This is a genomic window from Bdellovibrionales bacterium (assembly GCA_016714165.1).
Taxonomy (GTDB): Bacteria; Bdellovibrionota; Bdellovibrionia; order Bdellovibrionales; family UBA1609; genus JADJVA01.
Window position 1 is genome coordinate 1 of sequence record JADJNU010000002.1, and the last position, 230,686, is coordinate 230,686.

Consider the following 230,686-nt stretch of genomic DNA (forward strand, 5'->3'; position numbering starts at 1 on the left):
AAGAGCCAATTTTGTATTCCCATGGGACCAAGGCAGAGAAGATGCAATGTCCTCATTCATCCAGCGAAGCTAAACCAACTTATTGACAACAGGCAGAAGCTCAGGAGGAACAAGAAAGACAATCTGTTCTCCACGAAGCTGCCCTGTCGCTGCCTTATTCAGAAGCTTCTCAAGGGGAAGGAATAGGGCCATCTCATCTGCTATAAAGACCCGAGCTTCCAAGGGCTTTTGAGATCATCTGGAACCTTTCCAGATTTTGGTGGCCAAATCGTCCAACTCGATGTCAAAAAATCATAGTTCATAGAAAATCGATCCAACAGTCCAAAATCGCGCGCTTGTTTATGGCGACTTTGGATCTGTCTCCATTCATTCATTGTAACAATCATCAAGCCAGTTGGAGTCGTGTATTTTCCCTTCAATTTCTTCAGTCCATTTGGAGTCTTCGCTCTCCCTCCAGAAACGACAAGAGACAAAAAATCAGATGGAGTTTTGGGATTCTCACCAGGAAAACGAACACGAGGATCCTCCATTGCGTCTTCGCCTTCCTCATTTTGGCTCACTGTCAACGCCTCAAGTTCATCACTTCTCCGCTCGTGATCCCCTTCAGCTTCGACAGGAGCGCGAGTTGCCACCTCATAGGTAGATAGCAGGCTGGGTTCAAGCAAAAAAATCCTTTTCCAGCTCCTCCTGAGCTCTCCCGGCCTTGAATAGCACCCATCTCATCCGCAATCTCGACGTCATCAAGCGTTTCATCCGCCAAGTAATAACCAATTTTTGTATTACCCAACGAAAATTTGCCCTTTTTTCCCAGAAGCTTTTTAAGCATGGCCCGCTTAAACCCTTCCTTGAGCGAGGGCTCAACGATCACCACTTCAATTCGATTTGCGAACGTTTTCTGTTCGACATATCTATCCAGAAAGGCATCAAAGCCTTCAAATAAAGCCGACTCTCCCGCTAAATTGGTCTTTCCGGGAACTTCCTCCCCGATCCGTTTGGCTTCGGGCTTTCGCCAGTCTCAGATCCGGCCTTTTCGGTCTTCTCGCCCTTTTAGGCAATCCTGAATCCGAAATCCTGCTGGCCTTATCGAACACATCATCCATCCCTTTGACTCTCGAACGCAGATGACCAGCACCCAGACCTCCAAACCCCCCCTCGACTCAGCCTTTATTAGCATAGCCTACATCTGTATCCTTATTCCCTCAGCCGCACGAAGATTAGCAAGAGCCGCGTTTCTGGGAACAACATACTTATCGGGTTCCAAAAGCTTTCTCACCTTTATCTCTGAAGACAAAAACCCGACGGAAGGATCATCAACCCAATAATACCGCCCCTCCGCATCGACGGCCAAGTGTCTCTTATACTCAGAGGCTGCAACAAAGCTACGAAACACAGTTTTCTTGTCCGAGGTTGCTAACTGAAGTTTTCCCTGAGCAAGGGCTGGCATATCCAAACTTCCATTGACAACAAAGACAACATTCTTCCGAACCTGGAATTTTAGAATCTTCCCGAAAAAACAAAAGATGTGGAAGAGGTCAGAGTTTCCCTTCTCTCCTTGCACAATCTTACTGTAAACAAAACTCTGATAGGGGAGGTCGAAGCTAACTTGCTTAAAAACAGGATTCGCTGACCCATCCTGCATAGGAGTTGCGACAATCCCTAAACTAAATGACTTTGCAGCTTCAGCAGAGCGACCTGAAGTATTCTTCGCCGTGGAAAAAAGGAAGGAGACTAATTCTAACTGATTTGAAGTTATCTCTGGTCACACGAGGAAACTGAAGGATGCGTTCTTCCAAGGTGTGCTGAACAAGCCTGGTCGATCTGTCTATCCGGCTAATCAGAGGTCGTCCCAATGCCTCCAACTTCAAATATCTGTCGTCTCCCAACGGCTTGAGAACCATCAGCTGGCCTCGTATAGGACCAAAATCCAGTGTAGTCCTTGGGCGCACCTGTTGGGTCATACTGAATAAAATGAAGCTGATTAAGCAATATTGGCGTCTCTAGCTGAGAACGCAGATAGACCTGAGGTCCAAATTCGGTCTTCGGTACATCCAATCCCAAACCATTTTTTATCAGCCTCGTATAAGGTACGGACAGAGGAGAACTCGAGTCTGACTTCTTGATGCAACACGAAAGAAGCTCACAACAGCCTGCCCCCCTACCACTTTCCGCCGCTGAGGCGATTTTCTTTCAAATAGGCGGCTGCTCCAGAACTGGAGTGACGTTATCAAAAACGGTCACCAGGTCGAGCTAGTTCAAGCCTGAGTATCATTTCTTTCGCTGTGATATAGGGAGTGTTCTCCATGAGAACTTCGGCTTGTAAAAGCCCCAAAGATCCAGTTTCTTCAATAACAACGTTCCAGACAGAGCCATATTTGGCCCGGATCCTTTCTTGCTGATAAGAGGAAAGAATGGACAATTCTGGATCCAAACCGAAAAGTTCCAGCTCTGATCATCTCTATTTGCGCGTTGGGAACGAGGATCTTATCTAAGAATCCATCTCTGAGATCCAGGCTCTGAAAAATCTTCGAGTCGGAAACTCTCACAGCCAAATTTGGATTGCCATTACTAAAAAACAATATCGCAGATTGGTGACTGACAGCCACGCCATCACCCACTCCTCCGTCCCAACTCAATCCACTTATCAAGTACTTTCCCGATTTAGGATCGCGATCAATTCCAAAATCCCCCAACGACCTCGCCTTGGCCGTTTCTTTGTCGAGAAAAGTGATCTGCCCGCCAGATATCATCGCCGTGGTCTGCCCTCGACTTAATTCATGAGGAATATCCACAAGCCTATAGCTGCGAGAAAATGGGTCGTAAACTAAGCCGAGTTGGCCCCAAGATTCGCTGACCACTGGGTCAATGGGATATTCATTTAATGAGTAGGCTCCAGTAGCGGGGTTGTAGACGGGAACGCCCGCGAATGGGAATGGAACAGAGTCAACGAGTTTCCCTTCTGTGTTTTTAACCTTTCCCGATTCGATACGAGACATGACACCATTCTGATCTTCAGCACGGTAGCGTGCATCCTTGCGTTCTCCACAACAAGGGGTGACAGAACGGTGAAGTCGTTTCCACTATTTCAAGGGAGAGGTGCATCCTCTCCAACTGTTTCGTGGTCATGTATTCGTAGCCCAAAACGACGGCGCGATCATCCCACAGCTACCTTCTCTCCACCAGAAGAGAGGGGGCACTAAAAGGCAAACGTAACTCCATTACCCAAAAAACTGTCAACTTTGACGGAGATCAAAAGCAGCCGCTCCGACACAGATCCCCGAAATCGAGTTCCCACATCATAGATCATGATCTCATCAGGGTGTTCAAGACGAGGCAGATCGATCGACTTCCCGCTCAGGACGTCAACCAGGCCTATCCCAGCAGGACCCTTTCCCCAATAAAGGTAGGACTTTATTCTTGGGATTGGAATTGTAATTGAATAGAGTGAGACGCCCATCGATCAATGTCAGAGCTTCATTGGAAGAGCCGATGCCTCCTGAAGGGACTCAAAGCTAGGATCCCCTTGTACGCCCGATGAACCCCGGTGGGGCTGCCGGGAACAAGAAGGTCCAATTCCCCTGTTTTCGCGTGCAGCTTATAAATCCCAGAGGGCATGTCCTCCGACTCGCCCCCATTCGTCACAACCTCGAAGATTTCGGCACCTTTGGGAAGAATAAGTGAACCGAGCGGCCTCTGAATTGAGAGTATGGATCAAGACACCAATCCAACTAAAAGACCGAAAACCGAAAAACCCTTGCATCACTTATCCTCACCCTAAAATAATTTTAAATACAATAAACCTCTTCCCTCGTCGGCGCTGAACTATTGAAACAACTTCTTCTGAAGTCGACCTCGAAGCCGCCTTTAAGGTGCCTCGCTATCCCTATTTATCAGCTTCTCAGCCCTCATCTGAGCCACAAATCCAACAGCTTGCTGAAAAGGCCGCAACGTCATATCCATATTTAGAAAGCATCCGTTCGCTTCTTCCAACCTGTTCAACAATCGCTGGATCATTGGTTTCACCGCGATAATACGTATCAAAGGCTGAAATGTAATCGGCCGTTCTTGAATCCTCATCGGCAAGAAATTGTCTGACCGCTTCCATCAGTTTTGCATCACGAACGCTTGCTTTGCCGGCACCCTTGATTGTTCTGAGCAGAAACTTGGGCTCAAATCTCACGTTGTTCTTTGCTGGTAAATGGCAAAAATCCTCTGCAACCGATCCTTATTGATAGCAATCTTTGAGCACCTGAGTCGCTACTGACGTAGTCGGCTTCTGGATAATTCGCGAGCTCAATTAACTCCCTTGATATTTCATCATAAATGCGGTCAGATTTTTCGCCTTCGCCAGAGATAATAATCCGAACGTCATTTGCAAGACGCGGTAAAAGCATTTCAAACTTGATTCTTCTGCGGAGACTCTGCCAGTGAGCTCTCGTTTCGAATTTCTCTGGTTTGATCTTTGAAGAATCTAAAAGCTCCTGAAATGCAATATCTGCCAACAGAGGTGTAATCGCTATGTTCTTTTCTTGAGAGACTTGAACGACATAGCGAAGCCATGTTTCCATATCTCGCGAGGTAATGCCCTGATCGCCTTCATTGAGCAAAAGATGCATCCTGGAAAGCTCAACCAATTCTGCATCACTGCTTGGATCAATCTCTCCGAGAATCACTTTCAACCCGTAAACGGGATCCAGAAACTGACTTGGATTCGCGGTGACTAGACTGAGTTCGGACTGATGTTTTCTTAGGCTAGAACATCTACAACCATCCTGGTTGCGGATGCTAACCAAGACATATAGTTCAGAGTCAAAGGGCTCACCAGCGTCCCTCGGTTTACTCCCTTATAGTAGAGCGCATATCGTCGATAGGGCTGTCGCAGTCTTGCCTTCCGCATCTGGAAGCGGATAAATATCTAATGCGTTATAGGGTACTCTCTCATTTGACTCAAGCGCACGCATCTCGAACATGTGGGCCCCAATTTGCCTTGTAACCGCAATTTGCTCGATTTGGTCCGGCGAAATGAGCAGGTTCATGTGGTTCTTTTCGGCCCGATCAAGGGAAGCCTTCAAAGCTTGATCTTCACTCGCTTTAGTTATGCTCTCGTTGTTGGATGTCCAGATGACAAGGCTATCGGTCAATACTGCCTGCCCATAATCTGTCTGAACAATCCCATTCTGCACAACCTCAAGAAGAGCATTGAGCATATCAGGTCCGTTCCGGTACAACTCATCAACCCCAACAGGGCGACCATCAGCCCTAAAGAAACTACCTGTATAGTCAGTAGCCAAGGGATGGTTGGCGCCGAGATTCGCGGCATTCCTCATATTCGGAGAAGCAAAAATTCTGGTTAAGTTTGCCTCTAAGGGTTGCGCACGAATCATCAAAGGCTCCTTAGATTCAGCTACAACCGAAGCACGCGGCACGATCACGACATGTTCATTGAGTTTTCCTAAAAACCAAAGATATTCCTCACGACTCAGATCATCGATACTGCCTGTACCAAGCCTATATTTAGGAAAATAATGGTGAAAAACTCGACAGGCCTTCGCTTGAAGAGAGGATCACGCGATCTCTGAGGAGGCGTCGAATAAATCAAAGCCGCAGCCCTTTCTGCCGAATTCATAACAAGAAAGGGAACCTCACAGCTGGATTTTCAGCTAAATCCACCTGACTTCCCAATCTGAGAAAATCCGATAGCTCAAATAAAATCTGGGCAGTCTCACTTGATGGGTCTACGCCGCGGCCGCTGGCTTTTCTGCTCTTGCGGGCTTTGTAGTGCCTGTCTTGGCCGGCTTGTCGACGGGCGATTTATCTAACGTGGCTCACCTTTCGCTGCTGACGCAACTTTCTTTCGGCACGCTCCAGCGGCCTTCTTGGGGGTCTCAACTGAGGGCTGCGACACCTCGGATGGCGTCGTCGGTTCATCTGCACCAAATCCAGACTGCGGCAACAATACTTGGGCTCCAAAGAGACTGATAACAAGCCACTTTCCCAAGATGCTTTTACTTGATTCACTTTTTGCGAAACTGAATTTTGTCTAAAAGACAAAAGACCCTGCCCACGATTGCCCATCATGAGTTCTCCTTTACCCGTTTTGCTGCTCTTGTTTCAATTAACCTAACCCTGGGGCATGAACTATTGCCATTAGGTACCGATGGTCAAGGCAAGCACCCAAGATGAATTTTTTTCTAGAACAATCAATTTTGCCTATGTGTAAAAAGATACCAAATGATAATTTGAAGTTATGAGTGTCATTAGAGCACTGCTCAAATAACTGGAACTGGCCTGCTTGATTGTTGTTCCAAACTCCAAGGGAGCCTGGCTGAACTAAATCTCAGGAATTCAGGATCTTCAAACATGCGTCCGGCAGCAGCGCTCCGGTGTGAGCACTGCAGCCGAACTCCTGGTGGATTTGGTTCAGCCACGCACGGATCAACAACTTTGCGAAGGCTTGCGGCCAGCCGCTGTATTGACTCATTTGGGCCTTTGTTGGCCTGAGGTCTTCGAAATGGTGGTGGATAGTGAGGAATTTCATCAGAGTTTTGATACAAATTTGTTAAATTTGATGTTCGGAGAATCTCATTTCTGTATTCCTGCCTCATTACGTGGCAGGCTGATATTGTCTCGTCTGAATTATGGATGTTGCTTGCAAATGATTGAGAGATTTCAAGTAAACAAAGGGAGTAAATCCATGAGGATGATTCAGTATTTTAAGCAAGAGAGTATAGTGTGGGGCTCGCTGTTCGGCGTTCTGCTTTTGATAGCAAGTCTGAAGTTTCAATCGAGTTGTAGCAAAGAACCTGCCTCAGATCTTCAATCGATTGCTCCTCAAACCTACCTGAAGCTCAAGAACAGAAAGCTTGTCAAGGCAACGAAAGCCAAGTTCTCTAAACGAAAATGGAAATTCTAAAAGATCATATTCTCAACAATCACGTGCGAAGGCAGAGAAGAAGTCGGCCTCTGACAGGCTCGTCGGCTTCCTAAGGGGTGGCATTCACGACTAGGAGCCAGAATCAAGTGCTAGCGAGATCGATTTCAAGAAGTTCTGAATAGCCACCGGAATAGTTCGCTGCCCCTGAAAATCCCATCGCTAGGAAGTGCCATCGTCACGGCTGCCGACCGCACTCCATTGTCACTTATCGCAATTACGCGATCCTTAAATTGAATGCCGATGGCCCGAAGCTTATCTCTCATGGGAAGGTGTGGACGCCCGTCTGGTTGAAAAAAATCTCTCCACTCAATATTGATAGCTCCCAAATCGGGCGCACTATATTCAGAATTTCGCCCCTTCTTCCGAAAATATTCAGCTTTTGATCTGACGTCTATAAGATAAATCTTTTCTCCCAATTTCTTCTTCCCAAAAACAGCATTCTCAACTTCGTTTTGGCTTGCCTCCACAGTAGATTTTATATTCGGCTCCCAATAATCAGCATTTTTACGTGGAGGAGTTTCAACATTGGTAAGTCCCTTGGCAAAAGCTTCAATATCTGCGATTTGAATATTCGTCACTCCTAGATAAAAGAGAGTCCAAGCCAGACGGCCCTCATCGCCTTTTCCCTTTAAACCATTTCCCAAAACCAAAACTGGCGTTGAAGAATGCACCCCCAATAGCGCCAAACGGCGAGCAAACCGCTGAAAACTCGGTTGAAGCCTTCCCGGAGTTGCACTCCTCCCGTCAACGAACTCCTGCCAGCTGAGAGGAATAGAGCCCGGCACATGGGCCATTGTATAATCAAAGCGGCTTCGAGTGTCGATGACAACAAGTTCATCGCTCAGCACAACTGGTGCGCTCATGCGAGAACTAAGGACCTTTAAATCCAAATTCTGATTTTCTGTGACTCGAGTGGGCGCCGAAGTTTGGCAGCCACCAAGCAGGAAAATAAAAACCAGCTGAATAACGAGTGAGGAACCTGAGACAGAAATAAAACGATTTTTACAAATATCCATTTACCCAAGCCCCACATATTTGACTTGACTCACGATCACTCTACTTGTGCTTCATCGTGGGAAAGAAAATAATATCACGAATGCTGGGCTGATCCGTCAGAATCATGACCAGACGTTCAACTCCAAGTCCAACTCCCCCTGTCGGAGGCATTCCCACGTCAATCGCATGAATAAAATCTGAATCCATCGGTTGGGCTTCTTCATCTATCAGACGAAGACTTTCCTGTTCTTTTAGTCTCTCAAGTTGATCTTCTGGGTCATTCAACTCGGTATAAGCATTTCCCAATTCCATGCCTGCCACAACCGGTTCAAATCTCTCGACCAAGCCTGATTCAGATCGATGCTTCTTCGTTAAGGGAGAAACCTCGACGGGAAAATCCAGTATAAAGGTTGGCTGCCAGAGATGCTTCTCAACAGTCAGCTCAAAGGCCTCCATAATCATTTCACCACGACGTGGTTGATTCTTAAAATCTGAACCCAATGATTTGATCTTTTCAAATAATGCTTCATCCGACAACTTGGCAGGATCAAATCCGCCATACTCCTTGATTCCATCCAAAACTCTCAATCTGCGCCAGGGCGGAGTAAAATCCAATTCCTTGCCTTGATAAACAAGCGTTTTAGAACCTCTTACGTTCTCACAGACGGTTGCAACAAGCTCTTCAAACTGTATCATTTGATCTTTGTAGTCAGTGTAGGCCTCATAATACTCTAACATCGTAAACTCAGGATTATGAGAGCGATCAATACCTTCGTTCCGAAAATTCTTAGAAACTTCGTAAACTTTGTGAAGCCCCCCCACGATTAACCTTTTTAGATAGAGTTCAGGAGAGATCTTAAGAAAAAGCTTCATGTCGAGAGCACGATGGTGGGTTGAAAAGGGATAGGCAGCTGCCCCTCCGTAAATGGGCTGAAGAACAGGAGTTTCTACTTCCAAAAATCCCCTTCCATCCAGAAATTTTCGAATTTCCCGAATGATTCGGGAGCGCATTTCAAAAACTCGACATGATTCTGGACTCATAATGAGGTCTAAATGGCGATGACGATACTTGATCTCAATGTCGGCCACGCCGTGGAATTTCTCAGGTAAAGGCTCAAGTGATTTACAAAGAATTGTAAAGGACTTCGCATGCACTGAAAGTTCTCCCTTTTGGGTTTTAAATACAAAACCCGTCAATCCCACATGATCACCGATATCAATTAACTCAAAAGCCAGTCTGTCATTCTCGCACAACTCCTGAACCCGCACATAAACTTGAATAGAACCGCTCTGATCCTTCAAGTTAAAAAATGAAGCCTTGCCCATGTCTCTCTTGGTCATCAGCCGACCGGCAATAACGACTACTTCTGTTTCTTCCTTTCTTCCCGGTTCAAAGTGGCCAAATTTCTCGCAAATATACCCCGCTTCGTGAGTGGGTTTAAAGTTATGAGGGAAGGGATCTATCCCTTTTGCGCGAAGCAAATGGAGCTTTCTTCTTTTCTCAGCTCGCAAAGGATTTTCTCTCTCCGGTCCGGTCGCAGCCGCATCCTCGCTGTTCTCTGAACTCGTTTGATCTTTCATAAAACAACCTTTCCCTCAATCAATTCGGATTACTCAGCCGCGCCTGCAAAAATATCCATTACCTTGTGAAGAATCTGAATGGACTCGTTCTTTGGGCGTTGAAACGCGTTTCGTCCCATGATGCTACCGAATGCGCCACCCTGGGCAAGACCTCGCACCTCAGTGAGGAGCTCATCGTTGGATTTCGCCTCACCTCCGCTAAAGATCACAACTCGTTTTCCGTTAAAAGCCGAGTCGAGCACATGGCGAGTGCGATCCGCCATTGTTTCAATTTTAATATTCATTTCTTTATAAACTTTGCGCGCCGCCTCTTGCTCAACGTAAGAAGTTGGAGGTTTCACCTTGATGATATGAGCGCCAAGTTGGGCAGCAATTTGAGCACAGTAGGCAATGACATCAATCCCCGTCTCGCCCTGTTTAGACAGATCTGTACCGCGGGCATAGGCCCAAACAACCACAACCAATCCTGCCTGCTTGGCCAAACGGGAGGCCGCCGCGATTTCTTCATACATCGCTTTTCGCTTTTCGCTTCCCGGATAAATGGTGAAACCAATCGCCGAACAGCCCAATCTCAGTGCGTCCTCTACAGAAGAAGTGAGCGCTGAAATGGGAGAGCCCTTTACTTCGAAAAGTGTCTCTGAATTGTTGATCTTTAAAATCAATGGAATTTCTCCAGCGTAATCCCGAACGCAAGCTTCGAGGGAACCCAGTGGCGCCGCATACGCATTGCAACCGGATTCAATGGCGAGTTGCATGTGATAGGCTGGATCATAGCCATCTGGATTCTTGGCAAAACTTCGAGCTGGACCATGTTCAAAGCCCTGGTCGACGGGAAGAATCACCATCTTACCCGAGCCTCCCAAGCGACCGTGATTCAAGAGCCTTGCCATATTTGCTAAAACTCCAGGATTCTCACTCCCATACCAACTCAAAATCTCCCTAACTCTTGGTGTCATTTATTGCCCCTTAGCGAAAATTATCAAACCTGTCGATTGCAGTGGAAACCACAAACACAAATATCTGACGTTTTTTTAGAATTACGAACCTAATCATAGTGACCTACTAAATCAAGTAAAAGAGGGCCGCAACATAGAGAAGCTCTGCTGGATTTCATGATCTGTTTCATTCATAATGTTCCTCTATGGTAAAGTTCCTAGCCACTCGCTTTTCGCCATTCAAGCATGCCAGCTTTCGCCAATTTTTTTTGGTTCAAACGATTTCCATGGTCGGAACATGGTCTCATGAACTGGCTCGTGCCTGGATCGTCGTGGAAATGCTTGGAAGAGCTGCTGCCTTGGGACTCCTCATGATTTCTGTCGCATTGCCTGCCTCTTTTCTTATTCTCCAAGGCGGCGTCCTTGTCGATCAGCTCGAAGTCCGACGTGTGATGATTGTGACCCGTTCGATTCTAGCGATTTCCTCTCTCATTCTCGCATCCCTAACCGAATTCGGTCATATTCAACTCTGGCAACTGATTGTATTTGGAATTATCGAAGGGACTGTTATGTCTTTGGACTCGCCTGCCGAACAGGCGCTCCGCGCCAGACTTGTTCCACGTTCGGATTTTCAGCAGGCCATTGCCCTATCTTCATCTAACTTCCACCTCGCAAGAATGCTGGGACCATTGGTCGCCGGTTTTTTGATGGCTCATGGTGGTCCATCACTTGTTTTTCTATTTGACGGCCTGTCCTATTTTGGCCTGCTCTTCGTTCTTGCGAAGATCAAACTCCAGCCCCCACTTCACAGGGCCACCCCCCATGGAACATCTCAACTTGCCGCCATCTCTCAAGGTTTTCGTTATCTCAAAAACAATCGCTCCATTCGCTATCGATTGATACAGCTCCTTCTCACGATTTGCTTTGTTTTTCCCATCATGATGGTCATCTTCCGCACTTTCGTGCGCCAGAAATTTCAACTTTCAGGAGCTGAGTTTGGCTATGTTTTCAGTTTGCCAGCCTTTGGAGCCCTGGCTGGAGCGCTGACCTTTGCGTTCTGGAAGCCCATAAAACCGATCAATACCCTTCAGTTAAGTATTCCAATGGGCATCTTGTCGCTTATTTCTGTTCCTTTCATGCCAACCGCCACCACCACTTCATTGGCAATGACTGTAAATGGTTTCTTTAGCTATTTGACCTTTGCCTCTCTGACCGTGAGCATTCATTTGGATCTCGAAGAGGAGTATCGGGGGCGAATTAGCTCTCTCATTGGCATGTGTTTCATCAGTATAGGGCCAATCATGTGTCTTCCCGTGGGGATTCTAGGCGATCATCTTGGCTTCATCTCAACCGTGTTAATTTTGGCAGGAATATTCGCCTTGCTCAGCGCCCAACTTGCTCTCCAGCATTGGCGCTCCCTTCGGCGAATAGGCCCCATGGAGATTTAATCGATTTAGCTGATTCGGTTGATTCCGCTGATTTAAAAGAAGTTTGTCTTTTCTCCCCCTATTAGGTAATTGATATGTGAAGAGGAGATTCCCAATGCCATCTCAAATTCAGGTTCAGTTTGACCAAACGCCAAATCCGGCAACAATGAAGTTTTCCTTCGGCCGTCAGATAGCCGACGAATCAGCTGAATTTCTAAATGCAGGGCAGACCAAGCGCTCGCCTCTGGCCGCTAAGATATTTGGCTTTCCCTGGGTTGCAGGCTTTTTTATTGGTGCCGATTTCGTCACAGTGACAAAACAAGATTGGGTTGACTGGGATATTATTGCAGAGCCTTTAGCAAACCTTCTTGAGGAGCATCTTCTTAGTGGCGAGGCCGTTCTTTTGCCCGAAGTGGTTAATCCCAGAAGCGATGATTCAGAACAGGTGAGATTAATCAAACAGATCTTTTCGGATGAGATTCAGCCGGCTGTCGCAATGGATGGGGGAGATATCTCATTTCATAAATACGAAGATCAGATTGTTTACGTCTCTATGAGGGGGTCTTGCTCCGGTTGTCCCAGTTCAATGATCACCCTTAAAGATGGGGTAGAAGCACGACTCAAATCATCAATACCCGAAATCAAAGAAGTCATTGCCCTCTGATACGGGGCGCTCTCATACGTCAGACAGTCCTCACTTTGCAGGTCGCCTCCGTCACACTATGGACTTCCTCAACGACTCGATCCAAAAGAAGGCGAGAAAACTCCTCGGGGTTAATTCCGAGATCGATCAGAGACAGAGTGGGGACAGGAGTCCCCTCATTGCTCACGTTGAGGGCAAAATGAATCAAAGCTGACCGCAGACTCAAAGTGGCGACACTGATGCTCAGCTTTTTATCTCCACAAAATAGATCATCTCCCACCCGAAAAACCTGCAGAGCGAGAACGCTCTCTTTTGCCAAATTTCGAATCAGCTCAAGAGCTATAGCTGTTATGAGCCTTTGCAAACTAACCGCAGCAAACAAACTGCAATCGAATTTTTCGACGATAAAATGGACCATATCAGATCCCGCAATGGGACTCTGAGCCCGAAGGTCTTCACCATCAACCATGTTCACCCAGTCTATCTGGCAAGGTCCTCGCCAAGAGACAATGGAATCGCCCAATAATCCCTCACCCAAATAGGCAAATAATGGTCGAAGTTGGGTTCCGTCGTAAGGAAATCTTTTGGTAATCCAAAGACTTTTCATCTTATCACTCCTTCAGAGCCCGCAGAAAACGCAGACACGACTCACACTTCCCACACCACTCTTCTCCATCATGATAGCAGGGCCAAATATCCTCAAAAGGAACCCCCAGCTCTCTCCCCCTGCGAACGATCATTGGCTTCGTCAAACGAGTTGTGTAACAGCGAACTTCGACTCGGGAGGCAGTGGAGAGTCTTAAGCTTTGATTGAGCACCTCAATAAAGTCTTCGGAATTATCTGGAAATGTTGATGCTTCCTCAGCATTAAAACCCGGCACAATATAATTGGCACCCAAACCTTCAGCATAGCCGGCCGCAATATTTAAAAAAATTCCATTTCGATTGGGTATCCAAACTCTTTCCGCTGTCGCCTTTGATTGTCCCAATGAATTGATATCAACCTCACCTGATTCTGGCACAGATACATTTCGATTTATTAAAGAGGTCGTTGTAAAATCAATAAACCAAGGCAAATTTACAACATGATGCTTGAGAGAGAGAAGCCCACAAAGTGAACTGGCTTTCTGAATCTCTCGAATAGCAGCACGTTGTCCATAGTCAAACGTCAATGCCAGAATAACTTCAGTATCGAGATGAGCCTCGAATAAATTGACCGCCGAATCCAAGCCCGCAGACAATAGAACGATAGATCTTTTTCTCACAGAAAAAAGTCCAATCTTTTACTTCTTAACTGATTTTGATTTCTTCTTAACTCCAGTCGCATTCCCCTTTTTCGACTCTCCCTTGGATTTTATCGCGGGTTTATTTGAGGTCCCTGAGCGCCCCTCAAATTTCTCTGATGTCTGAGCCAGCTTCTGTTTTTCTTCTGAACTCCCGACCTTAGAAACCTTTACGTCCTGTGCCGTTTCCTTCTTTTGTTTCTCATCCTGATCACTCTTCGTTGGTGTCACTAGGGATTCACGAATGGATATGGCCCTCTTCAGAACTTTTTCTGCCAACTGATAAACCACATCTCCGTCGGTTTCCCAACGCTTCTGCTTTTCTGCCAGAAGACTCTTTATTTTCTCGAAACGCAAAGAAGTCAAATCGAGGATTTTTCGGTCCAACTCCTTTTTCGCCCTATTCGCCACATCTCTGGCCTGAGCTGCTCGCTCAGAAAGTTTTTGCTTTAATTCCACCATATAACATCCCCCTGTTTTAAGATCACTCCCAGAGCTAGCATAGATACCAAAAGGGCCTCAAGTATAGATTGAGCCTGCAATTATCATCATCAGATGATAAACTAAAAAATCACCTACTGAATGGCGAACTTCAAGTCCTTTACCAAGAGTTGAATACTCTTTTTGCCGGCGAAGAAATTCCACTGAGGTTCTCCAAGAATATCCACCGCTCTTCCTGTTGAATCCTTCGGGCAAAAAAAAGCGTGTTGAGGTGGTGGGGAAAACCACAGAACATCAATTCGCTGGCTTGATTTCGGATCTTTCACTTCGATTTTATAATGACCTCCTCGAAGCTGACGAACAGAAGTTATTTCTAGGTTATCGATCCTTACAACAACTGGTTCCCATCCTGTACCGAAGGGCTCCAAGTGCGCAAACCATGTCATAAACATCGCATTAATCTCATCAAGGTCGCAAACCACATCATAAGCAAGGGACGGCATCTTCGTCTTCTCAGCTTTTGATAAAGAAAAGAATTCTCCCAATCTAGCATCCAGACCCTCAACATTATTTAATTCTACTTCAAATCCTGCTGCTGGAGAGTGTCCTCCGAATTTTCTCAGACTGCTCGCTGAAAATTCCAAGGCCTTTAGCACACTGGTCGCCCCTGCAAAAGGAGAGCGTGCACTGCCGGTTACGGTCCCTTTGTCGGTATGGACAGATCCAACAAAGGCGGGGATCTGAAAAGTCTGCGCCAGCTTCGTTGCGATTAGCCCTATGACACCTTGATGAAAACGATCAGACCAAACCCAAATGTATCCCTGCTGATTTCTCTCATTTGCTTGAAGAACTGCCTCCTCATGGGCCTCGGCCTGCACCCTGAGTCTCAATTCATTGTTCGCCATCACTTTACCGACAAGTTCGTTGGCGTCTTTTCTTGAATTCGCCAAATATAGATCCAGTGGTAGAACCCCCATTTCCATGCGAGACAAAGCGTTTAATTTTGGAGCAAATCGAATCGCCACTTCCTGCGATCCCAAAGCGCGCCCTCCCAAACCAAGCTCTTCAAGTAGGGCCTGCAAACCGGGCCTCTCTGTCCGCGCTAACTCAATCAAGCCATGCCTCACCAAAATGCGATTCTCACCAACTAGCGGAACCAAATCTGTGAGGGTCCCAATCGCAAAGCAGTCTAACAATTTCTTCGGATCAAAATCGGTCTTAAGCCAATTCCTCTGGCGAAAAGAACTGCGAAGCGCAAGAACCAAATAGAACGCAACTCCAGTTCCACAAAGATGGCCCAATCCTGACTGACAAGTTCCCTTGTTAGGATTGAGAACAGCGACTGCCGATGGAAGTTCACCTTGCGGCAAATGATGATCCGTAATAATCACATCAACGCCCAATTCATTGGCTCTCTCAACGGCTTTATGAGCCGTAATACCTACGTCTACCGTGACCACAAGCGAAACACCTTGCCGAGAGAACTCTTCTATCGCGTGCGCATGAAGACCATAGCCTTCGGTGAGCCGTTTCGGCTGATACCCACCCACCTGTTCATAACCAAGCCATTCAAGTCCCCTGAGCAAGAGCGCCAAACCAGAGGTTCCATCTAAATCGAAATCACCATAAACACAGATTTTTTCCTTTTTCGAATAAGCCTGCATAAGACGGGAGACAGCCGTTTTCATTCCATCCATAACGGCCGGATCACTCAGGTTTTTGAGAGCGGGAGACAAGAAAGAATCTATGACTTCTTCAGAATGAAGCCCACGTGCATTCAAAATTCGCCAGACGAGATCCGGAATCCTAGGGGGACCCGAAGAACGAAGATCAGAGTTTCCGCGGGCCTGCCACTCTATCACTCTACCAAACTCACAAGCACTTCAATTCCAAGATCAAACCGTCGATGGTTTACGATTGAGACTATCAAGTAAAATAACGAGGGGGCTTGCAACATAAATAGTAGAATAAGTACCTATTAAAATACCCAACCCCATAGTGAATGCAAAATCTCTGATCACTCCACCCGCAAATAAATACAGCGCAATGACAGAAAGAAGAGTCGCACCTGAGGTCAAAATTGTTCGAGACAAGGTATCGTTTATCGACCGATTTACTAACCAAGTAAACTTTTCCTCTCGAAAGAGGGGCTCATTCTCACGAATTCTATCAAAAATAATGATCGTGTCGTTCAAAGAATATCCAATGACTGTCAAAACGGCGGCCATGGTCTGTAAATTTACTTCACGACCAAACAAAGAGAATATCCCTAAAACGACAATTGCATCGTGAAAAAGACAGAACACAGCGCCCGGCGCAAATTTATAATCAAAACGCAGACCAACATAAATCAAAATGGCCAAGAGACTATAAAACCCCGCAAGAAGCCCGTTCCTTTTCAGTTCTGAACCAGCCTGAGGCCCCACCGAATCGACCCGACGAATCGACGCTCCCTCACCAGAAAACTTGCCGTTAACCCGGTCGTTAGCTTGGAATTCAGGGCTTGCAGCATATCGTTTGTTTCTTTTTCCGTTTTTCCCGAGATGGATTCAAGCCGAATTAAGTACTCATTTCTATCATCAGTCCCACCAAAAGACTGAACTGAAGCCGAACCGTACCCCATTTGCTTCATAAACTCGCGAACCTTGCCGATTTCTACCTTCTGGTTAAATAAGACCTGGACCTCGGTTCCACCAGCATAATCAATTCCATAGTTAAATCCCTTTATAAGGATCAAGGCCAAGGACCCGATAACCATTAAAGTAGAGACAACCGCAAAAACACTTCCTACTCCCAAAAAATTTATTTTCCCAGGGTGATGATGACTTTTCGAAGGCCCTGCCTTGGAGCTATTCACATTTGCGTCTCGTCTTCCCATCTTCTTCTCCTTAAACAGAGGCAATATTTTTAACTTTAAACCACTTGGTCATAATCTCAATCAAAACTCGGCTAACAAATACGGCGGTAAACATGGAAGTCACGATTCCAATTGTCAAGCTGACCGCAAAGCCGCGCACTGGCCCCGTGCCGTAGTACATAAGGATCAAACTGGTAGCAACAGTCGTGATATTCGCATCAAAGATTGAACTAAATGCGTTCGAAAAGCCATCCTTAATCGCAGCAGATGTCCCGGTTCCCTTACGCAACTCTTCCTTGATCCGCTCAAATATAATGATATTGGCATCTACCGCCATCCCCACTGTCAGAGCTATGGCCGCCACTCCAGGTAGGGTTAAAGTTGCTCCCAATGAGGTCAGAATTGCCAAAAGAAAAAGCACATTCAAACTGAGCGCAATATCGGCAATAATACCCAACTTGCGATAATAGAGGGCCATAAACAGGAAAATGAGAGCTACGCCAATAAGGGTTGCCTTCTTTCCTGCCGCAATGCTGTCCGCCCCGAGATTGGGTCCCACAGTTCTTTCTTCAAGCTGCTCCAAATTTGCCGGAAGAGCTCCAGCGCGAAGTGCAGTCGCAATAAAATTGGCTTCATTTACTGTTTTTTGATAGTCTCTGCCGCCGCCCAAAGTGATTCGTGCTGAGGAAGAGGCAATCTTTCCTTGAATGACTGGAGCACTCTGAACAATTTCGTCAAGAACGATCGCCATTTGTTTGCCAACATTTTTCTCTGTGATCTCACCAAATCTGCGTCTGCCGTCAGGACTAAAGGAAAAGACAACTTCTGGCTCGCCATATTCACCGGGATGAACACTTGCATCCTCAAGCTGATCTCCCGTCAGATCTGTGTCACTCATAACTAAATAAGGAATTTTTCCAGCCTCAAGAGTTGCTGCTTCCTCGGGTTTTTGAAAAACAACGAGAGTATTCTCTGGTATCTTGCCTTTAAGATCCTCATTTAGCCTTTTTACATACGCCAAATAACGCAATCCGTCTTTACCGAAAGCATAATTGCCTGCCTTCTCGGCCGAACCAATAAGCTCAGCCAATTTGGCCTGCTCAACATCTCTGGAAACAATTCGAAAATCCAAGCGGGCGGTACGATTAATTAACTCTTTCGCTCTGACCGCATCTTGAATCCCAGGGAGCTGGACTAAAATACGCTCGCTCCCTTGCGCAGAAATACTCGGCTCCGCCACTCCGAACTCATCGATTCGATTTCGAATCACTTCGATGGCCTGATTGATAACCTGCTGCTTTTGATCTCTGATAACGTTATCAAAATATCTCAGAGTCACTCTATTTCCTGCTGTCTCCAAAATCTGAATTGTGGCTGGGTAGGTATCAGCGATATAGCTTTTCAAGCTCTTCACGTCGACGTCTGATTTGAGGACGACATCTAGCCTCGTTTTATCTTCTGCCTGAGCAGCAATGCTCTCAACCCCCACATTTCTATTTTTAAGTTCATCTCTGAGGCTTCTCGACAACCGCACCGTTTTCTCAACAATGATCCCGTGGGTATCCACTCCCATAACAAGGTGCAAGCCACCCTGGATATCCAAACCGTAGACCATTTTCTTTTTCGAGAACCACCAATCACCTTCTTTAAAATCAATGAAATTGGGGGCGATCCAAGCACCTGCTAAAAGTACAGCTGCGATGACGATAGCAAAACGCACTTTGATGTTTTCAGTCATTTCTGTTCCTCACTCGATGGCCCCGAAATTTGACTTTTCAAAATCCGGAGACGGACACCATCTGCCACTTCAAGTGTGACAAATTTTTCCGTCAGACCCTCTATCGTTCCCAAGATTCCTCCGGATGTCAAAACCGAATCGCCCCTCTTGAGAGAAGACATGAATTCCTGCTGCTTTTTATGACGCTTCTGTTGGGGGCGTATGATAAGAAAAAAGAAAATCAAAAAAATGAACACGAATGGGATCATTTGCTCAAGAAAATTGGGAGCTGAGGCTCCATTTGCTTGCTGAGCCCAAGCGATCTGACTGAACACACTGAACATAATTTACCTCCGAATCAATTCGGTCCACAAATGATCATCGGAAACGAAAAAAATCAATGAGGAAGTGTCCAAACTCACTGAGAAAAAAGGCTTGCCTACTGATTGTCCTGCGATTTAGCGAATCGCGTTAAACAAAAATCACGGTATTCTGGCCAACTCCCATCCTGAATGGCTCGTCGAGCTCTTGCCATAAGCTGGGAGTAGAAATGGAGATTATGTATGGTATTGAGACGCGCAGAAACAATTTCACCGCTCATAAACATATGCCTGAGGAAGGCTCTCGAATAATTTTGGCAGGTGCAGCAGTCACATTCAGAGTCCAGGGGGGCTGGATCCTCTTTGTATTGAGTTCTCTTTATATGTACTTTTCCGGACCAGGTGAACAGAGTGCCGTTTCGCGCTGTTCTCGTTGGCATCACGCAATCAAACATGTCAATTCCCGAATCGACTGATAAAATAAGGTCAAGCGGGGTCCCCACGCCCATCAGGTAACGAGGCTTATTACGGGGCATTCGAGGCCCTATGACCTTTACAAGCTCATGCATCAAATGAATAGGCTCACCAACGCTAAAGCCCCCCAATGCATACCCGGGAAGGTCGACACTTGTAATTTGATCGAGACTTTCAAGGCGAAGATTCAAATCCAAACCTCCCTGAGCAATTCCGAACAACATGCTCTCTTGCCTCACCATGCTGGCCTTGGACCGAAGCAACCAACGGTAAGTTAAATCCATGGATTTTTTTAGACTCTCGCTTGTGGCCGGATAAGCTGGGCACTCATCAAATGCCATGATGATATCGGCACCGAGGTCCATTTGGATTTCCATGCTCTTTTCAGGACTGATAAAATGCTTTGCCCCATCCAAATGGCTCCGAAATTCCACTCCCTCTTCTGAAATCTTGGCCAATTGAGAGAGAGAAAAAACCTGAAATCCGCCACTATCAGTTAAGATCGGGCCTGCCCATCCTGTGAATTGATGTAGTCCGCCAAGTCTCTGAATCGTCTTTTCACCGGGTCGAAGATGCAGGTGATAGGTGTTTCCGAGAATGATCTGGGCGCCCAGGTCCTTGAGTTCATGGGGGAGCATCCCCTTCACACTCCCTTTTGTTCCAACGGGCATAAAAACTGGGGTTTCGATGGCTCCTCGTGCGGTCTCTAAGATCCCTGCGCGAGCTTCACCATTTTGCTTTAAGAGTTTGAACGAATTGAAGGTCTCTCCCATATGGTCAAATCTCCGTAGCTAAAGAGTCTAAATTGGTGATCAATCGCCCAACGATAAGATTCCATCACCTTTTCCCGGCCCGCAAAGGCACAAACCAATGCTAACAATGAGCTCTCGGGCTGATGGAAGTTGGTCATTAACACGTCTACGACCCTAAATTCAAACCCTGGACGAATAAATAAATCCGTATTTCCGCACACTCCTCCCTCAAATTCAGAAAGCAATCCACTCGCCCAAGACTCGAGAGTACGGGTGACGGTCGTACCCAAAGCAAAAACCCGTCCCCCCTTGGATCGAGTCATCTCGATCAAATTGAGAGTCTCACGAGGAATAGAGCACCACTCTTTGTGCATAAGATGCTCAGACAAATCTTTGACTTTGATTGGAAGGAATGTGCCCAAGCCGACGTGAAGAGTCGTCAAAGCGATGCCAACGCCCCGATCGCCCCAATACTTCAGATCGTCTTGAGAAAAATGAAGACTGGCGGTGGGTGCAGCTGTACTTCCCAAATTCCTCCACCAAGCCGATTGATAATTCTCCCGATCCTTCTCCCGATTGTGCCTCTCGCCCCTCGCTCTTTGAATATAGGGAGGAAGAGCCAATTCTCCATATTGGTCAAAGTATTCGGGGCAAAAGCTCCTCTCCCTCGATTTTCAAAATTTGTGGAAGTCCTTTTCTGACAAGAGTCGCGATCCGCCCACCGGGAAGCTCCATTTTTTTTCCGAGAGCCAAACCTCTCGCCGGGAACAAGACCTGCCACGTGTCTGGCGACTCTCGACAAACAAACAGAATCTCCCTATTTTCGGGGGTAAAAATTCGGCAGGGGATCACTCCCGTATCATTGAGAACAAGGAGGTCACCGGGTCCTAAAAGATCACGCGCCTCGCTCAGGTTCAACTCTCTGGGATTTGTGACAGGTCCGATTGTCGGAGATCGATTGCCGGCCCCAACGAACATAACCCGGGAAGACATAGCGCGCTCTGTCGCAACCAATGAATCGGGATAACTGTAGCTAAAATCTGATATTTTCAATATATGAATCTGGAAAGTCTTAGGCCAGCCATTTTCATTCGGGCTTTATTCTAGACTTCCTCTTTTTCGGACTTTTTAACCTCTGATTTGACATCTGACTTGGTCGCACTGTCCCCGGCCTGAAGCTTTTCAGGTTGAGTTCTAGAGGTGCCCTCATTTTCCATGCTATCCATGCTCTCATCAAGTCCTTTTTTGAAACCTCGAATGGCTTGCCCTAAGGATTTGCCCAGATTTGGTAAACGACTGGGGCCAAACACGACCAAGACAATAAGAATAATAATAACCCAGTGAAACAGTGACATTCCGCCCATACAAACGGTCTCCCTCTTATCCTCAAGTTAACTTGGCCACGCCAAGCACTAAGCTTTCATCCTCAAACTACCCGCAACTGGCAACCCAATCCGCGCCTCTCATCCATATATCCGAAAAACTAAGCCGAAGCTACCCATATATTATCTATGCATAAGTGTATTATGGACCGGACGCAGATTCAATTCGAACAAGGACCCAAATAAAGGTAATTCTGACCACCCAAAACACCTGCCTACGATATCTCCTAGTCCTTGACTTCAGATGCGCCGCTGTGAAATGAAGCGGCAGGTGGAGAGCAAAAGAATTTCCGAAATATCTCATAAAAAATGGGGAGCATTGAAAGCAAAATAATTGCAAGCATGATCAATGAAAAGTTCTGCTTTACGATCTCAGTTTCACCAAAGAAAAAACCCGCAAAGAGAAACGTACAGATCCAGACAAAAGCACCAAAGATATTATAGTAGATAAACTTTAGCCTGGGCATCAAGCTTAAGCCAGCAACAAAAGGAGCATAAGTTCGGATAATCGGCAGAAATCTCGCCAGGAAAATGGCCTTCCCTCCGTACTTTTTATAAAATACTTCAGCCTTCTCGAGATGTTTTTCATTCAGGAATCGTCTTTTGCTATTTTTCAAAAAACGATTTCTACAGAAGTGTCCAAAGGAAAAATTGACCCCATCACCAAGAATGGCCGCACCAATCAAAAGGGGACAGAGCAATTTTAAATCCAACAAATCGGGCCGAACTGCACAAATGGATCCCAATGAGAAAAGCAATGAGTCCCCAGGCAAAAAAGGCATGACAACCAGGCCTGTCTCACAAAAAATCACTAAAAACAGGAAGGTATAAAGCCACGGCCCCATAAAAGTGGCGAGGTTCGCAATGTGGGCTTCCAAATGCAGAACAAGATCAAGTGCCTCATTTACCACCTACTTCGTTCCTCCTGACCGCAAAATTGATACCTTCCCAGCCCTCTGTAATCAAAACGGTCATGATCCTTTTCACCTCTAAAATTGGTGTTTTCTGATCTGCTTGAATGTTAATCTTCCTTTTCTCTGGCTGATTTGGATCGGGCGGCTTCTCTGAGCGTTTAAACTCCTGAAGTTTAGCCCTCAGCCCATCAAATCCCTCATCTGTACTGGGAATGGGTTGAATATATGCTTTTCCCTTGGCTGCCGCAAAGATAATTTCGTTACTGGTAATAGTTATCAGAGGTAAATTTTCGAGGGGAACTGAATGCTTCGCATCAGGTATCCGTATTTTAGCTTTAGACATAAAAAAGATCTCGCCGGATGCTGAGAAGTTCATCAAAAGAAAGATCACAAGCATAGAAAAAATGTCAATGAGCGCCGTCAACGGAAGGCCGGGCTCAGATTTTCTCATTTTCTTTTGATGCTGACGCTCTCGCAAAAAGTGAAGATCATATTTTGAGTGGAGGTGAAAGCCAGGGACGGTGATTTTGCGCTTAAAGCTCCCTTTCAAGTGACTCACTGTGTGCTTACTCCCACGTCAGTCCAACCACTTCCGACCAGGGTATCAAAAACAGCGATCATCGTCTGATACAAAACTCGATTTTCGGTATTCAGAACAACATCTCTCTTGTCAGGGTAGGTCTTCCTCCACCCAGCCAAGACTTCAAGCATCTTTTCTGTTTGCGGTCGTCCCTGTGTATCGAGCACCAAGGGAACTTTAGTTACATTTTCGTTCTCCGACATTAATATTTCGTTTCCAATGATGGTAACTGACAAAGAAATTGGCTTCTCAGTTGGAGGAGGCGTATCTTGGTCACTGCTTGTTACCTGGCTCGAATTTGTCGCAAGCGAATCAATATTCATCCAGACGGCTGTCATGAGAAGAAAACAGATCAAAACAGAAAACAGATCGATAAAGGGAACAAGATTGAGTTCATCATCGCCAGACGTAGCACTCATTACTTCCTCGACAATTTTTCACGATGGGTCAAAATGAAATTCAGAGTTGTCACGCTGACCTCATGAATATCGTCCACAACTCTCTGCGACCAATTATTAAATATGATATATCCAGCCAAAGTTGGAATGGCGACAATCAGTCCAAATGCTGTACAGTTCATCGCCTCCGCGATATTGGCAGCCAATACCGTGGCCTTTTCCGACGCCGAAACAGTCGCCACTGTTGCAAATGCACCGATCATACCGACGACAGTTCCAAGTAACCCCACCAGTGTTGCCATATTCGAGACAGCAGCAAGAATGCCGACATTTTTCTCAAGGCGAGGAATTTCTCTGAGAGCCACTGCATCCATTGCGGTTTGCACCTCCTCATCTCCAAGACGATTTGCGACGGCCATCAATCCGGCACGAACAATGTTTGTGAGCGGTGATCTTGACTGTGAAACAATCGCAACAGCCTTTTCCAAATTTCCCTGCAAGATATAAGAATTTATTTCATGCAGAAGACTGTCCTTATTAACGTTTGAAGCCGCCGAAATAACAGCAAAACGTTCAAGAATAATGGCCACAGCAAATACCGAGCAACCCAAAATTGGGTACATCGGCCATCCTCCCGCATGAAACGCCTCTGCAATACGTGCAAACATAGTTTCCCCTTATAATCTCATTATCTGCTAAACTCACAGACTTGCAGACCTATAGACATTAGACCCAACCTCTTTTGCTGACTTCAATTATCCTAACAAATTACTCAGACCAATCGATGAAACTAAATAAATATCCTGAAAAACTACACCAAAAGAGGGGGACGTCAGCTCGGAGGACAGAGAGAAAGAGCTCGTCCCGTATTGCCTTGCCGTATTGCCTTGCCTCTGTGTCTTTTCAATTCGCCTGCTCTGTCCATTTTTGCCTTTGGTCCAGCCCCCACCAAACGAGCCTATTCCCGGTAATAATTCAGCTTGTAACATGGCCCCTATCTGTGCCCCCTGAACCACTCTTCCCCCTGTGCCTCCTTACCCCAATCCATTTCCCAGCTTCTGGTCTCAAATTCATAACGCAGAGCAAAGCGACTTGATATGAATGTGAACCTAGCCGCTCTTTGCCTCAGGTCCTGATTGACAGGTATTAGACCCCCGACTATTTTGTGGCCGCTACACCTCAATGTGAATGCATGTGATGTAAATGATGAATGATGTATGTGCGCGCGTGGCGAAATTGGTAGACGCACCAGCTTGAGGGGCTGGCGCCCGCAAGGGCATGGTGGTTCAAGTCCACTCGCGCGCACCATTCAACATTTTCATTCATTTGCACCAATACCGCAAATGGCTTTCTCAAAATAAATCGCACATTTACGCCATCTAAAATCGGGTTGAAGTAGGGTTCTACGGGTCTATGGTTCTACTCACTTGATGGTGGAACTTTATCCAAATCCCAAAAAAATCATAAACTTAGCAACCGAAGCCTGCAGTTAAAAAAGCTTCTGTATCCAAAAGCCCTGTGTCGAGCCGGAGTAAGACGACAGCCCTCGAGAATCAATAGAAAAACTCAAGAGCAAACATAAGGTCCCTTCCAGTCTTCAAAAAGGAAAATCAATTTCAATTTTCCCCCTGAAAGGCAGACTGCACTCCTTAAATTCGAAATCCTTGTCACAACCAATGGCCTCGCGAAGTGGCGTTGAGAAGAGCTCCTTTCTTCGCTGATCGCCTTCCGTATGAGCGTCAAAAATGTATTCCTTTTCGATCGCGCTCTCATCAGGAAAGTGACTCGCGAGTGATGGTCGCAGACACTGCCATGAGCTACTGGCTAAAAATTTATTCTGCCTATCCCACTGAAGCGGGAGTTTAGACAACAGTTCGGCCATCGCATAACTTCCGATCACGTCGGCAAAACGCTCATAAGGTGGCGAGGAGTAGCCTTCCGTCTCCATTAGACTACGAGATGAATACTCACCTTCGATTTTTAAGGTCCTCTTGAAAATCTCAATACTCATGTTCTTAGCGACTTCAATTGCATTTTTCATCCTTTCGGATAACGGCGCTTCAGAACACCGGTACTCAGCAGTGAAATACATCATCGTTGTTAACTCGTCGTCGATAGGTTCTTCTCCTTGAGTCCAAAGGTAGTAGCTACAAGGGTTAAAATAATTTGGATTTTTCTGTTTTCTGCCATTAATCATTGGGATTTCTGATTTTGTAATTCTTAGAAAACGATCAGTTGATGCCAAACCAGAGATTCTGTCCAACACAATAGACTTGGCGAAGCGATCGATGTCTTCTTGCGCTATTGTTTTTGAGGTCTCCCTACGCTTCAAACACCTCTGAAACTCTGGGAGATCCGGTTGATAGCCCACCAGCGACTCGAGTGAGGTGGTGAATTGTCTTTTGTATTCATACCAGCTCTCGCAAGTGAATGCCTTGGGTTCACAAGTCTGTTTACGTAGGAGTGAAAGACCCTTTCCAAAATCAGATTTGATCTGAAAAATATATTGGCTGCGATCGATTCCCAGGGCATGACCCATTTCATGGGCAAGGGTTTGAATAATATCTTCGCTATTGAAATCCCCAGCGCAAATAGTCAGAACATTGAGGTAGGTATAGTAGTATGCATTTATTGTCGTTGTCGAACACTCCTCGTTGGATATAGCGGGAAATGCGCCCGGTAGGACAAGCCTTACTTCTGAGATTCTCTTGCTCCAGTCGTTACGAACTGACTCTGGAATATCAAGACTAGCGAGCATGCGAAGATAACTTTCTTGAAGACGGGTAAAACCTTGTTCGACTTTTTCCCAATTCTTGTCGTTACGCCAAATAGCACGAGAAACCTCTGAAATCAGATTTCGGCGATGCCCTCGCCGTTCGAGATCAAGCTCCACAGGAACCAGATTCTCGGACAGCCTGTGGAACCCAGGGTATTTACTTACCATTCTCGATAAAATCGTTTCATTAAATGCAACCGACCAAATAAAGCCGAGCTCATAACCGAGCCGATCAGATGCCAAACGCTGCCCTTGAGTCATCTCAATTCGAGGCCTGCGCCTCAAAAACTTCTCCATTTTTATGAAATAATGATGACGTTCCAGCGCTTGATAAAAATCCTTCGGTAGATACCTGCGATTGCGAAGTTTTGCGTGAGCGTACTGGTAGAATACTTGCGAAAATTCATTCCGCGTTTCACCTTGCAAAACTTTTATCGATCTCATGGCTCCCTTTACCTCAAGGTTACCTAAAGCTTCAGGAGAGTATAGATAGGTACAATACTTATCCAAAAGTGCTTTGCATTTGGGCCGCTTTGCTTTCCCATATGCTTGGTCTGAGGAAAATACCTGTAAGGGGTCCTTTGGCTCCATTGGACGATTGAAAGTGCAGGAGCCAAGCGGACATACCAGTAAGATTAAAAGGGAATAAAAGAAATCATTCCAGCGCATATTCACCAATCAATTTTTAGACTTCTCTGATGCAGCCTTGCCATTGACAACCGGATTTGCGGCTGGTGTGCCTTGTGGGGCAGCCACCGAAGTTGAAGTTTGAGCTTGGTCGGTGGTACACTTAAACCCAGCGGATATAAGTTTTTCTCGTATCCGATCACGAACTTGCGCACAATGGGTAATTCCTATCTGTGACGAGGCAACAGGGACATGACTGCCAAAGTTTGAATACCAAAGCTTACAACCTTTCGGCTGCAAACTCTCAACTCTTAGAGTGCGCGATTGACCGTCACGATCACAGGTTGTTTCATCCTTCTTTACATCACTCTTTACCGAGTTTACTGGCTGACTCAGTTGAATCGTAACCCCGACCTGCTGAGTTGCCGTAGGCGTCGGTGATGCGGTAGATATCTGCTTCTTTTGCGGATTTGAACAACCGAAAATTAAAGCTGCTCCTGATATCAATACATAGAACTTTATGCGCACTGTGTGCCTCCTTTTTTGTTTCGTTTGCTGTCATACTTTGTAGACCTGTCCCATTGGGGCTGATCGGTTTTCAGTTCGTTGACTAACGAATCTAGAACAAATTCGAAACTGCCATAACGCTGGCAGATTAGACGTTGCCTATCCGCACTTGTGCCATGTCTTACAATCTGCTTTAACAAGTCGACATGTCTGCCGTAGTTGTTCTCTTCAATAAGGAAAGAAAGGTCATTCAGACTGAAAGATTTTTTTTATCGACTCTCTGACAGATGAGATGAATCAACGCGACGATTGCCTCTGTTTCCTTAATAGTTGCGGGAGAATCAACTATCCTGGGTTCAATCGTTCCAAGTCCTAGACTTGGCCTCATGTCCAACCGTGGGTCCTTTGGACAACTGATCGATCCAGAATTCAGCAGCCCATCATAGACGGATATAAATTCTATCCAAATCTCAAATGTAGAAGGGTGACTGCCCCTAGGCAGAGCTTCAAAATAGGCGGTGCTTGAAGATACCAGCTGCGTGCTTTCACCATTGCAAAAAGGCGAACTTGAGAACGGGGTGATAAAGAGTGGAAAATAGTGAGACAAAGCATTTACAACAAGAATAGCGTAATTCCTATTTTTCTTTCCGATCTGCACGTGAAGGCAAAAAATAAGAGGTCGCTTTGCCATCCGTTGATGATTCCCCAGAGCTTTCTTATATCTGGCTTCTGGAAAAATAATTCTATCTTCGTATGTAGCAAATGAATGCGTCCCCGCTGAAGAAATCCACAGATTGAGTTTATCAAATGCTTCAAGCAACTTAGACATTGAGGAGCGAAGGTATCGACCCACCTGGTGAGCGTCTTTACAAAGATCAGTCGTTACTTCAATCATGCTTTGATAAATTTCAGTCCTAAATGAGTTCACACCCTTTAAAAGTTCAAGCACCTGCAGCGAAGACGAACTGAGATCAAGAGAATCTCGATCCAAAAGTCGGAGATCAAGCTCAGCTCCTATCGGCAAAGACTGTGAATGCTCAAACCATAAATTCAAATACGCTCCTTAAAAAAGCGGGGCCTTGATTGCTCCAAGCCCCGCCAACAACCTAAAGGAAAAAACATAAAAGGGAGACTTTCTTCAGGATGACTTACCTAGTAAGTGCTCGCAACTCCGCTGGTCGCGTGCTTTACTTCTGGCATCAACAGAATATATGATGTATTATCAATATCTTATGAGAGAGATTCAAGGCGGGACTCCGAGGATAAATTTAAATTTATCCCCAGATCAGATGATTCCGAAGTCATCTTCCAATACAATTTTGCAATCATCTCAAAATGGAAAGGGAAGAAAAATCGACGAGGTATTGTTGAATCGTGTTCTTATAGTCGAGGATGAAAACAAGCTACTTGGACATTTGGTTCGAATAATATCTGATGAAGGATTTTCTACATTTACATGCACCTCATTTCCTGAACTCGAGAACATTCTCAAGATACCTATCAGGAAATTTGATATCATAGTTTTGGACCGACTTCTCCACGGCAAGGATACTGCGACATTAGTCGGTCGCATTAAGGAAGTGCTTCCAGACATAAAAATTTTGATTGTGTCGGCCGTCAATACTCCAGCCGAAAAAGCAGCTCTCCTCGATTTTGGCGCTGATGACTATCTCGCCAAACCCTTCGACAGTGATGAACTTGTCGCCCGTGTTCGCGCCCTCCTACGTAGAAATCGTTCAGAACTGAGATTAGGAAATGTAACTCTCGACTCAGACAAACGAACCGTTAAAATCAACGCGCTAGAATTGGCGCTTCAGAATAAAGAGTTTATCCTTCTAAGAACCTTGATTCGCTCTCCAGGAAAGGTCTTCAACAAAGTCTTTCTCTATGAGAATGTTTGGGAAATGAGCCCGGATGTTGAGAGCAACGTAGTCGAAGCCACCGTCAATAAACTTAGACGCCGCCTTGAAGAAGCTGACGCAAATATTTCGATTAAAAGCATGCGCAACAAAGGATATTGGGTTGAGGAATAGATTTTTCTTCATCATTCTTGCAACACTCATTTTGGCGGCTGTCGGGATCAACATCGTTCACGTTTACTTCTTTAAGAGTCAGCGTCTAAAACTTATCGACAGACAGATTGCTGAAAGCTCAGAATCTCTCCTCAAATCTAGGGAATTCAATCTCTCAGTTAAAAATATTTCTACAGTGGAAGAAGCAATTTCCAGAGCTCTCAAGGGCGCTCGAATTGGAAAAGTGTTTGTTTTAAGAGACTCCGACGGTAAAATTGTTTATCAAAGCTTTAACGTTGGTCTCTTGAAAGCAGAGTTACCTATTCATCCTGAATGGGTAGCCGTAGAAACAGAAAACGAGTACGTAAGAGTCAGAAACGTACGGCTCCAAAAAAGAAATCTCACTTTGCAAGTCGGGCTTGTTCTTGATCAAAATTTTCTCAACTGGGAAATCCTGGACAATAGGGTCGTCAACTACGTTACGGGGATTGTGATCTCATTGTTCTTAGCCTCAGTGATTATTACTTTGGTGCTTCTGTCTCCATTGCGACTGCTGATAGGTCACCTTAAGGAAGCGACGTCAAATTTAATCAATTTAAAGGATTTTCGACCACTACCCAATCGACTCACCCAATATACTCATGGCTTTTGGGCGCGATCTGACGAATTCTCGGGTCTATTGAACGTCACCCAAAAGCTCATCGACCGTATTAATTCGAACCACAAGCTAACAAGATCTTGGACGTTACAGATGGCGCACGAACTCAAGACCCCCCTAGCTATCATTCGCGCAGAAACGGAAGCAAAAAGAAATACCAATCTTTTGCCAGACAAATATACTCAGAACATTATACAAGAAATTCAACAGATGTCTGATATCATCAGTCAGTTCCTAGATTGGGCAGAGCTTGAAAACTCACAGTTACAAAAGGATCTTCATGCGCTCCGTATGAAATCGGTAGTAAAAGCGGTTGCCGCCCGACTGGATAAGATTCGTCCTGGTCGCATTCAACTTCGCCTCGATTCTGATTTTTCTGTATTTGCCAACCCAGGACACCTAGATCAGCTCATTGCGAATCTTGTAACAAACGCTCTTAAATTTTCTCCAGAATCAGAAAAAGTTGAGATTGTTCTCTCAAATCATTTCCTGGTAGTTAAAGACCATGGTTTAGGTATCCCCAAGGAGGTAAAAGATAGAATTGGCGAACCATTCAATGTCCCTCTGCTACAGCCACCGCAGATTGAGAGTAGCGCCAGGATTTTTGACCGGACTTCTCTTCATGTGGATCTTTCTTACTCGATTCATCATTGAATTCATTAAAGATAATCAAGTCACATTCCAAAAATCGCTCCCTCTGACCATCAGACAATATACCAGAATCCAAAGTATTTTATTATGCCTTATTACCCTCGGATAATACCAAACAATATTGGCGAACCTGAAACAGCCACGATCAACGAATAGAGTCCTATCAAGAAAACTGAACTGACACACATGTGCCGCCCGATTTGGAATTATTAGATACTTATGCGTTCGATAGAATTGGATCACTCAAAGAGATCGCCAGAATCATTTTGTAAAACACGCCCCTGAAGCCATCCTTGTTTGGAAATCGTCAGGATCAGGTTAGAGAATTGCATTTACCCAATATCTGCTTTGGGTTAGTCGCAACTCGTAGTACCTCTGACTCAAATTCGCTTGCCGGAGGGGGGAAAGCGTGCAACGACTCGGTCACTTTCTGTTGGGATTGGTAATTCCGGCCTTGGTATTTTGCTCTTGGGCTCAGGCGGCCACCCGTTTTTTTATAGATTTTGATAACACCGTTGTTGAAACGCGCTACGGAATGGGAGGTAGCTTTGTTACGAAGTTTGTTTTGTTCCGAATTGGAGTCCGTCACAGCCTTTTAGAAAACGATCTCATCGAACCAGAATTTATCGAAGTTACCCCCTTCGATATGGAACGAATGAGATCAGAGTTGGCCCCAAATGAAAGGACACCCGGTAATATAGCGACTCGCTTCACATTAAGTGACGGCAGCATGATAATTCCTGGGCACTATCTCATAAGACCCTTTGAGTCTCACATTTATTTTCGCTCCCATTCTGATCCGACCAAAAACCATCTGCTTGAACAACTGAACTTGGCCTTAGAAAAAACACCGCGAGATGCCTGGAAGGGACCCTTTTTTGAAGTTCTGAAAACCCTTCTTAGCCATGAAGAGAGTGCGTCTGCGGTAGCTATTCTAACAGCTCGAGATCAGAAGCCTGAATTTATTCAATTTTGGCAGCGACTGAAAGATCTCAACTACATAGAACATATTCCGAACCCGGACCTTCACTTTGGCGTTAACTCTCCTGCTTTTGATATTTAAGGAGGCTACAACGAAAACGCGAAGCGTAAGCGCGGTGTTTTGGAAGATGCCATAAAATTAATGCTGAAAGTACCGGTCGGCGAACACGATATGACATTGGCCCCATCTGGCCGGGGCCTCAGGCCTCAACATTCAATTATTTTTGTCGATGATCAGGAGACCAATCTTGAACAAGCGATTGAATTATTTCGTCGCTATGCTCGAATGAATCCAAATCCAAGGGTGCCTATTAAATTTGGTGTTTTTAGCATGGGTAGTGAAACTGAAATGAGATCTGCGAGACGGCCACGATTTGGCATTATGCGCGAAGACGGCACATTTCGGCCAGCCACTCCTGGTGAAATCCACGGAGAGCTCAAACCAAAGTGCAGCACCGTTCTTGGTCAAGCTGCGCAGGAGGATCGACTCTCTTGAAGGCAATATTTTTTCTTCTCATTTTGGGAACAAATATCTGTATCGAGACGCAAGCACACTCTGAAGAAGATAACAGTAAGGCGACATGCGCATCTGCTCTTAGCTCCTCAGATTTATCTTTGGAAACAGCTACCTACGCGCGAGCACTAGCTGAACTCGTTAAAAGAGACAAACGTCTCCCCACCAAAGACGACCTCGCCTGGAAACTGAGAAGCACCGTCGGATCTCTCAGCAGTTTTTTTCGCAAACAGGATAATCCGAGCAATATCAAAGATCTCTACATCTTGGCCCGCGTACATTTTCCAAAGCCCTTTAGTGAGTTGCGCAGTTATGCCGTGCGCATGTTGGCCACATATTTTACTGACCATTACAAAGAGCCTTCACCACCGGAACTTTTTGATTTTATGCGCAAGCGCAATCCCAAGCTTGCGAGCCTGCCTGATACTGAGTTTTCCCTTCTATACGATCTCAATGGTCTTGTCAGTGAAGCAATGGCAAAACATCCAAATCACTTCTCAGGAATTCGCTCTGATGTTATTCGTGCCTTTGGCAAGGTGACCAAAACAGTCGGACGTATACCTACTGACAAGGAAATGGCTGAAGCTCTTGGATTATCTCTGTCAGAATACTTAGATTTATTCAATAAATACAAAGTTTTTGACTCCGTCAAAGAACTCAAGCAGCTCGCTTGGGATGATGAAAATCATCAGTTTCGGGACGCAATCAATACAGATATTTACAACCCCGAAAGATTGATCCAGTTGGAAAAGGCGATTTTAAATAGAGAACGTTTGATTGTGACGACGGCTGTTGCTGGGCAAAGGGTCAATCGTGATTTTCTGGCCGCTCTAATCTCGTACTGCAAGAAAAACGACTGTGAAATCCTCGTGTTTCCGGCCAATATGCAAACGACTGGCTTAGACCCATTGCTGCTCGAAACAGAGGGCGTTCATATTATTACTCACTCCATTTTGCTCTCACCTTGGTTAAATCTTAACGACATAAAAATTGGTGCGAAACAAATAGACCCGTTAACTGGACTTGATCGTTTGGCGCCAGTGGGACAATCACAGATCATTGGTTCGCCAAAAATTCGTAGCAAGGTTATCGCTACCAGCCTCAATGCCTTAAGCCCTCACCGACTCATCACCACAGGTGCCATCACTGATCCGCTCTATAACGGCAAACACTACATACATAAACGCTCTGATGAAATTGCAGAAAATGATCACATTCTCGGGGCAGTTATTCTTGAAAAATCCGTTGGCCAATCTTTGTCGTTAGGACTTCCTACATCTGGTTTTTTTCACCCCCGGCACATCGAGTTTGTCCCAGAACGCCGCGGCTTTACAGATTTAGACTCTTTTTATTCTGGTGACGCGATTAAAGATCAAAAAGTGGATAGTCTCGTTTTTGGTGATGTTCACGTCGGCGACACAGACCCAAAGATCGAAATCCTCTTTCGCCCATTGATTCGGCGATTAAAACCGAACTATCTTGTTTTTCATGATTTCTTCAATGGCCACTCCGTCAATGGCCACGATCGCCACAGACGGCTCACACTTGCCCAAGATGCAGATGCCGGTCGCTTAAATCTAGAAGCAGAGCTGCGTGCCAACGCTGCATTTTTAAATGCCGTTTTAGCGATCTCACCTCATACGAGAGCTGTTATTGTGCCCTCAAATCACAATTTTTGGCTAGATCGCTGGCTCGATGAAGGTGCCTACTTTAATGACCCAATCAATGCCAGGCTGGGTCATCAATTGGCTTTAGTAAAGCTCCAAGGTCATAGCCCCTACCAATATGCTTTGGAGAATTTTGGCTTAGACAAGGCCAAGAGATCGCGAATTATTTTTCTTGGGCCAGGCGAATCTTTTCGGCGTGGCCCTCCAGGCCGACAAGTTGAACTAGGGGTTCATGGCCACATGGGAATTAATGGAGCTAAGGGTTCTCTGCGCTCACTCATGAAAACCTCAGATCGAATCGTTTTTGGTCACATCCACACAGATCAGCGCTGGAATGGGTCAGTAAGCGTTGGAACATCGACAAAATTGCACCTGCGTTACAATCGTGATGGCCTCAGCAACTGGATTCAGACCCTTGCGACTGTGTCCGTGGAAGGTGAAATTCAAGTGGTACAGCTACAAGGAGACGAGTGGTTTCGCCGACCATCAGACAACATACCAGAATCCAAAATATTCTTTATGCATTCTTACCCTCGAATAATACCAAACAATCTTGGCGAACCTGAAACAACTACGATCAACGACTAGGGTAATATCAAGAAAACTGAACTGACACACATTTGCCACCCGATTTTGTCATTGGATATTTTGAAATCACAACAAAGTGACCTTTTTTTATGTTTGTGCAAAGTCAAAATCAGTTCGATTTTGGTCGTCTCCCAAACCAACCCAGGACAGCAGATAGGCAACTTTTCCTTTTTGGCATTGACATTGTCGCCTCCATCCTCCTTTTCAGAAGGCCCATCCCGCCGTTAGGCCCATAAAATTGGTCGATAGGAGTATACACTGGGACAACTGGTCCACCCTCCACATTGCGAAAAGCAGTTTGTCTCCCAGGGAACTCCACATAACCCAATTCATGAGTAGTCCCAGTTTCAGATTCTCGGAAACTTATCCCTTGAATTTCACCCCCTATTCCCCTCTCAATTACCAATTTATTGCCTTGTGAATCCCCAAGCACTTGTTCTCCTCCAAAACCCAGTCGATTGAGCGCTGAAAGTTGAGCATTTGAGACCTGGGTAGTAATATCATCCCAATAGAAAAACACCTTTTCACTGTCTAGTACCTGTTTTTCCACTCGAAGAGTAAAAAAAGGCTCATCATAAGTCCTAGGCCACATCACAGTTTCATGGGTCGAAGAGACGTCCGGGAATTCTTCAACATGAATCGCGCCAGACCTGAATCTATCCTTAAATACTTCTAAGTCGGCATTAGCTAACCTGATGTATTCATCCCTTTTTAGTCCGTCGGTATCGTCAATGGACACAATAATCCTGTCGTTAGCTCCCACTACTCGCGTTGGATTATTTATGGACTTGTATGCAAAAAAACTAAATTCAAACTGATCACTTGCGGCGGGGGGGGTCTCAAAATCTGATGTCCGGAGTTGATGTACCGTCTGAGAATCGCCCCAAAAAACAACCAGGTGTTGTTCAAGACCTCCAGCCGGAGAATTGCCGTCAGAATTTAACTCTGCAAAGAGAAGGAATTTATTATCCGTATTCCTGAAACCCTTAATTAGGCGAATATCCGACGGACTATTGGCACTGCTTCTGCCAGAAAAAGGCATCCCCAGGGCGGCGACAATCAATAAAACAAACGAGATGTTTTTCACTCATACCCCATTTTCAATCAAGGCTTTGCCTCGAAAACAATGCAATCCATATGCCATCTCTATAGGTTTTTCCCTATCCAATTAATTTGAAGGCTTCGCCCGCGACCATTATCTGACAAAGCACCCGTCTCCTCGAGGTCGCTGACATGATGAGAAATCGTTGCTCCCGTTAGGTCACATTTTTGCGCTAGGGACAACCGGGCTGTGGTTCCTTTATTCGCACAGTCAATAAGGCATCAAGCAGACTTCAGACTATACAGCAAAACCAAAAACAACAAGATCACCACCACGACTACCTCTGAACTTGGTTCAGCAAGACGAGATCGTTCCTTTTTCCTATAGAGCTGACCCATAACCGCAATACCAGTTGCAACGACCACACTCAAAGCTGTCACTGCATGTATACTTCTTACAGAACTAAACAGCACTTTGGCATACATGAAATCCAGCGGCACAAATAAAATCATATTGAACGCATTGCTACCAAAAATATTTCCCAAGGCTAAATCTGGTACGCCCATGCGAAATGCCGCCAGAGTGGAGACCAACTCGGGCAGAGAAGTGGCGAGTGCGACGAGGGTTGTCCCGATAAATGTGTGCCCCAAGCCAGAAAAACTGGCGATTTCATCTGAAGCCCCCACCAAGTGTGGGGCCGCCACCAAGATAACCAATGCCGAAGCGACGTAACCTGAAAATGCAAGTATCAAAGGCCGATACTTAGGATTTCCCGGTAATTCTTGCATGAGCCCATCTTGCGCGCAATTGAATGGCACAGAAGCAAGTAATTGACTGGAATTCTCACTTCCCTCACGAAATATAAGCCTTAAACCATACAAGTACACAATTGCTACAGCCCAAGAAAATACACTGACCCCAAAAAATGAAGTTTCAAGTCTGGACGCAATCCCAATGCCCACGATCGCTGTCAAAACAATGGTAAGCACCGCCGCCAGAGAGTGATGCAAAAACTGAGGCGAAAATGCGGTCCGTCTGAACGCCGATGGAAACGCAAAATCCAATACCGCGAGAATAAGTAAATTGAAAAGACTACTTCCAAGAAGATCTCCAACGGCAATATCTGGAAGGTCGAGTCGAACAGCTTGAAGATCAACCATTAGCTCGGGCAAGGATGTGGCACCAGCAAGCAGCAGTCCCCCCACAAACATTCTGCCCCAACCAGTCGCCTCTGAAATTTTATCGGCGAACTTGGTCAGAAAAGAGCCCGCAATGACAATTGCGAGCGCAGATAAAATAGACTGAAATAAAACAAAAGCCATTAAAACTCTTACCATCCCTCATGCTGGTGGCAATATTGCAAACCATTTTGCCTTCGAACCAACCACTCTTTGTCTCGCAAATGAAGTATCTTGGCAAATCCTTAGTTTTTTCTTTTCAGCGTAGCTCGCTCCTTTAAGTGGGAATGTTCTTCACTTTCTTGATAGTACCTTTTGCTTGAATCACTGGACAGGATGGAATAACGTTGTTTTCAACCTGCTATAAGAATGCGAATGGATAAAATGGTTTGTTCAATGAGAAACGAATTTTACATCGACCTTGGCACTGCGAACACGCTCATTTACGGCAAAGGACGTGGTTTTGTACTCAATGAACCCTCTGTGTTGGCTTTCACGGAATCATTTTCTCGTCGCCGAAGTGTTTTCGCCCTTGGTAGATCTGCAAAGAAAATGATTGGAAAAACTCCCCCTAGCATTTCAATCGTTCGCCCCTTAAAAGAAGGCGCAATCGCAGACTTCGAAAGTACTGCGGAGATGCTGACCATATATATCCAGAGGATTCGAGACCAACTTTTTTGGTTCAAGCCAAGATTAATTATTTCTCTCCCTTGTCGTGTCACAAAGTTCGAAAAGCAGGCCGTCGAGGAAACAGGGTATAGTCTTGGCGCAAGAAAGGTTCATTTGATAGACGAACCAGTCGCTGCTGCAATTGGAGCAGGATTGCAAGTACTGGGTAAACGAGCCCAAATGATTGTCGATATTGGAGGAGGTACGACAGAAATTGCGGTTATTGCTATGGGTGGAATGGTGGTTTCAAATGCAATACGTATCGGCGCGGATAAATTGGACAGTGAAATCATTGATCATCTGCAGACTCGGTACCATTTCTCAGTTGGAGAGCAGACAGCCGAATTCATTAAACTGGAGATTGCAAACGCGGATTTAGACCAAGGTGAAAATTATTCCTGTGAGGTCGGTGGCATTGATCTGCAGTCAGGGCTGCCACGGAAAATCAGCCTGACTAGTAAAATGATTCAAGACCCAGTCGATAGATACGTGAAACAGATTATAGGGGCGATACGCTTTACCCTCTCTGTCTGCCCGCCAGAAGTGTCTGGCGATATTTCAACCAGCGGAATTGTTTTAGCGGGAGGGGGAGCCCTTCTGTTTGGTCTGAACTCAAAATTGACCGCCGCACTTGGTATCTCAGTGAGAACTGCAAAAGACCCATTGCTTTCGGTGGCCTTCGGTGGCGCAAAGGCACTTGAAGACTCTAAGCTGTTTGACATTGTCGAGCGCTCTCAATAGCTGATGATCATTTTATTAAGACGACTGGTCGCGGTATCCAGCATTCAAATTGATGTCACTTGGAATTCAAGAGTGGGCCTAACCTAAAGCTATCTCTTCAGCTACTAAGTGCCTGATTTTCCCCCAAAAATGAGAGACACAGCTTCAAGAAAACTGAACTGACACGCCTGTGCCGCCTGATGAAGATTCAATCTTCAACAACCAACCATATTTTTCGCAAAGAGAATTGACCCAAGCAAGACCAAGCCCCGAACTGAAAGCTCCTGCTTCTACCCCTTGCCCTCGGTTGAAGGGACTTCCCAAGGACTCAAGAACACTATTTGGAATTCCGGCTCCCTTGTCTAGAACCAGAAGTTTGTCCTTCTCGACCCTACAAACAACAGACTCCTGAGAGTACTTTAAAGCATTGCTCATTAAATTGGTCAGCAATTGATGAACGTGGTCTGGCAGAGCAAAAACAGTAACATCGCTCACAACCACCAGCTCCACACGACCCTTGTACAGACGGTTGAAGTCATCAACAACTTTCACCGCCACTTCACGAAGTTTTATCGCATAAATTTCGTCAGGTTGATTAGGATTGGAGCTTAATACGCTCCACTGTAAAAAATCATTTATTAACTTAGTCAAACGATCAATCTCGGCGAGAGCCTGACTTCCAAATTGGCGAACCTGATCAAGATCATTCGATAGATTCAAATCACTCAGATAGTTCCTCAAAATGGTGAGTGGAGTTTTCAATTCATGGGTGAGTATCGCCGTTTGCGCATTGAAAGATCGAGTGTAGGTCTCCAATTTTCCCAAAAATCCGGTGATCTCCACGCATAAGAGTTCAAATTCGTCCTTCGTCCTTTTGTTTCCTCGTGAAAGGATTTTTAGCTGAGGCCCCACAACGAATCCAGAGAGAGGCCGCCCAATTTTCCGGTCCAATTGAACTGACATTGACCGCAAATCCCTAGTTAGTTGACGCAACGGAAAAAAGAGAACCTCAGAGCTGTAATAAGCGACAAGAACCAATAGAATCAAAATTAAGAACATGAAAATGGCCAAGCGAAGGCTAACCGTGCTCCACCAACTCATGAGCGTCGGATCAAGAACCATGCCCACTTGAATTATGATTCCTCCACTCGGAAAATTAAAAACTCGCACACTTCGGCCTTTGATAGACTCTGTGCTCCATCGATCCTTGCTATTAAATTTTAGCGGCAATTCAGATCCAGTGAAGTTTTGAGCCAAAAGTTGACCTTCAAAATTGTAAATATTAATAATTTGATCAACTCTCTCCTCGCCCAAAAGATCATGAATCAGATCATCAGTTGTTTCGAGATTTTCAACCAAACTCACTGACAATCCGGAGGCAATCAGAGTCGAGGCTATGGTTTCGAGGCGCAGGTCCAATAAACGCATCTTTTCATTTTCGAAAAATAAAAATTCAAGAACAGAAACAACAGAAATTGATCCCACCAAAAAAGCGAGAACTACAAAAAAGAATCTTTTTCTCATCTATTATTCTTCAATCCAATATCCAAAATTTCTCTTGCTTTCTATCCGCGCTGAACTACCACAGGCCTCCAGTTTTCGTCTTAAGGTTTTGATTGTACTTTCCACGACATTTGATTCTGTCGTCCTATCAATTTCCCAAACTCTGTCCAGAATCTGAAAACGATTGTAGACTCTACCCGGATGATCCATGAATAGACTTAAAAGTTGAAATTCCTTTCGGGTCAGATCTATCTTAGCCGGCCCGACCGTGGCATTTTGAGTTTTTAAATCTATGAACAAATTGCCCAACACGCGAAGGCTCGCATCTACCGCACGAACGCCATTGGAACGACGAATCACAAGTCGAAGCCTCGCGGAAAGTTCCTCCAAAGAAAAAGGTTTTGACAAGTATTCATCTGCACCCGCATCAATAATCCGGGCCTTTTCGGACGGCGTGTCGAGTGAGGAAAGAACCAAGATACCCGCCTCCGGAAACCGAGCCTTCAGTTTCTCTATCAGAGTAGCACCATCCTGACGGCCTAACATTCGATCCAAAATAACAACAAGGGGAGGTTCAGTATCGGTGGCCATAAAAGCCTCGACCTCTCCAACCGAAGAACAAGCTTCCACCTGGTAAGCCTCGCGCCCGAGCGCCTGAGTCAAATATTGAGAGAGTCGTGGATCATCTTCAATCAACAGGAGAAGCATAAACTCGTCAAATCTCATTTTTTGAAGTTCTGGTCACCAATTATTTAGATACATAGGATGAAAGCAAGCCTGATCAAAAAGAGACTCCCTGCTGAAAAATCTCTTCAGCAGGGAGAATTCTGAGAAAAATGGCAATCTATAGCGATTTGGATTCAATGCACTTTTTAAGCTCATCGCCTTTGAGATTTTTGTTTTCAGTCAGGCAAGCTTTCTTTGCTTTCTGTTCATCCTTACTCACCTTCTTTGAAGCATGCATAGGACTTGTGGCGTGACCACTTCCCTCCGCAAACGCAGTTCCACCAGAGGCCAACATGAGGACAACCAATAATTTATTCATAATCTGAACTCCTTTATTTTTGTTCAGTTAATAATTGATTCCACTCTAACCCCTTGGGATGGCTTCACGATGAAGCGAAAATGAGTATTTTCTCACAATCAAATTATCCAGGCCCTAAAGCCAAATAATTATTCGCCTTTTTATGAGTCCTCTTGTACAGTGCGCCAACATGACAGGTTTATTTGGAAATAATTTGAAAAATTTATCATCATCGCGTCGATGGGCACACGTACCAATGTGCCCATTATCAATATTGGAAGGCCGGAAATAGATCATGAGCTCACTCACACCAGGCATCTCAGTGGCACCTCCCTGGCTATGGGGTTCCTTTGTCGCAGGAGTCCTTATTCTCCTGATAATAGACCTGAGTCTTTTTAATCGAAATCATCAAAAAATTAGCCCTAAAGCGGCCCTCATAGAGGGATTCATTTGGGTTGCGATCGCACTTTTCTTCAATTTTTGGTTCGCCTCTGCTTTTGGAAAAGAGCTGGGCGTTCAATTCCTGACTGGATATCTCGTTGAGAAAAGTTTAAGTGTTGACAACCTTTTTGTTATTCTATTGGTGTTTCGATCATTTCGAATACCGGAGGCCTATCAACATCGAGTTCTCTTTTTTGGAGTTTTGGGCGCTATTGTCCTCAGGGCCATCTTTATCATTCTAGGCGCCCATCTTGTAAATGCGTTTCATTGGGTGCTCTATCTTTTTGGCCTTGTTCTTGTGGTGACCGCAATCAAGTTCATGCGGGATACCGATGATGAAATCAATGCCACCGAAAATTGGTCCATTCGCTTTCTGAAACGCTTCATTCCAACAACCTCACAAACTAAAACGCACCACTTCTTTGTGAAAGAGAGCGGGAAATTGAAGGCAACACCTCTCTTTCTTTCTCTCGTCGTTATTGAGGTGACTGACCTCGTCTTTGCTGTGGACTCGATACCTGCAGTTTTTGCTGTCACTCAAGATGCCTTTGTCGCTTTTGGATCAAATATTTTGGCGATTCTTGGATTAAGAGCACTTTACTTTGTTCTCGCAGACTGGGTCACAAGGTTAAGATATCTGAAGCCAGGCCTTGCGGCTACTTTGGGATTCATTGGCACTAAAATGCTACTGATGGATCTGATAAAAATCCCAAGTTGGATTTCGCTACTCGTAATCATATCAATTTTGGCCACCGCTGGCCTGAGTTCCTGGTATGTTTCAAAAATTGAGGAACGTCAAAAGGAAAAAAAAGATCCCTTTTCGAATTGAGATATCGAACCAAATGCGTAGCAAAGTCTTTAAACGACACATCAGAAAAAAAATCAGAGATCTGCAGTTGTTTGCCGATCGGATTTGGTATCCACCCTTACTGGGATTTCTTGCGGCCTTAGACAATTTAATCCTAGTCATTCCCAACGATGGGCTTCTGATCTCAAGTTCTATGCTCACCCCAAGAAAGTGGCTTGCCCTTGCCATCAATGTCACATTTGGATCCACTCTTGGGGCACTCGCTCTCATTACAATTGTGAAGTCACAAGGCCTACCTTGGATTCTCGAGGTTTATCCCGGCCTTGACCAAAGTCACATCTGGCTTTGGTCTCTTAACTTTTTTCAGAGATACGGCATGTTCCTTGTATTCCTTGTCGCCCTGACTCCAATTGCGCAGCAACCTGCCGTCATGTTGGCAAGCCTTGCTCAATCACCAACTCAAGAACTTTGCTTCGTGATATTTTCTGGTAGACTCATTAAGTTTATTTTTTTGGCTTTTCTCGCCTCCCACACTCCAAAGTTAATTGGCAGATTATGGGGCGTTCAGAGAGAACTTAAAGACTTTGAAATTGTGACTGAGAAAGAAGCAATGGAAAAACGAAAGCGACCAAAGGATATTCGCGACGATGGCTAAACTCAAGCGTATTTCTTTGGGCACTCTGTGCCTTGTTATATTTGTCTTAAACACAATCATATTCGGCGGCCTCATCTGCATCTTCATCCCCTTTAAACTTCTTTTTGCCACACAAAATTTGAGGCATTGGGTGTCCGCAAAAATGGTTCACCTTGCCGAGAAATGGATCAGTGTCAACTCGTTGTTTATGAGCAAAGTTCACCATATTCAATGGGATGTCTCGGGAATAGAGAATCTCAGTTTCGACAGATCTTACCTGATCAGTGCAAATCACCAGTCTTGGGTCGATATTCCCGTTCTCCAGGAGATTTTCAATCAACGGATCCCCTTCATACGGTTCTTTCTCAAGAGTCAACTCCTCTATGTTCCAATTCTGGGCGGAGCCTGGTGGGCTCTCGATTTTCCTTTTATGAAAAGACACTCTCGTCAGTATCTATCTCGACATCCCGAAAAGCGGGGCGAGGATTTTAAGACAATCCGAAAAACTTGCGCAAAATTTAAGGATACACCGACCTCGATTTTGAATTTTCTTGAGGGAACAAGATTCACTAAGACTAAGCATGAAGACCAGAAGTCCAACTATCAGAATCTTCTGAATCCAAAAGTGGGGGGACTCGCATTTGTGTTGAACGTCATGGGAGAGCAGTTTGATTCGCTTCTTGACGTGACAATATGTTACCCAAATCAGACCCCTAATCTCTGGGATTTTCTTTCAGGTAATGTTCAAAATATTAAAGTTAGAGTGGAGCGGTGGCCAATTCCTCCAGAAGTGACGAGCTCTCATCATTTGAAATCCGAGAAAAATCGAAAGCTGATGCACGATTGGATCAAGGAAATTTGGGAAAACAAGGATCGCCAGCTCACATTGATGACCAAGTAAGTTGGAACTAATTTCGACGTGGCGTGATCACGTCAACATCCAAGCGCAACACGCCCTCGAGGCTTAACTCTTCGTTTAAATTTAAAACTCCTTGTTCCACTTTATAGTAATCTTTTGGAATTTCCTGAACTGATCCATTCTTATAAACCAGGCGAACTTTCCAAACCCATTCGGTCATTGGATCAATTGCCAACTGATAACTATGATTGACCCACTTGACAATCAAATCCAAAACAAAACCAAGAGACTCCTCATAAGAACTAAGGCACACCGGAAAAACACGCGAATTTCCATCTCCCAACAAAGTTCCCAATTGCCTGTAGCGATAGGCTGGATCAATATATTGGCTTTCGGGTTTGCAATCTGGATCACCCGGTGGAACAACAAATTGCGCAACAAAAAATCTATTGGCAAAAGTGGATGTTAAGCGATTCGCTGTCTCGGAAATGATCGTCGCATTGTCGGCAATCATTCCTGATTTAAGCCAGGAGCCGACGCGAGCATTGTATTGTGTTGATGGTTGAATTTTATAGCCCTGATCTCGGCGGCAACTGGCTTGATCAAGATTATGACCATTTACTGCGCAGGAACTCAATAGTCCCTGTATATTATCACTGGAACACATTTGAGGCGATTCGTATATCTTGCCCGAGCATTTCGCGTGTGGTGCCAGGTTGTTGCATTCGTTGTAACACTGTCCCTGAACCATGAAAAGTTCGCCGGTTCCGCTATTCGATAAAAAATGGACAACGGCACTGTTCCACTCATCTGTCGAACACTGAGTCTTTCCTAATTCACAGGTAGACGGATTTGCGACATTCAAGGTTTTATTTCGAATAGAATGGGAACAGGTGTAGAGACAATCTCGAATGTTTTCAACTGAAGCCCCGCCGCCCAAATGATTCGCGGCCAGTTGTTTTAGATTCTCATCAGACATGCAGCTAACCTCTCCCGCACTTCCGTTCTGCGAGGGGTTCACTCCATTACAATGGTAGATACTTCGGTCGTTCAATGCCAAATTTCGCCAAGGGTAAGTCGGGGCAGGACATTGAACATTGCACTCAAATATGTCTTCCGGATCGATGTAGGCCGGAGACTTGGAATCAGCAAACTCTCTCTGAGTTGTGCTGCAGGTCTTACCACAATTGCCTGGCCTTTCAGTCAAAGTTGCCGACCTCAACGAATTTCCGTCGGTCACGCAACTGTGGCGACAACTTTCTATATGGCTGGCATCTAACCCGGCAAGGGCAGCTGTCGAATTAATTTCGGCAGTATTACAAGACCGAAAACCTTCTGCTTGGCCATTTGCAGAGCATGTCCCACCTGCATAGTCAGCAGCAAGAACTGATTTCTCCGTCGATATTTCGTTCTTACAAAACACTTTGCAGGAATCAGGAACAAGTCCATAGGGTCTAAGATCTGCCGGAACGGTCGCCAAAACCTCATCACAACTGACCGCCGTCCCAGCCTCATTATCGACCTGGCAATATCCATTTATTGGATTGCCTCCATTTATATTATAGACGCGACTGGCAGATTCGGCTTGTGGGATGTTGTCCACCAACGTGTATCTGCGATAACTCACCCATTCCTTTCTCTGCTTAATTTTATAGTTATAGTTTCGTCGATGTCGATTGTATCGATATTCGATCTTCCAGGTTTCTACGGGTGTTGTCGATTGATACCTGATGGATTCCGTCACCTGTCTGTAGGAATAGCTCAAGTGATTCTCTCGGTTTGGCAGATAGTCCATCTCATAGCTGTATTGGCAGCCTTGGTCACCTGGCTGACAGGCAACACTCGTTGGATCTGCCAGCTCTTTGCGCACTTCTTGTACTTCCTCCCTGGGACAAGAGTTGAGATCGCTTGCATCATCCTCATTTGCAGCGATAATAAACGCCTGATAGGCTTGAGAACTCTTATTTGCCTCAACAACGCGAAGAAGTGAGCACAGACCTTGTTCCTGATCATCACCCGAAGTTCCAATTCCAGCAATTGAGCTTGAATAGGAATTCGTAAAATCCGCAAACTGTTGGTCCGTCATTTCGGACCAAAACGAGAGTGGCGACCTCCCCTCAGAGTGTGACTGAGAGATGGAATAGCGTTTGACATTCCAATAGGAAGTTGACGGAAGGAGGCTTCCAATTTGTGAAAGTGGAAGTTCAATCCAGTCAGAGCCATTCTGATATCGAACAAGTTCAGACATCACAACCGACGATTTGTCACCCGTTAAGCTTTGGGTTGTTGTGTAAAGTGACATTTTTCCGGAAAATCCTCGGAGCCGGCTTGTAACCGTTTGAAAGGCCTCTGCCACATGATTGTGTATCGGTTTCATTGAATTGGAATTATCAAGAATTGTCGAAACTTCAATTGATGGACGGCTTTCCTTTTGCTCCGGATCCAACGAAATGTGCCTGAGTTCGCCAACAATACCGGCCTTGATCAATTCATCGCTCGACTCAAACCCAACTCGCGAACAATTTTGAAATACCAAGCCAACAAATACTGCCAGACAAAAAATGCCGACAACCACCCTAGATATGATTCTTGATTCCATCATGCCCCGATACTCCAAATGCCGCCATGTTTATCAATTGCTAATTACCGCAATATTACAGTCTCAAAAATAATTGTATCTGATACTCACTCAATTGTCTCAATACCAATGTTTCAGAGTCTCAAAATAAGCCGATAAATACTCGAGGCACATTCAGTTTTACCATCCTGACCGAGTGAATACCGTTAAGGCGACTTTTGAAATGCCTCATTTTGAGTCTGTGAAATGTACTTCGAAGAAGGCTCTTTTTATATTTTGCCGCCTCAGATCGTGTTGGACAAACAAATCAACCAGATTGATCTCACAAGATTCCGGAACGGTTCTCCGATTGCGAACAGAGGAACTCCGACCAATGACAAAGCGAGATAGAGACAAAAGGTCCAAAAATCTATCCATAAGCGTCGGTACCATGACTGAGAACCCCGAAATAGCCAAATGCGAAAAATCAGATAAAAAACAAAAGTTCCGAGCTGAGTCCACCAAAAAAGTCGCCAATTGGATTTTAACAAGAAATCCGATACAGTCTGCAAAAAATCCCTATCGGCGACTCCGTTGAGGATATTCACGACAGGCTTAGAAAGTTCCTCAAATTTTTTTTTCATCTCATCAATTTGTTGGAATCCCCTCTCCATTGAACCCTTAAGATCTTCAACGACTTGCTCACGTGAGAGGGGTTTCGGAACTTCTTCCGCAGCGTAGACCGAAGGTGAACTGATAGTCTCAAGTAAAAAAAGAAAAATGAAAACACAATAATAATGAGAAAAAAGGCGATAGCTGAGGGAAGGATGGCAAACTGAATAACGCATATGCATAATCTCCAAATGACTATTGACTGAATATCAGATTCATCCAAGATTTACACCTGTCTCGCCATTTTCTGAGCGATTTTTTGCAAGCCAAAAAATGCAAATGAACTGAGCGAGAATATTCGCCAAATTCAGCAGGAGAATAAATATGAAAATGACAAAGATTCTGTGCGCTGCCTTTTTCTTTCCTCTTTCTTTTGGGGCTTTTGTTACGTTTGCTCTCGAAGCAACTTCCAGTGTCAAATTGAAGGGCGATCTTCGATTTCGAAATGAACTGATCAAAGTGGCAAACAAAAAGGATCGCTTGCGGCAGAGAATCCGAGGGCGCCTCGGATTTGAATCTAATGCCAATGAGTCCGTCGAAGTGGGTGGCCAATTGGCAACAAGCGAAGCCAATAAGGCAACTTCTACAAACGCGACCTTTGGTGGATCAGAAAGTGCCGGGATGAAAAAAGATCTCGCTTACATCGATACATTTTACTTTAAATGGAAAGCATCTGAAGCTCTTTCTGTGACGGGCGGAAAGTTCAACAATCCTTTTTACAGATCCGGAGGAAGCGAGATGATCTGGGACAGTGATCTCACTCCAGAAGGATTGGTCTTGGCTTATTCCTGCCAATGTTCGGAATCTTTTGGCTGGTTTGCGAAGGGCGGCGGTCTTTGGTCAAAAGAATACGACCAAGAAGCAGATGAAGTCCTGGGTGCGGCGCAAATTGGAGCCAAAGCAAAAATGGGGGATTATGATCTCACCATAGGTTCTTCTTACTACGATTTTGCTCAGACGGACAAAGCCCCAGGAGGCCCCACATACGGTGGACCATACACCACCATCCCGGCTAACATTGAGGGATATCAGCTCTTAAATCTATTTTTTGATGTGAGTCTGTACTTGGGCGACCATCCTGTTCTTTTTTACCTTGATTATGTTTCCAACCAAAAGGCAGACGACGAGAACACTGGGTACACTTTGGGATTGAGGTACAACAAGGCAAAGGAAGTCGGATCCTGGGATATCGAACTTTACCATCGCAAGCTCCAACCGAACGCAGTGATCGCCGACATTTCAGACGGGGACGTTGGTTCCAGCGATGTTGAAGCCACTCGCTTCATGGCAAATTACATGCTGGCTCAGAATTCTGTGTCTCGCGTTTCGTTCCTGACCAATCAATTAAACGCAAGTACAGGTACGAAAACCAGATCTGATACCGTTCAGTTGGATTTTGTTTTTGGTTTTTAATTTTTGATTATTCTGATCTTTTCGCTTCGTCTTAATTTGGAAGATTTGAGAAATTTTCCTTCCAAGAAATGGAGCTCAACTGAGCTTCATTTCCGAAATATGATCACCATCACTGCTAATATGTATCCCGACTAAAATTAAACACTTTTCGGCATGGAATCGGCAGATAGGATGACCGGACGCTCTTCACGATGTCAGTGTCCGAGCAAACCATCTTCTTATAACTTCCTCACCAAATATCTCGTAGGTGTATTTTAAAAATCTTTCGAGATTAGTATAAAATTCAAAACCCTGCTTTTCAAAAAGCGGCACTAAATCGGGCTGATGATGCAAAAACTCGCCGAAGTATCTTTGACAGAAATCCGCATACTCTCGCGTGTAAAGCAAAAATAGGTGCCACATTTGGTCGATCTCTTTCATGTCATTGTCCATGATAAAAAAGAATTCTAGACCGATATTGTTTGGATTTCGAATGCGATCGCTAGCATGTTTCTTTGTTCCCCAGAAGAAGCGCAAGAGGTCGGAAAATATATCCTCAGCCCGATTGGCTTTCTCTGGATACTCCTTTTTAAATCGATTCACTACTGGCTGATTTTTATATTCTAGAATTTCGCTTAAACTACAAATCATTGGATGACCTCTCTTGAAAAAAAATGGGCGGCACGCTGGCCGCCCAAAAAATTAAAATATGGCGCAGCACTTACCTCGACATTTATCTGTTACAGATTTTTTCTGTAGAATCTCATTTATCAGTTCAGATTTCATGGAAACCTCCTTTTTAATACGAATAACTGTTTTGAATGATAAAATATAATTGAAAATTTGGAGACCTATGATAGGCAAATACCTATGATACCAACATCCACTGAATTGAAATATTTTATTGAGGTTTACCAAACAAAGCATGTGACAAGAGCGTCTCTTCGGCTTGGCGTTACACAACCTACGCTGACACAGGCCATTAAAAATATCGAACTAAAAATTGGATCGCCATTATTTCACAGATCAAAACAGGGTGTTCATCCTACAAAATTTGCTGTCCAGTTTTATGCAGACGTTATGAAACTAAAAGGCTGCTGGGATGCCATCAAATATGATCTTGATAAGGGCGTTAATGAGATCGAGGGGGTTTTTACAATCGGTTGTCATCAGAGCGTTGCTGCGTACGTAGCGCCACCATTGCTTAAAAATATTGATTTGGAGCACCCGAATCTTTCGCTACGGTTTGTCCATGATTTCTCGAGAAAAATTATTGAAAGGATTGTAGCATACGAAGTTGATATCGGCTTCGTCGTTAATCCCTTTAAACATCCTGATTTAGTTTTTAAAAAAATTGGTGACGACAGAGTAGCCTTTTGGAGAAAAAAATTAACCCCTCATCTGCCCAGGAGAATATTTGCAGATGGCCAAAGAGAGGAAATCGAAAAACTTCTTGGCTCGACCTTCAAAAAGCACTTTCAGGGTTGGAAAATCGTAGACACATCCAGCCTAGAGGTTGTGCGAACATTAACAGCGGAAGGTCTTGGGGTTGGCGTAATCCCTGAACGAGTTGCATGTGCAGACTCCCTTGATCTAGAGATTTATGATCGAAAGTTTCCCGTTAGGCCTGATGAAATCTACTTGGTATACCGAAAAGAAGTTATGGCTTCCAAGGCCGCGAAGGAACTTCTAAGACTTGCGGCGGTCAAAATTTGACCCATTTTACCTCCGCTTCCTGTTCGCGCGGCCCTGATGCCCACTTTTGCTGAAGTAAATGCCCACGTCATTCAGCCAAAATGTATAGAATGTCACAGTATCCCTTTTTTGTTTGAACACCTTACGACTGCAATGAATTGAGTGTATCTAGAATTATCTTCAGCCCCAGTTCCATTCCCTGTTTGACTTGTTTAAAGTGAAAATTCGGCTCCCATTCCCGCTCATCCTGCAATAAATCACTGACAACGAATATGGCAGCTGCCGATACCCCTCTGTATTTGGCCACGGCGAACAATGCTGAAGCTTCCATTTCAACCGTCAGAATTCCTGCCTCACGATAATAGCGCAACTCTTCTTGAGTTTCTCTGTAGGGACTATCAATCGTCCATGAACTCCCCTTGCCAAAAACCACTCCACAGCGACGACAGCCCTCCTTGAGTCGATTCACGAGAACTGGATCTGCTATCGCTCTGTCACCTGGGGCCAAATAATGATGAGAGGCCCCTTCATCGCGAATTGATTCTTCACAAATAACCAATTCTCCCAACTTTAGCTTTGGAGAAATTCCTCCAGCCATTCCTAGCGACACAAATTGGCGAACTCCAAAGGTTGTCAGTTCCTCAACTTTGGCCGCAACCGCAGCAGCTCCGATTCCAAATCCACTCAGGTAGGCAATTCTCAATCCGCTAGATTTGAAAAATCCAAGCCTCCCCCCCAGAAAGGCGCGAACAAGAATGTCATGGTTGGAATCGATCTTCTCTTCAAATCCCGATGAATAGACAAAAATCACAGCATCAGGTGGATCATAATCCAATCTGCCCTGCTTCTTCATATAATCGACTATTTTTTCAGGATTCACCCACCCCGGAAGCCGCCACTTTTCGGGGTAATGCGGAAACGACATTCAGGACATCTCTTTGAGGAACTGATGCAAATCGGACTGTATTTTTGCAAGCCGAGAATTCAACTCATCAACGACCCCATCGAGATGATCAAGGCTGTTTGATTTTCCAGCGCTTTCAATCCTTTGCGCCAAGAGAGCTGCCTCGTTTGCGTAGAAATTTCGCAAACTCCCTTTTAAACGATGAGCCGCCTCTTCAACAGATTTTGCCTTTTTCTCTTTCAGGCCCGCTCGAATTTTAAATATTAATTTTGGCCAATCGTCCTCAAAGAGACTCAGCAAGCTAGAAAAAAGCTCTTTGTCTCCTTCAATGAGACTCATAAATGACTCACGATCAAAACTCACTGCTTACCTCAAACCAAGAATACTGATTGGGATCATTCAAAGTTGTCAATATCAAATCATAACGGAACCTGGCTGCACTTACCAGCTAATTTTTAACCTATGAGGGCGAGGTTTGTAAGAGTTCAAGAGCACGAGGAAATTCAAGCCAGTTGTCAGTTTCCATGAGTTCCCTGAAGGACTCCACCCAAATGGAGTCAGCATTCAAACAGGGAACTAATTTGAGATCTTCCCCACCGAGAGTTTGAAATAGATCTCTCGTCCGAATTCCGATTTCCTCTAAGGTTTCGAGACAATCTGAAACAAACGAAGGGCATGCGACCAGAAGCCTCTTAACGCCTTTCTCAGCGAGCCTCTTTAGCTCGACCTCAAGACTTGGGTTAATCCATTTCGCTCGCCCCAATCGGCTTTGAAAAGCAATGGAAGACTGCTCGTTGGGGTGCCCGAGCTCTTTTAAGAGCAATCGCGTTGTTTCAAAACACTGCGCTCTGTAGCACAACCAATTGTCCTGTCTCAAATTGGCACAGCACTTGTTATCGAAATTACAAACTCTCTTGAGATCCTGCCTCTTTGTTAGATGCCGCTCAGGCAGACCATGATAGCTAAAGAGCAGATGATCTGGCCGAAAATTATCCTTTTCCAGGTTTATGATTTTGGTCGTCGCCCGAATAAAGCCAGAAAACCAAAAAAAATGGGGAAGGCATTTTATTCTTTCCGGGTTCCATTGCAAGCCCCTTAGTTCTTCTTTGACTTTAAGCAAACCTGTTGTGGTCGATGAATCAGCAAATTGAGGGTACAAAGGCAAAATATAAAGTTCGCGGATGTCGGCCTGCCGAAATTCAAGGAGAGCCTGCCGAATAGATGGCTCTCCGTATCTCATCCCTAAATTGACAAGCCAACCAGAGTCCATTTCTCTGCGCAAAGCCTTGAGCAGAGCCAGACTATGAATCAAAAGCGGCGATCCCTCTGGACTCCAAATCTGGCGATAGGCATGGGCACTCTTATAACGACGGCGCGGAACAACAATCACGTTCACAAACAACCAACGAAGAAGCGCAGGCACATCAATGACCAGGGGATCCATCAGGAACTCACGCAAATATTGACCCACGGCCTTCGGCTCCGCAGCACTTGGCGTACCGAGATTGATAAGCAGCAATCCCTTTTTCATTCAATTCCTCGCTGAGAAAAAATCTCATTTGGAATATTGAGACTTCTCTCAACCAAGCCCGCAATGCCGATTTTTCCAAGATAATTTCCCGTCAAAAATAAATTGGATGGCAGATGCAGCTCTGACAGAAAGGATTCCAAATAAAGATCGTAGAAAGGCAAAGCTTCTTTCCAAATAAAAATATTCTGGGACAAAGCTTGTGACTTCTTTCCAAACAGTCTCGCTCGATCTTCTAAAATTTTCTTGAGTATTTCAGCCTCGCTCAATTCAATCGCTTCTGGCTTCAAAGCTCCACCCAAAATCCAAGTTTCAGCACTTACAGAACTACGACCTGGAAAAATACAGGTTGGAACGAGCACTCCCAAAGAATTGGCCTTTTCCCTTTCGCTGAAGAGACAGCCGAAACCCTTCAACACTGTATCTTCCTTTGAAAAAAATAAAGTCGCTGAGATCACTGGCAACATGCGAATTTGTTGCAATTTCTTTGAAAGATCGGGAAAGACAGTCTTTGTGATTCGGGCTGCCTGAGCCGCTGAAGTCGCCAGCACATGGGGAGTTCTTCCATCTTCCCACAATTCCCACTGGTAGGTAGATCCCGTAAAAATCTCTACCCCTAAAGCTCGAATCCTCTCCTCAAGGGCGCAAATGAGCGCTCCCATCCCTCCGAGAGGAGCCACTGTTCCGCGCAAAGATGGCTTAGGATGCTTGGGTCGGCCAAAGAGGGGACCCAAAACCAACGAAGCACTCAGATCTCTCGAACGCGAAGCATAGATTCCTAGAAGTGCAGGCCCCAGTAATTTCTCATCCACCCAAGGACCAAACCAACGAGTCAACCAACCAGAAACGGTTTCACCTGAAGTAGGGGCTATCCGATCCTTCCCGCGAATTCGATACCATAATAGTTTTGAAATAAGACCAAGGCTTTCAATTAGCGTAAACGGCCAGCGCCTGGACCTGCCACCTACGTAAACATATCGGTGGCGTGCCGAAGGAAGTGTTCCCACAAGAGGCACACCCAGGCGCTGGCAAAGGTTTTCTACGATTTTAGAATTGAGAATCCCATTCGCCGCTGACTCGGATATTCCATATTCACTGCGATAGGTGCCAATAAGTCCGCCGACCGCCTCTTTCTCTTCGTATAGCTTGACTGAGAATCCAGCTTCAACCAGCGCAAGGGCGGCTGTCAGACCAGAAATGCCACCCCCAATAACTACCACTTTAGGCTTGCTCATCACATGGCCTGCGAAAAAACCTTGGTGCTCGGTTTTTGCTGACGCAATCGAAGATCCAAAGCCATGCAGGCGTTTCGCAAAAATGGCATCCCAAGCTGAGTTATTTTGAGAATCCCGTTCTCAAGAGTAACAATTGAGTCATCAACAAGAGCAGAAAGAAAATGCCTAACATCTTCCTCTTGCTCCCTATCGTGCATAGCAACTTCCCCTCGAGTCATAAACAAGAGAATCTGCTCCCTCTGCCTGAGGTCCTCCTCGCTCAACAGATGCCCTCGAAAAGTGGCTAAAGCTCCTCCCGCAATCTTTCGCTCATAGACATTAAGAACCTTTTCATTCTGATGAAAACAGCTCGGAGATTCTGAAATAGCACTCACTCCAAGACCCAAGAGCACAGAGGTGCGTTTGTCCGTGTAGCCCATGAAATTGCGATGCAAATCTTTTGAGGCTTGGGCCTTCGCGAGAGCATCAGATGGTAGCGCAAAATGATCCATACCAATCTCAACATAGCCAGCCCCGAGAAGAATTTCCCTTGCTATTTCATAAAGCTCCCGCTTTTGGGCCCCGGCAGGAAGATCTTCGTCTTTAAACAATCTCTGTGCCGGTTTTATCCATGGCACGAGAGCAAAACTATATAGGGCAATGCGGTCGGGTCTCAGATCCACTGTCTTTAAGGCCATTGCTCGAATAGATTCAGGCGTCTGCATGGGCAATCCGTAGATCAAATCAAAATTTATTGAATTGTACCCCAATGACCGAGCCAGCTCGTACACGCCCTTCGTCATTTCATAAGGTTGAATGCGATTCACAAGTCGCTGAGTCTCAGGATTAAAATCCTGAATTCCAAGACTGATTCGTCGAAAACCAATTCTGTGAAGCTCGGACAGCTGCTCTTTGGTCGCTCTTCTTGGGTCGACCTCAATTCCCGCTTCGAAATCGTCCCTCCGGATTTTGACTTTATCAAGAATGGGTTGGACAAGGCGAACCAAATTTTGAGCCGAAAAAAAAGTCGGCGATCCTCCACCTAAATGAATCTCACGCAATGGATGGGAAAGAAACTCTGGCACCCTCTCCAGATACATAGAAAGTTCTCGATGCAAATGCTCAATGTAAGGATCTTCCTTGTCATGATTTTTTGTGATCGAAGTGTTGCACCCACAAAAAGTGCAAAGTGATTCGCAAAAAGGCATATGTATATAAAGACTCCAAGGGACTTCGGCCTCCTGAGAAAAACCTTGTCTCAGAGAACTGACCCACTGCTCTGAAGTTGGAGAATCTGTCCAATAGGGTACAGTTGGGTAACTCGTATAGCGAGGCGCGGGCACGTCATATTTTTGCAGAAGTTCAGAATACTTCATTTGAAAACCTCCCTCACCCTCCGAACAAACTCGCGCACGTTCTCCTCTGGCGTTCCGGGCAATATACCGTGTCCGAGACCACACACCCACCCAGCTCTCATCTCTCTGCTCATCTCAAGAAGAGGCGCCAAAAACTCATCAAGACGCTTCGAAAAACAGTCGGACCTTGAAAATAAAAGAGACTGATCAAAATTACCCTGAACAAATCCGACCTGACTCAGAGAAAACAATGAAGACAATTCCCAACGATGATCACACCCAAACCCCGCTAGCGTAACTTCAGAATCAAGAATTGGCAGGAGATGGGCCTTTTGAGTGTGATGGCTATAATAACCGAGCTGACCAGGAAAGCGCTTGGCCAAGCTAATGATTCCCGGTGCAACTCCCTGAGAAAATAGAAAAGGAGACAACTCACCTGCCGCTGTGTCCAAAACCATAACGACTTCCGCACCGCCATCGAGCTGTAACTCAATATTCTTTTCAAGGAACGGAAGAATAATTTCATTAAATCTCGGGAGAAGGTGCCAAAGAGATTTGGCTTCTTTCAAGCCCCCTTTATGACTCCCCTCTACGGCATAACCAAACAAAGTCCAAGGTCCGCCCACAAAACCAATCAGACTTTTGTCGGACGGCAATCGAGCACGGGTAGCCCGAAGCGCCTCGCGCTGAAACTCCACAGAACCGATGGCCTCTTCGACAGGCAAGAGCTTCCCGATTGTCTCCTCGCTCAGCTTCCATTCCAACTGCGGACCGGGTGAATAGGTCAGGCCCATTCCCAGAGCTTCCAACGGAAACAACAAATCGCTAAACAATATAGCAATATCAAAGTCAAAATCCTCGATCGGTCCCATAGCCGTTTCTGCTGCAAGTTCTGGAATCTTACACAGCTCCATGAAAGAGTATTTTTCCTTTAGTTTTTGGTAATGAGAATGATATCTTCCTGCCTGCCTCATCATCCAAATAGGTGGAATCTCCTGAGGAATTCTAGCCAAGGCCTTGGTAAATCGCTTATTTGCCATTGTATTCTCCTTCAATCAGCCACTGATATCCGACCCCTCTTACTGAGCGAATTAAATCTGATCCTCGAGGGCCGAGCGACTGACGAATTCTCAATATTACGTTGTCTACAGTTCTATTGGTTGGGAACTTGTCATGCCCCCAAACGCCTTCGATGATGTCATCGCGGCTCACTACCGCTGGACTCTTGTCTATGAGCAATTTCAATACCTGAAAATCCTTGAGTGGAAGATGCTCTTTCTGGGCGTGAGTTCGCTCAATCACCATTCCATCAAAATCAATGACAATATCTCCTAACTCTAACCTTCGGAGAGTACTGTGATTGTTCAAAACATGACGAATCCGCATCAATAACTCTTTGAGATGAAAGGGCTTTGGAATATATTCCTCTGCGCCTAATTCATAACCTTCGAGTCGACTTTCTGCCGAATTCTGGGCCGTCACAAAAATAAACGGATAGGGTCTCATTTTTCGAATCTCACGGGCAAAATCAAACCCCGATCCATCAGGAAGACCAACATCTAAAATAACAAGATGAAATTCTTCGCAGCGAACAAGATCACGAGCAAGAACCAAGTTGTCCGCCCACTTGACTTCAAAGCCCTCACGAACAAGACGCTCCTGAAGAGATTGTCCCAATGTTTGATCATCTTCGATCAATAGTAGCCTTTTCATAAGAGACTTCCAGGCAAATGAAGCGTGACGCAAAATCCTCCGGCCGATTCAGGAGAACGTGAAAAACTCACCCGACCGCCCATTCTCTTCACCAAAACGACAACTGAATAAAGTCCCACACCACTCCCGCTCGAAGGATTGTGGCGCTCAAAAAGACTCCCAAGATTCGCCATATCTCCACCAAATCCCTTGCCCGTATCAGATACCCTCACCTCTACGAGATTTGAATCAATTCTATTTACCGAAATAGAGATACTTTTGGCTCTCCCATGAACCTGAGCATTTTGAATCAAATTTCCAAAGATACTATCAAGCGCACGACGATCACCCCGAATCACGGCATCTTGGTTGAGATCAATATTCAGGTTGGGCCAATTCTCCCTATAGGATTCAATCAATTGTCGCAAACTCAAATTCTCAATAAAAAATTGCAGATCCTTTTGGCTCGCTAAAAAGAGAGAGTTCTCCAACTGCAACTGCAAGCGAACGACGTCTGAATCAAGACGTTTGATTGCAGGAATATCTCCAACTTCTTCACGCAAAATATCTGTCTGAAGACGCAAGCTTGCCAACGCCGTCTTCACATCATGGGAAAAAGTCGCCAAAAACTGTCGCAAGCTTTGCGATTGAAATCTTTCTCTTGAAATGAGAAAAATAAGAGTGATTCCCCCCCCAAACAAAAGGACCATCCACGCAAGGCCCTCCCAAATCAACATGTTCTTTTGACGAAATGCCATCTCCTGTTTGAAGATTTCGTGGCTCTCTAATTGAGTCAAAAAACTTGTACCAAGATAAAACCACCAAACAGCCATTGCAACGGTACAGCAAATCCATCCGACGGCGAGGGCAATCTTCCAGTTCGACCTCTTCTTCATGAAACCATTAGCCATACATTTCCTGCGTTACCCCAGCGAAAACCTCAAAAGCTTTATCCAAGGCGAGTCCCTGGTGAGCCCAAGACATAAATCCCACTTCAAAGGCACTGGGAGGTAAATAAACTCCACGATTCAAACAACCATGAAAGAATTTTGAGAATTGGGCTGCATGACCCGCGGCAAAATCCCTCACAGATCTCACTGGCTTATCTGAGAGAGGATGAAACCAGATAAGGGAAGCAAAGTTAGTGACTCTCCACGGCCTATCAATTCTTTCAAATTCAGAATTGAGCTGCTGGCAAAACTTTGAGGTAAAATCATTTAGTTTTCCCAATAACTGACCCTGCTCAATCTTTTTTAAAGTCGCAAGTCCTGCAACCATTCCCACTGGATTCGCACTCAAGGTTCCTGCCTGATAAACTGGGCCGTTTGGAGCGACCAAATCCAGCAAATCTTTACGTCCTGCATAGCACCCCACAGGAAAGCCGCCTCCTATCACTTTTCCGTAGGTTACAAGGTCAGGGCGAATACCTAAGCGCTCCGCCATTCCGCCGATTGCTACTCTAAAACCGCTGATCACTTCATCAAAGATAACCAGAGCACCATGTCGACGGCTCAGATCCACCACTTTCCGAAGGAATTCATCTCTTTGAATCAGGAGGCCAAAGTTTGCGGGAAGCGGCTCAATGATAACGGCTGCCATTTTGGAACCAGAACGACTAAAAATTTTTTCCAAGGCACTTTCATCATCAAGGGGACAAATCAAGGTCGTCTCAGCAATTTCTCGAGGAACCCCCGCACTGTCGCTGGCCACATCTCCGGCCAATCCGCTCCCCGCCTTCACGAGCATGCTATCCACATGGCCATGATAACAAGCTTCAAATTTCAAAATTTTAGATCTTCCCGTAGCTGCTCGCGCAACTCTTATGGCGCTCATCACGGCCTCAGTTCCCGAACAAACAAAACGAAGCTTTTCAGCCCAGGGCACTTTGGCCTGGATCCACTCGGCTAACTCCAATGAATAGGGCTCGCAAGTCCCCAAGGTCCATACGCGCGAAATAATCTTCTCAACTTCTGAAGCAACGTCAGGATCACGGTGACCAAGAATATTTGGGCCAAAGCTCTGGCAAAAATCGACATATCTCTTGCCTTCGACAGATTCAAGATAAGCTCCCTCGGCAAAGCGAAAGAAAAGGGGCTCCCCTCCTACACTCTTTCCTGATCTAACGGGACTATGAACCCCTCCCGGGGCCACCTTTAACGAACGATCATACAAAAACAATGAAGTTGTCGGATCAGCCATTTAACTCTCTCCTATGAGGGTCATGTGTCGCCAATTTTCAAAATCGAGGAAGACCCGCAATCTATCTGATGGGAGCAGCTTCGCAAGGATTTTATATGTATTACCTGGACCGCAGCCATGATAGCCCCCAGAAAGAATCTCAGGATACAGCTCAAGGGCTCGCTGGAAACTGCTTCCGCTCATCCAAAAAAAATGAGTTTTTCCTCTGATATCAGGTGGAGGCTCGATCGAACGCAGTTCGTAAGTCGGAATCATTTCCATCTCACCTTCTTCATAGCCTTTTAAATGAGAAAGCTTCACCCATTTAAAGTCAGCACCAGCCATTGATTCGATCATCGGTTTTTCCTGTTCACCCATCGCTTCTGCACACCCATTTACCCACAGGTCCCGCTTGGCGAGCTCCTGCCATGATCGTAATCCACTGATCCACAGGGCCCTAAATGGCAGTTTTTCCCATTCCCTAGGGAAACTCTCCGCACGAGAAATCCAGACTCCAACTGAAGACGCCCTCTCTTCAATTTTAGCATCGCTGAGGTCACTCTTGGCAATTCGCGAAAACCAACGCGCTTCTGTCGGTTGGAAGGGAAAAATTTTCTCCCGTTCCGCTCTCCACTTGGCAGGAAGAGGTTCCTCACAAATCTGTCTCAAATCCAAAATCTGCCCTTGATCCGTCAAACCCCGCAAAAATTCAACTCGGCCGTAAGGACGATTTAAAATGGAAACCCCAATTTTCTGATGGCATCCTCCTCCATACCCTGCCAAAATGCGCCTTTCTTCTGAAACCGCCTGAAAAGTTGCCTCGCATTGAATGGATTTGAGCAAAGTTCTCAAATCCTCGCGACTTTCGAGAATCTCTATTGCCAATGCACCTTGAGCTGCCGCCGCCGGGTTCAGAGCCAAAGGCAAGACACACCAATGGCAGAGTGACAAAACATCTCGAACATATCTTTGAGTCTCAGCAAACTCATTTTCTGGCGCCTCAAGAAGGCGATCGACAGCAGCCTTCGCCAAGATAAGACCATCAGCATCGCTCTCCATCAATTTCTTGAGTCGAGTAGGAATATTGCCTCGGACTGCAATAAACTCCAGCTCGGGGTGCCCAGGAAGAAGCGGGGGAAGACTCGCAGCCAGATTGTGAACCCGACGAGGCGAAGAAGATAAAACATTCAATTTGGATTTTTTTCTAGATGTCTTCTTCAAAAAAAACAGATCACGAAGGTCTGCGCGAGGCAGGGTCGCGACCACTCTGACTCCGGGCTTCTCCTCGACCGGGAGATCCTTCCAGGAATGGACCACAAGGTCAGATTTTCCTGAAATAAGATCCTCATAAAAATCTTGAGTGAAGAGACCCTTAGCAGGAGATTTATCGATCGCCAAATCCAAACGCAAATCGCCAAATGACGACTTAAAATCAAAGTCTACGATCAAATTTGGGTGAAATCTCTTAAGAGCCCGAGCCACCATGTAGGATTGGATACGCGCCAAATCACTTTGGCGCGACGCAATTTTTAGGCGCATAGGTCGTCCCAACCAAAGGGACGGTTGCGAACGGCCTTCCGCAGTTCATTTAAAACGACCTGAATACGATTTCGTGCCCCCGCTAAGGCAATCTCGGTCTGCCGCCTATTTTCTTCGATCGCAACAAAAAACTCTTGCAAGCCAACGACCGGAACGGAGCTCTTCAGTGGATCTCTGTCACTCTCGCCCCTCAAATCCAACACCAGCCGCAGATCTGGGAATCGATTGCATGACCATTTATAGAACCAATCGCTTTGCACCGGGGCTGCGACCACCAAGGCCTGGGAAAGAAAAGGCCCTTCACTTTCCATTTGTACGAGATTTGAAAAAGGAAATTCTTTACTCAAGAGCTGTGCCTTTGTGAGGCAACGAACAAAGACATTGATCTCTTTATCCGAATCCCTCTTTGCAAACCAAGGTAGAATATCTAGGACGAGTCGACCCGAACCCAACAAGGCCAGCTGAGAAAATGGGGCCAAATGCTTTCGGGCCAAACTTCCGTAACTTTGGCCTCCCAGACCAACGAGATGCTCCTGCCGAATGGCCTTTACCTCTCTAATTAGTTGAACCATCAAGCCACGCACAGGCCAGTGCCCTTCACGCCTCTTTACAACTTCATCATAAAAATCCTTAAACTGGCCAAAAACCTCAGTTTCACCAATTAAGGGCGAATGAAGCCCACTGACAATCTCGAGTAAAAACTGATAGGCTTCATCGTCCCTGTAGATTTCCCCTGAAAACTGAGACAGGCGTGCCCCATCCATCTCAATTTCCGATGAATGGGCGATGGCAATGTGTCTCAGACAAGTTGTCCAGACTTCCCAAGGGGAGGCGGGAGAAATCCAGTTAACGGAGGGCCTCTGCTGATGGAGAACAATCAATCCTGAATGCATAGACCACCATCGTATCGTGAATGGCCTAGACTTTTGTCACGCCTATGTCACAAAACTTATTAGCTCAATTTTAGCTCTTCCCAAATGAAAACGAAAATCACTTCGATTTCAGAGCCAGCCGCGAAGCAGACCCGCTCGACTCAAAAAATGGACAGACCTATTGAGCAGTTTTCTCACGACTTAGGTCTTCCATCAAAAAAAAAATTACCTCAGCGAGGGCAACTCCGTCTCATCATGGTACAATTACAGTATGAATCGCGTGGGGTTTTTATGTGTCATCTTCGGATGCTCGTTCATGGGCGCGGCTTGTTTTAGCCTCCCTCCAAAACCCTATCCATCTAACAAGTTCGCCACAACATATAAGCCCTCTCGCCACGCATTTCTAAATCTCTTTTCAAAATTTCTGGAAAATCCTTCGGTGTCCGGATTGAGTGGCATCAGAGAATACATGGCTAGCTCGGATGGCGAGGGCGACAAATACTTGATGGCCTACAAAACGCAGCGCCGATTTGCAGACAAGTTCTTTGCCCAAATTGTGGCAAATATTGAAAGGGACGACGTTTCAACGGTACGCGCGCTGCTCTATTTGGCCTATGATCTTGGAGAAGAGAACATGGACGCAGAATCTCGCTCAATCTCCTCGGAACTCATCAATGTCGAAAAGGGCAAGAATTTAAGAACAGTCAAATCTGCCGAATATCTCTTGGGGGTGCACATTTCTTACAACCACCCTCAACTGCTCCTTAAAGCGATTGCTCAAGAAATGACATCCGAAAAAAAGCTGAGCTTCTACGCGAGAAAAATTGCAGAGTTTGGCCTTGATGACGAGCTGTTCAAGCCTCTTTGCCCAAACTGTCCCCCCTATCCCGTCTCGTTTCAAGAACAAAAATATCGCAGACTCACCTCTCCCCTTGCCACAGATTCCGGTGAAATAAAGGTTCAAAATTACTTTCGCAAATCCCGTCTTGCAAAGGTCAACGAAGCTCCCATTCTGCAACTGCGCCGTTTGATTTTTGAACCTAAAGATAGTCGTATTGAGGAGTTAAGAGAGGCCTGTTACCCCAAGTCTAGCCCCTCTGCTCAGAAACCAGATATCAGAGATCTTGGAGATATGGTAAATCAAAAAATTGTCGAATCGCTCAATAAGGGAGATGTGGAGGTTGCTCGAGCCTTGGTGCTCGTTTCAAATGAACGCTGCTGGAACGAAATAGACAACATCGATGGTCCACAACCCTGGCTGGCCACCATTCTCATCTGTCACCGTCCAGAAATCTTTGTTCAAGCCAGCGCTCTAGAAAATCCGAACGAACTCTTTTTTCAGAAGATAATGAAATTCAATTCTCCGCAGGCGCTCATGAATTGTACCGGACAGGCGGCTGGAGCAGGAGATATTCAACAGATTCGTTTAGAGAAAATAAAATCAGTTGAAGCAATAACCCCCATGGAAAAACGCATCGTCGACTATATCGTGAAGAATTTCAGTGCCTCCGAGATCGAAGATCAAGACTCCGATCAAAACTAAGACATCAATAAATAGGAAAAAAATTAATCTTGACATGAGCTTTTTTGATCACAGATTCGAGTCGTGGTGGTCAGGTGAATTTTATCAAACCAAAGGAGTTATTTATGAAAACCGGGTTAACAAAGTGGAATGATCGTTCTTCACTGTGGGACTTGTTTGGTGACGTTGATGCTTTTTTCGGGAACGGTTTCCTGTCCGACAAAGGTGTGAATCCTCAGTTTGGCTTTCAGCCTGCCGTCAACGTTGTAGAGAGTGACAGCAGTTATCTTATCAGTGCTGATTTACCTGGATTGACAAGGGATGACATCCACGTTGATTTGAATGACGGAATCCTTAGTGTGAGCGGGGAGCGCCGTGAGGAAAAGGAAGTCACTCAGAAGAGCTTTCGACGCTTCGAAAAGCGTTATGGGAAGTTCGTTCGCAGTTTCCGGCTTCCTGAGAATGTGCGATCTGAAGCGATAGAAGCCAAATATGAGAACGGTGTTTTAGAAGTTCAGGTTCCTAAGGCGGAACGGGCGGTACCCAAAAAAATTGAGGTCAAATCTTAGTTGGCGAGTGGTTAAGTCGATAGGGTTCGATGAGCAAGGCTCCGTTGTTTTCGGAGCCTTCACCGCAGCGGCGGCAGGGGGGAGCCAATCCTCCGCCATCGTTCGTTTTTTGTTTCTTTAGTGACACTCAACGATAAAAGAGAAAGTAGTAAAGAAGTGGGCAACTTGTCCAAAATACGATCTGGGCCAAAAATCCGAGGGTTTTTTCCCAAGATGCACTTGTATCGGGTAACATGGGATCTTGCTTTCGAAAGAGGTGCATGAAAACTCTTTCTTCAATATGGTTTACGAATAGCCCCCAGACTCCGACATAAAGAAAGTGAAAACCCAAAACCACTACCAATCGTTGAACCATATCCACTGGCGGCTTTGGATAGTTCTTTGACCACCATATCATCACTAGAAAAATCACAAAGGCAAAATATTTGAGAACGAGAATGGGCCAATAATTTATTTTTCGCCACATTCTAGCCCACGATACATCTACCATTCGAGAAGTTAGAATATACTTAATGAGAGTATTCTCAGAAAAAAGTTCTGGTCTATCCTTACAAATAGCCTCAAGCACCATTAAATTTCCCGACAAAGCTGATGGAATCCTAAACTTCACCCCATTTTTCAAATGTATGATAAATCCACTAAAAAAGCGCGGCGATGAGATTAAAATTGATACCTTCTTAATATTTTTGAATGCTATTTCGTGTTCAGATTTTAGATCATCAATAATCAATCGATTTGGATCAAGCCAATAACGCGATCTTATCTGAGGCCGAACAAATAAAATAAGATAAATAAATGATGCCAATGGTAAAGAGGAGACGGTGAGGATGCGAACCACGGTGGTCTGAATACTGTCCCCAAGAAATTTTCCCAAATGCGCACTGAGAATAAATATTTCAGATAGAAGGCAAATAACCAGTGCAAAATAATACAGGCGAAAGCAGGCACGTCGATATTCAAGAGTTTTTTCCATTACTTTACCGATCGCAACCCAACAAGTTTCCTATATTTGGGGATTCTTCAAACAACCAATTCTCATTGCGCAATAATCACCTCTACCGCCCTAAATAGAGATTCCCACAAATAGACATATTTGGAAGTCCAAAAATGATCCATCCCCTTCTATTTCTCCCTAATGCTCGCAAAGCTTCCCTATTCCTTAGCCCTGCCGAACTCGAGCAATACACAAAAAAACACCAGACCTACTTGAGTAGCGCTCAACTGTCAGGCTCTTGAACCTGTATAAATACTGGCATATCTGACTTTTGGGGCGTCACTTCAATAGTTTGACACCAAATTCTTATAAATGTCTGACGAAGTTTTAGACAAATCGAGTCACCTCCAACTGGTTTTTCACCTTCCCAGCTGGCTCATCTTTTGAAATAGAAGTGTGTATCAGGAGGCTATATCAAATGGGAATGGGTCTTCAAAGGATTGATAAACAAAGGGAATCTGTTTCCTCACGGATTAAGAGGAACCTAGTTTTTTTTGGATGTAAAATGATCCATACCAAAGTCAAAACTCGACCAGAAATTCATTAAATTGAACTCGCCATAGTCCGATAACTTTCGTGTCGTCTGGTACTCGAACCACGAAAGGGAGCCAACATGGATCTATTGCGCCGGTATCATAAACCAGGTGGATTTCTGCAGCTCGTTCAGCTCATTGAAACCTGCGGGCCTCAAAAGCAGCAGCAGCTCCTTACAAGTATCGAAAAAGAAAGTCTCGAGTGGGCAAACGAAGTGAGGGCTAAAATTTTAACAATCAACAGAATTTTCAGCTGGGATGAACAAACATTGGCTGAGCTGATGTCCCGAGTACAAGAACTCACTTTGTCAATTGCAGTTCATGGCATAGCCCCGGAGGTTTGGGAGAGATCGACCAAAAGCTTGTCGCATGGCCAACGTCGGAGAATAGACGACCTTTCAAAGACAAAAGCCCCCTCTCCAGCCGAAATCGCTATGGCATTCACAAAAATAATTGCAGAAATTCGAGAAATGATCTCACTTGGATACCTTCACCTCGCAAAGGTTGATCCTGGCTTGGTAATAGAAACTGATATCGAAGACAAACTTGGTAAGAGGGGAACCGGACCTGTCCAGCCATCTGGCTATTCAATGAATTCTACGGCAAAAAGCTCTTCTTCAAACTCGATGCACACGCAAGCGCCCCCTCCATCTTCCTCTTCAACGTCCCATACCACCGTATCCCGTGACGAACCATTGAGCCCAGCTTCGGGAACTCTTTCTGAGCTCGGCACAGAGGTTGCGCAACTAAGAAGAGACAATCTCGAGCTCAAAAAGGAGGCGCAGTCTTTGGCAAATGAAGTTAACCAACTTCGTACAATCGTTGCACAGGTGAGAAAGACAGTTGCTTAAAGGCGCGCCCAAAACGATCATTTAGCACTAAAAATTTTGTCCCATAAATCACATTTTTCCTTTCGAAAATGATCACCTGTTGTGGAAGTTTCATTAATCAAAAGGTAACTCTCATTTGTTTTATCATAACGGGTCCATGAGCTACCCATATTTCCGGCTGAATTAACAAGCTTGCCCCAGAGTGTTCGCATAAGTTCTTCCACCACTGCGTCTCCAGTACCAAGGTATTTCTTCACAGCACTATCCTCGATGGTTTGAAAAAGATAAAATAGCTCCGCCCCGTGCCAAGCACCATATTTTTTCATTGTGGGCAAGGCCTGAGAAAAAACATATTGGTAAACGCTTTGGCTTTGCCCCTCTACCAAGGCTCGAGCAGTTCTTCGTGCGTTACATGTAAATTGACCGTCGGTGTTCATCCCAACATAGCTTTCTCTCGGCTCAGTGATAGGGTAAAGTTTTAAGAGTTCTTGGGTGTAGGGATAAAAGAAGAGAGCCTGAGCCTGGACCATTTGTGCTGTCACATTTGCGGGAACCTGGATAGACATTTCATCGGTATTGCTCCCCACTATAACTGGCACATGATTGTGTTGCCCTCGAGAGATAAGTAAAAGAGGATCGTCAGGGAGCACTCCACCCGTACCATCTATGGTGGGCTGCCAATCCATTGATACAACACCACCTTCAAGCGGGGAACCAGTATATGCGGATTCGACAAGGGTTTTTGCATCTTTTGCCCTTAAGCATGAAGCTTCATCGACAGACCCTCCAGCACCGCAGCCAATTCCGTTAATAAAGAGGTCACCCTTTTCCTTTGCATCCGCTAGAGAGCTTGCAATGCAGGCTCCACTTTGAATTGCAGCCGCAGAGAACAGTCCCTTCGCAAGCGGAGAGGCCACTTGTAGGCATGTGTCCACAGCCCCTCCCGATTCACCAAACAGAAGGACGCGAGCAGGATCTCCACCAAATTTTGAAATGTTATTCTTGACCCACTTTAGAGCCTGTTGCTGATCCAGCAAACCATAGTTTCCACTTTTCTTTGAACTTCCTGCTAAGGAATCAGCAACCAGGTAGCCTAGGACTCCCAATCGATATTGAATGGTAACCACAACGGCGTTGTTTCGCTCAGCAAGCTTTTGGCCATCAAAAAGGGTCGCTCCCAAATGCTGCTGACCAGAAGATCCTTGGGTATTTCCTCCACCGTGCATGTAGACCATGACTGATTTTTTTCGCCTATAATCTTTTGGTGCCCACACATTCAGATACAAACAATCCTCACTTCCCACGAAAACACTATCTACTATTTGTGGACAAGCGTTCGGAAATTGAGCTGCATTCACCAGGTTCGGATTATAGGCGGGATCGAGGGGTGCCTTCCAACGCAAATCACCAACGGGTGGCTTCGCAAATGGGATGCCCTTGTAAGAATAAATATTTGAATTCAATACTCCTTCAAAAACTCCAAACTGAGTAGCAACTTTGGCTCCTCCGTATTTTGGTGAAACTGGATTTCCACCTCCTGGTACAATGTTGGCATTGGTTCCAGAGCCCGTTCCTGAAACGGCTGGAGGTGACACGATGAGAAAGGGGGACGTCGTTTGGGCTGACGAACTTGGATAGATTGCCTGTGCAGGCTGGTTCGTGCTCAAGACCGTGGGGGGAATCGTCGTCTGATAAACAAATGTTTTATCAATGGGAACAACATCGGCGGCATGGGATTTACTTCGACATATAATCGTCAGCACCGCGACAATAAAATATAAGAGTCCGTTGAAAAATCCCGACTTATTTTTCCGTTGTTCAACTGTTTTCGAAACATTATATGATTCCATTCGCTCCTCCAAAAGTGTGGCCTGATCCTTCCCTCGTCTGATTGAGCAAACGTCACATTGGTAGCCTTCAGGAAATATTAAGGTCTCTGTTAAAAGTAAGGGACAGTACTGTTTTGGAAACAAAGCTTTGAAAGATTAGTTGCGTCTCATTTTGAGAATTCGGTTTAAATATTTTATGAGTCTCAGTCAATCTTAAATCTGTGAGAGCGCATCTCGCACTTTTTCGGTACGACGGGGGTCCATCGTTGGCCTGTAATCAGCGGCCCTCTCCTGGCAGTCCGCGATACTGCAACGCTCACAACTCTCCCCCGTTTGTCGAACTGGAAGTTTTGGATCTTGTGAATAGGAAATGGCTTCGCGAGATTTATCGTTGATCAAAACACCCACCGTCACAGCAGCCATTTCTCCTTTTGGCAGATCTTTACGAAAGGCCATTGACCAAGCCAGATAACGACTGCCAGTCCCAGTGAATTGAGAAATCTGACAACCCAATGCAAAGTTTTCGACCTCACCTACTTGGAGTTTTTCTAAGATCTGAGTCGTCACCCACCGGCGGCAATAATGCTCATCACTTGAAACCGGATGAGGCGCATGCTGTTCGGCAAGGTGAAGCTGCCTGGCCACGTGATAACATTTGCGTGTCTGATCATATTCAAGACGCAGCAAAAATAACTGATCAATGCCAATCTCGCGGGGTATAATCTGCGTGAGACGATGGAAAACACTCTCCACTGGACAAGGATATTTGAGTATAAATTTAGTCATCGCGCGAACGTCAAATTCATGTTGCGAAAACAACAGCCTCAGTTGATCCGCAAATTCCTTTTGAGGAACCAAAAGTGCGCTTGCGAAATAAGAAGCAGAGAAATGATTAAACAGTTGATGAAAAGAGTCGAGAGAATGAATCCAGCTGCTCGATGGACGATCCTTTAGGCTCAGGTACCCAAAACCCAGCTCACGCGCAAGAATTAAACAACGCTCCTTACCACCCAAGGAAGCGTGAATGAACAGCCTCTGCCTTCCACCCTTCCTTTTAACATGGTAGAGGATATGACTGAGGCTCGGATTGATGGACCCAAAGTCTACGTAATCGACATCCGTGGAATAATCTCTCCTCAGCAATGACTGCAGATCTTCAGCAACGCGCTCTTCTGCAGCCAAGGTATCAAGGCCGTAAGTTCGTCGAAAATCTTCCGCTTTTTCTTCGATATTTGGGAAGAAGTTCTGATGCATATCCAAATACGCCCTCAAGGTCGCATAATAGAAATCATCAATGGATATATTGTGAGCTCTGGCAATTTCGAACAGAGTCCCAATCAAGGCTCCCATCTTTTTAGGACGTTCCGAGAGAAGTTCAAAGACTGATTGGGCTGGAATTCCAAAAATATCGAAGGGCATACCCGTCAAAATATTTCGTTCCAATAGATCGGTAATGAGGCTCAGCTCTCGCTTTAACTTGACAGAAATCAGGTCTTCATAAGACTCGCCAAGAGCATTTGCGAGAATCATGACCTTATCATTTTTTGGATATTTCTTCCCCTTTTCAATTTCATTCAAATAGGAAGGAGAAAGACCCGTCAGCTCCGCAAGCTCTTTTAGGGACATGCCCCTATCCAAACGCAGACCCCGCATTTTCAATCCAAAAATGTACTTAAGTGTATCCTGATCGAGCAACATGGGCTGCAACATAGTCCCTGGTCAAAATTTTTCCAACTCTTCCTTCACGAAATCACGCCTTCATTTGAAATAACTTTATGCGTTACAATGACTAGAAGAAAGGCTCGGCTGCCGCTACTTAGGCACCTGCCGTCGGCATAACACCTACTCGCAAACCCTCAACCTCGTAAAGGGTCTTTCCATCGCATACCAAAACACCCTTACCAACTCCCATAAAAAGCGGACTCGTTTTGACCCGGGAGAGTTCAACTCGATACAAAACTTCTTTATTTTCGGGAAGGACTTGACCAGAAAACCGCACATCCTTTGCTCCCAAAGCACGCCCGCGTCCCTTGGCTCCAAGCCAACCGAGGTAGAATCCCAGCAACTGCCATAACGCATCAAGACCCAAACACCCAGGCATCACCGGGTCATTCTTGAAGTGACAGGCAAAAAACCACAGACTTGGATCAATAGACAACCGCGCTTCGATAGTTCCCTTCCCAGCTGCTCCACCCTTTGGATCAATGTCTGTGACTTCATCAAACATCAGCATCGGAGGGGATGGCAAAGGAGGAAATGAAAGCCCATGCATCAATCCCTCTCCACACTTCAAAAGCTGTTCCTTTGAGTAAGTGAAAAGTCGATCACTTGAGACTCCAGGTGGAAGTTCTCTTGTCCGGATGACTTCGTGTTTTGATCTATGATCTTCGCCGATATTTAGATTCACTTCCTGGTCCTCCCCAAGTTAAAACCAACACTTGTACCAGAGTCGCCACAGGCCTCCTAGAAAATAAAATATTCGACCGATATTATGTAGCTACTATCAATTCTATCTGTGCGGCCTAAGAAAACTTTAACGCCTGGCATTTCGATTGCATGATGATACTTGGAACAGAGAGAAGGTCGCTACCAGCAAGTAGGTCCTCTCCCTGGCCTCTGGCTGCAAATCAAATTATCGATCCGAAAGGCACAAATTGAAAAAACTTCCAATAGCCATCGTGTTTTTCGCTACATTTTTCATTTTTTTGTTCCTTTCTGACAAAGTCTCAGCCTCCGTCCCAGAGACTCAAGAACGACAATTTGAAATAGTTCTGAATTCCGAAAGGGCTCTATTTCCCTGCCGTATGAGCCTGGGAAGACTTCAGCGAGCCGCGGGCAAAATCGTCAAAAAAATAAGAATTCCGGAAGACAGCGGGTCTCAGGACATTTTTGCTCTAAAGAAAAGTTTGATACCAGATCAAACGGTAGTCGGCGTAATGAACGAGTTAATTGCTGAGATAATTCAGGATGGAGGAACTCCCTCTCCACTTTTAAAAAGACAGTATAACGAATTATTAGATCGAAAACACGATGAAGATGCCACGAAGAGAGGACGATTTTGGATCTTCGAAGTGATTGCAGGAAAAAAGCAACTGGTCCTTGAAACTTCTGGATCCATAAGTCTCTTAGAAGTTGACCACAATGAACATCCTGATGCTGAGTTTTTTCTCGTGCAATTTAGACCCCTGACGCCTACCACACCGGTTAAGATCAGCAGTCGCTATTACTCAGTTTTCTCTGAAAGCAGAATTGGTTCCATTAAAGACAACTCCGAATTTACCTCCCTTGCTTCCCTTGCTACTGGAGCTGGTCATGCTATTCGGCCTAATGATCCCAATGACCACCTACAATTCTCTCCTGTTCGAATTTCAGTACTGGCCTACAGAGGCTCTAAGGGTCCGAATGGAACGGAGATCATCTTTGTCCCAGATGTCTCACCCTAACAGAAGCGAGCCTCATTGAGTTTCCATCCATTTTTCAACCAGAGAATTGGGAATCCATTGAGCCCTATAGACCTGGACAGGCTTTCCTGTTTTTCTATCCGACTGAGGGTACTGCCACTTCCAGACAATCTCACCTGAGGAGGTGATTTCGATGATGGCACTGTTGTCACACCCATAGGAAATCAAGGTATTTCCATTTTCGCGTCGCTGCACGGAGCCATATTTATCACACATCATTTTTCCAATTGGTGGTTCCGTATAGGACCAGACAATTTTTTTTGAAATCGGATCAATTTCTACTGCTGCTGAGACCAGTGGATTCGGGGAGAGCGTAGAAAAATTGGAAAATAGCAATATTCGATCAGAACCAAGCCAGTGAGCTGAATGAACCCCCGAGGATTTCGCTTCGTTTTGGTATGTCCAAACCACCCGACCAGACTTCCTATCAATGATAAAAACCAAACCAAAAATAGCCTCTGTTACCAAAATGTTTCCAGACCGAAACTCTGAATGACTTTTTTCCAATCCGTTCGGAGGTATAATCTGAAAGCCGTTGATGTGAGTAAAAATATGGGATGGCTTCTTCATAGATCCAGCTATCTCAAAAACATGAGATTTCTCAAATGAAATATTCGACAATCTTGAAATTTCAGAAAAGTGGTCGTTGGCCCTCCAATAAAAAATTCTCCGACCAGCCTCATCCACTCCATTGATCGTATCCACCTTGGAAAAAAGTCCTCCGTAATTTTGGAATTCGAGCGCCAGATACCAACTCGAATTTTCAGGAGGAAAGAAGCTCACTTCATGGGTTATCATACCAGAAACCTGCCACACTTTGCGATAGCCCCTCACCTTTACAAGATAGTCTCCCGCTTGATCACTCGTGTAGGCAATCACATCGCCGTTTGGAAGAAAGGACGAATACATCCCAGGCGATTTTCTAAAAAAAGACCCATCCCGCTTTATTAAAGACCATCCCTGCTCGAAGGTACCTACCAATATGTAACCATCGTTTTCTGGAACTTTCTTCTCGTTCCAAAAAACCAAGCCATTGTTCCTTTCGCCCTGTTTAAGTTCCTTCTGGTCCTCTGGACATGGCCAACCCGCCATTAAAACAAACATGGTAATTAGCCCACCTACCAGCAGTCGGCTCGCTCTTACGCACACACAACCAACATTCATCTATCCCCCTCAGTTGCCTTTCGAAAAAATTTTATCGAGTTTGAAGAAAGACATCGACAAGCTTACTTGGTAACCACTCAGTGCGATAAATTTGTACGTTCTTTTCCTGCACATATTCCTGTGGCGGAAATCTCCATTTCCAAAGTACTCCTCCTGACTCATCAATCTCTATAATTGAACTCCGTTCACAACCATAGGAAATAAGTGTATGGCCATTTGAGAGCCGCTGAACGGATCCGAGAAGACCGCAGTCCATCTCTCCAAGAGGAAAATCAGTAAAGTTCCAAACTATTTTCCCGGACACCGGTTCTACCTCAATCGCCGTGGAAGACACGCCCGATTGTATGGCGGGTCCCTGAATTGAGCAAAATCCCTCGGCCACCTCAGGAGCAGTGCCCGGATTTGGATGACGATTGGCAAACATCAAAAGGTGATCGTTGGGCAACCAACGCACAGTGTGTAAACCACAGTGCGCTGGTACCTGATACACCCACACTACCTTCTCGGTAAGTCTGTCCACGACGATCGCCAAGCCATTGAGGTGATCTGTCAGCAAAATATTTCCGCTCCGAAATTCAGTACGAGTGGCCGAAAGACTATTGCGAGGAATAATCTGTACGGAATTAATATGAAAATATCCAAAGGAACCATTTTCAATCATTTGTGATTTATATTCAATCGGATCCTTTAGTGGCACTCTGACAAACTTTGCAATATCTCTAATATGATCCTGTGGACGCCAACGAAAAAGTTTCTCGCCATCTGGACTCAGGCTGACGACTGTGTCGATCTTGACACGCTTCTTATTTCTTTGCTCAAACTCTAGATCAACGTACCAAACAGATTTATCAATCGGAGAAACTGAAATATCGTGTGAAACATAGGCCGGCACCTTCCAAAGTTTTTGATATCCTCTTACCCTGGAGACAAATCCTGGAGGCGGGCCTTCAAAGATGTTAGTGACCACATCACCATTTTCAAGAATATTGCAATGAACGCCAAGAAGTCTTGCCACAAGAGTGCCATCTCTTTTTATGAGTGAGCATCCGACCCCAAACGCTGTGACCATTATATATCCATTTTCGTTCTCAATTCTTTCTTGATTCCAAATTAAGACTCCCCTTTTTTTTGCCTCTTCGAATAAATCTCGACGTTTTTTTTGAATAAGAAACCAGGGAATAGATGCGAAGATTGAAAGACTGAAAACGGCCACAATGGCAATTTTGAGGGGAAGTGTTTTTTTCACAGGATCACCTTCTGCTATTGTTTAACAGTCCACACAGCCCGATCGAGACCCCAGTTCCAATTCAAGAGTTGAATGAGTGATACAAAATCGATCGCGTAAAATCGATTTCACCTTCACTTTTATTTGCTCCATAGATTGAATATCACCGGCTTCGATAACCAAATGAGCTTCCAAGGATCGCAACCTCTCATGAAGCTGCCAAATATGAACATGATGAACATCAATCACTGAGGTAATGCCTCTCAGTTCCCTCGTGACTTCGTTCAGGTTAATATCGTCAGGAACCGCCTGCATCAAAACAGCAATGCACTCCTTGATCAAAATATAAGAGTGGTAGAGAATATAGAACGAGATCAGAACACTCGCGGCTAGGTCAACCCAGAAAACCTGGTACCAGAGAATCAATCCTCCAGAAATCATTACGAGTAGGGAAGCCAAAGCATCTGAGAGATTGTGAACAAACACCGCCCGCATATTAAGGCTATCTTTGGAGCCCCTCAGCGTGAGAAAGGCCGTAATAATATCAATAATGAAGGCAACTCCAGCAACCCAAATCACTGTCATTCCCTCAACGGGTTGAGGATTAAAAAATCGTTCAAAGGACTCGTAAAGTAGGTAAAATCCAACAACGACCAAACTTGTGCTGTTGACTAAGGCACCTAATATCTCAGCCCGTCCAAAACCAAAAGTCATTCGGTCAGAGGCAGGGAGGCCAGCCACCCTGCGCGCAAAGGCGGCAATCGCGAGGGACCCGGCATCACTAAAATTATGAACGGCGTCCGCCACCAAGGCCAGAGAACCTGATAACAGACCGCCAATGAGCTGAACAAGAGTCAGCGCAACATTGATCAAAACTGCAAATACCAAAGAGCGCCCTTGCAAATCATGGTGATCGTGATCGTGATGGTGATGGTGATGGTGATGGTGGCGGTGGTGGTGGTGGTGACCTTCGTTTCCCATTTATACTTTTCTCGCTCTCATCATAAGGGTATAGCGTACAAATGAACAATGTCCTTGCCAATTTCTAAAACGAAGCCTAACCCAGTTCTCTATAATTGTCTTGCCCCAAAGTCCAAAGCCGATTATTTCATTGCCCAATATGATACATGTTTCGAACATTTCAAAACACTACGGACCCAAAGTTCTTTTCAAGGAGGGCTCCTTTCAGATCAATTCAGGTGAAAAAATTGGTTTGGTCGGACCAAATGGGGCCGGAAAAACGAGTCTGTTTAGACTCATCGTTGGGGAAGAGCTTGCTGATGAGGGGCGAATCACTAAGCCGGAACGCTTGGCCGTCGGATATTTTTCTCAAAATATTGGAGAAATGAGCGGACGGTCGGCATTGGAAGAGGTCAAGGGAGCCAATCCAAAGATACCTAGAATCCAGGAAAGATTACAAGAAATTGAAACTCTGCTTTCAGAGGACATTGACTCAGATACCATGTCCAAAATCCTCGAGGAATACGGAGATCTGCAAGGAGAATTTGAGCGCCTGGGTGGCTACAACATTGAATCCCGAGCCAGTGAAATTTTGACGGGTCTAGGTATTGGTCGGACTTATTCCATCGACCAGTCGAAACATTTAGCGGTGGCTGGAAAATGAGGATTGCTTTAGCTAAGATTCTTCTCCTTAATCCTGATGTTCTCTTGATGGACGAACCAACGAATCATCTGGATCTTGAGTCTATCATCTGGCTTGAGACTTGGCTCACGAGTTTCTCAGGGGCAATTTTTATGACCTGCCATGACCGCGAGTTTATGAATCGAGTGGTGCATAAAATCGTCGAAGTCGCCAATCAGAGAATCACTGTTTATTCCGGCAACTATGATTTTTATGAAAATGATCGTAAAATTCGTGAGGAAAAACTCTTGGCCTCGGCGAAGCGCCAAGATGAGATGCTCGCCAAAGAAAAGGAATTTATTGCTCGTTTTGCTGCGAGGGCCTCTCATGCGGCCCAGGTTCAATCACGCGTGAAGAAGCTAGAGAAGATCGACATCATTGAAATTCCAACTGAAGAAAGAACAATGAGTTTTGAGTGGCCCAAGCCTCCTCGGGGAGGCGACGAGGTCCTTAAGGTCGAAGATCTTGGAAAATCATGGCCCAATCTCGATGGAAGTGAAAAGCAGGTATTTCGTCACGCAAATGCTTTGGTGAAGCGCATGGATCGAGTCGCTGTTGTTGGCGTCAATGGCGCCGGAAAATCCACATTTATGAAAATCATCACTGGTCAAACCTCTCAAACTGAAGGACGCTGCCTGATCGGACCGAGCATCGAGGTTGGTTATTTCAGTCAAAATTCCCTCGATATCCTCAACCCTCAGAATTCTATTGTTGGAGAACTCGAAGCTCGCCTCCCCAACGCTTCTATAGGCTACATTAGGACATTGCTGGGGGCTTTTCGCTTTTCAGGAGAGGAAGCAGACAAAAAAATTTCCATTCTCTCTGGAGGAGAAAAAAGCCGGGTTGTTCTTGCTACAATTCTCGCTCAACCCGTTAACTTTTTAGTTCTGGATGAGCCAACAAACCATCTCGACATAAAGTCACGAGAAGTTCTCCTTGAAGCTATCAAGCGATTTCCCGGAACGGTTATGATGGTGAGCCATGATCGTTTTTTCCTCCGCGAATTGACAACACGTGTATTTGAGATCGATCAGCATGAGCTTCATGTTTACAATGGAAGCTGGGAATATTACCTTGAGAAAAAAGCTTCGTTGCAATCGAGCTAGCCCCAATCGAAAAATTCTTCTGCTCGGACGCAAAAAGATGGGCGCGAAAAGACAGAAAATAAGAAGATAATTAATATTTGCGTTTTATTCTCTTGATTTTCTAAAAAATTCTGAGTTAGGATTGAAATCTATTCTATAGAGAGGAGGCAGTTTATGATTAAATCATTTGTTTTATCGTCTGATGGAATCCTTCGTTTTCCCGCGCTGCCTCTCCTACCTCTGATTTGCCGAAGATCTCTAGCAAGTCGAGCCTGTTCGGTGATCAGCCGTGAAAATTAAGTGAGCTTTTAACTATCCAAGTTGAACTTTAAGACTGAGTGCGTGGTGGGCTCGAAGAGAAATCGAGACAGCCCTCTTGCATTTCACCTGGAGATATTCTTGGGTTTTGGAGAATTGAGCTCTCCACATCAGTTCTGAAGAAATAATCCAAAGTTTCCGACTTCTATCATCCAAATCAATATGTTTTTTATATATAAAAGAGGTTTTTTGTGGACGCACTAAGAGAAAATCAGGTTTTTGTGGGGTTTGAAGCAGAGGGATCATCTGATCCTGAGCTGCCACTATCACATGAATCATCGGCTCAAGGAGCCCCAGGGACTACCAACAAGGCGACTGAGCCAAGAGCTCGGGTGGGTCCATTTGTCTGGAAAATTTTTAATCAAATGTGGCACGCCCTATTTAGAGCAGAACTTATCCGCCATATTGGCCCTGCGGAACAGACCGAGGTGATTCGCAACTGTGAACACGAACTCAATATGCGATCTCACCACTGGCGAATTTAACTAGTGATAGGCTGAAGATTCTGATAATAATCCTATGTCTAAGACATTTTCATTCTTTAGCTCGGGGGGGCATTTTGACACGATATTTTAAAAGTGAAATGATCAAATCGATCGCTTTTTTTGTTTTTTTCTCATTTATTTTTTCCTACGCCTCCTCAGCGAGAGCCCTACCTGATGCTGAACGAGACGGAATTGAGGCCGTAAAAAAATGGACGAAAGAAAATACTGCGCAAGGAGAAGAAGATTTTTTAAAAACAGAATTACCTCGCGAAAAATCACCTGATTTTTGGGGAGAGCAGATCGTTTACCAGATCCAGGTTGATCGCTTCAATAATGGTGATTCCTCAAATGATATTTCAAACCTGAGTCTCACTCAGGAAAATGAAATCAAAACGGGAAATCTCTACGGAATCCTCGATTACCGTCATGGGGGTGACCTCCGTGGGATTATTCAGCGCCTTGACTACCTTAAGGACCTCGGAGTAACAAGCCTGTGGCTTACTCCGGTTTTTAAGCACAACGGGTCATACCACGGCTACTGCACCTCAGATTTTACCGAAGTCGATCCCGGTTTTGGGACCAAAGAAGATCTCAGAGAACTCTCCAAAGAGGCCCACAAGCGTGGGCTCAAAGTAATTTTGGATCTTGTCGTTAACCACATGTGCGATGCTCAGACCCACTATAAAAAAGAGGCCGACCACTATCGCTGCAGCAATGACCTCAACGCCAGCAACTGGAACGGATCTCCGAGTGAAAGTCCCGGCCAAGGAGAGCTTTCCTTTTCATCCCGATTCTTTCCTCCACTTAAGAGCCAATACTTTTTTAATCGCTGCGGACCTAATTCTCAGAGTGATATGGAGGGCACTGGCCCCGCCTCTATTTATGGCGATTTTGTGGCCACGATGTTTGATTTAGACACCCGCAATCATGACCTGCAAGAAATTTTCACAAACCTCCATAAATACTGGATTGGCTACGCAGATATCGACGGATTTCGCCTAGATGCAGCTAAACACATTTCTGAGGATTTCATTGCCTACTTCAGTACGCACATCCGCGCCTATGCTCGCAGCATTGGCAAAAATAACTTTTTTATTGTCGGAGAAATAGCGGGTCCAAGCGACTGGATCGGGCGCCGGCTTGGAAGGATGTTTTCGAATCCATACAATCCCAACGAGCACGGTGATGTTCCGAAAGCTCTCACTGATCGGCTCGGAACTCTTAAGAGTCTCTATCTCGCCAATCCAGCGGCTCCTTACCCCGGATTGACGGCTGCCTTTGAATTCGCCCACGGAGGCACCGCTCGCGATGTTCTGCTTGGGCTTCGTTCGCCAAAATCCTTGGAGGCTCATTTCACCAGTACTTATTTCAATGATATCGCCAGCCAAAATGATTATCGCCTCAGCTGGAATTTGCTAGAAATCCATGATTGGCCTCGGTTCTCTTCAGTTTATAAGACCTCGCAGGAGAAAACTATCTTGGGCCTCGGCTACCTTGCGTTCTCCGAGGGCACTCCAATCATCTATTACGGAATGGAACAAGGCTTGAATGGAGACTGTCATTTTGACAAGATGCAGGTGGGTAACGCCATTCAGAAGGTACAAAGTGACTGTCTTGGGTCTTCCCACGCGCTTTATCGTCAGGATATGTTTATGGGTGGAATGACCCGTTTGGGCTCCACAGTTCCTCAAATCAATCAGCTTGCCTATATCGGTCTTCCACTCACCAAGGAATCCCCTAGCTGGGAGGACGACCCCTATTTGGATCGAAGTCACAAGGTCTACCAATCCACCCAACGATTTCTTCAAATTAAAAAATCTTGTAATGCTCTTAAATATGGCAAGACAAAATTTCGCTGGGTTGATAGCAATTCGGAAGGAATTCTGGCCTTCTCTCGCGTGGACGAGGCTTCCCGTGACGAAGTCCTTATTGTTCTCAACTCAGCTGGGTTAAGTCATGGAATTCCAGAAATGGCAGTCAATGCTTTTGTCAAAGGGAAAAGTGGGTTAATCTCCTCAACACAGCTGAGCAGGCCTGGACGACCGGAAATGGATCACTGACATTTGGTCCACTCACTATCCGACCACAATCTGTTATGGTTTTTGTTCCTGAAAAAAATCTTTCATTGAACGATCCAGAGCACAGTTTCGCGATTTGCAAGTGATTCAAAAGTTTGGATCAATTGACCCAAACATGGTCAATGTCTGAAAGAGATCGATTCCCTCGGAGATCAACCGCTTCGGCATAGTAGTCAACAAGGACATTTGCCAAGCCCGTTAGTTTGGCCCAATAATGAGTTGCAATCATTGGCGGCACGACAAAAAAATCGAGATTGGGAGATGGAGGGTCTCCCCTAAACTGGGGATCAATTGGGCGCGAATGCATTTCCAAAGCTTGCCAGGCCCCTACAGTCGGACCTCCTCGATAGGTTTCGTTATCAAAATCCCGCATCGAGTTTTGACCACGGGTAGAAATTCGATATTTTAACTGAAGTCTCCTGATTCCAGAAACGTCATGAGCCAGAGTCCACACGTAAAAGTCTCGAGAGTGAGGAGGTTGGCCGTTAAAGCCAATGGGCTGATACTTTGTTGTCACGCCCCAACCTTTTCCCCCTGGATTGTAGGGCCACCTTTGAGGAGGCAACAAGGACGGAGGTGTTCGATCAAGATCTGCGTCAAGAGCCGAACGGGACTCTTGAAAAGCTTGAGAAACTGCCACAGATTGCTTCACCTCATCATCAAGTGAGTCACCGTAATACATGAATCCACTGTCAAGACCTGCAAGAAAAAAGTGCCAACAGCGCTCAGCTGCCCCAGCATCAGCTTTGGGTTCTCGAATTTCTGAAAGACGCAATTCTTTGAATCCACCCCTTTCTCTCGACATCTGTTCAATGCTTTCGCAAAGATTTGAGCCGGCAATGATCACAGCCCAGCTGCGCCACGAGGCCGAGAAGCCTTTTTCAATATCAATGAAGGATTTTGGATCCCTCCAATTGTACAGAGGGTCCTGCGGAGATCGAGCCGGAGGATAAAGCCACTTCACAAATTGTGGATCCCCCCAATCTCCCTCGGGATTGACCCAGCCACCATCCTCAACGTGAATCATGTCATTCGAAGGCACAGGATGATCGGCCAAATACTGATCGACCGTTGTCATCTCAAAGCCCAGAGATTGAGCTTGTCGCGAAGTATTGGCAACAGACTCCATGTAATAGGAATAGCCTCCCCCCCAAGCATTATCTCCATCGTGTCCAAGGACAACAAGAGAAGGGCGTTCTGGCACGGAGTAAGGACGAATATTTCTATCGAGTACGTCGAGACTCATGGGTCCAAATCCGTCCATGTATCCCAATACATCATCCATCGGAACAACCACGAGTTCACTGATCTCTTCAGTATCGGGGTGGATGTACTGAACCCGATGGGGCAGATAGGCAAATGGGGCCGGCAATTTAGCTCCGCGTCCATCCAAAGTCCCTGACCACCACTGAGCGGGCAAAACCGCTGGATTCAAAAGGTCTGCACGATTGGGAGGATTGGTATTCCAAGTTCCAGTACCAGGGAAGGGAGCAATGCTTGAATCAAGAAAATTTTCTGAGCTACGAGCCAAATGAATGGCCGGCACAAAACTCCATTCAAAGCCCTCTTGCTTGAGAAGCGGAATCAGTCTCCGAGAAAAGCAACTTCTGGAGGAAAATACCCCTTCGGCCCCCGCACCCCACCAGAAGATGAGGAGCAGGAACTGAGATTCCAAGTCTGGCACCAGGCAAATTTAAACAGCTGAAGCTCTTTTCTTAAAACAGCGGGAGGCAAAAGGGGAGCAAGAGAGTGATGATAGTTGATGCCTATAAGATTCGCTCGAGAAAATCCCCCAGAAGTTTGCCAACGGGAGGCCTCTTTCAAGCCCACAGCCCAATCAGGAGAGTAACCAAAGAGTCTCTTCTCGCCAAGGCTCCCAATATTATCCATCAGTGAGCCTGTGAAACTGATTTGGGCTCCAGCCTGAGGATAGTTGCGCAACAGTCCAATAGAGTCACGAAGCCGTTCTTGGTAAGAATGAATCCGATCCTCTTTAGAGAAAATAGGGTCATATTCCCCTTTGTCACCTTCAGCCAAATTATTTCTTGGGTGCAAATAAGGGCTTCCCGCGTAGCGGTTGAGGCCCTGCGCTTTAAGATCGTAAGAATCCGCAGCCCATTGAACCCTGTGTCCTCCTGGAATTCTGTCTGGCCAATAGATCGGTTGATGCAAATGCCATTGGTAACTAACATGGATTTTTTGGGAGTCTGCCCTGCCTCCAACATGAGGGTCCAATTGCAGTCCACTCGAATGAAAAGCAACAGCGGCTAAAAATAAAAAAAGAAAAGAGAAAATCATCTTGGAGCTCATCTTGATTGATGCCTGAAATATATTCATTTCCAGAAGTCTACTGAATCGACAGACTTCTTCAACCCGATTTCGACTTCACATTTACTGATCTAAATCAGAAAACTGTCGCAACTACAAAAAACCTGACTAAATCAAGGTTGAAGAATATGTTGAAAAGTTTTCTCTTTCCTAAAGATCATGTTTCAAGTAGAAAGTCAGTCCCAGTTTGGAGCCAAGTTAAAGTGATCTAACCCATTGTTTTGAATGGGGCGATTCCTCTTTCTGCTGCACCTCTGAGAACAGGAATATTCATATCTTGTGAGCCAAATGTGATATCCACGAAAGGAAAAGATAACTTTGAAAAAAATAAATAGTGCCAGTCAGGGCCAAGTCTCTTTCGTCTCCTGTACTTCCGATACCATTGATTTTTTGCGCTATGCATTATTTATTCTTCTCCTTCTTCCGGTTCTCATTTCCTTTCCTCAGATTGGGAAAGCCAATGCTACTCAAACCGTCCGAGTAGGTAAAAACTGTTTGATCGAATTGATCGGAGACTATGCGCCTGAAAGGTCTGGAAATTTCTCTCGTTATGCAAGGGAAGCAAATAGGAGAATCACGCAAGTACGTCAGGAACAACCCCTTCCGGACCATTCATCTCTCGCGAAGGAAATTGCTCTGGCTAAAACATGGCAGGGTATCGCAGGCCCTCAGGCGTTTGACGCTTTCCTCCCAAATGGCCTCCGATTTCTTTCAAACCCAACCCCCAATGCTGAACACAACTTAATGGCAGGTCGCCTCAATCCTGAAATTTCAGGAATGGCTCGAGTGAACTTCAATTGGCGAGGCAAGGCTTATGGCACAGACATCTATTTTACAAAACCAATCCCCACTGATCGAATGACAATTCAAAATAGCCAAGGATATCTTATCGGACCTGAAATTCCCCTCGTCTATTGGCGCATACATGGTGGAGGTACTCCCAGTGCCGTAGCAAGTAATGCCAGTACCGCGGCCAGTTTCATGGCGAAACATGGGATACCGACGATTGCGGTCGATCAACAAGGTCATGGGCGCGGAGTTCGTGATCCGGTTATGAGCATGGAAGACCAAATCGAAATGAATCTAGAGATTATGAGCCATCTGATCCATCCAAATGTGAAAGTTATCTTCGATGGACACAGTTGGGGGGGCGAAGCCGCTTACGTTGCTTGGAGACTCGATAAGGGAAATGACCCACGCTATAGGCAAATCATCGGCTATATCGCTGAGTCTCCTCCAGGCGACGTAACTCTAGGTGGATCTGCCAGAGATCGACTCTTTAGTGAAGAGGTCATCTGGAAGAAACTTGTCGGTGAGAATCGTGATCTAGTTGCGGAAAGCGACTGGAGTTTTATGAGCAATATTGTGAGAAATCTCAAGATCAGTGGGGTGGCACCTTGGTCAACTGACTTAACTTTTATGGGCTACAAATGGGATCCGATCTCTCCAGAAGATCTGAACAAATTGAAACCATTGCTGGTTATCGTGGGCCAACACGATGGTCTCGTTTACGTGGGTCGCGAGAAAGCATTTCGTGAACATTTGGGACAGATCCTTCCGCCTGATCGCTTTGTCGTCCTTGAACCTGGCAGAACCTATGAAAATACGAATTCTGCAGACCCACTTAAGAAGATCGGGCATCAAATTAGCGACCGCTACAAAGATGGCACAGAAAAACCTGATGCACTTCTCAGAGAACTGGGGTTTATTTCCGAGATTTCAGGGATGGAGTTTCCTGAAATACGACCAAATCAGGAAAAAGAAAATGCACTGGCGGTCCTCTATCGCCTATTTCTCCTCTATTCAAATAATTTCGCTGCCAGAGAATTTTTGAACGATCACATCGAATATGTTCGCCAACCCACCAAGGAGCTATTGGAGCGACAAGATAGATCTTTGGAGATCCTCAAGTTTTTTAGTGGTCGGCAAAATGAAATTGCGAGACTCGCGACAAAGCTTGAGCAAGCCAAACACGCGACCGAAAAGGAACTCAGCGAACAGTTTCAGGTTAAAGGCGGCTACGACGGCGCACAAAAAGAATTAGAAGTTGACCGCTCCCCAGAGCGAAAGAGAGTGTTGCATGAATACCTCGAAAAAATTGAGGAGGCCGAGAAGCGGGCAGGAGAAAGCTTTGACGAGAATCCATCCGTGGCTGAGCGAATTAAGATCGTAGAAAAGTACGGCGAATCTCTGGTCGTTCAAATAGAAACCTTGATTAAGTTTAAAGAGGTTCAGAAGACTGTCGGGACAATCAGAAAGCTGTATGCAAATAGTCAGGTTGAGATTATTCAGCGCATCGATCACCTTTTTAGAGAAAATGACATCGATACCCCGAAACCAAATGAGATCGATTCATTTCTGGCAGCCCAGATAGATCGGTTCAGTGCTCAACCTGCAGACTTTGTTCCATCAAAAGGAGCACCTCGTACAAAGAAGGACGGCTTCGCCAAAGTTCTCGCTTCCTGCGAACAGGCCCTGATTGCGCTAAAGAAAGACAAATCTCGCCGTTATGGACAACATCTTGCTAAGATTCAAGAAGAAGTGCCAGCTCCCAAGGGAATTCATCGTCCTTCGGATGCAATGTGGGAACTCAAACTCCAGCCCTTGACTCCAGAAAGAAGAGATCAATTATCCACTTATATCAGAACCCATGGCTCTTTCACACTTGAGGCCGCGACACAGAATGAACTCGCTGCTGAGAGAGAATTAGCTGTATGGGAAGAGAACGCGCTCTCTTCCCTTCTGGGAAGAGATTTTAGAAGTGAGGATCGGCCTCAACCCAATGCTGAGGGGCATGACAATTCAATTTATTCAGCTGAAAGAGCTGCCTATCGCAAATCTATATTGACCGAGCTTGAGGAGTTTCTCTTTGTCACAAATAAGATACGTGACGATGGATATGTGAGACCATTCACGACAGGTCGAATTGCAGATTCAAACAACCTCAGTGAGCTCGCAGATAGGAGGATAGCAATTAAGATTGAAATAAATCAATTGGCCTCTGGGCTTCAGGAGCTGAACCAGTCTGTAAATGCAGTTAGAAAGGAGCGCCATGACACCTTTAAAAAGCTCTCCATTCTCTTCTCAGAAGGAACATCTCAGGCTTTAACTCACACGATCTTGCAGGCCGAAGAGAAACTGGCAGACGTGGAGCGAATATTTAATCAATTTAGCGAAATAAGAATGAACACTCTGCTTGGACTTGAAAAAAGAGGCGAATTAACAAGAGAGGCGGTTCTTGCTCAGCTCCCTGATTTTGCAAACATCGAAACAGAATTTAATACAGGCAGAGCGGATTACCTCGCGATGTTAGATGAAATTAAGATGGTGCGATTAAGTGAGGCGCGTGATGGAAATTTATTGTCCCCACAGGATCCCGCCGGTTTGATCGCGAAAGGCCTGGTTTCCTCTCTTTTAGGTAATTTTAAGATCATTTCAGAAGAGGGTCGGAGGACCAATCTCATTGTTCCTTCACCTGAGAGCCTAGAGGCAAGACTGCTTGCCGGAGAAATAGAGCGTGATAATTTTCTCTCTGTGATAAATGCCAAAAGGAGAGAATGGAACGAACTTGGAATCAGAATTTCGGAGGCGGACCAAGATCCCTCCGGATTTGGACCTACTGACAGGACTAGGTACACTCGTTTGTACAAAATTGAAATCAAAAGACTTTTAAATCATAGTCGCGAAACTTTATTGGATATGCTGACAGATGGAGACATGGCCCCTATCTACATGGAGGCCTTGCGCTCGACCCTGACCCACTGGGAGAGCCAGGATATGTGGCGCCAAGTGCTTCACAGGCAGGACGACCCGAAAAATGACCTGTATACTTTGAAAGGTCATTAAGATGGCGAGGGAAGCAGTTCGGTTTGAATTGTTGCACTTTGTTGTGAATGAAAAAAAATGGCTCGATTTGTGCAGCCTCTATGCACTTGCGGCGAGGTTGAATGTTATGACGAGGTAAGTCGGAGGTCGATTGCATTTTTTTTATCATCATTCTGTAAATTTGATCGCAGTTTCCCTCTTGCTCTGTGCATCAGGCACGGCGCGGGCCCTTGGTGGTATTACTGAGAAAGCCTTCGTCGAAGGCACCTTGGAGCATATCGGTGATATCCAATTCGCGGGTCGCTTTCTGCTCGACAATCAAGATAATTATCGAGACTGGTTTACAGTGGTCGAATGGCAAGTACTTCAAAATCATTTAAGCGGTTATTTGGAACTCCACGATCTCCCTAAAGTTTGGAATCGAAATGAATTGGCGCAATGGGGTTATCCTGAGCATTTGCCTGTTATAAAGGCTGTTCTTTCTGTGACTCATGGCATCTCAAGAAGCAAACTCCCTCCAAGTCATGTTTTTTTCAAGGTTTTGACCGCGATGAATGTGACCGAGTCCAATTATAAAAAGACTTGGATGAAACACAAAGAAATAGACCGCGAATCGGAGATAACACTCAAACGAGTTGAATATCTTCTGGACGTCATAGTAACCAAAATGTCCATTAAGCGTGCAGAAGAGATGGGGTTTTCTTATAAAAAATACGATGCCACTGAGTGGCTCATAAATCCGCCCATGCTGGTAAAGCCAACTTACGATTACAAAGCGGAGGTTGATTTTGTATTGAGTTTTGAACGGGACTTCCATAATTTCCTGTTAGCTCAATCGAACCAGTTTCGCTGGCGGCATCCGCTTTCCAGCGGGCTCAATATCCGCAAACATTTTGGAAACTATCGTCGCAAAAATAAAATTAAGAGAAGCTGTCGGTCCTATCTTGCCTCTAGCAACATCGGGATAATCAATATGGCAACTGCAAACGAGTAGAACTTAAACTGGCCAACTTGATTGTTGCTCCAGACTCCAGGGAAGCTTGCCTGAATTAAATCTCAGGAATCCAGGATCTTCAAACATGCGTCCGGCAGTTTAACTCCCGTTGTGATCACTGCACCAAGCACCAAGCCGAACTCGATCCTGAGCTCCTGAAATAAGGACAGGCTGGAAAATTCCGCCACTATCAGACCCAACCAAGCTACCGAAGTAGAAGCCCATCATTTTTCCGCCCGAAGAAAATTTAGCGATTACACGAATGACCCTTAACAAGGCCACTTGAATGCCTGAGAGTCTTCTGGACTTCGCTCAGTGATTTAGATCGCCAACTCAAGAGCGCGACTTTTTGAGCTTGGTCATCTAAAACTCGAAATTCAACAAGAAAAAAATGGCCCATTTCATTACGAGCTTTTTGAGGAATGTCCTCAATCTTCAACTCAAGTTGCGCGGACATCTTCGGAAAAAGCAGTAGCGAACAATTTTGTCGGCAGTTTATGGCCGCGACCTCTTGATAGCAATAGCCCTTCTTTAGCCCACGAGCCTGAAATAAATTTATCTTCTCCAACCCCGCGTTCGACTCAGCAAGACATTCACTTGCAATTGCTAACCAAATTAAAATTGAATAGAAGATTCGCATTGTCTTGCTTCCTCCACATCACGCTCGGAAAACTGCCTTTGGGGAAAACTTGCCTGAACCTCACGAAAATATTTTAGCGATGCCGCGAGGTGGGCTGACGGTTGCTCCTCTGGAGAAGTTGGAGCTGGCTCGAATAGACAGCTCTGAACGGTCAACAAGTCTCGGTAGTAGCCTCTCTCTTTAAAAGCCTCCAACTCAGGGGGCGTCCCTTTAATTTGGTCCAATTTTGCCATCAATTTTTTGTAATCTGACCATAGCGCCTTGGCCAGCACAGCTCGACTAGAGTCAAACTTGGTCCAATCGGGTTCAATATTGAGCGCAACACTATCGCCAAGTTCTTTGTATTCCGCCTCAGAAAGACTGCCTGAACGAGCTTCAGATTCTTTTGACAATGACAACGCCTCCTGGAAGGTCTTGTGCCGTGCCTCTCCAACCTTGACTATCTCGGCGACTGCCCTTTTGATCGCGGCATCTGCACTAGCAAGACGAGTCCTCGCATCACAAACGATCTTGGGCAATTTTAAATCTTTGCATAATTGAGGGCTGAGTCGCTCAATCGCCGCAATGACCTCCTTCGCTAATGCCGAAATCTTTGCCGAATTGTAGTTGCCGTCTGAACAACTGTCCTCAGAATATCCCTCACTGAATGACAGTAAGAACGATACCGTGGTCACTGATTGCCCGAGCTTTTGCCTTGCTGCCTGACATCGTTGCGAAATTGCCAGTTGAGAGGCGAGCAAAAGTTGCGTACCCGACTCGTTGTAAACTGGCTCTTCGATGTCCGATAATTTCTTGAGATGCCGATTTTTCACCGCATTCCATAGGTCATGCGTTACTCCGGTTCCAAAATTGAAACTGTCGGAGGCAGTGGTGACACAGATTTCCGAAGAGGCCAAGTTGGCAAAACCACCTGTAAAGCAGGCGTCCGCGTTTACCAAGACCTTAACTCCTGGCGGTTTATTTTTAAGTAGCTCTTTTAGATCGTCGTCGCAAATGTAGTCTTTTGAGGAAAGCCAAACGCAGGAGGAGCTTTTTCCCGCGACAGGTGCCCCGTGGTTTAACAGGCTAATTATTACGGTGTCACCCTTGCCTGCTTTTGCCAGACTTTGTTGAATCAAAGTTTTCAATGTCCCTGAACGCGCTGGTCCCTTGTTCTGTTTGATTTCCAACTCAATGGGCCAGCCACCAGGCACAAGTGACTTATCATCGTTTACAAAAAGATGGCACTCAGGTCGCTTGGAGGAGTTGGCACAGACCGATTCAAAGTTCTGGCCGGTTCGGTAAAAGTCGGCGTGATTTTGCGTGTGCACGTTCTCATCAATACCGATGGCGTGAATCCACACGTCCTTAGCCTGTGCCTTCGAGAAATTGAGAAGGAGAAGACAAATAAAACTGGCAACCATTAGCCGATTCTCCTGAGTTGGCGGCCTGGGCTTCCCACCAGCGTTGTATCAGTTAGGGTAAAACTGATTCTCTTGCGATCTTTGTAGTGCTTCCATGTAGTAGTTTCAATGCTCGTATGGCCGAGCCAAATCGAAATGTCTTCATTCTTTTGCCATTTTGAAAGCATCAAGTCAGTGAAACACTTTCTGACTCCATAAAGGGTAATGACATCGGCCACGTCTTTTCGGACCGTTTTGGAGTGTGGCCTTTGAAAATCTTCACGTTTGATCGTTGAGAGGCAATCGCGCTGCACTTTGAAAAGAATTGGAATGTGTTTGTATCTATTTTTCTCCATCATTCCGACGAGCTTTGATTGATACACACTGAGAACCTGCTGTCCGGATTCCTTATCCATTGTGCGCTGCCAGAATTTTTTATTGTGAAGGACATCGACCTCAGAGGGGCGAAGTCCAAACCAGAGAGGGATTTCCAGCCAATTATAGTGGTTTTGATCTGTAAAATTGGCCCTAGTTTTTTTTAGAAGATCGGGTGAGAGTAGCAGACTTTCCGTTCTAGCCCCAAGCTCACTATTCTTGCCTGCCTTGGTTCTCTGAGCTTCAGCAATTGCCGAGCGAAAATTTCCCCTTGGCGGTTTCACTGGTTCAAAATAGCTACCTTCTGTAGCCGAAACAAAGCGGCCCCACCGATTCAACAATCCGATGATCTTGTTTGCGTAATCGACCGAAACTTTCTTGCTTCTCATATAGATATAGATCGGTTTATTTTTCTCTTTGTATTTTCGAGGGTAAATCTTCAGTTCCACTGCCATTCCCTGCACGAATTTGAAATGGGAAGCCAGTTTGCTTCGATGGACTTCAGTCCCCGTGGATTCGTTTTCGAGCATCTCGAAGAATGAAGCCACATATGGCTGTGAGAAGAGACGGATATAAAACCAACTTTTGGTCTTTCGGACTTTTCCACAAATTACTCCTCGGCAAAAAGCGCAGAGGAGCAGAGGAGTAGAGGAAAATCATCTATATATCCTACGCGACCCTACGCGGAAGTCCGGCTCTCCTCCGTTCGTGGCGGAACGCAGTGCGGAACAGCAGTTAATACGGAGCGCGTCAATTATGCCTAACTTAGGTTCTGGTCTAGGTCGCACCGCTTGTACGCAAGCGGGCGAAAATGGGATTCAGAGCCGTCTCAGATCTTCTTAGAATTTTGGTTGTCGAAACCAAATCTTAAAAAGGAGAGACGGATGAATCCCAATTGGGAAAGTACCCAGAATTTTATCCTTTTGCCAGAACTGAAAATGTTAACTCACTGGCAGAATCACAAATTCAGGACTCATTATAGGTGTGCCAAGGAATCCAAGTTCGAAGTATGCCCTAAGTGCGCAGCGAAATCCAATTCCGTCCATGACCGCAGATGGGTCAAAATCCAAGATCATCCCATCCGCGGATCTGGAATCCAGCTGCAAGTACTCAAACGCCGATTTAGATGCCCCGGGTGCAAGAGGCTCTTCACAGAACAGAGCCACTTAATGGCGTCAGAAAAGGCTATAAAACCACCGAACGCCTCCAACGAATCGGCATCGATGAATACAGCTGGAGGACATGCCGCAAAAATGGAACGACTGAGTTTGCCTCGCGCAGACGTGAGAACGCGGCATAGCAGTATCTGCAAGAAAAAGTACAACCCGTGTAGGGATTAATCACGTAGTCCATTGTTGGCGCTTTTGAACGATTAAGTATGGACTTCGCCTCTATCGTCTTTACCGGGGCCTGCGTAACTTCTCCATCAACCGGTTGGTTCTCGATATTCATATTTCCGCCAACCCTCAATGTTGAACTCTTTCTTGTTTTTTCGAAGCTCACTTAATACCTCTCGAAGCCATGCAATTTCAACTTCGAGCAAGCGTAACGGCCTTTCAAATGCCAAAAGGGGCAGTTGCAGCTCCTGGGTCTTGCACCACTTGCATCTTTCCTCCAAAAAATTGCGTCGACTTTTCAAATTACTTAGGCAAGTTTCAAGAGCTGCCGTCGCCTCTTTGTGCGCCAAAAACGGGAGTAGGTAGATTGCAAGATCCACCTCGCTTCTCGGATGAGATGGACTACTTAAAAGCCGTGCTCCATCTTGGGCCAATATTTTTTCCCCTTTTCGGTAATAGAAAAGACTTTCTTAACTGGGCCACTACCTTCTTTAAGTTTTGTCTTTACAAGATTTCTCTCCTCTAAGAAGGACAGTGATTTGTAGATTGATGTTTTACCTATGTCCGTCCAAAACTTAAAACCACGGGTAGTCACAGTCCTTTCGATGTCGTATCCGTGAACACTTTGCTCTGCAATGATAGAGAGCACAATCAAGGCCGCAGTGGGCAGCTTTTGTTCACTTATTTCATCTGACTGCTTTTTCATGATAGTAGCTCGAGGGTAATAATGATCGTCATCGTACTAATTATTCCATTAACCACTTCAATCTTCAGCAAGCGGCTCGGATAGGTCGACTGAATCCACATATTCCAAAAACGCGGGTATACTCGTATCGCCGCAAACAAAAGAGAAATCAGTACTGCATCTGCCAGAGAACCAATCACGAATGGCTTAAACAAAAAGAATGCAAACGTGAGAATGTAGACTTCGACCTGAGTGCCTAAAAACTGAGTAATTAAATACTTTTTCTGTGATAGCCATTTTCTTACGCCTGGCTCAGTTTGCTGAGCTGTTTTATAGATTTTATCGACCATTGGATTACCGTAAAGAATGCCCATGATCACAAAATGAATAAGCCCGACAATTGTTCCCCAGAGTAAGGTGTGTACTAACATGAATTGCTCCTCCTGTTGATTTAGTTTGACTAGTACACTAGTGAACTAGATTGCTCATTTCAAGGGATTTTTCATTGCAGACATAATTATAAACTGACCGGCTTGATTGTTGTTCCACACTCCAAGGGTACCTGTGTCTTAGACACAACAGATTCACCGAAGGATTGCGGGCCAGCCGCTGTATTAAAATCAAGCACTTTCTTTTCGAAGGTTTCACAGCCAGAGGATCTGGTGACTATGAAAATCCACATAAAAATTCAATTTTTTCTTAAACGAACAGGCCCTAAAGGTGGCGACGTGGGCGTAAACTGACGAAGTCAAAAGTTCGTCCAGCAACTTGAACCCTCTTCAGAGGGGTCGGGGCTAAAGTATTTGGGATAAACTGGATTTTGATAGCAGTATCGATCCCACCATCAATGCCATACGGCAAAATAGATTCCAAATGAAAGATGTTAGGGCCGATTTTTCTGATGTCCCAGTAATCGACAACTCCAGTTGTGTTGGAGAACGAACCGATCATGTGTTGTCGATAATAATCCTCAGATTGGGGCAAGACCACTTCACCGGGCCAGATTTCAACACTCAGTTGCGAGAACTCCACGGGCCCGTGTCCCCCCTGATCTCCCCTTGTTGATACGAACATAGTGACGCTCTGTCCGTTTTCTGCATCGACCAATTTATAGGCACCCGCCGGCAACTGAGCCATCGTTTCATAAAGAAGACGGACCCTAGTCACCGAGGAGTCGCTAGGGAGGAGGCCGATAGGAGGACCGTATACGGGAATCTCTCGACCATCCATCGTCTGTACGCCGGTAATTTTGGGCTGGTTGTTAGCAGCCATGACCATAAGAGCAGCGGGATCGGTTGTTTTCACGTGAAAGACATTGCCGTCACGATTAACGATTTCATGGCTCGGACTGCCTTCCAAAAGCTCGATCAGCTTCGTCCCGTGAGCGAACGGAGGATAAACGTTTTCGTCGAAAACGGTCAGCCGCAGCAAGCAAGAAGGCTTTCCACTCACATCCCAAGGAACCTCCGGGCCCGCAAAGGCAGGTCCATTGACAAACATAAGCGCGTAAAACATGATGAAAGACTTCATGGCGGAACCTCCAGTGGGCCCGGTATACGCATTACAGGTGTAGGAGGTCAAGGCCAAAACTAAAACAATTCTTTCCGGTATTCGTGCCAAAATTCATCGCTGCTGCTCAGTTTTGCAGCGGCGCTCAGTCAACTTTCTCGCCCCGACCGCTTGGTCGATTCTGCGAATTCTAATCGAATGTGAACTCGTTTGTTCAATTTGTCATTTAAGCGATTCACCAGCCATTCAAGAACCTCTTGGGTATTGCTGCCATCAAAGAGACCTAAATCCGTGGAACGGTCTAAGAGTATGGAATCTCTGATTTCAATATACCCATTCAGAAGCTCATCTACCTCCGATAAGTCTTCACCTAACTGAATAATAGTTTTTCCCAGGCTATGTACAATTACAAACTCCGGCTGAATGTCATGCCGAGTATTTCGAATGAAACTTAAAAAAGTAGAAATATCCTGGCGACTGGGGAGTATCACGGAGAATAGCTTGATAGGCTCTTTCAAACGAGGATTCGCAAGCTGATGACTCGCAATACTGCTCCACCATTCCAATGACTTTGGATGAATGTGAACGAATTTTGGTTTGAGGCTCAATTCACCTAAGTCATAGTCCATAAAAGTTGTACGCACTTTGTACTCCAAAAAATCTACTTCTGTATGGCCCCCCAATGAAAACCAGCGCTCTTCAGAGGGGTCAAATACAAATGCTCCTTCTCTCTGCTCGTCCAAACTTAAACATAGATCTCGCAAATCACCTATTCCAGAATCATAGGTTCGGCGGAGTTGATACGGTCGATTAGAATGCCGAACAGGACCAGCGATCAAAGGAAAATCACCATTAACAGAGGGATTGTTCGGATTTGATGATGAAAGTCGAGTCTGACGTTTAAGCAATTGGCGAAAGGCAGCCTCTACACCCTTGAAAGCAAAATCGCCCTTACGCCTAACTTCGGCCACAGCCTTTGGGATTTGCTCGAACAAGGAATCAGCTGAATGCCCCAAACCTAATTCAATGTGTTCAATCATATCGGGTAGATCTTCAATTGCCGCCGCAGTGTATTGCTCACTGAAGAGGCTTCTCAATGCTAAAAATGAAACTTCTTTGTCAACATTATATGCAATCATCGATCTCATAAGCTTTGGCAGGAGGATATAATATCCCATCTCATGTCCCCCCTGAGCTCGTTCCAGCTTTCCGTACAACTCGGCTATTTGCTCGAGAGTCCAGCCATATCGAATGGCCAAGGGTAAATTATTCAAAGCATAGAAGACTGCCCTGATTGCAACTATTTTTTTAAGATCCTCCACCTGGGTAGACAGATTTGTGTTTGATTTTCTTGCAGCCTCAAAGCTCTGGATAAGCAGCTTTGAAAAGTCACCGAGTTCTAAAAATATATATTCCCTGGAATTCAAGAGGACATGAAGGACGGCAATGATTTGTGATTGGGATATCCCAGCATATCCTGCCGTACGAACCAAATTTGGAAGATCTTTTAAAAATAGTTCTGCGTGATCTGCATAGAATCTGCTAAGAGCTCCCTTGAGGCCGTCCTCTTGCGTTTTCGTCAGAATAACCGCACATCGTGGCTGGTGTCCCTCAGATGTACTAGCGCTATAAAGGGGTGGAGGAAATCCGATTATAAGAAAGAAAAGCAAATAAACACAGCTCAAAGACCGATTCATATGTACCTCCAACCAGTGATAAAATGGTAGCGAGGGAGGGACTTGAACCCCCGACACGCGGATTATGATTCCGCTGCTCTAACCAGCTGAGCTACCCCGCCACGATCGAAGAAAAATGCCTTGTTTCTCGTGGGTAAGCGACAATCGCGACTTCATGGCAACAGCGTCCACGGTAATTTCGCTTGAACACACGTATAACGATAGGAGGGTCTTTTCTACACATAGCAGGACGCCTCTGTCAATGACCCTGCAGCATCCTTGCCGAAGCACCGATGGATTGATTTTGCGTCGCGCAAAACAACAAATACCACTCCTTTTGAGGGGTCGACTTGACCCCCACATTGGCCTCGACGAAAGTATTGATTGGGGGTTCTCTGTCAGATACACACGCACAACTTATACAGAAACAAGGAGGGGGAAGATGAAATTTATGAACAAGAGGGCTTTGTTTTTTGCAGCCATGCTGCCAGTTTTTTTGACTCTAGCAGCCTATTCAAACGAAGTTACCCAGAATGACGGTCAACCTCCAGCCAATAGAGCTGGCGGTTTAGATACTGAGGATTCAGTTTCTCCCATTTCCCGCTTCACCGCAAAGCTCGAGGTTGTGAACGAAGACGGGACTCCGTTAGCTGGAGCCAAAGTCTTGATTGGATACGAAGTAAACGATCCCTTTCCAAATAATGAGCTCACCACGGATAGCGCAGGTTCCATTGCGCTGCCAACCCAATGGAAATCAGCACTTCCTGTGACGGTGATCGCAGCTGGACAGGTGAGGACCACTTTTGATGCTGTATTGCCCACTCAGGGTAAAATCTCTGTTTCCAAAGCCGAAGGCACAGAAAAGCTTGAAATCAAGGGAAGCACATTGAATTTTGGTCCGCTCACACAGGACGGGCAAGTTGATTTTGGATTGGTCATTCCGGCCTTTAAGATCCAAGATCTTTTTCACTTTGATCTCTCAGCGGTGATTAGCCCTGAAACCGATCAGATCCGCGTGGCCGGACAAAAAATTGATTTGCCTTCGAACTTGACCTTACCCAAGCAAACAGAGAGCTACATCATTCCGATTGTGCTCGAAAAGCCAAAATATCGGATCTATGTACGGGAGCCTGGAGTTCATTCCTTTTTTGCACTTCATGGTCGTTTTCCTATCAAAGATGTTGTTGGGGATATTCGCGATGGGAAGAGCATCTTTGAAGTTATCAATTACTTTGATTTTCTTGAAGGAGGCCTCACTCCTCTCAATGTCGATACATCGGGAGCGAAAGTCGATCTTCAAGTCGACAAGTTTCGTTTCAACAAAGAACTGACTGTCATAGCTCCTCAATTTCGCAGCGACAAGTCACTTCTTGCGCTAGCAATGGCCGAAGTTGACGGATTGCTTGTTCCCACTGACGTGAAGAGACTACTGCCCAACCAATCCCTGAAATTAAAGACCTCCTCGACGGCAACTAGTACTCGTATTCTACATGTCTTAACCAATAGCCAAAATCTGCAAGGCGAAAGACCCGAGGCGGTAGTTGGGCTGGACTTAGATGACAATTCTCGTTCACAAGAGCCAGGCAGGCCAACTCAGCCACAGGACAAGCCAGCTTTGAGAATACTGGCCGATGCCAGCCTAGCGCCTTCAACGATGTTCAATCAACTGACCTTCGTATTGCAAGACAGTAAGATAGGCGGCGCCCCCCAATTTTTGGAAATGATTGGACCACCACAGATAGAGCCTCATCTTCTTCGTTTGCAAACGCCGCAAATTCTACCGGACGTCAGTCCTGTTGCAACTTATTTGGTGCTTTCTGATGTTGAGTATTTCACATCAGGCAGCGTGAAATCAGAAAAGAGAACACGGATCTGGGAGGTATTCTCTAACGACTGGGTCAGCCAAGTGCGCCTCCCGAATTTTACTCTCAGGCGTTTACCTAATCACAAATATCGTTGGGAAGTGATGTATTTTGCCCGCGCTGCCGGGCCGGGAGCGAAAAATGGTAAAGGCAATGTGCTGGATGGTGTTACCCATGTCACTCGCAACGCAGTTGATTTCTAAATCACATATTTTCTCTCTCTGGTCTCTGGTCCTGACCCTTGGTGGATGCTCCCTCTTTGCAGAAAGGGGGGAGATCCCCACCAGCTTCGGACCACGGGAACAGATATTTTATGGCGATGTTGACCAGGTCTGGCGAGCGACTCAGATTGCTTTCTCAAAATATCCAATTCGCATCAACAACCTAGATCTCGGAATACTGGAAACTGATGTTTCTACGGGCTATAAAGTCTGGACACCTCCCCATAAGCCGAGCGTTTCCGGTGGATTGTCCTCGAAACTTAGCGTCAGAGTTGTCAAAGGAGTTGTCGAAAATCGCTCAGCAGTACGAGTCACTGTGCAAAAAGAGAGCGAACTCAAACGCGATTTTTTTGCCGAAACTCAAAAATTGCCAAGCGATGGTCTGGAAGAAAAAGCTCTCCTTTACCGGATTGGCCGCGAACTGCAAATTGACAAGGCCCTAAAGAAAGCTCAAGAAAATCTGAATAACAAATAGCTGTCGTATCGCAAATAAATCTGGGCGTTGAATTTGTAATGGCTGGTCTGACAGACTGCTAATGCAGCTTTCGATGCTCACATTGATTTTTTTGACCCTTGATCCAAGGCCAACCACTTTTCCCGTTTGCTTGAAACTGGGTCCTTGGATTCTCCTAGTTTTTTGCCCGTTATTTTCTCAAGGCCTGCAATCGCCCATTGATGAAGGCTCTTATCTGGATCCCGCAAGACAGACAAAAATTTTTTCTCATCTAAAGGACTCGGGAAGCGACTCAATGCTCGCACGATGTGCCGCCGAATCCAGAGACTGTGGGTCCCGCGAAAGTTCTCTTTTGCATTTAATTTATTCCACAATTCTGGAGAGAGCTCTTTGCCTCCCAATTTATCTATTGTCTGCACAGCTGCCGTACGTACAACCAATGCCTTGTCACTCAACAAACGATTCGCCCATTCAAGAGATTTTTCTCGTGGTCCATGGGTCATCGCAATCAAAGCAGCATTGCGAACGAACCACTCCCGACTCACCATCGCTGTTTCCAGAGTTTTAAGTGCCCCCCGCGAATCAATTTGTCCCATCGCAGTTATCGCCCTCCATCGATCTTGCAGAGTTGCATTCTGATCGAAAGCAATTTTTTTCAATTCCTCAAAAGCCGGCTTGCCGGCCGAATGCAAAAGAGCGATGCGTTCAGGAAGGGATTGCCTGAGGGTCCGAATGACACTCTCTCTATAAGGCCCAGTCAATATGGCTGGGGGTGGTTTTAATTCTAGGGTACCCTTTCCAGGTACCGCCGCGTGTCCCTTTACAAAAAATAAAAGTCCGAAAAAGACAATAGAAATAACCAAGCCAATTCTACTCATTGACCACCAATTTATTTGCCTCCTCAGCCATTTTGTCAGTGTCCACATTGCCTTCGAGAACGGATTCCCCTTCGTTCTGCGCGAAAGAGCCTAAGCCTGCCATTTCTTCGAGCATTTTGTCCGTATCAACAGCCGCTTTTGCCTTAGTGAATTCAATGGGGCTAGGTTCTTCAACAAATGCCTTTTTTTCAAGATTGGGTCCTTCTTCTGCCGGAGGCTGACTCATCTTTCCTAAAGATCTGCTGAACTCCGCAAGTATGTCGTTTTCAGGGTCTTCCTCCCCCGCGCTCCTGGATTTTCTCACATTTGGGGGCTCAGAATTCTTCAACTCATCGAGTCTCCCTCCTTGAGAATTGCTGACGACCTCAGTCTGATTTCCGTCAAGATCACCTAAAGCCCGATTTAGAATTTCTAGATCAGAAGTCAATTCAACGCTTGCATCTTTAAGAATATCATCTTGAATATCAATCGAGCTTGGGTCGAGGACAGGAGAACTTGCATTTTTGTGCTGCTCATCGACTGCTGCAGCAAACTCCGCCACAAGGTCCTCACCCTTTTCAGAAAGTGGGGTTGAATTTTGACCTGAAGAGTTAACCGGCGTTTCGCTCTTCTCAACAAGCTCCTGACCCAAGGAATCAGTAACAGCTGTCCCACTCAATTCCTCTATCTTCTTTTTTAATTTTGCATTTTCCTCTTTGAAATGTGAAAGATCTGCTATGTCATCTTCAATTATTTCGTACTCTTTAAGCTTCCCCTCGAGGTCGCGGATTTTTTCTACGTAACCAGATACATCCACCTCAATTGCTTTTTCTACCACCGGCGAACTTTGGTTCTGCGTCTGCTTTAAAACCTCAATTTCGGCATCCTTCTGAGCGAGTTCTCGCATCATCTGTTCCAGCGAGCCGGAATTCGCTTGAAAAGGCCCCGAACCTTGATTCGATTCATTTCCAGAAGTCTTCAATGCCCCCGAAGAAGATAAATCGCCGATGCTGGATTTCAATATGTCCTTTAAAGTCTTTTCAAGTGCACCAAGATCTCCAATTTGCATTTCACTTTCAGGATCCTTTTTACTCTTTCCAAAAATCATAATGGTAAAGAGAGAACCCAAAAGCAAAAGAATGGCAGCTATGCTCCATTGAATAATATTAGGGAGATAGTGTATAAAAAAGGAGAGAAAGGCATCCATAGTCTGCTTCCATTGTGTCTGAAATTACCAAATTCGGTCAAGATAACCATTTATTTGAATACCACGAAGGACCAGACAAAATGGCTCAGATCAAAGTTGCACAAAGATTGCTACACCCTATTCGCTGGTTGTGTTAGACTTTGGTCTGTAGACGCACGTGGTGGGTCGGCCACCTTTGTCTTGATACCAACATCCCAAAATTTCTAAGGCATAGACAAATGACATCACTATCTGAAAAATTGGACACCGGAACGCTGGAACTCGATCTGCTTATTAAGGGAGCTGGAGCTCTTCTCAGAAAAGGCCCGGGTGATTGGAGGGCAGAGACAACCGACATTGGGATTCGCAAGAATCGAATCGTTGCACTTGGTTCAATTGGCAAAGTAAGTACGAAAAAAACCTTGAGAGCTGAAGGACTCACAGTATTGCCGGGTTTACTGGACACTCAGGTTCATTTTCGGGAACCTGGATTTGAATACAAGGAAGACCTGTCGTCTGGAACACGAGGAGCCCTTTTAGGAGGGATTACCGGCATATTTGAAATGCCAAATACCCGTCCCAGCACTGTTTCAGCACTTGATTTGGCAGATAAGTTAACCCGGGCTAAAGATCGGGCCTGGGTACATTATGCATTTTACCTGGGAGCAACCATAGATAATGCATCGAAATTGGCTGAGCTTGAAAGGCTTCCTGGATGTTGTGGTGTCAAAATCTTTATGGGAAGCTCAACGGGTTCTCTTCTCGTTGCAGATGATGAAAAACTCAGGAGCGTTCTTCAAAATGGAGCAAAACGAGTGGCTGTCCATTGTGAGGACGAGTTTCGCCTAAAGGAAAGAAAATCCATTGTCGATGCTTCACCCGGAAACGTGCACCTCCACCCTGTGTGGAGGGACGAACAAACGGCCCTCATGGCAACCCGAAGAATTGTGGCATTGGGAAAGGAAACAGGACGGCCATTGCATATTTTGCACGTAACCACTGCGGAGGAAATGGATTTTTTGAGACAAAATAAAAGCCATTGTACGGTGGAGTGCCTTCCTCAGCATCTCACCTTTTCCTCGCCAGACTGCTACGATCGGCTTGGAACTCTCGCTCAAATGAACCCCCCTATCCGCGATCAGAGGCATCAAGCAGCTCTGTGGAAAGCTGTATTGGATGGGACCGTCGATGTCCTGGGCTCAGATCACGCCCCTCATACCCTCGAAGAAAAGCAACTTCCCTATCCTCAAAGTCCATCCGGTATGACAGGCGTGCAAACAATTCTCCCCGTCATGCTTCATCATATGAGCGAGGGAAGACTCAGTCTTGGGCGGATTGTCGAGCTCATGGCTTACAATCCAGCAAAAATCTGGGGGTTGGAGGGCCGAGGAGAACTGAAAATTGGCGCTCGAGCCGATTTATCTATTGTTGATCTCAACAAAACAGCAGAGATTAAGCGATCTTGGATTGCTTCCAAATCGGGTTGGTCCCCCTATGAGGGACTCAAGGTTAAAGGATGGCCAACAATTGTTTTAATCGAGGGTCAGATCGCGATGCGAGAGAATGAAGTCATCGGTTCCCCCCTAGGCTCACCTCTCGAATTTTCGCCCGCAATTTTGTCTTCATGATCGTCTGCAAGAGAAATTATTTTTAGCGGGTATTTTTTAGAGCAATTCACCTTGCTCGTGTTCAGTACCAGGCGGGTTAAAGATTTTTACTCACAATGGAATTGCAGAGTTCGCCAGACTCATCTTCACGAAAATAAACCCGGCCTTCTTCGCCATAGCAAACTCTCTGACATACAACGCCCTCCGGATTTGCCGTCTTTTCGAGGTAGCAGGTTCGCCCCGAGAGACCCGATTTGTCTGCAACTGGCTTTGAGCTGAGCGGCTGGCAACGTTTGCTGAGATTCAATGAGGCTCCCAACCCGCTCTCATCGCTGATCTCCAAGGTATATCCCACGCCGCAGAGCAACTCTGATATATCCATTAGCTTGATTGAAAATCCTCCCCCTTCACAAGACACAAAGCCTCTTTGCAATCCTTCGTGCTGAGGTGATTGCAGCAACCAGTCCAACTGTTCGGTTTCCCGACGCGAACAAACACCTTCAATGAGAAGAGTCTGAGTCCCCGCCTGAATTTCGACAGATGTATCTACAAAGACAATTTTATTGAGATCCCAATCTTCGATAACTCGAACCGAACCATCAACAGATTCTGAATACCCAGACCGAAGCGCCTCTGAAGGAGCGCAATTTTGATATTGAAAAAGAACCAGTGCCCCAAGCCCAGCAATTAGAACAATACGACTTCTCTTTCGATCCCTCATCAATTATCCCCCTCCTCATACGACCCGCAATAGGAAGTTCCGCACAGCTCAATCGACTTTCAATTGTCTAGCGAAGATGGCGTCGAGTGGGCAATCCCCTCTCATTTATAATCTTTGCAAATCGGCGCTGCCGATTAAGGGAACTTGCCATTATCAAAGCCACCCCAATAATTACTAAGAGAATAGAAATGAATAATGCCATAGTCTAAAGTCTAAATTACAGTCTCCCAATTTCGTGAATGGAATTTCTCTTCCGTATCAAGATAGAACGAAGTCAGCGCAGATTTGCAGAGTTTTGGTCTCTCTCCGAGCCGCGCGCCCGTGTCTCGAGCCGGGTCATTTCAAATCTTTTAGGCTGGTTTATTTCTCCGTTTCAGGGTGAGCCAGAAGATCAGAGATCCCTGTTTTAGAGCCTGCCCAATCACATTGACCGGGAGCTATATCTATGGTTATACGAAATTCGGCTATAAAATGACAATAATCGAGGAATTGAGTATTATGAAAAACTTATCAGTTATCTGGGGAATTGCGGCCACCTTTAGCATTCTCTCAGCGAAAGCAGCACAAAAATGCAGCCGGTATCTTGCCCTCCCCACTGACCAGGTAGTAAAAGTTGAGGAATTGCGGGATCGCAGCTGGATTTCAGCATCCGACTCAAATATTGAAGCAGCTGGCCAGTTCGAAAAAGAGCGAAAAGCTAAAGGCGAAACAGCGACTCAGGAAGAGCTGGAAAGAGTTCTAGGCGGGAGCAAAGTTCACCTCAGACAAACCACTCTCCCAATTGGTTTAGCCTATGTCACCATTCATAAAGAAGATGGCACCGAAATTTTTGATGCGAACAGCTATCTTGGTTTGCTCTCTAGCAATTGTGGCGCAATTCACGATTGTCCGGTGGTTTCGACACATCACGTTATACGGGACACCCCGCTGGGTGCTGGCTTCACCCTTACATCTGTGCGTTCGAATGATGAATCCTTCATAACGACTTCGACCATACAGAAGGATTATGACATCCGTGGGCAGGATAGCTCAGTTGAACTAATTTATTCTATCAATCCCAAGCCTGGATCCAGGAATATAGATCACTTGTGGCTCGACTATACAGAGAGGTCATTCAGAACAACCATTCGGGAGGAAAGAGACACCCGAGTGGTACAGAATATTAGGTTTGATTTTGACAAAGGAGAATTGCTCAGTATTGAGATTGGTGTAGCGCTCAATTTATCTAATTCGAAGTGGGAATCAGCAGCGTTCGACCAGGTTCATCTCATTTTTGATCCGAATGGAAAATTGGAAAGAATTACTGGAATTAGCCAAAGTACTTCACCCAATTTGGCCTGGTCTAACCTAACCGATCAAGCAGCCTTTCTTGATGCGCTAAAAAAAGGTCAAAATATGTGGTTTAGTTACCGACCAGAAGAACCCCAGGCTGCTCTTATATTTAAAACTGTTTTCGGAAGAAACATTGGCAGCCTTAAAGGGATCTCTTTTTCTGCAGTGAAAGAGATCATGGATTCGGCAAGGGCTGAAAGACCACTGCTCGTTCACTCACTGCTAGACCTTGACCCGATCTAAGAATTCATTGACCACGACTGCGGTTGGATTTCAAAGTTTGGAAACGTCCCTCCCAGGAAATTTTAAGTAAATATTAGGAGGACTTATCCTTCTAAAAACCAGAGAGGGCCGGAGAGGGGGCGCATTTAAAAAAAATGGGGACGCAATTTGCGGCCAATCCTCTAAATCGTACTGCAAAAGAATTCGAATTTGGGCCTATACTTTCAACTGTCACTCTTGGTTACCCATCTTTCTTTAATGAATCCAATCTGTTACCAAAGACTCCACAAGGACGTTTATCTTCCCCTCCCTGGCACTCTCCTTGAATAATGGACCTGAGTCAGGAGGTCGAAAATGCTTTACCTGTTGAGTTTAGAAAGTATCGGAGCCATTATAACTATCGCAGCCATTCTCACCCAAGTCTTTTCAGTCATTGTTCAATGAAGAATTCTCTCCTGAGAGAAACAGAATTTCTCATACTGCAAACGAGATTTTAAGCTCGTTTTATTCTTCAGACCCCAAGAAGAACTGTTAGTGATGATGTTACAAGGTCACAAAATATAAGTAAATATTCCATTCCATTCGTCTTCTATGCACTTTTGTCATACGGTGGTCTTACTTTTGGTCAAACTACACAGACAAAGACCAGGAGAATCTCGCCTTTGCCTGGCCCTTTGGGGGGCTTTTCGGAGAGGCGGGCGAATGTGGCGACGCAATTTGCGACCAAACCTCAGAATTGTGCTTAATACGAATTCGAATTTGGTCTTATACTTTCAACTGATGATCTCGCTTATCCTCCATTTTTCTTCAATAGATCCGAACTGTTACCAATGATATCACGCGGACGTTCCTCTTGTTCACCATGGTTCATTCCTTGCATTTTGCAGAGGAATGCGATTCATCCTCTCTCTCCTTTTAGGAATGATTTCCATTGTAGCCAATGCAGCTACTGTTCAATCATCGCTATATTTTGATATCAAACAGGAATTTCCAAATTATTTTCTACCTGCCGCATTTCGTGAAGGGCCACCCGAAAGTGTGCCACCTGCTGTTGTTGATCAGTCACGACGGCAACTTGAGCGCACTCTCACATCTATCTTTGGAAGGCTTCTGGTTCCTGTCGTGGGATCTGACGGCAAGTTAAGCAACGTCCGTTATTTTGATTTTCTTCGTAGCCAGGTTGACCAACGAGTGTCTGTGATGCCAAGCGGAGGAGTCGTTCGTTCAGCCATTGGCTACGTTTATGCTCGCCTTTATAATCAATTACAGCAGGATGCAAAACAAAATCCTCTCAAAATTCTTGAGGAGATTGCCAAAGAACTTAAAGATATTCCAGGATATGAGATTCGTGGTGTTGGCAGTGACTTCGATATCCTTGTTGACGGACCTAAGGATTTACTCGCAGAATCAATCCAGAAAATTCAAGCTATCACTAATAGTGCAATTAACCAGTTTGAGTCCAACGGCCAACGAACGACACATGTTGCTCAGAGATCAGTTTTTACAATTGGTGATGTCAAGGTCTATGGTGACCAGATTACCCTATCAACCAACCAAGGTGGTTCGACCGTCGATTTTCTGGCCTTTGATTTGACAAAGGGGGTTTTTGTCGAACCTAAGAACCATCGGTATATAGTCGACGATTTGATCAAAGGAACCTACCGATATATTGCTCCATCAGAACCGCTGCGCGACGCTGATAAGCAAACCGTAAGAGGGTTGCGTCCTCTGCTGGAATTGCCTTTTCTAATGGTTCTTGATGAGACACAATTAAGAGAAGAACTCGAGACCATAAAGAGGAAAATTGAGAGTTCTGGCGCGATTTCAGAAAAGGCCCTCCTTCAAATTGAAAAGACAATTCGCAACGCGCGATATTCGGGAGCACATAATCGGATTTTTCGTGCTGCACCCAATACTCTTGAATCTCTCATCTTAGATATCAATGACAGATTGGTAAAAAGAGGGCTTCCCGCCATCCCAGAGTTTGCAGATCATTTCAATATCGGACTGCGCGATCCTAACCTAAAGTTAGAACTCAACGGAATTGATCCAAGTCTGCTTACTCCTGTTGAACAATTTATCGATTCACTCCCCAAAGGCGTTTTATTTCATGGTACCGCTTCGGTTGAACAGGCCATGTCTATACTTCGTAAGGGCTTCTTTCTAAGTGGTGGACACAATCGCCAAGGCAGATCTGTCTATGGCACGGGAGCATATACCTCACCATCAGGACAAACAGCTGAAAGCTACGCTGGAGAGAATGGAATGGTTCTCGATCTTCATATCAAGCGTGATCAGCGAATCAACATTCTCGATGCAAATCAATTGTCAAATCATCCAGGATTGAAGGTCATTAAGGCCAACGCAGATCGCAGAAAATTGGATTTTCACCAGGTTCTCGCTCGAGAACATGGGATTGACATTCTCGTTACCGGACACGTGTTAATTTTAAACTCAGACGCTGTAGACATCGCAGATGGATTAGAGACCCTAATTCGTGGCCTTTATTTTCGAATGGTTCATTCTCAAGGAAAAGATATTGCAGAAAGCGTGACTTCCTATCTTGAGTACCAACGTCTTTTTCCCTACGCAGTAGCAGCAGGATTGACTAGCCTAACTCCGCCGGAAAATCCCATCGCTTTTCTATCTCGAGTAAAGCCAGATATAGTTTCTGGTCTTGCCGAAATAGAAACATTGAAGCGGAGAAAGTACGAATTCATTCAAAAAGTTCACAATGAGCAAGAAGAAATTTTCTCAAATCCTCAGGTTTCAGGTCGTGGGTATCCCCCCTCTAGCACGGATGTCGATAATCTCATTGATCAGGTAACGCCTATGCTCAATACCATGGCATTGAGAAAAACAGCAAATACGTTAATGCTTGCTTCTCGTAAGAAGGACCAGCTCATGAAACTCCTTCACTTAATTGCAGAAAGCCAACCTCTCGCCTTTGTCAAAATCTTTCCCGAAATCTTTGCGTTCAGATTCGACCGTACCTCAATTAATATTACGAACGACAATATGACCATCAAGCCAAACGCGAACGGCATTGAACTGCTGCTGTTTCAATTGTTTCAGAAGGCGCGCAGTGGAATTGCCTTTGGCCCTGATGAGCAAGTATTAATTCAATACCTCATTCGCCATCACCAAAGCGATGTTATTCGGGTCTTACTTGCGATCAGCTCACATGATCAATTTAAACGCATACTTGCCTTAATCAAGTCGTCTGAACAAGATGGGTATCAGATTTTGGGTGCTTTGTTTCGCCTAGATCATTTTGGATTTAAGTTGGCGAACACCCTCGCAAATTCGGGAAACCAAAAGGTGCTGAATGAGCTAAGGGCCGAAATTGGAAAAAACAGGGAGTATCGTGGGAAATTTATGAAATTTGTACTTTCATCGTCACTGGAGTTGAGTTCGTTTCCATGGGACTTAAGGACTGGCGATGATTTAAAAGCCATGCGTTCAGTATATCAATCGGTAGAACAGGCAGAAAGTCATTACATGAACGTGTTACATCGAATCCACGCTCAATATAAGTTCACAGCAAAAAACGGGCTCCAGATAGAGGCTGACAGTATTGACGAAGCTTACATCAAAGATGCAGCTTTACGTCATGAGTTTTCCGAAGCTCGAATTCAGTTTCATCGAAGTCAGGGAATTTCAAAGATCCTTGATGATCTTCAGAATCACAAAAAAGTGATGGGTAAGCCTATTGATCTCAGCAGTGAGGAAGCCCGTAGGCTGGAACAAAAGTACGCTAAAGGAGGCCGAACCCTAAGAGTCTTCGATGGCAAAGAAGCTGCCCTAATCCGAAAGTTTGTTGGAAGTCCAGTGCTTGGGTATAATTACGACATTTACAGGGTCCTATTTTTTGCTGAAGGACCTCTCACCCAACTCTTGATGGGACGTTTTGAACGCTTTTTGCCAACGGATGATCCAAATGTTTTGGTTCAGGTACTCAAGTTTGCTAAGACAAATCGACCCGATGGTGCCAGAGAGCAAATACAAAGAATCGAAGCCATTTTGCACAGGCCCGAGATTCAAGCAGCAGCTATTGCAAAAGGCTCAATCAGGGATTATCCATGGGATTTGAATAGGGACCGCCAAGTTCTAGATTCTTTGATTGAGTCAGTACCTTCTGAGGACGCCCTAGATAAGATGGTCTACCAGTTTTTTAACGATCTCTATCAGTCTCAGCCAGAATTGGTGGTTGTTCCGCAACAGGAATATAGCCATCCTCTTTTTATTAAATCTTCGAAAATAGATTCTAAGATATTGGGGGTATTGAAATCCAAAGTAAAAGACATTTACGATTCAAATCTTAGACATCGCGCTCGCTTAATTTTGACTCTTTCCGATCAAGTGGGTTCGTTGAAACTCGCCTTATTTGATCTTGAAGGCAAGGATCCTCTTAGTTTCTTCAAGGTTTTCCCCAAATTGGGGGGAATGAATTTTCAGCTCGACAAATTAATAGCGACAGATAAGTCTTTAGTTCTAAATAGTGAGCAATTTAAATATGAAAAGTCATCACTCAATTTGCACCAGCTATTTGTGTCACTTCTTGGCAAATTGAAAGCCGGTCACCCATTGCAAAATGCGGATCGGGCCTTTATAGACTATATGATACAACGAGGAGAAACATCAGCTTGGTGCTTCGGAGCTCCTATCGGCCTACTTTTAGTCTCCGGAAATCAGGGCCATCAAGACTATATTTTCTCGAGATTGAAGCACTATGCAGGGATTGGAGATAGAATACTGATGCAGCTTTTGTCGGATCAGATTGGTTATTTCCCTGCTTATAATAAAGAAGCAGACAGAATTTACCTGTTAGAATTGAGAGAAAGGATCAAGTCTCTCACTCGATCTACTCTGTATACAGAAAATACATGGCGCGATCAAGTACGAGATCGAATATTTGCCACTGCAGAAGACTGGGGGTGGAAAGAGTTCCAGAATTTCCCGTGGGACCTGCGTAAACCAAAGGATGTAATGACACTGAGAAAAATGATTGTCGATTCTGAAACTGCCACTAGTGTCCTGATTGATATTTTAGGCGAATTGCGTCGTGACCAAGGTTTTAAGCCACCAAATGGGCTGATCTCAAATGCCAAGAAAATTAACCCTGAAGCTATTTTAAATCCTCAACGTCGACTGAGATTCATAGCCGCTCTCACGAAATATGAAATTCAAGAAAGAATTAAAGATTTACTTGTCAGGCTGGGCTCAAGCCTTGCCCAAGTAAAACCAGCAGCGTTCACAAACGCCGTTGTAGCACCCACTGCGGCCTCCAACAGAGAGAGGTTTGCTAAATTTGAGTCTCAGTGCCAGAAGTTGCTCCAAAATGCCCCATCATCTGCAAAATCTCGGTAGTGTTGCATAACTAGCGACCGACTCAACTTCAAAATTTAAAGCTTAGCGATTCGAGCTCCGTAAAATCCGTCCGATCCGACGGGCGAAGGCAGACAATGAAACTCCTCTTCTAATTTCCAGCCTGGATGATTCTCAAGAAACCATTTCACTTGAAGTTCATTCTCTGAAGGAAAACAGAACAGGTGGCGTAAACAAATTTCCCTCCGGGCTTTACCATGCTCACATAATTTGTCAGGATTTCCCGCTGAACATGAACAAGCCGATTGCACTCCTCATCGGTTATTTTCCATTTAGAATCTGGATTTCGCCGAATGACTCCGGACCCAGAACAAGGCACATCAAGTAGCAATCTGTCCGCATGCCCGACCAGTCGCTTCACTGTCTTGGAGGACTCTATTAATCTCGTTTCAATCGAATCAACGCCGGCTCGACGGGACCTTTCGCGAAGTTCTTTGAGTTTTCGATCATGAACGTCCATACAGAGGATTTTGCCGCGGTTATTCATCAATGCCGCAAGATGAAGTGATTTCCCACCTGCTCCAGCACAGGCATCAATGACTCTCATTCCTGGTTCTGCCTGAACAAACGGAGCTATCAGTTGTGAACCCAGATCCTGGACCTCAAAGAGCCCATCTTTGAATGCTTTGGATTTGAAGACTTTTCGCCTTTCTGGCAACCGAAGAGCGTCAGGGCCGGCGCTGACCGTCTGGGATTGAATGAGCTCCTCCCCCAATCGCTGTTTCACTGCCGCTGGATCGGAGCGCAACCGATTCACCCTCAAAAACAAGGGGGCTGGCTGATTAGAGCCTTGAGCAATGGCCTTCCACTTGTCCCCAAGCTCATCTTCACCTTTTGCCCAAAACCAGTTTGGATAGGATTCCCTCACTGAGTCAGGATTTGCCAAATCCCAAAGACGAATAATTTTCCCAGGATCCCCACCAAAACCCTCTCGCTCAAAGGGACCAAGATCATAATCATTCAATATGCACCAAGCCGACACCGCGGCCTTGAAATCTTGCTCAGAGTACAAGTTTGTTTCTCCATTGTTCGGAGGAGTATCCGCAAGGTCCATAGAAAACCTCAGGCGTCTCCACCAACGAATGGTATCGTAAAAAGTCTCGGCAAAAAATTTGCGGTCCTTAGCGCCCATATTTTTATTCTGGAAGAAATGTCTTTCCAAAACCTTGTCAGCGTAGAATCCCTGATTGAATGATTGATCCAGCACTTGAATAAGCCCATACAATGCTGGACGGTGAACTTTCTTTTTCATGGAAGTCATGGAGGCCTGATTTCTATCAAAAATTGAAGACCGTGCCTAGCGCAACAAACACACCGTTATATTGCCCATCGCTCATCAAATGGACATGGTTTTTGAGTCCAGTTTCGAAGGTCAGCCCCGCATCCCCGAACAGGCGAAATACCCGAACCCCCATGAGCAGTTGATAATCGAAGGAGAGAGGAGACTCATCCGCAATTTGTTTGAAAAAAACGCCGACCCCCGCTCCCCCTCCAAAATAGAGAGGAAACTCACTGTTGGCATCGGGAAAGGTGATCACGGGCATTAAGCTCATCTTGAGAACATTTCCCTCACGAAACTTATAGGAATTGAAGTCAACTCGAAGGAGTAGATCCATGGAGTTGACCCACTCCCCCATGCGATAGGTCACTCCGGCGGTGAGCTGACCCATGTCTTTGTTGTCCTTGCCCCCCCACTTATAGGCATTTTCATCCGTGTACACCCCAAGATGCAAACCCAGGTAGCGAGCCTTCTTGGTTGCCCCAGCAGGATTCCGATTGGACTCCTCCCCTTTCTCAGACTCTCCAGCCCCTCCCTTCGTGCGCTCGGAGAAATAGCGAGCGGCTGCCTTCTTTCCAATATTAGATTCGGCCGGAGGAACCTCATCCCTTCCCAAGGCCGTGCCAGCACTCCACATTGCAATGAAAAAGACCCCACAAAAAATGGTGAAAAAAATAACAGACCGCGGAGGGCTTCTCCGAGAGAGGCTCTCATTTTGAATAAGGGTGCTCATGGGGTCGTATTGTGATTGATTTTCGCTCTTCCATCAAAGGTTTTTTGCTACGTGGCAATTTTCTACATGATTGTTAGCTCGCAGGAGTGGGTCCGCCTTGACGCCTTGACCCCTTTAGCGTTCTGCACTACAACTGGCAGCTATTCTATGGAAGGTAACTGCCAATGAAATGTCCGCAGTGCGATCACCCGGAAAGTCGGGTTTTGGACACGAGAGTTCAAAAAGAGGGCGAGATTCGCCGTCGCCGCGAATGCCTGCAGTGTAAATTTCGATTTACAACCGGGGAGTCCATTTTATTGAACTTTCCCATGATTGTTAAGAAAGACGGGCGTCGGGAATCTTTTTCAAAAGATAAGCTCTTTCGGGGTCTCCAACGCGCCTGCCAAAAACGGCCGATCAGCCTATCGCAGGTGGAACAGGTTGTTTCGAGAATCTCAAGGTTAGTCCTTGAGGCTTCCGAAAAAGAAGTGCCTGCCGAATACATTGGTCAACACGTCATTCGAGAGCTACGAGAACTGGACCACGTCGCCTATGTGCGATTTGCGAGTGTGTATAAAACATTTCGCGACATTCAGGAATTTGTAGAAAGTCTCGAAGAAAGCCTCGAAAATGAAGAGCGAGTACCCTTATGAAATCAGCGCCCATTCGCCGACAGTCAAGAGAACTCGCTCTTCAAGTATTGTTTCAACAGGAATTCTCACCAGGACTCGATTATCATTCTGGCCTTGAGACTTTCCGCGGAAATTTTGCGGCGCCTCTTGAGGTCTGGAAGTACGCCGAACACCTCCTTGCGGGAATTCAAGACAAAAGAGAGCAGATCGATCAACTCATTTCGAAGAGTGCAGACAATTGGTCGATTGCCAGGATGGCACTCGTCGACCTCAACCTAATGAGGATTGCCGTATTTGAGATGGCCTTTAGCAATGAGGTCGTTCCGCCACCTGTCGCAATCAATGAAGCTCTGGAAATCACGAAAAAATATGGAACCAATGATTCAGCAAAGTTCATTAACGCCGTCTTGGATCAGATCAAACAACGAGATCCTTGACCGGCATATAAAATAGGAATCATGATCTGATCATGGCGATTCAAAAACTTTCACAAGCTGGTGCCTTTGGACCCGGATCGGATCTTTGGATCCTTCCTCCCCTGCGCCATTCCGCATGGGCTCGAAAAGTAGATTGGTACCTCAATTTTCAGATTTCACGCGCCAAGGATCACCAATTCCGCAAATTAGACCCCGCACTCGAAGAGATAATGAATACAAACGAACTTCCTCCTCTGGTTCCCGTTCAAACTTCACCCATCCCATCGCCTTTACTGATTGCGAGCCACTCTCACCTCCCAAATCAGATGACACTTGAAATTCCGCTGGATAAAGACCTGAAAAACTGGGTTCATCTTTGCCACCATCTTTGGAAGAATCTAGGGTGCCCCTCTCTTCGAGTTTTTCTTCCGGGAACTGCAGTTTTTGAGGATTTCGCGGAGGAGTGGCCTGACTCTCAAACTGCGACAGATATATCCTTGGTAAACGAAATCGCACCTGGACATGGCTAAATGACCAAGCCAATTTTTTTATGAGCCGTCCCATAACAGCGGATTCGATCGACTGAAAAATCATTGAATTCAATGAGAGTAGGAAATCACTCATGACTCGACCAAATGGAACTATTTATATAATTTCTGATGGAACTGGGGAAACTGCTGCCACCATGATCCGAGCTGCCCTTGTTCATTTTCACGACAGAGAAATCAATATTGTACGGAACAAGAATCTCAGAATCGAAGAACAAATAGAAAGCGTGATGAGTGAGGTCTTTGCTCGCCAAGGATTGGTTGTCCACACGGTGGTTAGCAACTCTTTAAGACAAAAGATAAAACAGGCCGCAGCCGAGAAAGGTATCCCAGAAATCGACCTGTTGGGTCCCGTCATGACTATTCTGGAAGGGTATTTTGGCATGGTACAAGGGCAGGAGGCTCATGAAGCCGGGGTTCTCCGCACCGTGGATGAAAAATATTTTAAACGTATTGAAGCCATCGAATACACAGTTCGACATGACGATGGAAAAATTCTTGGTGATCTGGATCAGGCTGACATTGTTCTGATCGGAATCAGCCGCACAAGCAAAACACCCTTGTCCATTTTTCTTAGCCATAAAGGTTGGAAAGTGGCTAACGTCCCACTGGTGATAAACACTCCGCTCCCTGAAGAATTATTTAAAATCGATCAACGTAAAGTCGTTGGTCTAATGATTGATGGAGACACATTGCTACGAATCAGGCGCAAGCGTCTGGAAAAATTTGGCCAGGATCCTGGAGGAGAATACGCTAGCATTCGATATATTGAACAAGAAATGGAATACGCCCAATCACTCTTCAAGAAAAATCGCAAATGGCCTGTTTTTAACGTCACTGATCGAGCCCTTGAAGAGACGGCCGCTGAAATCCTTCGCATCGTCGCCTCACGGATGGACCTCCCCTATGATCAAATGCTCTAGCGAGCATCTCACAGATGATATAACCGACGAGTCCTCGTCCTATACTCCTGAAGAGCTACAGACTCACAGAGCTAGAACCCTATCCAAATCCGTGCTGCAAAGCTCTAAAAAATACGTCAACCATGGGACTGATCTCACTCAATTTTTGTGAATACATGTTTACGTTTACCGAATACTTGAAGTCCTCGGTTTCGATCTGCGTGAGGCGATTTGTTTTGACTTGTTTGCGAATGCTATGCGCGGGAAGAAAACCCCAACCTAATCCTGATTCAATCACTCGTTTGAGAGTTCCGACGTTGTCCGACTCAAAAACAACTTCAGGATCAACTCCAACATCATGAAATTTCTTTTCAATGCTCATCCTAAACGAAGGATACTTTTCGGAAAACGAGACAAGTGGTCGAGATCCCAGATGCCCCAAATCAACGTTTGACGGCAAGGATGTATCGCGACCTGAGCCCACAAGCCACATTTCGTCTTTAAAGAGAAATCTCTTTTCAAAATGCTCAAACTCAATTCCATATTCCTTCTTTAGGTCCGGAAGAATCGCAATGTTAATATTCCTATTTCTCATCTCACTAATGATTTTTTCACCGGTCCCATATACAAGTTTAATTTTCAATCGAGAATTGTGTTTCAGAAACATTCCGATGATGGGACTAATCATATAGAGACCAATTGAATTGAGCGTTCCAATCCGCAAATCACCAGAAATCTCCTGCGACATTGCTCGAATGGACACTTCCGCCTGTTGGGTCAAAAATAAAATTCTTTTTGCGTAATCGTAGAGCATCTGTCCCTGAATGGTTGATTTCACCTGACGAACACCTCTGACCAACAATTCAACTCCGAGCTCCTCCTCAAGATTTCGAATCTGCTGGCTTACGGCAGGCTGCGTGAGAAATAGTTTATCTGCTGCAGCAGTCATACTCCCCTCACTCAATACGGCACAAAAAGTTGTGAGCTGTTGCAAATTCATCGCTACTCCCTTTTATTTAGTCAGCATATTCAGCCAACTCAGCACTTCTGATAAGGTTAAATTTATGAAATTTTCTTTCAAATTGCAGAATGCAGGCGCGAAGTATAAGCGATATTTATGAATCTTGGGAGATAGGATTGTATTTTTTATATATTTATTGTAATTAAAATATAATTGTAGCAATATATCGCAATAAAATCAGCATGTTAATATTTTGCCCAATCTACACCAAGTTTTGTATAATTTATAATTTTGGGCTTTTCTTCTTCTCTTTTTCTTCCATAACATACTGAAAATATTATGCTTAATTCATCATTATAAATTTTTCTTATATCAATTTACAAATTTTCTTGAATTGATCCTGGCCTTTCAGTCGAGGTCTAATTTTCGAGGGACAACAAAGGGGATTTTATGAAAGGGGCTACAAGGATACATCCGAATCAGCTATCAACTCTTCTCGCCGGAGCAATTGGCCTGGGTCTGCTTTTGGCTTCCTGTCATGCGAGTCGCCTGCAGGAACACAAGCAGATTCGCCGTTCAGCCCCAGGGAGTGCAAATGAGGTTGGTACAATCGTCAAAGGAGTTGATGAGAGCGAAGTAATCGATCTCCTCAACGAGCAACCGCAAGCCCATGCAAGGGTCATCAATAAAAATCACGGAATCTTTGAGATTTTTACCGTCGAGAAAGAAACGCTTGAAAGCAAATGGCCAAAGGCAAAACTGAGTCGAAATAATTTCTTTCACACTTTTGAACCAGACCCAAGCATTATTTCCCTGAAGCAAAGAATGCATCTGTTAAACAAGCCAGCCAATGCCAGCGGCATTCCGCAGGAAAACTTAAGACCTTGTGAGGCAAGTATTGAAGAGCCAACAGCGACGATCACTGTTCTTGAGACCTCAGAGGAGCTCTCAGATCAAATCATGAACTTGGGAGGATCCTTCACTCTCACGGCAGAACAAAGTAGGCCTCATACACTTCACGCCTCAACTCTGCGCAGTGGCTGGTTGGTGACCACGCCGGCAGGTTCTAAGATCGGGCAACAGGCTATTTTAGGCGACACCCTTACCTATAAGCCTGATGCTTATGGTGCTTACAGCTTCCTCATGGTTGTTCAAGATGATCGAAACGTGTGTGCTGTAACTAATTTTGAATTGGTCGTCACCGGGAATCAGCCCTACGCTGGGGCGGATCTCCCTGTTGACGATCTCCTCAGCAAAGTCGATCGCGGACAGTTTCTTCATCTTTTAGATCTGAGAGTCGATGAAGCGCAAGCAGAGTCTATCGCTCAAGGAGAGGGAATTGTGATCGCTGTGATCGACACCGGCGTGAATTACAATCATCCTGCTCTGCTAAAAAACATCTGGACCAACAAAAGAGAAATTCCCGGAAACGGGATCGACGACGATAACAACGGCCAAATTGATGACCTTGTTGGCTATGATTTCGTAAACGGAGACGAGTGGCCCTTTGACGACCATGGCCACGGAAGCCATGTCAGCGGTCTTGCGGCATCCTCTTTGTTCGGAGTAGCTCCGCGTGCTCAGATTATGGCATTAAAGGCACTCGGTCCACAGGGCGGTGATGTTGCGAGCCTGATCGGCGCCATTTACTATGCGGTCGATAACGGCGCGCGAGTCCCTAACATGTCCCTTGGGACATATGGATCACCAGATGCGCTCTTGGTTGGTGCCATGGACTACGCAAAAGCTAAAGATGTTGTGGTTGTGGCTGCCGCTGGAAATGGACATCCCCTTTTAGGGACCGGAGTTGATACAGATCAGATGGCAAATTACCCCTCTGCACTTCCTCATGACAATATCATTGCTGTTGCCGCCAAGGACTCAAACCCAGCTCATGTCCTTGCCCCCTACTCCAATTACGGTATCAACTCAGTCGACGTTGCAGCACCAGGAGGAAATTCTCCCGAAAATCTCCTTACTTCCTGCTATCTCGACAACCCTCTTGGCATCCTCTTCACGGGAATGGTCGGAACTTCAATGGCGGCTCCAAATGTATCGGGAGTGGTTGCCCTCATGTTAAGCTTGAATCCGTATCTGAATTCAGCTCAGGTAAAGGAAATCTTGCTCACCACAGGGCGACAATCGTCAGACTTAGCTAAGCTGATCCGCTCCGGCAGATACGTTGATGCCTTCGAGGCTGTTCAGGCAAGCAAATGGTTGCTACCGAGAAAGGTGGCCCAAGCTCACTAAAAACCGGCTATCTTTCAAAAGAGATAAGTAGAGTTGAGAGATGGAGAGCCCACCTCTCACTCGGGACAGAATCTCTCCAGAAGTGGGGCACTCAGTGGCTGAAGGCCCCACTATATTTTCTCAGACTGGGTGCCTCCGATTTCGGAATTTCGCTTCGATTGAAATTATGGCAGCTCATTGAGAAATCACCCAAAAATAATCATAAAATAATCATAAACCGATGAAATTTATAAAATCTGTGGGTCCAAGTACTCAATCTGAGACTCTTGGCATCCTCACTTTTCCGGTGACTCGAATTCTCATGTCTGAGAGAATTTTTTTTAATCCAAAGGATTGGAGGAATCGTGCAACCAATTGCCCTTCAAAAGGTTAAGAAGACTTATAAACTTGACGAAGTCGAGGTCCCGGCCCTCAAAGGCATCGACCTCACAATCGATTCCGGAGAATTTACAGTTATCGCTGGACCCAGTGGGTCTGGGAAAACCACGATTTTGAACCTCATTGGTTGCGTTGATACTGCCACTGAAGGAAAAGTGATAGTGGGCGGAAAGGAAACAGGAACACTTTCCGAGCGCGAACTCACAGACTTAAGGCTAGATACAATTGGTTTCATTTTTCAGTCGTTCAATTTGATCCCCGTGTTAAACGTCACTGACAATGTGGAGTTTCCGCTCCTCTTACAAAACAAACTCTCGGCCAAGGAAAGGCGAACCCGGGTCCATCACATCATCAGCCGCGTTGGGTTAACCCCCTATACGGACCACCGCCCAAGCGAACTTTCCGGTGGACAAAGGCAGCGCGTCGCCATTGCACGAGCACTTGTCACAAGGCCGCAGATTGTCCTAGCCGACGAACCCACCGCTAATCTCGACTCGGTCACAGGGCAAAATATTATTGACCTGATGAAAGAAATCAATGCTAGCGAAAACACGACGTTTCTTTTTTCAACCCACGATCCCTCTATCATGAACCAAGCTCGGCGAGTGATTCGTCTTCACGATGGACTCGTACAGACATGAACCATTGGATGGTATTAAAAATTGCAGCTAGAAACGTTTTTCTTCATCGCGTGAGAACTCTCATTGTCGGAATCATCCTTTGCTTTGGAGCTTTCTTGGCAGTATTAGGCCATTCCTTTGTCGATGGCGTATCGAGTGGAATGAAAAACAGCACAACACAAAGTATCACCGGCGATCTCCAAATTTATTCCTCGGAGGCAAAAGAAAATCTATCGGTATTTGGGAACATGGATGGATCTCCCACTGATGTTGGCCACCTCGACAACTTTAAAAAGATTGCGGATCAAATTCTTAAAAATCCGCAGGTTGCCTCCATCGTTCCCATGGGCACAAGTTTTGCCCAAATTAGCCCGAGCAATATTTTAGATCACTTTTTAGAAACACTGAGAAAATCCTATAAAGAGGATATTCGCGATTTAAATAAGATCGAGTCTCAAAAGAAAAGGATACTCTTCCTCATTGAAGAAATAGAAAGAAATCTAGAAGGCAAGTTTGATGAAGTTGGTCTTCTCAGCCCCTCCGAAGCGAAAGCGGCAGAGCTCAATCTCAAAACGGCGACAGGTGATCGATTTTGGACAGACTTCGACAAAAATTACGAGAACAAAATTGAATTTTTAGCCAACAAAATAGCTCCCCTTATTTTTGACGACAACATGATTTTCTTTAGCTACATCGGGACAGATCCTCAACTCTTCCAGAAGAATTTTCCACAATTTGAAATCGTGAAGGGCGAGATGATCCCCCAAGGTGCGAGGGGTTTCTTATTTCACGACTATTTCTATGAAAATATGGTCAAGCACAAAGTGGCCCGAAGACTGGACAGCATTAAGAAAAAAATCGTGAACGAGAAACTCACTATCGGTGGCAGTAAAGAGCTTCAAGACCAAGTCAAAGCCAATATAGACCAATCAGCCGAGATCTATCTTCATCTCGGGCCATCTGAGACAGAGATTCTAAAATCAAAACTGCAAAGTCTACTTTCTTCAAAGTCAGATGATTTTCGGCTTCTGCTCAATGACTATTTAAAAATGACTGACGAAAATTTTCTCCAAAGATACGATTTCTTTTATAAAGAAGTGGCACCTTACCTTATTCTTTATCGCGTTAAGGTTGGAGACATTCTGCCTCTCAATGCTTTCACAAAGAATGGCTCCTCGACTTCGACCAACATCAAAGTTTTTGGAACCTTTCGATTCAAGAGTTTCGAAAACTCTCCGCTGGCCGGAAATTTCAGTCTCATGGATTTGGTTTCTTTCCGTGAGCTCTACGGTTTTTTGACCGAAGAACGTCGTGCTCAAAATAAGGAGCTAGAGGCTGAAATGGGCCTATCTAAGGTGGGGCGTGAATCCATTGAAGATCTTTTTAAATCGGATAATACAGCAGAAAAGCCACCAGGTTCCGCCAAAAAAATTGGCCTTCCCCTAGATCTTCGTTTCGAAAAGAAGGAGACCGCATCAAATTTCACCCAGGAAGAACTCAATAGCGGTGTTTTTATGAACGCGGCCGTATTCTTAAAAGAATCCAAAAATCTGAATAGAGTGCTGACTGAGCTCAATGAAATTTCAAAAACTGACAGCCTCGGAATAAAAGCGGTTTCCTGGCAAGACGCCGCCGGATTTATTGGACAAATGACCTTCATGATGAAGGTTTTCTTGAACTTGTTTGTCGCCATCGCCTTGGTGCTAGCCGGCCTCATGATTATGAACTCTCTTCTGATGGCTGCACGTGATCGCAAGCAAGAAATTGGAACCATGCGTGCAATTGGGGCGCACAGTGATTTTATTTATCGCCTCTTTTTTTATGAAACACTTTTGTTGAGTTTGGTTTTTGGAGGGGTTGGTGTTCTTTTAGGATCCCTGGCCGTTCTTTTGATTGGTAAATTTGGAATTCCGGCAAATGGCGACGTGGCTACTTTTTTCTATTCCGGCCCTCGCCTCTATCTCAGCCTGAATTCTCAGCTCCTCTTTGCTGTCATGGGCATCATGGCGATAATTGCGATCCTTGCCACGCAATATCCCGCTTGGATGGCCATGAAAATCTCTCCTCTACAAGCCATGCAGAAACGAGAATAGCGTGAAAACCTTTTTTTTAATTGCCTATCGAAATGTCATGCAACGGCGGGGGCGGAGCTTCATGTTGGCGGGTGCAATCTTCGCGGTCACATTGATCTTTGCCTCCCTTCTTTCTTTGGTTCAGGGTGTGAAAGAAACCATGATTGGCAACGGCACTGCCCTCATGACAGGGCATCTGAATATTGCGGGGTTTTATAAGATTAGCCAAAGTTCGGCCAATCCGCAGGTGACAAAATACCTTTCTTTACTCGAGTACGCTCAAACTCAGATTCCCGAGGCCACTATCGTTCTCGACCGAGTGAAGGCCTATGGAAAAGTCATTTCTGAAACAGATTCGGTTATGATCCCCATGTGGGGTGTAACCATGAGCCAAGAAGACAATGTCTTGGCCCGCTTAGAGTCAGAATCTGGATACATATCAGGACTTAAGGAGCGAGGCACGATTGCCCTCTTTCAGGTTCATGCGAAAAAACTTAAAGTGGCCGTGGGCGATATGGTTACAGTCTCGGTGCCCACATATAGAAATATGAACAACACGAAAGATCTCAAAGTGGTCTCCATCCTAAAGGATTTAGGAATGATGTCGCAGTTCACGGGCTACATGAATGCTTTGGATACTCGAGAACTCTATCAGACCAGGACCGATTCGACCGGGCAAATTATGATTTATCTAAAGGATCTCAAATATCTGAATGATGTCGAAGCCCGAATGAGAAAAGACCTTTCTGCAAAAGGGCACGTGCTAATGGAAAAGGAGTCCACCCCATTTTGGATGAAGTTCGACCGGGTGGCCGGAGAGTCTTGGACAGGGCAAAAGCTGGATATCACAACCTCGGAGGACGAAACCTCGTTCTTAAAATGGATTGTGAGTCTACTCAGTGCCTTGACATTTATTCTGACCATCGTATTGGCTATTATTATTGTGATGGGGCTTATCAATGTTCTTTGGATGTCGGTCAAAGAGCGAACCACTGAAATTGGAACTCTTCGTGCGATAGGGATGCACAAAAGAAGGGTTCTGGAGATGTTTCTTTTGGAATCTCTTATTATATCGGTCCCTTCGACGCTTCTCGGGCTTTTCATTACAGGAATACTAACCTTCTCACTCAACCTAATGAAGGTTCCAATTACGAGCGAAGCTTTTCAGTTGTTTTTGATGACTAATCACCTTTCATTTGCATTTGGATTTTCTCAAGCCTTTTTCATTTTTGTTTCGCTGGTAGGCTTCTTCACTCTGGGATCTCTCATTCCAGCTCGAAAGGCAGCTAATTTGAACCCGATCACGGCCATTAACCAATATTAAAAAGCTATCGGAGTAACAAATGCAACGGGAAGTTTTCTTATCAATTATTGTAATGAGCTCGATTCTTTTTTCTTTCAATGGATGGTCAGATACGGCGATGACCCAAGAGCAAGCTGATGCGGCAATCAAAGAGGTGGACGAGAGGCAGAGAAACTCTGGAGACTATAAATCGCTATGTTTTGTGAAAGAAACTGAAAGAAAAAAGGAACCCCGACTTTTTCAAGCTATGGTTTACCGTCGAGATGACGACGACAAATTCATGATCTTGTTCGTGAAACCCAAGGAGGAGGCAGGAAAAGCCTACTTAAAAATTGACAAAAATCTATGGAATTTTCAACCTGGCACAGGAAAGTGGGAGCGAAGAACAGAACGAGAAAAGCTGGCTGGAACGAATTCTCGGCGAAGTGATTTCGATGAATCCAGACTTGCCGAAGAGTACACGACGAAATATCAAGGCGCAGACAAGCTAGGGAGCTATCAAGTTTATAAGTTTAAACTGACCGCCAAAGAGGGAGTTGACGTGGCCTATCCTATTTTAAGCATTTGGGTCGACCAAAAAGACCGCAATCTGCTCAAACGTGAAGAATATTCTTTGAGTGGAAAGCTCATGAGAACGGCTTTCTATCCCAAATGGAAAAAACAGTTTAGCCCGTCAAAAAATGCTGATGTCTGGATTCCCGAAGAAATTCGAATTTTTGATGAACTCGAAAAGGAGAATACCACGGTCGTTCTGATTAAGGAGACTGATCTCGGAAAATTAGAAGAAAATATTTTCACCAAAGCCTGGATAGAGAGCAAAAGTAAATGAAATCCTTTGCCGTTTCAATTCCCATCTTTGCAGTTTTTCTTTCACAGATCCTGTTGGCACACGCCGAGGATTTTCCAGGAGGAGATCCTTCTGCTAATCTGGAAGAGACTTTAAAAAAAGGGTTCTCTGCGGAAGGAGGGATGCAGGATGAGGACAAAAAGGCCTTAGACTCAGACAGGTTAAAAATTGGAGGCAAGTTACAGGCGGAGTGGCAAATATATACAATTAATAATTCCACAACTAGAAAGGACTTTGTGTCCAATCCGATGACATTGGAGATGTACCTCGACTCGCAACTTAAAGACGATGTTCGCTCCTTTTTCAGAGGTCGATTGGTTCATGACGGATCAATTGACGAGAGCACTCCATCCCCTATCACGGGGCTGACACAAAAACAGACGACGAGCTCTCTTGACGAAATGAAGCTTAGTTTGAACACAAACAAAAGAGTTTATTGGACCCTAGGCAAGCAAAAGATAAAGTGGGGCGCATCAAAATTTTGGAATCCTACGGATTTTATCAATAACCAGAAAAGAGATTTTCTAAAATCAGAAGATGTTCGTTCTGGAATAACGATGATAAAAGCTCACATCCCATTTAGAGATGCCAACGGCTATTTGATCGGCGTCACTGACGCGGCCAACGAAACAAATCAGACCGGTGCCGCCGCACGAATTGAGGTGCCTTTGTCAGCGGCCGAATGGACTTTTTCCAGTTACAGTCGTAAGGGCCAGCCCACGAAATTTGGAACTGACTTCTCATTTGCTCTGGGAGATTTCGATCTATATCTGGAATGGGCCGAAAGTAACCAGCAGTTTGATAAGAGTGCGAGTGGTGGTTTAACCTACCAGTTCAAATACAGTGATGACGACACGGTCTCACTGGGTCTCGAAGGCTTTTGGCAAGAAAATGGTTACGACAATAAAAGCTCTTATTCTACCCTTATTGCCAACAACAAATTTGTGCCGTTTTTTCTCGGAAGAACTTACGGCCTTCTAACGATATTTTTGCCAAATCCCGGGGCCTGGAATGATTCGAGCTTTATGTGTTACGCTTTTCTTAACGGAAGTGACAGAAGTCAATTCTACCGCCTGACCTGGACTTACGAGGGCTACTCTGACCTCCGTCTTATGGCTGCTTTGGGGGCCAGAGCGGGAGAGAGTGGAACAGAAATGAAATACTTCAATCAGGGAATGGACGCTTATTTTCAGTTGAAGGCTGAGTTTTAGCGACTTGTTTGCATGAATACCCAGCAGGATACATTTGGCATACCGTCCTTTGACCTGCCGTGCATTTGGCCTCCAAAATTCAAGCGAATTTGCCAATGCCTCTGTATCGTTTTGAAACGAAGTGATTTTTCTGGCCTTCTGTCTTGAATTGAAACGACTCTCTCTCTTATTTACTCGCCGTGTTGCGAGTTCTTCCCTATAATTAATCATGCCTACCATGAGGAGACTCTTCGTGAATAGAACCCCTATAACTTTGCTTGCCCTTGTTTTTATGACGGTGCTTCTATCGGGTGTTGCAGAAGCAAAGCTGTTCCGCAATGCCTACGTCAGTTATGAGTTGCCGCCCAAGTGGAGGTGCTCTCTCGAAGCCACCGAGTGGATCTGCACAAGTGACTTCTACGAAAAAACTCGCGAAGCAATGATCGTCCTTACGGCCAAGGAGGTCGGCCCCTCAGACACACTTCAGACTTATTTGTCATATTTGAATGTTTCGAAAACGATTCCCAGCGTGCTCGGGAAGCCAATAGCGTCGCAACTTGTCGGAGTTAAAAATCGTGTCATCAACAACCACATGTGGGTCGACGGAATGCACATGGGAAGCGAAGTGCCCTCCTATTACACTCGATATCTTGGGACGGTTAAGGAAAACATCGCCATTTTGGTCACATTTACCGCACATAAAACCCACTATACAAAATACAGCCAGGATTTTCTAAAGGCCATCCAGAGTCTTCAGGTCGTTGCAACGAAATCCATGCTCACTGATAAGCCATTGACCGCCTCACGTAGCTCCAGAGAAACACTCGGAACTCCAATAGGCCAAGTATTACCGTCGGACTTTGGGGCAGAAGTACCACCTGAAGGCTCAGGAAGTGGTAAGGTCGGCTCGTCGCTCCTAGGCATTTTGATTCTGCTCGCCGCCGCAGCCTACTACTTTCTGTTTATGGGCAAGAAAAAGAGGAGAAAGTAGCAATGAAATTTAAACTCATCATCCTAATTCTTCCCTTCTCCCTTTCGTTCGCCATCCAAGCCAAGCAGATTTCAACCCCCTTTCTGAATTTTCAAATCTCAAATCGATGGGATTGCCAATTTCAGGATCCGCTTGCCTATGTGTGTCGTCTTCAACTGAACCAACCCGTTCAAGATGCCCTTATCATTGTTTCAGCTAAAGAAGCTGGACCTGAGGATACCTTTAATTCGTTTCAAAAATATCTGGGAATGCCTAAACCTCTTCAGGCAAAAGGAGCAACGCCAAGCATTTCAAAAGTCCAATATGTCAAGATTTTGGAAATCCATAAGCAGAAATGGACAGAGGGTCTTCATTTGAATAGCGAAATCGAGGGCTATTCAACTCGGTACTTGGCCACCGTAAAGGGAAAACTTTCCGTTCTGGTTACTCTTTCAGCCGCTCAAAATCATTGGAAATTTTTTGAACAAGATTTTAAAATGGCGGTCCAGACTCTCCAGCTGACAAACAATCCAATTATTTTTTCTGACCCTTACAGGCTTGGCCAGAAGCAAAATCTGCAGAGCCCACAGCAAAAGCAGCTGGCCTCCACCTCTAAGCCTGCCAATCCATCCAGAAAGCAAGCTTCAATTCAAGCAGAGAGAACATCTTCGACACCCAATTATGCGCTCATGGGAATTGCCGCTTTGGCGGTTCTGGGATTAGTTGTTTATGCGGTCAAAAGCTAAAACTGTTCAACTAAAATCCTGACTGAGTCACAGGTTACTTGAGGTGACGAAGAGATTCCCATATACTGAGACTCGAAACACGATGTCTGAAGCGTAGCTCAACAGCTCTTGAAAGGAGCACTCATGGTTCTCTTTGACTGGATATCAAAGTTAAATGACTTTATCCGTTTAAATGATGTCACACCCAATTTATTATTGTTCTTTTTTGCGGTTACTGTTTTGGCCTTTATTTTTAGTTTGCGAGAATTCACGTCCTGGTTAGCCAAGACTTCTGGATTGCGGCAGGAGATAATTGCAATTCGCGAGTCTCAGAAGCTCATCGAACAAAAGATTGATATCCTGATGACGCTTCGAATGAAAGATGTTGACTCAGAAACGACAGGAAAACCGAGTTATTCTTTCGCTTTTAAGGAAGGTTCTGATCTGCCTATTGCTTCTCCAATCTCAAATCCTGCGGAACACATCTTAAATTAGAGTGAGCAAGCCTCATTGTACCAAATTCGATCAGTTGATAAACTCTTTGTAGCTCATCACCTGAACAACACCGATCGGACGGAGTTGGTCTAATATCTTACTCTTCGAACCGTAAACCAAAACCTTAAGACCATCGGGCCTGAGATGTTTCTTAATGACCTCATTCACCTCTTCGGAGCTGATCTTGCCAATGTCACTCAGATAATCAGTTAGATACGAATCAGGAACCCCATAAAACCGGAGAGCCAAAAGAGACTGAGCAGTTTTCTCGGCAGTTTCAAGGGCCCTCGGAAACATTCCCCGAAGAAGAGCTTGGGCTTCCTCAACTTCCTTTGCGCTCACCCCTCTATCGCGGAACTCCTGAACGACCTTCAAAGTTTCTCCAACTATTTCCCCAACTTTGTCATTGCGAGTGAATGTTGAAATAGTGAAAGGTCCCTTATCTAATCGGGCGTCAAATTCAGAACTGATAGAATAAGTGAGACCGCGACGATCTCGGATTTCATCTACCAATCTGCTACGAAAGGCACCCCCTAAAATCATATTTGCCACGCGCAATTTCAAAAAATCAGGATCTGTGCGTTTGATTCCGGGATGACCTATACGAATCTGTGTTTGGGCCAAATCTCCCTTATCAATCAACTGTATTTGAACTCCCTTTACTGGAGGAACCTCTGGAAAATTCGCGACCTTTTGATCTCGAGAGGTCCAGGCTTTGAAAGCACCTTCTAGCTCGCCGATAATATCAGGACCCAAATGGCCAACAACGGCAAGCTGGGCGTTGTTGGGTCGATAATATGCAAGGTAATATTTAATTACGTTCTTCCGGCGCACTCTCTGAACATCATGTTTCCTTCCCAAGACTCGCCTCGCATAGGGATGGGTCCCATAGAGAAATGAATCAAACATCACTTCTGCAAAATTCGATGGATCATCAACTGTCTTTTGGAGAGCCGAAAGAACCTGCTTTTGAACTCGGCGAACCTCAGCCTCCGCAAACGAAGGTTCGGTCACCATTTCGGAAAAATTCTGTAACAAGGCCTGACGATAGGGAGCCAAAGTACTCGCGCCAATCAAAGTAAAATCCTGGCCGACGTCAACTTCAAGTGATGAAGCTATATCCCCCATCGCATCGGCTAACTGCATGGCATCACGTTTCGTGCTTCCCTTATTGAGCAATTCCCCAACGATTGAAGCGACACCAGAATTCGCTATTGGGTCAGCACTCGCTCCCGCGCGCACCAAAAGTTTCATGCTGAAATAAGGCAGAGTACTATCCTCGACTAAAAGGACCTTTAAACCATTTGAGAGAGTGACTTCCCTATACGGACGAAGCTGAAACTGACCAGTCTTAGCTCCGCTGCTCCCCATTTTTCCCGTTAAAGCGCAACCAAACAGAAGGGGCCAAAAAGTGCAAATCAAAAAAATCCCAACAATTTTCTTCATCGATCAAACTCCCTTTGCCTCTAGCCCTTAGGATTAACACGAATCACTGAACGCTGCTCTGGCTTGAGATATTTCTCAGCAACTGCTTTGATCTGATTCACCGTTACAGCGCTGTATTTATCCAAGTCCTTAAATAATTGAGTGTAGTCCTCAAAATAAATCTCGTTAAGAGCTAAAATTCTGGCCTTCCCTCCCACAGTTTTGAGAGAATCAACATAGTCCTTCATAATTTGTGTTTTGGCCTTCTCCAACTCTTTCAAAGAAACAAATTCATTGCGCAGCTTCCAAAGTTCCGAATAAATAGAATTCGCTACCTTGTCGGCGTCCAATCCAGGTTTCACCGATGAGACAATCTGAACAAGACCAGCTTGACCTGAGGTATCCGACCAAACGGCGACTTGATCCGCTATTTGCTGTCGATAAACGAGAGCCTTATGAAGTCTACTCGAAGAGCCGTTACCCAGAATATTAGCCAATAGATCAAGAGCGTAGGAGTCCTCAGCCCCAGCGGACTGGCCCTGAAAGGCAATGGCAATCGTGGGGCTCTGCACATCCTTAGCCAATCGCTTCGCTCGCCCTTTTGCTCTGGCTCAAGGTTTTTCTTTCTTTCTGGTAAGACCTGAGCTGGAATGCCATCATAGTACTTGCTGATGAGACCTTTTGCGGCCCTGATACTGAAGTCCCCCGTAATGACCAAAACGGCATTGTTGGGAGCGTAAAAAATTCGATAAAACTCCTTCAAATCATCGATAGATGTGGCATCCAAATCCTTCATGTACCCAATAACAGGCCAACGATAAGGGTGCGTCTTAAATACCGTTTCAAAAACGGTTTCATTCAGAATTCCAAATACAGAGTTCTCAACTCGGTATCGTCTCTCCTCTTTGACTACTTCGCGCTCCTTCATGATTTCCTTTTCATCAAATACAAGATTTCGAAGTCGGTCAGATTCAATATCCAAGATGAGTTCCAATTTTCCGCTTGGCATGTTCTCGTAGTACCCGGTGTAGTCCCGAGTCGTGAAGGCGTTGTTAGTACCTCCGTTTGCCTGAATAACACGATCAAACTCTTTGTTAGAGTATTTTGTGGTTCCCTTGAACATCAAGTGTTCAAAAAAATGAGCAATTCCTGTCCGACCTGGCTTTTCATCGGCCGAGCCTACTCGAAACCACTGATGAATGCTGATCAATGGAGCGCTATGATCTTCGTGCAAAAGAACGGTAAGCCCATTTTTTAGCTTATATTTTTCAACTGAAAAGTGAATCTGCTCAGAGAAATTCAATGCCTTCTCTATTTCTGCCTGAGCACTTAGTGTCAGAAAAAATAAAAAGCAAAAAGCACGCACCACGAGGACCTCCCCGGTGATTAAAATCGCCGCTAGCTGAATCCTCATATATTGTCTACGTGGATACTGAACCTGTCAATGCACACCAGTAGTCGACGGACGAGAGATCAAGGGGTCTTGAAAAACCTACTGCACGACGAAATCCGAAAAGTAGACATTGCGAACGACACCTTTGTCGAGAAATCCGTTCATCTCTGCGATAATTCGATTCTTTAGCTGCAATTTACCCTGTACCGTTTCAACCTCAGTATAGACTGTCGAATTCAAAATTCGGACAATGGCGTCACGCCCCTCTGCTCCGAGAGAAATGACCTCCTCAAATCCTTCCTCGTCCAACATTTCTAAGCTCATTTCGAGCCTAATAAGCCTCCGAGGAACCCCATCCAAATTCGTGTTGAAGGTATCCAAAGTGTAAAGCACCGGTTTTTGCTGAAGGGACTTGCGGAACTCAACGAGCTCCTTGTTGAGTTCCTCTTCGGAGGTCACTTTCGCTTTATGACCGATGGTTGAAGAAAAAACCAAAAATGCCCCCGTGCCGACCACAGAAAAATTAATTACCAAAAATACCAAAGTGATGACCTTACCCAAGTCGCGTTTCGGTTTTTCCTGCTCTTCTGCTTCTGCCATTTCAGCACCTCTGACTATCTTATCGGCGCCCAGACTCAGGTCTTAACGGCAGAAAATTTGTCTCGTCTTGGGAAATGATTCAAATTCGGTGACGCCATCCAAATCTTGGCTCTCGACCCGTTGCCTCGTCATTGACTTTCATCCTGTGAAATCATCTAATAGGACGATATGGTCTGTGTTTTTCAGGTTGAATGACAAATGGTTTGCTTCATTTCGATACTATTCGCTTTTTCGGGGTTCCTTAGCTGGAGTTCTCCTGGTTTTGCTCGCGTGGAGAGCGAAACAAACTTAGTGCCTCCCCAAGAAAAGTTGAATGAATCAAAGGACGCTGACCTAAACAAGCCTGACCCGCAGGCAATACCGCCTCCAGAAGGCAGGTACCCCGCAACTCTCGTCCAATTAAGTGATTCTGACTCTTTTTCTCCCTACGCATTCCTTGTAGACAAATCCACAAGGACCCTCACTGTTTGGAGATTTCAAAATGGCAATATCAGTTTAGTCGCTTACTATCCTTCCGATTTGGGACGCCAATCCGGAAACAAACAAAGCTTGGGGGATTTCAAAACTCCCGAGGGAATTTATTTTTTCCAAAACCGATACGAGGGAAAACAGATTGATTTTAGCGAATATGGTTCGCGGGCCTTTACCATGGACTATCCCAACTTTTTTGATGTCATGGCGAGCAAAACAGGGAGCGGAATCTGGCTTCATGCCATTCCTCAAACCAAATCACTTTTCCGAGGATCTCGTGGCTGCATTGTTGTCAGAGATGAGGTTATCCAAAAGGTCGGCGAATTCATTTCACTTAAGCACACCCCAATTGTAATTCAGGAAAAAATTGAATACGTAGAGCCTCAAGTCCAGCGAACCACAATGAATCAGCTAAATTCATGGCTTGATAATTGGCGAAAGAGTTGGGAAACAAAAGACATCAATACATACATCTCATACTACGGAGATCAGTTTAAATCCCTCGGAATGAACCGCTCCGGGTGGAAGCGATTCAAAGAAAACCTCAACTCGAAATACCAATCCATTCAGGTGCAGACAAGAGATCCAATGATCGTTGTGCACGAAAACGAGGCAATCATCAAATTTCTTCAGTCCTACCAATCAGACTTGAAGTCTGATTTCGGAGAAAAGACCCTTTATCTAAAAAAGGACGACCAAGGCCAACTTAAAATTGTTGGCGAAGAGTGGTCCGAGACTTTAAAAAAGAAAATCTCAGCTAGCGAAACCAAAAGCCCCAGCGACAGTCTTTAATTGTGACTATTGTTGAAGTGAGAATCTCCATCTGCCCCGTTTGCTTCTTCTTCCAAAGTCAACTCCACTGCCTTGTGAGCCATATCAGGAAGGGACTCCAGATGCTTCCTGTATTCTTCTTTTGTGAGAAGTCCTTCCGTATAATTCCAATCTACCATTCGCTGATCAAATTTCAGCTTATCCAGTGACTTTCTCAAATTGCCCATCAAAACCACCTCCAAATAAGGCCGTGAAGCCAAGAATCAATGCCATCAATTCCAGTACCGAGGAGGACCACCAGAAGCCCCGTCCTGCTTCGTACTGCGATCATTGTCTACCACCAATCGAAGCTGGGGACCACCCTTTTTCTGAACTCTTCCTCCGCCTCTAAATCCAGAAAAACGGCCACGAAATTTGAGAAAGAGATACCCTGCCGCCAATCCGCCAAGATGTGCAAGATTGGCAACATTGTTTTCTTGGCCAGAGTTTAAAAGAGTGACAACCTCAATACCTCCAAGAAGCGCGATAAAGTATTTGGCTTTCATTGGAAAAATCATCATGAAATAGACAACTCTTTCTCCAAAGAGCATTCCAAAAGCCAACATCAAGCCAAAAATGGCCCCAGAAGCCCCAATAACCGGCACACTCATCACACTCGAATGCCCTCCAAATAGAGAATAGAAGGTCACGCCGAGGACATAAAAGAAGCCGGCTCCCACGCCACAAACAAAATAATAGGTCAGAAAAAAACGTGGTCCCCAGCGGGGCTCCAAATCGGCTCCCACCCACCACAGAATAAGCATATTGAACAGAAGATGAAAAATTGAATAGGAGTGCAGGAACATATAGGTAAAGACCTGCCATACCCAAAAATCATTGATAATCCGCTCGGGAATGAGTCCAAACCAATCAAAAAAATAGGCCTCGCTCAGAAAAAATCTTTGGATGATCAAAATCCCAATAAACCATATGGCAACATTGGCGATAATCAGCTTTTTTACCGTTGGAGTAAGAGGTATTCCCAAGCTTTGCATCTGATAACGATTCATGGCAATCCCTCAGTGTTTCGTTGCCTGAGTTCAATTAAGACTCCACCGGCCGAAGAGGGGTGAATAAAGGAAATCAGGCCTTTGTGGGCTCCAGGCTGGGGTTTCTCATAGATCAGGCGAATCCCAGCGGCCTTGAGATGATTGAGAAGTTCACCCAAATTCTCCACTCTCAGACATATGTGATGAATACCTGGCCCTCTCTTGGCCAAAAATTTAGCTATGGGACTTTGAGTACCAAGAGGCTCTAGGAGTTCAATTCTTGATTCATTCGCCAGGTCATAAATGCCAACCCGAACTCCTTCACTCGGAACATCCTCAACAGAAAGCTTCTCAAAACCAAGAGCTTCATATAGCTTGGCTCCTTCAATCAAACTTGAAACAGCAATGCCAATATGATCCAATTCATACGAACCGGGATGATTCATAGGTCTATTCCCCAAAAAACGGAAAAATCCGGTTATAAGTTTGCTCCAAAGTCTCAGATACAACTTTGGTTTCCGCGATCAGAGGAAAAAAATTGGTATCCCCATGCCACCGTGGAACAATATGCCAATGGAGATGCTCAGGAATTCCAGCTCCCGCAACAGCCCCATGGTTGAGTCCGATGTTGAACCCAGCACAACTGTAGGCTTGTTGCAGAATGTTAAATGTTCGGCGCACTAGGCTCATCAACTCCGAGTACTCCATTTCAGACAAATCATTTAAATTCCCGCAATGACGAGCAGGAAGCACAAGAGAATGCCCTGTATTGTAAGGGAACTTATTAAGTACTACCATGGCCAACTCACTTCGGTAAACTACCAAACTTTCGATACCCGGCCCTTTGAGCTTTGCTTCACAAAAAACGCAGGTGTCATGGGATATGAGCTTCCGCACATATCTATAGCGATCCGGTCTTGCCATGATATCTCGCTCAGTTGGCCAAATGTCTGACGCGAGCTCACCTATGCCCGCACTTCCTTGAGGTACTCGTCCATTTTCGGCAATATTTCTGCTGGGTTTTCTTTGGTTTACGCCCTTCTCATTTGCATTCCTACTTGCCTTTGTTTTTCCTTTTTTTTCCATTGTACCCCTCTCAAGTCTACAAAGATCCTGGCATGAGATACAGAGGCCGGCCCAGGAGCTGAGCACGCAAGTCTTTGAGTTGTGTGCTCTCAGTTATATTTTCTGCTGAGGAATTTACCCGAAACCGATCCTGCCAAAATCCGGAAGAAGCTGAAGGCAAAGATCTCGGCCGAAACAACTTTGGATTGGCACCGAGACCAGCGAGATTTCCCGCAACCCGGAGAGCATCCTCAAAAGAACCAACTTGATCAGCGAAGCCAAGACGCACGGCTGTAGCTCCCGTAAAAATTCGACCGTCAGCATACTTATTGATGAGGTCTGGAGAAAGTGACCGACTTTTTTGAATGGCCTGCTTAAATTGATCATGTACTTCGACCAAAATCCCCTGAAACAACTCCTTGTCTCGCAGTTTCATTTGGTATGCGCCTGCTATTGGATCTTCCAGCTCACCTGTCTTCACAACAATTTGTTCGTGGGTCTTTCCATCCTGAGATTGATTCGGTTGAGAAAACTCCATGAACGCACTGATTGAACCCATCAAAGTTCCTGGATTAGCAACAATGCGGTCAGCTCCAGAAGCCGCATAATAGGCGCCACCGGCGACAAGGCTCCCGCCTGACACAACCACTGGTTTTCGAAACTCCTCCCTCACCCGCTTAATCTCCGTATAGAGCTCTTGGCTCGATCCAACTGAACCTCCGGGAGAGTTAATATGAATGATCATGCCTTTGATATTTGGATCCTCACGGTAAGTACGCAAAGTTCTGATAAAGTCTCCGGTATCAAGAATCACCCCTTCCAGTCTCATTGAAAGAAGAGAGGGCTCTTTCACTTCGGGAGCCAAAGGATTCCAAATCGAAAAAAAATAAACAAATGCCACTATAAATGCGCCCAGAAAAACAAAGGAAATAATACTCAGGACGCTCTGATAAATATGCCTCATTTTCACCTCCTCCATGAGAGGTCATTCTACTCACAATCTCGTCCCTGGCAAAAACTAAAAAAAGAGCCACCAAACAACTTGGTAGCTCTTTTTTTATTTTTTGCACTTCAGCAGAGACTCAGAGACCCTATGAAAGGTCTGGCCAAAACCAAAGGCTATTCGACAGACTCACCCTGTTTGTCAGTGGCCTTCTTTAGGGTATCCCCAAAAAGATCACCAAAACTCGTCTTCGAAGTTGCCGTCGCCTTTTTGACGTAGTCTTCGACGTCAGCCTTCTGTTCTCGAAGCTTAACTAACTTGGCTGAGAGTCCAATTTTTCGAGCATCTTTATCTATTGAAATGATCTCGGCCTTGATGACGTCGCCTACATTGACAACTTCATCTGGCTTTTCAACACGCTTGGTGCTCAATTCACTGATATGGATCAACCCCTCAATATCTGACTCAAGTTCAACAAAGACTCCAAAATCCGCCAACTTCACAACCTTCACGTCCCGCTGAGAGCCAATTGGGTATTTGCTTTCAATGTTTGACCAAGGATCCGCTTCCAACTGCTTGATACCCAGACTAAAACGCTCATTTTCGATATCAACGCCCAATACCACAGCGCGAACCTTATCACCCTTTTTGTAAACCTCAGAAGGATGATTGATGCGACGTGTCCACGAGAAGTCAGATATATGAACCAAACCGTCAATGCCTTCTTCAATTCCGACAAAGACCCCAAAATCAGTGACAGATTTAACTTCGCCCTCAATGATCGTTCCAGGTCCGTAGCTCTCTTTTAGCTCAACCCAAGGATTCACTTCTAATTGCTTCATGCCGAGGCTGATGCGCCGATTTTCACGATCTACCTCGAGAACTTGAACATTGACTTCATCTCCGACCTTTACCAGCTGTGAGGGGTGCTTAACTCTCTTGGTCCAGCTCATCTCACTCACATGAATAAGGCCCTCGATTCCTTCTTCGAGCTCAATAAACGCACCGTAATCAGCCAAACTCACAACTTTTCCGGAAAGCTTCTGACCTACTGGAAATCGCTTTGCAACTTCTTCCCAAGGATCGGCCTTCAGTTGTTTCATTCCCAGGCTCACTCGCTCTTTTTCATTATCAAACTTGAGCACAATCACTTCAATTTCATCACCGACGTTCAATAGCTCGGATGGATGTTTAACTCGTCCCCAGCTCATATCCGTAATATGTAGGAGTCCATCCATTCCACCGAGATCAATGAAAGCACCGTAGTCAGTGATGTTCTTCACCATACCTCGGACCACTGATCCCTCTTTCATGGCATCAAGAGTCTGAGTACGTAGACTTTCTCTTTCCTCTTCAAGAAGTGCTCGACGAGACAGTACAATATTGCCCCGACGCTTATTGAACTTAATGACTTTAAATTTATAAGTTTTACCGATGTACACATCCATGTTGCGAACAGGACGCAAATCAATTTGGCTTCCCGGCAAGAAGGCCTTCACACCAATGTCAACGCTCAAACCACCTTTGACTTTAGCGATAACAGTTCCTTCAATGACCTCTTCATTTTCGGCAGCTCGCGAAATATCATTCCAAGCCCTGAGCATGTCCGCTTTGTCCTTTGACAACACGACCATTCCGTTTTCATTTTCAATTCGGTCAATAAAAACTTCGACCTCTTCACCAGGCTTCACGTTCCGCTCGCCTTCAACCATCCGAAATTCAGAAATCGGAATCATGCCTTCACTCTTGTAGTTAATATCGACCAAAACATAGTCTTCCTGTACTTCAACCACTCGCCCGTGAACCACATCACCAACTTTAAAATCCCTCTCCCCGAGAGACTTCTCAAAAAGCTCCTCGAAATTCTCTACGTTCCTTATTGCTGATTCGAACGCACTGGGATTTGCTGGAACCTCAGAATCCCCAGCATCAAGTGCCGCCAAAACATTGTCTCGCAATATTTGCGCCTTTGATTTGTTGGCTTTTTTATTTGCTACCATTTCCAAAAATTACCTCCTGCGGGAAAAGGATCTTTTCGTCCTTACCCTTCTAAAATTTCTCAAGGCCGTGGCTATTTGAGATAAGCCTCTCGTTATAAGATCTATCTAATCAATGTCAAAGGGATTTTTACACTTTGCCCCCTGAGAGTTTGCCATTGCAGCAGTCACCATGTCTACCCCCAGCAATCATCTCCCTTGTGTTTGTTACAGCTCACAACTTTAAAATGAATTGACAAGAGCCTGCATGACTCAGCCAGATTGATCATTGTCGAGTATTCTCAGCTAGTTGACGCCTTTCAATCCGAGATCCTTCCGAATCAAATTTTCGACCATTTCCACCACTTCTTCCAAGGTGAGATCGCCGGTATCTATGCGATGGGCGGAAGGCGGGATCTGAAGAGGTGCCACCTGGCGGTGACTGTCTTGCTTATCCCGAAGGGCTTGGGATGCTGCGGTAACTTCCACCTTCAATCCCTCCTCCTGGGCTCTTCTCGCCGCCCGAAGGGCGCTGGACGCCTCCAGATAAATTTTTATAGGCGCATCGGGAAAAACGACTGTACCGCAGTCACGGCCCTCTGCCACCAGACCCTTCACACCCAAACAACAATCGCGTTGGGCCTTTAGTAGGCTCGACCTCACAGAGGGAAACTGACTGATCAGGCTGGCCGTTTCACCAACCTCCTCACGGTAGATCTCTTCGGTCACGTCATCTCCATTAACAAATACTTGGGTCCTCTCAGGACTGAGGCGAACCTCCCAAGCCGCCTGACGAATGAGCTCCGCTATTTTTGTTTCATCACTGACGTCGATTTGATGGCTCTTCACCAAAAATGCAAGACCACGATAGAATGCCCCGGTTGAAACCCATCTCCATCCCAATCGACGAGCCACTTCTCTGCTCACCGAAGTTTTTCCGCTGGCAGCAGGTCCATCGATCGTCACAACGAACCCCGCTTTGAGTTTGTCTTTAGGCATATCTTATCTCCATTTCTAAGATCTTTAATGGTCATAAATACTCATCAAGCTCGAAACTCCAAATGGGAAATCCCACCTGAAGCAAGTTCTCAATACAATTTTGCTCCGCGTCGTCTGAGGCGAGGCCAAGATTTTCATTTGTATCCTTTTTTTGATTTTGAGCATGAACTGTGATTAACAATTCCAGTCAAAGGATTCAAGATGTCGTGGACAATCGGTCTTTATATTGGAGAGTCGTTTGCGGAGATATCCGCAAAACAGGATGATCAAGCGGGAATTCCGTTCTGGCGTTGGTATCAGCCTCAAATCCCCCTCGCGAAGGGAATTCAACGCTTTGTTCAAGAACACAGGATCACAGAGATCAAAGAAGTTCGGATTGCCACGCGATTGGCTCGTCAAATTATCGCTCGGCGATTGGGTCAGAATCCGGCCTTTTTAGTTACCGAAGGATTTGAAAATTGGCCCACGATGAATCTTCCAGTTATAAATGACCACTTTTCAATACGTCCAAACCGCACCAGACCTCCTCTCTCAAGCCATTTGATTTTTGGGCTCACGGGCCGAATTAACGCCCAGGGAGAAGAAGAAAAGCCTCTCGATCCAGAAGAGCTTGAATTTCTTGTCGCAAAACTGAAACTGAACAAAGTCAGTCACGCCGTCCTCGGACTTCTTCACGCAACGATGAACCCTTCTCACGAGAAGCAGGTTGAAGAATTTCTCAAGGAACACGGTCTGAGAGTTTACCCCTCTTACAATTTGCCCCTTTCCCAAGCAGAAAAGCCACGTTGGTGGCATTCGATCTTAAATGCCTATCTGGAGCCTGCCTTCAAGGTCCTTATGGAACAAATTGTCTCTGGATTTGGGACCACCTTAAAGAACGAAAGTCTACTTCAATTGATTCTGGGGGATTCCGCTCCGGCACATAAAAACTGGGATTCTCCACTTGGCTCCTTGTTTGGCTCTGCCTTCCTCCTCAATGAGGCCAGAAGAGATCCATCAGAAGCGGTCCTCTATATGGGCCTGGAGGAGTTTTTTCTTTTGCCCGGCCACTGTGAAAACCAACTTGATTGGATGAGCGATTTTGGCCGCGTTTCTTTGCAACACGTTGAAACTCGAGAGCTTCTTTTGCAGCCAAGCACAGTCATCACCAAAAGTATTTTTGGTTGCCCCACCTTTTCCCGTGAGGTAGCCGGTTTTGAGCCGGGCCCAATGTGTTTTGGCAAAGGGGTTAATCCACTTTTTCTCGATCTTCTCTTTGCCAATGACAGACTGGGAGACATTGAAGTGCTTCACCATCACCTCAATCCAAAAATGGGCCAAAGAGTGAAAGAAACTTTCGGAGCCTACAGCCGAGAAGCTCTCGCAGGGTCAAACTACGGAGAATCTGACATTCTAAACTGGATGGAAGAGACCGCTTTGAATTTGTTTGCCTCCGAAATTCGATCCCACAGCCGAAGCAAGAAGATTCGAACGACAGGTCCTATGTCGTCAGTTATGGTTCCCCTTCTTGAACCTCTCCTCAGCGAATGCCAGCTTTCTCCACTCTTTGACTTCAACCAACCTCTCTGTGAACAGCTCCTCAACCTGAAGGAAAGTCAATGATGGGTCGTTCTAAACAAATGCAGGATTCCTTCTATTTCGCCCAGCTCAACTGCTTTTTTGAACGTTGGTTTGAACCTTACCAAGCTGCAGCCCTGATGACAGCAGACCATTTGCCGATTTATATTAAATATCAAAATCTACCAGACATTGGAACACTTCCAGTGGTTACGGAAACCGTTGGAAAATACTTAAAAGTCAGCGCAGGAGATATTGTCCTTACGAATGACCCTTACTGTGGTGGTTCTACGCTAACCGCGATGACACTGATGATGGGCGTCCATCTTGAGCCAAGAAAGTTGGGTGGATCTGCAGAATTCCTGTTTTGCGTCCGGTTTAACCTGAAGCCACGCTTGCAAATGACAGATACGGTTGAAGATGAAGGCGTTAGAATTCCGCCCACGCCTATTCGTCACAATGGACAACTCAATGAAGGTCTTTTACGCGTGATCTCTGATCACCCCCAATGCCCAAGAGATTTTCTCAATGGCGTGCACCGAATGATTGAGGCAATGGACAATTCGGTAAAGCAAATGAAACAGGATACCGCTAGTGCTTATTTGGATTGGTCAAAGCCTCGATTAAGGCAATATTTCAAAGAATCCAGTCGACTCTTTTCGGTTCTTCTAGGACGAATTGCATTTGGAGAAACCTCCCAAGAAATGACTTTGGATTCAGGAGAAAAACTTCGTCTCAATCTCGATGTAACTGAAGGGAAAATAAAATTCGATTTTTCTGGGAGTGGTCCTTCGGCTCACCTTCACCTGACTGATGGCGCCACTCTGGGCGCATGCGTGGGAGCGATTCTTTCTGTGATCGAATCTAACATTCCTCTGAATGCTGGAATATTCGATCGCTTTGAGGTCAGAGCTCCTCAAGGGACTTTAGTGAACGCGAAATATCCGGCTCCTGTTTACCAAGGAATGACTGACGGGGCTGGTCTGTTGGCGAATTTCATTTTACAAGTTCTGAGTGGAATCGATCCGTCTATCCGGCTCGCTCGCTCCGGCCCCTCACTGTGTTCATTCGAACTAGAATTTGGCAATGGACTTTTTTTCTTTGATACTTTGGAACCTGGCATGGCTGCCAGTAGCTCCGGTCGAGGACATGACTCCATCAATCCATGGCAGAAAAGCCATTTGGAACCTTCCATTGAAGAAATCGAAAGACGTTACCCTCTCTTGGTCAAATCCTGCACCATCAGACAAAAGTCGGGGGGCAGTGGCAATTTTGAGGGTGGCAATGGCGCGACTAAAGCAATTCTGATAAAGTCATCTGCAACGCTTCGCTGGATGATCACTCAGGCCTCACAAAAACCCGAAGGTGGGGAGGGTGGAAAGTCGGCGAGTTCGGCGGAACTCTATCTTCAGAAGGCAAATTCTAAGGAAAGAGAAAAAATGCCTGCGCGAGGGGAATTCACAATGAAAGCCGGAGATATTGTGATCATGCACTCTTCTGGTGGCGGAGGCTTTGGCGAGTAGGACCATCTAATTATAGTCAATGATCTTCCGGGCACCAAGGAGAGGCGGCTTGTGAAAACAGACGAATTAATCAAAGTTCTATTCATCAGAAATTTGGCAAATGGATTGAAGATTGAATCCAAGCAGCCTTCTGGGTTTCCCGTTGTCGGTTTTGAGTCCAGTCAGCTCCTTGTTTCAATCCCTCCTGAACTTGCCCAGGTTGGGTCACGGCTGCACGTCGAATTGGAGTTGCAAAGAGATTTTATTAAGATCGCAATTCCCGTGAGGGGGGTAGTGACGGCCCTCAGAAGTGATTCTGCGCAGCCGAGCGAATTCTTTGCGGAACTTAAGATATCTCAGAAAGACGACAAGCTTTGGGATGAAATGGAGAGGACACTTCTTAAGGTACAGCAGGAGTTGACGGCTCTTTTTGAACGCATGAGGGGTGGATCATGAATTTATCAGCTGACGCAATAACCTTAGAAAGAACGGCTCGCCAATATCTCAAGGCTAAGAAAATACTGATCATCGACCATTCGGCTGCCTCTCGTGAGGGGCTCAAAAGTCTTTTTTTGGATCTCGGGGTCGAAGAAAATCAAATGATAAGTTCGGTCAAATTTTCAGAAGCTTTGGAAACGATGAAGCAGCACAAACCATCGATCATTATTTCTGAGTTCTATGTGGGGGAGCAATCAGCGCTTGAACTGAGTACAGAAATGAACAGCTACCTAGAAAATCGTCTTGAAAAGCTCTTCATGATCGTCACAACCAACGCATCAGAGACCGCCGTCGCAGAAGCCGCCGAAGGAGACGTTGATGCTTATATATTGAAGCCCTTTTCAAAAAATCACCTGCGAGAGCATCTTCTTAAGATCATTTATCCCAAATTAAATCCCTCAGAATATGTTCGCCTCATTGACCAGGGGAAAAAGCACTTAGAACTAAAGGAGTGGGATGAAGCTGAAAAGTGTTTCAAGAAGGCGGAACCTATTTGCGAGAGTCGTTCTTCTCTCTATTACTATTTAGGAAAGACAAATGAAGGCAGAGGAAAACTAGATGAGGCCTTCACTTGCTATGAAGAATGCCTAAAAGAAAGCCCTTTGAATTTTCGCTGCCTTAATTCAAAATTGGAAATCCTCGAAAAACAGGAAAAATATCCCGAAGCATATGGAGTGGCTCAAGTAATTAACGCCGCTTTTCCTATGAGCCCTCATCGCCTCGGAAATGTAATTCAATTGGCCGTCTTTACTCATAACTTTGCAGAAGTACAGAAGCTTTTTGACAAGTTCAAAAAACTTGAAAAGCCAACGGTCTCTCTCAAAAAAATGGTCTCCGCCGCTCTTTATGTCTGCGGAAAGTTTCTTGTTCAAAAGAATATGGAGGAAAGTGCACTTCGTGCCTTCCGAGATGCAATTATCACTGGAAATAGCGATCCCCTCATGATCGAAAAATCCGTGACCTTTCTTCTTGAAGCCGGCCAGAAAAACACGGCTGACATTTTATTCAAGCTCTATCCTCCTGAAAGACGTCACGAATCCCACTTCCAGAAATTGGAAAAGACCTTGTTGGCTCCTTTAAGAAAAGGCTCATAGCGTTTGATGTTTTTTGAAATTCCATTTTGGTGTTTACTCGTCAGAGCTTTAACTCCGAGAATTGGTGTTTTCACTTTCAAGCGGTGAAACAGCCAGGCCCATATTTTGCACAATATTTCATTTACTCAACCTAAAAAGAATCACAGAGGGGTACGATGTTTAAGATTCAAACAAAAAGAATTAGTCACTTCGACTGTCAAAAATATATACATGCGCTATTGGCTTCCGCCTTGTTCTTTGGTTGTGACTCCCAAAGTTTTAAACCTTCCAAAGAACCTGATCGCTCTGAGCAACAGAATTCGCCCCAAGTCGTTAACCCAAGTGATCCAGGTCTCTCAGACACGACAATAGATGGAGTGAACCACAAAAAACTGGTTATTGAATTCAATGGGATTTCCAGAACGACTTATATTTATGTTCCAAGCAATCTGACGATTGATTTGCAAACAAGTTTGGTTTTAGTTTTGCATGGAGGAGGTGGTTCCGGATCGCGAATGCCAACTAAAACGAGATTTTCTCAAATCGCAGAAAGAGAAAAATTTATCGTTGCATACCCCACTGGAACAAAGGCTACAACCGGGCTGGAGGCAGAAGGAGACAACACCTGGAATGATACTCTCTTCGAAGGCTCAGGCACTCAAAGGCCTGACGACGTTGCCTACCTGAGCGCCTTAGCTGCAAAGCTAAAACTCCTCTATCATCCCGTAGTGGAGCAGATATTTCTGTGCGGACACTCAAATGGTGGCATGATGACTTATGCAGTGGGAGCTGCAAATCCTTCGGGCTTTTTAACTGCCCTGGGCGTCGTGTCGGGAACAGTTTGAGGGCAGAAAAATTCGTCTTCGCCCCTTCAGACGGTTGACATACCTTTGGGCCCTTTGCCCCTGATTATCATTCACGGTAAACAAGATGGAAGTGTCCCCTACGACGGCGGCCATGGGCCAGACACCTCGGGACAAAGGATCTATTTGTCTGTGAGCAAGAGTCTTGAGTTTTGGCTGAAGACCAATGATCTCGTGGGTGTAACACCTATAAAGTCAGAGACAGCCGATCTCCTCACGGAAGTCTACACCTCTGAAGAAAAAAAGCCTATCAAAGTACTTTCTGTCCTACAAGGACAACATGGATGGCCGCAACTTTCTGATGGACTACCCATCGAGGCCGCCGAGGAAATTTGGACCTTCTTTAAGTCTCAACTTAAAAAAAGCCCTGTCCAGTGAATCGACCGCAGTGAACTGATTCTGCATCTCTGTGTTTTTACCTTTCTTCGCAACTAAAAAGTAATAGATTGCCATAATTTTATCTCATCAAGGCCATTTGACCTCTCAGCATAATTATTTATTCAAAATTTGCTGACCTGATCTCCGCCTGCTAGGCTTTTAGAAACTTCTGAAGTTTGAGAAAGGTGGTCAAATCCGTGTTAAGGCCAATAGGTGGCACCGCTCGGTCTTTACTCAATAGTCTTTTTACATTTTCTCTGCTTTCGCTTTTCACGCTTATGGCCTGCGATGCTATCCATTCTTCTCGGGACGGCTCAACTATTATACTCAGAGGGAAACCGGAAGATTTTTGCAGAACAAGGATCATTGATCCTATTCCTGAGATCTCTCAAAACGAAAGAAAGATGTGGCTAGCGAAGGCATACCGTCTTCTTAGAGGTGGAAGCGGATTGCGTGCCACTGACGACGTAGGGGCCTTACTATCAAGAACTCGAAGGGATCTGGTACACTCTCTTATAGATGATGTTCAATTTGGCGACTTTGTCCTCGATTTTAATCTCTATTTTCTTGGTTTCAAGCGCGATCGGTTGAGAGATGACTTTGGAATGCTGACACAGGGTCCTTTTGATTTCTCCCAGGCTATTAATTCGGCGATAAAAACCTTGCAATGCGGAGATTATGAAGCTCTTCTCCAATTGAACCAAAAGCTTTTCGCCCCTCCCCTTAAACCGCCTCTTTTACCAGAGGGTGCCCCAGAAGAATGGAAAAGTTTGCCACCACAAGATCTCAGAGAAAAAATATTTGCAGGGATCCAATCTCCACTTGATCAATTGATAGCCGACATAGCAGCTGATCCATTGCGCAGCCAACTGCAAAACTGTAAATCACTTTTGGATTCGTTGAATCAAACGGTTAGCTATTATTTTTCGCTTGGTGCTCCTTTGAATCTTATAAGCTTGGGACCTATCGAGGGATGGTATACCTCTCTTTTGAACAATTGTACCCCGAGCAATTCTATCCCATTTGATTTTGTCCAAGCCCTACAAGAAACAAAGTCAAAGAACGAAATTTTTTTCTCGCGCTTATCAGCTTTTCAACCTGAGAACTATTCTGATCGAAAATTAACTGCAATCCGAACCTTTGAGATGACTGATTTGAATCACAAACCCATAAATCAATTTACCGGCCTCAGGTTCTCTCTCGTTAATTCCTCTACAAACTACAACCGAAAGCGAGCTTCCTTTGTCCTGTCTCGATTCTTCTGTGATGATTTGATGCCTATCGGAGTTGAAGATGGGGAATTCTCTACCAAGCATGGCCACGGTTCCGCGCCCTCCTGCATCGCCTGCCACCATCGTCTTGACCCTATGGCAGGTTTTTTCAAAGATATGGGCTTGGGTTTTGAGAATTTCGGTCAAAAAAGCCAAATCACCTTTGATGACGGAAATGTCCTCGACAAATCTAAATACCAAAATGCCTGGAAGGCCACTCCGTCCGAAAATCGAGAATGGAACATCGGTTATATTCGTTCAGTCAAAGAGACTTGGCGCAATAGTTACGGAGTTGATCTTCACGATTTGTTTGAGATCATTAAATCCGCACCCGAGGTGAAACATTGCCTTGTTAAACGCTTATTTGAATATTTGGTTGCTGAGAATCAGGTCATTGATGGAAGCTATTTGGATTTTCTCACTCATCAATACGCCTATACGGCCCAATTTAACTCGTCCCTCGCCTTTAAAGAGTTGGTCGCAGACATCATCTTGGGAAAAAGTTTTTTGCAGACTGATTTGAATCCTCAAGAGTGTTATGATTTTACGCCAGGACACCAGCCTGGAAAGAGTCCTCCCTGCCGAGTGAATTTTCTTCTGCAGAAGAATTGCGCTGGCTGCCACCAACCGAATAATCTTTTGGGTGGCCTCGATGTCACTCGTTGGGCGGAATCATCTAAAGAAGACCCAATCCCCCACTTTATTCATGTGGATCTAGCAGGTAAACAGTTTCCTTCTGCGATAACTTTCGCAAGAATCATTGAGAGACTTAATTCCTCTGAACCCGAACGAAGGATGCCTTTAAAGCAATTTATGGAACCCGGAGACCGCGAAGCACTTTTTCGTTGGTCCAACGAAATGCTAGGCGGTGCAAAATGAGAAAAGATGCGAATCGCCCGATGTCTTTTCTCTGGTCGATCCTCATCTGGATCTCGTGCCCCGGCGCGCTCACTTCTTGCGGTGTCGGAATGGGAGTAACCAAACCTCCGATATCCCAAGGGGCTCCAGATGGTAGTCCAGGAAAAGAGGATTCTGGAAAAAATGGCGCAGAATTTCGAGGCTATGTGGCCATAAATAGGCTCATAAAGGAAAGGTTTCTTCAAGAGGGAGCATCCTTTGAACTCAGTCGCTACCTTGGAGAAGAATACGTGGATCCTTCTCTGGGAGTGTTTACAGGTACCAATCTAATTGATTTACTCGGCGGATATCAGGGAAGTGGGTACAACAGTCGATTCAACAATGGAGAACCGAATTCCCTCAATATGCTTTTGTGGTATTTAATACTCAAAGAATTTTCTAAAAGTATCAGCAATGTTTGTGTTCAACCTGATGCTCTCCCGCTGAACGCCACTTTTTCCCAAGCTGCTCAGGCTTTTGTTCATGGCCTGCGGGAAGAGAAATCGAAAAAATACTGACTCAGTATTGGATTGTGACAATGGGTTTTGAAGCACCCCTCGAAGAAATGATTCCATGGATAGAGCTTGCCCTGAGTGGAGACGCTAGAATGTGGCGACATGACGAAGCCATCGAAAAACTGACTTTCGCAATCTTGTTTAACCCTTATTTTCTATTGCGTCATTGAGAAGGAAAACTATCATGGAACCCATTACGAGAAGAAGAGTTCTAACGGGCGCCATCCACGGTTTAGGGGCCTATTGTCTCTCTGGTGGAATGACCTGGAAATCTGCGCTGGCTGAAAGAAAAAATCCTCCTCTGGCATTAAAACCACAGGATTCAGAAGACCACTTCTTCTTGCAAGTGATGATTCCGGGCGGATTCGACCCTCTCTACATGTTCGATTCTCGTCCCATGGAATTGAGTCAGAGCGGTCTCCAAGTAAATCACAATTCTGAGGATCTTCAGATTTGGCAGGGGCGAAATGGAGTTAGCACCCTCGCGACATCAACCACCAGAGATCTCAAGGCATATCAAGATTATTTTTCAGTGATCAATGGCGTTCTGATGGCAACCAATTTTGATGGGCACGACCAAAACATGAATTTCTTTCTTACTGGAAATGCTTTTGGAGGCGAATCATTTGTTCCACATTTAAACTTTCAGGAAAAGAGTCCCCTCGATGGACTCGTCAGCGGTTTTCTTCTCGCTGAGTTACAAAATTCAGGCAAGATGGTACCATTGAGCCCAGATTCTGCGAGACGTCTTTTGCCAAAAGTTAATGAACATTTGACTTCCTTGAATAGCGGCGGCTCGGAAATCACCCATGCGATGAGGCGCATGTTTTCTTTAGGAAAGGGTGGAGGACGCTTTTCTCTGGGTTCGCTCAGGATGGGAGAGGCCTTTTCTAAAAGTTCGGAGCTTGCCCAATTGATGGCAGGAGTCCTCATCAACCCATCCCAGGGACCTCAGGCATCACCAGAAGTTCAATTTCTCGAATTGATGGGCAGTTTCTTTCGATCACGGATCGTAAAGTCAGCTGTCTTGTCCCTCAATCTACCACAGTCAGTGGATACCCATGATGCGACTTCCGTCAAAGATTCAGTCACTCTCGCAAAATCTCTAACGCAAAAATTGAAAACAATTATCAAAGGACTTATCGAAACGGAGTTTCGCGATGGACAATCGATGATGGACGTCACAACATTTGTTATCGGTTCAGAATTTGGCCGCTCGATGAGACAGGAAGGTGTCGCCTTGGAAGCGTCTGGGACGGACCACAACCCTTTGAATAGCAGTTTAATCATAGGAGGCAAGGGCGTACGTCATGGATGGGTTGTTGGCGGAAGCGATTTTATCGCCTCCGATGAAGTTCTATCGGGAGCTCATCTGCAACTCGATCCAAGCAGAATCCGCACAATGGGTCATCCACTGGACTTTTCCACTCTTCGCAAGCGCGAAGACAAGCCGTCCAGTTACAAAGAGGAAGACTACCTAGGCATTGCCTCCGTGGTAAATACCATATATCGCATTTTTAATTTTCCTCAGGAGCGCTATCGGAGCTTGGGACGTAATCTCCCTACCGCTCCCACTCTTCTCCCAATCATTTCTTGAGTTCAAATAATTTTCATTTTGTGAAAATGGGAAAAATAAGCTGAACGCAAGTGAAACCACTCCCTTTGTTAAGTATGCTTCCTTTTTCATACACTCATGAATGATGCCTCTGTCATATTTACAAGGGCGCTTTGTAAGCAAAGACGACGGGATTACGATGTCTCAAATTAAAAAGGGGAGTAAATATGAATAATTCATTTCGGTTATCCACCATTGCACTTTTCCTGTTACCGACTTGGTGTTTCTCATCTGGGGCATTAGGACACTCAAAATGTGAAGCTTTGCTCGTTACTCCAACATCTCAATATCACAATCCAGTTAAGGATGCGCTGAACTCCAGCCAAATCGTCTACGGCGGATTTCTCATGGAGCCAAATCCAACAAGTGCATTTCAAATAGCCTCGCAAACCCATTTTGTATGGCTTGATGCGGAACACGGTCCGTTCACGCCTGAATCCGCATTAAGAACTATTCAGGCCTTTCATATGACAACACCGGCGATTCCAGTTATTCGAATACCATCTTGGGATGTCTCGAATCTTAAGCCATTTCTTGAAACGGGAACGCTCGGAATTGTTGTTCCCGAAATAAGAAACGCTCAAGAGGTTCGTGATTTTATTAAGAGGGTTAAATACCCACCGGAAGGTAATCGTGGATTCGGACCAGGTCGATCCACAGGCTGGTTGAATTCGGACATGTCAAGAGAGGCAATCCAAAACGCAAATGATCAAATTCTTGTGGTTGTGATGATTGAAACACCAGAGGCGGTTGAAAACATAGAAGAGATCGCCTCGGTCCCAGGGATTGATGTTCTCCATATTGGTCCCTATGACCTAGCATTAAAGTTGGGCCGGTTGAAGATGGACGATCCTCGCGTCCTACAAGCCATTGAAAAGGTCGAAGGAGTCGCGAGGGCTCATCACATTCCATTGGGATCTCCCATTGGATCGCGAGCCGCCGCAATAGATAAGTCTCAAAAGGGCTATCTTTTCTTTACGATTCCTTCAGAGCAAGAAATGATCTCTAATGGGTTGAATCGATTTAAGGGCTCAGCCAACGGACGAGATGAAAGTTTGAGATGGAACAACCCAAGACTTTGGGACAATTCGATAGCCCATGCAAATAACTTTTTTATAAATAAGGGATGGGATCACAGAAGTGGCTCCTTTCATTCCGAAATCGCAAATGACGGTACTGTAACAAGCGATTTGCGATACATCATCGCGTCCAGTCGAATGGTGTACGGCCTAGCTCATGGATCTGAAGTGGATCCAAACTACCTGAATTATGCCAAACTGCAAGCCGCATTTGTTTTGGAGAAAATGACCTCTGCTGACGAAACCGGACCCTATTTCAAGTCAGTTATCGATCTTATGGGCGTCTCCAGCCACGAAAGAGAGATAAAACTTATAGTAAATGAGCAAGCCTACGGGTTAAATGGTTTAGTTGCACTTTACACCAAAACGGAATCCCCAGCCTTATTAGAAAAAATAGAGGAAATTTTTTCCTCCTTTTATGATCGTTTTCATGACGAAGAATTTGGAGGATTTTTTGATGCATTTGATCGTTCCATTAACAGACCAGTCAGAACAAAGAGTTACAATTCCACCGTCTATGTCGCAACCAGTTTTCTCATCGATTTGGCCAAGCTTCCGACAAGGAATAAGGTCAAGTACCTCGCCACAGTCCAGGAGCTCGCTGATATTGTCAGCAAGCACTTCGTTGACAAGAGCACCGGGTGGATTGTTGAAAATTTCACTCCCGACTGGCGGCCTGATTGGAGAGGTTGGCAAAAACAAACCATGGAGACTTCAGAAGGTCCTCAAACATTTACGATTGGCATAACTGGTCATAACTTTCAAGCCGCTTGGTTTTTAATGCGTGCGGCAGAATTTTCTGAAATACCAGAACCGGTCAGGCAGAATTATTTAAACGTCGCTCAAGATATTCTCACGTCAATGTTAAAATCTAGTGCTATTGACCGAGAATCTGGGGGCGTTTTTGATGCCTTCAAAAGAGAGGATGGACAACCTATGTGGAACACCAACAAGGCCTGGTGGCAGCAAGCTGAGGCGCTCTTGGCACTTACAAAGGCATTGTCAATAAATCTTTTTGCAAGCGCTGAAATAACTGCAGACGCCCAAGAGGTGAGAGATTCTATTCTTAGGTTCTATTTTACCCATTTTATCGATCACAAGGACGGTGGAGAGTTCCCGGTTGTCCAAAAAAATGGCACACCAGTCACAACAGAAAACAAGGGGCAACTCGGCACAGCGACCTATCATCAAGTCGAGCTGGCAAAGTTTATGAAAGAGTATTCGAACGAGAGGTGATTGATGAAGGATCTAAAATTGATCCTGTTTTTCTCGTCAATGAAGGGGCCTGTCGATGACAGGCCTCTCCAAATCCTTGATATTGAATTTCCCGATGCCAAACGCGATATTGGAATTGAAGACAAACCAGACTAGTTTCTCCCCTCACACGGACTCACTAAACCGGACTGGACTTGAAAGTGAGCGAGAATTTCACTAAACTGTCCGCACCAATATAGGGGGGGCATGTGGCAAAAATTCTGATCACTGGCGCGACGGGCGGATTTGGTTTGTTGACCGTACAACAATTGATTAAGGAAGGACACAAGGTCGTAGGAACCGCACGTGATATTCGGGGTCGTAATCAGGCCAAGACTAAGGAACTGGAAGCCTTAGGAGCTAAAATTGTTGAATTGGATCTGACGAACGATGCAAGTGTTGAACGTGGGGTCAAAGCCGCAACGAGTGCTTGGGGTGGAATTGAAGTTCTGATCAACAATGCGGGCGTTGGGGTTCTCGGATTGACGGAGTCCTTTACCTCTGAAGATATCAAGAAAATATTTGATGTGAACGTATTTGGTACCCACCGGTTGATTCGGGCCATTGCTCCGTCTATGAGAAAGGCTGGCAGTGGCCTTATTATCAACATCTCAAGCTTGCTTGGAAGAGTGACTGTGCCCTTTTATGGTCCGTACAATGCCTCCAAGTGGGCTTTAGAGGGACTCACTGAGAATTATCGCACTGAACTTTCCCAATTTGGAGTTGAGGTTTGTCTTGTGGAGCCAGGAGGTTATCCCACAACTTTTATTGATAACCTTGTTCGTCCAAGTGATCGCGATAGATCCAAGGACTACGGTCCAATGGGTGAAATGGCTGAGTCTTTTCTAAAAGGCTTTGAACAAGCTCTCGCTGCAAATCCCGCTCAAGATCCGCAAAAGGTTGCTCAAGCGATCATCCAATTAGTCAAGTCTCCTCAAGGAACCCGGTCTTTTCGAACTGTTGTTGACAGCATGGGAATGGGCGGACCTGTAGACGAGTACAACAATGTTCTTAAAAAAATCACCGAGGGCATCTACGGAAACTTTGGAATCGGACATCTGCTCAAAGTAAAAGCCAAGTAGGAAATACGAAGTCAGACCTCATTTAGCAATGGGTATATAAGTGCCAGGCAATGCCACCAATACTCTGCAGCTATTCGCTTTCCATTCTGCGAGTTTACTTCTCTGAAATGATTGCTCCGCCTGGGTGAGCCTTGCCTCACGTTCTAAAAATACTTCAGGGTCTTCAGCAAGGCCCCCCGAAACCAATCTGTCAGCGTACATTTTAATCCGCCCGCGATCGTGGAACTCTGTCTCTGGGATCCAATCAGTGCCGAAACGAGCACCTAAAATACCCCCAGCTATTGCTGCGACGGTGTCCGTATCATCTCCCAAATTGACGATGTATCTGAGAATTTCCAATGGATCAGCATTATCCTGCAAAGCAAGCGCGAGTGCATGAACTCCACCCAATAGTACAAAGGGGTTATTCGGATGAATATGACGTCTAAATCTAGACTCGACATAAGACTCACCCTTTTTAAGAACGAAGTCTGAGATTTCCGCATGTGAAATCTGAAGCCCCCCTGCCCACTGCAATACTTCTCCGAGAACGTTTGATACCGAATGTCGATCAGTCTGATCAAATGGCCATGCCTGATCAAAAGGCCATCCCGGCCGATTGAGCTGGCCTGCAATCCCCGCCACTCTGTTCATCGAACCTGTCAGCTCTCCAATCAAATACAGTTCTATAGCGCGAACCTCACGAGGAAGTTCCTCTCGAATTTCAGCAGCCGTTTGTCCCAGGACAAACATTCTCGCTGCCTTGAAAACGGCAAAACTCATTGCAGCTGCGCGCAAATCTGCATGAGTCACTAAACTACTGGTCACAGCGGCCAAGGCCAAATCACTTTCCGACCAATCAAGAAGTCCGGCCAGCGGAGCCACCCGCATTGCAGCTCCAATACCACTCGAAGCCGATCCCGAAGATCTGTAATCCATTCCCTGCCGGAGCTTATCGGCAGCACCCGAGAACATCTTACCATAGCCCCTCCACGCGCCAGCTTCAAACCCCGACACCAACAGAGCACCAAACTCTCTCGTGGCCTCATCTCCCCATTTTCGATGATTGAGTGCTACCAAAAGAAGCGCCATGGCCTGCTGAGTGTCATCACTCGTAAACCCTGGAATTCTCGTTCGATAAAAACGTCTTTCTCCAAGCTTGTTCCATATTCTTCCTAGAGGCAGCTGGAGATCCAAAGACACAAGACCCCTCTCCCCATAGATTTCTAGAATTTCATCTCTTGCTAAGCTCTCGGTCAGGAGGCCCAGAGCATCTCCGTATGCTAAACCTAAAAGTGAACCCCTTGCCCGGTCCGCTTTTCCACCATCTCTCAAATGCGGTTCTGTCGCAGAGGAGGAATAGCTAGCAAAAAAACCAAACCCAACAAAAACAGCAAACAATAGAAAGCTAATTTTGAGGGAGCAAGAGAGATGAGGCTTCACGGAGTATTCTCCTTTAGATGTAGAGGTAAGCTCATTCAAGGGGCCTTACAGACCAGATATATATTTTCAAGTCAAGTCCTAACGAAAAAGGATCCCTTCAATCATTTATCTCACCTAGCGTCTTAGAACGCCTGCACAGGTAAGATATCGACCGTTGAAATTATTTCGATTCCGAATTGCATGAAGCTGAGGGTATTTCTCAAAAAATACGGAACTTCCGTGGAATTCATATATTTCCATTATTTCCTGACTGTGGGAAGGTTTTGTATTGGCAATGGCTCGACGATGAACTTCCATTGCTTCAAGCAAAGGAACAAGAGCCACCTTCCGTTCGTCGTCATCCATGAACCGGCTAATTTTTAAAATATATTCTATTCCGTTCCAAGAGGGACAAACCCAACCGCGCCCATCGATCAGCTTATGCACGAGCTGGGACAGCGTTAGAAAGTGGAGAGATCGAGGGGTCAGCTGAAACAAAGATCTTGCGGTCGAAACCGCGTCTTTGTACCTTTCCTCACCGAATTTACTTTGAGAAACAATGAATTCGATCATACTGAGTCTGGTTTCATCGAGAATCTTCTGATGAAAAGGCGGCACTTCTTTTGAGAAATCGACTGCTCTCTGAAGATACTTCACCAAGCTACTTTCTGAGGTCACCCAGTCAGGCACCCTCTCTCCCTCAAGAAGGGTACTGACGAGCTCAATTTTATCTTCCTGAGGAGGGCCGCTGATGTCCGTCTCCTGAATAGGATTCTCCGCAGAAGGAGTATCCACAGAATGAACCTCCTTGACAGAATGGACCTCCTTAGCAGCAGGATTCTCGTTGGTAGAACGCATTATTTCTCCGGGGCGAACTTGTCCTAAGAGATAATCAACATTGCGAAGATCCCCTGTCTCCAACTGATCTCGCTGTTTGGATTCCGGAAGGATTGCCGCGAAATCAATTTTCAATGTTTTTGCAAGATTCTCTTGTTGGGAACGAGTGTTCACAGCGTCGAGTCGTCTGACCAACTGAAGGCGCACGTCCACATTCAAAGCCAAAGCCGTCTCAATAAGTGAATCTCTCCCTTTTGTTAACCAAGTTCTAAGAAAAACGAGAGTTTCGGGATGATCGAAACCGTTCATTTCAAGTCTCAAAATTTTTCCAAGAAAGGAACTGCGCAAATGAGGGGCAGGTAAATTTAAATCAGCCCAACTACTTCCCGCTGCCGGACGAGATAACAAGGCATCAAACAGCATATGATCAAACCTAGATTCCTGGGCCCATTTGACAAGCAAGCGATGAAACTCGTTTGCCACCGTTTCTCCAGGTCCCGTTCTTGATTTGAATAGAATTGATAGCCGCTGCTTACATTTTTTGGTGGCCAAATCCATCGCTTTGATATCCTGTCCCGATAACATCGGGAAATATTCAAATCCCATCAAAGGTAGCACCATAAGACCCGCATTTTTCGTAGAGCCCAGAAGATCATCGGCCGAGAGAGAGGAATTCGGATCAATTTCAAGAATCAATTTTTCAAGCTTGAGTTGAGGATCAACATGTTCGCTCAGGAGACGATGGAAATAAATATCATCTGGAATCAGGCTTGGATCATTCAGTCCCCTCAAAAGAACCGTATGAGCGACGCGGTGAAGATCCTCCACTGGGCCAAATTTCGCAAAAACGCCATCCATCAACCCCCGTATTTCGATATCAATCTCATCTCCAACCTCAAAAAATCGAACTGTCCCGCGGCCTTCAGTGTAATTGGGATATAGCCAAGTATCGGGCATATCGATTCTCATTCGGCTTTGAGTGCGCACAGAGAAGGCATACTCTGAATTCCGATAGAGAATTCTCAGTGAAACAATCCAATCTGAAATTAACCCCAGCCATCCTTTCAATTTTCGTACAGGCATTCTTTCGTAAATGAGTTTCTTGGGAAATCGCGAATGATCATGAATCGAGCGGAGGTCATCATCCAAAAAAGTCCACATCTCATTCATACGACCAAAATGCTCGTTTACCTGTGTCGTCGGAATAGTTCTAATTTCTCGATTGCCCGTGGCCTTTTCTGTCGTAATGGTCTGATCCAAATAGCGTGGAGGGTTTGCTTTTAGCTGTTGTTCCAGGACATTATTTGGGGTGAACTCAAATTCAGCACCTTTGGACACAGGCAGCTTCTGCCATGAAAAATTGTCCTTTGAGATATCTGAATAAACAAGATGTGTCTGCGAAATATAGTTAGGAATCCGTCGACCTTTAAATGGTATATAACTGGACTGATTGAGCCCCAAACTTGCAATAAATTTTTCGTAACTGCTGCGATACGAAGGTTCTCTAAACCTCGCTTCGAGGTCTCTAGCGATCGCTCTCCGAATAACCTTCTCGGATAATTTGTTTTGGTGCATTGAAATCAAGTTAAAATATTTCAGGTGATTTTCAGAAATCCAATCTGAGAATCCTAATTCATTAGAATTCGAATTTTCTACTCCCCATATAAAGAGACCATCGCAGAGATCGAGAATGCGCTTCAATTCCTTCGAGTCCTCAGGGGTATCGGCCAAACGTATCTCCACAACAGGATACACCCATTCTGGATCTTTAATCGAAAGCCGAAACAATTTGTCAATATTGAAGGTGCGATACTTCCAGGGCTTTCCCGTGCCTGCTAAGCCTTCTTCTTTTTTGTGATGAGAAAGAAAAATTCGTCTCGCCTCAGAGTAGGATAATCTCCCCTTAGAAGCCGTATAAAGCTCTTCAAGAAGTGGCATGTGATTGAAATAGAGGGGAATTGAGAATTTATTGTATAAATCTCCCATCCGGGTCGCAGCCGTTGCCGCGTAAATATAATCAGCGTTTAGTTCTAAAAACAGCAGCCAACGAATGACCCTACTTACATCCAAGTTCTTGATATCCGCAAACGAGATTCCCCATTTTTCTGTTGGTCGCTCTGAGAGTGAGAAGCCATCCAAAAGATCCCTGAGTTCGACATTAATTTGAAATGAAGTCTGCCATCCTGGCCCCAAACTGAGTTCCGGCCTGATCCGATCGTAGTTGGCAATCAAAAGGTCTCTTTTTTTAGGGCCCAAGGGAGGAGACACCAATTCAATTCCATCCTTTGTTCCCCGTTCATTGACCCACTCCCTATCAAACCACCACTTATCTCCACTCTGATCCAAAAAGATCCTGTGCTTTTGACCCACACTCAAGCTTCCACCATAGATTTGGCCAATAAAATCCAAAAACTTCCCTTCCCAAGACGGAAAGTTGGTTCTTAGAGAACCATCAACCACGGGGCCATACTCGTTCACTTCTGAAAACTCAATTTCAAGGCCCATGCGAGGACTTGAAACTCCCCCCCAAGCTTGTTCTGCTGTCAAATTCATTGCCAAACTGAAGCTTGCAATACCAACGACAACTGCGACGACTGCGCCTGCCCCCGCTCCCGGCCTTGTCCCTTCCCCTGCTCCTGCTCCTGCTCCTGCTCCTGCTCCGGCCCCGGCGACCGCAAATCGACAAAATGGCTTCCGAACCCATGGTGTCAAAATCCGACGAACAAACACATCCCACCTCCCCCTTTTAAGAACCAAAGAGCATGTGGGATAAACCATTTCTTTTGATTTCTGACCTTTTTTTTCATTTTGGTAAATTTTTTTTACTTATGTAAATATTGAGAGCGCACAAAAGCTGCAAGTGTTACTTTTGTACAAAAAGATCAGACCGGCGGTTGGCCCAAAATATATTAATTAGGAACCGGTTTGCCAGTTTGAAGTGATAATGTAAGTTCAGGTGAGTCCATTTGAGTTATCACAATTTTACCATCCAAAACCTTAAAAGAGGTAATTAGGTCAGTTCCATAAGACCAATCTCTTTTACTTTTATAAGCCCATTTACTTACTCCACACTCTTCTATTACAAGAATTGAAGAGTTATTCTTGAACAGATGAATACCCACAAAAGGAGTATCTAACACAATATGCCAAATTACCTTTCTGTCACAGATTGAGATTAGAAAAAGATTGTTATCAACACCGATATACAAATCTTTTTCGTTTGTTGCATAGTTAACTATGGGGTAAGGTCCACCGATTTCATGATTAATTCCTATTGTAAAGTCATCTGCTTCAACAATCGAATATTTATTTGAATGAGACGTCCCAACAGTAATAATTAACTTACTATCTTCGTTAATCAATGAAACTTTATTCTGAAAGTCCCAATTATTTAATGCTTTATGTATATTTATAACTTTAGTATTTCTCATACGTTACCCTTTGACTATTACTGTAATTAGTTTGTTTCCGTCCCAAATACTTTCAATTTTTAGGTGACCATTAGGCCCTGAAATTAAAGACTCTCTTAGAATACGTCCACCCTCTAATGGTTTTGCTATTGAAGAAGGGTCTCTAAGTGTTTTAACTAAACTATCTTTAAGAAGAGCTCTCGTTTCGGGATTATCAAACAAACCAATTCCTTTAAATTCCTTTAACATGGCTTGAGAGCGCTGAATACTGCTAACTTCGCCAGTAGCCTTACCTAATAGAAAATCTACTTTTCTTCCTAACTCAGCAGCTGGTTCTGCTAGTTCTTCTATCTTACCAATAGCGCCGATCTCATTACGTGCAAATCGCTTAATTGAGTCCGCAAAATCATTAACTGCCTCTCCCGTCTTTGCCCCTAGCTTCGCTGCAGACGAAGCAAGCGTTTCTCCTGTCTGCGCCATTTCATTGAATGTTGAAGCATCGAATCCACGAATTTTTGATGCAATTTTCTTAAAAATACTAGAAAAATAACCAAAACTCTTAACGGATTTCGTGGCAATCTTTTTGCCTGTCGACCCAAATATGGGCACGAATGCGGCGACTAAACTTATGCCTCTTTCAACAGGACTCAGTTGATGATCGCCAAAGGGAGTCTTTCCGGTGAATGCCTCATAGAGCGAAGCAGCTGTCCCAACTCCAGGAATGAATCCCAAGCCAATATTAAGGACTTCATCTCCAATGGACAGGGCATCGGTGGCAGTTTCCAATTTATCAAGGTCCTCGCTGTCCATTGAATCTACAAACAATTCCGTGGACACCTTCACCGAGGCTCTCGCTATTTCTTTGGCGTTCACCTCCTCAGTGGTTGTTTCCGGATATCCCTTGATTCTTTCATTCAACGACTGATTCCGAGCCAGAACTTCTCGAGATTTTTTAAGATATTCATCGTTAAACTTTTGAAAGTTAAATTTTGATTTGATTAATTTAAATTGCGAATTTCCAAGCTGAATCTCACTATCAATGTAATCTTTATTTTCCTTTGATAGACCCCCATCTCGATACCAATAGCTTTCAGTTTCGCAAATACCGATGGCCTTCACAGCCATTCCAATTCTATCATAGAGAATGTGCTTCTGAGGGGCGTCTAATCCCTTGATGCTACTGACAATGTCCCAGACATACGGATTCAACAACTTCCATTCCTTATAGATGTTTTCCATCTGATCAAGGTTGCGATCAGCAGCGAAAATATTATATCTATTAATTAGTGAATCTAACCTCGCAATAGCCGTGCTAACAAGTTGACTGCCTTCAACCGAAACTTCTTCTGCGTCCTCGTCCCTTTGCTCACTCCCAGTCTTTTCCGGTAAGGTTAATGCTACGCCAAGGCTTTCGAGAGACGCTCCAAAAGCAGATAGACGCCGATTTACTTCTTCTATCTCTCCTGCCGCCGAACCATAACGGCTCGCTAATGAGGGATCATGTTTTTCGTTGTTTTTTACGACCAGATTCTTATTAGATTTTAGAGCTTCATAGAACTTCAATTCAATCGACAGTTTCCTCAGAAGATCAGTCGATATCTCGTCAAAGTTTGCGGTCGACAGTTGACTCAGTTGATTCTCAAGGTCTGAAATTCTCTGCCGTGATTTCTCTTCCTCTTCGTCTATTTCTTTATATCTATCAGTAGCCTCATTCACTTTATTATCGAATTCACCCCTTTTTTCTATGAGTAAATCTACTCGCCTCGCTAGTTCTGGGTCTAATTGATTCAAGGATAAATCCATCGAAAATGACCGCTTGTCTAATTCACTTCCGGTCCTTCTTGAATCAAAGGAATATATTTCGACTGAATCCAGTTCAAATGTATAACGATGATGAGTTTGCACATTTGCATCAGAAGTATCTGTAATGACTGAGAACGATAGTAAATTATTTCCGAGTTTTAAGGTATTACTTGGTATAGGAGTGATGAAATTGCACAGCTCTTTTGTACAGTCAGACGCCCTTGAGGAGGGCAAATCTATGCCATTCAACTCAACAAATTTAATTCCGTCCCTCGCTGGAGTGCAAGTCGTACGATCTCCATAATTTTCACATCTAACATAGAGAACAGAAGCATGGGCCAGTGAAGAAATAATTACTGAGATTGCAAATAGGAGATATTTCATCTGCGGGTACCCGTACAAACTGAAGGATTGCTTGTGATCGATTGGCAATCTCGAACCGCTGTGGCAAACAATTCATCAAGAGAATTGTCATCTGGGTTCTTCTGGCGCTCCTTGTCTATATTCTCGATATGCCTGATGATGACTTCCAAAGGCGTCCTCTCTCTCTTGTCTCCAACTCTGGAAGCCAAATGACTCGCAAATCCAGAAGTGGATTCTATTTTTTCTTGAAGAACCCGATAGGGATGAAGCGCAATTTCATACTTCTTAAGGGCCTCTGAGTATGTCTCTTTAATGTCAGGGACTGAAATTGTGCCCAGTCTGGCATTGTAATAGTTCAAATAGTACCTGAAATTGTTTGGAATTGCCAAAACGCGAGATTCTAGCCTCTTAAGCTTAAGCTGAACAGATTCGAATTCCTCGATTGAGAAATATTGCTTTTCTGCCAATCCCTTTAAACTTTGACTAATCGCCTCAAGATCAATCATCATTTTTTCGATTCTTTTTGATATTTGAGTTTTGATTCGATTGGAATACTCAATCAAAATCACCTCTGCTTTTTGGCTCTGGTAGGCTCTAAATTCATGATTACTGATCTGCTGTTTCTTATCTGAGCTGTACTTCTCTACAATAATTGCTTCAGCTCGAGATGTTGCTTCTGCTTTGCTTTGTTCTTCGCCTAATAAAATCTCGCTCGTCCTTCTGTCATAGATTTCCTTCATTTCCATTTCGCATTTATCTGCCCAGGCAAATTTCTTTTTTAAACACTCCTCCATTTGGACAGCATACTCAATTCCATCGCAGTTGGTTTTTCGGTACTGAACGCAGGCGTTCGACAAAGGATTTCTGCCTCTCTGCCTCGGATTTTCAAACTTCGTCCTAGCAAGGCAACTGTCGCTCCCAATAAGCAAAAGTAAGGTAAAGTAAACGTGAATCATCTTCAATTTCATAGGGCACTCCCTCTTCTCTTCATCAATCTTATTTCTTCGGACAAACCTGTGCGTCTTCAATCCCGTGATCGATATGCCTACAACGCTTGTAGATCGGCGGGTGATTTGGACTTCGGCAGGTATTGTAGCTCTTAATTCCAAAATGAGGATGTTGACATACGTTCCCTGCCACGCAAGGACAGCCTCGTACGCATGCCATGGTGTTTCCAGATCGTCTGGCACACCCACAATATGCGGTGCTAGCCTGTGAATTATATTCTAAAACACCACAATGCTCACTCGCATATTCCTCGTAATTCTCTATTCCACATTTTTCGCTCCTTTCTTCAAAAAACAGATGCCCGCACTTATGAATTGATTTTATGAGGTTGTTGTTTCTAAGGTCACCGTCTGACGGTAAACCGTTGTTATACCAATCAATTGCAGATCGATCAGTTTCAATATGGTTTAGCCGATCTAGCCGGCTTAGCGAAGAAAAAGCTGCCAGGTCGTTTTGATTCCCATTAAAAAATGAATTTGAAATATCAAGAACTTTTATTTTATCCCTATTTTGTGACCTTTTGAAGAGATCAAAGGCATAACTAATATGATTATTTCTTAACGCCGACTCGATGGCTCTGCGATCAATCTCAAAAGGTATTTTTCTATATGGACCCCAGGTTATTGCTAACTGAAACTTTGGAATCAATTCACATTTCATCGCCTTGTCAACGACTATGCCTTTTACTTCCTGATGAGAGGGCAAGCCTATGTCGCTGAACTTTGTTAAAAAATTATACATCTTCAAGCCATTAATAATGTAGGAGGCAAATTCATAAGTAAGATCTTTTTTAATGTAGTCATCATTATCCACAACAATAAGGCGATACGATCCGTTGCAGACAAGATCTTCATTAGAAAAGTTGATCACGTCTGTTTCAATTCCTGAAGCACCAAGAGATGTGTTCCATTGCACGCTGATTTCAGCCCTGCAGCTCTGGGCCTTAACAAGGGACATGCCGAAAAGGATAAGAAAAAAAGCAAGACCTCTATTTAGCTGGTGGTACATGCAGACAGGGAATTGTCTATTATCACGGTTTTTCATGTTTAGCCTCCTGAATAGCCAACAGGTTTAATTTTCGTCTTGCAACTTGAACAGTTCCCGTCATTGCCATTTGTGTGCCAGAAAAAATGGGGTGTTTTTGACACCAATTCGTCGGTGCAGATCCGCTTAGGATCGATTTATGATCAATATAGTGATTGGACACAGGCAATGTGGGCCAGTCTTCAGGAGAAATGTGCCGCTCGCTCAATCTCCGTGTGCGATTTGGTGTCATTTTGAGCTTGTTGAAGAATCGACAATGGCGCGAAAGCCGCTAGCCCATTGTGTATTGGACGAATTCATAGATCCAGGAAGTGAGACCGACGTAGATGAGAGAGCACACGCAGAACTGGCTGAACTGAATCTCAGGAGCCAAGGATCGAGTTCGGCTTGGTTCAGTGCTCACCAAGGGGAGCGCTGCTGCCGGACGCATGTTTGAAGATCCTGGGCTCCTGAGATTCAGTTCAGCCAGGCTTCGGGTTCTTCCATTAAACGAGTCGCAGCCTCAATGAGTGCCGCTCTCAAAGCCAATGCCGAACCAGATCCCAATGGCGATCGGTCGCGAATTTTAAGAAAATTCTGATAAAAGCTTTCGAGATCCGTATAAAAATACCAATGTGGACGACCTGAGTAATCAAAGGGCATGTCCAGTAATTTTTTAAAACCGAGAGGGCGATAAAATCTCCAAGACAGCTCGTCTCCATACGTGTAGATTCGTCTGCCTTTGAATGTCATGTTTGGCATAAAATGACCTTCAAACTGAATCATAAACAGCTGATTTAGAAGGAGCAAAAACACATCTGGGCTTGAAGAAGGATCGATATAAAAATTTCCGTACTCTTCAATCTCTCCCGCACCGAACAACTGCTCGCCATATCCAACAACATAACTTATCGGTCGAGGAAGAAGCCCGCCGGCAAAATGGGAAACCAAATTCTCGGAGTGTATTTGCTCCATCATCAAACGGGGCAGGGGCAAGGCTCTCTTTTCTAGATCCAATATCCAAGGTGGAACTGGGGCCCCACCCAATACCATAAGCCCCAAATAGCCAATCCGGCCATAAACATTTCCCACTCGATGATCTTTTTGCGATCTTAAATTCGTAAGATGATGCATGTAGTGCTGTTCATCTTCAGCCGAAAAATAGCTTTTGATGACCGTGGGTCCATGAAATCCCAAACGCTCCTCACTTTGCCTAGTGGAGCCATAGGGGGCATTGATGATCCGCAGAGTTCCCCGGGTCTTACCAGATTGATCAACTACTTCGATATAGGTAGAGTTCTCCATATAATCAAAGGCCAATTTCTGCAGGCGACTCACATCCCAGTGTCTTCTCTCAGCCATTGCTCCCGTCGCCACTCCGACCAAGCGCTCAATGATTTTGAGATGAGCCGCGTGACCTGCAACGACCGCCTGTTGAGCGCTCTGATATATTTTTTTGTAAGGTGGCGATAAGGGAGACGCGAGCACGGTCTCAGGCCTTCTGACAATGGTCTTCAAGCCAGCCTCTTCGTAATCATATCGAAAAACGACACGATAATACTTGTTCTCGAAATTTGTTTCAGGACTTGTACCTATATCTGTACCTGTACCTGTACCTGTCCAATTTTGGTTTATCAAATCCTCGCGATCGAGGGGGCCGGCAATCACGTTTTCAATTTGCACAAGAGGACTCTCCATGAGGGATTTGACGCATGGATTGATCGGACTAAAACGAGGAAAATATCCCTTTTCGGATCTGAGTTTTACGTCGGATCTGAGTTTTATATCGGAGGCCCCAACCGCAGATTGAAGCGCGAGCGATATCATTACAAAAAGACTTGATCGAATGAATTTAAGAGCCCAAATCCCCTGACAACTTTTCATCGGCTTTCGCTGGAGCTCTCTATGTAAGCCATCACTTGCTGATAAATCTGCTTCTTGATGGGTCCGGGTCCTGATAGCCAATCAGTTGTGAGATTTTCTGCAACTCCACCTAAAATAATTGACTGAACACCCCTTGCCACATTGTAACGAAGCCTGGGAGTCATTTCACTGAATCCTGCCATCCCCTGGAGTATCCGTTCAATTCGCTTTGCGCCTACCTTGCGAATCTCAGTGTAGAGTTTGCGATAATTTTCGTCTTGGGCGCAAACGTGAGTGAATAGCAAAATCACCAATGCCCATCCGCGCTCACGGGCAATCCCTTCGATTGTCGCGTCGATCACTCCTTTAATCTGAGCCTCGGGGGTACTTGCCTCCGTTATTTTTTCGATAACTAACTGTTGCAAATCACGATAGATTCCGTGAACGACCAGATACAAAATTTCGCGCTTATCGGGAAAATAGTGTGCGATGTGGGACCGAGCCAACCCGGCTTTGAGACCAATTGTATTGTAGTTAAAGTGCTCATACCCGCCCTCTACCAAACACTCCACTGCAGCTCTGATGATTTCAATTTTCCGAACTTCACCTTTGGTTATGCGAAGGGGCAACATTTTTCGATAAAGCGGATCGATCTCCTCAGTTGGCGATTTCACAAGCCACCAGTTCTAAAGAACTCTCGCCCCCTGAGCCAGGAGAATCCTCTTGATCTCTTCGACATGTTCGGGGCTTCGGGTTTCAAGCAAAAATTCAATACTTGTTTCACTAACATCAAGCCCCATTCCAAGGCGATCATGGTAGACCTCTAAGACGTTGGCCCTTTGATCGGCCAATACACCTGTGATCTTGTGTAAATTCCCAGGAACGTCGTTCACGACAACCTGAAGTCGGGCCAACCTTCCGCGACGACTCATGCCCCGTTCAATGATATTCGCCAAGGCATTTAGATCGACATTTCCTCCAGACAGTATAAAGACGGATTTTTTTCCCAAATCCAAGGTCTTTTTTAATGCCGCAGCCAAGGGCATAGCCCCGGCTCCCTCAACCAGGGTCTTGGATCGCTCTAATAAAAATACCATCGCCTCAGAAATCTCATCGTCTTTGATTCGAATCACTTCGTCGACAAGGCGGGAAATATAATCCTGGTACATCAATTTGCTAGGGGCTTTGACTGCGGTTCCGTCAGCGATTGTCGGTCGGTTGGAAGCTTTCTTCTCTGATTCGCCCTTAAACAAATGATACATTCCAGGCGTATTGTCACTCACCACACCGTAGATTTTGCACTGTGGACGCCGGGCCTTCACCGCCGTTGCAATTCCAGAAATCAGACCACCTCCACCAATAGGCACGACGATTGAATCGACATCAGGAAGATCCTCAAGAATTTCCAATCCGATTGTGCCCTGCCCTGCAATGACTTTGGGATCCTCGTAAGGATGCACAAACACATAGCCCATTTGCTGTTCAAGTTCTCTGGCCCGAGCATAGGCCTCGTCGAAAAATTCGCCATGCAAAATAACCTCAGCCCTGTAGCTTTGGGTCGCCATGACCTTCACCAAAGGGGAATTCACTGGCATCACGACATGCGCCTTCACTCCTGTGTAACTGGCGGAGAGCGCCACACCTTGAGCATGGTTTCCCGCACTGCAGGCAACGATTCCCCTCGCCTTTTCAGACTCCGTAAGACTTGATACTTTATTAAAGGCTCCCCGGATTTTAAACGAACCAGTCATTTGCTGGTTTTCATATTTCAAATAAATATCCGTTCCCAACCACCTCGAACAGCTTCGAGAATGAAGGAGCTGGGTTTTGCTCATTTTAGACCTGATCATTTGAGCTGCTTGTTCAATATCTTTAAAATTGATTGGCATACTTCAATTGATAGCTAATTCTGGGCGTTCGTCAAGATCAACCACTCGACCTCTCGGAACAGATGACTTTATCCGATAGAAACATTGATGAACCTCTTCTTTCATACCTTGAGCATATTTCTTGTTTTCCTTCTTCATGCTGATACGCAGTCAGAGTCCGCCTATACCAAGGACCCGTGTAAACTCCATCGCGGAGGCTGCTCAGATCAAGCAAAGGAAATCAAGGCCATCTCAGAAAACGCCGCCGAAAAAAATCAACCCGAAGAGATTCTTGATCCTCAGATTATGCCTTCGCTCAAAGAGTGGACTAGATTGGACACCGTCGAGAAAGGTAACGAGCTCCTAAAAGGGTACCAAGAACTAACTGAAGCCCACGGACTACCATACAGTCCTCAAATTCTTACATGTAAAGCATATAAAGAATCCACGTTTAATCCAACTGCTAAAAACCCAGGCTCTTCTGCCTTTGGTCTTTCCCAAGCAACGAAGAGTTCCTGCAAGGATCTCTTTGCCCGTGGAGACTGGTTTATTCCTAAAGTCTCTGGCTTTGAAAAGATTAAAAGCGGAGCCGCCTATTACGCGAAAATGAGCGGTTCTATCATTGCACAAATGGAAGTGGGCCTTGCCATTCTCCATCAGAAATCCCTAGACGGAAGCCTTAAAAGTCTTAGCTCTACTTTAATGGCCTACAGAGGAAGCGCGTCAGCAAAGATTAATAGGTCCTACGCACAAAGCATTGTGGAATGTGGTAAATGTATAAAAAAAGCCTCTGCTGTCACTGAGGAATGCCTCGAAATTGCCAGGCGCCCCGAAACTTCAAAATAGGAGAAGGAAGAATCAACATGCTTAAGACTGTGCAGCTCTCCAAGATCAATCCTTCGAGCTCTCGTGAAATTGCGAGCGTTTTGGTGGTCTTTATGAGTCACCTCTTTCTCTTCGCCTATTCACTCCCTTCTTTGGCCCAGCCGGCTTGGACCATGAAATCTCAGCTGGAAACGATTCCGTCTTCGAGTGTCAAACGATACAGTCTTACATTTAGCCAGGGAGAGAAATCACTGCCCTCCTACGCGCCAGAATCTCCCCCATTTGGCTTGGTTTCCGAAAAGGAAATCCTCATTGGTGACAGACTTTATTTCTTAACGGGATGGGCCCATGGGGCTCATACGGTTTTATTCCGAGTTTTTGATCCATCAAGTCAAAGCTCGCTTCCGATTTGTGAAAAGATCTCAGAAGCGGAAGAGGCAGATCTCAGATTAGAAAAAAACAATTTGGAAATCCGGATCATCAACTCTGACGCCAAGCTTTCTGAAGAATGGGTCAATTGTGAAAAGCAGAAGAAAAATAAGCAAAAACCAAGTCCAAAGAAATAATAGATTGTGAGCGCCGACTAAACCCCTTCCCAGTAGACCGTCAAACCCTGTATGGGCAAACACTCTCCGGCCATCTGCCTTGGTCTCAGGCCCGAGTCCTGAGCGGTCACGACAAGTCGATCATCGAAATAGAAGAACTGACAGAGATGCTTCCCGCAATGAGAGCAACACTCCACCCTTCTCTCTTGCATTTGATTGAGGTTTCCGCAGACATGACAGCGACGAAAATGAGTTGGCTTTTGCATTAACTTTGGCTCCTTTGAGGAACATCTCGTTCAGTTAATACTGAGCCCACGGTTTTCTTCTAGAGACCTTCCATCGGCAAGAGCCCAATCCCACCGATTTCCTCTCTGATGAGAGGCCGAGGTTCCCCAGAGGTAAACTCCTCAGTGTCACTTTTGCTTTCACACAGGTGACACCAAAATGCTAGCAAAAGATCCCTATCTACCGCAAGACAAAATATTTTAAATATTTGATTTCATTAATGAAACATGTAGAACAACTTGACGCATCATCAAACATTCCCAAGAATGTCAGAGACTTTGCCGGCCTTGTCATATTGTCCTACAAAGTGAAGGATTCGGACACGGATGCGCTTGATCCATTATAGACCAGAAGGCATCATTGTACGGATGTTTCACAATTCTTCGTTCATGCGAGTTTTAGTTTTTTTTCTCATATTGCTTCCAGCTCAACAGAGCTTGGCGATGATCTCTTGCCCACCAGATTTGGTCTTAAAAGAAAATGCCTTGGACAAAAATGAGCGGGAAAAGTGGTGCCAATCCAACAAGGGAGAGCGACTGGGCTCTTACATTCGCTACTTCGCCGATGGTAAGACTGCCATCGAGGGATCCTATTTGCTTAACAAGAAAGACGGCCGTTGGCGCTCCTATTTTTCTAATGGACAATTAAAGGAAGAAAGTCATTGGCGGAGCGGGCGACTCAATGGCAGTTACCAAACATTTTTTGAAAATCGCCAAATTGAAGACGAGGGCCGTTATCAGCGAAATTGGAAAACGGCCCTCTGGAAACACTATCGCTCAGATGGAAGCTTGAGCTCCTCCATTGATTATGGCGCAAGTCACTTTCAAATTTACGGACACTATTATGGCGTAGCTGGAAACTCTGACATCAGCCATTTTACCGCACTTGATATGACCGCACGCTGGCCGGCCATACTCATCGACCGAATGCTGATTGAGACAGGACTCGTCATCGGTTGGGTCGGAGGAAAAAATGACGAATACGTGGTGACGATCGCGCCAGAACTCCGATTTTTGTGGTGTCTAGGGCCTTGGTTGCGATTGGGCCCCCTGGTTGGATATGAAAAGTGGCCTCGCCTGACTTCAAAGGCGAGTTTTGGGGGCCGACTTTCTTTTATCTTGGAAGGCACCCAAGCAACGGAACTGCATCATCCTCGTCGCTCATTTACGGAGCTTGTTTTTACTGCGAAAGCGCTTTCGTCTGAATACCAGGTTCTTATGGCAGGACTTGATCTCTGGGGATTTTAATTTTTGCCTGAATCGAGCGCGCATTGAGATAAATTTCAACAAAGCTTTCGAGCACAAGACTTGCTCCGCCAACCAAAAACCCGTCGACATCAGGCTGGGCACCAATTGTTTGCGAATTATCCGGCTTGACGCTCCCACCATAAAGAATAGGGATCGTTCGAGCGTGTCTCTCACCCACCATTGCAATGAGCGCTTTCCTCAAAACAGAATGAGCTTCGCCCGCTTGCTCAGGAGTTGCGACCTTTCCCGTTCCAATCGCCCAGACAGGTTCATAAGCGAGCCAGATCGGTTTTTCCCAGTCTACGTCATGAAGTCCTTGTTCCAATTGTTCAACAATAACTCGATTTGTCTCATTCGCCTCACGCTGAGAAAGAGACTCGCCGACACACAGGAGTGGAATCAAGCCTTGTCTTTGCACGGCGGACACCTTCTTGGCACATTGCTCATTGGTTTCGCCAAAAAGACTGCGCCTCTCGCTGTGTCCCACCAAACAATGAGAGGCTCCAATTTCTTTCAAAACAAGTGGTGAATTCTCGCCAGTAAAAGCTCCTTGCGACTCAAAATAGCAATTCTGGGCACCCCATCCCACCGCCGTGTCAGCCAGAATCTCTTTTGCCACCAATAGATTTATTGCTGGTAAAAAAATAAGAAAGTCTGGATGAAAATCAACATCAACATACCTTCGAAAGTCGCGAAGAAAGGCTTCAGCCTCAGGTGGAGATTTATACATCTTCCAATTGCCCGCACAGATTATTCTCTTGGCCATTGTTGTGCCCCCTTTTTATGGATATATGGGTAAGGATATGGATAGGGAACGAAAAAATTAGGCCCTCACGGCTTCGATCCCAGGAAGCTTATCTCCCTGGAGATACTCGAGGCTCGCTCCTCCCCCTGTCGAAATATGACTCATTTTATCGGCTAATCCAGAAGCCTTTGCCGCTGCAGCTGAATCTCCGCCTCCCACAATCGTCACTGCATCAGAATTGTCAGCCATAGCTTGGGCCACAGCAAAAGTTCCCTTTGCCAGTGAGGGTTTTTCAAAAACTCCCATCGGTCCATTCCAAAAAATCGTTTTTGCTCTCTTTAATTCTTCTCGGTAAATAGCCTGGGTTTTGGGTCCAATATCGACTCCCATCCAAGCATCGGGAATGACCACTGTTGGAGTGATCTTGGCCTCGTCCACTTTATCAAAGGCCGGAACAATCACATGATCAACAGGTAACAACAATCTCTTGTTGCGCGCTTTCACCCTTTCGAGCAATTCAGCTGCAAATTTCAATTTGTCTTTCTCAACCAGAGAAGTCCCAACCGCAACTCCTTGCGCTGCAAGAAAAGTGTAGGCCATCGCCCCACCCACAACAAAAGTATCCACCCGATCAATCAGATTTTCAATGACACCGATTTTATCACTGACTTTTGCTCCTCCAAGAACAGTAACAAATGGAGCTTCATGATTAAAAAGAACCTTGTCGAGATACTCGATCTCCTTTTTCATCAGAAATCCAATGCCTCTTTCCTTAACCTCCTTGGCTAGCGCAACGATACTCGTATGAGCTCGATGACTGGATCCAAAGGCATCATTGATATAAACATCGGTATAACTTGCTATCGCGAGCGCGAGATCCCTGCCATTTTTTTCTTCGTCTGGGTCAAAACGCAGATTTTCAAGAAGAAGAACTTGGCCGTCCTTCCATCCCTTTAAAATGGCTTTTGGAGCATCGCTTCGGGTGTCGTCAATGAGGACCACATCCAGGCCGAGCAGATCACTCAAGTGAGCGCCAACCGGCTCCATCGAGTATTTTTTGTCTGTCGCACTCTTTGGGCGCCCAAGATGAGATGCCAGGATCAACCGAGCTCCCTTGTCGAGAGCATACCGAATCGTTGGAAGCGCCGCTTGAATACGGTTATCATCCGTTATTTTTCCATTTTCCATGGGCACGTTAAAATCAACTCTCAAAAAAACGGCTTTTCCTTTGAGTTCTAATTCTTCGATTGACCGAATACCCTTTAAGGTCTTGGACGACATTCTACTCTCCTCATAAAAAATATTATCTCAGGCCGCCGCGATCAAAGTCCCCGCTCGGACATATACAGCGCCATATCCACCATCCGATGAGAAAATCCCATTTCATTGTCGTACCATGAAAATACCTTCGCAAAATTTTTGCCCATCACCATGGTGCTAGGGAGATCCACGATCGAACTCGCCGAGTCTCCAATGAAATCACAACTCACCAACTCATCCTCTTCGCAACGAAGAATTCCCTTGAGTGGTCCGTTTGCCGAAGTCTTTAAAGCCGAGTTAATGAGGTCCACACTTAGCTCTTTTCTTGTTTCAATGACGAAATCCACCAAACTTGCGTCGGGAGTCGGCACCCGAATAGCGAGTCCATCAATTTTACCCTTAAGTTCGGGGAGAACCTCGCCAACCGCTTTGGCTGCACCCGTCGTCGTAGGAATCATCGAAACCGCCGCAGAACGAGCTCGTCTTAAATCTTTATGAAAGGCATCCAGCACCATTTGATCGTTTGTATAGGAGTGAATAGTCGTCATAAAGCCACGTTCAATCCCAAAATTGTCATTCAAGGCCTTAGCCAGCGGTGCCAAGCAATTCGTTGTACAGGAGGCATTGCTCAATACTTTGTGCTTTTTTGGATCGTAAGACTCATGGTTAATTCCGTAGACAATTGTCAGGTCAACCCCGTCAGCTGGAGCTAAAACCATGACCCGCTTTACTCCGGCATCGATATGCTTAAGGAAATCTTCCTTTTTCTTGAACGCACCGGTGCATTCTAGGACCAAATCCACTCCCCACTCTTTCCAAGGAATTTTTGCTGGGTCTTTCTCCGCACAAAGTGGAATTTTCTTTCCTCTCACTTTGATGTCGTTTTCGCCTGCTTCCACAGAATGACCGTAGCGGCCATGAGTGCTGTCATACTTAAGCAAATGTGCCGCTTGTTTTGCGTCTCCTAGATTATTGATTCCCACTATATCAAACCGGTCGAAGCCAGCTCGAAAAAGAATCCGACCAATCCGTCCGAAACCGTTAATACCCACGCGCAATCGACTCACAGGAACTCCTTTGTTTAATACGACTCATGCCCTAGAGATTGTCGTCTTCTATTACAAGCCAACCAAAAATCCAAGTGCTTCACAAAAAACGCGGTGTGCAAGTGTGGCGATTCAGAAAATGTCAGGCGGACTCCAGCTGAGTTTAGGACTCCCAACCGCGTTTAGGATTCCCACCTGAGTTTAGGAAATAATCGCAAAGCATTGCGACAGGTCTGCTCAGACAGCTTTGCCATCGAAATCCCTTTGAGTTCAGCAACCACTCGAGCCGTGTGGACAACAAAGGCGGGTTCGTTTTTCTTTCCACGCTCGGGAACTGGCGCCAGGTAAGGACAATCTGTTTCCACGTGCAGACGTTCAAGAGGAACCACCTGACACACTTCGCGCAAGGCCCCTGCACTCTTAAAGGTGAGGACTCCACTAAAACTAATATCCAAACCGAGACGAAGGCTTTCTTCAGCCAACCATAGACTCCCCGTAAAACAATGAACAAGCCCGCGAATTTTCGCACCAAACTCTTTTAAGATATCGATTGTGTCCTCTTCGGCATCGCGGGTATGGATCTCCACCGGCATGTTTGTCTCAAGAGCAATCTGCAACTGGGACCGAAAAGCCTCGCGCTGAATCTCACGTGGAGAATGCTCATAATAGTAATCAAGACCTATTTCACCGACACCCAAAACCTTGTCCTGTTGGAGTTGAGATCGCATATTCTGTCCAACCTCGTCATTGAAAAGACTTGCCTCATGGGGATGAACTCCCAAGGTGCAGTAGACCTCGGGACCCAAAGTATTTGCCAAAGCCAGGACGACCTCATGGTCATCGGGCGTGGTCCCAATCGTAATGAGCCTTTCCACACCGACCGAGCGACCATGGGCCAGAGCTTCCTCCGGGCTTATTTCTAAAAAGTTGAGATGGCTATGAACATCGATCCAGCGTTCAGTGATTTCCAAAGTTTTACTCACTTTCTTTTGTCGCATTCATGGCCTCATTGGCGCGAACGAAAAAGGCATCCCAAGTCAAATGACGATCCCAATTTCTCTGAATGCCATCTTCGATTTCCAATAACTCAGCATGAAGCCAATGCAGAATCCTTGGATCCAGTTGTGACATTCTGTCAATCTCCGGCAGAGAATCTGAATGAATGAAAGGAACCAATCCCTCCCTTTTAAAGAGGGCATCTCGAATCAATTGACGAGCCCACTGACTGCTTCGAAGACCCTCATCTTGATCTTTTCCAATTTCCGTCATCTTACGGGCCATTTCGAAAGGAGCCTTTTCTGCCAATTGTGACCACAACCGAAGAGTGGCCTGGCGCTGTGTGATGACCTCTGGCTCACGTAGCTGGTTGAGAACATCGAGACGTCCCATACAGGACGCCTTCATCCAATCCTCAATACCAGAAATCTGTCCCAAGTCTGAGAGCGACAAGGGAGCCAGTCGCACAATCTGCGAACGTGACCGAATGGTGGACAATACACTGTAGGCACTCACAGCTGTCAAAACAAAATAGGTACCTTCTTGAGGCTCTTCCAGAGCCTTTAATAGAGCGTTTGCTGCCTGCACGTTGAGGCGGTGAGCCTCTTCAATAATAATAACTCGAGATCTACCCCAGGCCCGCAAGTTCAAGAAGCGAAGAATTTCATGGGATTGCTCAATCTTAATCTGTGTTCCGCTCGGAGAGATGTGAAGCAAGGCTTCTGATTCTCCCCTTTCTATTCGTCTGCACGAAGGACACTCTCCACAACCCCGCCGATCCACTTCGCAAACAAGCGCTTGGGCCAATGACCTTGCGAATAACTTTTTGCCAATACCGGCCGGCCCCACCAACAAGAGTGTCGGTGAAAGTCGACCCATTTCAACAGCGGAGAGCAAACGATCTTGAGCCGTCTTGTGGCCAACTAGTTGGTCGAAAAGTCGAGCCATCCCTTTTTCTCCAAGTTTAGAATCAATTGAGCCAATAAAATTTCGGACGCGCTACGCCCATCGAGGACCAACCATCTTTTGGGTTCCGCTTGAGATTGATCCAAATAATTGTCCCTCACTCTCTGGTGAAACAACGCGTTTCCATTTCAAACCGATCCTTCGTTTGACCATTTTCTTGTTCGCGTTTGGATATTCGTTCGAGAGAGTTTTCAACTGGAATATCAAGCAAGACAACCAAATCTGCACAGACCCCTTCACTCGCATAATCATTGAGCCACTTCACTGCGGCTTCGTTCATGCTCCGTCCCCGACTTGAAAGGCCAAAGTGCTTTCAGTAAAACGGTCACACAGGACCCACACCCCTTGAGCCAAATTGGGACGAATGACCCGATCCACATGTTGGGCCCGCGCAGCCTCATACAGCAGAAGCTCCGCCCGAGGAACCGGAGTATCCCCCTCAATTCTCAATAACTGAGACCGAATCTCCTCGCCCAGAGGCGTTCCTCCCGGCTCACGAGTCACCACCGAAGGCAGGCCCAAGGTCTGCAAATGTGTCTCTAGACCACGAATAAGAGTTGATTTCCCGGCTCCATCCAAGCCTTCAAAGACTACAAACGCCATATTTCCTTCTCTCCGCTTGAAATTCAAAAGTCACTTACAATAAAGACATTATCCCGCTCTTTGGTCTTGCCGCCATGCGATATCTTCGACTGATAGTGTATTTGGTCCATCATTCCATTACGCGCCAGTTCGCCGTGACCGATAAGGGATGTATATGGGTGCTTCGAAAAAGATCAAAATCCTGATTGCCGATGATGATCGGCAACTGAGCCGAAGACTTGGCGATTTCCTGACGGAATGCAATTTCGAGGTCCACAGGGTCGAAAAGGGATTTGAGGTCCTAAAGGAGATCGATACCTGGAAACCTCGCATGGTGTTAATTGATCTCATGCTTCCGGATGGAAACGCCTACGAAATTCTGGAAAAAATCAGGGGAGAATCCAAATCCGGTCGTCCTTCCCTTGTTCAAATCATCGTAATGTCGGGACACAACATCAGAAGCAATGTGGAAAAATCACTCCAAATGGGGGCCAGCGATTACATTATCAAGCCCTTTCTTTACGAAGATGTCCTGCATCGGCTGATATTTCATCTGCGCAAAACTCGAACAATCCAGGAACTAAATCCCAACAAAGACAAATCCGTCGAAGAAGGAACTCTCCTTCTGTATCTGACAGATCTGGTTTTACGAACAGCCAATGCGGCAGATCCTTTGCCGGAAAAGCTCTTTAATTTAACCCGAATGGCTGCGATGAAACTAGATGGAGTCCGCTGCTCTGTCATCAAAGTTCACAATCATAAGGACGGCGAGGTCATCGCTTCCCATGATTCCAGAGACGCAACTGGAATTAAGTTGGATCTCAACAAGTATCCGGAAATTATCCACGTCTGGCAGACAGGTTCACTCCTCGCGATCGAAAACATTGATATGAGCTCAGAACTCAAAGCCATCAGAGAAAGCCTCAAATCCGTCAACTTTAGTTCCCTTGTCGTCTGCCCCTTGTATCAATACCAGAAAATGTATGGTGCCCTTTCCCTCCGGTTGCCCTCCGAAAAAAAGAGGCTCTCCGACAACGAAATTCGATTTGTAGAAATTATTGGACACAGCCTCAGCCTTGTTCTAAGTGCCTATAATTCCAATAAAATGGAAGATCTGGAATCCGTTGCCGTGTGAGGCTCAAAAACAGAGAGGGCGTCGGAAGTAAAAAAATTCATAAAATTTAGATGACGATCAAAATGGCCTCCCTTATACTCCGGGGCTTTGGAGGCGCCTCATTTATGTTAGCATTCATCACCGTCATTCACTTATTTGTCGCTTTGGTACTCATCATCTTTGTTCTTCTTCAAGACTCCAAGGGTGGTGCCGCAGGGGTTTTTGGCGGTGGAAGCGGATCCAATAGCCTGTTTGGATCCACGGGTGGGGCCGACTTTCTGACCAAAATGACCCGTTATACGGCTATTATGTTTGCGATCACTTGTTTGGGTTTGGCCTATCTGACTTCCAAGCCCCAAAAAAGTTTGATGGATAAGTATGTTCCTCCGCCGGCTTCTCAAACAGCTCCTTCCAATCCAGAGCTTCCGGCAGCGGTCGCCACACCGCCACCCACCGATCCGTCCAAAAGCCAGGACACAGAAAAGCCGGCCACTGATACTTCGAAAGTTCAGCCAGCTCCAATCGATAAAGCTGATAAGGCCGATAAAAAGTAGTTTTTGGATTCCGCAGGACAGAACACAAAACTTTGATGATTGAAGACTTCTCGGACAGTGCTATGCTTCAGTCATGCTTCGCCATCCTGCCAGCTTTATTTTTGCGTGTTGTGTAATCATCGGACTCTCCGTTGTTTCGTTTACTCCTGATTTCAGCCAGTTTATGGCTCGATATTTTCATCCATCAATACAGAGCGAATTAGGCACCGAGGTAGCCAAATATACCTTGCCTGAAGGAGAACGAGTCTGGCGCCGATTTCATGGAAGACCTCGCAACACTCGCTTATTAAAATCAGGGTCGATTCACCACCAAGATCAGATCTTGGTTGATAAGAAATCATCTCTTTCTCTTAGCTTCCCAAATGGAACAGAACTTCGGCTATTAGAAAATACAAAGGCAATCATTGAGCTTTGGAATCCAAACGATACAAACTCTCCTATTTATCTGACCATTTTATTTGGCGACTTTGAACTCCTTCGCGACGGGGCAAAAGGAAAACTCTTTATCATCAAAGATCGCCAACTTTTCTCGCCTTCCTTTCGCCCAAAAAAGAAGGGTTTCGAAATGATCTTTAGAAGCTCTGAGATCGGAATCGCGCGACGAGAGCTAAATCCCACTCCTGAGGAGGCCACCAAGGTCGAAAATTCGAATGAGGCCGTTGAAAACGAAGAAGCGGCACCTCAGCCAGCTGCTCCCAATCCTACGTCCCCTCCTACAAAAGAAACTCTTCCGGTCTCGACAACGGCGAGCTCAATTCCGGATACTCTCACAAATTCCTATATCGAAGATACGATCATAGTTCAAAAGGGACAATTCCAGAAATGCCAGGCCAATGCGATTCGGGAAACAGGCCCTGTAAATGGCCAGGTCGTGATCAGTTTTACGATCGATCCACGTGGAAAAATTGATGAGGCAAAGGTATTACAGACAACAATCGAAAATCAGCAACTCCTCAACTGCTTGTTAAGTGTTTTTAGAAACACTTCCTTTCAATCATTCAAGGGCCAACCTATCACTCGATCCTTTCCTCTGACTTTTGAATGATCACAATTTTTCCCAAAACAAGTCAGCGATAGTCATGAAGATAGTCGATTCTCTCAGGAACCCAAGGTTCATAGCTGCCTTCCAATGCAATGACCGTATCTCCTACCCGCTCCGTTACTAATTTCGGAGCGATGGAGGGAGTCCACTTCTTGTGAATAAGACCATAGCTCTGGAGAACCGATAAGAGATCCGCTAGGGATTCTGCACCGATCCGTTGACGCCGAACCAAATCATCCAGATACCGTGCAAGTTCCTCGTGAGTATAACCGAAATTGGTCACGAGATCTTGAGCTACGGTCACGACCAGTTCCCCAGAAAGGCGTCGATCCTGAAACAAGTCTACAGCCGTCTGAAAACTGCTATAGGTTGGCAAGGTTCGCCTTCCAAATTTCAGATAGTAATCAGCATCTGTGTCTTCAGCCAGATTAATGTAAACCTTCTCGACGGGATCGCCCTGCGGAATCCGCTGCTGCATGTCGATAATTGAATCCATCTGCTCTCCCACGACGTACAAAGATTTGAGGGTCTCTCTCAGCTTGTCCCCTTCCATTCGACGAGAACAGATGTCAGAAAACAAAGCATAGACAACAGCATCGGACTCACTGTCATCTCCCCACATGATAAAATGCACATCCGACTTAAACCTAAGGCGGAGCAAAAGGAGAGCCTGAATCTTATAACCGACCTGTTGAGTGAGACGCCACCAACGGCGCGGATGAAGATTCTTCAGATTATCTTTAAAATAAATACCAAAAGGATGGATTCCATCGAAAACCATCTTTTCATAAATCTTACGTTCCAATTGAGGAGGCGAAGCCGTAATGAAGTAAATGGCAAATTCTCGCTTTAGTTTTTCAACGGCCTCTTCAGAATGTTTTTTCAGGGCACGACCAAGTGCTCCCGTCCCGGGAATATTCTTCTTCTGAAAAGCCTTCTCCATGGCTGTCTGCCAAATCCCACTCAAGGTCTCGAAGCGGGTATCCAGATAGGTCTTATCTAGATCCCAAACATAAACCTCTTCGGCACGTTTCTCTGCCTCGCGAGCCGCGTAGGGGAAAAATACCACATCTGCAGATATTTCAGCGCGAGTTCTCCAATCCGCCATAACCAATAGGTATACCATTGAGATTGTCCAGTCGACTACTTCCCAAATTCATGGTACCGGAGAAGGATGAAGTTTCGGTCTCTTTTGCAATGCGATAACAATTGGGCTTTTCAACCTCTCAAGGTTTGGAACTCTGCGCTACCAATTCTGTGTTGGAAGAGGGAACTCATTGTCGGATTTGAACACTTCACTTCTCCTGCTCATGAAGCTCTCGACATACAGAGCCGCTGTGCCACGCCCTTAGAGGCAGTGCGGGCCTGCCATCCTCATTTGAGTTTGCCCGAGATTGCTCGCCTCTGGAGCCAAGTGAAGCTCCTTTCTGAATGGGGGGAGTGCCTCGAACAATTGTGGCCCACCTATCAATTGCGCTGGAATCGTGAATTGGAAGTCACCCTCGAGAAATTGATTCTGACTCCCCGGTCCTTTCAGGACTGGTGCTCCCATAAGCAGGTTGGCGCCCAAGATCTTTCTCCTTTGCGTTCGGTGTCGAATCCAGAAACTTTTGCACCCGTGCTCCTGGCAATTGGGCACTCTGCTCTCTCAAAAAATCTGGGAATCCAAGTTTTAGAGTGGACCGTCGAGCTGTCCCTCATGGATGTGCCTGTGGAAGATCTCCTGCCAAAACCTGAAGTTGATTGGTTTTCTTCACTCAAAGAAATGAGATATCCAAAGGTGATGGCAAAGGATCACGAAAAGCACCGCCAAGTACGCGAGCTCCCTTGGCCCAGCCGAACTCAGGCACAGTGGATCCGCCAGGGAGATCGGGGATTCCTTGAGGTTAAGCTGCAAATCGAATCGCAACAAGACTTCCATCGAAAGTTTGAAGGTCTATCCACGATCGAGAAGAGACTGAGCGGACAGGAAGTTATATGGAAAACCTGAGGTTTCGCCAAAAAATCATCGATCATTTTGAGAAAATTTATATCCACAATGACTCTTGGGGTTCTGAGGTTGCTCAACGAGCGATTCAATTTTTTCCTGAAACGAAAATAGAAAGGGTCTTCTCAACTCCTCACAAGCAGCTCGTCGGAAATCACCTTTCGAGTGAAGAATTTAATCGCAGCAAAAAAATCATGTACATTCATGAATTCAAAGGGCGATTTTTCAAACGTTGCCCCGGAGCAAAACCAGGGCTCGCCTGTTGCAATTACTTCGTTCTCAATCTTGGTCTGCAATGTGACATGAATTGCACCTACTGTTATCTCCAAAGCTATATCAACACTCCAGTCTTGTCTGTTTACTCTAATATCGAACAGTCAATTGCCGAACTCGAAGATTTTGCCAAAGCACAAGCCCAAGCAAAAATTCGCATTGGAACTGGTGAAACGACCGACAGCCTCAGCCTTGACGACTTGACTCTCTACTCGCGTAAATTGATCAAATTCTTTCGAAGTGTTCCGAATTGGCGTTTGGAGTTAAAAACCAAGTCAAATAAAGTTGAGCAGTTTTTAGATATAGACCACGAGAAAAATATCATCATCAGTTGGTCCCTGAATCCGCAGCCCATCATTGACAGCGAAGAATTCGATACCGCCAGCTTGATTGAGCGACTTGAGGCAGCTCGCAAGTGCCGTGACAAGGATTATTTAATAGGCTTCCACCTAGATCCATTGATTTGGCACCCCGAATGGAAAGAGAATTACAGTGGGCTCGTTAAAACCATAGCCAGGTATTTTGAGCCCCAGGAAGTATTGAGCTTGTCGCTTGGAGCTCTGCGGTTTCAACCTGAGCAAAGACATATGATGCGCGAACGGTTTGGCGCAAAATCACATGTGACTCGAGCTGAAATGTTTCGCAGCGAAGATGGAAAATACAGATACGATCAAGACTTGCGGCGTGAAATGTTTGACTTTCTCTTAAGCCAATTTCGACAACTGGGATCGTGGAACGTGTTTCTCTGTATGGAAACCAGAGAGAGCTGGATGGGAGCCATGACTGGACTTCCAAAATCAGTCCCAGGCCTTGACGAGTATTTTGATCACCGACCTTTGATCGCCTTTCGTGATCACCAAAAGGGAGAAGCGTCGACTGTGGTTATCGCCAAATCTTGATGAGGCTCTTTCAAAGAAGATTGATTGTTCATCGAGACACTGGGGCCTTTTCCAGATCTCGTCTTAGATTGTTTAACCGAAGCTGGTCAATTTTATCCATTTTTGTATAGAGAGCAGAACCCTCTTGTGGCAGGCGTGCCAAAATCTGCGCTGGGAGTTCCTGCCTCTGTAAGAGTAAACTCATCATTTTTTCACCAACTAATGGATCTTCTTTGACCCACCTAAACAGACGATCGTAAACTGAATTTGGAGCGTTCGATCCCCATTTAACGAGTTCAAAGCCAACAGTGATGACCCATTCATTCGTCCATGTTTTGCCTTGACTGGTCTCCGCTACCGAGCTTGCGGGGGCATTGAGCTTTAGCCTAGAGAATAGCCAAAACCACATTTGTTTGCTAAAATTTACACCTCTGGATCGACCTTCATCTTGGATTAAATTCGAAAGTATTAGATAGAGTTTCTCTGATGAAAAAGGTTTCTTTTTCTCAATTTCACTTTGGAATAATTGCTCCAATGCAGGAACCGAATGTCGTTGACTTGAAATAATTCTCAATGCCCTACCCATCCGGCCAGTTTCGCCCGAGACTATATCTTTAATGAGATTTTTCTGCCAAGAAACCGGCAAGTCGGGGGCCGAACAAATGTATGCCATCAGCCAGCCCTTAGTTGCATACTCCCATAGGGAGGCGATTCGTTCATAAATCTGATCAGTCCATTCTTGTCCCTTACGAAGCCTCTCTGACAGGATGGGAGGTTCAAATTTTGGAATGTAAAATGCCTCGGTCATATTGTGATCACCTTCTGTGGACTCAAGCTGCAAGTTCGCCAAAAATTCGCCTATCAAATATGAAATTTCAGACCTAGATGGTCGATAGTCCTTAAGGATTTGATATAAGTCCGTTCTTACTGCGGATTTCATTGAGCGGACAATATCTTTAAATACTCCAGTTGGAAGATGCTTTTGAGTTTGCAATATTGCAACTACATATGGATTTAGAACCGTATAGCCAGAGGAATTTTTCATATCTCGTCTTTTATAAAGTCCAAGAATTGACTCTTCATCAAGCTGAGGAAAGTGAACTCTCTTAATCTTTTCTGCCAATTGATTAAATGAATAAGGACTCCTAGTGTCACCTATGAACGAGGGAGATCAGTCTCTGAGTCAGTCTGGAAATAGTCAAATCAAGATCAATTTTGAATTTGCCTTTAGGTCGCTATCCGCAATCTTTTCCATTTGGGTAAAAAGATCAATTTTTTCAGCCAAGTTAAGAATTGGAAGGTCAGCTAGATTTTGTCCGAAAATATTGAACTTGGATTCTAAAATCTTTAACATCTTCAGAAAATCGGCTGCAGAGGCACTCTTTGGTGTCTTCAAATACACTAAGCTATTCAATTCAGACTCAGAAAGATTCGAGGTACGCAACACAGCGGTCCTAACGCTGTTGTCGATGGGCAAATTATGCCCCTCTCGTTTGAAAACGGATGTGTCATATTCAAGTCCCAGCTGTCCAGAATGAATAAACAAACTTGTCAACAATTCACGACAAAACAGCGAACATATAGAACTCGTCGCCAGCTCGGAGACAAAGGCAATTTGAGCCTCTGGCGTATTCTTTCTGATCTTAAGATATATGACGTCCTGTAGCTTTTCAATACTTTCAGTCTGTGCAACGACTCTCATGAGTATTTGACGATCGTCCGCTTTCCCAAGGTTAAAATAAACGGTTTTCCAGTTTTGAACAACAATATGATCAATCAGTTGTCTATTGTGACTATTGTGACTTTTAAGAAGTCGGAGTCTATCTGGATGACGAGCAAACCAAGCTTGCCCTTCGGGAGATTTCCACAAGAGATCTGTCAGTTTCGATAAAACAGCAAGACTTGCTTGCGAGCCTCTTTGACGCGGATGACTAAGAAAAAAGGAATGGATCCGAGCGTGGTCAGTTGAATAGGGAATATTCAAAAAATTCGAAAACAGATCCAGATTGATCTCGACTAGTCGAAGCGAAGACAACGCATCTGCGAAAGTTTCATTGCCCTCCCGAGCCGCCTTAAACCACATTTCATTAATGCCATTGGCAAATTGATTCTTTCTTTTATCTGACGAGCTCTTCCATTGTCTAACCTCAGAATTCATTTGAGATTTTTCTGCATCAGAAAATCTGAATTCTTGAAAATCAGGAAAAATAGTGGCATCAGCCCTGCTCGTTACAAGTAAGATTTCAAAAAAGGCCTTCTTCCTTACAGAAAAACTCCTGGCTGGATTGATCGATATTTTCATTAAATCATTTAAAAACTCTTTCTGAGTAAAAAGTCCCACTTTTTCAAGCCCATCCACGATTTGGCCACTTGCAATATATTTCAGTACATCTTGTTCGTTAGACGATTCCCGAAATCTTATTAACTCTTCAACAAGCTTATTCCGATTAAGAGTTGCCTCGGCAAGTCCTGGTCCGTAACGTTTTCCCGGTCGAATTTCTGCATCCTCCAATGAATCTTTTAACTCGTAAAGCCTCAAAGACAAAGAGGGTCTTCGGTAAGCGCGGGAATATCCATTTGCAAATTCATACTGATTTTGGTGCGGCGTAAAATCTTTCAATTGCGACGTGCGAAGACTTGGCAACACATCATTGGCAAAAAAGTGCCGAATGGTGGCGCTATTTGAAAGTCCCGACTCGTCTCCGACATCCTCAGGTACTCCCAATAAATAACCTTGCTCACGCAATGACAATCTCACAGCTTCTAAAAGAGTGGGATCATTTGGTTTGGAACGTTCTGCAGCTTATCGACGAAAGCTACTTTATGGTCTTGGCCGGCTTGATCTTTTGCCACCCCAAGAACGATAGTTACGTGTCCAGAGGAGCGATTGTCACTGTCAGTCATCGTAAAATAATTAAAGTTAGGGTCTAGTGCCTTTGAGAAATAACTGCGGCTTGAGCAGTCCGATCCGCCAAGGCAAGAGCGAAATGGTGCTTCCTGAATAGAAAGCGACCTCACCCTAATTTTCTCACTTGGCAAAGTTTGAAACGAACCACTCAACACCTCCCTCTCAAGCTCTCCAATAAATTTGGTTTCATCCTCAGCTCTAATCGAAAGCGAGGGTGAATCAATTCTTAAATTTTGCAGCATTTCTTTAAAGTGACCAGCAAAGCCAAGCTCCATTGCCATTTCATTTCGTTCATCCAGAATTTTATTAAGGCCTTCAATTGTATCAAGAGCATTCTTGCTTTTTAGTAGCTCCTGCGTGGCCTGATTGTTAAAACCCGTCGTCGCGATAAGATCTACCATTGCTTGACGAAGCTGTTGGGTACTGCGCCCTCGTCTTTCCATGTGATCAGACATCCGCTTAAGCAAGCCGTACAGAGTTTTAACCTTGAGACGATAATCAACCTTTTCGTCTTTGAGAAAGACTCGATTTTCTTTTGAAATAATTCGATCAAGATACCTCAGGAATCTTGTCTTCTGCTGGTCCTGAAGCTGTCTCCTTTGATCTTTGGATAAATTCCCTGGCATTGGCGAATCTTCAAAACCCACAAGTTTCTTCCAAAAACCAAGGTTGGCTTCAACTTGAAATAGATTCGACCGTACTTGGCCCGCATTGCCGTTTTGTGACTTTAGATATTTTGCGAGTGACTCAGGCATCTCATAAGCCTTTCTAACAGTTTCGACTTCATATTCACGAAATGGTAGTTTTTGCAGCTCAGGATGATTCTTCAATAGGTCAGTTACTGTTTTCAAGGTGGCACCGTTAACGGAAGTATTTGGGTCACCGAAAAAGATTTTTCTGTAAATTTCAAACAAATCAGTCTGCTCGGGCCGTAGCAGCATACCCTCGGTCATCGCCTGCCCAAAAGTGCTTAAATCGCGGATCTCAATATTTTGTCTTACTGCCTGGGATTGAGGAGTAATTCGATCCGCCAGCAGAGCTGCGCAAGGGAGCTGTGCCTTAGCACTAATGCTTAAAGCACATAAAAAAGGAATAATTCCGTTTCTCACAATCACCTTTAAATGGTTGAATGGAACGCATTTCAGAATCCAGTGGAAACCATTTTGACAAACTTAGAAATTCCAAACTGAGCCCGACACCTTAACATGTCGCGATGACAATTTCACCTGTAAGGATTCTGACGCCGGAATGTAGAACTTATTTGCAGTCTTCCATAGGTAAATTGGTTTTCGAGACAAATCCTGTCTAAAGGTGACAAAAAATGTTCTTTTTTTGCATCCGTCTCACAGATTCCGCCTGTTGCGGGAGCCTTCAATTCCAGTATCTTTTACTGATGTTTTGCAATGATGATGGAAAATACAGATAAGATCAAGACTTGCAGCGTGAAATTTTTGACTTTCTCGTAGGCCAATAGCGAGTATTTTGATCACCGACCTTTGATCGCCTTTCGTGATCACCAAAAGGGAGATCCCTCGAAAGAAAAAGAGACTCTCGCTCTCTAGAGGGAATGACAAAGCATGTAGTGATCGGGAGCGACGAGCAGGTCCTAAAATACAAAATCCCGAATCTCAGTTAAACATTGAGGCTGGTAATTTACTTTGGATTGTCGGCGATGCAAATTTAACCAAGAATCTCAAACGAACGAAAGACGACCGGCCTCGCATTCACGTGCCACCAAAGATTTTCAGATTCTTATTTTTTAAGTGCTGGCGGAATTTATACTTATTTCACGATCACCCGACAAATTGGCACTGAAGCTGTGTGACGGTAATTTAGGCCGTCTTTGCCTTAGTCTGCCAAAATACTGGAATTTAACAGATTATCCAAGTCTTTCGCCAAGAACCACTGATATCTCACAAAGCGGGCTTTTGTTGGATCGTAGATTGCAAGCGATAACCGCAGACGATTTTATCTTAACCAGTTAGGAGCAAAAGATGAAAAAGCATTTAATTTTGGCGACAACCTGCATTTTGATGTCACCTCAGTCATTCGCTAGCGAGTTCCTCAGCGGTGATACGCTTGGCGCCGCACAGTCCAATCTGTCGTCGGTAGGCCGCAAGATCAAGGGAATTTTGAATCCCCAGGAAGTGGTCGATCAGATTGGCGACCTTGATAACAATCAAATTTCACGCGCTGTGTGCTCTCAACTTGGGTCTGCGGTGGGCTACGCATTTGCCGTCAATATGGAAGTACAATTGTTCACGCAATTTTCTAAAAAAACAGAAAGTGAATCCTCGAGAATCCTGGCTGAACAAATTAACGTTCTTATTGACCTTCTCACCACAGCGAATAATGGATTTTGTTTAGGTAAAAGTTTGAAACTGAATGATGTTCACACTGCTGCTTTGGCCGCGCAAAGGACAACCGATTACCTAATTGCCCTTATCGGAAGGATACTGGAAGAACGAAAAAAATAGGCTGACCCATGGATTCTAGCCAGTCCTGCCCTTATCTTCCGAATCGGATGGCTCTTGGGGATAGCGTCTTCTAGATCTTTGCTAACATCGATTAATGTAGTTCACGAAACCTCGCTTGAGATCACCGCGATAACCGTTTTGTTCAAAAAACTTGTGGGCCCCTGCGCGTTTAGCATTGCTCAACAGCATGATTTTCGTACACCTATTCTCTTTGCAAACGAACTTGATTTTATCCATAAGCCTTGTTCCGATGCCCTGACCACGAGCCGATGATGTCACAACGATATTCTCAACAACTGCAAAAGGCTGATCTCCATACATAATGTCTCGGCAGAGCACAACAAATGCGGTCCCAAGAACCTGGGAATCTATCTCCGCGACCAAAATTATATTTGATTTGTCGCTCTCAATAGACGCGAGTGCAGCCCCGGTCACATTAATTTTTTGATCACCTACCAATTCAATATATAGCTCTTGAATTATCGGAGCATCATCAGATCTGGCGCGACGGATGGTCCATGGCACGATATTAGGTTCCTGCGAAGAACCAATGCCATGGTTCATAGATAATTCCCGTGGAGTTTCCCTTTGGATAACTCAATCGAAATCCAAAGCGATTCGAGTTCTCTAATAACCAAGCAAATTGCTCGGTCCTTTCAAATGCCTCTTCTAAAACCGGGTGCCCCTTTGCATGAATATCAATAGCTCGCCCAGAATGATGTTCACTAAATCCTGGGATGGCAATGTGGGTTAAAATATCCTCGATTTTTCGTCCATTCTTCAGATGCAGATCAATGAGACTTTTTTGATGAAGGTAGGAGCGAAATCCGGAAAATGGCATAAGAACAATCTCATCTCGCCTCGCAGACTCCTTCATCTTGACCCAAGCCTCGGCGGCTGAAGAAACCAAGATAAACGGTCTGCCTTCAAAATCAATTTCGACCACCTGAAGGTCTGCAAGAGCCGGCTGTTCATGTAGGGCAAGGAGATTTGAATCAAAATGCGCTTGAGTAAGGCCAAGGGCACGATGAATTTCTGTAAGGAGTTCTGACATTGATGGATTATAATTCAACGTGAGACCAAAAGTCACTATAGGAGTGTCCTAACCGCGCATCATAAGACCGACCAGACTCGACGCAAAATAATCCCAGTTTCAAAGATCTCCTTAGAAGGGCCAGGATGGCCGCTACTATGAAATAGCGGCCATCCTTCATCTATGGTCTTGCGGTGAAGTGTTCATACCCGGTGATGCACCAGCTTTTGCTCAGTTCGTTCATTTGCGCAAGGGAGAGTATCCCACCAGCCAAATTATAAAATTTGACTGTCGCAAAATTTTGATTGTGCCGCTCCAAAAAGGCAACCGCGCGCTGAGATCGAAATCCGCTAGCGCAATACACCACCCAATGATCTCCATCTTTAATAAATGCTGGAAATTCATTTTTTTCTATTTTACTGAGGGGCCAATGCCAGGCCTCCGGAATCATGCCTTCACTGATTTCTGAAAACTCCCGAACATCTAAGAATTGTGCGCCCTCCAGTTCCTGTGCCTCGGCCCATGACAAACTCGCTGGTGAGGTTTTAGAACTCACACAGAGAAACTCCGCTTCTTCTTTTATTTCAATTTGGGAGGGATCCAGATGACAAAGACAGTTTTCTCTTTGAGGAACTTCAAGAGACCGAATGCTGTTATCAAAAAAATCAAGAATTGAAATCTTGCCATATTGAGGATTCAGTCTTCCGATTCCTGCCAAGTCCAATATGACCTTAAGACATTCCAGGGCCTGCCAAACTCCTACCACTCCAACGACCGCACCAAGCACTCCGGCCTCCTGGCAATTTTGCACAAAGGACATAGGACTTTTTGGGTACAAACAACGATAACAAGGACCTTTCTTTCCTGAAAACGTCCCAAATCGGCCTTCAAATTCTGAAACTGAACCGTGAACCAAAGGCTTCTGTAATTTGAGGAGACATCATTGATTAAGAATTTTGCAGAGAAATTGTCTGTGCCATCCACGAGCACATCATAATCTGGAGCAACGTCCAAGGCCCAGGACCAGTCGAATCTCTTGGAGAAGGTATCACTTCTCACATTCGAATTAACACTTCGGATCCGTTCGGTCGCGGCCAAACTCTTTTCTCGTCCAATATCTTTCTCAACATAAAGAATCTGGCGCTGAAGATTGCTCAGTTCCACCAAATCCCCATCGACCAATCCGATACGACCCACCCCAGCTGCGGCCAAATACAAAGCGAGTGGAGAACCGAGACCGCCGCAGCCGAGGATCAGCACCTTTGCCTCACTGAGTGCGTTCTGCCCTGACGGGCCAAGATCTTTTAAAACTGTCTGACGGATATATCTATTCATCTGAGGATCTATTCATCTGAGGTGCCCTTTTCCGATTCAACTTCAAGGCAAACCCGTTTGTTGTGACTCATTAATTCTTCCGTAAATTCGCTTAAGAAATCAACCCGGCTCTCCTTTGAAGTCGTAAATGGATTCATCAAGACAGCTCTGAGACACACCAACTTGTCGTCGTCAGCCTGGATCTGCTGGTTAACAAGAATCTTATCGATCAACTTCGTGTATGAAGATCTCTTCATCGTCGTTTTAGAGACAGAAAAACTTGGACTTACAACAAATTTTTCAAAAACACGAAGACTGCGATCATTTACAGTCGACAATTTTTCGCCCTTGCGACCGAGGCTAAAACAAACCAAATTCAAATCATGCGATGGCACGATGATGACTTCTTCCTTCAAACCTTCCAACAATTGCAAAAGGCGATTTCTCCCTCGAATTCCCTTCTCCAAAATCCGACCATACCCATCTGCATTTAACGGAAGTGTCCGATTGGCCATCCAGGTAGCTGCGGCCCCTGTCGCGGCCCGCGAACCCTCAATCGTGTAGGCCCATCGATTTGCCTTGTACCCCATTAAATAGGGAGCTGAAAATGATTTCACTTGATAGTGGTGTAAGTCCTTTGTCAAAATAGCGCCGCAGGCGTAAGGCACATAACCCAGTTTGTGAGGATCGATAGTGATGGAGTGAACTCGCCCAAGAGCAGAAATGGCTTTGCTTGTGCTCAAAGCTAGGCTCCGCCCTTGTTCCGATCCCTCTGACATCGTGGCAAAATATCCCCCATAGGCTGCATCAACATGATGCCATAAATCTAAACCCAGGCGATTTTTCAGATCGTCTAGAAAATCCTGAATTTGATCGACGGGATCTACAGCTCCAAGTTCAGTTGTGCCAAGCACGGAAACCACTCCGAGAAGGGGCTGTCCCTTTGAAATAGAAGAAGAAATGATTTCTCTGAGATCCGTGATGCTCATTCGTCCACCACTATCAAGTGGCACTTCAACGAGCGATGAAGCGCCGAGGCCCAACATCGATACTATTTTTGGCCAAGAAAAATGACGGTTGGCTGGGACGACAATCAAGGGTGTCTGAAAGGGCCTCTCTGTCACGCGAAGAAAGATTTCTTGAAACTTCCAGGGACCTTGTTCCAACAAGCTGTATTCACTCAAATCAACTGCCTGGCCCTCGCTCTGCGGCCACATTTTTCCAATTCACTCCATCCCAAAGACCAGGAATAACTTGAGGTATTTGGACCAAGCCGGCCTCGCTCCATCAGATACAAACCCAATGCCATGTTCCGATCTAAACGAAACAAAGCCCGCCACATCGATTCCAAATTTGCCAGGATCCCGCCAGAGGTAAAGTGTCCCTGACCTTGTTTGATATTAAATCCTACCATCTTAAGCAAGTCACCAATGGCTTCGGTTTCCAATTCGATTCCAATTTTCGAGGATTCCTTTGAGGTATTGTTTGCGTTGTGCAATAGAGCCGTCACATGACCCAATAGAGCTGGCATTGATGTTTCTGAAACCATATGTCCGAGATAACGGGGAGTAAATTTGGGAGTTTCTCCCTCCAACAAGTGAAACAATCGATCGACATAGACATCAATCTCTGACTGTGATTTTCGAAATTGACTCTCTCTCTGATCGTCCTTGGATATGACGGGACCATCCTCAGGAAACAAATCCTTTCTCCACTCTATCCAACGCGCCAAAATCTCTTGCCACTTTTTCTGAAACCAGGGTCCATTCTCGGCCTGAGCACCCAAAAAAAGCGCCTTGAACGCAATATCCCTTGGATCACACTTTTTCTTTAGAGGGCCTAAATCGGACATCGAATCCCCACTGATTTCTACAAAGACAATTTCTCTTTCTTGCGATTATCTTTTCGAGCTTCAAAGTAATCAACTTCAATTGAAACGCTGACCCCTGAAATCTTCTCGTGGATTCCGAGGGATAACTTATTTGATGATTGTATCGCTTTGGAAAGCTGTTGCACGTATATCTCTGGAATTCCCACCAAAATTTCTAGTCCATCGTTTTTCAGGCAAAGGGCCGGGGCAATTTCCAGCTTCAAGCAAAGCTTCACCTCGGAAGTAACAGGAAATTGAGCCACAAGCTTCTTTTCCAATGCAAAGTCCTGAAGTTCCTTTGGCATCAATCTCACTCGAAGGCCCTCTTCATCAAACCTCAAGTTCATTTATCCTCCCTGAAAACTCATCCAATCGTCTTTGTTGTTGATATTCACAAACGTGGTCTGCCAATCTAAGGGGATCGCGATTGATTTCATATTGATACAAGATTTCAAATTTTTAAAGGACCTTTGCCCCTCCTCTACTTCAGGTTCACAGAGAGAGGAAACAATCTGCCTTAATCCAGAATCAACTCGTAAAATTGCTGGGAGTTCGAAACCTTCAAACTGAAGACCGCAAGTCCGGTCCTTCGCCTGATCGATCATAAGCCTCTCCCATTCTCTCACCAAAACTGACAATAGATCTGTTTTGATCAAAGGCATGTCTACTGGAATAACAAGAATCCAAGTTTCTCCCTCGTCTCTTAGCCTCTCCAAGATTGAATAAAGCCCCCCCAAGGGTCCCAGCTCCGCAATTAAATCGGGACAGGAACCAGGCCCCAGAGAGCTCCCACTGATCAAAACTCTCTCAGTTCCAACGACTTCAGACAAGACTCTCTTCGACCGGTCCAAGAGCGTCTCTCCCTGCCACCTCAAATTTTTCTTATCTTGCCCCATACGTGAGGACTTGCCGCCGGCCAGAACAACGCCCCAACCCATCATCATCGAAGGTCTAGCGCTCGACTGTGTCCGTGGGTACGCTGGCACAAGGCGTGACCCTTCAACCATTCTGTTTCACCATTTTCATAAAATTCCTTTTTCCATATTGGAGCTCGGTGCTTGATATTCTCAATAACATAACGGGAAGCTTGATAAGACTCATCGCGGTGTCGCGAACTCACACCGATTCCAACACTGGTATCTCCGCAAAGCAATTTTCCCACACGATGCACAATATAAATACGAAGCTCGTCTCCCCACTTCAGGCGCGCCTCTCCCGCAATTTCCCGAAAAACCTGCTCAGCGAGTGGTTCAAATGCATCATAACTAACTGCAACGACATTTTTCCCACCGTTAAAATCCCGAACAGCACCAAAAAAGAAATTCATTCCCCCATGCTGAGGTGTCTTTACAAAGTGAAAGACTTCGCCTTCACAAATTGCCCCTTCTGTAATCTTACATAAAATAGGCTCAGACATCATTATCATTCTAGCCTCCACACACTGGAGGCAAAATCGCCAAAGTACAAGACTGAGTGATTTCATCCTGATCCTTTAGAATCTCTCTTTCATTAGCGAGCGCAGATTCAAAAACCAAGTCAGGCTCACCCAGATCAGGCTTTATTTTCTTCAGGTGCCCGGCAATGATCTGCTTCAATGCCAAAACACTACATTTTGATAACAGCTCTATGTTGATGATCGGCTGATCACTGTATTTTCGAAAAAATCCAAATAATCGAAGATCGATCGAGATCATGACAAGATTCCCTTCCTAAATGAATAATCCAGCGAAAAAATTTGTACCCGAGTCCCACCCAAAAGTGAAGACCCTTCCTCAGGAAGCACCACCCAGCAGTTAGCAGAAAGGAGACTACTCACAACGTAAGAGGCTTGCCCTTCCAAAATCTCTACCTGAATTTTGTTATCAGAAGTAAGGTAAGCACGCCCCTTGTAAAAACATCTCAATCCCTCTGGCTTTTTTGCATCCCTCTCTAAGCTTGCTTCCACTCCTCTGTCCATACCCAATCCAAGACGAGCACGAAGATAAGGCGCAACAAAAAAGCGAAAACCCACAACTGTAGAAACTGGATTTCCGGGCAATCCAAAGAATGCTGCCTTCTCGTCTGGAAATTCAGCAAAGCATATCGGCTTTCCGGGTCGAATCGCAGCCTTGTGAAAATGAACTCTTGCCCCCACTTCTCTGAGCGCTTCGACCACAAAATCATGTTTACCCTTTGAAACGGCTCCCGTGCTGAGAAATAAGTCTACACCCTCCTGCAGACCCTGTCTCAATAGGGACTTGAATGTTTCAGGTTCATCATCGGCCACAATTCCCAGGTCCATCCCTTCACAACCCAATTCCTTCAATGCCTCCATGAGCAAAGGACCGGATGAATTCCATATTTGAGCAGAATTTGTGCGCTCCTGGCCAATCTCTATCAATTCTTTGCCCGTCGCCAGAACTGCGACCTTGAGGGGTTTCCTTGTCCAAACTTTATCTATGCCCAAACTGGAAAAGGCCATGAGATGATGGGCACCGATGAATTCTCCTTTTTGAGCGATCTTGCCGCCCGCTCGAAAATCACTCCCCTGCAAACGAATATTTTCCAAGTGACGGATCGGCCTTTGGAGAACAATTTCCTTTTCGCCGTTTCTGACAAGAACCTCAACATCCTCAATTCTCACCACACAATCAAATTTCCCTTTAGGCAAAGGCGCCCCAGTCATGATTTCAATAGATGCCATTTGATCAATTTGAGAATTTAGTTCGAGGACATCTCCTGCCGCTAAAAAAGTGGATACGGGAAAGCGAAGAGGATTGCTCTTGGAGGCCCCCTGAGTCTCCTTTGAGGCTAAGGCAAATCCATCCATTGCAGAATTATCAAAAAGTGGCACATCTTCAAATCCCACTACCTCCCGACTCAAAACTCTCCCCGCGGCCAATCGAAGTGAGCACTCATCCTCCTCTGAGGGAGATTGAAATGCAATTTCCTCTAAAACAGCGACGGCTTCATTGTAAGGTATCATTCTATTTCCAATTCTGTTGGGAAGGCGATTTCTCTCCGAAAAATCCTAAAATGAACTCTACTGCTTCCAAAAATAGAGCTCCCACCAAGACCCATAATAAATTTTGTGTAAAGAACGCTAAAAAAAAGGCAAGGCCAAGTCGCAAACGACCCGAATTGACTAATGCCGTCTCACGAACCAGTGAAAAATGATGAACCCCAGTTGCAAACAACAAAGAAGCTACCAAAACCACCGGGACCTCAAGATTTGCAGATCCCAAGACCCAGGATTGGGCCGCAAGCAGAAGCAAAAAACCACCGATCACTAAGTTAGACCACCACTTGGATGAGCCTCCCTTCACGTGCGCCGTCAATCCTCCGCTTCCGTGACAAAAGGGAAGCCCCCCAACTGCCGCGACAAGAATATTTCCAATCCCAATAAAACCAAGCAGTGAGTGCAGGGTCACTCGGCCTGAACTCTGAGGAAAATAAACTTTTGCAGCAGCCCTGGTTCCAAGAACGGAGTTCATAAATGTTAAGGCAACTTGCGGAAGTACCAATCCTAAAACAATCAAGGGACGCAGCTCATCCGTATTTTTTTGCAAACTCACATTCAAGGAATTACCATGAATAATACTGTGTGCCCCCACATAGACCATGCCTGCCACAGCAAAAAGACCCATCAACGGAAGCCCTCTCCATTCGGGCAAGAACAAAAAAAGCGCGCCCAAAACAAATGCGCAAACCACAACAAATTCAGTTCCGGATCCCAAGGTTCTCCAAGCCTGGATCAAGAGCAGGACTCCAAGCCCCAGCTGAACCTGATGAACGATCCGAATGGGCACACGCTCCATAAGGAAATCAAAGTGACACAAGTTAAGCAAAAGGCAAATGATGCCCAAGAAAGCTGCACTCACCCTTATCTCTGAGCCCGTGGCACCCACTGCGAGTGCCGCAATCGCTATGGATTTGAGGGGTTGAACTGGCATCGGAATGCGAAAAAAATATCCCGCAAAAATGTAAGTCAAGCCTGCGCTCAAGAAAAGCATGAAAGGGGAGAGAGTTCCCTTCGCTCCCAAGAGCACAAGCAAAGGAAAGAGGACGGCCGAATCCGCAAAGGAGCCAAAAATATTACGAGTCACTAAATTTCGAAAATTAAATTGTCCGGTTCTCTCGAACATGATCTCCACCTTTTTGAATGTGAATCATATGCGCCAAAAGTGGAGCGAGAGCATCCAATCCCTCTCGAACGGCTTTTGGACTTCCTGGAAGAGCGATGACAATTGAATCTCGAATTTGTAAACCCAGCGAGCGACTCATCCAAGACATGACAGTCTTCAGAGAGCCCGATGAGCGCAACAATTCTCCCACTCCAGAAATCTCTCTACCCCGAAAACGATCCTTCAATCGAAGCAAAGCATCAGGAGTCACATCTCTCGGCGCGAGCCCCGTTCCTCCACTGCTGATAATCAATTCAGGACGTTCATTTATCATCCAATTCTCAATGATCGCTTCAATTTCACCGACATCATCTGGAACGATCGAGCAATCCAAAATTTCTGCTCCTCTTGTGCCAAACCAATCCTGCATCGCTGGACCAGACTTGTCCTCGGCTTCTCCCCGTGAGCAACGATCACTGACTGTCAGTAAACACACACTCAATTGACCAAGATCTTGAGAGGGAGAGGAGAGTGAAGTGGGAGGAATAACTGCGGTCGATTGGGAAATCTCAGGTATGTCCCGGGACTGATTGCGATGAGGGTTTTCCCACAATCCCGATTTTCCTCCTTCCTTTAATTCCAATTGAATATTCCCGATACGAAGGACGGGATCAATGACTTTGGTTAAATCATAAATACATAAGAGCGCCGTACTCACACCCGTGAGCGCCTCCATCTCCACACCCGTTTTTCCCGTGGTAATGGCCTCACAAAAAACAGTGATCGAGTCCTCTTTAAGCTCAGTCCAAACCCGAACGGAATGAAGTGGCAAAGGATGGCAAAGCGGCAAAAGAGAGGAGGTATTTTTTGCTGCCTGAATGCCCGCGACCTCAGCCAAGGCGATGGCATCTCCCTTTGGAATTTTCCTTTCAACAATTTGTCGAATGGTTTCTTTGCACGCAAAAAAATGGCCACTCGCCAGCGCACGTCGACGAGTATCCACTTTCTGTCCCACATCAATCATTTTGAAATTAGCCACCAATTGAGGCGAGGTTCCATGTATTTCCATATTTTCCCTGCTCTAAAAAATGAGAAGAAGGTTTCTTTTGAATCACGGACCTCACTGCCTCTGCCACAAGATTTGCAGAGCCGTCTTGATTCAAGTAGGGCCGAAGTGAATAATCACTTTCGCCGAAAAGACACAATCGCAAACCCCCGCGGGACGAGACCCGCAGTCGATTGCAAGTATTGCAAAAATCCTTAGAGTAAGGAGCGATCAAACCAATGCGACCCAGATAATCTGGATGACAAAATTCAACAGCAGGTCCCGCCAAACTCCTGCGCTCGACGGCTTTCCAGCCACTTTGGTCCAAGATCAACTGCAGCTCCGATCCGCTAAAATGCCTTTTCTCAAACAATTCAAGATTGCGACCTGTGCGCATCAGCTCAATGAATCGAACAGAAATGGGTCTCGTCCTGACCCATTCAATAAAAGCCGAAATATCCAACTCGGTAATTCCCCGAAGCATCACCGCGTTGACTTTGATCGAATCATATCCGCTCTCAAGAGCTGACTCGATTCCTTTCATCACTGAATCAAAACGCCCACTGCCCGTCACCGCTCTGAAACGAAGTGGATCCAAGCTATCAAGACTCACATTTAGCGCATTGACCCCAGCCTCACGAAGCGGTCGCGCCAGTTTGTCAAGATTGTGACCATTCGTGGAGAGAGCCAAAATTTTTAAATTGGACAGATCAGAAACAGCAGACACGATTTCGATAAGGTCTTTTCGAAGAGTTGGTTCGCCACCCGTCAGGCGGATTTTTTCAAAACCCAAGAGATTAAAACCTTCACAGAGATTTCGAATCTCTCTGACTGTCATCTCATCTTCGCGAATCTCATGGGACTTCTGGTATCCATCAGGCAAACAATATGTGCAGCGAAAATTACATATGTCCGTGACCGAAAGTCGCAAATACCGAAACTGTCTAGAAAATGAATCCGTTACCCGTAACTTTTCCATATCCCCTTTCCAAACAAGGGAGGCCTAAAGGTTTCCCACTTAGACCCCGGTCCGATTCTGTTGCTTCGGACGATTCAGCCACCCTGCCAAATGATCGGTTTAGGTGAAAGAATTCGGAGAACTCGTTATTCTATTTTGCTCTACTTAGCACAGCCCGCTTCAACTCCGCAAGTCACTTCGGCGTCACCCTGCTCCCCTTCAATCCAAGTCGCCTTCTCTGGGGAAACTCCAAGGTCCGAGCATTCGGTCCGCAGCAATTGATCACAAAATCGAAAAATCTCTCCGTATGTTTCGCTCTCGCTAACGCCGGGTCGCTCCAAAATCGAGGGAACAAACCTGCCCACATGATCACGCAAAAACTTCTTGCGAGCCGAAGAAACAATTTCGACTCCTTCGCTGTCGCCAATTTCCTCAAGACTACTTTGCTTCATGAGTAGGAGAGCGTAGAACTCCAGCTCCACAGAAATATGATCAGCCATTTCTCTCAGACAGTCTTCACCACCCAACTCAAATCCAAAGGCATGGTAAAAGCCAGATATGGCCGCCAACTCATTGGCCTTAAAAAGAGCTCGCTGTCTCCCATACTCAGTCTCATAAAGAGGTGCAATGCCTCGACCACTATCAAACAGGGCCAAATACTCCGAACGAAGATCATCTATTTTCTCCTCGCTCTGCATAATATCACATACTCGCTGTCGCAAGAGACTTGTTACAATCTCAGGCTCTTGATCCAAAACAAGCCCAACATCCTGAGCAAAGCCGTCGTCTGGATAAGAGGTCAATAAAGAGGCGAGAACAAACTCGGATATTCTCAATGTGTTTTCATTGTTATTCATTTTCTATTTCTCAATCCTTAGAGGAGTCCATGACATGGTGACAGACTTTCTCGACCCGACTTCACCGTGACCACCCTCCCAAACAGCAAAAGCGACATTGCTGTCGCTTCCAGCACTTAGTTTCGAGCCAACCTCAGCTGTCATTTGCCTTCCGAGCACCAGCGTCCATTCTCCATTTTTCCACTCACCCTTCGCATAGGAATGCGGGCTTTCGATCACGGCGCTCGTACCAAACCCCTCAGCAAAGATCTCATCGACCGAATTTTTTCTGTAAGACTGAGGATTTCCAGCTGCCCGACCGTACGAAAACTGTTCTCGCTTTGCATCGGTAACATCTTTGAGAGATCCCATGTCTTTAAACTCCATGGGATAAATATCAACATTCATGTTGGGATAAATGTCTTTCATCTCTTTCTTTCCATGCTCTTGATCATACTGATACTGAGCACGCCAATGAAAAATATGAACTGGGTTGTCCTTGGTTCCCATAAAAATCGGCGGTGGAGGCCCCTCATTGCCGGGAAACTGAATGGCGAGACCATCAGAAAACTCCATTGTCTTTCCCCCCTCGTCTCGCTGTTTGTCTGCCCAACGCAAGCGAAAAGAAATCCATTTCCCATCATGAATGGCCTGAACCCTCAGCGATGGAGTGCTTGTTGTCTTTGGTCTCGGAGCAACCATAGGCTGAGCCATCAAGGACACTTCCTCTTGTTTTGCATCCTTCCAAATGGAATCGTCCTGAAAAATTTTTGACAGATCTGTCTTCACGTTTTTTACCAAAATATCTGCTCCGGAAGATCCAACAAAGAAACCACAACACATAGTAAATGCAATCGCTCTCACCATAGATTTTTTCATTCCATTCACCTTTCGTCTTCGACCTAAGGAGTATTTCCTCGAATTAATCCCCTAGCTTCATCAAACGCCGGACGCTCAATTAAAGCCTCATTAACTGGAACGCTCACAATCTTATCGCCTTTCTCGTCATAACCGGTCGCCCATCCTTTTACGACGTCAAAGCGATGAAGTATGCGATCACTGCTACCCATCAGCACCAAAAGCCCTTGAGCAACAGGATCTTCTCTCAAGGACTGATAGTTGTTAATTGCCGTTTCTACATTTGGTCCAAACATTTGAGTTAAATAATTTCGATCGGCGTGAATGGGCGGAATATAGTAAATATTTGGTTCAAGTCCCAACTGAGGGTAATACGGCAAAGCGATGCCCTTCTTATGAACCAAATAATCGACCGGGTTATCGTCTCGAGCTTTCCAAGGAGGATTTATAAAACCCATAATCCGAATTTTACCAATGCAATTTTGCACACACATCGGTTGATAACCTTGCTCAACAGCAGGATAACAGCCAACGCACTTTTCACTGACCCGCGTGTAGGTGTTGTACATTGACTTCTTGTAAGGGCAGGCCCTCACGCATTCGCCGTAGCCTTTGCATCTGGACTGATCGATAAGCACAATGCCATCTTCTTCCCGCTTGTAAATCGCTTTTCTGGGACAGGCCGCCAAACAAGCCGGATAGGTACAATGAGCACAGGTCCGGGGGAGATAAAAGAACCATTTGTTGTGAGGCATTGAAATATGATCCCCGCCGACAACTGTTCCAGCGCAATCATCTTCGCCCATATTCGGATACATCCAATCTTCATCCTTTGGGGCAAAGTGAGCGGCGACTTCTTCAGGTTGTGCCGCCTCAAAAATAGTCTTTCCGTAGTAGGGTTCTTTCTTTTTCCATTCCTGTTGCCCGAGCTGCTCTAAAACCCGAACATCCCATGCCAATGGATAGGACCCGTAAGGCTTTGTCTCCACGTTGTTCCAAAACATATATTCCTGACCCTTGCCGCTCGTCCAGGTTGTCTTGCAAGCGAGGGAACAAGTCTGACAGGCAATACATTTGTTCAAGTCGAAAACGATGGACCACTGACGCTTTGGACGGTGTTCCTCGTAAGGATATTCCATTTCTCGATTAATTTGCCAGTTCTTCACCTTTGCCATGATTATCTCCCACTCTTACTTATGATTTTTTCTTAAGAAATTTTCCTTTGAGATACTCTGTCATCGCCTTATTTTCATAAGTCGGTCGAAAGCCCAGTGCAACGGGACGCCACTTGCCTTTTCCGTCCATCCCTCCACTCTCCGCCTTTGTGATCTTTACAAAGGACTCGCGAGGCGCTCCAACAGGACAATGAATGTCCGAGGCAAATCCCTTTTCAATCTGCTGTCCAAACATTCCTTTGTGCACAAGAGTATCTGTCATCAATGTGGGTCTCAGCCAAGCTCGCGTTGCACTCTGGTGACTTCCATAACGATACATAGACTGGTAATTGGTCTCTTCGCTTTTTGCGAGACCATCTTTGCGGCTTTCATGAGCTTTAACAGTCGAGAAAGTCGAACCGTACATGTTGTGCCAAGTGCGTGCCACACCTGGAGGAGTCCCTGGATAATAGCGAGCACGCACCATCAGTCGTGCAACCTTGTACTCCTCCGTTCCCTTCTTAGCCCCCCGGAAGGGACGATCTTCCGGATCGGCATCGATGTAGACGTAGTCACCATCATCAATTCCCAATTTCCTCGCATCGCGAGGATTGATATCTACGTAACCCTCCACGACCGATGGCATGCGTTTGTCACGACGATAGACATCTCCAAACGGTCCAAACCACACCGAGGTGAAATCCGTATCGACAGCGGTGGTATGCGCGCCATGACGGTATTTCGGCGTGTGATACACGTGAGTGTACATTTTTAATTTTAAGGGATGTTTTGATTTTACTAACTGCTCTCCCGTCATCTGCACATTTCTGACTTGTCGACTTTCAACGGAGAGATCACTGCGCTTTAAACCATACTGTTCTGGTCCCTTTGGACGAATGCCTTCGTGCCGCTGTCCCACAATGACGTTTGGCTCATAGTGCGTAGAATCTATCGGCTCTCGGTAAACGACAATATTTTCTCCATGCTCAATGAATTCAGGCTCGGGTCGATAAAACTCGAGACGGCCAGATTTGGTATGCCACGGAACCTCAGACCTCGCTTGCTCGTAGGAAGAAACCCGAGGATATGTTCGATTGTTCATCAAGGCTGGAATCCCCTCTTTTGCCTTGGCCTCAAGATCCTTGAATTTATATCCACTCAAAGTAAAAGAGCCATCCACAATTCGTTGCAAATATTCCTCAACCTTTCCTTCAAGGACAAATTTCCACATTTGCTCCATGCGAGGCTCACCGACCAACTTGCCGAGAGCTTTAGAAACATTGGCAACAATGTTGACGTCGCTCTCCGTATCAAAAATGCGTGGGAGCGGCGTTCGTGGGAAAACCTGCACGAAAGGATTGGTGCAAGAAGCCGTCAAATCTGGCTGCTTGAACTCTGCCCAACTGTCGCAGGCGAACACAAGATCCGAATATTCACAAGACCCCGTCCACCACCAATCTGCATAACAAATGAATTCAACTTTAGGTAGGGTGTTGTTCACAACATCGAAATGCCATTTTATATTTCCAATCACTGAATTGGAATTATTCAGCCACATCGCCTTCGTTGGAGCAGGGGTGTGCCCCTCCCCTGTGAAAAGCTTATTGCCTTTTCTTAGGGGCTGATTTTTGTAGTTGAAGTAATGAAGAGACTCATAATGAAATGTCTTCTTTAGGGGAACCTTTTCGCCCGCCTTCAACTGAGGATTAAAGGGATCCTCAAGAACATAGATAGGCTCCCCGCCAATGAGAGCAACTCGATAGTTACCCGCATAACTGCCAACATTTCCTCCGGGAAAGCCAACATTGCGAGTGAGAGCGGCTACCAGAAAGATAGCCCTGTCCTTTAAATCGGCATTAAAAAATTGATTTGGTCCCATACCACAGGCAAAGAGAGTCTGTTCTTTATTCTTGGCGATATCCACTGCAAGCGAAACAATGGCCTTGGCTGGCGCCCCTGTTACGATCGAAGTCTTTTCAGGAGTGAAATTCTTGTTGAGATACTCAACTGTCATCCCGAATACAGTCCTGACTTTAACCTTTTTGCCATCTGTGAGAGTCACCATGTTCTGGTAAGTCAGATCAGGATCGAGACCCAATTCCAAAAAGTTCTTTCCAAACTCATCCCGCGTGATCGCGTGAAATTCCTTTTTCTTCTTGTCAAAAACAACATGAGGTCGGAATTCACCGCGCATGGCATCAGGAGCCATCTGTTCTTTTTGCAACAATCCACTGGGAGCCTTTTCTCCCTGCTTTAAGAACCTCAGCGATTTCAATTCAGGCGCTTTGTATCCAGGCAGGACTTCCTCTGGGCGCAGGGGCTGGAGGTTATCCATACGCACAAGAAAGGGCAAATCCGTGCTTCCACGGACGAAATCTGGATCGTATAAGTTCTTAGCAACAATCACTTGAGCAAGCCCCAAAGCAAAGGCGGGATCACTTCCTGGCCTTATAATGACGGCCTCATCTGCCTTTGTCGCAGTTGCACTGTATTCGACTGTTACAGCAACCACTTTGGTTCCCTTCAAACGAGCTTCCGTTAACCAATGCGAATCGGGCATTTTGGTTGTAATCCAATTCATTCCCCAGACTAAGATGAGCCTCGCATGCTCAGTTGCCGAGAGATCAAAGTCGTTTGTTTGAGCCCCCGTCACCATCGGGTGCCCAGGAGGAAGATCCGTGTGCCAACTGTAACTGTCCCAGCCCCTGGCGCCAACCGCCTTATCTGGACCCACCCCGCGAATTTTTGCATCTAAAAGCGCCAACATATTTGCGAAGCGATAAAGACCAAAAATTCGTGTTGCACCGAGAAGGGCCATTCCTCCCCGCACCTTGATCGTTTCAACTCCGGCACCGTGAATCGCATGGACCATGGACTCATCATAGCCCTGCTTATTCAAAAAATCTGAACCCGAATCCCCTGAATAAGTGCGGGCAATATTATCAAAAGCTCGTGCCGCAATTTCATATGCTTGATCCCATTTGAGTCTGAGCCACTTGTCTTTGCCTCGCTGAAAATACTTCGCATCTGGCTTGCCTGTGATTGGATCCCGAGGAAATCCCGCATCAACCCACTCTTTAAATCCACGACGAATCATCGGGGCCTTGACACGACGATCACCGTAAAATCGACGCGCCAAAGAAAGTCCCTTTTGGCAGATCCGCGGATCCCATCGATGCGAAGCCTTATTCCCATACAAATCTGTCGCCTCACCATACTTATAAGTGGGACCCACCCGCACAGCGACGCCATTATTCACAAAAACTTTCAACAGACAATTGTGGGTATCGTTTGGAGCGCATAAAAAGGTAAAAGTCGAATCGTGAGAAAAAACATTGCGATAAACAGATTCCCAATTTCGATCAGGATATTGCCGCAGGGGATTCTCAATACTTGTTGGTTTAAAATAGCGAATGGGAGCCCCTAAAACTCTGTTTGAGGCAGCCAACAAACCTGTTGCTGCGACCCCTTTAAAAAGCTTCTTCGACCAATTCCGCTCTTTTGTTCGCTCATGCTCGTTCTCCTTGATAGTCGTTCTTCATTTTTTCTCCCATCATTTCTCCCGTCATTTCTCCCGTCAAAAGAGAAAAGAGAGAACCGCGAGGACAAAACTGATCCAAATTCACCGATAATTTTCCATTTTTTTCCAGAAACAATGCCACAAATTTGCTCTCTCGTTGTTGCAAAAACTCTGCACTCAGCCCATATTCCGTGGATCTAATTGTCAAAAATCCGTCTCGACAGAGAAACTCACGCTCAAGGCCTAAGGGAAATTCAGAAACGGAACCCACACAAAAAATATTTTCTTTGGCCTCAGAATTAATCACGCCATCTTTTGACTTGCCAAACTCAGATACAATTCCTGTTAGACTTTTTAGACTTTGAAAAAAACCTCGGCGCGATAAGCTCTTCAATTGGCATCCCCAATCACCGCGAGCGGTGCACTGTCACGAACCTTAATCTCTGGAAAAAATTTCTGCACTTCAGCTTTCAATACACCGTGCATAAGGCCACCGCCTGCACCACACAAAGACTTTGCTCCCGCGGCTTCCAACCGGTAATAAAGAACCCCTTCCGAGTAGCCATCCCATTTTACTGTTATCTGCTTTTCTGAGAAGTTCCTGGCAATGACTTCAAGACCCTGAGCAAAGGATTCCGGAATGACGCCCCGATGCTGACCCTGCTGCGGTCCCATGCCAGAATCTTCAAAAAGAATATCCGCACAGTCGCCGTCACCATGACCTAAACTCCGGTGACGGGCCAACCTGGCTTCATCACTGGCACCCATAATAAATCCGTCCAAGGCCTCTCTCCAAAAATCACAGCCAAAGGATCCTAGAAGCCTTTCATCAGCGCAACCGGGCCTGAGACTCACATACGCCTCTTTGTGTCTCTCCCATTTTCCTAGATAACAGGGCGAGCCCGACAATGGCAAAATTTCGGCCAAGTCTTGAATTTCAAGACTGATTCCAAAATAGCGAGAGAATCCTACTCCGAGCTTTCGACTAAAATCAAAAACGGCTCTCAAGATCAATTCCTTTTTCTCAGCTTTCACTCGCATCAAAAGCAGGTTCTCTTCGTCTAAATCAAAATCTAAGTTTTCATCTGAGCATGGATGCTGACAACCTAGTACCGACTTTAAGGCGGCTACTCGCGCCGAAGTCCATCGAGATTTAAAGTCCTCAATATTAAATCGAGAGTCGGAAAAAAGAGAAACGGTACCTGTTAGCTTTTTCTCTGAAGTGATCATTTTCGGGGACGCTATCAAAGAAATTATGATTGATACAGAAGAAAATATCATGCAGGAAGAAAATCGAATACGTCCAAAAAAGACTTATTAATCACAAACTGGCCCATTAGAATGTTGGTTCGAAGGAACTAAATCCTACCAGTTGGCGAGGTATTTGCCTCTCCCTTCTGCTATGAAGCGAATTTGCCCCCATTGTTCATTGACGCATGATCGGCATCCGAAGTTCGGGTCCTTTTTCAGAAAATCGGATGGGCGCCAACTCAAGAGATTTCGTTGCAAGCAATGTCGACGCACGTTTTCAGAAGCCACAAGACAAAAGTGCTATCGACAAAAAAGCGCCGTCTCAACCCACGAATCTTTGAACTTCTCTGCTCGGGAGTCTCACAAAGAAGGGTGGCTAAGCTCTTGAAAATCAGTCGAACCACTGTCGTTCGAAAGTTTCTCTTTCTTGCCCACTGCTCGAGAATAAGAAATCAGAAGAATTTTGATCAACTCGAGCCTCTCACTGAGATTCAGTTTGATGATCTTGAAACGATCGAGCACACAAAATGCAAACCCCTTTCGGTAACCATGATCGTGAACCGCGCCGACCGGCAGATCATTGACTTTTGTGTGAGTCGAATGCCGGCCAAGGGACTTATTGCTGAGATTTCTCGCAAAAAATACGGGCATCGCCCTGACGAAAGAGGACCGGCAAGAGAGGAGCTATTCAAAAATATTTCATCTAAGATCGCTACAAACGCAATCATTCACTCTGATGAAAATCCTCACTACCCACCATCAATATCGAAGTGGTTTCCTCAGGCCACTCACAAGGCTCACAAAGGAAAAAGGGGCTGCGTGGCCGGCCAAGGTGAGCTCAAAAAGATTGGATTTGATCCTTTATTTTCTCTTAATCACACCTACGCCATGCTCAGAGCTAATATCAATCGCCTCATCCGCAAAACCTGGTGTACAACAAAGGATCCCAAGAGGCTTAAGGATCATATAGACCTTTATGTGGATTTTCATAACCATCAGATCATCTGACAGTGAAAGCTTCCAAAAGAAAATCTAAATTTTTAATACTCCGCCAACTCGCAAGCCTTCTTTGAATTTGTTGTATCCAAGGGCGTCTGACCCAAGACACGCGGAGCTTGCTGACCTAAATCTCAGGAGTTCAGTATCTTCAAACATGCGTCCGGCAGCAGCGCTCCCGTTGTGAGCCCTGCACCAAGCCGAACTCGATCCCGAACTCCTGAGATTTAGGTCAGCAAGGTACCCTTGGAGTTTGGAACAACAATCACGTAGGCCAGTTTATTTGACTATTGACGATTTGACTGTGACCATGCGTTTACCCGCGTTACTGTGATTTTTGCCGGAGAATATAGAATTGGAAGTGGTGGTAAATCCTGAAACCATGAATTATTATAGCTGAAAACCTAGGAGTAAAGTCATCGACAACGGAATCGTTTTACTTATCGTTGGAATCTTTTATTTTTTTGCCCATGCCCTGACTTGGTTTTTTAAGGCTACCAGAGTGCCAGACGTCTTGATCTTAGTATTCGTTGGTCTCCTGATCGGTCCAATCCTAAAACTGGCGATTCCAGCAGATTTTGGCAGAATGGGATCCGTCGTGACGGTAGTGGCATTGGCCATCATCCTTTTTGAAAGCGGTACTAAATTAAAACTGTCTTCGCTTGGGCAGAACCTCCCCGCGACGATGGCCATTACTTTCGTGACGGCAATTGTGACCATGGGTCTTCTGGCCATTGGCTCACTGCCGTTTTTGGGCGGAGACTGGAGTTTGGCTTTACTGACGGGAGCTATTCTTTCTGGAACTTCCTCGGCAGTGGTGATCCCTATGGTTCAATCTTTAAAAGTGGGTGAGAAAACTCAAACAATTTTAGTTTTGGAATCTGCTCTTACAGATGTCATTTGTATCGTACTCACTTTTGCTTTTGTGGATGCACTTGCCACTGGGGATATGAGCTTAATAGGAGTATCGGTTAGGGTACTCAAATCCTTGGGTTTTGCTGCCATCTTAGGCATTGGTGGTGGTTTGATTTGGTTACTCATTTGGGACAAGGTGAGAAAGATCCCTAGCTCCGTCTTCACCACTATTGCTTTTGCATTTATCCTTTATGGCCTGGCAGAACTAATGAACTTGAGCGGGGCTATTTCAACCCTTTGTTTTGGGATCACCCTGGCCAATTTTCCTGTGTTATTTAAGAAAGCCAACTGGCCAACAATTGCAGTGAGAGAAAGCGAGTTTTACGAGGAAATTGTTTTTATGATGAAGACCTTCTTCTTTATTTTTCTGGGAATTTCCATTCAAATATCTGGCCTGCACATTGTGGCGGTTTCGCTGCTGCTGGTGGTCCTTCTCTATTTTCTCAGAATTTGGATCACTCGCTTTACCTTGCCACCTAAGGGCGTTAGCCAGAAGGATGCGATGGTGGCAGCAGTGATGATTCCTAAAGGCTTGGCACCGGCAGTTTTAGTGAGTCTGGTGATTCAAAAAGGAGTGGCCCAGTCCGAGACGATTCAAGCCTTCGTATTTTCCGTAGTGATTCTATCCATCATTATAACCGCGCTTTTGATTCCTTTGACTGAAACTGGCTTCCTTGCACGACTCTATCAAAGAATTTTAGGAAATTTCCCGTCCAGCTAGTAGAGAAGCGTGGTCACTTTCTCACGCAAAAACTCGGTTTTTTCTCAAGCATGCGGCAACCGCTATCAATTAAATTATGATTGATACAGAAGAAAATACCATGCAGGAGGAAAATCCAATACGTCAAAAAATGACTTATTATTAGCGCGATGGATTTTCGCCGCTGCCACCGAACTCCCACATAAGACCGATCCCAATGTAGAGACTTTTTCCGGGACTCAGATTGAGTTTACAATCGCCTCTTAGAAAGAGATCGACTGCTAATTTCTGAAGAACTCCAAAGCCAACATGACTGCCTCCTTTAAATACAAAATCAAACTCCTGCCCTTCACTCTCTTTTCTCTTATAATAATTTCCGTCCAGGCCGAGAGTGAAGTAGGCTTGCACAGCCATCGCGACTTCATAATCAATTCGAAGTCCAATGGCGAAATTGTAAAAAGTCACACCCTTGGCATTGACAGAAAAAATACTGTATTCAACCTGGGAAATTTCGGAGGGATGACTGAACCAGACACCCCAAGCGGGATAGGTATCTGCGACTCCCGCAACTTTAAAGGGAAGAAATGGGCCCAATCCGGCGCCGACATAATAGCTTTTGTTATCTGGATATCGTACATTCTCTTGAGCTAAACAAGATTGAAAATCGAGAAAATGAAGTGCAGAAAAAGCAAAGACTAAGGCCAAACGAAAAACTGAGTGAGCTGAGCAAACTTTCAATTTTTTAAAAATAGAGTTGAACACCAAACTCCGATCCCTTTCCTTTTGTCGCCATTTCGGTGGCCGCGGGTGGAATTTGTATCAGAGATTCGTCTACAACATTTCCGTAAAGTCTCAAAAATCCCAACTCAACAAACAGTCCGTATTTGAAAATTGAGTTTTCAATTTTGACCAAACCCTTATTCGTTACTGGAAGTTCCTTGCGATATTGAGACTCCAAACCAAGAAAATCAAACAAATAAAGCGTAGCGCTGACTCCCGCAACCTGCTGCTGCTCAATTGCCTCAAGTGGATCTTGAGACATGAATTCTCGAAACCCATAATGAAGTGTCAGTTGCGATGCTTGAAGACTAGTCCCAAGTAGTCTCAAATTAAAAAGAGCACTGATAGACACAGAATCCGCATCTGGCTTTTTGTATTCAGCCGTAAATCCAATTATCCGATAGTAAACCGAGATTTCTCCCTCGAGGACCTGTGCACTTGAAATTGCGCCCGGTATCGTGGTTGTCTCACTCTTTAAATTGCCCCAATTTCCTCCAAGAGAAAATTCAAAATCCAAGGGCGACGTATTCATGGCAAGCCAATAATTCATCCATTGAATCTTTTGCTTCTGGCTGAGCCAACCTTCAATTGTCCATCGACTTGATTCCTTCTTCTTTTGAACTTCCTCAACACTTCCAAATCCCGAAGAAAAGGAAGGTGAGGACCCAGAGGCAAATGCAGATAAGTGGCCACTCAGACAGAAGGCAAGCAGAAGAAGAGAGAAATGGAAAACGGCAGGACCTCTCAACTGACTAACTCTAAGTTTAAGAAAACACTGTTTCAATTCCATTCAATTACCCTTGCTGCAGAGAGAAGCCATCAAATCTAATCTGCAATCGCAAAATTCTAAAATGCCAAAATCAAAAAAGCTGCCAAATTAAGCACAAACGAAAACGCCATCAGCAGCGGCTTTTTCTCTGCATCCTCCCGACTCAAATCAGAAACTCCAGGTACCAACATTTCAGGATGGGGCCCTGCCATGGAACCTTCTTGATTGAGCCCATAGATGTCTCGAAGTCTCTTTGATTCTGTTGGAAGTCGAACAAGAGAGAGATCATGAATTTCATCAATGTCAGTGGCTCGCAACACTTCAGCGACAATAATTTCTCGGGAAATAGAAACCACCCGGCCCTCAGCAAAAATCTCGCTCATTGCTCCATCCAGAAAAAGAGGACGCAAACTATCACTCTTTATTCTCACCATTTGTACCTGATCTCCAACCTCGATGGAGGTATTCTCTCCAATATTTATTTTCACCAGATGCTTCTCTCCCTCGGAAAATACTGGTTTGCCGATCAGGCCATCCGTAATCACGAAGCCCTGATAAGGAACAGAAGAAATGAAGTCCAGAACCAGTTTTTTTGTGGAGCCCACAATTTGTTTGGCAACCGGGATTGAGGCCTGCAACTGAAACTCTTTGTGCCAGAGGCTTCGGCCGTACTGGCCTTCATAGACGCGCATATGTAATATTTTTTCTCTCAAGTACGTGACAACTAAAGCGTCAGCATCAAGAAGTTTTCCAAGAATAATGGCATCTGCAGGTGATAGCTCCCCCCTGCTTTGAAAAACGTCCTTTTGAACCAAGTAGTTTTTGCTGGCAACAAGAAATCGCTTATTTTCTGTTAAGGCTTCTCGCATTTTCCACCAAGCTTCCTCCGCCACCTCATTCAAAAAAGGCTCTGTCTTGATGGGAAACACCGTGATCCTGCGTATGACTTTGTGGTCGATTGCGTCCAAAGACGAGGTTTGAGCAATAGATGAAGTGAAGTCGAGCATCATTAAAATAGGAAAAAGGATCTTCAATATTCCCATTCCCCCATCATACTTTCATAAAACAAATTAGACAGCCTTGGTCCTTCGCCTCAAGACCTTTTACCAGTGAATTTTTTCTTTGGGATATTCGATCCAGGCATCAGCTTTTGGAAATCCCTTGGGCCTTGGCTCCGTCTGACCCTTGTATTTGAGAACTGCTGTCAAAGCGCACACAAAGGCATCAAAAGCTGGCGCAAACTCGATCATTGTCTTGGCATCCTGCTCATAAATAAAGGCAATGTTCATTTTTATGAGCTGGTCAATGATCGCCTCACGACTCTCCTCCCCTCCAACCGAATGCTTGTGAAAACGAAGGTGAGACTTAGCAAGACCCAAAGTCCTCCCGATTCTCCACAAAGAAAGCTTTGGATAAACTTCGATCATAGGAATCGAAAGTCTTCTTTGCAAAAAAAGAGCTCGAGCTGTCAAAGGGGCCATGTTGGAGCCCAAAGCATGGGGAGGATGGAACTCCTCTTCGAGACCTGAAGAAATATAAAGCTCGGCACATCGTTCGGTATAGGGAGTAAAGAGCTTCGCCGGACGCTTGCGCTGATTCTTCTCACGATAGAACTTCCACATCCATTTAATCTCAGGTTCAGCACAACTTTCATATCCAGGGCACCTCAAGCGACACCGCAAACACTTGGGCAATTTAAGAGGAGTATCGATGGCCAAGAATTCAAGGTGCCTGCCATCAGATAATAATTTTATCAGTAAATGATCAGCGGAGAGTTCCTTTTCAGATCCAATCCTTGAATACAATTGGCTCAGAAAAATCTTATTGTGGTTGTGATAGTATTCTACAAACGCCAAACAACTCTTGTCCGTTTTTCCCCCTCCAAGCGCAAGGCCAGAAAAATGATGAGCTTTCATAAGGAGATTGAGCCCTTCAGATTCTGGAAAGATTCAGAGGCAAAATTTGAAATCCCGATTTTAGGCACGCAGAATCTACCTTTCCTTTTTTGTTCGGTTGAGACCATACAGCTACGCAACCTCCTCCTCCGGCTCCACAAATCTTCACGGACTGAGCTCCTACCGACAAAACAAGATTTTTTAGTTCTTCGATGCGAGGGCTCGAGAAAAAGGGAGTGAGAGCAACTCTCCAGAGAAATTCCTCGTCGAATAGCCGTGGTATGTCCTGCCAATTTCCTTGCAAAATGCATTTCATCATATCTTGAGAAACTCGGCCTATTTCGCGCAATGACTTCAGAACCTCCCTGTCTCCTTCAATAACGGCCTTGATCACCTGCCAGTTGTTAAGACCACTGTGATGCGGGACCCCCGTATAAACCAAAGTCATATGCTCTTCAAAAATGCTCTTTGGTATGGGTCTCGTCTCGAGTCGCGCCCCATCGGCCGTATAATGAATAAAGTGGAGACCTGACTCAACGGCCGGAAAATAATCCTGAGTTCCTGTCGGCGAGTTGATGAGCTTTGATTCAAGATTGTGAGCCACTTCCACAATTTCAAGAGTGGACCAAGAGCGATCAATCCATTTCCCAAACGCCTTTAAGATCGACACCGTCAGACTCGAACTCCCACCTAGACCAGCTCCAACAGGAGATTCTGATCTTGTATCCAATCGAAATCCAGAGGGAGGCCTCACATACTCAGTGATTCCGCGAATGATATCAAAACGATGATCGCCAGAGGCCATAAACGCAGAATAGCTTGCAAAATTCTGCTTGCAGTTCAAATCGGTTAAATTGACTTCAATCTCGGGACCCGTATGAGGAATGAGTTTGACTTGACTGCACAAGCCCAAAGAAAAATTGATTGTAACACAATGAGGTGCCACCAGGTTGTAAAGCGGCCAGCAGTCAAGCGTGCCGCCGGCCAAGTCGACCCGCGTTGGTGAAACGACCTCAATTGCCTCCAAAGCTAAAAACCCTATTCTTTCTTTTTTTCGCCTTCAGGAGATGGTTCCTGAGATGATTTCGGAGGCAAAGACGATTTCCCCACCGAAGCATCCACAGCTGGTGTTGGATCTGCCTTCTTGATGTCCCTCAGTAGGGTTTGCCTGGGCAACTCGTTGATCTTTCCAACAGAAACTCCAAGCAACTCGGAAGCCAAATTGGTTTGTGTGTAATAAAGCTCTTCATCAGGGGCTGATTTTATTTCGTTCTTGGCTTTAAATGAATCACCTCATGTCATCTCGAAAAGTGGCTTCCCCTCGGAATCCGCCAATTTCAAGGAGTTACTCTCCTTACCGAGCCTCCTTTTCCTTTTGTCACCCAAATAATAACGTGCTTCCATCTGATTCAGTTTAGACAGCAGTCCATCCACGGCAGATTGGTCGACCTCTTTGCCGGATACTGGCTGCACAGGAGCCCACTGTCCATTCTTTTTTACAAGTCGAATATCCGTCAAACTTGTTCGCAAAGACAACTCTCCGACCGAATCCGACTTAAACTCAAAGGGAATCTTTTTATTCCGAAGCGCATCAAGATTTTTGGAGAGCCGCTGAACCGTATCCTCAGCCACTTTGTAAACTGTTGAACGTCCTGAATAATAGGCAAAGGCCTCTTTTCCTAGTTTCGGTTTGGAAACCCTCAACCACCAGTGCGGTCCATCAGCCTTCTCGTTTTCCAACCACAATTCAATTGTGAGTTGTGGTTTATCTAGTCCGTAACGCGCCAACACCTGTGGCGTGGTCTCCTCCTCAACAAAATCCGAAGCACGATAATTGGTAATTTCAGCAAGATACCGATCAACTTCATCGTCCTTTAAAACAACAGAAGGGTCCTTCTCATAAATCCACTTTCCATCACGACGGACAAGTTTAAGATCAACCCCATCCGCCGAGGAAACGACTTTCAAGCCTTTGGCTAAATCTCCAAAATGATATAATTTCTTATCACGAATCTCGCTCACCTTCTTAGAGAGCACAGTATCTAGCTCAGAAGAACCTATCAAAAGGCGATCTCCGTCACGCAGATAATTTGAACCATCAAATGCCTTCTCTGATCCAATCTGATAGCTGGTCTTCACTCCCTTTGTCGACACAAGCTCAACTTTGAGCCTTGGCGTCTCAAGGCCATAGTCAGCCCACTTCTGATTTTTTTCCTCTAATACCTTGGCATTTTGATTGATAATAGAATTCAAAAAACTCGTCGCACTGAAACTGTCCGTCCTGTCCTCAACCGGAGCCTTGAGCACGAGGGCTTCTCCCTGACGCACTAAATGAAGATTGCCATCGGGCCTCGTGATTTGCAGCTCCTGCACATCCTTCTCATCAATTTTAACAATTCGGTCCAGTGCGGCCTCAGCCGTCTTAACTTCTTCGCTTCTCCTCATTTCAAAGATAGCGTAAGCCAAAAGGCCCGCCACTATAACTGCAAAAATCAGAGTTGAACGAAAGGATTTCATGCACCCCTCCTACGAAACCAAACAACCCCACTCGAAGTTAATAAACCCAACGGCAAGAGCAAGCCTAACAAAACCACAATGACCCTTGTAGTTGGAGACATGACTAACTGTGTGCCTTCGGCCTTCTTGGGACGCACGCTGATCAGATCCGATTCCTTAGCCAAATAGGCGACCGAATTTAAAACCAAATCCCGATTGATTCCCTGAACGATCCAGCCATTAGTTAAGAATTCACTGTCCCCAAAAACAACAGCCGCAAAGTTATCGCCGGCACCCGGCGATTTAGGATCACCATCCGCAGCAGGAGCGGGCTCTCCTCCACTCAGCCGCCCTTCCGACGAGACCGCAACGGTATAAGGCTGCCTCTGGCTTGAGGGTTTACTTGGTTTTGAAATGTCATTCACAGCATAACTGGCTTCGTTCGTTTTAACCAACTCTTTGACCTTCAAAGTCGAAGAGGCATCAGGGGCCTTCCTGACTTCACTGGCTAAGGGGAAGGCCGTAAAATTGTTTCCAGATCGGAACGCCTTTGTGATGTCGCTGTCGCGGTCAAACAAAACTCCTAGAGCTTCCCCCGCATCTCTTTGCGCCAGGAAATTGAATTCATTCACCAAATAATTATTTGCAAATTCGACCCCAAATGTTTTCACCAATTGGGCGATATTGCTATTGCTCCCGGGATCAGCGGCAACTAAAAACCTCCCTCCCTTTCGGGCAAAATTTCTCAAAATATCCATCTCTCGCTCAAGAATTTGAGAGGTGGGCCCGAGGATGGCCAAAATGCCAGCGTCCGCTGGCATTTCCGCTCGATCGACCAGATTCAGGGTTTCGACTTGAAATGAAGAATCCTCTAGTCCCTGTTTTAAAAGAGTCAACCCAGAATCCTGTGCCTGCTGCTGTTGCTCAGGACTTGCCTGCTCCTGGTGAAATCCTTTTCTCCGTGACCGGTTAAGAAATAAACCTTTTTCTTGTCAGTTCTGGTAGCTTTGATGATTGCCGTTGTCACCTGTTCTTCCTGGAAGTGGCTGTTGAGCGCGAATTTTACGACCCTGATATTCAGCAAACAACACGAGACCCGGCTCGCCCTTTATATCCTTCAGGTATTTTGAGCCTCGAGATGTTCACGATAGGCGTCGACAAAACGAACCTCAAGCTTCGGAGAAAGGTCCTGGTACATGGCCAAAAGCTCCTTCATCTGGGCCTTTGGTTCCTGGTCCTGCATCCCCCGATAAAAAACAACAATCCCAAGATTCTCCTTGAGATCCCCAATCACTTTGCCCGACTGATCCGAAAGCGAGTTCAACTTCTCACTGGTTAAATCAAATGATTTATTAAACCGCACACTGATCATATTCACAGCCGCCAAAAGGGCGACCACCAAAATAATAAGGACTCCCATATTCATGCCGTGTTTCGTGGTCCTCAGAGTGAAAAACTCCAGATAGAATTTCCAATCAAGGACCAAGGCCAATCCAAAACTGACAACTAACACAGCAAGTGGAACGTAAAGAAAATTGGCCCATCCGCCCAAAATAAAGCGTACGGCAACCAAAATTAAAACTGACAATCCGCAAAGCAACCAAGAAATTTTTGCCCAACGACTCATATCCCACTACCTCCAACGAGAAGATTCGACAACACGTTCAGAAAGAAAAACAAAAAAAGCCAGAGTGCTCACAAAAAACGTCAATGAACTGATACGCAAAGTCCCTTTGAGAAAGGAAACAAACTGCTGAGGAACTGAAATGTGTTCCATCACCGCTGTTAATGTAGCCTGATCCGACATCTCAGCCGCCTGCCCCAAGAACCACAAGGACAGGTTGAGGATAAGCGCCAGAATAACAGCAAGCACAACAGACTCAGTCACCGAACTGGCAAAAAGTCCAATGGCCACATATATTCCTGTTACCAAAGCCATACCCAGGTACGAGGTGAACAAAGGCCCCAGCGAGAAATTCGAAATAAAAAAGGTCCCCAAGGGATATATCAACGAGAGACTCAACAAAACCAAGCCAGCCGCAAAACCAGCCAAAAACTTTCCAATTGCAATCTGGGCTGCTGTAATCGGAACAGTTAAGAGCAAATCATAGGTCCTCATTTTCTTCTCTTCGGCCAACAACCTCATCGTTAAGGCTGGAATAGCGAATATCAGGATGATATTGGCGCGAGCAATGTGTGAAGCGAACAGGGTCTGGTGAATATTTAAGCCACCGGACTGAAAGGCCCTCTGAGCAACTTTTTCGAATTGAAAAATCTGGGGCAAATAATTGTAACTCCAAATGCACGCACACAAGCCAGACACAGTCAAAAACATGGGACTCGTTACGAGAACTCGAAAATCCTTCCATGCTACCGTCAAGATTCCACGAATCATTGTACACCTCCCTGAATTCCGTCTTCAATACGATCGGAAGTTAACTGGATAAAAATATCCTCAAGATCCATGCTCATGGCCTTCATTTCAAGCAGCCCTACACCATCGGTCACCAAGCGGTGAGCAATCGCCTCGGTCGTTTCTTCACGTCCATCGAAATCAACCTGCAAAACATTTCCTTCGGCCTTCACATGAGATACGCCAGCAACTGTCTTTAAGGATTTTTCTGTTGCAGGTGAAGCTCGTCGGATCCTAATAACAAGCTTCTGTCCCCCGGACATTCTTTTTGAAAGACCCGCCATGGAGTCTTCCGCCACAATCCTGCCACGATTAATAATGATAATGCGTTCGCAATTGGCTTGCACTTCAGGGAGAATATGAGTGGACAAGACAATGGTGTGTTGTCCCTTGAGGCCATAGATCAACTTGCGCATCTCTGCAACCTGCTTGGGATCAAGACCAACCGTCGGTTCATCCAAAATAAGAATCTCTGGGTCAGACACTAAGGCCTGAGCCAATCCAACTCTTTGTTTAAAACCTTTCGATAGATTTTGTATCAAGCGATCACGAACATCTTGCAAGTTTGTCTTTTCGAGAGCCGCATCAACCATACTCTTTAGCTTTGCAGATTCAACTCCGCGAAGCCGAGCCACATAATGCAGATAATCCCTCACAAACATATCACCATAAACGGGTGGAGTTTCTGGCAAATACCCAATGCGTCGTTTGACTTCGAGGGGGTATTCGAACACATCGTAATCCGCAACTTTGACGGATCCGGAAGATGGTGCCATATATCCCGTAATGATTTTCATTGTCGTAGACTTACCGGCCCCATTCGGCCCCAGAAAGCCGACAACCTCGCCCTTCGCGATGGAAAAATTTAAGCGGTCGATGGCAGTGCGATCGCCATAAACCTTCGAAAGATCTCGCACTTCGATCATAAATTCACTCTCCTGGTTTTAAACCTTGGAGTAGATCCTAAACAAATCGTTTGTCCAGTCAAGTTGTGAGTTTGTCGCGTTGCAGGCCTAAATAATTCACTAACTACTGAAACACGATCTCCAGATGGCGCGCCTTTTGATAGGTCACTCTCCCAAGGGTATCACCCTTGATCGGCCGCACATATCGGCACTCCGCTACCGCCACGGCCAATCTCTCTCCTCTCCTCTCTGAAGCCTTGGCTCCAAAGGTTTCCTGTGCCATCCACTGTGCTGCCTCTTTGAGGACGACATCTGTGACGACCTCTTCCTTATTTCGATGAACAATGCAGAAGCTGCCTGGAAAATCTCTCAGGTGGAGCCATAAATCCCAGGCTCTCGCCTTTCTGAGTAAGCTCAAATTATCTCGTGCGGATCGTCCGACATAGGCCAACCACCGGTTTCCAATCTGACGTTTTCGAACTCTCATTCTTTCGCCATCGGGCTCTTTTAGACTCCTCTTGCTTTTTCCATTTAGGGATCTATATCTCCCCTCCAAAAGGCTCCCCAAATTCCCAGATTCCAACTCCCCTATCTCGCCTAAGATTTGAGTTAATCTCTCCTGAGTTCCTAACAATTTAATTTGTGTTTCCTTTGCCTTCTTGAAACACCTGCCGATATTTTCAGCCAATGTCATTTTCCGATCAATAAATTTTGCCCATTCTGTAGGGACGGAGAAATTCTGATGAACCTTCAGCCACTCCCCCAATTGCGCCCAAGGTGCCTCTATTTTCCTTTCAATCTCCAGACGAATCTTGCTGGCAATCCTTCTTCGCTTTTCAATTTCTAGACTGACATCTCTTTGATTCGTTCTTTGGCTGAAGGGCCCCTGCTGATTCGGCTGTGTTTTCTCTGCCGATGCTGAATCTCTTCCAGAGTAGCGGAGAAAAAGATCGGGGCGATTATCTACCCATTCTGCTCTTAGGTCTGAGTGATCTCTTCTTTTTCTCTTTTGATCGACCGCCGCTTCCTCAACATCGGAGATAACCAAAATCTTAGGTTTGCTCCACCAAATTTTTTTATCACCACTGGAAATTCCCACATTTTGACCATGAGGGAACAGACGAACCTCCAACTCGCAGTTGCCTGATGAAGCCTCATTTCCAAACACAAGGCGGAGAACCCGACCTGCCCCTTCCATCCATTCAACTTTTGCAAGAGAGCGATTCACAGCGTGAGCGTGCAAAAAAAGCGATGTCGGATTTTTGATTTTTGGAAGATAATGAGGTCTTTCCTGTAAGACCGTCAAAAAGGGTCGAGTGGCTTCTAAATCGACCCAGATCCAGCGTTCTCGCCCTTGGATGTACAGTTCTAGAACAAGATCCTTGGACCCTGAATACACTTTTTGCAAACGGGCCCCAATCAAAGACCTGAGCATCTCGACAATATCTCTAAATTCCATTAGGTTCAGCGCCTTCATGGTCTGGATTCTACTGTCGAAAGTATGGAACTGACAACAGGCCAATATAGGTTCACTTTTTATTTTCCGATAAACTGAGTGAACCGCAAGACTACTCATAATTATCAAACGGGGCGACAAGAATGCTAAAACCAGAACATGACCTTCTTTATGTCTGCTTGGAAAATCATATAAATAATTATACTGATGAAACTGAGTCGGAAGGAGATCTGATCAATCGAGTGATCGAAGACTTCGCCTGCAGACTCGTCAGCAGAGGACACATCCCAACCCAATATTTGGCGGATTTTCACCGCGAACTCGAAGAAGAACTGACCGAAATGCTACAAAAGAAAATCTACGGACATTGGGACCTCGCCCACTACCGCCGCGTCAACTCGCGGCAGGCTGTTTAACCAATAAGCGGGATACCCGACAACTCAGATACCCAGCTTTGAAAACAAGAGGCCTATTTGGCAAATCGTGGAGACAGTTTCCTTCCTTGTCCCGCTTTAAGATCTCCAGGGCGATATAGCCTTGGTTTCCTGGGGCCACTTAGCTTTGCTGCTGATGGTGGCCGAGAAGCGGGCACTACTGGTGGTGGGCTTGATGGCCCATTAACTGCTGCATCTGGCTGCGTCTGCCCAGCGGAGGGCTCTGTACTTCGACCACTTAAAATACCTTTATAGATTTCAAGAAAGCCAGCAGAAACAGAATCCTTAAACGTTTTGGAACAAACTTCCATTTTTTTCAAAAGCTGAGCTTTATTGATTTCGCACACTTTGGCTGAATCCAGTACTTTTGATCCGGGAGGCTCAGTTGGGGCAGGACATTCTTTAACATTGCCAACTTTAGCAACACAATCATTGGCCTTAGTTTCAAGGCCAATCAAAGAAATCAAATCGACCACTGGACCATGAAGATCCCGACGTCGAATAGGTCAACTTCATTGGGACATTATCCCCATCAGCTTCAAATTTATAGAGCCCAGCTAACCTGAGAGTAAAGCTTTTTTTTCTCTCATCGTTTTCACCAAACCAGATTTCAGAAACTACTTCTTTGCAATTGCTGATACATCTCATTGAAATTCTGACATCACTAGGTGACCCATTGACATTCTTGATATCCATGATGACGGTTTTTCCATCGAGAACGGTCGCGTCGAGAGCCACATTCATACCCTCATCTGTGCGCTTTCTCAGATCAAGGCCGTTTTCAGATATGGCCAAATCCACACCAAGTGTGGGGGGGCTCGAACTCCGATCAAGGCTTATTTGAAAATACGGAATTCGGAGAGCAAAAGTATCATGGTAGTGGTGTTGAAAAAGCTCAAGTAAAGCTATTTTGTCTGCAGAATTCAATTTGTCCGGAGATGTCCCAGTCAGAGATGTATAAACGGAAAGTGATTGATCAGAGTCTCCGCCCATCCGGCTTTTAGGAACGCCCGTAATAATCGCCTCGATCGCTTGACGTGTAAGAGCTTTCATTTTGTCCCAAGTTTCTGAAACAATAAACGGTGGTTTTTCAGGAGGGGTCACTGGCTGCTGCTTCTTTGGCTCAGTAAGATCACTGGGTGCGGGAGGCGTCGGTGGTGGAACGGCTTTCGGAGTTTCTTCAGGTGCCCCTTTTGCGGGCGTCGCCGACGGGGGGCTAGAATAGACCGCGTCGTATTTCTTGATGCGCGGAGCCGACGGCGGACCACCTGCTGGTGGCGGCGTTGGCGCTGCCTTTTCTCCATCTGCTGGTGGCGGCGTTGGCACTGCCTTTTCTCCATCTGCTGGTGGTGGCGTTGGCACTGCCTTTTCTCCATCTGCTGGTGGTGGCGTTGGCGCTGCCTTTTCTCCATCTGCTGGTGGTGGCGTTGGCGCTGCCCTTTCTCCATCTGCTGGTGGTGGCGTTGGCGCTGCCTTTTCTCCATCTGCTGGTGGTGGCGTTGGCGCTGCCTTTTCTCCATCTGCTGGTGGTGGCGTTGGCGCTGCCTTTTCTCCATCTGCTGGTGGTGGCGTTTTCATTTCGCCCGTTAGCGGCGTGTCCCCAGCCTGATCGCCAGGAGGTAGTGCATCGGTCGATCCACCAGTATCAGTTCCTTCAACAACAGCGGGAGGAACAACCGAATCCCCCGAACCCGGTGGGATGGTCGGGGCAACTATCGTTCGAGCCACTCCCTCTCCTGCCGCCAGTAATTTCTTCGCATCTTCAAAAGTCCTCAAACGTGATCCCAAGGTGGAGGCGACAATCTGACCAGACCCCGTCTCATTATTAATTTTAAATATGAAACCGGCCTTTGCCTCACCACTTGATATGAAAACCAGAAAATTTTCGCAGCCTTCATAACAGGTGGCCCGAAACTCCACATCACCTTCATTAATTTTCAAGTAAGTCTCGCCTAATTGAAATTCTCCAGTAACAACGACAGATTTAGCCTGTGATTCAGGACCGATCACAGCATAAATATTCGATCGTCGCAGGCCCTCTCGTGCAGCAACAATTGCTGAATCAGTCTGACCTCTTTGCTGATCAACTGACGAGCCAACTTTACTTAAATCTGCTGAAACTCCAAGGATTATATCGGCAGCGGACTCTGGCAACAAACGATTCAGTCCTTCAAGATCATTTACCTCAGCTTCACTCTTTCCCAGCAATACTTTGGCGATAATCTGGCGGAGACGCAAAGACTTCTGCTCAGGAGATAATGTCGCAAAGCTACCTGGCCCTGGTTTTCCAGGATATATACCGAGAGTTGATGTCCCAGTTTTTCTGGGTCTAAAACCACCGTTATTCACGTTTCTTCCGCAGGCTACAATCACAGACGCTGTTGCAACAACAAGAGTTGCCACTTTTATCGAATAACGCTTTCTTGATTTTATTCTCTTCATACACTCTCCCGATTCGATCGATTTTCAGTAATACAAGATATTTAAGGCTCGAAAACACCCCCTGAATGAAGCAAAAGGGATATTTCTCGCCCAAGCAAAAGCCGAGCAAAGGTGGTGCCAAGAAATTTAGGGGCTCTGGAGATATCAAATACTTCAATGATTGATCTCGTGAGTTTTAAACAAGAGAGACAGGATCTTGGGTGCAATTTTTGTCACTTCAAGACGACTAGAGCCCATTTTCGGCAAATGAGTAATTGAACCCAACTCGCAAATATCGTGCAGGATCTGCCCCATCGCTATCAGGAAAAGTGGCCTTTCCTGCCAAAACCTGAATTCCCCACTTTCGTGAGATTTCATAGCTTCCTATCAAATTGAAATTCTTTGAGACTGAAGCATCCACAGCAGAAGCGCTCTGGCCCACCTCTGCACCTAAATACGCTTTCCCAAAACGACGGCCCAATTCTATTGAACCTCCATGGGTCACAAAGTTAGAAGCAAGTGCCACCGTTTCGGATGAAAAGAGCTGGCTAACACGATCATCAGAGAGCAGCTTCATGTCCCTGTCGTAGTCAAATTTTTCTCCATTTATTCGAACGAGCCAAGGAGTCCAACCGATATACTCAATTGAGATCTCCGAGGACGGACTTAAAATTCTGACTTCTCCCTCTTCAGATGAAGCATTCTCGCTCGTCAAATTAATATTTCGAACCCCGATGCCTAACCGAAAATTCCAATTCTCACCATTTCGCTCGATTCCAGCAGCCAGCGCACGGCGACTGATCTCCCCCCGCTTTCCCCAGTATTCAATTTGCAGAGACACGACATATTCATCCAAGGGATCGGAGGAGACTCCGAGATAGATCGATCCGCTCCTAAAAGATTCTTCCTCTAAGCGATTTCGATGACTCGACGAACCCAACAAGAGGCGATAGTCATTGGCTAAATGAAAGTCAGCGTCAACACTGAATGAACGATTTCCTTCGCCACTTCCAGTTCCACTCAAAAAAAGAACGTTGGGCGGCGGTTCCATCATTTTCTCAAAGGCAAAAAAATCGTCCCCTTTAACTTCTTTCTTACTTTCTCCAAAAATTTTTCCTGGCAAAGCTGTCGCCGCAAGAATCACCAGCAGAAGTTTCAAAGTGCGATAAAATCCATCTGCCTCTTTGCTGATTCCAGGTTCTCGCTTTCCAGGTTCTCGTTTTCCAGGTTCTCGTTTTTCAGATTCTCGCTTACGGCCTCGCTCATTTGTCATGCTTATTCCCCTCTTTGGGAACTTCTGTTCGATAAGCCATCCAGGCCTCCGATGCGTCCCTTGCGCCGTTCAAGGAATCTCTTTCGGAGTTCCTGACGCTTCACGGGTGAGAGGGATTTCCACTTTTTAAACCTTTGACGAAATCTCTGCTTCTGCTCCGGAGACATTTGTTGGAAGCGCCGCCATCGGCTCTTCATCTGTTGGCGACGCTCCGGAGAAAATTTGCGATAGCGGTGCCAAGCACGTAGAATTCTCTGTTTCCTTTCGGGAGGCAGAGATTTAAATTTCTCCCATCGCTCCTGAGCCTTTTGTTGCTGTTCTGGTGTCAATGTTTCCCAGCGAGTTTTCCCTTCTGAAGCATCCCCACCAGAGGACAGATCGGGCGGCTGGACACCGCCCCCCCCCGTCGATTCTTCCTCAGCCAAAGCTGCGAAAGTCCAAAGAATAGATCCGGCACCTAACAAGCGAGTCATGGACATCGAGATAAAATTACGTCGATTCATCATTCAACTCCTCATTTTCACTTTCCTCGATCATTGACATGTCTTCTTCGCTCTCAAGCATGTCCATTTCCATGAGCATGTCCAAATTGCGAAGGAGATCTGGGTCGACGTTCTGTTTGTTCTGCATCTCCAATTTTACCAATGAGCCTTCCATCATTACACCTCATCCAATTCGGGAGTTTGCTCCAAAAGTTCCAAAGTATCTAAAAAATCCAAGTCTTCGAGCAAGTCCAACTCAGCCAACATATCAATGTCATCTCCTTTTGGTTTGACAGACAACAGTGGCGTCGCCGGATCCCACTTTCGTAACCTAGGCAAAAAGAAAAGGCTCACCGCTACGGCCACAAGAGACGACCAGACAGCACCTGTTGCGAATATCTGCTTCAAAAACTCCCGTCGATGCTTCTTCCTCAATTCTTGAAGTTCGGGTCCAACAAAATTCATCACTCGATTTTGATGATCGCGACTCGGCTTTTCGGAAATGACTGAATCCCACTTTTTCATCCCGACACCCCCAAGGCCACAACCAGATTTCTCCGTGCTCGAAACAATAGCGATTTGAGTGACGGAACCGAAATACTCATATGAGCGGCCAACTCTTCATAGCTCAAATCCTCTGTCAACCAAGCCACCAAAACCAATCTCTGTGAATCAGGCAGCTGATCAATTTCCTTTTTTACTCGCTCAACCTCTGCCATATTCATGATCGTCTCCTCTAACTCCCTACGATCAGGGATTTCAAAATTCTCAGGCTCTCCTTCACTCGCTAGGGCTTCAAAAAGTCGCCGTTGATCCCGGATCATATTCAAGCAAGTGTGGCGAGTGAGAGTATAGATCCAGGCGATAAAATTTCCCGTGCCCTCGTATCTTTCAGCCGCTTTCACAACTTTTAGCCACACTTCTTGAGCCACATCCTCAGCTCTCTCTCGATCACCAATCAACCGACAAGCGTAACCCAAAGTTTTTCCACTGTGACGTTCAAATAGACGCCCAAATGCGCGTTGATCGCCCTTTCCAATTTGGACCATTAGCTCGTCATCGCTCTGTTGACTCATAATCCCTGTCCTTTGTGAATACCAGCCACAGAGGTCTGTCTGGAAACACACCCCTTGAAAAAAAGTTGCGCTCTCCCATTATATATAAATTAATTCAATTAAAACAAATAGTTATCTGGCCCATTTGAGGCTGCTCGCACCCAGCCAAACTCAGTGACCGACATCCCATTTTTTTCGTTGCTCGCCCTTGGCGACAATGGTGCAATGTTTCTATGCAACAGCAAATTCGTATTTTTGTCTCTCTCTTTTTATTGGTTCTCAGCTTTTCTTCTTCTCTCGCCAGCAGTGTTGATCCAAAAATAAAATGGCAGGTCCTTGAAACGGTTCACTTCAAAGTTATTTTTGACAGCAATCTAAAAGAGGTCGCTAGACTTTTTGCCTGGCAGGCTGAACGAGCGCACTTTTTTCTCCAGCCCATATTTAAGGAACACCCCGCTAAGACTCATATTCTCATCAACGACTCGACCGATTTTGCAAACGGGTTTGCTGGATTTTTTCCTCTTCCGATGATCACTGTGTTTCCAGTCTTGCCTGATGATCTTGACTCCATTGGATACTACGACAACTGGGCGAGCGAATTGATGATCCATGAATACGCCCATATTTTGTCTTTTGAACCGAGCAATGGTTTTTATCGTCCCTTCAAATACGTTTTTGGTTCAATCATTCATCCGACAGCGCTTCTTCCCTCGTGGTGGCTAGAAGGCCTTGCGGTCGAAATGGAAACTCGCTTTACTCAACATGGACGACTCAGATCGCCTCAGTACGGAGCCAGCCTCAGAAATCTCGTCCTCAGCGACCAACTCAATTCTGAGAGCATCGATCGAATCAATGCCTCAGATATTCCAAGCTGGCCGTTTGGACAGCGCCCCTATCTCTTTGGCTCCCTCGTCTGGAATAGAATCATTCAAGAATCGGGGGTCGAAGTGACGTCCGCCCTCCTGCAAAGATATTCTCAGCGTGTGCCCTTTCTCCTCAATAGCCCCTTGCAAGATCAGACGAAAAAGACCTATCAAGAAGTCCTATCTGAGCTTTATCAAGAAATCGAAAAAAAGGTCGCCACAGAAACATCCAAAATCTCGAAGGGACCTTTGCCGAAGGAGGTCCCATTTGATCACACTGGATCTGGCCAACACAGCCCCGTCATTTCTCCGAATCAAAAATACCTCGCTTATCTCGCCTTTGTCCCAAAGCAAAGTGGGCAGATTCGACTCATTGAAAGAAACCCAGGGGCGAAGGAGAGCTTTTCAACAAAACCATTTCATCTTTTGCTGAAATCCGCCGGAACCAGTCGTGTTTCATGGCTCCATGATTCAAGTGGCATCATCTATGATCAATCTAAGATTTATATGCGACACTATCGCTTTCGCGATCTTTATCATTACGACCTCGCCAGCAAAAAGTCGAGGCGACTCACCCAGGGCCTCAGAGCCACTGAACCCGAAGTGAGTCCTAATGGGCAGCAAGTGGTCTTTGTGCAAAATGGACCTGCAACATCACAGATCTCCATTTTAAATTTGGCCGATAACAAAGTCAGGACCCTGTTTAAGCCCAAGAGATCTCTGTCCCGAGTCTCCCGGCCTCAATTTTTGGGACCGAACGAAATCATCTTTGGGGTTCACAATTCAAATGGCGAAGCAGGACTAATGTCCCTCAAGCTAAATGAATCTGAACCTCGCACTGTTCTAAAAAATCTCATGCCCGTTCGCCAGCCTCGGGTGACAAAGAAGGGGCTCCTTGTTGTATCAGATCGCAGTGGAGTGAGTAACTTGTACTTGGCCAATAGCAATCTAACTGATGCAAAACCACTCACGAATTCCAAAACGGAAGTTCTCAACGGAGAGTTTGACTCCCTAACCAACGAAATGATTTATAGCCAGCTGGCTAAAGATGGACCCAAATTATTTGGTGCTCCTTTTCTGCCAATGAGCTCAATCCCAAAACTGGAGCCCCTGATTGCACAACACTGGAAGACGCCTCCCGAGGGGCCCAAGTTAAAAGATGTAAAGATGAGCGAAAGTGAATTTTCCTCCTGGCCCTACCTCTACCCTCGATATTGGATCCCGTTTCTTTACCCTGTGGAGGGAGGGGTCTTGATACAAGGGAGCACCTCAGCGGGCGACCCCTTGGGCAAGCACTCCTATGGTTTGGATGCTTCTTATGATTCTGTGACAAGAAAGCCCAGCTATGGATTTTCATACCTCAACAGAACCCTCCCCATTGACTGGACTCTCAGCTACGTTGAAAGCCAGCAGTATTTGTCAGGTTACGATGTCACTTTGACCAACCGATCTGCGGGCGCCAATGCTGGCTTTTATCTCCCCCTTTTGAGCGATCGCTTTCGCGGTGGCGTTGGATATACCCACATTGAAACATCGAGTTTGGGATCTCACCTTAAGCGAGAAGGCCCTTCGACATTTTTTTCCTATTCCACTTATTCGCCAGATTCGGAAGAATCAGATGAACCTAGCCCAGAAGATCTCACTGGAAACTACAACACCCAAGTTTCTTTGGCTCACACAGAATTTTTAGAGAGGTCTAATTTTATTGATTATGGTAGATCTTCTTTTTCCTGGAACCAGATCATTTCAAAAGGCCTCCCACCCAACCACAGTTTCGTGACTCAATTAAGAGGAGCTTTTGCTCCCGATATGCCATGGAATCTGGTTGTCCCTTTGGGCGATAAAACTGTGGGTGCCAATTACATCGCAAGCCTGGTAACAAGCTCGTTTCTCATGCGTGGATACCCTTCCACGACCTTTGTCGGTCGGAAGATTATAAATGGCAATTTTGAGTATCGCTTTCCGCTGGCCGACATTTATCGAGGCAAGGAACTTTTTCCTTTGTTCTTTAAAGATCTCAACGCCGCACTTTTTGTTGATGCCGTTTCTGTGGATGGAGGCGCCTTTGATCAAGATGCCGGCGGATACGTCCAGTCTGGTTTAGGAAAGCCGTTCTGGGGTGCGGGAGGAGAACTCAAAATCTCTACAACCGTCGCATACCAGTTGCCACTGACATTTATATTGGGTGGTTACTATGGATTTGATCGGGAAAAATTGGGTGGATTCCAGGCCTTTTTTGGCATCGGAATAGAAGGCATTTCGGACGTTAATCAAATGCCAAAAAATTCCGAAAAATCAATGTAAAACAAAGCATCAAAGGGAAACTCAATGCGCTCTCTGCTCCTGCTAGCTGTGCTTTTATCTGCTGATTGGGCTCATGCCTTCTCAATGGACACCAATCTGTTTTACCTCTCGGATAGCTTCAGCAATACCAGTGATTCCACTAGCACCAGAATGTTTGCAGACCTTTCTTTGAACCTGGATCTTGCAAACAAAGGACAGTTTACAATCGGCTGGGGCTATTCAATTCTCAACCTGGGAGACAACAATGGCACCACAGAGACAAGTTTCAGTCTGACAGAAATGGGACCCCGGTTTGGATACTACATTGATAAAAACAAAGCCTGGGCCATGTTTTTTACGTACAATTTGCAGGCAAAGGCAACCTACGATACGGGATCAAATCCCCTCGAATGGCGAGGGAGCAGTTATAAATTTGAGTTTGGCTACCGGCCCGAATTGTTTGAACGCCTTCGAGCCGGAATGCACCTCATCTACTACTCCGCCACCTTTGGCGAAGAGCTCTCCAATTCAACCACCTACACACTCATCAGTAACTCGCGCGCCATCATCTATCCGGCCTTTTCACTCAGCTATCACTTTGAGTAACTTAAAACCAATAAGCAGATCGAACACTTCAGACATGGAGCCAGTCCAGCCGATTTTTGACCACTCGCTGTCAGAAGTTTCGACAGCCTAAACAATTAGATTTCAAAAGGTATTTACGGTTCGATGAGAATTCAAAGAATGATGGATCAAAATGTGCAGGACATTTAAGATTGGCACGATTGTTGCGTCACATGTGAGTGAAAATGTCCTTGGAGGATTCCACATGATTGAACGAGTCACTGCCAGCATTCGCCACCTTATCTTGATTCTTGCTTCGACGACGTTGGTGCAGGCAACCCCTGCAGGTGCGAGCAAATGCGAGCAGATGTTAAGAGCAGGCCAAATTTCTTCTCGAGAGCGTACGGCAAGTCTCTCCACAAGTGAAAACTTGAGAAAGTTCCAGAGCTTAGCCTTTGACGTAGTTGATTATCAACCGGGAAAGCATGGCGGAAAACGGCTTATTGTTAAACGTAAGGGACCATGGTTTGACTTCAAAAATGAACTTGATGAAAAAGTTGGAGACGCAGTCCTAGATCTTCGGGCCAATATTTTCTTGTTAGGAGAAAAGGAGGCCGCCTTCTTTGGCTTCGAACTACTCGACGATTTCACTCTAACAGTTCCCGACGTCATGGAGCTAAACGGCGCAATATCTAGATTCAACTCTGGACTTCGCACAGAAGATCCAAGGCGAATTGTCATTTCGGTTTATGAGATTCCAGATGTCACCAACTCCATTAAAGATTATCTAGGAAACTTCATTCACAATGGTCAAATTCCTATATCACAAAAGGGAAAGGGATTTTTTCATGACATAGGGGTTCACGCAATCGAGGGTTTCTTTGTGGACAATCGTTTGGTCGAGATCATCAAGTCACGAACTGGTCTCATTGGAGAGCTCCTTTCTGAATTGCGTGCGGATCTTGATGGAAAATCTGTTCTCCCGGAATTTAAAAGAGTGTCAGTGGAAATAAGGAATGACCTTGCAAGTATGATTGATCAAATCGGTGCCTTCGGCTCGCGGTTTCTAAATCCAGAGGCCAGGTTTTTCTTGGGCCGAAGCGGATTACAGCAGTACGAAGCCGTAAAGGATGATCCAAAGCTGAAAGAGCTACTACCGTATGAACTATTTGGATACATGAAATTAGAGGGAGCCACTGCTCCTTTTTTTTTCCATCGGTTTTGGACTGCCATGGAAACGGATTTTCCCAATTTGCTAAAAAATAAGATCGTTGAACAATTGCGACGAGAAATCGAAAATGGAAGAGATTTAACCTCTGACGATGAGGTGATACTTGAAGCCTTAGAAAGGAAAATAGACTCCTTTGCATTGAGAAATGTAAGCTTAGATAAAGGACCCTATGACAGGAAAATACTAGACCATCAATCTTACACCATCGAGAAATGGCGCAAAGAAAGGTCAACAGTCGCAGCGCTCAGATCAGCATTTCAAAGGGTTCGGCAGATGATCCAACGTCCAAACACATCAACATTATCCCCTTGGGAACAAAGACTGCAATCTTTGGACATTTCAAATCCCTTTATCGCCAGACTCCAATACCTTCGCCAGATCATAGGCGAGAACCCATAGCTAGATAGAGGTATTGTACGCGCACGAAACTCGGACTTAACAATAGTGAGTTATTTTCATTGCAATACGTTTGAAAGGTGGATTCGTAGCGACCGTGGCAAGAATTGAACTTGCTTGCCGTGGTTGCTATCTTTTACGGCATATTTTTGCTACTCTGTATGCGAGTTCACTCATTCAGGAGCCTATTCGTTGCGCATAGCACGTTCATTTCTTTTTTTTGTCTTAGTAATTCCCTTTTTTGCGCCGAGCACCTCCTATTCTCGCCTCAAAGGAACTAACATTTCGGCGGCATTCCCCCAGGACCTGATAAACTCTCTATCCGAGTATGGGTACTTTGAAGCCGGCGAAAACGATTTTGGATTAACACCGCTCCTCACAAGACTGGTTCAGAAACTCCAGCAGCCTGGCGATCCGACCTATTCAGTCATTTTATCGAAAACACCCGACGCAAACGCATTCATTTATCAAACTGTCTCTACAGAAGCTTATGTCGTCGTAAATATCGGGCTCATTCAAAAGGTGGATACCCTTGATGAGCTGGTCATTTTATTGGCCCATGAACTCTCGCATTCGAGTGCCTTCGGAAGATCAGCGCGCCTTGTGCGAGGCCAATTGGAAGAAATCGAGACTGCTGACCGGGGATCGATGGAAAGGACCTTGAAAGCGGGCTATGACCCGCGTGCTATTCTTTCACTTTTTTCGACTTTGACTTCCGATGATTCCACTCGGAGCGGATTTTTTCAGGGTTTTTTGGGTTCGCATCCCAATATGGAGTCACGTCGTACCGCAGCTAATGTGTGGCTAAAAGAAAATTTCAGCAAACGCCGTTTTCCTGGTGCGAGCCCAAAACCATGGCCTGATTCAGTGATGCAGTATAAGGCAAGGCCCACTCCAAAGATAAAAAATGAAGAGCCACCCAAGGTGATCCATGAACTCGAACGTCTCAGCAAAATTGCAAACCAAAGCCCGGCCTATCATAACCTCACCCCATATTTAAAAATGGCATTATTTTTGGGAAGCCTAGGTAGTTATGAGTTTGACTATTATGGCCTTCTCCAGCGTGCAATCGATCAAAATATTCAATTAGACCAATCTGCACTTTCACACATTGTCAGCGGGAATAACAGTTATGAGCGGATCGTCCCAAGTTTTGATTTTGACTTTCCTGAAAAAGAAAACAGCAGGTTTGCCGTATTTTTAATGAACTTAAGTCGCGAACTAGAGTCGGTGTCAATAAGCAAAGAACAGGGCAAGCTACTGAATTCTCTTTATGAGCAATTTTATGCAAATTATTTTAGGTACAAACTTCCGTTGGTTGACGAGAATGGCAAACCGCTGTCAGAATTTGCGTTTCGTCTTCAACTTGAGACGGCAATCCTATTTGCCACCTATCCCGAAAGTCGTCTGTCTTTCAATGATCCAAAAGCGATTCGTGATATCGTTCTCGGACATGATTATCATCAATTCCGGTTTTTTAAAATGAGCAGACTGATGAGTCTAATTGAGCGCTCAAGTGACCCCAGAATCATCGCAGACAGCTTTATTTATGCGGATTTCAGCTTCGGAAGCGATTTTATCGAAGAGAACAGAGGGAAACTTGAATCGGCCTTTAGATGGGCCGTCGAACAGGACAATTATACTGGGGCCGAACTCCTCAAGCTCATGAAGTCCGATAAAGACAACATCGACAGAAGATATTTCGAAATCTTGGCTGAAGCATTCAACGGTGAAACCATTTCACCGGCGCGTAAAATCATCTTATATGTTCAGTTAGAACGATCTTTATCTGACGTGAAAGATCGAATTCTGACGGGTTTGAGAAAGAGCTTTGGATCGTCTGCGGAGTTGTTTTCCCCAAGGATCACGGCTTTAAATGTTCATCAGGGCATAGAACAAGTCCTGGCAGGCAACGGCGCTTCATGGAAGCTCGACTGGGGGTTGGCAACCCAGATTGTGCAAGATACGAATGCATGGCAACAATCACGATCGCGAGAAATTCAAATCGTCGACGTCATATATAAGCAGTATGCATCACGATATTCGGGACCAGCCTACGATTACCGACAAAAGTATGCTGAGCTTTTGCAAAAATGGATGGCGTCCGCTTTGGTGAGATCTCGAGAACTCCCGGAGACAATGGTTGGAAATCGCGAATCTTTGCAAGAATGGATTCGGTTTTGGGAACTGATTACTTCGAGAGCAGTAACTCCGTATACGGACCAATTGGCGCTCAAGATTTTTAGCTCCGAGAATATTAAAAATTATCCTGACCTGAAATCCAAAATGCAGCCAGCACTAGAAGAGAAACGGGTTTGGGACTTTGCCCTGCGCAAAGAGCTATTGTTAGTGACAAGACGAACCATATGGAATGACATTGAATCAACGACTGACAAATATGAGCGCACCAAAAAAATTCAGAAGGAAATTAGATTCATAAATCAAGTCTTTCCGGAAAGCAGTTTTGAGCGACAGGTAGCACTGGAGAAGTTTACAAATCACATTCGCGCGAATGCATCAGAGGCCTTGTTAGTCGAAAATGAAAAATCAAATCGCGACTCCAACGCGGATGGCGTAGGTATGCGCGTTTTCTCAGGATTTTATGAACATGTATTTAGCGAAAGTAGTGCCAATCGATCGAAAGACCGTCATGAAAATACCTTTGCCACTCTTCAATTTCTCCTCGGCAATGCTCCTATTCCTAAGTTTCTAGACTCAGCCTTGGAAGCTGTGGGGCCCGATCGCTTCCAGCGCATGTTTAACACGCTTGATCCTGAAATACGTGCGCTTGTGCTAGCACCACTCCTCGAGCGGCCACGGGGATTGCTGAATGATAGCCAATGGGAGGATAAAGTTATTGAATTGATTCTTTCCGGAGTGACCGCTCATCAGACTGAATCACGCCTTTTCTTGAGGGCGTTGATTCACTCTTTAGAAAAGGAAGCTCCATTTGAAAAGACTTTGGTCATCTAGTTTATGCTATCGATGCGAGTGAACTCATCGGACAAAGAAATGCCAATCGGTCTAATTGTAAGGCAATATTTGGAAGCCATGGGCAATAGCGGCGTCAGTCTCGGACAAAAAATACGTCAGAGGGAATTGGCGCCACAAGAAATTTTGGAGCACTTGGATGACTTACAGGATCACACCCGCGTACCTTCTCGTTTCGCCATTTTTGAGATGATCAAACGACGCATTCCGAATGCAGAAGCTATGTTAGAGAGAGGGGAACTAAAGGTTTTAGATATCGTTGGTGCTGCCTCATCAAAGGTCGTCATAACGGTTCAGTATAAAAATGGCACCGCAGAAACCATCGAAGATGAAGTTTTGAAATTGCTGAGAGACGACTTTGATCGAACAACTGAAGTCGAGATTGCAAAGTTGCGCAGCATGCTCTTCTATCTAGAAACTCATGGGTCAGAGCGATACAGAAGGTTCCGAAGCGTGCTCGACTTAATCGAAAGAAATCTGCGCAATCAAAATGACCTCCGGACAGAATCTCGGCTGGTTGAAAAAACAAAGCAATTGTACGCGAATGCCTCGGTAGGTTCGATATTCAAGTTTGTAGTTGTAACTCCACACTCAGGACGCGGAGTCGCTCAGGATTTTTCTCATGAAGAATTAGCCCGGGGCTCGAGTTTAAAGAGCTTATCGCGAGAGCAGCAGGCGAAAGTCTATGCGGCCATATATGAAGTTGAAGGCAAGATTCTACTTAGCGATCTGAAAGGTAACGACGAAGTTGTTTTCGAAGCGGATCGGCATCGCGGAAACTACATTGTTAATCTGGAAACAAATACGATCTTTGTAATTGATTATAATCTCTTATCATCCATCACAAGCCGAGAACGTTTGGCTGCCATTGAAACTTTGGGTTACTTGTACATGCACCTTTCTTATAAGACATCATTGCAGGGAGTTTTGCCAAGGTTGATATTCGGACTTTTTGGAAGCCGCTTAGGCGAAGGAGTTAGAAACCGAATCAATGCAAAAGAAGAAGCCTTCTCGCGATTTGGATTACTCTTCGATGGTATAACGACTGAAAAGTGGGCCGACTTCTGGAAGAAAGCCCAACCCATTTTGGATCGACGAGAATCTATTGATCAGGCTGGCATCTTTAGCGCATTTCAGGAACTATTGGCGTTAGCCGAAGAGTCTGGCTTGCAACTTCGACCGCAGGTAAATGACTATATTTTTGCTTTGGGGCATTTGGAGTTTTACTCGAAGTTCGCGCAAATTGTGGACGGCCAGAATCCGCTCTCATTGACTATTCGCGATCATATGGCAGGCAAAATAAAATCCGCACTTTTATCTGGAAAAGGGGGCATTCGCGCAGCGCAGATCAAAACTGCAGTTGGTCTTATGGTACATCCCACTAAAAGAAAAATATCATGCCAGACGCTCTTAACCAGCCCCCCAAGGCCGATCCAATAAATCAAACACAAAAGAGTTCCCCAATAATAGTGGACGGTTTTCTTCGAGCGGTTTAAGCAAACCGATAGGAGATAACGGTGATAATTTCTATTAGGTCCTTAATGGAGGAGATAAGGATTCGCAGGATCGAGATATCGCGCGCACCTACAATTTGGTGCAAGCCAGAAAGACCCATCCGTCAAATAATCGTGAGTGATTATAGACCTTTTCTTACATGATGGAGAGGATAATGCTTGACAGAAAATGATTCAACATGTCAAAAATGGGTTTCAATCGATGATCCATATCGCAGTGGCTTGTCACAAATAAAAATGTAATGGTTCGGCAAAATCAACACCTCAGTGAGGCTAAAATTGTCAAAGTGGAGAGCTGCTCCGTCAGACCTGATGCGGTTTTATAGTACGATGGTTCCCCGGCAGGGTTTTATATTATGAGATTTTGTCACAATATATTCATTCATTTTAGTTTTCTGTTCATTCCCTCATTTTATAGTGTCGCCAGCCCTTGCATTGGCGCGCTGAATTCAAAACCTGCCGAACTTCGGTCCCTTTCTCTTGAATATTCTGCTGGTGCCGTTAAGGATTTCCTAGGCGTGCCGTTCCCACGTCTTAAATATAAAGAAGCTCGGGCCATTCATTCAAGTGAGGTTAAGGAGATTGTCTCCCGCTATTACGATTATGTATTTGTTTTTAATCAATTCTCACAGACCTTAAAAGATGAAGAAAGGCAGATTTTGGCTCCTGCTTTTCGAATTTTTATGGACAGAATCGATTCGTTCGTATCACAGTACGGACCATTTGAGAGTACTTCTTCAATTCTCAATCGGCTGAATACCTTGAGTAATCAATTGAAAGGTATCGCTTTCGAACGCATGATTGCGGTTCTTCTATTGAGGATGGGTTATTCAACGGTGACCATTGATGAGTCAGCGAAAAGAAAAATATTGAATGCTATCTATGGTAAAAAAAAATTGGATATTGAAATAGATGTGATTGCTACCAAAGATGGTTTAACCTATTTGGTAGAGGCTAAATCTATTAAACCTCTTGGAAATGAACATCTTGCAATGCAGATCAAAGCTGTTTCGCGACAAATGACGTCGCGAAAAATGCGCTTGCCGTTAAACAATCATGTGCGCAATATTGTAATCGCTCATTTCAATGTTGGAGAAGATGTTCGTGCTGAGTGGTTGGAGGCGGGAGCAGATGAAGTTTATTATATTCGCCGAAACTACCTTGATGATATTGACTTATATTGACTTTCGCCGATCAGGTAATTGATTTGCATAGTGACCGAAAGCCCAGTTTGATGTATTCGCAATCATAATGAAATCATTGTGCATTTTTTGTGGCTCAAGCTCAGGTAACAATCCCGATTTTTTAAAATCTGCTCGATCACTTGGGCAATACCTGGCTGAAAATAGAATCACTTTGATTTATGGAGGTGCAAACGTCGGCATAATGGGAGTAGTTGCGGATTCAACGCTAGAGAGTGGCGGCTCGGTTATAGGCGTTCTTCCTAAATTTCTTCAGGGGAAAGAAATTGCCCACACTGGCTTAACTGAACTTATTCTTTGCGAAACCATGCATGAGAGAAAGATGAAAATGTTTGAATTGTCGCACGGATTCATTGCCCTGCCAGGCGGGTTTGGGACTCTGGAAGAAGTAGTAGAAATTCTGACTTGGCAGCAACTCGGATTCCATAAATATCCGGTGGGCTTTCTCAATATTGGTGGGTTCTTCAATCACTTGAAGATGTTCTTTGATGAAATGGAGAGAACGAGACTATTGAGAGCAGAAAACAAGAAGATGGCTTTGTTTGGCAGCAGCGTACCAGACTTGTTAAAAACGATGAAATCATACAAGGCTCCCGAAGTAACGAAGTGGATATCTAGTTCCTCAGTGTAATAACGTCAAAGTATGGCCCTTATGCCTGGGACAATCTTGGTCCGTTTGAGTTTAAGCTTACCTGATCTAATATTAAAGCGCCCTGCCACCCAATTCATATTTGGCGGTAATGGCGGTAATGCCTGGCCAGGCCTGAGTTCAATATAAAGCGGAAATTCCAGAAAATAGAATGTTTGCCGTTCTGGTCTATCAAGGATATTTAACTCGCGCAAATTCTCTGGCGGTTTTTGATCGGCCGGCAAGCTGCCAACGATGGACTCGATCAATTTTACATTGTGACTTTTGTCAAAATATTTTTGGGTGATTTTTTTAAACCTCAATTCTAGATCCGAGAGACGTGACAAGATTTCCACAGCAACATCCAGATCTGAACGGTTTTCGCGATAAAAAGTCATTAACGCCTCACGAATACTCTCATGAGAAAAATCAAGAAACAGGACGTCTACGCTGACTATTCTTTTCATTAAACCAGAGGATGATTGACCGGCTTGTATTTTATGCAAGTTCAAAGGCAATTCAATTCGTCAATTCCACCGTCAGTGGCCTTGTGTATGAGGATTTCTTCTAGTCTGTTTGCAAATGATTCGAAGCCAAGCTCTTTAAACAGGCTGATCACTTCATTTCTAATGGTGGGATGAACATACTTTCCGTACCACTTGAAAGACTCAACGGGATCCAAGGTCCAAGTGAGTCCTTCCGTTGTTATTTGAAAGCGGTAAAGTCCACTCCCTCCTTTCTTTAATTTGTAGGCAGTAGCATGGAGAAAAGGTTCCCTGGTTTGTGACTGATGACTC

General features: G+C 45.4%; 222 protein-coding genes, 2 tRNA genes, 2 pseudogenes and 1 riboswitch (1 of these 227 cut by a window edge). Of the genes and pseudogenes, 78 read left to right on the forward strand and 148 right to left on the reverse strand.

Annotated elements, in window-relative coordinates; genetic code table 11:
* Positions 1 to 69 precede the first annotated feature (69 nt).
* The 12 genes from IPJ71_11120 to IPJ71_11175 form a co-directional block, all read right to left on the reverse strand.
* Positions 70 to 222 carry a hypothetical protein gene (locus IPJ71_11120; GenBank protein MBK7844229.1) on the reverse strand — a complete coding sequence of 51 codons (153 nt, stop codon included), beginning with the start codon at positions 220 to 222 and terminating at the stop codon, positions 70 to 72.
* Positions 201 to 560: a hypothetical protein gene (locus IPJ71_11125; GenBank protein MBK7844230.1), complete on the reverse strand. Its 360-nt coding sequence runs from the start codon at positions 558 to 560 to the stop codon at positions 201 to 203. Before IPJ71_11125 ends, IPJ71_11120 begins: the two co-directional genes overlap by 22 nt.
* A gap of 2 nt (positions 561 to 562) precedes the next feature.
* A complete protein-coding gene (locus IPJ71_11130; protein MBK7844231.1) occupies positions 563 to 871 on the reverse strand; it encodes a hypothetical protein in 309 nt (102 codons plus the stop codon).
* A gap of 306 nt (positions 872 to 1,177) precedes the next feature.
* On the reverse strand, positions 1,178 to 1,639 hold the full coding sequence (locus IPJ71_11135; GenBank protein MBK7844232.1) for a hypothetical protein: 462 nt from the start codon (positions 1,637 to 1,639) through the stop codon (positions 1,178 to 1,180).
* 191 nt (positions 1,640 to 1,830) lie between these two features.
* Entirely contained in the window at positions 1,831 to 2,052 is a 222-nt protein-coding gene (locus IPJ71_11140; protein ID MBK7844233.1) for a hypothetical protein, read from the reverse strand.
* A gap of 290 nt (positions 2,053 to 2,342) precedes the next feature.
* The gene (locus IPJ71_11145) at positions 2,343 to 2,993 is read right to left on the reverse strand and encodes a hypothetical protein (protein MBK7844234.1); all 651 of its coding nucleotides are present in this window, start codon (positions 2,991 to 2,993) and stop codon (positions 2,343 to 2,345) included.
* Between the two features lie 200 nt (positions 2,994 to 3,193).
* Positions 3,194 to 3,454, reverse strand: coding sequence for a hypothetical protein (locus tag IPJ71_11150; protein MBK7844235.1), 261 nt, complete (start codon positions 3,452 to 3,454; stop codon positions 3,194 to 3,196).
* 441 nt (positions 3,455 to 3,895) lie between these two features.
* Positions 3,896 to 4,177: a hypothetical protein gene (locus IPJ71_11155; GenBank protein MBK7844236.1), complete on the reverse strand. Its 282-nt coding sequence runs from the start codon at positions 4,175 to 4,177 to the stop codon at positions 3,896 to 3,898.
* Positions 4,167 to 4,676: a hypothetical protein gene (locus tag IPJ71_11160; GenBank protein MBK7844237.1), complete on the reverse strand. Its 510-nt coding sequence runs from the start codon at positions 4,674 to 4,676 to the stop codon at positions 4,167 to 4,169. The genes IPJ71_11155 and IPJ71_11160 overlap by 11 nt, the downstream gene beginning before the upstream one ends.
* Positions 4,677 to 4,841: 165 nt before the next feature.
* A complete protein-coding gene (locus IPJ71_11165; protein ID MBK7844238.1) occupies positions 4,842 to 5,381 on the reverse strand; it encodes a hypothetical protein in 540 nt (179 codons plus the stop codon).
* A 95-nt stretch (positions 5,382 to 5,476) separates the two neighbouring features.
* On the reverse strand, positions 5,477 to 5,623 hold the full coding sequence (locus IPJ71_11170) for a hypothetical protein (GenBank protein ID MBK7844239.1): 147 nt from the start codon (positions 5,621 to 5,623) through the stop codon (positions 5,477 to 5,479).
* Positions 5,624 to 5,812: 189 nt separating this feature from the next.
* On the reverse strand, positions 5,813 to 5,995 hold the full coding sequence (locus IPJ71_11175; GenBank protein ID MBK7844240.1) for a hypothetical protein: 183 nt from the start codon (positions 5,993 to 5,995) through the stop codon (positions 5,813 to 5,815).
* A gap of 387 nt (positions 5,996 to 6,382) precedes the next feature.
* Between IPJ71_11175 and IPJ71_11180 the strand changes: the two genes are divergently transcribed.
* Positions 6,383 to 6,910 (forward strand): hypothetical protein, encoded by a 528-nt coding sequence (locus IPJ71_11180; protein ID MBK7844241.1) that lies wholly within the window; start codon positions 6,383 to 6,385, stop codon positions 6,908 to 6,910.
* Positions 6,911 to 7,035: 125 nt separating this feature from the next.
* Here IPJ71_11180 and IPJ71_11185 read toward each other — a convergent pair whose 3' ends face one another.
* From IPJ71_11185 to IPJ71_11195, 3 genes are read right to left on the reverse strand one after another with little or no spacing between them, the layout of a single operon-like run.
* On the reverse strand, positions 7,036 to 7,947 hold the full coding sequence (locus tag IPJ71_11185; GenBank protein MBK7844242.1) for a hypothetical protein: 912 nt from the start codon (positions 7,945 to 7,947) through the stop codon (positions 7,036 to 7,038).
* Positions 7,948 to 7,987: 40 nt separating this feature from the next.
* Positions 7,988 to 9,508, reverse strand: coding sequence for a lysine--tRNA ligase (lysS, locus tag IPJ71_11190; protein MBK7844243.1), 1,521 nt, complete (start codon positions 9,506 to 9,508; stop codon positions 7,988 to 7,990).
* A gap of 29 nt (positions 9,509 to 9,537) precedes the next feature.
* Positions 9,538 to 10,464, reverse strand: coding sequence for a class I fructose-bisphosphate aldolase (locus IPJ71_11195; protein MBK7844244.1), 927 nt, complete (start codon positions 10,462 to 10,464; stop codon positions 9,538 to 9,540).
* Between the two features lie 185 nt (positions 10,465 to 10,649).
* On the opposite strand from IPJ71_11195, the gene IPJ71_11200 reads away from it, so the two are divergent.
* Both IPJ71_11200 and IPJ71_11205 read left to right on the forward strand, forming a co-directional pair.
* Positions 10,650 to 11,891, forward strand: coding sequence for an MFS transporter (locus tag IPJ71_11200; GenBank protein ID MBK7844245.1), 1,242 nt, complete (start codon positions 10,650 to 10,652; stop codon positions 11,889 to 11,891).
* A gap of 106 nt (positions 11,892 to 11,997) precedes the next feature.
* The gene (locus tag IPJ71_11205) at positions 11,998 to 12,534 is read left to right on the forward strand and encodes a NifU family protein (GenBank protein MBK7844246.1); all 537 of its coding nucleotides are present in this window, start codon (positions 11,998 to 12,000) and stop codon (positions 12,532 to 12,534) included.
* A gap of 19 nt (positions 12,535 to 12,553) precedes the next feature.
* Here IPJ71_11205 and IPJ71_11210 read toward each other — a convergent pair whose 3' ends face one another.
* The 16 genes and pseudogenes from IPJ71_11210 to IPJ71_11285 form a co-directional block, all read right to left on the reverse strand.
* Positions 12,554 to 13,120, reverse strand: a complete 567-nt coding sequence (locus IPJ71_11210) for a DUF366 family protein (GenBank protein MBK7844247.1) — start codon at positions 13,118 to 13,120, stop codon at positions 12,554 to 12,556.
* Between the two features lie 4 nt (positions 13,121 to 13,124).
* Entirely contained in the window at positions 13,125 to 13,778 is a 654-nt protein-coding gene (gene queC, locus IPJ71_11215; protein MBK7844248.1) for a 7-cyano-7-deazaguanine synthase QueC, read from the reverse strand.
* An 18-nt stretch (positions 13,779 to 13,796) separates the two neighbouring features.
* Entirely contained in the window at positions 13,797 to 14,258 is a 462-nt protein-coding gene (locus IPJ71_11220; protein MBK7844249.1) for a hypothetical protein, read from the reverse strand.
* 113 nt (positions 14,259 to 14,371) lie between these two features.
* Positions 14,372 to 16,099: a single-stranded-DNA-specific exonuclease RecJ gene (recJ, locus tag IPJ71_11225; GenBank protein MBK7844250.1), complete on the reverse strand. Its 1,728-nt coding sequence runs from the start codon at positions 16,097 to 16,099 to the stop codon at positions 14,372 to 14,374.
* Between the two features lie 33 nt (positions 16,100 to 16,132).
* Positions 16,133 to 17,115: pseudogene (secF, locus tag IPJ71_11230) on the reverse strand (protein translocase subunit SecF).
* 10 nt (positions 17,116 to 17,125) lie between these two features.
* Positions 17,126 to 18,832, reverse strand: a complete 1,707-nt coding sequence (gene secD / locus IPJ71_11235) for a protein translocase subunit SecD (protein ID MBK7844251.1) — start codon at positions 18,830 to 18,832, stop codon at positions 17,126 to 17,128.
* Entirely contained in the window at positions 18,829 to 19,155 is a 327-nt protein-coding gene (yajC, locus tag IPJ71_11240; protein MBK7844252.1) for a preprotein translocase subunit YajC, read from the reverse strand. The genes secD and yajC overlap by 4 nt, the downstream gene beginning before the upstream one ends.
* A 95-nt stretch (positions 19,156 to 19,250) precedes the next feature.
* Complete coding sequence (gene tgt, locus IPJ71_11245) at positions 19,251 to 20,378, reverse strand: tRNA guanosine(34) transglycosylase Tgt (GenBank protein ID MBK7844253.1); 1,128 nt, start codon at positions 20,376 to 20,378, stop codon at positions 19,251 to 19,253.
* Positions 20,345 to 20,980 (reverse strand): S-adenosylmethionine:tRNA ribosyltransferase-isomerase, encoded by a 636-nt coding sequence (locus IPJ71_11250; protein ID MBK7844254.1) that lies wholly within the window; start codon positions 20,978 to 20,980, stop codon positions 20,345 to 20,347. The genes tgt and IPJ71_11250 overlap by 34 nt, the downstream gene beginning before the upstream one ends.
* Before the next feature lie 13 nt (positions 20,981 to 20,993).
* On the reverse strand, positions 20,994 to 21,410 hold the full coding sequence (locus tag IPJ71_11255) for an S-adenosylmethionine:tRNA ribosyltransferase-isomerase (GenBank protein ID MBK7844255.1): 417 nt from the start codon (positions 21,408 to 21,410) through the stop codon (positions 20,994 to 20,996).
* Positions 21,411 to 21,460: 50 nt separating this feature from the next.
* Positions 21,461 to 21,721 carry a twin-arginine translocase TatA/TatE family subunit gene (locus IPJ71_11260; GenBank protein ID MBK7844256.1) on the reverse strand — a complete coding sequence of 87 codons (261 nt, stop codon included), beginning with the start codon at positions 21,719 to 21,721 and terminating at the stop codon, positions 21,461 to 21,463.
* 245 nt (positions 21,722 to 21,966) lie between these two features.
* Positions 21,967 to 22,584, reverse strand: a complete 618-nt coding sequence (locus tag IPJ71_11265) for a VTT domain-containing protein (GenBank protein ID MBK7844257.1) — start codon at positions 22,582 to 22,584, stop codon at positions 21,967 to 21,969.
* 55 nt (positions 22,585 to 22,639) lie between these two features.
* Positions 22,640 to 23,212 (reverse strand): biopolymer transporter ExbD, encoded by a 573-nt coding sequence (locus IPJ71_11270; GenBank protein MBK7844258.1) that lies wholly within the window; start codon positions 23,210 to 23,212, stop codon positions 22,640 to 22,642.
* Positions 23,209 to 23,652 carry a biopolymer transporter ExbD gene (locus tag IPJ71_11275; GenBank protein ID MBK7844259.1) on the reverse strand — a complete coding sequence of 148 codons (444 nt, stop codon included), beginning with the start codon at positions 23,650 to 23,652 and terminating at the stop codon, positions 23,209 to 23,211. Before IPJ71_11275 ends, IPJ71_11270 begins: the two co-directional genes overlap by 4 nt.
* Positions 23,652 to 24,299, reverse strand: coding sequence for a MotA/TolQ/ExbB proton channel family protein (locus IPJ71_11280; protein ID MBK7844260.1), 648 nt, complete (start codon positions 24,297 to 24,299; stop codon positions 23,652 to 23,654). Before IPJ71_11280 ends, IPJ71_11275 begins: the two co-directional genes overlap by 1 nt.
* 87 nt (positions 24,300 to 24,386) lie before the next feature.
* On the reverse strand, positions 24,387 to 24,647 hold the full coding sequence (locus IPJ71_11285) for a hypothetical protein (GenBank protein MBK7844261.1): 261 nt from the start codon (positions 24,645 to 24,647) through the stop codon (positions 24,387 to 24,389).
* Between the two features lie 205 nt (positions 24,648 to 24,852).
* Between IPJ71_11285 and IPJ71_11290 the strand changes: the two genes are divergently transcribed.
* A tRNA-Leu gene (locus IPJ71_11290) sits at positions 24,853 to 24,939 on the forward strand.
* Between the two features lie 289 nt (positions 24,940 to 25,228).
* On the opposite strand, the gene IPJ71_11295 is transcribed toward IPJ71_11290, so the two are convergent.
* The 3 genes from IPJ71_11295 to IPJ71_11305 all read right to left on the reverse strand — a co-directional run bounded on the left by IPJ71_11295 (position 25,229) and on the right by IPJ71_11305 (position 28,595).
* Positions 25,229 to 26,851 (reverse strand): hypothetical protein, encoded by a 1,623-nt coding sequence (locus IPJ71_11295; GenBank protein MBK7844262.1) that lies wholly within the window; start codon positions 26,849 to 26,851, stop codon positions 25,229 to 25,231.
* A 234-nt stretch (positions 26,852 to 27,085) separates the two neighbouring features.
* Entirely contained in the window at positions 27,086 to 27,562 is a 477-nt protein-coding gene (locus IPJ71_11300) for a hypothetical protein (GenBank protein MBK7844263.1), read from the reverse strand.
* Between the two features lie 229 nt (positions 27,563 to 27,791).
* Positions 27,792 to 28,595 carry a hypothetical protein gene (locus IPJ71_11305; GenBank protein ID MBK7844264.1) on the reverse strand — a complete coding sequence of 268 codons (804 nt, stop codon included), beginning with the start codon at positions 28,593 to 28,595 and terminating at the stop codon, positions 27,792 to 27,794.
* Between the two features lie 235 nt (positions 28,596 to 28,830).
* Here IPJ71_11305 and IPJ71_11310 point away from each other — a divergent pair, with 235 nt between their 5' ends.
* The 6 genes from IPJ71_11310 (at position 28,831) to IPJ71_11335 (ending at position 34,612) form a co-directional block, all read left to right on the forward strand.
* The gene (locus tag IPJ71_11310; protein ID MBK7844265.1) at positions 28,831 to 29,574 is read left to right on the forward strand and encodes a response regulator transcription factor; all 744 of its coding nucleotides are present in this window, start codon (positions 28,831 to 28,833) and stop codon (positions 29,572 to 29,574) included.
* Entirely contained in the window at positions 29,564 to 30,865 is a 1,302-nt protein-coding gene (locus IPJ71_11315) for a HAMP domain-containing histidine kinase (GenBank protein MBK7844266.1), read from the forward strand. The genes IPJ71_11310 and IPJ71_11315 overlap by 11 nt, the downstream gene beginning before the upstream one ends.
* Complete coding sequence (locus IPJ71_11320) at positions 30,816 to 30,971, forward strand: hypothetical protein (GenBank protein MBK7844267.1); 156 nt, start codon at positions 30,816 to 30,818, stop codon at positions 30,969 to 30,971. The genes IPJ71_11315 and IPJ71_11320 overlap by 50 nt, the downstream gene beginning before the upstream one ends.
* A gap of 300 nt (positions 30,972 to 31,271) precedes the next feature.
* Positions 31,272 to 31,925 carry a hypothetical protein gene (locus IPJ71_11325; GenBank protein ID MBK7844268.1) on the forward strand — a complete coding sequence of 218 codons (654 nt, stop codon included), beginning with the start codon at positions 31,272 to 31,274 and terminating at the stop codon, positions 31,923 to 31,925.
* 60 nt (positions 31,926 to 31,985) lie between these two features.
* Complete coding sequence (locus IPJ71_11330; protein MBK7844269.1) at positions 31,986 to 32,339, forward strand: hypothetical protein; 354 nt, start codon at positions 31,986 to 31,988, stop codon at positions 32,337 to 32,339.
* The gene (locus tag IPJ71_11335) at positions 32,336 to 34,612 is read left to right on the forward strand and encodes a hypothetical protein (GenBank protein MBK7844270.1); all 2,277 of its coding nucleotides are present in this window, start codon (positions 32,336 to 32,338) and stop codon (positions 34,610 to 34,612) included. Before IPJ71_11330 ends, IPJ71_11335 begins: the two co-directional genes overlap by 4 nt.
* A 109-nt stretch (positions 34,613 to 34,721) precedes the next feature.
* Here IPJ71_11335 and IPJ71_11340 read toward each other — a convergent pair whose 3' ends face one another.
* On the reverse strand, positions 34,722 to 35,699 hold the full coding sequence (locus IPJ71_11340) for a hypothetical protein (GenBank protein ID MBK7844271.1): 978 nt from the start codon (positions 35,697 to 35,699) through the stop codon (positions 34,722 to 34,724).
* A gap of 236 nt (positions 35,700 to 35,935) precedes the next feature.
* Positions 35,936 to 36,976 carry a sodium:calcium antiporter gene (locus IPJ71_11345; protein MBK7844272.1) on the reverse strand — a complete coding sequence of 347 codons (1,041 nt, stop codon included), beginning with the start codon at positions 36,974 to 36,976 and terminating at the stop codon, positions 35,936 to 35,938.
* Between the two features lie 252 nt (positions 36,977 to 37,228).
* On the opposite strand from IPJ71_11345, the gene IPJ71_11350 reads away from it, so the two are divergent.
* Positions 37,229 to 38,242: a rod shape-determining protein gene (locus IPJ71_11350; GenBank protein ID MBK7844273.1), complete on the forward strand. Its 1,014-nt coding sequence runs from the start codon at positions 37,229 to 37,231 to the stop codon at positions 38,240 to 38,242.
* A gap of 144 nt (positions 38,243 to 38,386) precedes the next feature.
* On the opposite strand, the gene IPJ71_11355 is transcribed toward IPJ71_11350, so the two are convergent.
* From IPJ71_11355 to IPJ71_11365, 3 genes are all read right to left on the reverse strand, one after another.
* Entirely contained in the window at positions 38,387 to 39,745 is a 1,359-nt protein-coding gene (locus IPJ71_11355) for a HAMP domain-containing histidine kinase (GenBank protein MBK7844274.1), read from the reverse strand.
* A 3-nt stretch (positions 39,746 to 39,748) separates the two neighbouring features.
* On the reverse strand, positions 39,749 to 40,450 hold the full coding sequence (locus IPJ71_11360; protein ID MBK7844275.1) for a response regulator transcription factor: 702 nt from the start codon (positions 40,448 to 40,450) through the stop codon (positions 39,749 to 39,751).
* A gap of 118 nt (positions 40,451 to 40,568) precedes the next feature.
* Complete coding sequence (locus tag IPJ71_11365; GenBank protein ID MBK7844276.1) at positions 40,569 to 40,769, reverse strand: hypothetical protein; 201 nt, start codon at positions 40,767 to 40,769, stop codon at positions 40,569 to 40,571.
* Between the two features lie 274 nt (positions 40,770 to 41,043).
* Here IPJ71_11365 and IPJ71_11370 point away from each other — a divergent pair, with 274 nt between their 5' ends.
* Genes IPJ71_11370 through IPJ71_11380 form a run of 3 tightly spaced genes read left to right on the forward strand, consistent with a single transcriptional unit; the run spans position 41,044 to position 43,532 of the window.
* Complete coding sequence (locus tag IPJ71_11370; protein ID MBK7844277.1) at positions 41,044 to 42,018, forward strand: TerC family protein; 975 nt, start codon at positions 41,044 to 41,046, stop codon at positions 42,016 to 42,018.
* A 13-nt stretch (positions 42,019 to 42,031) separates the two neighbouring features.
* A complete protein-coding gene (locus IPJ71_11375) occupies positions 42,032 to 42,652 on the forward strand; it encodes a hypothetical protein (GenBank protein ID MBK7844278.1) in 621 nt (206 codons plus the stop codon).
* Complete coding sequence (locus IPJ71_11380) at positions 42,645 to 43,532, forward strand: acyltransferase (GenBank protein ID MBK7844279.1); 888 nt, start codon at positions 42,645 to 42,647, stop codon at positions 43,530 to 43,532. The genes IPJ71_11375 and IPJ71_11380 overlap by 8 nt, the downstream gene beginning before the upstream one ends.
* 7 nt (positions 43,533 to 43,539) lie before the next feature.
* On the opposite strand, the gene IPJ71_11385 is transcribed toward IPJ71_11380, so the two are convergent.
* Both IPJ71_11385 and IPJ71_11390 read right to left on the reverse strand, forming a co-directional pair.
* Positions 43,540 to 46,092: a hypothetical protein gene (locus IPJ71_11385; GenBank protein MBK7844280.1), complete on the reverse strand. Its 2,553-nt coding sequence runs from the start codon at positions 46,090 to 46,092 to the stop codon at positions 43,540 to 43,542.
* 260 nt (positions 46,093 to 46,352) lie between these two features.
* Positions 46,353 to 46,895, reverse strand: a complete 543-nt coding sequence (locus tag IPJ71_11390; GenBank protein ID MBK7844281.1) for a hypothetical protein — start codon at positions 46,893 to 46,895, stop codon at positions 46,353 to 46,355.
* A 148-nt stretch (positions 46,896 to 47,043) separates the two neighbouring features.
* Here IPJ71_11390 and IPJ71_11395 point away from each other — a divergent pair, with 148 nt between their 5' ends.
* Positions 47,044 to 48,132: a putative porin gene (locus IPJ71_11395; GenBank protein MBK7844282.1), complete on the forward strand. Its 1,089-nt coding sequence runs from the start codon at positions 47,044 to 47,046 to the stop codon at positions 48,130 to 48,132.
* A gap of 186 nt (positions 48,133 to 48,318) precedes the next feature.
* Here the strand turns inward: IPJ71_11395 and IPJ71_11400 are convergent, their stop codons facing one another.
* Positions 48,319 to 48,762 (reverse strand): hypothetical protein, encoded by a 444-nt coding sequence (locus tag IPJ71_11400; protein MBK7844283.1) that lies wholly within the window; start codon positions 48,760 to 48,762, stop codon positions 48,319 to 48,321.
* A gap of 219 nt (positions 48,763 to 48,981) precedes the next feature.
* Between IPJ71_11400 and IPJ71_11405 the strand changes: the two genes are divergently transcribed.
* Positions 48,982 to 49,827, forward strand: a complete 846-nt coding sequence (locus IPJ71_11405) for a LysR family transcriptional regulator (protein MBK7844284.1) — start codon at positions 48,982 to 48,984, stop codon at positions 49,825 to 49,827.
* A 121-nt stretch (positions 49,828 to 49,948) separates the two neighbouring features.
* On the opposite strand, the gene IPJ71_11410 is transcribed toward IPJ71_11405, so the two are convergent.
* The 11 genes from IPJ71_11410 to IPJ71_11460 all read right to left on the reverse strand — a co-directional run bounded on the left by IPJ71_11410 (position 49,949) and on the right by IPJ71_11460 (position 61,109).
* Positions 49,949 to 50,731, reverse strand: a complete 783-nt coding sequence (locus IPJ71_11410) for a nucleoside phosphorylase (protein ID MBK7844285.1) — start codon at positions 50,729 to 50,731, stop codon at positions 49,949 to 49,951.
* Complete coding sequence (locus IPJ71_11415; GenBank protein MBK7844286.1) at positions 50,732 to 51,073, reverse strand: Hpt domain-containing protein; 342 nt, start codon at positions 51,071 to 51,073, stop codon at positions 50,732 to 50,734. It lies immediately after the preceding gene.
* Between the two features lie 97 nt (positions 51,074 to 51,170).
* Positions 51,171 to 52,241, reverse strand: a complete 1,071-nt coding sequence (hemH, locus tag IPJ71_11420) for a ferrochelatase (GenBank protein ID MBK7844287.1) — start codon at positions 52,239 to 52,241, stop codon at positions 51,171 to 51,173.
* A complete protein-coding gene (locus IPJ71_11425) occupies positions 52,238 to 53,473 on the reverse strand; it encodes an FAD-dependent oxidoreductase (protein MBK7844288.1) in 1,236 nt (411 codons plus the stop codon). The genes hemH and IPJ71_11425 overlap by 4 nt, the downstream gene beginning before the upstream one ends.
* Positions 53,473 to 54,828, reverse strand: coding sequence for an oxygen-independent coproporphyrinogen III oxidase (gene hemN, locus IPJ71_11430; GenBank protein ID MBK7844289.1), 1,356 nt, complete (start codon positions 54,826 to 54,828; stop codon positions 53,473 to 53,475). The genes IPJ71_11425 and hemN overlap by 1 nt, the downstream gene beginning before the upstream one ends.
* Complete coding sequence (locus IPJ71_11435) at positions 54,825 to 55,847, reverse strand: uroporphyrinogen decarboxylase (GenBank protein ID MBK7844290.1); 1,023 nt, start codon at positions 55,845 to 55,847, stop codon at positions 54,825 to 54,827. Before IPJ71_11435 ends, hemN begins: the two co-directional genes overlap by 4 nt.
* On the reverse strand, positions 55,837 to 56,520 hold the full coding sequence (locus IPJ71_11440; GenBank protein ID MBK7844291.1) for a response regulator transcription factor: 684 nt from the start codon (positions 56,518 to 56,520) through the stop codon (positions 55,837 to 55,839). The genes IPJ71_11435 and IPJ71_11440 overlap by 11 nt, the downstream gene beginning before the upstream one ends.
* Positions 56,517 to 57,410 (reverse strand): HAMP domain-containing histidine kinase, encoded by an 894-nt coding sequence (locus IPJ71_11445; GenBank protein ID MBK7844292.1) that lies wholly within the window; start codon positions 57,408 to 57,410, stop codon positions 56,517 to 56,519. Before IPJ71_11445 ends, IPJ71_11440 begins: the two co-directional genes overlap by 4 nt.
* The gene (locus tag IPJ71_11450) at positions 57,403 to 58,698 is read right to left on the reverse strand and encodes a glutamate-1-semialdehyde 2,1-aminomutase (protein MBK7844293.1); all 1,296 of its coding nucleotides are present in this window, start codon (positions 58,696 to 58,698) and stop codon (positions 57,403 to 57,405) included. The genes IPJ71_11445 and IPJ71_11450 overlap by 8 nt, the downstream gene beginning before the upstream one ends.
* Positions 58,699 to 60,216, reverse strand: coding sequence for a hydroxymethylbilane synthase (locus IPJ71_11455; protein MBK7844294.1), 1,518 nt, complete (start codon positions 60,214 to 60,216; stop codon positions 58,699 to 58,701).
* Positions 60,207 to 61,109, reverse strand: a complete 903-nt coding sequence (locus IPJ71_11460; GenBank protein ID MBK7844295.1) for a hypothetical protein — start codon at positions 61,107 to 61,109, stop codon at positions 60,207 to 60,209. The genes IPJ71_11455 and IPJ71_11460 overlap by 10 nt, the downstream gene beginning before the upstream one ends.
* An 84-nt stretch (positions 61,110 to 61,193) precedes the next feature.
* Here IPJ71_11460 and IPJ71_11465 point away from each other — a divergent pair, with 84 nt between their 5' ends.
* The 3 genes from IPJ71_11465 to IPJ71_11475 all read left to right on the forward strand — a co-directional run bounded on the left by IPJ71_11465 (position 61,194) and on the right by IPJ71_11475 (position 63,179).
* Positions 61,194 to 61,424: a hypothetical protein gene (locus tag IPJ71_11465; GenBank protein ID MBK7844296.1), complete on the forward strand. Its 231-nt coding sequence runs from the start codon at positions 61,194 to 61,196 to the stop codon at positions 61,422 to 61,424.
* 112 nt (positions 61,425 to 61,536) lie between these two features.
* Positions 61,537 to 62,631, forward strand: coding sequence for a hypothetical protein (locus IPJ71_11470; GenBank protein MBK7844297.1), 1,095 nt, complete (start codon positions 61,537 to 61,539; stop codon positions 62,629 to 62,631).
* A gap of 104 nt (positions 62,632 to 62,735) precedes the next feature.
* Positions 62,736 to 63,179, forward strand: a complete 444-nt coding sequence (locus IPJ71_11475; GenBank protein MBK7844298.1) for an Hsp20/alpha crystallin family protein — start codon at positions 62,736 to 62,738, stop codon at positions 63,177 to 63,179.
* 127 nt (positions 63,180 to 63,306) lie between these two features.
* On the opposite strand, the gene IPJ71_11480 is transcribed toward IPJ71_11475, so the two are convergent.
* On the reverse strand, positions 63,307 to 64,152 hold the full coding sequence (locus IPJ71_11480) for a hypothetical protein (protein MBK7844299.1): 846 nt from the start codon (positions 64,150 to 64,152) through the stop codon (positions 63,307 to 63,309).
* A 634-nt stretch (positions 64,153 to 64,786) separates the two neighbouring features.
* Here IPJ71_11480 and IPJ71_11485 point away from each other — a divergent pair.
* On the forward strand, positions 64,787 to 65,557 hold the full coding sequence (locus IPJ71_11485) for a hypothetical protein (protein MBK7844300.1): 771 nt from the start codon (positions 64,787 to 64,789) through the stop codon (positions 65,555 to 65,557).
* A gap of 17 nt (positions 65,558 to 65,574) precedes the next feature.
* On the opposite strand, the gene IPJ71_11490 is transcribed toward IPJ71_11485, so the two are convergent.
* The 3 genes from IPJ71_11490 to fabA form a co-directional block, all read right to left on the reverse strand.
* Positions 65,575 to 67,386: a carboxylesterase family protein gene (locus tag IPJ71_11490; protein ID MBK7844301.1), complete on the reverse strand. Its 1,812-nt coding sequence runs from the start codon at positions 67,384 to 67,386 to the stop codon at positions 65,575 to 65,577.
* A gap of 192 nt (positions 67,387 to 67,578) precedes the next feature.
* The gene (locus IPJ71_11495) at positions 67,579 to 69,063 is read right to left on the reverse strand and encodes a helix-turn-helix domain-containing protein (protein MBK7844302.1); all 1,485 of its coding nucleotides are present in this window, start codon (positions 69,061 to 69,063) and stop codon (positions 67,579 to 67,581) included.
* Between the two features lie 118 nt (positions 69,064 to 69,181).
* Positions 69,182 to 69,637: a bifunctional 3-hydroxydecanoyl-ACP dehydratase/trans-2-decenoyl-ACP isomerase gene (gene fabA / locus IPJ71_11500; GenBank protein MBK7844303.1), complete on the reverse strand. Its 456-nt coding sequence runs from the start codon at positions 69,635 to 69,637 to the stop codon at positions 69,182 to 69,184.
* Positions 69,638 to 70,169: 532 nt separating this feature from the next.
* Between fabA and IPJ71_11505 the strand changes: the two genes are divergently transcribed.
* On the forward strand, positions 70,170 to 70,808 hold the full coding sequence (locus IPJ71_11505) for a hypothetical protein (GenBank protein ID MBK7844304.1): 639 nt from the start codon (positions 70,170 to 70,172) through the stop codon (positions 70,806 to 70,808).
* A gap of 12 nt (positions 70,809 to 70,820) precedes the next feature.
* Here the strand turns inward: IPJ71_11505 and IPJ71_11510 are convergent, their stop codons facing one another.
* Genes IPJ71_11510 through IPJ71_11520 form a run of 3 tightly spaced genes read right to left on the reverse strand, consistent with a single transcriptional unit; the run spans position 70,821 to position 74,196 of the window.
* The gene (locus tag IPJ71_11510; GenBank protein ID MBK7844305.1) at positions 70,821 to 71,990 is read right to left on the reverse strand and encodes a hypothetical protein; all 1,170 of its coding nucleotides are present in this window, start codon (positions 71,988 to 71,990) and stop codon (positions 70,821 to 70,823) included.
* A gap of 31 nt (positions 71,991 to 72,021) precedes the next feature.
* The gene (locus IPJ71_11515) at positions 72,022 to 73,236 is read right to left on the reverse strand and encodes a hypothetical protein (protein ID MBK7844306.1); all 1,215 of its coding nucleotides are present in this window, start codon (positions 73,234 to 73,236) and stop codon (positions 72,022 to 72,024) included.
* Positions 73,237 to 73,257: 21 nt separating this feature from the next.
* Positions 73,258 to 74,196 carry a cation transporter gene (locus IPJ71_11520; protein ID MBK7844307.1) on the reverse strand — a complete coding sequence of 313 codons (939 nt, stop codon included), beginning with the start codon at positions 74,194 to 74,196 and terminating at the stop codon, positions 73,258 to 73,260.
* Between the two features lie 139 nt (positions 74,197 to 74,335).
* On the opposite strand from IPJ71_11520, the gene IPJ71_11525 reads away from it, so the two are divergent.
* From IPJ71_11525 to IPJ71_11540, 4 genes are all read left to right on the forward strand, one after another.
* Positions 74,336 to 74,839, forward strand: a complete 504-nt coding sequence (locus IPJ71_11525; protein ID MBK7844308.1) for an ABC-F family ATP-binding cassette domain-containing protein — start codon at positions 74,336 to 74,338, stop codon at positions 74,837 to 74,839.
* The gene (locus IPJ71_11530) at positions 74,836 to 75,963 is read left to right on the forward strand and encodes an ABC-F family ATP-binding cassette domain-containing protein (GenBank protein ID MBK7844309.1); all 1,128 of its coding nucleotides are present in this window, start codon (positions 74,836 to 74,838) and stop codon (positions 75,961 to 75,963) included. Before IPJ71_11525 ends, IPJ71_11530 begins: the two co-directional genes overlap by 4 nt.
* Positions 75,964 to 76,451: 488 nt before the next feature.
* A complete protein-coding gene (locus tag IPJ71_11535) occupies positions 76,452 to 76,745 on the forward strand; it encodes a hypothetical protein (GenBank protein MBK7844310.1) in 294 nt (97 codons plus the stop codon).
* A gap of 74 nt (positions 76,746 to 76,819) precedes the next feature.
* Complete coding sequence (locus IPJ71_11540) at positions 76,820 to 78,805, forward strand: hypothetical protein (protein MBK7844311.1); 1,986 nt, start codon at positions 76,820 to 76,822, stop codon at positions 78,803 to 78,805.
* Positions 78,806 to 78,923: 118 nt separating this feature from the next.
* Here the strand turns inward: IPJ71_11540 and IPJ71_11545 are convergent, their stop codons facing one another.
* Entirely contained in the window at positions 78,924 to 80,369 is a 1,446-nt protein-coding gene (locus IPJ71_11545) for a hypothetical protein (protein ID MBK7844312.1), read from the reverse strand.
* 38 nt (positions 80,370 to 80,407) lie between these two features.
* On the reverse strand, positions 80,408 to 81,160 hold the full coding sequence (locus IPJ71_11550) for a hypothetical protein (GenBank protein ID MBK7844313.1): 753 nt from the start codon (positions 81,158 to 81,160) through the stop codon (positions 80,408 to 80,410).
* A 309-nt stretch (positions 81,161 to 81,469) separates the two neighbouring features.
* Here IPJ71_11550 and IPJ71_11555 point away from each other — a divergent pair, with 309 nt between their 5' ends.
* The gene (locus IPJ71_11555; GenBank protein MBK7844314.1) at positions 81,470 to 84,997 is read left to right on the forward strand and encodes a hypothetical protein; all 3,528 of its coding nucleotides are present in this window, start codon (positions 81,470 to 81,472) and stop codon (positions 84,995 to 84,997) included.
* A 130-nt stretch (positions 84,998 to 85,127) separates the two neighbouring features.
* Entirely contained in the window at positions 85,128 to 85,970 is an 843-nt protein-coding gene (locus IPJ71_11560) for a hypothetical protein (GenBank protein ID MBK7844315.1), read from the forward strand.
* Between the two features lie 247 nt (positions 85,971 to 86,217).
* On the opposite strand, the gene IPJ71_11565 is transcribed toward IPJ71_11560, so the two are convergent.
* The 3 genes from IPJ71_11565 to IPJ71_11575 are packed head-to-tail and all read right to left on the reverse strand — an operon-like array spanning position 86,218 to position 88,822.
* A complete protein-coding gene (locus IPJ71_11565) occupies positions 86,218 to 86,610 on the reverse strand; it encodes a hypothetical protein (GenBank protein MBK7844316.1) in 393 nt (130 codons plus the stop codon).
* Positions 86,586 to 88,013 carry a hypothetical protein gene (locus IPJ71_11570; GenBank protein MBK7844317.1) on the reverse strand — a complete coding sequence of 476 codons (1,428 nt, stop codon included), beginning with the start codon at positions 88,011 to 88,013 and terminating at the stop codon, positions 86,586 to 86,588. The genes IPJ71_11565 and IPJ71_11570 overlap by 25 nt, the downstream gene beginning before the upstream one ends.
* A complete protein-coding gene (locus IPJ71_11575; protein MBK7844318.1) occupies positions 88,013 to 88,822 on the reverse strand; it encodes a hypothetical protein in 810 nt (269 codons plus the stop codon). Before IPJ71_11575 ends, IPJ71_11570 begins: the two co-directional genes overlap by 1 nt.
* A 429-nt stretch (positions 88,823 to 89,251) precedes the next feature.
* Between IPJ71_11575 and IPJ71_11580 the strand changes: the two genes are divergently transcribed.
* The gene (locus IPJ71_11580; GenBank protein MBK7844319.1) at positions 89,252 to 89,707 is read left to right on the forward strand and encodes a transposase family protein; all 456 of its coding nucleotides are present in this window, start codon (positions 89,252 to 89,254) and stop codon (positions 89,705 to 89,707) included.
* A gap of 86 nt (positions 89,708 to 89,793) precedes the next feature.
* Here IPJ71_11580 and IPJ71_11585 read toward each other — a convergent pair whose 3' ends face one another.
* The 6 genes from IPJ71_11585 to IPJ71_11610 all read right to left on the reverse strand — a co-directional run bounded on the left by IPJ71_11585 (position 89,794) and on the right by IPJ71_11610 (position 93,696).
* Positions 89,794 to 90,138: a hypothetical protein gene (locus IPJ71_11585; protein ID MBK7844320.1), complete on the reverse strand. Its 345-nt coding sequence runs from the start codon at positions 90,136 to 90,138 to the stop codon at positions 89,794 to 89,796.
* Positions 90,111 to 90,410: a PadR family transcriptional regulator gene (locus IPJ71_11590; protein MBK7844321.1), complete on the reverse strand. Its 300-nt coding sequence runs from the start codon at positions 90,408 to 90,410 to the stop codon at positions 90,111 to 90,113. Before IPJ71_11590 ends, IPJ71_11585 begins: the two co-directional genes overlap by 28 nt.
* Positions 90,407 to 90,820, reverse strand: coding sequence for a hypothetical protein (locus IPJ71_11595; GenBank protein ID MBK7844322.1), 414 nt, complete (start codon positions 90,818 to 90,820; stop codon positions 90,407 to 90,409). Before IPJ71_11595 ends, IPJ71_11590 begins: the two co-directional genes overlap by 4 nt.
* Before the next feature lie 283 nt (positions 90,821 to 91,103).
* Positions 91,104 to 91,919: a hypothetical protein gene (locus IPJ71_11600; protein MBK7844323.1), complete on the reverse strand. Its 816-nt coding sequence runs from the start codon at positions 91,917 to 91,919 to the stop codon at positions 91,104 to 91,106.
* Between the two features lie 128 nt (positions 91,920 to 92,047).
* The gene (locus tag IPJ71_11605; protein MBK7844324.1) at positions 92,048 to 93,595 is read right to left on the reverse strand and encodes a hypothetical protein; all 1,548 of its coding nucleotides are present in this window, start codon (positions 93,593 to 93,595) and stop codon (positions 92,048 to 92,050) included.
* A gap of 24 nt (positions 93,596 to 93,619) precedes the next feature.
* Positions 93,620 to 93,696, reverse strand: a tRNA-Met gene (locus IPJ71_11610).
* A 320-nt stretch (positions 93,697 to 94,016) separates the two neighbouring features.
* Here IPJ71_11610 and IPJ71_11615 point away from each other — a divergent pair.
* A complete protein-coding gene (locus IPJ71_11615) occupies positions 94,017 to 95,639 on the forward strand; it encodes a hypothetical protein (protein MBK7844325.1) in 1,623 nt (540 codons plus the stop codon).
* Positions 95,611 to 96,132: a hypothetical protein gene (locus tag IPJ71_11620; GenBank protein MBK7844326.1), complete on the forward strand. Its 522-nt coding sequence runs from the start codon at positions 95,611 to 95,613 to the stop codon at positions 96,130 to 96,132. The genes IPJ71_11615 and IPJ71_11620 overlap by 29 nt, the downstream gene beginning before the upstream one ends.
* 77 nt (positions 96,133 to 96,209) lie before the next feature.
* On the opposite strand, the gene IPJ71_11625 is transcribed toward IPJ71_11620, so the two are convergent.
* Positions 96,210 to 96,989 carry a HEAT repeat domain-containing protein gene (locus IPJ71_11625; protein MBK7844327.1) on the reverse strand — a complete coding sequence of 260 codons (780 nt, stop codon included), beginning with the start codon at positions 96,987 to 96,989 and terminating at the stop codon, positions 96,210 to 96,212.
* Positions 96,982 to 98,175, reverse strand: a complete 1,194-nt coding sequence (locus tag IPJ71_11630; protein MBK7844328.1) for a hypothetical protein — start codon at positions 98,173 to 98,175, stop codon at positions 96,982 to 96,984. The genes IPJ71_11625 and IPJ71_11630 overlap by 8 nt, the downstream gene beginning before the upstream one ends.
* Before the next feature lie 218 nt (positions 98,176 to 98,393).
* Between IPJ71_11630 and IPJ71_11635 the strand changes: the two genes are divergently transcribed.
* Positions 98,394 to 99,782, forward strand: a complete 1,389-nt coding sequence (locus IPJ71_11635; protein MBK7844329.1) for a dihydroorotase — start codon at positions 98,394 to 98,396, stop codon at positions 99,780 to 99,782.
* A gap of 76 nt (positions 99,783 to 99,858) precedes the next feature.
* On the opposite strand, the gene IPJ71_11640 is transcribed toward IPJ71_11635, so the two are convergent.
* The gene (locus tag IPJ71_11640) at positions 99,859 to 100,482 is read right to left on the reverse strand and encodes a hypothetical protein (protein ID MBK7844330.1); all 624 of its coding nucleotides are present in this window, start codon (positions 100,480 to 100,482) and stop codon (positions 99,859 to 99,861) included.
* A 498-nt stretch (positions 100,483 to 100,980) separates the two neighbouring features.
* Between IPJ71_11640 and IPJ71_11645 the strand changes: the two genes are divergently transcribed.
* Complete coding sequence (locus IPJ71_11645) at positions 100,981 to 102,057, forward strand: hypothetical protein (GenBank protein MBK7844331.1); 1,077 nt, start codon at positions 100,981 to 100,983, stop codon at positions 102,055 to 102,057.
* Between the two features lie 900 nt (positions 102,058 to 102,957).
* Positions 102,958 to 107,406: a hypothetical protein gene (locus tag IPJ71_11650; GenBank protein ID MBK7844332.1), complete on the forward strand. Its 4,449-nt coding sequence runs from the start codon at positions 102,958 to 102,960 to the stop codon at positions 107,404 to 107,406.
* A 145-nt stretch (positions 107,407 to 107,551) separates the two neighbouring features.
* On the opposite strand, the gene IPJ71_11655 is transcribed toward IPJ71_11650, so the two are convergent.
* On the reverse strand, positions 107,552 to 108,676 hold the full coding sequence (locus IPJ71_11655; protein ID MBK7844333.1) for an RsmB/NOP family class I SAM-dependent RNA methyltransferase: 1,125 nt from the start codon (positions 108,674 to 108,676) through the stop codon (positions 107,552 to 107,554).
* 25 nt (positions 108,677 to 108,701) lie between these two features.
* The gene (locus IPJ71_11660; GenBank protein ID MBK7844334.1) at positions 108,702 to 109,436 is read right to left on the reverse strand and encodes a hypothetical protein; all 735 of its coding nucleotides are present in this window, start codon (positions 109,434 to 109,436) and stop codon (positions 108,702 to 108,704) included.
* A 164-nt stretch (positions 109,437 to 109,600) separates the two neighbouring features.
* Here IPJ71_11660 and nrdR point away from each other — a divergent pair, with 164 nt between their 5' ends.
* Positions 109,601 to 110,068, forward strand: coding sequence for a transcriptional repressor NrdR (gene nrdR, locus IPJ71_11665; protein ID MBK7844335.1), 468 nt, complete (start codon positions 109,601 to 109,603; stop codon positions 110,066 to 110,068).
* Complete coding sequence (gene nusB / locus IPJ71_11670; GenBank protein ID MBK7844336.1) at positions 110,065 to 110,484, forward strand: transcription antitermination factor NusB; 420 nt, start codon at positions 110,065 to 110,067, stop codon at positions 110,482 to 110,484. The genes nrdR and nusB overlap by 4 nt, the downstream gene beginning before the upstream one ends.
* 141 nt (positions 110,485 to 110,625) lie before the next feature.
* Here nusB and IPJ71_11675 read toward each other — a convergent pair whose 3' ends face one another.
* Complete coding sequence (locus IPJ71_11675) at positions 110,626 to 111,087, reverse strand: hypothetical protein (protein ID MBK7844337.1); 462 nt, start codon at positions 111,085 to 111,087, stop codon at positions 110,626 to 110,628.
* Between IPJ71_11675 and IPJ71_11680 the strand changes: the two genes are divergently transcribed.
* Positions 111,086 to 111,934, forward strand: coding sequence for a kinase/pyrophosphorylase (locus tag IPJ71_11680; GenBank protein ID MBK7844338.1), 849 nt, complete (start codon positions 111,086 to 111,088; stop codon positions 111,932 to 111,934). The genes IPJ71_11675 and IPJ71_11680 overlap by 2 nt on opposite strands.
* 79 nt (positions 111,935 to 112,013) lie before the next feature.
* On the opposite strand, the gene IPJ71_11685 is transcribed toward IPJ71_11680, so the two are convergent.
* Entirely contained in the window at positions 112,014 to 112,913 is a 900-nt protein-coding gene (locus tag IPJ71_11685; GenBank protein ID MBK7844339.1) for a LysR family transcriptional regulator, read from the reverse strand.
* A 411-nt stretch (positions 112,914 to 113,324) separates the two neighbouring features.
* Between IPJ71_11685 and IPJ71_11690 the strand changes: the two genes are divergently transcribed.
* The 9 genes from IPJ71_11690 (at position 113,325) to IPJ71_11730 (ending at position 123,724) form a co-directional block, all read left to right on the forward strand.
* Entirely contained in the window at positions 113,325 to 115,124 is a 1,800-nt protein-coding gene (locus IPJ71_11690) for a S8 family serine peptidase (protein ID MBK7844340.1), read from the forward strand.
* Positions 115,125 to 115,468: 344 nt separating this feature from the next.
* Positions 115,469 to 116,143, forward strand: a complete 675-nt coding sequence (locus IPJ71_11695; GenBank protein ID MBK7844341.1) for an ABC transporter ATP-binding protein — start codon at positions 115,469 to 115,471, stop codon at positions 116,141 to 116,143.
* Positions 116,140 to 118,215 (forward strand): ABC transporter permease, encoded by a 2,076-nt coding sequence (locus tag IPJ71_11700; GenBank protein ID MBK7844342.1) that lies wholly within the window; start codon positions 116,140 to 116,142, stop codon positions 118,213 to 118,215. The genes IPJ71_11695 and IPJ71_11700 overlap by 4 nt, the downstream gene beginning before the upstream one ends.
* 1 nt (position 118,216) lies before the next feature.
* Positions 118,217 to 119,518 (forward strand): ABC transporter permease, encoded by a 1,302-nt coding sequence (locus IPJ71_11705; GenBank protein MBK7844343.1) that lies wholly within the window; start codon positions 118,217 to 118,219, stop codon positions 119,516 to 119,518.
* A 52-nt stretch (positions 119,519 to 119,570) separates the two neighbouring features.
* The gene (locus IPJ71_11710) at positions 119,571 to 120,326 is read left to right on the forward strand and encodes an outer membrane lipoprotein-sorting protein (protein MBK7844344.1); all 756 of its coding nucleotides are present in this window, start codon (positions 119,571 to 119,573) and stop codon (positions 120,324 to 120,326) included.
* A complete protein-coding gene (locus IPJ71_11715) occupies positions 120,323 to 121,555 on the forward strand; it encodes a hypothetical protein (GenBank protein MBK7844345.1) in 1,233 nt (410 codons plus the stop codon). Before IPJ71_11710 ends, IPJ71_11715 begins: the two co-directional genes overlap by 4 nt.
* A 232-nt stretch (positions 121,556 to 121,787) precedes the next feature.
* On the forward strand, positions 121,788 to 122,525 hold the full coding sequence (locus tag IPJ71_11720; protein ID MBK7844346.1) for a hypothetical protein: 738 nt from the start codon (positions 121,788 to 121,790) through the stop codon (positions 122,523 to 122,525).
* 2 nt (positions 122,526 to 122,527) lie between these two features.
* Positions 122,528 to 123,250, forward strand: coding sequence for a hypothetical protein (locus IPJ71_11725; protein MBK7844347.1), 723 nt, complete (start codon positions 122,528 to 122,530; stop codon positions 123,248 to 123,250).
* Between the two features lie 123 nt (positions 123,251 to 123,373).
* Complete coding sequence (locus tag IPJ71_11730) at positions 123,374 to 123,724, forward strand: hypothetical protein (protein MBK7844348.1); 351 nt, start codon at positions 123,374 to 123,376, stop codon at positions 123,722 to 123,724.
* A gap of 30 nt (positions 123,725 to 123,754) precedes the next feature.
* Here the strand turns inward: IPJ71_11730 and IPJ71_11735 are convergent, their stop codons facing one another.
* The 4 genes from IPJ71_11735 to IPJ71_11750 all read right to left on the reverse strand — a co-directional run bounded on the left by IPJ71_11735 (position 123,755) and on the right by IPJ71_11750 (position 127,142).
* Complete coding sequence (locus IPJ71_11735) at positions 123,755 to 125,170, reverse strand: insulinase family protein (GenBank protein MBK7844349.1); 1,416 nt, start codon at positions 125,168 to 125,170, stop codon at positions 123,755 to 123,757.
* Positions 125,171 to 125,190: 20 nt separating this feature from the next.
* Positions 125,191 to 125,511: an insulinase family protein gene (locus IPJ71_11740; protein ID MBK7844350.1), complete on the reverse strand. Its 321-nt coding sequence runs from the start codon at positions 125,509 to 125,511 to the stop codon at positions 125,191 to 125,193.
* A 65-nt stretch (positions 125,512 to 125,576) separates the two neighbouring features.
* A complete protein-coding gene (locus IPJ71_11745) occupies positions 125,577 to 126,518 on the reverse strand; it encodes an insulinase family protein (protein ID MBK7844351.1) in 942 nt (313 codons plus the stop codon).
* 123 nt (positions 126,519 to 126,641) lie between these two features.
* Complete coding sequence (locus IPJ71_11750) at positions 126,642 to 127,142, reverse strand: flagellar basal body-associated FliL family protein (GenBank protein ID MBK7844352.1); 501 nt, start codon at positions 127,140 to 127,142, stop codon at positions 126,642 to 126,644.
* Positions 127,143 to 127,340: 198 nt separating this feature from the next.
* Here IPJ71_11750 and IPJ71_11755 point away from each other — a divergent pair, with 198 nt between their 5' ends.
* Positions 127,341 to 128,405, forward strand: coding sequence for a L,D-transpeptidase family protein (locus IPJ71_11755; protein ID MBK7844353.1), 1,065 nt, complete (start codon positions 127,341 to 127,343; stop codon positions 128,403 to 128,405).
* Here the strand turns inward: IPJ71_11755 and IPJ71_11760 are convergent.
* From IPJ71_11760 to cmk, 7 genes are all read right to left on the reverse strand, one after another.
* On the reverse strand, positions 128,402 to 128,611 hold the full coding sequence (locus IPJ71_11760; protein ID MBK7844354.1) for a hypothetical protein: 210 nt from the start codon (positions 128,609 to 128,611) through the stop codon (positions 128,402 to 128,404). The genes IPJ71_11755 and IPJ71_11760 overlap by 4 nt on opposite strands.
* A 45-nt stretch (positions 128,612 to 128,656) precedes the next feature.
* The gene (locus tag IPJ71_11765; protein ID MBK7844355.1) at positions 128,657 to 129,418 is read right to left on the reverse strand and encodes a rhomboid family intramembrane serine protease; all 762 of its coding nucleotides are present in this window, start codon (positions 129,416 to 129,418) and stop codon (positions 128,657 to 128,659) included.
* Between the two features lie 11 nt (positions 129,419 to 129,429).
* Positions 129,430 to 129,858, reverse strand: a complete 429-nt coding sequence (gene mce, locus IPJ71_11770) for a methylmalonyl-CoA epimerase (GenBank protein ID MBK7844356.1) — start codon at positions 129,856 to 129,858, stop codon at positions 129,430 to 129,432.
* A gap of 4 nt (positions 129,859 to 129,862) precedes the next feature.
* Entirely contained in the window at positions 129,863 to 130,336 is a 474-nt protein-coding gene (locus IPJ71_11775) for an HIT domain-containing protein (GenBank protein ID MBK7844357.1), read from the reverse strand.
* A gap of 178 nt (positions 130,337 to 130,514) precedes the next feature.
* The gene (locus IPJ71_11780; GenBank protein ID MBK7844358.1) at positions 130,515 to 131,441 is read right to left on the reverse strand and encodes a S49 family peptidase; all 927 of its coding nucleotides are present in this window, start codon (positions 131,439 to 131,441) and stop codon (positions 130,515 to 130,517) included.
* 155 nt (positions 131,442 to 131,596) lie between these two features.
* Positions 131,597 to 133,420, reverse strand: coding sequence for a 30S ribosomal protein S1 (locus tag IPJ71_11785; protein MBK7844359.1), 1,824 nt, complete (start codon positions 133,418 to 133,420; stop codon positions 131,597 to 131,599).
* A gap of 282 nt (positions 133,421 to 133,702) precedes the next feature.
* Positions 133,703 to 134,395: a (d)CMP kinase gene (gene cmk, locus IPJ71_11790; GenBank protein ID MBK7844360.1), complete on the reverse strand. Its 693-nt coding sequence runs from the start codon at positions 134,393 to 134,395 to the stop codon at positions 133,703 to 133,705.
* A gap of 201 nt (positions 134,396 to 134,596) precedes the next feature.
* Between cmk and IPJ71_11795 the strand changes: the two genes are divergently transcribed.
* The 12 genes from IPJ71_11795 (at position 134,597) to IPJ71_11850 (ending at position 147,979) form a co-directional block, all read left to right on the forward strand.
* Positions 134,597 to 135,997 (forward strand): hypothetical protein, encoded by a 1,401-nt coding sequence (locus tag IPJ71_11795; GenBank protein ID MBK7844361.1) that lies wholly within the window; start codon positions 134,597 to 134,599, stop codon positions 135,995 to 135,997.
* Entirely contained in the window at positions 135,994 to 137,475 is a 1,482-nt protein-coding gene (locus tag IPJ71_11800) for a hydantoinase B/oxoprolinase family protein (GenBank protein MBK7844362.1), read from the forward strand. Before IPJ71_11795 ends, IPJ71_11800 begins: the two co-directional genes overlap by 4 nt.
* Before the next feature lie 51 nt (positions 137,476 to 137,526).
* A complete protein-coding gene (locus IPJ71_11805) occupies positions 137,527 to 137,910 on the forward strand; it encodes a hypothetical protein (protein MBK7844363.1) in 384 nt (127 codons plus the stop codon).
* Positions 137,907 to 139,046, forward strand: coding sequence for a response regulator (locus IPJ71_11810; protein ID MBK7844364.1), 1,140 nt, complete (start codon positions 137,907 to 137,909; stop codon positions 139,044 to 139,046). The genes IPJ71_11805 and IPJ71_11810 overlap by 4 nt, the downstream gene beginning before the upstream one ends.
* A gap of 155 nt (positions 139,047 to 139,201) precedes the next feature.
* The gene (locus tag IPJ71_11815; GenBank protein ID MBK7844365.1) at positions 139,202 to 139,870 is read left to right on the forward strand and encodes a hypothetical protein; all 669 of its coding nucleotides are present in this window, start codon (positions 139,202 to 139,204) and stop codon (positions 139,868 to 139,870) included.
* Positions 139,871 to 139,924: 54 nt separating this feature from the next.
* A complete protein-coding gene (locus IPJ71_11820; protein MBK7844366.1) occupies positions 139,925 to 140,266 on the forward strand; it encodes a hypothetical protein in 342 nt (113 codons plus the stop codon).
* 197 nt (positions 140,267 to 140,463) lie between these two features.
* Positions 140,464 to 142,416: a hypothetical protein gene (locus tag IPJ71_11825; protein ID MBK7844367.1), complete on the forward strand. Its 1,953-nt coding sequence runs from the start codon at positions 140,464 to 140,466 to the stop codon at positions 142,414 to 142,416.
* Entirely contained in the window at positions 142,413 to 142,952 is a 540-nt protein-coding gene (locus IPJ71_11830; protein MBK7844368.1) for a hypothetical protein, read from the forward strand. The genes IPJ71_11825 and IPJ71_11830 overlap by 4 nt, the downstream gene beginning before the upstream one ends.
* Before the next feature lie 20 nt (positions 142,953 to 142,972).
* Positions 142,973 to 143,119, forward strand: a complete 147-nt coding sequence (locus IPJ71_11835) for a hypothetical protein (protein ID MBK7844369.1) — start codon at positions 142,973 to 142,975, stop codon at positions 143,117 to 143,119.
* 14 nt (positions 143,120 to 143,133) lie between these two features.
* On the forward strand, positions 143,134 to 144,546 hold the full coding sequence (locus IPJ71_11840) for a DUF1501 domain-containing protein (protein ID MBK7844370.1): 1,413 nt from the start codon (positions 143,134 to 143,136) through the stop codon (positions 144,544 to 144,546).
* Between the two features lie 185 nt (positions 144,547 to 144,731).
* Positions 144,732 to 146,879 (forward strand): AGE family epimerase/isomerase, encoded by a 2,148-nt coding sequence (locus tag IPJ71_11845; GenBank protein MBK7844371.1) that lies wholly within the window; start codon positions 144,732 to 144,734, stop codon positions 146,877 to 146,879.
* 227 nt (positions 146,880 to 147,106) lie between these two features.
* Positions 147,107 to 147,979, forward strand: a complete 873-nt coding sequence (locus tag IPJ71_11850) for an SDR family oxidoreductase (GenBank protein MBK7844372.1) — start codon at positions 147,107 to 147,109, stop codon at positions 147,977 to 147,979.
* An 18-nt stretch (positions 147,980 to 147,997) separates the two neighbouring features.
* Here IPJ71_11850 and IPJ71_11855 read toward each other — a convergent pair whose 3' ends face one another.
* From IPJ71_11855 to IPJ71_11880, 6 genes are all read right to left on the reverse strand, one after another.
* The gene (locus IPJ71_11855) at positions 147,998 to 149,401 is read right to left on the reverse strand and encodes an ADP-ribosylglycohydrolase family protein (GenBank protein MBK7844373.1); all 1,404 of its coding nucleotides are present in this window, start codon (positions 149,399 to 149,401) and stop codon (positions 147,998 to 148,000) included.
* Positions 149,402 to 149,515: 114 nt separating this feature from the next.
* On the reverse strand, positions 149,516 to 152,947 hold the full coding sequence (locus IPJ71_11860) for a hypothetical protein (GenBank protein MBK7844374.1): 3,432 nt from the start codon (positions 152,945 to 152,947) through the stop codon (positions 149,516 to 149,518).
* Positions 152,948 to 153,126: 179 nt separating this feature from the next.
* On the reverse strand, positions 153,127 to 153,648 hold the full coding sequence (locus tag IPJ71_11865) for a hypothetical protein (GenBank protein MBK7844375.1): 522 nt from the start codon (positions 153,646 to 153,648) through the stop codon (positions 153,127 to 153,129).
* Between the two features lie 3 nt (positions 153,649 to 153,651).
* Entirely contained in the window at positions 153,652 to 155,814 is a 2,163-nt protein-coding gene (locus IPJ71_11870) for a hypothetical protein (protein MBK7844376.1), read from the reverse strand.
* Complete coding sequence (locus IPJ71_11875; GenBank protein ID MBK7844377.1) at positions 155,811 to 156,761, reverse strand: hypothetical protein; 951 nt, start codon at positions 156,759 to 156,761, stop codon at positions 155,811 to 155,813. The genes IPJ71_11870 and IPJ71_11875 overlap by 4 nt, the downstream gene beginning before the upstream one ends.
* 28 nt (positions 156,762 to 156,789) lie before the next feature.
* The gene (locus IPJ71_11880; protein ID MBK7844378.1) at positions 156,790 to 157,845 is read right to left on the reverse strand and encodes a hypothetical protein; all 1,056 of its coding nucleotides are present in this window, start codon (positions 157,843 to 157,845) and stop codon (positions 156,790 to 156,792) included.
* 256 nt (positions 157,846 to 158,101) lie between these two features.
* On the opposite strand from IPJ71_11880, the gene IPJ71_11885 reads away from it, so the two are divergent.
* Complete coding sequence (locus tag IPJ71_11885; protein ID MBK7844379.1) at positions 158,102 to 158,281, forward strand: hypothetical protein; 180 nt, start codon at positions 158,102 to 158,104, stop codon at positions 158,279 to 158,281.
* Positions 158,282 to 158,301: 20 nt separating this feature from the next.
* On the opposite strand, the gene IPJ71_11890 is transcribed toward IPJ71_11885, so the two are convergent.
* From IPJ71_11890 to IPJ71_11900, 3 genes are read right to left on the reverse strand one after another with little or no spacing between them, the layout of a single operon-like run.
* Positions 158,302 to 159,708 (reverse strand): hypothetical protein, encoded by a 1,407-nt coding sequence (locus IPJ71_11890; GenBank protein MBK7844380.1) that lies wholly within the window; start codon positions 159,706 to 159,708, stop codon positions 158,302 to 158,304.
* The gene (locus IPJ71_11895) at positions 159,705 to 160,361 is read right to left on the reverse strand and encodes a TetR/AcrR family transcriptional regulator (GenBank protein MBK7844381.1); all 657 of its coding nucleotides are present in this window, start codon (positions 160,359 to 160,361) and stop codon (positions 159,705 to 159,707) included. Before IPJ71_11895 ends, IPJ71_11890 begins: the two co-directional genes overlap by 4 nt.
* 12 nt (positions 160,362 to 160,373) lie before the next feature.
* Positions 160,374 to 161,576, reverse strand: coding sequence for a threonine ammonia-lyase (locus IPJ71_11900; GenBank protein MBK7844382.1), 1,203 nt, complete (start codon positions 161,574 to 161,576; stop codon positions 160,374 to 160,376).
* An 87-nt stretch (positions 161,577 to 161,663) separates the two neighbouring features.
* On the opposite strand from IPJ71_11900, the gene IPJ71_11905 reads away from it, so the two are divergent.
* Positions 161,664 to 162,401, forward strand: a complete 738-nt coding sequence (locus IPJ71_11905) for a hypothetical protein (protein MBK7844383.1) — start codon at positions 161,664 to 161,666, stop codon at positions 162,399 to 162,401.
* Between the two features lie 17 nt (positions 162,402 to 162,418).
* Positions 162,419 to 162,946 carry a hypothetical protein gene (locus IPJ71_11910; protein MBK7844384.1) on the forward strand — a complete coding sequence of 176 codons (528 nt, stop codon included), beginning with the start codon at positions 162,419 to 162,421 and terminating at the stop codon, positions 162,944 to 162,946.
* Between the two features lie 17 nt (positions 162,947 to 162,963).
* Here IPJ71_11910 and IPJ71_11915 read toward each other — a convergent pair whose 3' ends face one another.
* Positions 162,964 to 163,191 (reverse strand): hypothetical protein, encoded by a 228-nt coding sequence (locus IPJ71_11915; protein MBK7844385.1) that lies wholly within the window; start codon positions 163,189 to 163,191, stop codon positions 162,964 to 162,966.
* 408 nt (positions 163,192 to 163,599) lie between these two features.
* Between IPJ71_11915 and IPJ71_11920 the strand changes: the two genes are divergently transcribed.
* On the forward strand, positions 163,600 to 164,457 hold the full coding sequence (locus IPJ71_11920) for a hypothetical protein (GenBank protein ID MBK7844386.1): 858 nt from the start codon (positions 163,600 to 163,602) through the stop codon (positions 164,455 to 164,457).
* Here the strand turns inward: IPJ71_11920 and IPJ71_11925 are convergent.
* The 6 genes and pseudogenes from IPJ71_11925 to tmk form a co-directional block, all read right to left on the reverse strand.
* A complete protein-coding gene (locus IPJ71_11925; protein MBK7844387.1) occupies positions 164,426 to 165,223 on the reverse strand; it encodes a triose-phosphate isomerase in 798 nt (265 codons plus the stop codon). The genes IPJ71_11920 and IPJ71_11925 overlap by 32 nt on opposite strands.
* Before the next feature lie 57 nt (positions 165,224 to 165,280).
* Positions 165,281 to 166,483, reverse strand: a complete 1,203-nt coding sequence (locus IPJ71_11930) for a phosphoglycerate kinase (protein MBK7844388.1) — start codon at positions 166,481 to 166,483, stop codon at positions 165,281 to 165,283.
* 41 nt (positions 166,484 to 166,524) lie between these two features.
* Positions 166,525 to 167,529, reverse strand: coding sequence for a type I glyceraldehyde-3-phosphate dehydrogenase (gap, locus tag IPJ71_11935; protein MBK7844389.1), 1,005 nt, complete (start codon positions 167,527 to 167,529; stop codon positions 166,525 to 166,527).
* 161 nt (positions 167,530 to 167,690) lie between these two features.
* Positions 167,691 to 168,506, reverse strand: a complete 816-nt coding sequence (locus tag IPJ71_11940) for a TatD family hydrolase (protein ID MBK7844390.1) — start codon at positions 168,504 to 168,506, stop codon at positions 167,691 to 167,693.
* The gene (locus tag IPJ71_11945) at positions 168,484 to 169,452 is read right to left on the reverse strand and encodes a DNA polymerase III subunit (protein ID MBK7844391.1); all 969 of its coding nucleotides are present in this window, start codon (positions 169,450 to 169,452) and stop codon (positions 168,484 to 168,486) included. The genes IPJ71_11940 and IPJ71_11945 overlap by 23 nt, the downstream gene beginning before the upstream one ends.
* A pseudogene (tmk, locus tag IPJ71_11950) lies at positions 169,428 to 170,073 on the reverse strand (dTMP kinase). Before tmk ends, IPJ71_11945 begins: the two are co-directional and overlap by 25 nt.
* A 154-nt stretch (positions 170,074 to 170,227) precedes the next feature.
* On the opposite strand from tmk, the gene IPJ71_11955 reads away from it, so the two are divergent.
* The 3 genes from IPJ71_11955 to IPJ71_11965 all read left to right on the forward strand — a co-directional run bounded on the left by IPJ71_11955 (position 170,228) and on the right by IPJ71_11965 (position 172,765).
* Positions 170,228 to 171,187, forward strand: coding sequence for a response regulator (locus IPJ71_11955; GenBank protein ID MBK7844392.1), 960 nt, complete (start codon positions 170,228 to 170,230; stop codon positions 171,185 to 171,187).
* A 104-nt stretch (positions 171,188 to 171,291) separates the two neighbouring features.
* Positions 171,292 to 171,720 carry a preprotein translocase subunit SecG gene (gene secG, locus IPJ71_11960; GenBank protein MBK7844393.1) on the forward strand — a complete coding sequence of 143 codons (429 nt, stop codon included), beginning with the start codon at positions 171,292 to 171,294 and terminating at the stop codon, positions 171,718 to 171,720.
* Positions 171,721 to 171,793: 73 nt separating this feature from the next.
* Complete coding sequence (locus tag IPJ71_11965; protein MBK7844394.1) at positions 171,794 to 172,765, forward strand: energy transducer TonB; 972 nt, start codon at positions 171,794 to 171,796, stop codon at positions 172,763 to 172,765.
* 22 nt (positions 172,766 to 172,787) lie between these two features.
* Here IPJ71_11965 and IPJ71_11970 read toward each other — a convergent pair whose 3' ends face one another.
* Positions 172,788 to 173,870 (reverse strand): hypothetical protein, encoded by a 1,083-nt coding sequence (locus tag IPJ71_11970; protein MBK7844395.1) that lies wholly within the window; start codon positions 173,868 to 173,870, stop codon positions 172,788 to 172,790.
* A 66-nt stretch (positions 173,871 to 173,936) separates the two neighbouring features.
* Here IPJ71_11970 and IPJ71_11975 point away from each other — a divergent pair, with 66 nt between their 5' ends.
* Complete coding sequence (locus IPJ71_11975) at positions 173,937 to 174,752, forward strand: hypothetical protein (GenBank protein MBK7844396.1); 816 nt, start codon at positions 173,937 to 173,939, stop codon at positions 174,750 to 174,752.
* Positions 174,740 to 175,921: a radical SAM protein gene (locus tag IPJ71_11980; protein MBK7844397.1), complete on the forward strand. Its 1,182-nt coding sequence runs from the start codon at positions 174,740 to 174,742 to the stop codon at positions 175,919 to 175,921. Before IPJ71_11975 ends, IPJ71_11980 begins: the two co-directional genes overlap by 13 nt.
* A gap of 28 nt (positions 175,922 to 175,949) precedes the next feature.
* Here the strand turns inward: IPJ71_11980 and IPJ71_11985 are convergent, their stop codons facing one another.
* The 3 genes from IPJ71_11985 to IPJ71_11995 all read right to left on the reverse strand — a co-directional run bounded on the left by IPJ71_11985 (position 175,950) and on the right by IPJ71_11995 (position 179,923).
* The gene (locus IPJ71_11985; protein MBK7844398.1) at positions 175,950 to 177,023 is read right to left on the reverse strand and encodes a hypothetical protein; all 1,074 of its coding nucleotides are present in this window, start codon (positions 177,021 to 177,023) and stop codon (positions 175,950 to 175,952) included.
* 75 nt (positions 177,024 to 177,098) lie between these two features.
* Positions 177,099 to 178,658: a hypothetical protein gene (locus IPJ71_11990; protein MBK7844399.1), complete on the reverse strand. Its 1,560-nt coding sequence runs from the start codon at positions 178,656 to 178,658 to the stop codon at positions 177,099 to 177,101.
* A gap of 5 nt (positions 178,659 to 178,663) precedes the next feature.
* Positions 178,664 to 179,923, reverse strand: coding sequence for a hypothetical protein (locus IPJ71_11995; GenBank protein ID MBK7844400.1), 1,260 nt, complete (start codon positions 179,921 to 179,923; stop codon positions 178,664 to 178,666).
* A gap of 879 nt (positions 179,924 to 180,802) precedes the next feature.
* Here IPJ71_11995 and IPJ71_12000 point away from each other — a divergent pair.
* Positions 180,803 to 181,285, forward strand: coding sequence for a hypothetical protein (locus IPJ71_12000; GenBank protein MBK7844401.1), 483 nt, complete (start codon positions 180,803 to 180,805; stop codon positions 181,283 to 181,285).
* A gap of 81 nt (positions 181,286 to 181,366) precedes the next feature.
* On the opposite strand, the gene IPJ71_12005 is transcribed toward IPJ71_12000, so the two are convergent.
* From IPJ71_12005 to IPJ71_12095, 19 genes are all read right to left on the reverse strand, one after another.
* A complete protein-coding gene (locus IPJ71_12005) occupies positions 181,367 to 181,849 on the reverse strand; it encodes a GNAT family N-acetyltransferase (GenBank protein MBK7844402.1) in 483 nt (160 codons plus the stop codon).
* Positions 181,815 to 182,339: a M15 family metallopeptidase gene (locus tag IPJ71_12010; GenBank protein ID MBK7844403.1), complete on the reverse strand. Its 525-nt coding sequence runs from the start codon at positions 182,337 to 182,339 to the stop codon at positions 181,815 to 181,817. The genes IPJ71_12005 and IPJ71_12010 overlap by 35 nt, the downstream gene beginning before the upstream one ends.
* A 160-nt stretch (positions 182,340 to 182,499) precedes the next feature.
* Positions 182,500 to 183,234, reverse strand: coding sequence for a ThiF family adenylyltransferase (locus IPJ71_12015; GenBank protein MBK7844404.1), 735 nt, complete (start codon positions 183,232 to 183,234; stop codon positions 182,500 to 182,502).
* Positions 183,235 to 183,661: 427 nt separating this feature from the next.
* A complete protein-coding gene (locus IPJ71_12020; protein MBK7844405.1) occupies positions 183,662 to 184,849 on the reverse strand; it encodes a hypothetical protein in 1,188 nt (395 codons plus the stop codon).
* Positions 184,813 to 185,484: a hypothetical protein gene (locus IPJ71_12025; GenBank protein ID MBK7844406.1), complete on the reverse strand. Its 672-nt coding sequence runs from the start codon at positions 185,482 to 185,484 to the stop codon at positions 184,813 to 184,815. The genes IPJ71_12020 and IPJ71_12025 overlap by 37 nt, the downstream gene beginning before the upstream one ends.
* A gap of 17 nt (positions 185,485 to 185,501) precedes the next feature.
* The gene (locus tag IPJ71_12030; GenBank protein ID MBK7844407.1) at positions 185,502 to 185,849 is read right to left on the reverse strand and encodes a hypothetical protein; all 348 of its coding nucleotides are present in this window, start codon (positions 185,847 to 185,849) and stop codon (positions 185,502 to 185,504) included.
* Positions 185,850 to 186,509, reverse strand: coding sequence for a molybdenum cofactor guanylyltransferase (locus tag IPJ71_12035; GenBank protein ID MBK7844408.1), 660 nt, complete (start codon positions 186,507 to 186,509; stop codon positions 185,850 to 185,852).
* A complete protein-coding gene (locus IPJ71_12040) occupies positions 186,443 to 186,928 on the reverse strand; it encodes a molybdenum cofactor biosynthesis protein MoaE (protein ID MBK7844409.1) in 486 nt (161 codons plus the stop codon). Before IPJ71_12040 ends, IPJ71_12035 begins: the two co-directional genes overlap by 67 nt.
* Position 186,929: 1 nt before the next feature.
* Positions 186,930 to 187,196 (reverse strand): hypothetical protein, encoded by a 267-nt coding sequence (locus IPJ71_12045; protein MBK7844410.1) that lies wholly within the window; start codon positions 187,194 to 187,196, stop codon positions 186,930 to 186,932.
* On the reverse strand, positions 187,193 to 188,467 hold the full coding sequence (locus tag IPJ71_12050) for a molybdopterin molybdotransferase MoeA (protein MBK7844411.1): 1,275 nt from the start codon (positions 188,465 to 188,467) through the stop codon (positions 187,193 to 187,195). The genes IPJ71_12045 and IPJ71_12050 overlap by 4 nt, the downstream gene beginning before the upstream one ends.
* 1 nt (position 188,468) lies before the next feature.
* Complete coding sequence (locus IPJ71_12055) at positions 188,469 to 189,626, reverse strand: putative sulfate/molybdate transporter (protein ID MBK7844412.1); 1,158 nt, start codon at positions 189,624 to 189,626, stop codon at positions 188,469 to 188,471.
* Positions 189,601 to 190,674 (reverse strand): bifunctional molybdenum cofactor biosynthesis protein MoaC/MoaB, encoded by a 1,074-nt coding sequence (locus IPJ71_12060; protein ID MBK7844413.1) that lies wholly within the window; start codon positions 190,672 to 190,674, stop codon positions 189,601 to 189,603. The genes IPJ71_12055 and IPJ71_12060 overlap by 26 nt, the downstream gene beginning before the upstream one ends.
* On the reverse strand, positions 190,637 to 191,629 hold the full coding sequence (gene moaA / locus IPJ71_12065; protein MBK7844414.1) for a GTP 3',8-cyclase MoaA: 993 nt from the start codon (positions 191,627 to 191,629) through the stop codon (positions 190,637 to 190,639). Before moaA ends, IPJ71_12060 begins: the two co-directional genes overlap by 38 nt.
* Positions 191,617 to 191,759: riboswitch (molybdenum cofactor riboswitch) on the reverse strand. (Overlaps the previous gene by 13 nt.)
* Positions 191,760 to 191,769: 10 nt before the next feature.
* Entirely contained in the window at positions 191,770 to 192,465 is a 696-nt protein-coding gene (locus tag IPJ71_12070) for a molecular chaperone TorD family protein (protein MBK7844415.1), read from the reverse strand.
* Positions 192,466 to 192,468: 3 nt separating this feature from the next.
* The gene (locus tag IPJ71_12075) at positions 192,469 to 193,323 is read right to left on the reverse strand and encodes a hypothetical protein (GenBank protein ID MBK7844416.1); all 855 of its coding nucleotides are present in this window, start codon (positions 193,321 to 193,323) and stop codon (positions 192,469 to 192,471) included.
* A gap of 23 nt (positions 193,324 to 193,346) precedes the next feature.
* The gene (locus IPJ71_12080; GenBank protein MBK7844417.1) at positions 193,347 to 194,477 is read right to left on the reverse strand and encodes a 4Fe-4S dicluster domain-containing protein; all 1,131 of its coding nucleotides are present in this window, start codon (positions 194,475 to 194,477) and stop codon (positions 193,347 to 193,349) included.
* A 19-nt stretch (positions 194,478 to 194,496) separates the two neighbouring features.
* Positions 194,497 to 197,985 carry a molybdopterin-dependent oxidoreductase gene (locus tag IPJ71_12085; GenBank protein MBK7844418.1) on the reverse strand — a complete coding sequence of 1,163 codons (3,489 nt, stop codon included), beginning with the start codon at positions 197,983 to 197,985 and terminating at the stop codon, positions 194,497 to 194,499.
* A complete protein-coding gene (locus tag IPJ71_12090; protein ID MBK7844419.1) occupies positions 197,966 to 198,370 on the reverse strand; it encodes a hypothetical protein in 405 nt (134 codons plus the stop codon). The genes IPJ71_12085 and IPJ71_12090 overlap by 20 nt, the downstream gene beginning before the upstream one ends.
* Positions 198,367 to 199,206, reverse strand: a complete 840-nt coding sequence (locus tag IPJ71_12095) for a hypothetical protein (protein MBK7844420.1) — start codon at positions 199,204 to 199,206, stop codon at positions 198,367 to 198,369. The genes IPJ71_12090 and IPJ71_12095 overlap by 4 nt, the downstream gene beginning before the upstream one ends.
* A gap of 282 nt (positions 199,207 to 199,488) precedes the next feature.
* Here IPJ71_12095 and IPJ71_12100 point away from each other — a divergent pair, with 282 nt between their 5' ends.
* Both IPJ71_12100 and IPJ71_12105 read left to right on the forward strand, forming a co-directional pair.
* A complete protein-coding gene (locus IPJ71_12100) occupies positions 199,489 to 200,235 on the forward strand; it encodes a transposase (GenBank protein MBK7844421.1) in 747 nt (248 codons plus the stop codon).
* 406 nt (positions 200,236 to 200,641) lie between these two features.
* Complete coding sequence (locus IPJ71_12105) at positions 200,642 to 201,859, forward strand: cation:proton antiporter (GenBank protein MBK7844422.1); 1,218 nt, start codon at positions 200,642 to 200,644, stop codon at positions 201,857 to 201,859.
* 141 nt (positions 201,860 to 202,000) lie between these two features.
* Here IPJ71_12105 and IPJ71_12110 read toward each other — a convergent pair whose 3' ends face one another.
* The 12 genes from IPJ71_12110 to IPJ71_12165 all read right to left on the reverse strand — a co-directional run bounded on the left by IPJ71_12110 (position 202,001) and on the right by IPJ71_12165 (position 212,555).
* Entirely contained in the window at positions 202,001 to 202,576 is a 576-nt protein-coding gene (locus IPJ71_12110) for a hypothetical protein (GenBank protein MBK7844423.1), read from the reverse strand.
* 4 nt (positions 202,577 to 202,580) lie between these two features.
* Positions 202,581 to 203,408, reverse strand: coding sequence for a hypothetical protein (locus IPJ71_12115; GenBank protein ID MBK7844424.1), 828 nt, complete (start codon positions 203,406 to 203,408; stop codon positions 202,581 to 202,583).
* Positions 203,409 to 203,464: 56 nt separating this feature from the next.
* Positions 203,465 to 204,430 (reverse strand): hypothetical protein, encoded by a 966-nt coding sequence (locus IPJ71_12120; GenBank protein ID MBK7844425.1) that lies wholly within the window; start codon positions 204,428 to 204,430, stop codon positions 203,465 to 203,467.
* 60 nt (positions 204,431 to 204,490) lie between these two features.
* Positions 204,491 to 205,303, reverse strand: coding sequence for a DUF429 domain-containing protein (locus tag IPJ71_12125; GenBank protein ID MBK7844426.1), 813 nt, complete (start codon positions 205,301 to 205,303; stop codon positions 204,491 to 204,493).
* 16 nt (positions 205,304 to 205,319) lie between these two features.
* Positions 205,320 to 206,309, reverse strand: coding sequence for a galactokinase (locus tag IPJ71_12130; protein ID MBK7844427.1), 990 nt, complete (start codon positions 206,307 to 206,309; stop codon positions 205,320 to 205,322).
* Positions 206,310 to 206,320: 11 nt separating this feature from the next.
* A complete protein-coding gene (locus IPJ71_12135) occupies positions 206,321 to 206,503 on the reverse strand; it encodes a hypothetical protein (protein MBK7844428.1) in 183 nt (60 codons plus the stop codon).
* Positions 206,504 to 206,575: 72 nt separating this feature from the next.
* Positions 206,576 to 207,799 carry a DUF4340 domain-containing protein gene (locus tag IPJ71_12140; protein MBK7844429.1) on the reverse strand — a complete coding sequence of 408 codons (1,224 nt, stop codon included), beginning with the start codon at positions 207,797 to 207,799 and terminating at the stop codon, positions 206,576 to 206,578.
* The gene (locus IPJ71_12145; GenBank protein MBK7844430.1) at positions 207,796 to 208,674 is read right to left on the reverse strand and encodes a Gldg family protein; all 879 of its coding nucleotides are present in this window, start codon (positions 208,672 to 208,674) and stop codon (positions 207,796 to 207,798) included. Before IPJ71_12145 ends, IPJ71_12140 begins: the two co-directional genes overlap by 4 nt.
* Before the next feature lie 221 nt (positions 208,675 to 208,895).
* Positions 208,896 to 209,405 (reverse strand): Gldg family protein, encoded by a 510-nt coding sequence (locus tag IPJ71_12150; protein MBK7844431.1) that lies wholly within the window; start codon positions 209,403 to 209,405, stop codon positions 208,896 to 208,898.
* Between the two features lie 6 nt (positions 209,406 to 209,411).
* Entirely contained in the window at positions 209,412 to 210,173 is a 762-nt protein-coding gene (locus tag IPJ71_12155) for an ABC transporter permease subunit (GenBank protein ID MBK7844432.1), read from the reverse strand.
* On the reverse strand, positions 210,170 to 211,117 hold the full coding sequence (locus IPJ71_12160) for an ATP-binding cassette domain-containing protein (protein ID MBK7844433.1): 948 nt from the start codon (positions 211,115 to 211,117) through the stop codon (positions 210,170 to 210,172). The genes IPJ71_12155 and IPJ71_12160 overlap by 4 nt, the downstream gene beginning before the upstream one ends.
* Positions 211,118 to 211,220: 103 nt before the next feature.
* Complete coding sequence (locus IPJ71_12165; protein ID MBK7844434.1) at positions 211,221 to 212,555, reverse strand: hypothetical protein; 1,335 nt, start codon at positions 212,553 to 212,555, stop codon at positions 211,221 to 211,223.
* A 140-nt stretch (positions 212,556 to 212,695) separates the two neighbouring features.
* Between IPJ71_12165 and IPJ71_12170 the strand changes: the two genes are divergently transcribed.
* Positions 212,696 to 212,968: a hypothetical protein gene (locus IPJ71_12170; protein MBK7844435.1), complete on the forward strand. Its 273-nt coding sequence runs from the start codon at positions 212,696 to 212,698 to the stop codon at positions 212,966 to 212,968.
* 462 nt (positions 212,969 to 213,430) lie between these two features.
* Here the strand turns inward: IPJ71_12170 and IPJ71_12175 are convergent, their stop codons facing one another.
* The 6 genes from IPJ71_12175 to IPJ71_12200 form a co-directional block, all read right to left on the reverse strand.
* Entirely contained in the window at positions 213,431 to 215,428 is a 1,998-nt protein-coding gene (locus tag IPJ71_12175; GenBank protein MBK7844436.1) for a hypothetical protein, read from the reverse strand.
* A 226-nt stretch (positions 215,429 to 215,654) separates the two neighbouring features.
* Positions 215,655 to 216,680 carry a hypothetical protein gene (locus IPJ71_12180; protein MBK7844437.1) on the reverse strand — a complete coding sequence of 342 codons (1,026 nt, stop codon included), beginning with the start codon at positions 216,678 to 216,680 and terminating at the stop codon, positions 215,655 to 215,657.
* A 2-nt stretch (positions 216,681 to 216,682) separates the two neighbouring features.
* Positions 216,683 to 217,186 carry a DUF3106 domain-containing protein gene (locus IPJ71_12185; GenBank protein MBK7844438.1) on the reverse strand — a complete coding sequence of 168 codons (504 nt, stop codon included), beginning with the start codon at positions 217,184 to 217,186 and terminating at the stop codon, positions 216,683 to 216,685.
* Positions 217,170 to 217,340, reverse strand: a complete 171-nt coding sequence (locus IPJ71_12190; GenBank protein MBK7844439.1) for a hypothetical protein — start codon at positions 217,338 to 217,340, stop codon at positions 217,170 to 217,172. Before IPJ71_12190 ends, IPJ71_12185 begins: the two co-directional genes overlap by 17 nt.
* Positions 217,340 to 217,687: a hypothetical protein gene (locus IPJ71_12195; GenBank protein ID MBK7844440.1), complete on the reverse strand. Its 348-nt coding sequence runs from the start codon at positions 217,685 to 217,687 to the stop codon at positions 217,340 to 217,342. Before IPJ71_12195 ends, IPJ71_12190 begins: the two co-directional genes overlap by 1 nt.
* Entirely contained in the window at positions 217,684 to 218,238 is a 555-nt protein-coding gene (locus IPJ71_12200; GenBank protein MBK7844441.1) for an RNA polymerase sigma factor, read from the reverse strand. The genes IPJ71_12195 and IPJ71_12200 overlap by 4 nt, the downstream gene beginning before the upstream one ends.
* A gap of 212 nt (positions 218,239 to 218,450) precedes the next feature.
* On the opposite strand from IPJ71_12200, the gene IPJ71_12205 reads away from it, so the two are divergent.
* The 7 genes from IPJ71_12205 (at position 218,451) to IPJ71_12235 (ending at position 229,892) form a co-directional block, all read left to right on the forward strand.
* Positions 218,451 to 221,384 carry a hypothetical protein gene (locus tag IPJ71_12205; GenBank protein MBK7844442.1) on the forward strand — a complete coding sequence of 978 codons (2,934 nt, stop codon included), beginning with the start codon at positions 218,451 to 218,453 and terminating at the stop codon, positions 221,382 to 221,384.
* A gap of 24 nt (positions 221,385 to 221,408) precedes the next feature.
* Positions 221,409 to 221,969 carry a hypothetical protein gene (locus tag IPJ71_12210; protein ID MBK7844443.1) on the forward strand — a complete coding sequence of 187 codons (561 nt, stop codon included), beginning with the start codon at positions 221,409 to 221,411 and terminating at the stop codon, positions 221,967 to 221,969.
* 223 nt (positions 221,970 to 222,192) lie between these two features.
* Entirely contained in the window at positions 222,193 to 223,557 is a 1,365-nt protein-coding gene (locus IPJ71_12215) for a hypothetical protein (protein ID MBK7844444.1), read from the forward strand.
* A 189-nt stretch (positions 223,558 to 223,746) separates the two neighbouring features.
* Entirely contained in the window at positions 223,747 to 226,527 is a 2,781-nt protein-coding gene (locus tag IPJ71_12220; GenBank protein MBK7844445.1) for a M48 family metallopeptidase, read from the forward strand.
* A 12-nt stretch (positions 226,528 to 226,539) separates the two neighbouring features.
* Positions 226,540 to 227,985: a hypothetical protein gene (locus IPJ71_12225; protein MBK7844446.1), complete on the forward strand. Its 1,446-nt coding sequence runs from the start codon at positions 226,540 to 226,542 to the stop codon at positions 227,983 to 227,985.
* Between the two features lie 430 nt (positions 227,986 to 228,415).
* Positions 228,416 to 229,243 carry a restriction endonuclease gene (locus IPJ71_12230; protein MBK7844447.1) on the forward strand — a complete coding sequence of 276 codons (828 nt, stop codon included), beginning with the start codon at positions 228,416 to 228,418 and terminating at the stop codon, positions 229,241 to 229,243.
* Positions 229,244 to 229,310: 67 nt separating this feature from the next.
* Positions 229,311 to 229,892, forward strand: a complete 582-nt coding sequence (locus IPJ71_12235; GenBank protein MBK7844448.1) for a TIGR00730 family Rossman fold protein — start codon at positions 229,311 to 229,313, stop codon at positions 229,890 to 229,892.
* Between the two features lie 5 nt (positions 229,893 to 229,897).
* Here IPJ71_12235 and IPJ71_12240 read toward each other — a convergent pair whose 3' ends face one another.
* Positions 229,898 to 230,356, reverse strand: coding sequence for a hypothetical protein (locus tag IPJ71_12240; protein MBK7844449.1), 459 nt, complete (start codon positions 230,354 to 230,356; stop codon positions 229,898 to 229,900).
* 41 nt (positions 230,357 to 230,397) lie between these two features.
* A protein-coding gene (locus IPJ71_12245) for a hypothetical protein (protein ID MBK7844450.1) crosses the window boundary here: on the reverse strand, positions 230,398 to 230,686 show its 3' portion. The gene runs 26 nt beyond the window's last position; 289 of the gene's 315 nt are visible here — the last part of the coding sequence; its start codon lies off the right edge, out of view — the gene reads right to left on this strand; its stop codon occupies positions 230,398 to 230,400.

Excerpts from the sequence above, each read along its gene's own strand:
- IPJ71_11135 (MBK7844232.1), bottom strand. The coding sequence starts at position 1,639 with ATGCAGGATGGGTCAGCGAATCCTGTTTTTAAGCAAGTTAGCTTCGAC.
- IPJ71_11145 (MBK7844234.1), bottom strand. The coding sequence starts at position 2,993 with ATGTCTCGTATCGAATCGGGAAAGGTTAAAAACACAGAAGGGAAACTC.
- IPJ71_11150 (MBK7844235.1), bottom strand. The coding sequence starts at position 3,454 with ATGGGCGTCTCACTCTATTCAATTACAATTCCAATCCCAAGAATAAAG.
- IPJ71_11165 (MBK7844238.1), bottom strand. The coding sequence starts at position 5,381 with ATGATTCGTGCGCAACCCTTAGAGGCAAACTTAACCAGAATTTTTGCT.
- IPJ71_11170 (MBK7844239.1), bottom strand. The coding sequence starts at position 5,623 with ATGAATTCGGCAGAAAGGGCTGCGGCTTTGATTTATTCGACGCCTCCT.
- IPJ71_11185 (MBK7844242.1), bottom strand. The coding sequence starts at position 7,947 with ATGGATATTTGTAAAAATCGTTTTATTTCTGTCTCAGGTTCCTCACTC.
- lysS (MBK7844243.1), bottom strand. The coding sequence starts at position 9,508 with ATGAAAGATCAAACGAGTTCAGAGAACAGCGAGGATGCGGCTGCGACC.
- IPJ71_11195 (MBK7844244.1), bottom strand. The coding sequence starts at position 10,464 with ATGACACCAAGAGTTAGGGAGATTTTGAGTTGGTATGGGAGTGAGAAT.
- IPJ71_11200 (MBK7844245.1), top strand. The coding sequence starts at position 10,650 with ATGGTAAAGTTCCTAGCCACTCGCTTTTCGCCATTCAAGCATGCCAGC.
- IPJ71_11210 (MBK7844247.1), bottom strand. The coding sequence starts at position 13,120 with ATGAAAAGTCTTTGGATTACCAAAAGATTTCCTTACGACGGAACCCAA.
- IPJ71_11220 (MBK7844249.1), bottom strand. The coding sequence starts at position 14,258 with ATGGTGGAATTAAAGCAAAAACTTTCTGAGCGAGCAGCTCAGGCCAGA.
- secD (MBK7844251.1), bottom strand. The coding sequence starts at position 18,832 with ATGACTGAAAACATCAAAGTGCGTTTTGCTATCGTCATCGCAGCTGTA.
- yajC (MBK7844252.1), bottom strand. The coding sequence starts at position 19,155 with ATGTTCAGTGTGTTCAGTCAGATCGCTTGGGCTCAGCAAGCAAATGGA.
- tgt (MBK7844253.1), bottom strand. The coding sequence starts at position 20,378 with ATGGGAGAGACCTTCAATTCGTTCAAACTCTTAAAGCAAAATGGTGAA.
- IPJ71_11260 (MBK7844256.1), bottom strand. The coding sequence starts at position 21,721 with ATGGGCGGAATGTCACTGTTTCACTGGGTTATTATTATTCTTATTGTC.
- IPJ71_11265 (MBK7844257.1), bottom strand. The coding sequence starts at position 22,584 with ATGGGGCCGTGGCTTTATACCTTCCTGTTTTTAGTGATTTTTTGTGAG.
- IPJ71_11275 (MBK7844259.1), bottom strand. The coding sequence starts at position 23,652 with ATGAGTGCTACGTCTGGCGATGATGAACTCAATCTTGTTCCCTTTATC.
- IPJ71_11280 (MBK7844260.1), bottom strand. The coding sequence starts at position 24,299 with ATGTTTGCACGTATTGCAGAGGCGTTTCATGCGGGAGGATGGCCGATG.
- IPJ71_11295 (MBK7844262.1), bottom strand. The coding sequence starts at position 26,851 with ATGAGATCGATAAAAGTTTTGCAAGGTGAAACGCGGAATGAATTTTCG.
- IPJ71_11310 (MBK7844265.1), top strand. The coding sequence starts at position 28,831 with ATGATTCCGAAGTCATCTTCCAATACAATTTTGCAATCATCTCAAAAT.
- IPJ71_11330 (MBK7844269.1), top strand. The coding sequence starts at position 31,986 with ATGCTGAAAGTACCGGTCGGCGAACACGATATGACATTGGCCCCATCT.
- IPJ71_11345 (MBK7844272.1), bottom strand. The coding sequence starts at position 36,976 with ATGGCTTTTGTTTTATTTCAGTCTATTTTATCTGCGCTCGCAATTGTC.
- IPJ71_11350 (MBK7844273.1), top strand. The coding sequence starts at position 37,229 with ATGAGAAACGAATTTTACATCGACCTTGGCACTGCGAACACGCTCATT.
- IPJ71_11355 (MBK7844274.1), bottom strand. The coding sequence starts at position 39,745 with ATGAGAAAAAGATTCTTTTTTGTAGTTCTCGCTTTTTTGGTGGGATCA.
- IPJ71_11360 (MBK7844275.1), bottom strand. The coding sequence starts at position 40,450 with ATGAGATTTGACGAGTTTATGCTTCTCCTGTTGATTGAAGATGATCCA.
- IPJ71_11365 (MBK7844276.1), bottom strand. The coding sequence starts at position 40,769 with ATGAATAAATTATTGGTTGTCCTCATGTTGGCCTCTGGTGGAACTGCG.
- IPJ71_11370 (MBK7844277.1), top strand. The coding sequence starts at position 41,044 with ATGAGCTCACTCACACCAGGCATCTCAGTGGCACCTCCCTGGCTATGG.
- IPJ71_11375 (MBK7844278.1), top strand. The coding sequence starts at position 42,032 with ATGCGTAGCAAAGTCTTTAAACGACACATCAGAAAAAAAATCAGAGAT.
- IPJ71_11380 (MBK7844279.1), top strand. The coding sequence starts at position 42,645 with ATGGCTAAACTCAAGCGTATTTCTTTGGGCACTCTGTGCCTTGTTATA.
- IPJ71_11385 (MBK7844280.1), bottom strand. The coding sequence starts at position 46,092 with ATGATGGAATCAAGAATCATATCTAGGGTGGTTGTCGGCATTTTTTGT.
- IPJ71_11390 (MBK7844281.1), bottom strand. The coding sequence starts at position 46,895 with ATGCGTTATTCAGTTTGCCATCCTTCCCTCAGCTATCGCCTTTTTTCT.
- IPJ71_11395 (MBK7844282.1), top strand. The coding sequence starts at position 47,044 with ATGAAAATGACAAAGATTCTGTGCGCTGCCTTTTTCTTTCCTCTTTCT.
- IPJ71_11400 (MBK7844283.1), bottom strand. The coding sequence starts at position 48,762 with ATGATTTGTAGTTTAAGCGAAATTCTAGAATATAAAAATCAGCCAGTA.
- IPJ71_11405 (MBK7844284.1), top strand. The coding sequence starts at position 48,982 with ATGATACCAACATCCACTGAATTGAAATATTTTATTGAGGTTTACCAA.
- IPJ71_11410 (MBK7844285.1), bottom strand. The coding sequence starts at position 50,731 with ATGTCGTTTCCGCATTACCCCGAAAAGTGGCGGCTTCCGGGGTGGGTG.
- hemH (MBK7844287.1), bottom strand. The coding sequence starts at position 52,241 with ATGAAAAAGGGATTGCTGCTTATCAATCTCGGTACGCCAAGTGCTGCG.
- IPJ71_11425 (MBK7844288.1), bottom strand. The coding sequence starts at position 53,473 with ATGAGCAAGCCTAAAGTGGTAGTTATTGGGGGTGGCATTTCTGGTCTG.
- hemN (MBK7844289.1), bottom strand. The coding sequence starts at position 54,828 with ATGAAGTATTCTGAACTTCTGCAAAAATATGACGTGCCCGCGCCTCGC.
- IPJ71_11435 (MBK7844290.1), bottom strand. The coding sequence starts at position 55,847 with ATGGCAAATAAGCGATTTACCAAGGCCTTGGCTAGAATTCCTCAGGAG.
- IPJ71_11440 (MBK7844291.1), bottom strand. The coding sequence starts at position 56,520 with ATGAAAAGGCTACTATTGATCGAAGATGATCAAACATTGGGACAATCT.
- IPJ71_11445 (MBK7844292.1), bottom strand. The coding sequence starts at position 57,410 with ATGGCTAATGGTTTCATGAAGAAGAGGTCGAACTGGAAGATTGCCCTC.
- IPJ71_11450 (MBK7844293.1), bottom strand. The coding sequence starts at position 58,698 with ATGGCTGATCCGACAACTTCATTGTTTTTGTATGATCGTTCGTTAAAG.
- IPJ71_11455 (MBK7844294.1), bottom strand. The coding sequence starts at position 60,216 with ATGCGCCTAAAAATTGCGTCGCGCCAAAGTGATTTGGCGCGTATCCAA.
- IPJ71_11460 (MBK7844295.1), bottom strand. The coding sequence starts at position 61,109 with ATGCATTCAGGATTGATTGTTCTCCATCAGCAGAGGCCCTCCGTTAAC.
- IPJ71_11465 (MBK7844296.1), top strand. The coding sequence starts at position 61,194 with ATGAAAACGAAAATCACTTCGATTTCAGAGCCAGCCGCGAAGCAGACC.
- IPJ71_11475 (MBK7844298.1), top strand. The coding sequence starts at position 62,736 with ATGAAAACCGGGTTAACAAAGTGGAATGATCGTTCTTCACTGTGGGAC.
- IPJ71_11480 (MBK7844299.1), bottom strand. The coding sequence starts at position 64,152 with ATGGAAAAAACTCTTGAATATCGACGTGCCTGCTTTCGCCTGTATTAT.
- IPJ71_11485 (MBK7844300.1), top strand. The coding sequence starts at position 64,787 with ATGGATCTATTGCGCCGGTATCATAAACCAGGTGGATTTCTGCAGCTC.
- IPJ71_11490 (MBK7844301.1), bottom strand. The coding sequence starts at position 67,386 with ATGGAATCATATAATGTTTCGAAAACAGTTGAACAACGGAAAAATAAG.
- IPJ71_11495 (MBK7844302.1), bottom strand. The coding sequence starts at position 69,063 with ATGTTGCTCGATCAGGATACACTTAAGTACATTTTTGGATTGAAAATG.
- fabA (MBK7844303.1), bottom strand. The coding sequence starts at position 69,637 with ATGCATGGGCTTTCATTTCCTCCTTTGCCATCCCCTCCGATGCTGATG.
- IPJ71_11505 (MBK7844304.1), top strand. The coding sequence starts at position 70,170 with ATGAGCCTGGGAAGACTTCAGCGAGCCGCGGGCAAAATCGTCAAAAAA.
- IPJ71_11510 (MBK7844305.1), bottom strand. The coding sequence starts at position 71,990 with ATGAATGTTGGTTGTGTGTGCGTAAGAGCGAGCCGACTGCTGGTAGGT.
- IPJ71_11520 (MBK7844307.1), bottom strand. The coding sequence starts at position 74,196 with ATGGGAAACGAAGGTCACCACCACCACCACCGCCACCATCACCATCAC.
- IPJ71_11525 (MBK7844308.1), top strand. The coding sequence starts at position 74,336 with ATGATACATGTTTCGAACATTTCAAAACACTACGGACCCAAAGTTCTT.
- IPJ71_11530 (MBK7844309.1), top strand. The coding sequence starts at position 74,836 with ATGAGGATTGCTTTAGCTAAGATTCTTCTCCTTAATCCTGATGTTCTC.
- IPJ71_11550 (MBK7844313.1), bottom strand. The coding sequence starts at position 81,160 with ATGAATATATTTCAGGCATCAATCAAGATGAGCTCCAAGATGATTTTC.
- IPJ71_11565 (MBK7844316.1), bottom strand. The coding sequence starts at position 86,610 with ATGCGAATCTTCTATTCAATTTTAATTTGGTTAGCAATTGCAAGTGAA.
- IPJ71_11570 (MBK7844317.1), bottom strand. The coding sequence starts at position 88,013 with ATGGTTGCCAGTTTTATTTGTCTTCTCCTTCTCAATTTCTCGAAGGCA.
- IPJ71_11575 (MBK7844318.1), bottom strand. The coding sequence starts at position 88,822 with ATGGCAGTGGAACTGAAGATTTACCCTCGAAAATACAAAGAGAAAAAT.
- IPJ71_11580 (MBK7844319.1), top strand. The coding sequence starts at position 89,252 with ATGAATCCCAATTGGGAAAGTACCCAGAATTTTATCCTTTTGCCAGAA.
- IPJ71_11590 (MBK7844321.1), bottom strand. The coding sequence starts at position 90,410 with ATGAAAAAGCAGTCAGATGAAATAAGTGAACAAAAGCTGCCCACTGCG.
- IPJ71_11595 (MBK7844322.1), bottom strand. The coding sequence starts at position 90,820 with ATGTTAGTACACACCTTACTCTGGGGAACAATTGTCGGGCTTATTCAT.
- IPJ71_11600 (MBK7844323.1), bottom strand. The coding sequence starts at position 91,919 with ATGAAGTCTTTCATCATGTTTTACGCGCTTATGTTTGTCAATGGACCT.
- IPJ71_11605 (MBK7844324.1), bottom strand. The coding sequence starts at position 93,595 with ATGAATCGGTCTTTGAGCTGTGTTTATTTGCTTTTCTTTCTTATAATC.
- IPJ71_11615 (MBK7844325.1), top strand. The coding sequence starts at position 94,017 with ATGAAATTTATGAACAAGAGGGCTTTGTTTTTTGCAGCCATGCTGCCA.
- IPJ71_11620 (MBK7844326.1), top strand. The coding sequence starts at position 95,611 with ATGTCACTCGCAACGCAGTTGATTTCTAAATCACATATTTTCTCTCTC.
- IPJ71_11625 (MBK7844327.1), bottom strand. The coding sequence starts at position 96,989 with ATGAGTAGAATTGGCTTGGTTATTTCTATTGTCTTTTTCGGACTTTTA.
- IPJ71_11630 (MBK7844328.1), bottom strand. The coding sequence starts at position 98,175 with ATGGATGCCTTTCTCTCCTTTTTTATACACTATCTCCCTAATATTATT.
- IPJ71_11635 (MBK7844329.1), top strand. The coding sequence starts at position 98,394 with ATGACATCACTATCTGAAAAATTGGACACCGGAACGCTGGAACTCGAT.
- IPJ71_11640 (MBK7844330.1), bottom strand. The coding sequence starts at position 100,482 with ATGAGGGATCGAAAGAGAAGTCGTATTGTTCTAATTGCTGGGCTTGGG.
- IPJ71_11645 (MBK7844331.1), top strand. The coding sequence starts at position 100,981 with ATGAAAAACTTATCAGTTATCTGGGGAATTGCGGCCACCTTTAGCATT.
- IPJ71_11650 (MBK7844332.1), top strand. The coding sequence starts at position 102,958 with ATGATTTCCATTGTAGCCAATGCAGCTACTGTTCAATCATCGCTATAT.
- IPJ71_11655 (MBK7844333.1), bottom strand. The coding sequence starts at position 108,676 with ATGAAAAAGAAAGTTCACCGTCCAGCATTGTATGGGCTTATTCAAGTG.
- IPJ71_11660 (MBK7844334.1), bottom strand. The coding sequence starts at position 109,436 with ATGAGCACCCTTATTCAAAATGAGAGCCTCTCTCGGAGAAGCCCTCCG.
- nrdR (MBK7844335.1), top strand. The coding sequence starts at position 109,601 with ATGAAATGTCCGCAGTGCGATCACCCGGAAAGTCGGGTTTTGGACACG.
- nusB (MBK7844336.1), top strand. The coding sequence starts at position 110,065 with ATGAAATCAGCGCCCATTCGCCGACAGTCAAGAGAACTCGCTCTTCAA.
- IPJ71_11680 (MBK7844338.1), top strand. The coding sequence starts at position 111,086 with ATGACTCGACCAAATGGAACTATTTATATAATTTCTGATGGAACTGGG.
- IPJ71_11675 (MBK7844337.1), bottom strand. The coding sequence starts at position 111,087 with ATGAGTGATTTCCTACTCTCATTGAATTCAATGATTTTTCAGTCGATC.
- IPJ71_11685 (MBK7844339.1), bottom strand. The coding sequence starts at position 112,913 with ATGAATTTGCAACAGCTCACAACTTTTTGTGCCGTATTGAGTGAGGGG.
- IPJ71_11690 (MBK7844340.1), top strand. The coding sequence starts at position 113,325 with ATGAAAGGGGCTACAAGGATACATCCGAATCAGCTATCAACTCTTCTC.
- IPJ71_11700 (MBK7844342.1), top strand. The coding sequence starts at position 116,140 with ATGAACCATTGGATGGTATTAAAAATTGCAGCTAGAAACGTTTTTCTT.
- IPJ71_11710 (MBK7844344.1), top strand. The coding sequence starts at position 119,571 with ATGAGCTCGATTCTTTTTTCTTTCAATGGATGGTCAGATACGGCGATG.
- IPJ71_11715 (MBK7844345.1), top strand. The coding sequence starts at position 120,323 with ATGAAATCCTTTGCCGTTTCAATTCCCATCTTTGCAGTTTTTCTTTCA.
- IPJ71_11725 (MBK7844347.1), top strand. The coding sequence starts at position 122,528 with ATGAAATTTAAACTCATCATCCTAATTCTTCCCTTCTCCCTTTCGTTC.
- IPJ71_11730 (MBK7844348.1), top strand. The coding sequence starts at position 123,374 with ATGGTTCTCTTTGACTGGATATCAAAGTTAAATGACTTTATCCGTTTA.
- IPJ71_11735 (MBK7844349.1), bottom strand. The coding sequence starts at position 125,170 with ATGAAGAAAATTGTTGGGATTTTTTTGATTTGCACTTTTTGGCCCCTT.
- IPJ71_11750 (MBK7844352.1), bottom strand. The coding sequence starts at position 127,142 with ATGGCAGAAGCAGAAGAGCAGGAAAAACCGAAACGCGACTTGGGTAAG.
- IPJ71_11755 (MBK7844353.1), top strand. The coding sequence starts at position 127,341 with ATGGTTTGCTTCATTTCGATACTATTCGCTTTTTCGGGGTTCCTTAGC.
- IPJ71_11760 (MBK7844354.1), bottom strand. The coding sequence starts at position 128,611 with ATGGGCAATTTGAGAAAGTCACTGGATAAGCTGAAATTTGATCAGCGA.
- IPJ71_11765 (MBK7844355.1), bottom strand. The coding sequence starts at position 129,418 with ATGCAAAGCTTGGGAATACCTCTTACTCCAACGGTAAAAAAGCTGATT.
- mce (MBK7844356.1), bottom strand. The coding sequence starts at position 129,858 with ATGAATCATCCCGGTTCGTATGAATTGGATCATATTGGCATTGCTGTT.
- IPJ71_11775 (MBK7844357.1), bottom strand. The coding sequence starts at position 130,336 with ATGGCAAGACCGGATCGCTATAGATATGTGCGGAAGCTCATATCCCAT.
- IPJ71_11780 (MBK7844358.1), bottom strand. The coding sequence starts at position 131,441 with ATGAGGCATATTTATCAGAGCGTCCTGAGTATTATTTCCTTTGTTTTT.
- IPJ71_11785 (MBK7844359.1), bottom strand. The coding sequence starts at position 133,420 with ATGGTAGCAAATAAAAAAGCCAACAAATCAAAGGCGCAAATATTGCGA.
- cmk (MBK7844360.1), bottom strand. The coding sequence starts at position 134,395 with ATGCCTAAAGACAAACTCAAAGCGGGGTTCGTTGTGACGATCGATGGA.
- IPJ71_11795 (MBK7844361.1), top strand. The coding sequence starts at position 134,597 with ATGTCGTGGACAATCGGTCTTTATATTGGAGAGTCGTTTGCGGAGATA.
- IPJ71_11800 (MBK7844362.1), top strand. The coding sequence starts at position 135,994 with ATGATGGGTCGTTCTAAACAAATGCAGGATTCCTTCTATTTCGCCCAG.
- IPJ71_11810 (MBK7844364.1), top strand. The coding sequence starts at position 137,907 with ATGAATTTATCAGCTGACGCAATAACCTTAGAAAGAACGGCTCGCCAA.
- IPJ71_11815 (MBK7844365.1), top strand. The coding sequence starts at position 139,202 with ATGTTTAAGATTCAAACAAAAAGAATTAGTCACTTCGACTGTCAAAAA.
- IPJ71_11830 (MBK7844368.1), top strand. The coding sequence starts at position 142,413 with ATGAGAAAAGATGCGAATCGCCCGATGTCTTTTCTCTGGTCGATCCTC.
- IPJ71_11835 (MBK7844369.1), top strand. The coding sequence starts at position 142,973 with ATGGGTTTTGAAGCACCCCTCGAAGAAATGATTCCATGGATAGAGCTT.
- IPJ71_11840 (MBK7844370.1), top strand. The coding sequence starts at position 143,134 with ATGGAACCCATTACGAGAAGAAGAGTTCTAACGGGCGCCATCCACGGT.
- IPJ71_11845 (MBK7844371.1), top strand. The coding sequence starts at position 144,732 with ATGAATAATTCATTTCGGTTATCCACCATTGCACTTTTCCTGTTACCG.
- IPJ71_11865 (MBK7844375.1), bottom strand. The coding sequence starts at position 153,648 with ATGAGAAATACTAAAGTTATAAATATACATAAAGCATTAAATAATTGG.
- IPJ71_11870 (MBK7844376.1), bottom strand. The coding sequence starts at position 155,814 with ATGAAATATCTCCTATTTGCAATCTCAGTAATTATTTCTTCACTGGCC.
- IPJ71_11875 (MBK7844377.1), bottom strand. The coding sequence starts at position 156,761 with ATGAAATTGAAGATGATTCACGTTTACTTTACCTTACTTTTGCTTATT.
- IPJ71_11880 (MBK7844378.1), bottom strand. The coding sequence starts at position 157,845 with ATGAAAAACCGTGATAATAGACAATTCCCTGTCTGCATGTACCACCAG.
- IPJ71_11885 (MBK7844379.1), top strand. The coding sequence starts at position 158,102 with ATGGCGCGAAAGCCGCTAGCCCATTGTGTATTGGACGAATTCATAGAT.
- IPJ71_11890 (MBK7844380.1), bottom strand. The coding sequence starts at position 159,708 with ATGAAAAGTTGTCAGGGGATTTGGGCTCTTAAATTCATTCGATCAAGT.
- IPJ71_11900 (MBK7844382.1), bottom strand. The coding sequence starts at position 161,576 with ATGCCAATCAATTTTAAAGATATTGAACAAGCAGCTCAAATGATCAGG.
- IPJ71_11905 (MBK7844383.1), top strand. The coding sequence starts at position 161,664 with ATGAACCTCTTCTTTCATACCTTGAGCATATTTCTTGTTTTCCTTCTT.
- IPJ71_11910 (MBK7844384.1), top strand. The coding sequence starts at position 162,419 with ATGCTTAAGACTGTGCAGCTCTCCAAGATCAATCCTTCGAGCTCTCGT.
- IPJ71_11915 (MBK7844385.1), bottom strand. The coding sequence starts at position 163,191 with ATGCAAAAGCCAACTCATTTTCGTCGCTGTCATGTCTGCGGAAACCTC.
- IPJ71_11920 (MBK7844386.1), top strand. The coding sequence starts at position 163,600 with ATGCGAGTTTTAGTTTTTTTTCTCATATTGCTTCCAGCTCAACAGAGC.
- IPJ71_11925 (MBK7844387.1), bottom strand. The coding sequence starts at position 165,223 with ATGGCCAAGAGAATAATCTGTGCGGGCAATTGGAAGATGTATAAATCT.
- IPJ71_11930 (MBK7844388.1), bottom strand. The coding sequence starts at position 166,483 with ATGTCGTCCAAGACCTTAAAGGGTATTCGGTCAATCGAAGAATTAGAA.
- IPJ71_11940 (MBK7844390.1), bottom strand. The coding sequence starts at position 168,506 with ATGCGACAAAAGAAAGTGAGTAAAACTTTGGAAATCACTGAACGCTGG.
- IPJ71_11945 (MBK7844391.1), bottom strand. The coding sequence starts at position 169,452 with ATGGCTCGACTTTTCGACCAACTAGTTGGCCACAAGACGGCTCAAGAT.
- IPJ71_11955 (MBK7844392.1), top strand. The coding sequence starts at position 170,228 with ATGGGTGCTTCGAAAAAGATCAAAATCCTGATTGCCGATGATGATCGG.
- secG (MBK7844393.1), top strand. The coding sequence starts at position 171,292 with ATGTTAGCATTCATCACCGTCATTCACTTATTTGTCGCTTTGGTACTC.
- IPJ71_11965 (MBK7844394.1), top strand. The coding sequence starts at position 171,794 with ATGCTTCGCCATCCTGCCAGCTTTATTTTTGCGTGTTGTGTAATCATC.
- IPJ71_11970 (MBK7844395.1), bottom strand. The coding sequence starts at position 173,870 with ATGGCGGATTGGAGAACTCGCGCTGAAATATCTGCAGATGTGGTATTT.
- IPJ71_11975 (MBK7844396.1), top strand. The coding sequence starts at position 173,937 with ATGAAGTTTCGGTCTCTTTTGCAATGCGATAACAATTGGGCTTTTCAA.
- IPJ71_11980 (MBK7844397.1), top strand. The coding sequence starts at position 174,740 with ATGGAAAACCTGAGGTTTCGCCAAAAAATCATCGATCATTTTGAGAAA.
- IPJ71_12000 (MBK7844401.1), top strand. The coding sequence starts at position 180,803 with ATGAAAAAGCATTTAATTTTGGCGACAACCTGCATTTTGATGTCACCT.
- IPJ71_12005 (MBK7844402.1), bottom strand. The coding sequence starts at position 181,849 with ATGAACCATGGCATTGGTTCTTCGCAGGAACCTAATATCGTGCCATGG.
- IPJ71_12010 (MBK7844403.1), bottom strand. The coding sequence starts at position 182,339 with ATGTCAGAACTCCTTACAGAAATTCATCGTGCCCTTGGCCTTACTCAA.
- IPJ71_12020 (MBK7844405.1), bottom strand. The coding sequence starts at position 184,849 with ATGTGGCCGCAGAGCGAGGGCCAGGCAGTTGATTTGAGTGAATACAGC.
- IPJ71_12025 (MBK7844406.1), bottom strand. The coding sequence starts at position 185,484 with ATGTCCGATTTAGGCCCTCTAAAGAAAAAGTGTGATCCAAGGGATATT.
- IPJ71_12030 (MBK7844407.1), bottom strand. The coding sequence starts at position 185,849 with ATGAACTTGAGGTTTGATGAAGAGGGCCTTCGAGTGAGATTGATGCCA.
- IPJ71_12035 (MBK7844408.1), bottom strand. The coding sequence starts at position 186,509 with ATGGTTGAAGGGTCACGCCTTGTGCCAGCGTACCCACGGACACAGTCG.
- IPJ71_12040 (MBK7844409.1), bottom strand. The coding sequence starts at position 186,928 with ATGATAATGATGTCTGAGCCTATTTTATGTAAGATTACAGAAGGGGCA.
- IPJ71_12045 (MBK7844410.1), bottom strand. The coding sequence starts at position 187,196 with ATGATCTCGATCGATCTTCGATTATTTGGATTTTTTCGAAAATACAGT.
- IPJ71_12050 (MBK7844411.1), bottom strand. The coding sequence starts at position 188,467 with ATGATACCTTACAATGAAGCCGTCGCTGTTTTAGAGGAAATTGCATTT.
- IPJ71_12055 (MBK7844412.1), bottom strand. The coding sequence starts at position 189,626 with ATGTTCGAGAGAACCGGACAATTTAATTTTCGAAATTTAGTGACTCGT.
- IPJ71_12060 (MBK7844413.1), bottom strand. The coding sequence starts at position 190,674 with ATGGAAATACATGGAACCTCGCCTCAATTGGTGGCTAATTTCAAAATG.
- moaA (MBK7844414.1), bottom strand. The coding sequence starts at position 191,629 with ATGGAAAAGTTACGGGTAACGGATTCATTTTCTAGACAGTTTCGGTAT.
- IPJ71_12070 (MBK7844415.1), bottom strand. The coding sequence starts at position 192,465 with ATGAATAACAATGAAAACACATTGAGAATATCCGAGTTTGTTCTCGCC.
- IPJ71_12075 (MBK7844416.1), bottom strand. The coding sequence starts at position 193,323 with ATGAAAAAATCTATGGTGAGAGCGATTGCATTTACTATGTGTTGTGGT.
- IPJ71_12080 (MBK7844417.1), bottom strand. The coding sequence starts at position 194,477 with ATGGCAAAGGTGAAGAACTGGCAAATTAATCGAGAAATGGAATATCCT.
- IPJ71_12095 (MBK7844420.1), bottom strand. The coding sequence starts at position 199,206 with ATGATCACTTCAGAGAAAAAGCTAACAGGTACCGTTTCTCTTTTTTCC.
- IPJ71_12100 (MBK7844421.1), top strand. The coding sequence starts at position 199,489 with ATGTCGACGCACGTTTTCAGAAGCCACAAGACAAAAGTGCTATCGACA.
- IPJ71_12115 (MBK7844424.1), bottom strand. The coding sequence starts at position 203,408 with ATGGAATTGAAACAGTGTTTTCTTAAACTTAGAGTTAGTCAGTTGAGA.
- IPJ71_12120 (MBK7844425.1), bottom strand. The coding sequence starts at position 204,430 with ATGGGAATATTGAAGATCCTTTTTCCTATTTTAATGATGCTCGACTTC.
- IPJ71_12125 (MBK7844426.1), bottom strand. The coding sequence starts at position 205,303 with ATGAAAGCTCATCATTTTTCTGGCCTTGCGCTTGGAGGGGGAAAAACG.
- IPJ71_12140 (MBK7844429.1), bottom strand. The coding sequence starts at position 207,799 with ATGAAATCCTTTCGTTCAACTCTGATTTTTGCAGTTATAGTGGCGGGC.
- IPJ71_12150 (MBK7844431.1), bottom strand. The coding sequence starts at position 209,405 with ATGAGTCGTTGGGCAAAAATTTCTTGGTTGCTTTGCGGATTGTCAGTT.
- IPJ71_12155 (MBK7844432.1), bottom strand. The coding sequence starts at position 210,173 with ATGATTCGTGGAATCTTGACGGTAGCATGGAAGGATTTTCGAGTTCTC.
- IPJ71_12160 (MBK7844433.1), bottom strand. The coding sequence starts at position 211,117 with ATGATCGAAGTGCGAGATCTTTCGAAGGTTTATGGCGATCGCACTGCC.
- IPJ71_12165 (MBK7844434.1), bottom strand. The coding sequence starts at position 212,555 with ATGGAATTTAGAGATATTGTCGAGATGCTCAGGTCTTTGATTGGGGCC.
- IPJ71_12170 (MBK7844435.1), top strand. The coding sequence starts at position 212,696 with ATGCTAAAACCAGAACATGACCTTCTTTATGTCTGCTTGGAAAATCAT.
- IPJ71_12175 (MBK7844436.1), bottom strand. The coding sequence starts at position 215,428 with ATGAAGAGAATAAAATCAAGAAAGCGTTATTCGATAAAAGTGGCAACT.
- IPJ71_12180 (MBK7844437.1), bottom strand. The coding sequence starts at position 216,680 with ATGACAAATGAGCGAGGCCGTAAGCGAGAATCTGAAAAACGAGAACCT.
- IPJ71_12185 (MBK7844438.1), bottom strand. The coding sequence starts at position 217,186 with ATGATGAATCGACGTAATTTTATCTCGATGTCCATGACTCGCTTGTTA.
- IPJ71_12190 (MBK7844439.1), bottom strand. The coding sequence starts at position 217,340 with ATGATGGAAGGCTCATTGGTAAAATTGGAGATGCAGAACAAACAGAAC.
- IPJ71_12195 (MBK7844440.1), bottom strand. The coding sequence starts at position 217,687 with ATGAAAAAGTGGGATTCAGTCATTTCCGAAAAGCCGAGTCGCGATCAT.
- IPJ71_12200 (MBK7844441.1), bottom strand. The coding sequence starts at position 218,238 with ATGAGTCAACAGAGCGATGACGAGCTAATGGTCCAAATTGGAAAGGGC.
- IPJ71_12205 (MBK7844442.1), top strand. The coding sequence starts at position 218,451 with ATGCAACAGCAAATTCGTATTTTTGTCTCTCTCTTTTTATTGGTTCTC.
- IPJ71_12210 (MBK7844443.1), top strand. The coding sequence starts at position 221,409 with ATGCGCTCTCTGCTCCTGCTAGCTGTGCTTTTATCTGCTGATTGGGCT.
- IPJ71_12215 (MBK7844444.1), top strand. The coding sequence starts at position 222,193 with ATGATTGAACGAGTCACTGCCAGCATTCGCCACCTTATCTTGATTCTT.
- IPJ71_12225 (MBK7844446.1), top strand. The coding sequence starts at position 226,540 with ATGCGAGTGAACTCATCGGACAAAGAAATGCCAATCGGTCTAATTGTA.
- IPJ71_12230 (MBK7844447.1), top strand. The coding sequence starts at position 228,416 with ATGAGATTTTGTCACAATATATTCATTCATTTTAGTTTTCTGTTCATT.
- IPJ71_12235 (MBK7844448.1), top strand. The coding sequence starts at position 229,311 with ATGAAATCATTGTGCATTTTTTGTGGCTCAAGCTCAGGTAACAATCCC.
- IPJ71_12240 (MBK7844449.1), bottom strand. The coding sequence starts at position 230,356 with ATGAAAAGAATAGTCAGCGTAGACGTCCTGTTTCTTGATTTTTCTCAT.